Raw genomic sequence first — 228,564 nt, 5'->3', positions numbered from 1 at the left:
CGATATCGTCATCCGACAGCCCCGACACGTAGGCCTTCATCACCTCGGCCTGGCCGCCGTTGCGCTCCCCTTTCTTATACGCCTGCAACGCGTGCTGCAGGTACATGGCGTTCTGCCCGGCCAGATTCGGGTACATCGGCACCGTCACCTTGCCCTGCGCGCCGTGGCAGGCCGCACAGGCGGCGGCTTTCGCCTGACCGGCCGCCGCATCCCCCGCCGCCAACGCCGGCAGGCTGAACAGGCCGGCGGCCAACAGCGTGATCCCCATAAACTTCATCATTGCTCCTCGCGATTATGATTTTTTTTCCCAGCGCAATCGCCACGGGCGTTCGCCTTCCGGCACCTGCCCCGCCTCACAGACGAATACGCCCAGCGCGGCGATCAACTGCTCATCATAATAAATCAACGGGATGCGTTCACGCTGCCAGGGAGGAATACCCAGCTCCTGCCACAGTTTTTTTATCGGCCGCGAATGGACGCGCCCCACGATGCGCACCGCACCCTGCACGCCGCCGAACCGAACGCTGACCTGTTGCGATGGCTGCGGTGCGCGCAGCACCAGCTCGCCCTCACCGGCAATCAACTGCCCCAGCCCGTCCGGCAACGTCAGCGGCTGGTCGGGCTGCCAGGGCAGATGCACATCGCGCAGCGCCGCCAGCGGCGGCAACAGGTGCAATCGGCCGCGGAAACGGCGAATCTGATAGGCGCCGAGCTGCAGCTGCGGTTCGGCATCCTCCCGGCTGAGCGCCACCTCTTCCCACAGGCGCTGAAGCTGCTCACGCGCCGGCATGGTGACGTTAAACAATGCGATCCAGCGCCGCAGCAAAGCGAAGCGCCGCACCGGCGAACAGTCGGTCAGGCCGTCAATCGCCAATGAGCGATCTGCCGCCAACAGGCTTTGCAGCGGTTCCGCCAGCAGTTCGTCCAGCAGTTGCTCCTGCTCGGCGCACAGGCCGGCGCTGCGCGCTACCGCCGAGGCGAAGTGCGGCCAGCGCTGGTTGAGCTGCGGCAACACCTGCAACCGCAGGAAATTGCGATCGAAGCGCGTGTCCTGATTGCTGTCGTCGTCTATCCAGGCCAAGCCGTGGCGTTGCGCGTAATTTTCCAGCGTTTGACGCGAACAGCCCAGCAGCGGCCGCAACAGCAGGTGCTCGCCCAGCGTGGCGCGCGCCGCCATCGCCGACAACCCCGCCGGCCCGCTGCCGCGCTTGAGCGCCAACAGGAAGGTTTCGCTTTGATCGTCAAGGTGTTGGGCGGTGAGCAGCGCTTCGCCCTCCGCCAATGCTGCGCTGAAGGCGGCATAGCGCGCCACACGCGCCGCCGCTTCGATGCCGCCCTGGCGGGCATCTACCTGCACGTGCGTCACCGTCAGCGGGATCTGCCAGTCGGCACACCGGCTGCGGCAATGCTCAACCCAACGGTCGGCAAAGGCGCTCAGGCCATGATGCACGTGCAGCGCACGCAGCTGCAGCGCCGGACGTTGGCGGCGCAACGCCGCCAGCAGATGCAGCAGCACGCTGGAATCCAGGCCGCCGCTGAACGCCACCAGCAGCCGCTGCTGCGCGCCCAGCTGGTCCGCCACCTGCGTCGTTAATTGATCAGTATCCATCGGTAGGCTTTGTCACTTCTACATAGCTGCACGTTAACCCCGCCTACCGCCATCAATCAAGCATTAACCGTCCGGGCCTGGCGTCGCGTCAGCAGCCACCAGCCGCCCAGCACCGCGATCACCGCCAGCGCACATCCGGCCGCTCCCCAGCCGATCTGGGCGAAAATGCGGCCATACGCCTGCATCGCCGCCCCTTCGATGTGGTCCTCGGCGGTCTGATTGGCGATGATGCCCGCCAGGTAGTTGGCGATCGAACCGGTCGCCAGCATATAGATACCGGTCAACACGCCGGTGGCGCCGGGGATATTCAGCCGGGTGATCTGCGCCATCGCCACCGGATCGATAAACAGTTCGGCAAAGCCCATCACCGCCAAACCGGCGATCATCAGCCCCATCGAGCCCGGCCCGTGTAGCCGCGTATTGAGCGCCATCAGCGTAAAGCCGGCGCCGATCAACAGCAGACCGAAGGCGAACTTGCACCAGATGCGCAGCGTGCGATCGCCATCGCCACTCGCCAGCCAGGCCAGCGCCACGCCGCCCAGCATCACCGCACAGGCGTTAACCGACTGGAACAAAGCGGTCGGCACCGTCCAGCCGAACCAGCGCCGGTCAACGAAATGATCGATAAACAGGCTGATGGAGCTGCCGCCCTGCTGGGCAAAGGCCCAGAACAGCGTGCCTAGCAGCATCAGCACAACGATCTGCCACAGCCCCCTGCGCTGGCCGGCGTCCGCGCGCAGCATAATGCGCGCCACCAGCACCACCGCCGCCACGCACACCAACCCGAGCAAATAGCCGGCCCAGCCACGTTCAAACAGCAGCGTGAAGAACAGCGGCGACGCCAGCAGCGCCGCCAGCAGCCATCCCCAGTGCGGCAAGCCCAGACTCCTGGCGCGCATCAGCGGTGCATTCACGCCGCGCGTGTGGCGGAAATGGCGTCCGCCCAGCAGAAAAATCACCAGACCGGCGAACATGCCGATCCCGGCCAACGCAAAGCCGACGTGCCAACCATAGCGTTCGGCCGCCAACCCGCAGGCGATCGGCGCCAGAATAGATCCGACGTTGCCGGCGGCGTACAGCAGCGAGAAGCCCCCTTCGCGGCGCGAGTCCTGCGCCGGATACAGCTCGCCCAGCAGGCAGCTGATATTGGATTTGAACAGGCCGTAGCCGCAGATGATGATGGCCAGCGCCAGATAGAGCGACTGGGCGGAGACCGCGCTCAGGCCAAGCACGATATGCCCCAGGGTCATCAGGGCCGCGCCGGCGATCACCGCGACGCGGTTGCCCAGCAGGCGGTCGGCGAGCCAGCCGCCAAGAATAGGAGTGACGTAAACTAACGAAGCGTAAGCGCTGTAGAGATCGATGGCGTGGCTGTCGGTATAGCCGAGTTGGTGGGTCAGATAGAGGATCAATAACGCACGCATGCCGTAAAAGCTGAAATATTCCCAAATTTGTATCGCTACGACATAGTAGATTGCGCGCGGCTGTGAGGGTGTTTTCATGGAGGTCTCCCATCAGTCGGTGAACGGCAAAGGGGAAGCGCGAGCGCCTCCCCTCTTATTGGCTGCGGTTATTTCGCCTTCAGCACTTTCACCCGATAACGTCCGTCCGCCTGACGATAGGCGCCGTGAATGTCGGTTTCAAAACCCGGATAATGCGCGCCGATTTCGCACAGCATCTGCAGGAACTCCAGCACCGGCCGGCTCTCTTCGGTCAGCATTTCGCCCGGCATCACCAGCGGCACGCCCGGTGGGTATGGGAGGATCATATTGGCGTTGACCTTGCCGACCATCTCTTCCAGATAGACCTCTTCCACTTCGCCGTGCAGCTCTTTCTGGAACGCCTGGTACGGATTCATCACCATGGTTGGCAGCACTTCGAACGCGCGGTACATCAGGTCCGGCAGGTTGTGCTGCTCCACCAGGCGGTGAATGTTCTGCGCCAGATCCTGAATGCGCATGTTTTCATAGAAATCAGGCGCTTCGTGATACAGCGAAGGCAGCATGTTTTTCACCCGCAGGTTCAGATCGAACGAGCGTTTGAAGTCGGTCATCGCGCGCAGCAGGCTGAGCGCCTTGGTTTTGTCGATGCCAATGCTGAACAGGAACAGCAGGTTGTACGGCCCGGTTTTCTCGACGATGATGCCGCGTTCGTCGAGGTATTTCGCCACGATGCTGGCCGGGATACCGAACGGCTGCATCTCGCCTTCCTTGCTCATCCCCGGCGTCAGAATGGTGACCTTGATCGGGTCCAGATACATGTGTTCGTTGTCGATGTTCTTGAAACCGTGCCAGGCGCTGTCGGAGCGCAGCGGCCAGCATTCCGGCTCATCGATATGCTCCGGCTGCCAGACGTCGAAGAACCAGCCGTCGGACTCGACTTTCAGGCGTTTGATCTCTTTGCGGAACTTGATCGCGCGCTCGATAGAGCCGTTGATCAGGCGCTTGCCGGCGTTGCCTTTCATCATCGCCGCGGCGGTTTCGGTCGACGCCACGATGCCGTAGTGCGGCGAGGTGGTGGTGTGCATCATGTAGGCTTCGTTGAAGGTTTCTTCGTTGATGTCACCCTTCACATGAATCATCGAAGCCTGCGAGAAGGCCGCCAGCAGTTTGTGGGTGGACTGGGTTTCGTAGATCACCTTGCCCTCCACGCGGCCGCCGCTCATGCCGCACTTGCCTTTATAGATCGGGTGGAAGTTGGTGTAAGGCACCCAGGCGGAATCGAAGTGGATCGACTTCACGTCCAGGGTGTTCTTGATAAAGTCGGTGTTGTACAGCAGCCCGTCATAGGTGGAGTTGGTGATCACCGCGTGCACCGGCCAGGTGGCGTTCGGGGTCTCCTTCACGCGCTTGGCGATGGTGGCGCGCTGGAACTCGCTCTGCGGAATGCCGCCGAGGATGCCGTAGGCGTTGCGGGTCGGGCGGAAGTAGATCGGCGTGATGTCGCTCATCATCATCAGGTGAGTCAGCGACTTGTGGCAGTTACGGTCAATCAGCACCGTGCTGCCCGCCGGCGCCGAATACATGCCGACGATCTTGTTGGCGGTGGAGGTGCCGTTGGTGACCATGTAGCTGCGTTCGGCGTTGAACACGCGGGAAATGTACTCCTCCGCCTCTTTGTGCGGGCCGGAGTGATCCAGCAGCGACCCCAGTTCGGACACCGAAATCGAAATATCCGACTTCATGGTGTTCGGGCCGAAGAAATCGTAGAACAGGCTGCCCACCGGGCTCTTCTGGAACGCGGTGCCGCCCATGTGGCCCGGCGTACAGAAAGTGTATTTGCCTTCGCGCACGTATTTAAACAGCGCCTTGGTCAACGGCGGCAGGATGGTGTCGATATACTCGTCGGTGTTCTGTTTGATCTTGGCGGCGATGTCGGTTGCCGCGCCGAGCGCATATTCGAAGAAGCGCACCTGCATGCGCAGATCGTTCAGGCTGACGTCCAGCGTGGAATAGGTGTTGGCGAACGCGTACAGCGGCATGTACTCGTTCAGCTGACTGATCTCTTCGCACAGCTCCAGGTTGTATTTGTCCCAGTCGAAGATCACCCCGCACAGGCGGGCGTTGTTCTCGATCAGTTTCAGCAGGTCTTCGCGATCGTTAGGGTAAACGATGCGGAAATCCAGACTTTCCAGCGCCTGATGCAGTTCACGGATAGGCTCTTCTTTGAAGTAGACACCCATGTGATTCATGATGGCGATAACGTTCATATGCATTTCTCCTGGCAAAGCAAGCCCCTTCCCGTCGCGGCTGACAGGTCGGAAAGAAAGGGGCTGGGTAAATTCAGTCGGTCAGCGGACGCGAATCAGTGCGCTTTGGCCGTGGTGTTTTCATCGACCGCCGCTGCGTTGGCAGCCTGGCGGGTATTCATTTTCCGGGCGTAGAACATCAGGATAATCAGGCTGATGATAAAGGTGCCGGACAGTTCGAATGAGTTGGCGCCCATCAGCGCGATGAAGCAGAAGCCGCAGCCGCACACCGAAGCGATCAGGCTCAGCAGGTTGCGCACGTTGACCCCTTCGAAGCGGATCAGATCTACGCAGGAATAGAAGTAAGGCAGCATGGTCAGCAGCACCGCGATGCCGGTCAGCTCGCCGAACAGGTCGGAAGCCTTGCCGCCGGCGGAGCTCATCAGGGTGATCAGCACCATCAGCGCGGTCATTTTGCAGCCGGCCAGCAGCAGGCCTTTTTTCGGAATGCCGTTTTTATCCAGCTCGCCGTACACTTTCGGGAAGTTGCCGTCGTTGGCGGCGCGCACCCCGGCCTGGCCGACCAGCATCATCCATGACCCGAGCGAGGTCAGGCAGGCAAAGGCGGTGAACGCGGAAACCATCGGTGCGGCCCAGTTGCCCATAATCGCCGAGGCGCTGATGGCGAACGGCGCGCCGCTGGCGGCCATTTCAGACGCCGGGAACATGCCGCTGATCACCTGGGTGGCGGCGATGTAGATGATGCCCGCCAAACCGGTGCCGAGCATGGTCGCCAGCGGCACGGTGCGTTTCGGGTTTTTCACCATGCCTGTGCTGACCGCTGCGGACTCCACGCCGATGAACGCCCACAGGCACAGCAGAATACTTTTGATGACCGCATGGCTGTCGGTGGTGCCGGAGGTATTCCAGTTAGCCTGGTAGGTGGCGGCGTCAAACCAGTGCCAGCCGAGGGTGGCGGTCACGATCACCGGGATCAGCACCAATACCAGGCCCAGGGTAGTCAAACGGCTGACCCAGGTTCCGCCCAGCATGTTGACGAAGGTGAAGACCCACACGATGGCGATACAGGCGATACCGGCAGGTATCGGGTTGTTCAGCGCCGGGAAGAAGGTGGAGAGATAAGAAACGGCGGTAATGCCGATGGCCAGGTTACCGATCCAGTTGGCATGGTAATAAAGCACGCCGGTCTGGAAACCGAAGGCCGGGGAAATTTCACCGGCGTAGGCGATAGGGCCGCCCTGCTGCGGGTTTTTGGTGGCGAGACGGGCATACACATAGGCCAGCGACATCGCCCCGATAATCGAGATCACCCACCCCCAAATGGCGATGGATCCGAGACTCGCCAGGTTGGCGGGCAATAAGGCAATCCCGCTCCCCATCATATTGCCGGCGACGACGCCGGTGCAGGCAATAAGCCCTATTTTCTTGGGTGAAGCCATGGTCAGTTTCTCCTGATTTACGTTTCTTATAAGCCACACCCATAAATAAAAGATTTTAATGAGCCGGCTTGATAGTCAGGATGCTAACCATCGGGGGGAATAAAGTCCTAAAGATAAAGTGAGATTACGCTCATGATCATACAAATGATAACCTGAGGTTTTTGATTAACACATCAAGATAAAAAGGTTTGCTAAAGAAAAGATAAACATCGTTTAAAAACAGAATGATGCCCAGGTTAATAATGAATAACAAACGACAGAAAAGGAACAATATTACGCAGCAAAATAACACAATGGCGCAACATGTCTTCACCAATAAATAACGCCGACAGCATTCCCGGAGAATAATGGCGGCGTAGTATCGGTTAATTATTGGTGCTGGTAGTTATTTAAATAAGGCACCACGTTGGTCAATGACGTCTGGAATACGCCATTGGTGATCCAATGCAAGGTATCCTCACCGGGGCGCAAATTGAACGCGGTAATATAAGAATCCGCCGCCAAATGATTCTGCCCCTGCATTTCATACACTTTGCCCAGCAACACATAATTCAGCCACGACATTTGCAACTCAATCCCCAGATCGATCGCCCGGTGCGCCTCGTCAATGCGCCCCTGCGCCAACGCATCGACCGCCAGAACTTGCTGCATGATCGGCGTGTTTTTCAATTCGGGGATCGTCGTCAGATGGCTGATATCGGCGCGCAATTGTGCCAAGGCCTGGCTGTCGAACGGTTGGTAAGAATTGCGCAGCACATCCACCAGCGCCTTTTCCGCCAGCAGGTAGTGGAAATTCGGCGCGCTTTTAATCAGCTCGCTCAGCTGAGCGCTGGCGCGAGTCAACGAATCGGCATCACCGTGGATCAACAATTGATGTGCCTGGTAGAAGCGCTGCAGCAGCGGCCCGTTGTCGGGCAGCAGCTGCGCCAGACGCTGCTCCAACTGCGGCGGCCAGGGCTGCTTCAGCGCCGTGGACAGGCTGGCGAGGAAATCGCTTTGGATCTTCAGCTGGTTATCGGCGGTAATGAAGTAACGCTTGTCCAACATGATTGAGCTGTCGGCGTTATCCACCAGCCGCACGGACAGGAAACACTGCTGGGCGCGGTAGTGGCGCTGATTGACGAACTCGATATACAGCGACTTGCCCGAGTTGCTGGGGCCGGAATAGTTATAGTTGGTCTGGTCGTGCACCAGGAAGGTCGAGTAGGTGTTCAGCGAATCGGTGATCAGCTCGCTGACGCCCACCACATAAGAGAGCTGCGGCATCCAGTTGCTGCAGCTCTCGCCGCCCTGAATGCGAATATCGATATCGCGCGGGTTGAGCAGCACCGGCATGGTCGAAACCGGCACGCGCTGCGACAGCGTGGCGATGCCGACAAACGCCACGCAGACGCTGAGCGCCGCCAGAAACGCCAGCCACACCCAGAACGTCGAGCGGAGATAAAAGCGCGGCTTCTTTTCGCCAGGCGCGGCGACCGGCGTTCGGGGCCGGCTCGGCGGCACGTACGGCGTCTCGTCGTCGTCATCGCTGCCGTCTTCCGGCTCATGCATGATCACCGCGATCTGCGGCGCCTGTGCGGGAGCAGGTTGCGTCTCGCCCTCTTCACACCATATCACCGACGTCGCCAGCTTATACCCGCGCTTGGGCACGGTGATAATATATTCCGGGCTGTCGCTGTCGCCGTCTTTCAGGTATTTGCGCAGCTCTGAAATACATTGGGTCACCACGTGGTTGGTGACGATATTGCGCTTCCAGACGTTGTCGATCAGCTCGTCGCGGCTCAGCACCACATCGGGGTGCCGGGCGAAATAGCACAGCATGTCGATCAGGCGCGGTTCCAGCGTTTTCTGGCGGCCGTCTCGGCTGATGGTGTTGTCGGCAGGGGTAACCAGCCACTCCCCGACGCGAAAAGCAGGCTCTTGCATGGCGGAAATAACTCTGTAGGCATGTAGGGCAAGGGCGCGATCATAGCATAACCGCCCCCGGCTGTGGCCGCCGGGAGGCGATTAAGCCGTTAACTCTCGTATAATTCTAACGGTAAACCATCAGGATCGCTGAAAAAGGTAAAGCGGGATTGGGTGTAGGGATCGACGCGCACCGGTTCGCAGGCAACGCCGGCCGCCTGCAGATGGGCGATGGCCCGATCGATGTCGTCAACGCTGAACGCCAGATGGCGCAGGCCGCAGGCCTCCGGGCGGCTGACGCGGGCCGGCGGCGAAGGGAAAGAAAACAGTTCGATAGTGTATTGTCCGTTGAGCGCGAGATCCGCTTTCCAGGAGTCGCGCTCCTCGCGGTAAACTTCACTCAGCAGGGTAAAACCGAGAATATCGCAATAGAAATGCTTACTGGCAGCGTAGTTCGCGCCAATGATCGCAATGTGATGCACCTGACGTAATCCCAGCATAGAAACCCTCTCCTGTTCATTCTGATGGGGCACGGTATCCGGCGGCGGCGATGACGTCAACGGCAAAAACCCCGCGGATTGCCGCGGGGCATGATTCAGCACACGGCGTCTCAGGCCTTCAGATCCGCCAACGCCGCGCCGAAGTTGATGTGCAGCACCTGCCCATCGACCACCAGCGCCGGTACACTCTGCACGCCGAGGCGCTCAGCTTCCGCCACGCGCGTTGGGCGTTCCCCCAGGTGCACCACTTCCACCTGCACGTTATCGCTCAACAGTCCCAACAGCTGCTGTTCGGCACTCACGCATACCGGGCAGCCGGCATGATAAAACACGGCCTTAGTCATCCTCATTCTCCTTGGTATTGACGGTTTCGGGCACGTTTACTTACCCATATTGTTTCGAATCGAAACAATTTGAACAGTATGCCAGCATCAATGACTTGTCAATATAGTTTTTAATCGATACTATTTACGCAGCCTGATGAGGATACGATGCTAAAACTGTTTGATCTGCTTGAACGCCTGAATAGCCTGCAACGCAGCTGGCTGCGCAGCCACGAAGAATTGGAAAGCCTGCCGCCGGTGCAGCTGAGCGCGCTCTACTATCTGGCACGCTGTAATCATTACTCCAACACGCCGATGGCCGTGGCGGAATACCTTGGCCTGACCAAGGGAACGGTGTCCCAATCGCTGAAAAAGCTGGAGCTGAACGGCATGATCGCCCGCACGGCGGACGCAAAGGATCGCCGCAGCGTGCGGCTGCGGCTGACAGAAAAATCGCGAAGTTTAATGGAGACTCTGTTTCCTCCTGCCTATCTGCAGCAGGCGCAAGACGCCATGCAGCAGGACGGCGAACAGTTGCAGGCGCTGTTAACCCAGCTGCTGCGCCAACTGCAGCGGCAGGAAAATGCGGCGCTGTTCGGCGAATGCCACCGCTGCCGCTATCACCAGCAGCGCAATGGCCAACCGTTTTGCGGCCTGACACAGGAACCGCTGCCGCTCGACAGCGTGAACCTGATCTGCCGAGAATTCGCCTAAACGATTATGCTGGCGCTTTCAACACCTTCACCAGATAGCGCCCGTCCTCCGTCAGTTTGGCGCCGTGGATGTCGGTTTCAAAACCGGGATAGCGCTCACCGATAGAGCACAGCATCAGCAGGAAATCGAGCACCGCCCGGCTCTCTTCGGTGATCATTTCTCCCGGCATCACCAGCGGCACGCCCGGCGGATAAGGCAGGATCATATTGGCCGCCACCTTGCCCACCAACTGATCCAGCTCGCAGGTTTCCACATTGCCGCGCACCTGCTCCTGGAACATCTGGTGCGGCGTCAGCTTCATTTCAGGCAGCACGTCGAACGCCCGCTGCATCAGGCGCGGCAGATCGTGTTGGCGGATCAGCCGATGAATGCCGGCAGCCAGATCCTGGATACGCATATGGCGATAAAAATCCGGATCCTCGGCGTACAGATCCGGCAGCATATTCTTCACCCGCAGGTTGAGATCGTAGGCGCGCTTGAAATCAGTCAGGCCGCGCAACAGGCTCATCGCCTTGGTTTTGTCGATGCCGATGCTGAACAGGAACAGCAGGTTGTACGGCCCGGTCTTCTCCACCACGATGCCGCGCTCGTCGAGATACTTCGCCACCAGCGCCGCCGGGATCCCCTCTTCCTCCAGCGCACCCAGCTCGTTCATGCCCGGCGTCAGGATCGTCACCTTGATCGGATCGAGGTACATATGATCGCGATCGGTCTGGCCGAAGCCGTGCCAGTTATCGTCAGGATCCAATGGCCAACACTGCGCCTCATCGATCTCCTCCGGCTGCCAAATGTCAAAGAACCAACTGTCGCTCTCCTCGCGCAGCCGCTGCACTTCACGGCGAAAATGCAGCGCGCGCTCCACCGATCGATTGATCAAGCGGCGCCCCGGGTTGCCGCGCAGCATGGCGGCGGCGGTCTCCATCGATGCCACAATGCCATAGTGCGGCGAGGTGGTGGTGTGCATCATGTAGGCTTCGTTGAAGGTGCTCTCGTCGTAGTCGCCCTTGATATGAATCATCGAGGCCTGGGAGAAGGCCGCCAGCAGCTTGTGGGTGGATTGAGTTTCGTAGATGACCTTACCGGGCACCCGATCGCCGCTCATGCCGCTCTTGCCGTCGTAAATCGGATGGAAGTTGGTGTAAGGTACCCAGGCGGAGTCGAAGTGGATCGACGGCACTGCCAGCGTCTGCTTGATGTAGTCGGTGTTATACAGCAGGCCGTCATAGGTGGAATTGGTGATCACCGCATGCACCGGCCAGGTGGCGTTCGGGGTCTCCTGCACCCGAGCGGCGATGCTGGCGCGGGTGAACTCGCGCTGCGGAATGCCGCCAAGGATGCCGTAGGCGTTGCGCAGCGGGCGCAGATAGATCGGCACAATATCGCTCATCATCAGCAAGTGGCACAGCGATTTGTGGCAGTTGCGGTCGATCAGCACCGTGCTGCCCGCCGGCGCCGAATACATGCCGACGATCTTGTTGGCGGTGGAGGTGCCGTTGGTAACCAGATAGCTCTGCTCGGCGTTGAAAGTACGCGCAATATACTCTTCGGCCTCGAGGTGCGGCCCGGTGTGATCCAACAGCGAGCCGAGCTCGGTGACTGAAATCGAAATGTCGGCCTTCAGGGTATTGGCGCCGAAAAAGTCATAGAACAGGCAGCCCACCGGGCTTTTTTGGAACGCGGTGCCGGCCATGTGGCCCGGCGTGCAGAAGGTGTACTTCCCTTCGCGCACGTAGTTGAACAGCGCCTTGGTCAGCGGCGGCGTAATGGTATCAATATATTCTGCGGTGTACTGCTGGATGCGCTGCGCGATATCGTCCGCCGCATTCAGGCCATACTCGAAGAAATAGAGCACCATGCGCATTTCATGCAGGCTGACGTCGAAGGTGGAGTGGGTATTGATAAAGGCGTACAGCGGTAGGTATTCGTTCAGCTCGTTGATCTCGCTGCACAGCTCCAGGCTGTAGTCGTCCCAGTCGAAGATCACCCCACAGATGCGGGCATTGGCTTCGATCAGCTTCAGCAGGTCACCGCTGTTTTTGGGGTACACCAGTTGGAATCCCATGGTGGCCAGCGCAGCGTGGAGCTCGCGGATCGGCTCATCTTTGTAGTAGACGCCCGTCGGGCCCATGATGGCGATGATATTCATCGGCAGCTCCTGTCAGTTAACGGCCAAGTCTCTATAACACCACGAAAATCCGGCGGTGTGTAGCCAAAAAAAAACCGCCCGGAGGCGGTTTCTTGCAGCGAAGAACAGAACTCAGCAGTAGCCGTAGTTCATCAAACGCTGGTAGCGACGGTTGAGCAACTCTTCGTCGTTCAGACCATCCAGATCTTTCAGATCGGCCAGCAGCTGCGCTTTCAGCGCGGCAGCCATCGCCGGCACGTCGCGGTGCGCGGAACCCAGCGGCTCCGGGATTACCGAATCGATCAGCTTTAACTCTTTCAGACGCGGTGCGGTAATGCCCATCGCTTCTGCGGCCAGCGGTGCCTTGTCGGCACTCTTCCACAGGATGGAGGCACAGCCTTCCGGCGAAATCACCGAGTAGGTGCTGTACTGCAGCATGTTCACTTTATCGCCCACGCCGATCGCCAGCGCGCCGCCGGAGCCACCTTCGCCGATGACGGTGCAGATGACCGGGATGTTCAGACGCGACATCTCACGCAGGTTGCGCGCGATGGCTTCTGACTGGCCGCGTTCTTCCGCACCCACGCCCGGATAAGCGCCCGGAGTATCGATAAAGGTGATGAGCGGCATCTTGAAGCGGGCGGCCATTTCCATCAGGCGCAGCGCCTTACGGTAACCTTCCGGCGCCGGCATGCCGAAGTTGCGGCGGATCTTCTCTTTGGTTTCACGGCCTTTCTGGTGCCCGATGATCATCACCGGGCGGCCATCCAGGCGCGCAATGCCACCGACGATCGCTTTGTCGTCAGCGTAAGCGCGATCGCCCGCCAACTCTTCGAAGTCGGTAAAGATGTGTTTGATATAATCCAGGGTATAAGGACGGCGCGGGTGGCGTGCCAATTGGGCAATCTGCCAGGCCCCAAGATCGGCAAAAATCTTGCGCGTCAGCTCAACGCTCTTTTCACGCAGGCGCTGAACCTCTTCGTCCAGATTAATATCTAATTTTTCGTCTTGACGGCTGACTGCAGTCAGCGAGTCAATTTTCGCTTCCAGCTCTGCAATCGGCTGTTCAAAATCAAGAAAATTCAGACTCATAGCATTCCTATTTTAGTCAAATTCCAAGTCCACCTGCTCATTGCCTACCAACGTCCGCAAATCGATCAACAAGCGGTCGGTGGGCGTCACGCGCCAGGTTGCGCCAAAACGCAGCTTGGCTCGTGCATCTTCCCGTTGATAGTAGAGATGCACTGGAATCGTCCCCGAGCGATGGGGTTCCAACGACTGACGGAGACGGTTCAAAAGCTGGTCATCAATTTGCCTGTCAGTCAGCGAGATAGCAAGCCCGCGAGCGTATTTTTCCCGGGCTTCACTGATGTCCATTACCTCGCGGGCCATCATTTTAAGCCCGCCGCTAAAGTCATCAAAGCTGACCTGTCCACTGGCGATAAGGATACGGTCTTTTTCCAACAAATGCTGGTATTTTTCTAGCGCTTCGGTGAATAGCATCACTTCCAGACGGCCCGAACGGTCATCCAGCGTGCAAATGCCGATACGGTTGCCGCGCTTGGTCACCATGACCCGCGCGGCGACCACCAACCCGACGGCGGTAGTCATTTTGCCCCGATCCGTCGGGTGCATGTCTTTCAAACGCTGGCCACCGGCGTAACGTTCGATTTCCTTCAGGTACTGGGTGATCGGGTGGCCAGTCAGGTAGAGCCCCAGCGTCTCCCGCTCACCGTCCAGCACCACCTGCTCTGGCCAGGGCGCAATATTGGCGTAGGATTGCTCCACCTGCTCCGGCGCTTCCGCCAGTACGCCAAACATATCCACCTGGCCAATAGCTTCGGCTTTCGCATGCTGATCCGCCGCTTTCAACGCGTCGCCGAGCGAATTCATCAGCGCGGCGCGGTGCGGCCCAAGGCGATCGAACGCCCCGGACATGATCAGTTTTTCCAGAATGCGGCGGTTCAGTTTCTTGATGTCAGAGCGCGCGCACAGGTCGAACAGGTCTTTGAAGTAACCTTGTTCGCCGCTGTTGCGCGCCTCGATAATGGCCTCGATCGGCCCTTCCCCCACGCCCTTGATCGCGCCGATGCCATAAACGATCTCGCCATCGTCGTTGACGTGGAAGTGATACAGGCCACTGTTGATGTCCGGCGGCAGGATCTTCAGCCCCATGCGCCAACATTCGTCCACCAGCCCAACCACTTTGTCGGTGTTGTCCATATCGGCGGTCATGACCGCCGCCATAAACTCGGCCGGGTAGTGCGCCTTCAGCCACAGCGTCTGATACGACACCAACGCATAGGCGGCGGAGTGCGATTTGTTGAAGCCGTAACCGGCGAATTTCTCCACCAGGTCGAAGATTTTCACCGACAGTTCACCGTCGATGCCGCGCGATTTCGCGCCGTCTTCAAAGCCGCCGCGCTGCTTGGCCATTTCGACCGGGTTCTTTTTACCCATCGCACGACGCAGCATGTCCGCGCCACCCAAGGTGTAGCCGGCCAACACCTGGGCAATCTGCATCACCTGTTCCTGATACAGGATGATGCCGTAGGTCGGTTCCAGCACCGGCTTGAGCGACTCGTGCTGCCACTGAATGTCCGGGTAGGAGATCTCTTCGCGGCCGTGCTTGCGGTCGATGAAGTTATCCACCATCCCCGACTGCAGCGGCCCCGGACGGAACAGCGCCACCAGTGCGATCATGTCTTCGAAGCAGTCGGGCTTCAGGCGTTTGATCAAATCTTTCATGCCGCGCGATTCAAGCTGGAACACCGCCGTGGTTTCCGAGCGCTGCAGCATGTCGAAGCTTTTCTTGTCGTCGAGCGGAATGGCGGCGATGTCGATCGGTTCCAGCCCGGTCTTGGCGCGCCGGGCGTTGATCATTTCCAGCGCCCAGTCGATGATGGTCAGAGTACGCAGGCCGAGGAAGTCGAACTTCACCAGCCCGGCGTATTCCACGTCGTTCTTGTCGAACTGGGTCACCGGATGGTGCCCTTCGGCGTCGCAGTACAGCGGCGCGAAGTCGGTGATCTTGGTCGGCGCGATCACCACGCCACCGGCGTGTTTACCGGCGTTGCGCGTTACCCCTTCCAGCTTGCGCGCCATGTCGATCAGCGCCTTGACCTCTTCATCGGCCTCGTAAATCTCCGGCAGCTGCGGTTCGGCGGCAAAGGCTTTCTCCAGCGTCATGCCCGGATCCGGCGGCACCAGTTTGGAGATGCGATCGACGAAGCCGTACGGGTGCCCCAGCACCCGGCCTACGTCGCGGATAACCGCTTTCGCCGCCATGGTCCCGAAGGTGATGATCTGCGATACCGCTTCGCGGCCGTACATCTCCGCCACGTGCTCGATCACCTGGTCGCGCTTCTCCATGCAGAAGTCGACGTCGAAGTCGGGCATCGAAACACGTTCCGGGTTCAGGAAGCGTTCGAACAGCAGGTCGAATTCCAGCGGATCGAGGTCGGTGATTTTCAACGCATAGGCCACCAGAGAACCGGCGCCGGAGCCGCGCCCTGGGCCTACCGGCACGTTGTTGTCCTTTGACCACTGGATAAACTCCATCACGATCAGGAAGTAGCCGGGGAACCCCATCTGGTTGATCACCTTCAGCTCGACGTCCAGACGCTCGTCGTATTCCGGGCGGCGCTGCGCGCGCACTTCAGGATCGGGGAACAGGAACTCGAGACGCTCTTCCAGCCCTTCTTTAGATTTGAGCACCAGGAAGTCCTCGGTGCTCATATCGCCGGTTGGGAACTGCGGCAGGAAGTATTCGCCGAGGCGAATGGTGACGTTACAGCGCTTGGCGATCTCGACGCTGTTCAGCAGCGCTTCCGGGATGTCGGCGAACAGCTCGCACATCTCGTCTTCGCTGCGCATGTATTGCTGCGGGCTGTAGTTGCGTGGCCGCTTGGGATCGTCCAGCGTAAAACCGTCGTGAATGGCGACGCGAATTTCATGAGCGTCAAAATCGTCTTCCACCAGGAAGCGCACGTCGTTGGTGGCCACCACCGGCAAACCGCGCTCGGTGGCCAGCGCCACCGCCGCATGCAGATAGTTCTCTTCGTCCGGGCGGCCGGTGCGGATCAGTTCCAGGTAGTAACAGTCCGGGAAATACTGTTGGTAGAAGTCCAGGCATTGATCCACCTGCGCCTGGTTACCGCGCAGCAGGAACTTGCCGACGTCGCCCTGACGCGCGCCGGAAAGCAGGATCAGCCCTTCGCGATGTTCAATCAGCCAGTCGCGATCAATGGTCGGGCCGGCGGCGCCGTAGCCACGCTGATAGGCGCGGGAAATCAGCAGCGTCAGGTTCTGGTAGCCTTCGTTGTTGCTGGCCAGCACCGTCAGCTGAGCCAGTTCGTCGCCCAGCTCATCGCTTTGCACATGGAAATCCGCGCCGATGATCGGTTTGATCCCGGCGCCGTGCGCGCTGCCGTAGAACTTCACCAGCCCGCACAGGTTGGTGAAATCAGTGATTGCCAGAGCAGGCATGGCTAACGCGGCGGCTCTTTTCACCAGCGGCGCCGTCTTGGCCAATCCATCAATCATGGAGTAGTCACTGTGGACGCGCAGGTGAATAAAACGAGGTTCGGCCATCTCCAGATACCTGATTGAAGGGGCTCAGCAGGCTGAGCCCGGGTTAATGCTATCGTCGAGCCCGGTCAGGCCCGCAGACTACAGCGCCAGCGCTCTTTTCACCGGCGCGAAGCTGCGGCGGTGATGCTCGGTGGCGCCCAGCGCGGCCAGCCGCTCCAGGTGGAAGGCGGTCGGGTAGCCTTTATGCTGCGCGAAACCGTAGTCCGGGAACTCGCTGTCCAGCTCGGCCATTTCGCGATCGCGCGTGACCTTCGCCAGAATGGACGCCGCGCTGATCTCCGCCACACGGCTGTCGCCCTTCACCACCGCCTGCGAACGCATCGGCAGGTTCGGGCAACGGTTACCGTCGATTAAAACCATGTCCGGCGCGATATGCAACCCGGCCACCGCGCGCTGCATCGCCAACATGGTGGCGTGCAAAATATTCAGCTGGTCGATTTCCGCCGGTTCGGCGCGCCCCAGGCTCCAGGAGAGCGCCTTGGCGACGATTTCGTCATACAGCGCCAGGCGGCGTTTTTCACTGAGTTTCTTGGAGTCCGCCAGACCGACGATCGGCTGCGCCGGATCGAGGATCACGGCAGCGGTGACCACCGCGCCGACCAACGGGCCGCGGCCCACTTCGTCCACACCGGCAATCAGCGTGGCAGCGGGATAGATAAAGGGTTCAATCATGCTTTCGCCAGCTCCAACACAGCCTGAGCGGCCTGTTCGTCCGCACCGCAACGAATGCTTTGGTGCAAGGTAAGGAAAGTTTGTTTCAGCGCGTCGGTTTCCGGGCTCTCTTCCAACAGTGGCATCACGGCGGCGGCCAGTTTGTCCGGCACGCAGTCATGCTGCAGCAGCTCGGTGACAATTTCGCGCCCCGCCAACAGATTCGGCAGCGAAACGTAAGGCGTTTTCACCAGCTTCTGCGCCAGCCAGAAAGTGAACGGCTTCATGCGATAGCCCACCACCATCGGGCACTTGGCCAGCATGCACTCCAGCGCCGCCGTGCCGGACGCCAGCAGCGCCGCGTCGCTGGCGATCATCGCCTCGCGCCCCTGGCCGTTCAGCAGATGTACCGTCAGATCCGGCGCAACCTCGGCCTTGATGCGCTCAAACTGCTCGCGCCGTTTGGCGTTAACCAGCGGCACCACCACTTCCAGCTCGGGATAACGCGTGCGCAGCAGCTGCGCGGTTTTGAGGAAGTCGGCGCTCAGCATCTCGACTTCGGCGCCGCGGCTGCCCGGCAGCAAGGCCAAACAGCGCGCCTGCGGAGCGATGCCAAGCTGAGCACGCGCCGCCAACCGATCGGGCTGCAGCGGCATGGCGTCCGCCATGGTGTGGCCGATAAACCGGCAAGGGACGTTGAAACGATCGTAAAACGCTTTTTCGAAAGGGAGAAAGGCCAGCACCAAATCGGTGGCTTTGCCAATTTTGAAAACGCGCTTTTGCCGCCAGGCCCACACGGACGGGCTGACGTAGTGGATGGTGCGAATGCCGCGCTGCTTGAGGCGGCCTTCCAGCGTGATGTTGAAGTCCGGCGCGTCGATGCCGACAAACACGTCCGGCCGCAGCTCACCGAAGCGGCGAGTGAGATCCTTGCGGATCTTCAAGAGGCGTGGCAAGCGCTCGAGCACTTCCACCACGCCCATGACCGCCAGCTCTTCCATTTCGTACCAGGCTTCGCAGCCTTCGGCCTGCATTAGCGGACCGGCGACGCCAACGAAACGCGCGTCGGGGATCTGCGCCTTGAGCGCGCGGATCAAACCGGCGCCGAGAATGTCACCGGAGGTTTCTCCGGCGACCAGTCCGATAGTCAATGGACGATTCGACATAGCTCAGCGAATGATGCCGCGGGTGGAACGGGTGAAGAAATCGAGGTACTGCTGCACCACCGGCTGCTCTTTGGCCAGGGCTTCGATTTCCGCCTTCGCTTCATCCAGCGTTTTTTCACTGCGATACAGGATTTTGTAGGCGTTGCGGATCGCCTGCATTTCATCCTTATCAAAACCGCGGCGCTTCAGGCCGACCGCGTTGACGCCAAATGGCGTAGCGTGGTTGCCCTGAGCGATGACGAATGGAGGCACGTCCTGAGCGACACCGGAACAACCGCCTACCATCACATGCGCACCGATAATGCAGAACTGGTGGATCGCCGTCATGCCGCCGATAATGGCGTGATCGTCGATTTCCACATGCCCCGCCAGCGTGGCATTGTTGGCCAACACGCAAGAATTGCCGACCACACAGTCGTGGGCAACGTGCACATTGACCATCAGCAGGTTATCGTTGCCCACTTTGGTCAGGCCGGTGCCCTGCGCAGTGCCGCGGTGAATGGTGACGCTTTCGCGGATGCGGTTGCGATCGCCCACTTCAACGCGCGTCGGTTCGCCTGCGTATTTCAGATCCTGGTTCACTTCACCGATGGAAGCGAACTGATAAATCTGGTTATCGCAGCCAATCTTGGTAATACCGTTCACCACCACGTGGGATTTCAGCACCGTGCCGGCGCCGATTTCCACCTGGGAGCCGACGTAGCAGAAAGGGCCGATATGCACGTTGGCGCCGATCACGGCGCCCTCTTCGACTATCGCGCTAGGATGGATAAAGGCGGTTTGGTCAATCACGGATTAAGCCTCCCGGCTGCGGGCACACATCATGGTTGCTTCGCAGACAATTTTACCGTCAACGGTCGCCACGCCTTTGAAGCGAGTCAGACCGCGGCGAGTTTTCTCGAAGGTGACTTCCATGACCATCTGATCGCCTGGCACCACAGGGCGCTTGAAGCGTGCTTCGTCGATACCGGCGAAGTAATACAGCTCGCCCGGCTCCAGTTTGCCGACGCTTTTAAACGCCAGGATACCGGTGGCCTGCGCCATGGCTTCCAGGATCAATACGCCTGGGAAAATCGGTTTGCCAGGGAAGTGGCCCTGGAAAAACGGTTCGTTCACCGATACGTTCTTCACCGCACGCAGATATTTGTGCTCTTCAAACTCGAGGACGCGGTCGACCAGCAAGAACGGGTAACGGTGAGGAAGCAGATCCAAAATTTCTGCAATATCCAGAGTATGAGTGTCAGTAGTCAAAATACTCTTCCTGTCTCTAAAAACTGATGGCATCAACAACACGGCCTGCGCTGACCCCAAAAGGAGATCATCATGCAGGCCGCAAATTAACATCTCTTTGCGCTTTTGGTCTCACGACCAACGCGTTTCGTTTTGTACCCGCTAGGGCGGGCGGCAATGATTAGTCTTTTCCGACTTTACGTTCGACAGCTTTCAAGCGTTTGCTGATCTCATCGATATTCATCACCAACGCAGCGGTTTTACGCCAAACCTTGTTAGGCTGCAACGGAATGCCCGAAGAGTATACCCCAGGTTCGGTGATTGGTCGCATAACCATTCCCATTCCGGTGACAACCACCTTGTCGGCAATTTCCATGTGACCGTTGATCACGCTGGCACCGCCAATCTGGCAGTAGCGGCCGATTTTCAGGCTGCCGGCCATGATCACACCGCCGGCGACGGCGGTATTGTCGCCAATCACGACGTTATGTGCAATCTGGCATTGGTTGTCGATGATAACACCATTCCCGATTTGGGTGTTATCCAAAGCGCCGCGGTCAATGGTGGTGCAAGCGCCGATTTCGACGCGATCGCCGATAATCACCGTGCCCAACTGAGGGATTTTGATCCACTCGCCGCGCTCATTCGCATAGCCGAAACCGTCTGCGCCGATCACGGTGCCCGACTGGATCAGGCAACGCTGGCCGATTTCGACCGCATGATAAATCGTGACGTTCGCCCACAGACGCGTTCCCGCGCCGATGCGTGCGTGTTTGCCGATGAAGCAGCCCGGGCCGATAACCACGTTATCGCCAAGCACCGCACCCGACTCGATCACCGTGTTCGCCCCAATGGCGACGTTCTGCCCCAGCTGCGCTTCAGGTGAGATCACCGCGCTTGGCGCGATATCCTGGGCCGGCGACGGCGTGGTGTCCATCAGCTGCGCCATGCGCGCATAGGTCAGGTAAGGGTTCTTAACCACCAGCGCCGCAGCACGGCAGTGTGGTAAATCCGCTTCGGTAAGCACCACGGCGCTTGCCTGGCAGGAAGACAGCTGCTCTTGATAGCGGCTGTTTGACAAAAACGTGATTTGGCCAGGCTGTGCCGAATGCATAGAAGCAATGCCGGTGATGACGAGATCGCCATCACCGTGCAATTGTGCATCCAACTGCTGCGCTAAATCAGCCAGTCGAATTGAAAGCATGTGTTATTTAACCTGTTTCAGCACGTCAGCAGTGATATCTTTGGAAGAGTCTGCATAGGCAACGGCGTTGGCGTCGATCACCACGTCATAACCGCCTTTGCTGGCGACAGATTTCACCGCGTCCTGAATGCGGCTCAGGATCTTGTTACGCTCTTCCATCTGGCGACGACGGTTGTCCTGCTCGAAAGCCTGCGCTTTCTGAGAGAACTGCTCGCGCTGCGCCATCACGTCTTTTTCCAACTTGCTGCGATCGCTGGCTTTCATGGTAGCGCCGTCACGCTGCAGACGCTGCATTTTGGTCTGCAGGCTACGTTCCATGTTCTGGAGTTCGCTTGCACGGCCTTTAAACTCGTTTTCCAGCTGTTTAGCGACCGTTTCGCGGGCCGGCAGCTGTTGGAAAATGCTGGAGACGTTAACGACAGCGATCTTATCTGCTGCCTGAACGCCAGCTGAAGCAGCCATTGCTAAACCGAGGCCTGCGGCACACAACCACTTTTTCACTATAAACTCCTTACCATCACCCATTTGTGTCATATGACACTGAAGTACACAATTTGCCAGACTTGTCCCACCAAACAATGAGAATCATCTCCCTCTGCCGGCGGGCGCCTGGCCATTGCGATTCTTAATAACTGTTATGCCCAGAGGCGAGACCCGTTACCAGGTCTTACCGATGTTAAACTGGAACTGTTCGGACTTGTCGCCTTCGTATTTCTTGATCGGGTTGGCGTAAGAGAACACCAACGGCCCCAGTGGCGACATCCACTGCAGCGCGATACCGGCGGAAGAACGAATATTACTGGCTTTGCTGTAGTCCGGCACGCCGTACATCAGCGTTTCGTTGGTATTCTTCCACTTGGTGTCCCACACGGTACCGGCATCGATGAACAGCGACGTCCGCACCGAGTTGGCGTATTTCTCGCTGATGAACGGCGTCGGGGTGATCAGCTCCAGGCTGGCGACCGCCATGGCGTTACCGCCTACCGCGTCATCCGAGCTACAGATGCTCTGACGATCGGTCGTGCTGCCGGCGTTGAACTGACACTGGTACGAGTTGGAGTTGTAGTACACCGCCTTCGGACCAATGGTGTTGGACTGGAAGCCGCGCACGGTGCTCGAACCACCGGCATAGAAGTTCTCATAGAACGGCATTTCCTTGCCGCCCAGCCCATCCGCGTAACCCAGACGGCCGCGACCCAACAGCACCCAGGTGCGGTCGTCGTTGATCGGCACGTACTGTACGCTGTCCAGCGTCACCTTGTAGTATTCGTTGTCCGAGCCCGGAATGGTGACCTTGCCGTTCAACGTGGTGCGGTTACCCGAGGTCGGGAAGTAGCCGCGGTCCAGGTTGTTATAGGTCCAGCCCAGGTTCAGCGTAAAGTCGTCCGTCGAGTAGCTGGCGCGGTCGGTCTTGTTCGCATCCACGCCCATCGAGTCGAGGTAACGCCACATGGCGATCTGCGGCTGCATGTTCGACAGACCGTTGTGGACGTAGCCCAGGCCGGTGCGCAACGAGTTGTTTTCGTTGATCGGGAAGCCCAGCGTACCGTCGATACCGTAACTCTTGTTGGTATAGTCCGACAGATCCGCGTCATCCGCCTTAAAGTCGTTGTAGAAGATGCGGCCGCCCAGGCTCACACCGTCAACGGTGAAGTACGGGTTGGTGACCGACAGTTCGGTATAGGTCTGGTAGTCGTTCTTGGTGCCGCTGATGCCGACCGAGTAGCCGGTACCCAACCAGTTATCCTGCTGCACGCCGGCCTGGAAGCTGACGCCGCTCTCGGTGCCGTAACCGACGCCGAAGTTAAAGGTACCGGTGTTGCGTTCTTTCACCTTATAGGTCACGTCGACCTGATCGGCGGTGCCCGGCACGCGCTGGGTTTCCACGTCAACCGTTTCGAAATAGCCCAGACGGTTCAGACGCTCTTTACCCTGCTCGACCTGCTCGTTGCCGAGCCAGGCGCCTTCCATCTGGCGCATTTCGCGACGCAGTACGGAATCCTTGCTGGTGTCGTTACCTTCGAACTTGATGCGACGCACGTAGAAGCGGTTGCCCGCGTCAACGTTGACGTGCAGCTTGACGGTTTTATCCGCGTCGTTGATCTCAGGCTGAGTGCCGACGCGCGGGTAGGCGTAACCATAACGGCCCAACATCGTTTTGATGTTGTCTTCCATTTTGGTCACCTTGCTGCCGTTGTACAGCTCGCCTGGCTCAATTTTGGTGATCTGAGCGACTTCCGCCGAGTGGCCGGCCAGGTTGCCGTTCACGACAACATCGGAAAGCTTGTACTGCTCGCCTTCGGTGATGTTGATGGTGATGTAGATGCCTTTTTTATCCGGCGTCAGGCTCACCTGGGTAGAATCGATGTTGAAGCGGGCATAGCCGCGATCCAGATAGAAGCTGCGCAGGGTTTCGAGATCGCCCGCCAGTTTCTGCTTCTGGTATTTGCGGTCGCCGACCAGGTTCCACCACGGCACTTCGTCACGCAGTTGGAAGCGTGAGATCAGTTCGTCGTTGGTGAAAGCATGGTTGCCGACGATGTTGATTTGTTGAATCTTGGCGGAGACCCCTTCCGTGAACACCAGTTTCAGGTCGACACGGTTGCGCGGCAACGGCGTGACTACGGCTTTCACCGAGGCGCTGTATTTACCGACGCTGTAGTAGAAGTCTTCCAGCCCTTTTTCAATGCTGGAGATCGTGGTGCGGTCGAGCGCCTCGCCCACCCGGACGCCGGAGGCTTCCAGGTTCTGCTTGAGCATGTCATCTTTCACCGACTTGTTGCCGGAGAAAGTGATGCTGGCGATGGTAGGACGTTCCTTCACCTGCACGATCAAGGTATTACCATCGCGCAGTACGCGCACGTCCTCGAAGTTGCCGGTGGCAAACAAGGCACGAATGGTATTACTGATGTCATCGTCAGTGACAGTATCGCCGACGCGAACCGGCATGTTGAGTAACGCCGCACCGACGGCAACTCGCTGCAGGCCTTCGAAATGAATGTCTTTCACTACGAACCCGTCTGCACCGTATACGGTGGCGCTGCCAAACAGCAGCGACGCTATGAGCAACTTTTTCATCGCCATCGTTGTTATGCGTTCTTCCTAACCTATCCCCGCCCCTAGAGGCGGGAAAAATCATTGAAAAGTGCAAGACCCATCAACAACACCAGCACGATCGAACCTATGCGGTAGCTGTAGTCCTGTACTCGCTCGGAAACCGGCCCACCCTTCAGCTTTTCTATCGCCAGGAAGAGGAGATGCCCACCATCTAACACCGGTAATGGGAACAGGTTGATGATCCCCAGGTTGACGCTAATCAACGCCAGGAACATCAGATAATACACGAATCCGACTCCGGCTGACGCCCCAGCTCCCTGTGCAATCGAGATCGGGCCACTCAGGTTGTTCAGCTTTACATCACCGGTTATTAATTTGCCCAGCATGTTGACCGTCAGCCGCATCAGCTGCCAGGTCTTGTCGCCGGCCTGATACAGCGCCGGGAACGGTCCATACTGGCGAATCGTCTTATACTCTTCCGGCAGCGGCAGCACCTTTGGAATGATGCCTGCAAACCCCACCGATTTGTCTTTTCCCACCGGCTTTGTATCCGGTATCAGCGTCAAAGACAAGGGGGCGCCGTTTCTTTCAATCTCCAAAGCCAGCGGCTGCCCCGGGCCATCGTGGATACGCTTCACCAGCGTCTGCCAACGACCCAACGGCTGACCATCGACTTTAACGATCCTGTCCCCCGCTTGTAAACCCGCCTTTTGCGCCGCCGAGTTAGGCTGCACTTCCGCCAACACGGATTCGATCTGCGGGCCGCGCGGCATAATGCCCAGCGCGACAACGGGATCCTGCTTGTCCGGTTCAAAGTTCCACTGGCGCAAATCCAGGGTTTTGGTCACCACCTGCGAAGAGCCGAACGGCGCGACGCCGACTTCGGTTTGCGCATCGCCAATCTTCGCCACCAGCGCCAGACGAACTGATTCCCAATCAGGCGTTTCGATGCCGTCAACCGACTTTAGTTCCATGCCAGACGAAATTTCGGCCTTGGCGGCGATGGATTGCGGCGCGATTTCGCCGATCACCGGGCGGAAACTCGGCACGCCGATGATGAACACCAGCCAATAGGCAAGGATAGCAAACAGGAAGTTGGCGATGGGGCCGGCGCTGATGATGGCCGCGCGCTGCCAGACGGTTTTGTTGTTAAAGGCCTGATGGCGCATTTCCGGCGCCACCGACTCCACGCGCTCGTCCAGCATCTTCACGTAACCGCCAAGCGGGATCAGAGCGATGACGTACTCGGTGCCCTGGCGATCGGTACGGCGCCACAGCGCCCGGCCGAAGCCGATGGAAAAGCGTTCAACGCGCACGCCGCAACGACGGGCAACCCAAAAGTGTCCGAACTCATGCACGGTAATCAAGATACCGAGCGCAATCAGAAACGCCACCAGGTTCCAAAGCACGCTGACCATCATCCCTCACTTTCCGTCATCGACGGATTAAAACACCAACAGCATCATGCAGGCAAACACCGGCACCGCCGCGGTCAGGCTGTCGATACGATCCAGTATGCCGCCATGACCGGGAATCAAATGCCCGCTGTCCTTGATGCCCGCTTCGCGTTTGAACATGCTTTCGGTCAAATCGCCCAGCACCGAAGCCAGCGCGGCGATCACCGAACAGGCCAGCAGCGTGGTCGGCACCACGTTCAGCGGCGCATAGCGGCCGAACAGCCACGAGATCACCGCCGACGTCAGCAGCCCGCCGATCAACCCTTCCCAGGTTTTACCCGGCGAGACCTTCGGTGCCAGTTTATGCTTGCCGAACAGCTTGCCGAACATGTAGGCGCCGGAATCCGCGCCCCACACCAGCAGCATCACGTACAGCAGCCACCAGGCGCCGGTAAACGGATTTTGCTCGTAGCCGAACTGGCGCAGCGCCAGCATGCCCCAGAAGAACGGCACGATGGTCAGCAAACCGAACAGCAGGCGCAGCGGGCGCGAATTGCGCCAGATAGAGGCCGAGCCGGGATAGAACAACACCAGCAGCAACGCCGCCAGCCACCAAGCCAGCGACAGCCACAGCGAGCCGCTTATCTGCGGCACGGATTGATGGTAAGCGGGGACGCTGAGCATCATCAACGCCAGCAGAAAACCGCACAGTATCGCCAACCAGATGCGCTGCGAACGGGAGGTAAAACCGGCCAATTGGCCCCACTCCCAGGCTGCTAACATGCACACGACGAGCGTTACCAGAGCAAAGGCCAGCGGCGGCAACAGGAACAGCGCCGCGATAACGATCGGGATTAAAATCAGAGCAGTTATGAGGCGATACTTCAGCAAAAGTTCTCCCTAGGACGCATCGGCGCCGATAGGTGTTGTTCCCCCGAAGCGGCGCTCACGTTGTGCAAATGCATTCAGCGCACCTTCAAAGACAAGTTCATCGAAATCAGGCCAGAGCACATCAGTAAAGTAAAGTTCAGCATAGGCGATTTGCCACAGCAGGAAATTACTGATGCGATGCTCGCCACCGGTGCGGATAACCAGATCCACCGGCGCCAGGTCGCTCATGCAAACCCGCTCGCTCAATAATTCCTCGCTGATCTGATCCGGGTGCAACTCCCCTACCCGTACCTGTTCGGCCAGTTCCCTTACTCCCTGAATGATATCCCAACGGCCACCGTAGTTGGCAGCGATATTGAGCGTCAGGCCATCGTTATTTTCCGTCAGTGCCTCAGAGCGGCGGATCCGCTCCTGCAAACGCGCGCTGAATCGGCTGATATCGCCGATCACCCGCAGCCTGACGTTATGTTTATGCAGGCTTTTTACTTCACTATCCAGAGCGCGGACAAAAAGCTCCATCAGGGCGGAGACTTCCTGCACCGGACGGTTCCAGTTTTCGCTGCTGAAGGCATAAAGCGTGAGTGCATCTAAATGGTGGCTGGCGGCAAAACTGACCGCGCGGCGAACCGATTTCACCCCTGCTTTATGACCGAAGACACGTAACTTGCCCTGACGTTTGGCCCAGCGTCCGTTACCGTCCATGATAATGGCGACATGGCGCGGCCCCTGGGAAGATGGATTAGCCTCTTGTTGGTTTGCGGACGACATAACTCGTACTTATTTCCTCAGTAGAAATATAACTGCCTTTCCGGAACATCAGGCCCTTACGCGCAAAAAAAGCCGTGTGCCCGACACGGCTTTCAGCCTGCCCTCGCGATACCCGGCACAGCCGGGCCGCCATTGGCGCACAGAGCGCCAATCGGGCCATAATTCAACGGTATAACCGCTGACAGGTGGCGCAGACTATACCACCTCAGCGGGGCATGAACAAACGGCCCCGCTGCGGCACGCGCGAATTACGAGCAAAATCGGATAATCGCCGTGATCAGCCGCACAACGCGCGAACGCGCTCCTCGGCAGCGGCGCGCGCCTGACGGTCAATGTCTAAGACCGCGTCGATGCAGGTCGGTTCCTGCAGCGCGAGACGTTCCACCACCTGGCGGTTGACCGCGGCAATGTCGGTAAAGCGGATCTGCTGCTGCAAAAATGCCGCCACGGCGATTTCGTTGGCCGCGTTCAGCGCGGTGGTCGCCGCCTGACCGGCCTCGAACGCCTCGATCGCCAAGTACAGGCAAGGATAACGTTCGCGTTCCGGTTCGGCGAAGGTCAGCGAACCGATGCGGCAGAAGTCCAGCGCTTCCACGCCGGAGTTCACGCGCTGCGGATACGCCATCGCGTGGGCGATCGGCGTGCGCATATCCGGCGTCCCCAACTGCGCCAGCACGCTGCCGTCGGCATAGCGCACCATCGAGTGAATCACCGACTGCGGGTGCAGGATCACTTCCATTTGCTCGGCCGAGGCGTTAAACAGCCAGCGGGCCTCAATGTATTCCAGACCTTTGTTCATCATGGTGGCGGAATCCACCGAGATCTTGCGGCCCATCGACCAGTTCGGGTGGGCGCAGGCTTGATCCGGCGTCATCGCGGCGAACTGTTCCAACGGCGTGGTGCGGAACGGGCCGCCGGAACCGGTAAGCACGATGCGCGAAACACCATGACTGTCCAATGAAGAGTATCCCAACTGACGCTGAATGTTCTCAGGCAAACTCTGAAAAATTGCGTTGTGCTCGCTGTCGAGCGGCAGCAGTTGCGCCTGGCTTTGCCGCACCGCGTCCATAAACAGACGGCCGCAGGTGACCAGCGATTCTTTGTTGGCCAGCAGTACCTGTTTGCCGGCGCGGATCGCCGCCAGCGTCGGCAACAGCCCCGCAGCGCCGACGATGGCCGCCGTCACTTGATCGACGTCATCCAACGCTGCCAGCTCGCAGGCCGCTTGTTCTCCGGCCAAGACTTCGGTAGCGACACCGTTTTCCGCCAGGACAGCGCGCAGCTCGCGCGCGGCGTTTTCATCCGCCATCGCGGCGAAGGCGGGCCGGAATTCCATGCATTGCTGCGCCATGACCGCGACGTTACGGCCGGCCACCAGCGCTTTGATCGCAAAACGGTCGGGATTCGCCCTGACCACGGCCAGGGTACTGGTCCCTACCGAGCCGGTCGAGCCAAGAATGGTCAGTTGCTTCATGAGTTCACTCTGAATAACTGTCTGATGAGATCGGAGGTGTTCCAGTGTGGAACCTTGGACACCGCTTGTCCATGATCTTTCAGTACGATGAAACGGGATCTGCGCCACAAAAAACAAAGCGCCGCCCAGGCGACGCTTTCTTTCTGCGCGATGCTGATTAGAAATCCATCAGCTCTTTTTCTTTCTCCGCCAGCGCGGCGTCGACCAGCTTGATGTAAGCGTCGGTCATTTTCTGAATCTCGTCTTGTGAGCGACGTTCTTCGTCTTCGCTGATCTCTTTGTCTTTCAGCAGCGCCTTGACCTTGTCGTTGGCGTCACGACGCACGTTACGCACCGCTACGCGACCCTGCTCGGCTTCGCCGCGCACGATCTTGATCAGATCCTTACGACGCTCTTCGGTCAGCGGAGGCAGCGGAACACGAATGTCAGAACCGGCGGAAGACGGGTTGAGGCCCAGATCGGAGCTCATGATCGCTTTCTCAACGGCCTGGCTCAGGCTGCGGTCGAACACGTTGATTTTCAGCGTGCGGGAGTCTTCTACGGTTACGTTGGCCAGCTGACGCAGCGGCGTAGCGGCGCCGTAGTATTCCACCATGATGCCGTCCAGAATGCTTGGAGAAGCGCGGCCGGTGCGGATCTTGCTGATTTGGTTTTTGAATGCTTCTACGCTTTTTTCCATGCGTGAATCAGCATCTTTTCTGATTTCATTAGTCACGTTGCAAACCCTTGGAAGCTGGTTACTTGGCAGGCGATACTCAAGTATAGCCCGTAATCGTACTCGAAGAGCGCGCGGCGCCTGGCGTCACGCGCTCCGAAAAAGGGGGGCGAACAGCCTTATTTGCTGATCAGCGTACCTTCGTTCTCACCCATCACCACGCGGCGCAGTGCGCCAGGCTTGTTCATGTTGAACACGCGGATCGGCAGACCGTGATCGCGGGCCAGCGTAAACGCCGCCAGATCCATCACTTTCAGCTCGCGCTCCAGCACGTCCTGATAGGTTAATTGTTCATACAGCGTCGCATCCGGGTTTTTCACCGGATCGGCGGAGTATACGCCATCCACTTTGGTGGCTTTCAGCACCACGTCGGCTTCGATCTCGATACCGCGCAGGCAAGCGGCGGAATCGGTGGTGAAGAACGGGTTGCCGGTACCGGCGGAGAAGATCACCACGCGGTTGTTGCGCAGCAGGCTGATCGCCTCTGCCCAGCTGTAATTATCACACACGCCGTTCAGCGGGATCGCCGACATCAGGCGGGCGTTCACATAGGCACGGTGCAGTGCATCACGCATAGCCAGGCCGTTCATCACGGTAGCCAGCATTCCCATGTGGTCGCCCACTACGCGGTTCATGCCGGCTTGCGCCAGGCCCGCGCCGCGGAACAAGTTCCCGCCGCCAATAACTACACCGACCTGAATTCCCAGTTCGACCAGCTCTTTCACTTCCTGAGCCATGCGATCCAAAACGCTGGCGTCGATACCAAAACCTTCTGCACCTTGCAGGGCTTCGCCACTCAGTTTAAGCAGAATACGCTGATATACGGGTTTTGCATTGGTTGCCATGGTGTTCTGTCCTAAGAAGCAGTATTAGTATTGGGGATTTCAGCCGATGAAACGCGCCTGAGGTGAGTATCACGCTGCAGGGCCTGCCACCGGTGTAATTCTGGCTGGATAGTATGGAACCGCCAGACGGCGGTTCCATCGACAGTCATTAAGACTGTTTGCTCATCGCGGCAACTTCAGCAGCGAAGTCGGTTTCGACTTTCTCGATGCCTTCGCCCACTTCGAAGCGAATGAAGTTGGTCACGTCAGCGTTGTGCTCTTTCAGCACCTGAGCAACAGATTTGCTCGGATCCATAACGAAAGGCTGACCGGTCAGAGAAACTTCGCCGGTGAATTTCTTCATGCGGCCTTCAACCATTTTCTCTGCGATTTCTTTCGGCTTGCCTGACTGCATGGCGATGTCCAGCTGAACCTGGTACTCTTTTTCTACCACTTCAGCAGACACGTCTTCTGGCTTCACGAACTCTGGCTTGCTCGCCGCAATGTGCATTGCGATTTGCTTGACCAGCTCGTCGTCAGCGCCTTTAGCCGCAACCAGAACGCCGATACGCGCGCCGTGCAGGTAGCTGCCCAGCACGTCGCCTTCCAGGGAAGCAACGCGGCGAATGTTGATGTTTTCACCGATTTTTGCCACCAGCGCTACGCGCTCTTCTTCGAACTGTGCTTTCAGCACGTCAACGTCAGTGATTTTGCCGGCCATAGCGGCATCCAGCACTTTGTCGGCGAACGCCTGGAAACCGGCGTCTTTCGCGACGAAGTCAGTCTGGCAGTTAACTTCCAGAATGATGCCGTAGTTGCCTTCGATCTTGGTTTTGATCACGCCGTCAGCAGCTACGTTGCCTGCTTTTTTAGCGGCTTTGATCGCACCGGACTTACGCATGTTTTCGATTGCCAGTTCGATGTCGCCGTTGGATTCAACCAGCGCCTTCTTGCAATCCATCATGCCAGCGCCGGTACGCTCGCGCAGTTCTTTTACCAGGGCAGCGGTAATATCAGCCATTTATTTTTCCTCGGTTATCTCGCGTGGAGACAGTTCTCATTCAGATAAGCAAAGGGGGCCTTTACAGGCCCCCCTAACCAACATATGTCAATACCTGGTTAATAAGGGCTCAGTGACGAGCTTGCCTTATTATTCAGCTTCTACGAAGCCTTCTTCCGCCTGAACGGCCAGATCTTGAGAACGACCTTCACGCACAGCGGCAGCAACAGCAGTCAGGTACAGGTTTACTGCACGGATTGCGTCGTCGTTACCAGGGATGATGAAGTCAACGCCGTCTGGGTTGGAGTTGGTATCAACGATAGAGAATACCGGGATACCCAGGTTGTTGGCTTCTTTGATCGCGATGTGCTCGTGATCGGCATCGATAACGAACAGTGCGTCTGGCAGACCGCCCATATCCTTGATACCGCCCAGGGAGTTTTCCAGCTTGGCCAGTTCACGAGTGCGCATCAGCGCTTCTTTCTTGGTCAGCTTGTCCAGGGTGCCGTCTTGAGACTGGATTTCCAGATCTTTCAAACGCTTGATGGACTGACGAACGGTTTTCCAGTTAGTCAGCATGCCACCCAACCAGCGGTGGTTCACGAAGAACTGATCACAGCTGTTCGCAGCGTCTTTTACCGCTTCGCTTGCTGCGCGTTTGGTACCAACGAACAGGATCTTGCCTTTACGGGAAGAGATCTTGCTCAGTTCAGCCAGAGCGGCGTTGAACATTGGTACGGTCTGCTCCAGGTTGATGATGTGAACCTTGTTACGAGCGCCGAAGATGAAAGGCTTCATTTTCGGGTTCCAGTAACGGGTCTGGTGACCAAAGTGAACACCAGCCTTGAGCATGTCGCGCATGGAAACAGTTGCCATGATTAAACCTCTATAGATTAATTGGGGTTATGCCTCCACGTATCCCATAACGCCGACCCTGGCGGCGACAAGTCACCTCAGGGCACCCCGGCGGATGTGCCGATACGTGTGTGTTATTTACACAAAATGAGTGCAGTTAAAGTATTTTCGGCCAATTCCTGCCAGGTCACAAGAACCAAGTCGCGGATCGCCGGCGCGCTTTATACCATAAACCCGCTGCCGACACCAACTTTTGTTGCTTTTCGCCGGGCGTCGGGAAATGAAATTTGGCAGCCTCCGGCCGGGCTGATACCATAAGTCACTGCTTCTTATTGTCGACGATAACGACACCTGCGGACAAATTTCATGGCAATCTCAATTAAAACACCTGATGACATCCAAAAAATGCGCGTGGCCGGCCGCCTGGCCGCCGAAGTGCTGGAGATCATCGAGCCGCACGTCAAACCTGGCGTGACCACCGGCGAGCTGGACCGTATCTGTCACGAGTACATCACCAACGAGCAGCAGGCCATTTCCGCCTGCCTCGGCTATCACGGCTTCCCGAAATCCGTGTGTATATCGGTGAACGAAGTGGTGTGCCACGGCATCCCGAGCGACGACAAAACGCTGAAAGACGGCGACATCGTCAATATCGACGTGACCGTGATTAAAGACGGTTTCCATGGCGACACCTCTAAGATGTTCATCGTCGGCAAACCGACCATTCTGGGCGAGCGCCTGTGCCGCGTCACTCAGGAAAGCCTGTATCTGGCGCTGAAGATGGTCAAACCGGGCATCCGTCTGCGCACCCTGGGCAAGGCTATTCAGCAATTCGTCGAAGCCGAGAAGTTCTCCGTGGTGCGCGAGTACTGCGGCCACGGCATCGGCGAAGTGTTCCACGAAGAGCCGCAGGTGCTGCACTATGACGCGGACGACGGTGGTGTAGTGCTGCAGGCAGGCATGGCTTTCACCATCGAACCGATGGTCAACGCCGGCGACTACCGCATCCGCACCATGAAAGACGGCTGGACGGTAAAAACCAAAGATCGCAGCTTGTCGGCGCAGTATGAGCATACTATTGTGGTCACTGATAACGGCTGCGAAATAATGACGTTGCGCAAGGATGACACCATCCCCAACATCATTACGCACGAGATGTAAGCACCGCGACGAACGCCGCGTGCAGAATATCACCAGGCCGGCTTATGCCGGCCTTTTTTATGGGCTGCGCACTATGTCTGACAATCTTCTTCAACAGGCGGCCCCGGCCGTGCCGATGCCACCCGTCTCTCCCAGCGCCTACGGCGACGACGACCTCACCTGCCTGGTGCTGAAACAGCGGCTGGAGCAGTTTCAGCTGTGGCTGGCGGCGGCGTTCGACGCCGGCTCCAGCGCCGAAAGCCTAGTGGCGGCGCGCAGCGACTTCATCGATCGCCTGCTGCGCCGGCTGTGGACCTTCTACGGCTTCGAAGATATCCCGGAAACCGCACTGGTGGCGGTCGGCGGCTACGGCCGCGGCGAGCTGCATCCGCTGTCGGACATCGACGTATTAGTGCTCAGCCAGCGCCGGCTGACGGAACAGCAGTCGCAGCGGGTCGGCGAATTCATCACCCTGCTGTGGGATCTCAAGCTGGAGGTGGGCCACAGCGTGCGCACCCTGGAAGAGTGTCTGCTGGAAGGGCTGGCGGATCTGACCGTGGCCACCAACCTGATCGAATCGCGCATGATCTGCGGCGACGTCGCGCTGTTCCTGCAGATGCAAAAACACATCTTCAGCGACGGCTTTTGGCCTTCGCCGCAGTTTTTCCACGCCAAGATCAACGAGCAGCAGGAACGCCACCAGCGCTACCATGGCACCAGCTATAACCTGGAACCGGATATCAAAAGCAGCCCCGGCGGCCTGCGCGATATCCACACGCTGCTGTGGGTGGCGCGCCGCCACTTCGGTGCCACCTCGCTGGACGAAATGGTCGGTTTCGGTTTCCTCACCCAGGCCGAGCGCAACGAACTGAACGAATGTCAGAGCTTCCTGTGGCGCATCCGCTTTGCGCTGCATCTGGTGCTGCCGCGTTACGACAACCGTCTGCTGTTCGATCGTCAGCTCAACGTGGCGCAGCTGCTGCGCTATGAAGGTGAAGGCAACGAGCCGGTCGAACGCATGATGAAAGACTTCTACCGCATGACGCGGCGCGTCAGCGAGCTGAACCACATGCTGCTGCAGCTGTTCGACGAGGCCATCCTGGCGCTGGACGCCACCGAGAAACCGCGTCCGCTGAACGACGATTTCCAGCTGCGCGGCGATCTGATCGATCTGCGTGACGAAACGCTGTTCATCCGCGAGCCGCAAGCCATCATGCGCATGTTCTACCTGATGGTGCGCAACCGCGAGATCAAAGGCATTTACTCCACCACCGTGCGCCAGCTGCGCCACGCGCGCCGTCACCTGAAACAGCCGCTGTGCACCATCCCGGAAGCGCGCGATCTGTTTATGGCCATCCTGCGCCACCCCGGCGCGGTGTCGCGCGCGCTGGTGCCGATGCACCGTCACAGTGTGCTATGGGCTTATATGCCGCAGTGGGGCAAGATCGTCGGGCAGATGCAGTTCGATCTGTTCCACGCCTATACCGTCGACGAGCACACTATCCGGGTGCTGCAGAAGCTGGAGAGCTTCGCCGATGCGCAAACCCGGCCGCGCCATCCGCTGTGCGTGGAGCTGTATCCGCGCCTGCCGCACCCGGAACTGCTGCTGCTGGCGGCCTTGTTCCACGATATCGCCAAAGGGCGCGGCGGCGATCACTCGATCCTCGGCGCGGAGGACGTGGTCGAGTTCGCCGAGCTGCACGGTCTCAACTCGCGAGAAACCCAACTGGTGGCCTGGCTGGTGCGCTGCCACCTGCTGATGTCGGTCACCGCGCAGCGCCGCGATATCCAGGATCCGACGGTGATCCAGCAGTTCAGCAGCGAAGTGCAGAGCGAAACTCGCCTGCGCTACCTGGTATGCCTGACGGTGGCGGATATCTGCGCCACCAACGAAACCCTGTGGAACAGCTGGAAGCAGAGCCTGTTGCGCGAGCTGTATTTCGCCACCGAGAAACAGCTGCGCCGCGGCATGCAAAACAGCCCGGATCTGCGCGAACGCGTGCGCCACCATCGGCTGCAGGCGCTGGCGCTGCTGCGCATGGACAACATCGACGAAGAGGCGCTGCACCGCATCTGGAGCCGCTGCCGCGCCGACTATTTCCTGCGCCACTCGCCGAATCAGCTGGCCTGGCACGCCCGCCATCTGCTTGCCCACGACTCCACCCAGCCGCTGGTGCTGGTCAGCCGCCAGGCGACGCGCGGCGGCACCGAGATCTTCATCTGGAGCCCGGATCGTCCTTATCTGTTCGCCGCCGTCGCCGGGGAGATGGATCGCCGCAACCTGAGCGTGCACGACGCACAGATCTTCACTAACCGCGACGGTATGGCGATGGACACCTTTATCGTGCTGGAACCGGACGGCAGCCCGCTGGCGCAGGATCGCCACGCGGCGATCCGTCAGGCGCTGCTACAGGCCATCACCCAACGAGAGTATCAGCCGCCGCGTGTGCGCCGCCCCTCTTCCAAGCTGCGCCACTTCAGCGTGCCGACCGAGGTCACCTTCCTGCCGACCCACACCGATCGCCGCAGCTACCTGGAGCTGACGGCGCTCGACCAACCCGGCCTGCTGGCGCGGGTGGGCGAAGTGTTCGCCGATCTGGGGCTGTCGCTGCACGGCGCGCGCATTTCCACCATCGGCGAGCGGGTCGAGGATTTGTTTATTCTGGCCGACGGCGAGCGGCGCGCGCTCGACCAAGAAACGCGCAGAAAGTTGGAGCAACGGTTGACAGAGGCCCTCACCCCGAACGATAAAATGTGATACAAGTAACTTTTTACCGACAACATCAGGAAAGAGAACAGCATGCAGCAATTACAGAACGTTATTGAAAGCGCCTTCGAACGCCGTGCGGACATTACCCCGGCGAACGTAGACACCGTAACGCGCGAAGCGGTAAACCAGGTGATCGGCCTGTTGGACAGCGGCGCCCTGCGCGTTGCCGAGAAGATCGACGGTCAATGGGTCACCCATCAGTGGCTGAAGAAAGCCGTGCTGCTCTCTTTCCGCATCAACGACAACAAGGTAATGGACGGCGCGGAAACCCGCTACTACGACAAGGTGCCGATGAAATTCGCCGACTACGACGAAGCGCGCTTCCAGAAGGAAGGTTTCCGCGTCGTGCCGCCGGCCACCGTGCGCCAGGGCGCGTTCATCGCTCGCAACACCGTGCTGATGCCGTCTTACGTTAACATCGGCGCCTACGTCGACGAAGGCACCATGGTCGACACCTGGGCCACCGTCGGTTCTTGCGCGCAGATAGGCAAGAACGTTCACCTGTCCGGCGGCGTCGGCATCGGCGGCGTGCTGGAGCCGCTGCAGGCCAACCCGACCATCATCGAAGACAACTGCTTCATCGGCGCACGCTCCGAAGTGGTGGAAGGCGTGATCGTGGAAGAAGGCTCGGTGATTTCGATGGGCGTCTACCTCGGCCAGAGCACCCGCATCTATGACCGCGAGACCGGCGAAATCCATTACGGCCGCGTGCCGGCGGGTTCGGTGGTGGTTTCCGGTAACCTGCCGTCGAAAGACGGTTCTTACAGCCTGTACTGCGCGGTGATCGTCAAGAAAGTCGACGCCAAAACGCGCGGTAAAGTCGGCATTAATGAGTTATTGCGTACTATCGACTAAATTGAAATAGCGGGTGATTCACCCGCTATTTTTTTGTCTGCGTTTCGCTGGCAGTCACAGTCGCAGATCTCGCTTTCCGCCATAATCGCAGTCGTGGAATATAACGATCACATCTAAAGAGGGCGCAGTATGTACGATAACTTGAAGAGTTTGGGCATCAATCAACCGGAAGACGTCGATCGCTATAGCCTGCGTCAAGAGGCCAACAACGACATCCTCAAGATCTATTTCCGCAAGGACAAGGGCGAGTTCTTCGCCAAGAGCGTGAAGTTCAAGTATCCGCGCCAGCGTAAAACCGTGGTGGCGGACAACGCCGGCCAGGGCTACAAGGAAATTCACGAGATCAACCCGAACCTGCGTTACGTGATCGACGAACTGGATCAGCTGTGCCAGCGCGATCAGGTGGAAGTGGATCTGAAGCGTAAAATCCTCGACGACCTGCGCCATCTCGAGGGCGTGGTGTCGCACAAGATTGCCGAGATCGAAGCCGATCTGGAAAAACTCACCCGCGGCAAGTAATGCGGATCGGTTGACCCGCATCATCGTTAAGGCGCCCTTTTACGGCGCCTTTTTACGTTATGACTGCAGCAGCGTGCCCCACTGCTCGACCCACGGGCAGGCGGCCACTTCCGGCTCCGGCTGTTCCATCGCATCAATCTCCAGCACTTCGCCAACGCGGGTGGCGCCCTGCTCTTGCAGCAACGCATCAAACGTGCGCCCGGCGCCGCAGAAGTTGTCATAGCTGCTGTCGCCGAGGGCAATCAGCCCGTAGCGCAGTTCCGGCTGATAGCCAACCTGATCGCGAATGGCGTGGAACAATGGCGCGATGCTGTCCGGCAAATCGCCCTGCCCGGTAGTGGAGGTGATCACCAGCGCGTAGTGCTGACGATAAAACTGCCAGGCCTCCAGCGTGCCCTCTTCGAACAGTTTGACCTCATGGCCCTGCTCGCTGAGGATGTTTTGCGCCTCTTCCGCCACCAGCAGCGAATTGCCGTAGACCGTTCCCACGAAGATACCAACCTGAGCCATGGCTCCAACTCCCTTCATTACCTTTAAAAATTGTCAGCTATCCTGACCGTTAGCCGCGCTAAACTCAACCCCGGCAAGTTCAGGGAATACCCCCGCCCAGCCGAACTGCGCCATCACCCCTTGCCAGTCTTCGTCCCAGCGCGCCGTCACCTGCAGCGGCTCGCCGCTCACCGGGTGCGTCAGCTGCAGATGGCTGGCGTGCAGCATCAGGCGCGGGCAGCCGAAATGCTGCGCCATCCCACGGTTCTGCCGCAGATCGCCGTGCTTGCTGTCACCGATGATCGGATGGCGAAGATGCGCCATGTGGCGCCGCAATTGGTGCTTGCGGCCGGTTTCCGGCTGCAGTTCCACCAGACTGTAACGTGCGCTGTCGTAGCGGCCGACGGCCACCGGCATCTCTACCTGCGCCAACGGCCGGTAGTGCGTGACGGCCGGCTGCGGCCCCTTGTCGGCATCGGCATGTTTATCGGCGATTTTGTCCAGCTCCGCCGTCAGCGGGTAGTCGAGGGTCGCCCCCTCCTGCACGTAACCGCGCACCACCGCATGGTAGGTTTTCTGCACCTGATGCTGCTCGAACTGCTGCGACAGCAGGCGCGCCACCTCGCTGGAAAGCGCCATCAGCAGCACGCCGGAGGTCGGGCGATCGAGACGGTGCACGGTAAAGACGTGCTGCCCGAGCTGATCGCGCACCGTTTGCATCATAAAACGTGTTTCATGACGATCCAGCCAACTGCGGTGTACCAACCAGCCCGACGGTTTGTTCACCGCCACCAGGTGTTCATCCTGATACAAAATCTCAATCACATCGCTTTCCCAGGTCAATAGCCGTTTCGGGCGCGAGTATAACAGGCGTGCGGCTCAGCGCTAGTTTACCCATTCGATGGTCACCAGGCGCGTATCGGCGCGGCCGCGATCGTCCACCGCCCGAATGCGATAACGCCCGTTGTTGATCGGCCGCCAGTCGATCGGCTTTTTGCTGGCGCTGCTACCGAGATAGATATCGTCGACAAACCAGTACACCGTCTTGCTGTCGGCATCCGTCACCGCATTGAAGGCGATTTTGTCCCGCCCCTGCTGCGACTGGCGCAGGGTATAGGTGGTATTTTTCAGCGGCGAAGTGATGCGCGGTGCGTTGCCGCCGACGGCGATGCCGTTATCCTTGCAGCGGTTAACCGGCGGCGTCCGTTTCGGCAGCCCGGCCTGGGCGAACACGTTGGCCAAATCGGAAGGCCAGAATTCAAAGATTTCGGTACGAGTCTGCGCCGCGTCATACGGCGGGCAAACGACCTCGCCGCTGTGAATATCCAGCACCACAGGCCGATAGACGCTGTCCACCTTGATCGGCGACTTGCCGGGAATGAACCAGGTCTTGCCCTTTTGCTGGCACCACGGCGTCGGCAGATCGCCGCTGGCGAGACAAATCTCCACCCGCCGCAGCCGTTGGGGGAACGGATGTTTCGGTTCCCGCAGGCCAGGGTAGCTGGCGTTGACGCTGTCGATGATATTGAAAAACAGCGGCGCGGCCGCCTCGGCGCCGACCAACGCATTGTTGCCGCGCCCGTCGAAGTTGCCTTCCCACACCACCAGCACGTAAGGGCCGAAGATTCCGACGCTCCAGGCGTCGCGAAAGCCCCATGAAGTCCCGGTCTTCCAATACACCGGCAGCGAAGAAGAACGCTGTGCCAGCGTATCGCCCGGCCGCCGGTGCTGGCGCAGCATATCCAGCGTGATGAAACTGGCCTCCTCACTCAGCAGCCGCACCGGCGTCGATTCGGCCTCGTTCAATCGCATGCGAAGCGGCCGCAGCTCGCCGTGGTTCGCCAGCAGCGCATACAGCTTCGCCAATTCCTGCGCCGTCACCTCACCGCCGCCCAATACCAGCGACAGCCCGTAGTGGCTCTCATTGGCCATATTGGCGACGCCGGTCAGGCGTAAGAACTGATAAAAAGTCGGCTGGCGCAGCTGCGAGGCGACATATACCGCCGGGATGTTACGGCTGAAGTTCAGCGCGTCGGTGGCGGTCACCGGGCCGAGAAAGCGCCGGTCGAAATTTTCCGGTGCATAGGCGCCGAACGACGAAGGCACGTCTTTGAGGATAGTCATCGGATGCAGCACGCCCTGCTCCATGCCCAGCGCGTAGATGAACGGCTTCAGCGTCGATCCCGGCGAACGCTTGGCGTTGGTGCCGTTCACCTGCCCCTGGATCGGCCGATTGTAATAGTCCGCCGATCCTACCAGCGCGCGCACCCCCATATCGCGGCTGTCCACCAGCAGCACCGCGGCGTTTTGAATGCCGCGGCTGCGGTTGCGGGCGATAAAGGCGTTAACCTGCCGCTCGACCAGCCGCTGCAACCCGGCGTCCAGCGTAGTGTCGACGCGAGTGTCGCGCTGCACCAGTTGCTGCGTCTGCAGGCGTAGCTGTTCGATAAAGTGCGGCGCAATATAAGGCACTTGTTCAGGCTGCCGCAGCGCCAGCGGCAGGCGGAACAGCGTTTGCTGGCTGGCGTCGGTCGGGTAAACCTGCTGCCAGCGCTGGAACAGACGGTTGCGCGCCTGCGTCAATGCGGCACCGAGCACGCCGGTTTTTGGCTCCAGACGGTAGCTGGGCGACTGCGGCAGCACCGCCAGCGTCAGCGCCTCCGGCAGGGTCAACGCCTTCGGCGACTTGGCGAAGTAGATCAGGCTGGCGGCGCCGATGCTTTCAATGTTGCGACCGTAGGGCGCGTAATTCAAATAGGCTTCCAGGATATCGCGCTTGGAATAGCTGAGCTCCAGCTGCACCGCGCGCAGCACCTGCAGCAGCTTGCCGCCCGGCGTGCGGGTATTGAGATGCCAGCGCATCCGCGCCAGCTGCATGCTGATGGTCGATCCGCCCTGCATTTTGCCGCCGGCGACATAGCTGCGCCAGAAGCCGCGCATCAGGCTGACGGGGTTAAAGCCGGGGTTGTAGTAGAACCAGCGATCTTCGTGCAGCAGCAGCCCACGCACCGCCAACGGCGACACCTGCTCCAGCGGGGTCCACAGCCGGTAGCGATCGTCGTTGGCCAGCGTGATGCGCAGCAACGCGCCGTGCCTGTCGTAATAAACGGAAGACTGCGGCAGCCCCTGCCACAGGGGCGGATGCGGCCACAGCCGAATCGCGGCCAACAGCAGCGCCAGTAAAAACACCGCCATCAAGCCGTTTTGCAGCACGCGCCCGGTCAGGATCTTCATACGTTCTCAGCATTCCGGCGCCAGACGCTGGCCTGGCGCCGGATATGGCCTAGTCGTTGCCCGCCGGCACCACCACCAGCTTGCCGCCGCCGGCCGACATGGCCTGCACTTCACGGTCGTACATGGCTTCGCCGTAGGCCGGTGGAACAATAAAGCTGCCGGTATTGGTGGCCTTGATCTGATAGACGAACTCCTGCACCTCGGTGCCAGCGCTGCCGTAGATAATCACCCGATCTTCGCGGATATCGCTGTAATCCGGCGCCCAGGTGGAGCCGGTGGCGGCCAGCGGCGACTGCCAGCCGCCGCGATCGTCGCTCTCCTCGCCGGTATCGGCCGGTTCCGGCGGCGTCTGCTGCACCACTTCGAACCCGCCCGGCAGCAGATCGACGATCGCCAGGTTGCTCTGCCCCTCTTTCGAGTTGGCGCGCACCTTCAGATGGACATTGATCTTCTGCCCCAGCGTCACCTGCGTCACCGCTTTGCCTTGCTCGTCGGTGTAATCGCGGACAATCTCAATGCCGCGCGACAGCGCTTTTTGCGGCGCATTCAGATCGTAACCGGCCTGCGTCACCACATACCAGGCCGGCGCATTGCCGCCGTTGGTGAAGCGCACGGCGGTGGCATCGGCGTTGAACTGCCCCTGAACGAACAGCCCCTGCAGCTCACTGATGCGCTGCGGCTCGCCGCCGCTTTTGCCCACCTGCACGATGCCTAACGCGTCCGCATTGGCGGATTGCGCCGCCACCTCAGTCGAATAGCTTTCCAGCGCCAGGATGCTCATTGCAGAGGAGTACGTGGTGTAACGCTCTTCTTTCAGTGCCTTGACCATATTCTCCAGCACCTGCGGCGGAATCGACGCCACCTTCTCAGGGAAGTGACGGGTAATCAAATACAGCCGCGTCGCATCCAGCACCAGCGGATCGAAATAGTTCTGCGTCCACCAGGCGCTGTCATAGGCTTTGCTCAGTTGCTGCCAGCTCGGTTGCAACAGCGCGGCGGCTTCGTCGTCCATCTTCAACAGGCGATAGGAAGAGGCCAGATACAGCGCGCTCAGGTCGGTTTTCCAGCCCTCGCCATAGCGTTTTTGCAGCGTATCCTGCACCGCCGCCAGCGAGTTGGTGGTCACTTCGCCCTGCAGCGTCAGCAGGTAAACCGCCCAGCTGCGCAGGCGCAGCAGATACAGATCGTCGAAACCGCTGGCCGCCAGCTCGCGCAACGCGACGTTGGCTTCATCCAGCATGCCTTCCGGCAGGGCGTAGCCCGCCGCTTTGGCTTCGAGCAGATACTGCACCACATAAGGCGTGACGAAAGGATCGGCATCCGGCGATGAACGCCAGGCGCCGATCGCCCCGCTGTCGTTCTGGCGGGCGCGCAGCACGCCAAGCAGATTGCGCAGCTGCTTGCTGACTTCCGCCTGGCTCAGGCTGCTTTTCATCTCTGGGTGGCGGCTCTGCAGCATCAGCGGAATGGAACGGCTGACGATCTGCTCGGAACAGTAATATGGGTAATCCGCCAGGTATTGCGCCAGCCCATTGGTCAGCACCAGCGGTGAATTCGACACCGCAGCCCGGCGCTGCGCGAAAGCATCGAACATCTGGCGCAGGCCATCGACGTTCTGGCTGCTGCCACTCATGCGCCCCATCACCGACTGGGTGCGGTACGGCGCCGCCGGCCGCACCGAGGTGCTGACGGTGCGGCGGCTGGCCTGGTCGCCGTAACGGGCGTCGAACACCAGCGGCGCATCGCCCAAAACGGCTTTGGCGCGCAGGCGGAAAGCGATCACGCCCTCGCGTTTTTCCGCCAGCGTCAGGCTTTGCGTCGCGTTGCCCACCACCTCCAATTGCGGCGGCGGCGTCAGCAGGACGTTGATGGCTGCCGACTGGCCGTTCAGCCCTTCGAGGTTGTTGCTGATGCCCACGCTGACGTCGAACTCATCGCCCGGCGCCACCATCGCCGGCACGTTCGGCGTCATGATGAAGCTGTCACGCACCGTGGCGGCGGTTTGCGCCTTGCCGATTTTCTCCGGCGTCACCGAAATCGCCATGACGCGGATCTTGCCGTTGAAGTAGTCCGGCACCGGGTAGACGAACTGCTTCTCGCCGCTGACTTCGGTAATGCCGGACCAGTAGGCCACCGGCTTGTCACGCTTGCGTTTGAACGGGTTGAGGTTGAGATCCAACCCTTCGCCCGCATCGCCGCCCGGCGCCGCGGTCAGCGCCATCAGCTTGCTGAACTCCGGCAGGATCAGATCCAGGATCTGCGAGCTGCTCACGTTCAGTTCGCGCTTGCTGAAGAAGAACTCCAGCGGATCCTTCAGGCGGTAACGCGCCACCTGCAGAATGCCCTCATCGACGGCGAACAGCGCCACCTGCTGCGGCGCATCGGTCTTGACCGTCATCGTCAGGTTTTCACCCGGCTTGATGACCGCCGGCGCCGTCACCTCGAGGCTGTTTTGGCGCGCCTTGGTGCTGATCTTGAACGGCATCACGCCGTAGCTCAGCGGGCTCATGAAGATCTCGCTGGAGTTGATGTCGCGCACGAACTGCACGTTGATGTAGCCGTTGCCCTCCATGCCGGCCGGCACGCGGATCGTCTGCACCGAGCTGGTGGTATCGCTGTGGAACCACTGCCAGGCGTAAACCTTGTCCTTCTCGATGGTGATCAAACCGCTGCCGGTATAGGGCGCGTTAATCGCCACCTCGATCTCCTCGCCCGGCTGGTATTCCGCCTGGTTCAGTTTCAGCTTCAGTTCAGCGTTGCGATCCAGCGAACGGCTCAGGTTGGCGTTGCCGGCCACGCTGTAGGCGACGCGGTTGAGCGTCTTGCCCTGCGCATCTTCAATCACCAGCACGAAGTCGCCCGGCTTATCAGTCGTCAGCCGCAGATCCGCGCCCTGCTCGCTCAGCGCCAGCGGCTGTTCCGACAGCTGCACTTCCTTCATCTTCGACTGGTATTTGTAAACGCCCGAATCCTGTTTGGTCAGCACCGAAATGTATTTCTGTTCGATCAGCACCTGCTTCAGATTCGGCATGGCGATCTGTTTCAGGGCCGGATCGATAGCGATCACATTCAGATGCCGCTCCGCGTCGCGATTGATGTAGCCCAGATCGCCGTCGGCCTTCACCCCAATCAGATAATCGTAAGGCGAAACCAGCGTACGGGCGGTAGCCGCCACCGAACGCCCGCCGCCGGCGACGAACGCCTCCGACAACAGCTGCAGCTGATAGGTCGCGTCGGCGTAGGATTTCAGATCGAGCGGAATATCGGCCGCGCCATGCTCATCGGTGGTGCGATCTTCCAGCTCGGTTTCGAACCCGTCGCTGTTTTGCCGGTTTTCGTAGAACGCATAATCCGGGAAGCGATCGAAGCTCGGATACATCGGCCGCAGCGTCAACCTGGTGGTCACGCGGCGATCTTGCGCCGGGGTGCCGAACAGGTTCTGCACGTCGATGCTGGCCTTCAGCTCAGACGGTTTTACCCAGCCTTGCTGGCTGTCCGGCGTCAACGCCAGCTTCACTTTCAGCTGATCCGGTTCGAACTCCTTCACATTGACCGCGGTATGGCCGAGCAGCGTGGAGGTATCGTTGTTTTTGCCGATCAGATACAGATAGACGTTCCACTCGCCGGTCGGTGAGTTTTCATCGGTGGTATAGCTCAGCTCGTTGAAACCGCTGGCGCCCAGCGTCAGCGGTACGGTGGACATCAGCTTGTCGCGCGGATCGCGAATTTCGGCACGCACCGGCACGCCGGCCAGGCCAACGCCCCAGTCGGCGGCGCGGGTGATCAGGCCAATATTGAAAGTATCCCCCGGCCGATAAACGCCGCGATCGGAGAATAGATAACTGCTGAGGGTGCGCGGATCGGTCGGCGTTTGTTCACCGGCGACGTCGAAGCGCGAGAAGTCCAGCCCGCGATCGTTATAGCTACCGGTCGGCAGGAAGGAGACATCCCCTTCCTTTTCCACCAGGAACATCACCGGCTGGCGCTCGTTGGTGTATACATCGAGCGCCGGGAAACGCACGTGGCCGTCGGCACCGGTGGTTTGGCTGAGCAGCGTCACGCCGTTTTTGGCCACTACCGACACGGTGGCGCCGCTGACCGGTGCGCCGCTTTGGATCGACTGCACAAAGACATCGCGCGTCTTATCCTGCGAGCTCTTGGCGACGATGCCCAGATCGGTCACCACCACAAAGCGCGAATCGCCGACGTCGGGCTGCTCTTCCCCTTCGCTTTCATCTTGTTCCTGATCCTGCTCGGTGCCCGCCTCTTCCGCCGCCGGTTTTCGGTTCGGCTGCCATTCGGACAGCGTCAGCAAGAATACCCCGCGATGGGAGCTGGCGTTGGTGGAGAGATAACGGGAGAGATCGATGCCCTGATAGTTCACTTCCCCCGGCCGCTCGTTGTTGAGCGCCGTTTGGTATTTGAAATGCTCGGTGAAATATTCGTCGTTGAGACGGTTGAATTCCGTGGACGAGTAGTCCCGACTTTTGAAGGAGACAATGTGCTGCAGCTGGCTCGGGATCACCCGTTTGATGTCCAGCCGCAGGCCCGCCACGTTACGCGCCGCCACGCTGATCTGCTTGTCGCCGTTAACCGACAGCAGCGAGCCCTGCGACATGAACTGCAGCGATTTCGGGAACTCCGGCACTTCGACCACCCGATAAACCTTCTTCGGCATCTTGTAACCGCCGACAGAGACCAGCTGGTTGTCTATCTCGAGCAACACAAAGCGGTGCGCCGGAGCGTCGAAACGGAAGCTGAACTGCGGTTGATAGGCCTCTTCCGCCTCGTTAAGCGTCAACGGCAGTGGCGTCGCCTGCGCCAGCACGTTTTTGCCGACGCTGTCGACCGTCCATTGATAGAAGTCTTCGGCATCGTTGGCGGCCTCGGCATCGCTCGGATCGTGCTGCGGCAGCAGCCAGGCTTTGGTGGCCCGCACCAACTCTTTATCCTTCACCGCATCGCTGAAACCGACCACCAGCGCACGCTGCCCTTGGCCGCCGTCGGTGTCCACGACCTGAGCGCTGGCGTCACTCAGCGCCAGGCTGTAGAGGGTGGGTACCTTGACCCAGTTGCTTTTCGCCTCTTCGACAGCGTTGCCGGCCGCCGTCGATTTAACGCCCTTACCGACGGTCAGATGCACCGCGCCGCCCTGATCCAGCGCCTGAAGAGGCTCGGAATGCACCCAGGCGTTCAGTTTTTTCTCGTCATAGACCAGAGAGAAGTTCAGCTTTTTCTCGGAGGACGTGCTGCCTTCCTTCAATCCCAGCGAAATCTGTTTTTCAAAGCTGGCGACGTCGACCGGCGCGTTGAACTGCAGATTGAAAATCGCGCTGCGTTTCTGCGCATTCTGTGGATCGCGGTAATACTCGGCCTGCCCCAGACGGTAATCGAACGCGGGCACGGTGAAGGCATAGCGGGTTTTGGCGAGCTTGACCTGCGGCGCCAGCAAGGTGGCGGGCTCCAGGGCCACCTCATATTTCGCTCCCATCGGCAGCGGTTTTTTCGGCGAGAACACCAGCGTTGATTCATTGCTCCACGCCCACTGCCCTTCCGCCGTCGGTTTGAGGGTGATACCGGCGCTCACGGTTTTACCCACCACGGCGATCGGCGCGACCGAGCCGCTGAAGGTCAGGCTCACCGTTTGCGGCGCCTGCCGGGCGGCGGCGTAATCTATCGGCTCGGGGTTGGCCACCTCGGCGCTGATCTCCTGAACCACCAACGGCGCCGGCTCGATGGGCTGGGGCCGATTTTGCCACCAGTGCCAACCGTAAAACGCGCCGCCCGCGGCCCCCGCCAGCAGCAGCAGGCCCAGACCGATCGCTTTCGGGTGTTTATCCACGCCGCTTTCGAGCCGCAAAAAACCGCGCGGCAGCGCAGCCCACCAGGCCGGCGCGCGCCAGCTGAGGTTGCCGACCAGCGGTCTCAGCAACCGTCCCAACAGCGACAACGCCCCACCCAGCAGGCGACAAACGCCCTTAACCAGGGTAAAAGGCAAACGCAGGATAAACCTTAATAAATCCATTATTGCAGCACCTCATCATCCTAATGCAGCCCCCGGTCAACCGTCGCGGTTCAACCGAGCCGAAAGACACCGTCGGCTCTCCTGCCCGGCATCCGCGCGAGTACTCTACACTGCCGGACGGCAAAAATCTGCGCGCCGCCGGCAGATTACGGCTCTTTATTCAACATCAAATCCAGCTGTTGCAGCAGCACCAGCAGCGGCAGGCTGCTCGGCTCACGATCTTTCAGCGCCTCTTCGAAATAAGGCGTGATGGCGAAGCGCGTCGGCAGCGGCGCTTGGGCATCCAGCAGCGCATACATGCGCGGCAGAAACACCCACTGCAGCCAGGCTTCGGCCGACATGCTGTCGATACAGAACGGCTCGGTGCTGGAAAAAGCCTCATGCTCAGGCGGCGCGGCCTGCCACAGCGCCAGATCGCGCATGGATTGTTCAATCGCCTGCAAACTGCGGCGCACCTGGTTATGTATACTCATCTGCATTCCCGATCTCTTTTCATTATGGTATTCAGCTCGCTGGCTGAAAGGCGGCAAAGCATAGCATTTTTATAGCCCAAATTTGGCGCGCCCGAGACCGGCTGCCGTTTTTATCTGGTGGCGATCGCCGCCACGCGGCACAATAGGCCCACCGAATACACCACACAGATAAAGATTCATGTCCGTAATAACAGAGAAAAAAAACCACGCGACGCCCGGTAAAGCCATGCTGGCCTCGGTCACCGGTTATGCCATGGACGGGTTTGACCTGCTGATCCTCGGCTTTATGCTGCCGGCCATCAGCATCGAATTAGGATTAACCTCATCGGCCGCCGGTTCGCTGGTCACCTGGACGCTGATCGGCGCGGTGCTGGGCGGCGTGATCTTCGGCCACCTCAGCGATCGTTTCGGCCGAATCCGGGTGCTGACCATCACCATTCTGATGTTTTCTCTGTTCACCGGCCTGTGCGCCGTGGCGCAAGGGTATTGGGATCTGCTGGCCTATCGCACCCTGGCGGGCATCGGGCTGGGCGGCGAATTTGGCATCGGCATGGCGCTGATCGCCGAAGCCTGGCCGGCGGAGAAGCGCAACCGCGCTTCGGCTTACGTCGGCATGGGCTGGCAATTGGGCGTGCTGGCAGCCGCCTTCCTGACGCCGCTGCTGCTGGAACACATCGGCTGGCGCGGTATGTTCCTGGTCGGTCTGCTGCCGGCGCTGGCGTCATTCCTGATCCGCCGCACGCTGGGCGAGCCGGAGGCGTTCGTGCGGCAGAAAGACGCCGGGCAGCCGCTCTCCTTCCTGCAGCGTTTGCGCCTGCTGTTTAAGGATCGCGCTACCAGCAAGGCCAGCATCGGCATCTTCATTCTCTGTTCGGTGCAAAACTTCGGTTACTACGGGCTGATGATCTGGATGCCGACTTACCTGGCGAAAAACTTCGGCTTCTCACTCACCAAGTCCGGCCTGTGGACGGCGGTAACGGTGGTCGGCATGACGTTCGGTATCTGGCTGTTTGGCGTGCTGGCCGATCGCTTCGCCCGCTGGAAGATTTTCGTGTTGTATCAGGTAGGCGCGGTAGTGATGGTGATCGGCTACGCCCAGTTGAGCGATCCGATGCTGATGCTGTTCGCCGGCGCCGTGATGGGCATGTTCGTCAACGGCATGATCGGCGGCTATGGCGCATTGATTTCCGATACTTACCCGGTTCAGGCGCGCGCCACCGCGCAAAACATCCTGTTCAATCTGGGGCGCGGCGTCGGCGGCCTGGGGCCATTGGTGATCGGTGCGCTGGTGACGCAGGTGTCATTTACCGCCGCCATCAGCCTGCTGGCGGCGATCTACCTGCTGGATATCTACGCCACGCTATTCCTGTTGCCGAAAAAACAGGGCGCAGGCGATACGCTGGGCGCGATTGGTTAACGCGGAAGAGGGATTAACGCGGGGCGCACACGCGGCGGGAGATAACAAAAAGTTGGGGGCACTGCGTTAACAGTGCCCCCGGTTCGTTTTATAGCCATCCCGCTACACAGTGTGCTCCCTGCTCAATCCTTGAAAACTTTTCCTACGGCCATCCTGACCAAGTGATCCTTGCATCATCCTGTAGCATCGTCCTGACGCGGTTCCTCAGCCTTCCTGACCCGCCGACAGTCCTGTGCCGGCTCTCAATCTCCGTCCTGGAGGTGTCCCTGGTTTCTATCCTGAAACATCCTGGGCATCTCCTGACGCCATCCTTCGCTCTTGCCTGAGCGCATCCCTTTCTTCTTCCTGAAGCTGCATCATCCTGATGCTTTCCTGCTCCGCCGGTTCCGTTCCGGTAAAGATAAGATCGCTTAAATTCCCCGGAATCACAAGGGTTTGGGAGGTGTCTCACACTAAATTAAGACTAAGAGTTATCCTAAAGAAATTCTAACCAATTGATCTGGATAACAATAATCTCATAGGCTAGATAAAGGTGGGAAAAATTAAGAGCGATATCTCACAGCCCGTGTGAGAGATCTCTCACACGGGCGACGGCGAATCCGCCGCGCTTCAGTCCAGCATAGGGCGCAGCGCATCGAGGAAATTCCCGAGCGTCGCCGCCAACAAGGTGCGCTTATCGCTGCCGAACTGCTCCAGTACCACGTTGCCGCTGACGTTGCACAGCGACACCATCGTCATCTCGGATTCGGTGGTCGCCAGGAAGAGGGTCGGCGACAATTTGAGGCGCTTTTGCGTCACTAAATGGCCGATGAGGTTTTCCTGCAGGCGGATAAAATCCTCTTCGCTCCAGACCTGCAGCAGGCTCAGGCGATGCTCGCCGAACTGCGCGCTCATGTCGCCGGCGTATTGCTGCGTGTAGAAGCGATGCGCATCCGGCTGCAAACGCAGCTCCAGCGCGGCCTCTACCTTCTCCAGCGTCGCCGCCGGTTCGAAAGGCTGCGGCAACCACAGCACGTCGTCCTCGCGATTCTCCACGATGCAGGGCGACGGCACGCCGTACAGCGCCTCGCTGGCCGGCGCGTGGCCGCGCTCTTGCTGCCACAACTCGACATAGCGTTGAGTGAATTCACGCAGGGCGTGCGATACATCATGGTCCATATTCTTTCTCGCATACGTTAAACTGACGGCCATTGTACCTATCTCTGACCGAGGTGACAGCAGATGTCCTCATATCAAGACCACCAGGCCCTGTCGGGGCTGACGCTGGGCAAACCCACCGCCTACCGCGATCGCTACGACGCCACGCTGCTGCAGGCGGTGCCGCGCAGCATGAACCGCGAGCCGCTGGGGCTGTATCCCGACAACCTGCCCTTCCACGGCGCGGACATCTGGACGCTGTACGAACTCTCCTGGCTGAACGCCAACGGGCTGCCGCAGGTGGCGGTCGGCGAGATCAGCCTCAATGCCGACAGCCTGAACCTGATCGAATCGAAAAGCTTCAAGCTGTATCTCAACAGCTTCAACCAAACGCCGTTCGCCGATGGGGAAACGGTGCGCAGCACCCTGCAACGCGATCTGTCCGCCTGCGCCCAGGGCGAAGTCAGCGTCACCCTGTTCAGCGTCGAGCAGTTGGAAGGCACGCCGATCGCCCGTCTGGCCGGCAACTGCATCGACCAGCAGGATATCCGCATCGACAATTATGAGTTCAACGCCGACTACCTGTTAAACGCCGCCGGTGAAGAGGTAGTGGAAGAGCAATTGGTCAGCCACCTGCTGAAGTCCAACTGCCTGATCACCCATCAACCGGACTGGGGCTCGGTGCAGATAAGCTATCGCGGCGCCAAGATCGATCGCGAAGCGCTCCTGCGCTACCTGGTCTCCTTCCGCCACCACAACGAATTCCACGAACAGTGCGTCGAGCGCATCTTCAATGATTTGATGCGCTACTGCCGGCCGCAGAGCCTGACGGTTTACGCTCGCTACACCCGTCGCGGCGGGCTGGACATCAACCCGTGGCGCAGCAACGTCGCGTTCACTCCCGAGCACGGCCGCCTGGCGCGCCAATAAGTGCGAAACATTGCTCAACAACTGAGCTAACGAGCGGTTTGTGTTGGTAAAAGCGCAGGGACGGCGGTAAGGTTAAAACGAGGCTGCAGCCGGGCAGAACGCCCGTTGCACCGCAGCACGCCAACCATAACGAGATGCTGTTTTGCTGCGTATGGATTACTACCGCCCCGCACCGGGTGCAAAGGAGTTACCTTGATTACACACATCAGCCCGCTTGGCTCTATGGATTTATTGTCGCAGCTGGAAGTAGACATGCTGAAACGCACTGCCAGCAGCGACCTGTACCGCCTGTTCCGCAACTGTTCGCTGGCCGTGTTGAACTCCGGCAGCCAAACCGACAACAGCAAACAGCTGCTGTCGCGCTATGAAACCTTCGATATCAACGTGCTGCGCCGCGAGCGTGGCGTGAAACTGGAGCTGGTCAACCCGCCGGAAGAAGCGTTCGTCGACGGCCGCATCATCCGTTCATTGCAGGCCAACCTGTTCGCCGTGTTGCGCGACATCCTGTTCGTGCACGGCCAAATCGCCAGCGCCGGCCGTTTCCAGCATCTGAACCTGGAAAACTCGGCCCACATCACCAACCTGGTGTTCTCGATCCTGCGCAATGCACGCACGCTGCATCTGGATGAAGATCCCAACATGGTGGTGTGCTGGGGCGGCCACTCGATCAACGAGAACGAATACCTGTACGCGCGCAAGGTCGGCAGCCAGCTGGGCCTGCGCGAGTTGAACATCTGCACCGGCTGCGGGCCGGGCGCCATGGAAGCGCCGATGAAAGGCGCGGCGGTCGGTCACGCGCAGCAGCGTTACCGCAACAGCCGCTTCATCGGCATGACCGAACCGTCGATCATCGCCGCCGAGCCGCCTAACCCGCTGGTGAACGAGCTGGTGATCATGCCGGACATCGAAAAACGCCTGGAAGCCTTCGTGCGCATCGCGCACGGCATCATCATCTTCCCAGGCGGCGTCGGCACCGCCGAAGAGCTGCTGTACCTGCTGGGTATCCTGATGAACCCGGAGAACAGCGAGCAGGTGCTGCCGCTGATCCTGACCGGGCCAAAAGAGAGCGCCGATTACTTCCGCGTGCTGGACGAGTTCATCATGAACACGCTGGGCGACGCCGCGCGCCGTCACTACACCATCATCATCGACGATCCGGCGGAAGTGGCACGGCAGATGAAAAAAGCCATGCCGCTGGTGAAGGAAAACCGCCGCAACACCGGCGACGCCTACAGCTTCAACTGGTCGATCCGCATCGCGCCGGATCTGCAGCTGCCGTTCGAGCCGACCCACGAGAACATGGCGAACCTCAATCTGTATCCGAACCAGCCGCCGGAGCAATTGGCCGCCGCGCTGCGCCGCGCCTTCTCCGGCATCGTGGCCGGCAACGTGAAGGAAAACGGCATCCACGCCATTGAGCAGTTCGGCCCGTACAAGCTGCACGGCGAACCGCAGATGATGAAGCAGATGGACAGCCTGCTGCAGGGCTTTGTCGCCCAGCACCGCATGAAGCTGCCGGGCAGCGCCTATGTGCCCTGCTACGAAATCGTCGCCTGATCCTCAATCCCGGGCGGCGTAACGGCCGCCCTGTTTTTTCTGACCTTGCCGCCCATGATGATACACCTACTGATTGTCGACGCCCTGAACCTCATCCGCCGCATTCACGCCGTACAGGGCTCTCCTTGCGTCAACGCCTGCCGCCACGCGCTGCAGCAGCTTCTCCAGCACAGCCGCCCGACCCACGCGGTAGCGGTATTCGACGAGGACGATCGCAGCGATAGCTGGCGTCACCAAATTCTGCCGGACTACAAGGCCGGGCGTTCGCCGATGCCGGAAAACCTGCAGCAGGAGATGCCGCAGTTGCGTGAGGCCTTCGCCGAACTGGGCGTCGCCAGCTGGCATTCACCCGGCAACGAGGCAGACGATCTGGCGGCCACGCTGGCGGCGAAGGTCGCCGGCGGCGGCCACCAGGTGACCATCGTCTCCACCGACAAAGGCTATTGCCAGCTGCTGGCGCCGAACGTACAGATCCGCGATTACTTCCAGAAACGCTGGTTGGATATGCCTTTCGTGCAGCAGGAATTCGGCGTGCAGCCGCAGCAACTGCCGGACTACTGGGGGTTAGCGGGGATCGGCAGCAGCAAGATCCCCGGCGTGGCCGGCATCGGGCCGAAAACCGCCGTGCTGCTGTTGCAGCAGTCGGGCAGTCTGGACGGGATCTATCAGCACCTGGAGCAGGTGCCGGAGAAATGGCGCGGCAAGCTGGAGCAGCACCGCGAGCTGGCCTACGTCAGCAAACAAGTCGCCACGCTGCGCACCGATCTGTCGCTGGACGGCAACCTGCAGCAGCTGCGACTGCCGATACAATAAGGGCGCTGCAAGCAGCGCCCTTCATCAGGTTTAACGCGATTAATCGCGCTCGTCGCGGCGACCCGGCACCGCCGACCACATGCGGCGCACGTGTACGGTGATCTCTTCGCGGTCGTGATACAGCTGTTTGGCGTGCACTTCGACGCTGATGCCGGCAGCGCCCAGCGCTTCGCGGATGCTCATCAGGTTTTGCGACACTTCCTCATAGCGCTTTTTCATCGGCAGCTTGAGGTTAAAGATCGCTTCGCGGCACCAACCTTTCACCAGCCACTGAATCATCAGGCTGGTCACTTTCGCCGGTTTCTCCACCATGTCGCACACCAGCCAGTAGATTTTGCTGCTGTTCGGCTCGAACTTGAAGCCGTCGGCGCGGTGGTGCGTCACCTGGCCGGTTTCCATCAGGCTCGGCGCCATCGGGCCGTTATCCACCGAATGCACCATCATGCTGCGTTTCACCAGCTGATAGGTCCAGCCGCCCGGGCAGGCGCCCAGATCGACCGCGTGCATGCCGCTGGCCAGGCGTTCGTCCCACTCGTCGGCGGGGATGAACACGTGGAACGCTTCTTCCAGCTTCAGCGTCGAACGGCTCGGCGCATCGGCTGGGAAGCGCAGACGCGGAATGCCCATGTAGAACGGCGAGTTGTTGTTGCTGTAGGAGTAACCGACGTAGCAGCAGCCCGGCGCGATAAAGAACACGTGCACCACCGGGCGAGTCGGGTTCTCGCGCGCCATCAGCACCTTCTGCTCGCGCATCGCGGCGCGCAGCGGCACCGTCAATTTGCGGCAGAATTTCATCAGCTCTTTGCTTTCGTTGGTGTCCGGCACTTCCACCCGCAGCTCGCCGCCGCGGTCAACCACGCCGATCAGCATGCCAACGATCGGCGATACCCGATCTTCCGGTGGCAGATCGCGCAGCAGCTCACCCACCACGATCATCTGGCGGGCGAAAATCAGTTCGCGGAACGGAATCTCCCGCGCCAGGCGATCGGCATCGTCCGGCTGATAGCATTCGAACAGCACGTAACCGCTGTGCTCTTTTACTCGTGCAAAGCCGTAAATCTCCAGCTGGGCGGCTTTGTCGGTGATCTCTGCCGCACACTCTTTTTCAAAGCCTGGGCGGCAGTACAACGCAATCTTATTCATGGCGCTCGGCCTTTTTCCTCAGACGCAAAGCGCCAATCAACATCAATATCCAGCCGATCAGGAAGCACACGCCGCCAACCGGCGTGATATATACCCAGACCTTCAGGTGCGACAGCGCCAGGCAATAGAGGCTGCCGCTGAACAACACGGTGCCGAACGCCAACAGCGCTCCGCTCCAGTAAAACCACAGGCTCACGCGGCGCTGCATCGCGACCGCCAGCGCCAGGATGGCCAGGGTGTGGAACCCCTGATACTCCAGCCCGGTACGGATCCAGGCCATTTCATTGGCGCCGAGCGTACCGCTTAACACATGCGCGCCGAATGCGCCCAACGCGACAAACACAAAGCCGCTGATAGCGGCGAAAACCAGCATGGAACGGCTGCTCATCGTGATCTATCCCATTAAAAATCACCGGCCGCGGCAAGGCGGCGGCCGGCCTTATTGTTCGTAGCGGAAGCGGAACTTCTCTTGTTCGCTGGCGGCACGCGCCAGGATCCACTGCCGGAAGGCGGCTATTTTACCCAGTTCTGCCTGGCTGTCATGACATACCAGATAAAAAGCGTTTTTACTGACCAGCACATCGTTGAACGGGCACACCAGGCGACCGGCTTCAATCTCGGTTTGCGCCATCACGTTGTTCACCAGCGCCACGCCCTGACCGTGCACCGCCGCCTGCACCACCATGGCGCTGTGGCTGAAGATCGGCCCCTGCTGCACGTTGATGTGCTGCAACCCCAGTTGGCGCGTATAAGCCAGCCAGTCGCGGCGTGAAACGTCATGCAGCAACGTATGATAAGCCAGATCCTCTGCGGTTTTCAGCGGATGATCGCCGGTCAGCAGGCTCGGCGAACACACCGGCAGCAAATATTCCGCATACAGGCGCTCGGCGCGCAGCCCCGGCCAGTTGCCGCGGCCGTAGAAAATCGCCACGTCGACGTCGTCCGCCAGCTTGTCCTCTTCGCGGTCCACCGCCTGGATGCGCACGTCGATGCCCGGATAAGCTGAGTTAAAGCCGGACAGCCGTGGCACCAGCCACTGAATGGCGAAGCTCGGCGGCAGACTGACGGTCAATGCCCCCTTGGCGCTACGCGCCTGCAGCTTGCGCGTCGCCTCGTTGATCGAAGAGAAAATCTCCTTGATATCGAGGTAGTAACTTTGGCCCTCTTCGGTCAGCAGCAGCGAGCGATTGCGCCGGCGAAACAGCTTCAGTCCGAGGAAGTCCTCCAGCGACTTGATCTGGTGGCTCACCGCGGCCTGGGTCACGAACAACTCTTCCGCCGCCTTGGTGAAACTCAGGTGGCGAGCGGCCGCATCGAACACGCGCAGCGCATTGAGGGGAGGTAAGCGTTTAGACATTAAATTAGCTACTTTTGTGTAACATTAATCCGAATGATTCGGCGCCGAAAATCGGGCGGCTTTGTGTGGCAAGCCATCGGTAAACGCTAACGGCGTATTGCCATTAGTTTTTTTAATCCGAGCCATTATAATTTGTCCGTTGAGGATGCGCCAGCAAATACCTATAGTGGCGGCACTTCCCGGGCCGGAACGAAAAGGGAGTGGGTGTCGAGGACGCCGATGAACTTTTGGCTTGTGGTTGTGATGTTGTGTTTGCAAATTGTCCGGCGATTCCGGACATGGTAGCTAGGCTACTGTTTTTTCACTTCCTGTACATTTACCCTGTCTGTCCATAGTGATTTTATGCAGCACCGCAAAACTTGCGGTGCTTTTTTTTGCCTGACGGTTACTGGTTGCTTTCAACCATCTCTTTCACATCGGCGCGGTTGATCTGCTGCTCGACGCCGTTAGCGTCTTTATAGCTGATCATGCCGGTATCGTTGTCCACTTTTGGCTTGCCGTCAGCGACAATGGTGCGTCCGTCATTGGTATGCATCACGTAGTTGCTGGAACAGGCGGCCAGGGTGAACGTCAGCATCAGGGCAGAGAGAACTGCGGCTGTTTTCTTCATTGAGGACTCCTTTTTAGTTTTAAATGCTGATAAATACCTTTTATGTGTATAGATGCGATTAATAAGCGCACATTTAATAGCATAACAAACTTTCCCAATTTTGCCAGGCGATAAGTCCTAATAGGCAGGATCGCTTGTCTCCGGCGGCAAAATAGGACAGGATCACCCATCGACTCAAGCCAGTGACAATCAGGGTATGACGCCTTTTAACCCCAGCCTTTTTCGCCAACAGTTTCCCGCGCTCGCGCAGGATGGTATCTATCTGGACAGCGCCGCCACCGCGTTGAAACCGCAGGCGGTCATCGACGCCACGCAGCAATTTTATCGCGATGACGCCGCCACCGTGCACCGCAGCCAGCATCGGGCGGCGCAGGATCTGACTGCCCGCTTCGAGCAGGCACGCGGCCAGGTGGCGAAATTGATCAATGCGCCGTCGGCCGACGACATCGTCTGGACGCGCGGCACCACCGAGGCGATCAACCTGGTGGCGCAGAGCTACCTGCGCCCGCGTCTGCTGCCGGGCGATGAAATCCTGGTGAGCGAAGCGGAACACCACGCTAACCTGATCCCCTGGCTGATGGTGGCGGAACAAACCGGCGCGCGGGTGGTGAAACTGCCCATCGGCGCCGATCGGTTGCCGGATTTGACGCAGCTGCCCGCCCTGCTCAACGACAAAACCCGCCTTTTGGCGCTGGGGCAAATGTCCAACGTCACCGGCGGCTGCCCGGATCTGGCACCGGCAATCGCCATGGCGCATGCCGCCGGCGCGCACGTGATGATTGACGGCGCTCAGGGCGTGGTTCACGGCCCGGCCGACGTACAGCGGCTCGATATCGATTTCTACGCCTTCTCCGGCCACAAGCTGTATGGCCCGACCGGCATCGGCGCGCTGTACGGCAAAGCCGAGCTGCTGGCGCAGATGGCCCCCTGGCAAGGCGGCGGCAAGATGCTGACCCAGGCGTCGTTCGACGGTTTTACCCCACAAAAGCCACCGCACTGTTTCGAAGCCGGCACGCCAAACATCGCCGGCGTGCTGGGGTTGGCCGCCGCGCTCACCTGGCTGAGTGAACAGGACATGGCGGCGGCGGAACATTACAGCCGCGAGCTGGCTGACCGGGCGGAACAGCAGTTGGCGCAGCTGCCGGGCTTTCGCAGCTTCCGCAGTTCCGGTTCCAGTCTGCTGGCGTTCGATATCGCCGGCGTACACCACAGCGACATCGTCACGCTGCTGGCGGAGCAAGGCATTGCGCTGCGCGCCGGCCAGCACTGCGCGCAGCCGCTGATGGCGGCATTAGGCGTCAGCGGCACGCTGCGCGCGTCGTTCGCCCCCTACAATACACAACAGGATGTCGATACGCTGGTCAGCGCGTTGACTCACGCCCTCGATCTGCTGGCCGACTGACGTGATTTCCGGAGACACTATGCTCGCCCCCCATCCTTTTGGCCGAGAGATCACCGCCGAAGCCTTGATCGCTACCTTCAGCGCGCTGAAACAGTGGGAAGACCGCTACCGCCAGCTGATCATGCTCGCAAAACGGCTACCGCCGCTGCCGGAGGCCTTGCGCAGTGAAGAAATGGCGTTGAGCGGGTGTGAAAACCGTGTCTGGTTAGGGCACCAATTGCTGGAAGACGGCACGCTACACTTCTATGGCGACAGCGAGGGCCGCATCGTGCGCGGCCTGCTGGCGGTGCTGCTGACCGAAGTGGAAGGAAAAACGCCGCAGCAGATCGCCGCATTGGATCCGCTGGCGCTGTTCGACCGTCTGGCATTGCGCGCGCAGCTGAGCGCCACCCGCGCCAGCGGCCTGGCGGCCTTGGGCTCCGCCGTCAAGGCGATCGCCGCCCGTTACGCCTGACGCGCCGCCTTCGCCACCATCTTTTTCAGCGCGTGCGATACGGCGACGAAACCGAAGGTGGCGGTAACCATGGTCGCCGCACCGAACCCCGCGCTGCAATCCATTCTTTTTGGCCCTTCCGCCGTGCTGCGCGAAGCGCACACCGAACCGTCCGGCTGCGGGTAAACCAGCGGTTCGCTGGAGAAGACGCAGTCGATGCCCAGCTTACCCTTACCGTTTTTCACCACGTTGAAATCGTGCTTCAACCGCTCGCGCAGCTTGGCGGCCAGCGGATCCTGGATGGTTTTGGCCAGATCGGCCACTTCGATTTTGGTCGGATCGACCTGACCGCCGGCGCCGCCGGTGGTCACCACCGGGATCTTGAAGCGGCGGCAGTATGACAGCAACGCCGCCTTCGGCCGCACGCTGTCGATCGCGTCGATGACGTAGCTGAAGTTATGGTCCAGCAGCTCGGCGACGTTGTCCGGGGTGATGAAATCGTCGATGCAGGTCACCCGGCATTCCGGGTTGATCGCCAGGATACGCTCCGCCATCACCTCGGTTTTCGATTGCCCGACATGCTGGCGCAACGCGTGGATCTGGCGGTTGGTATTGGTAACGCAGACATCATCCATGTCGATCAGAGTGATGGCGCCGATGCCGGTGCGCGCCAGCGCCTCAGCCGCCCAGGAACCCACGCCGCCGATGCCGATCACGCAGACGTGCGCCTGCGCGAACACCGCCAGCGCCTGCTGGCCGTACAATCGCGCCGTGCCGCCGAAACGCTGCAGATAGGCTTCCGAATAAGCTGTGCTCATAACGCTTTAATTACCTTCGTAATGCAAATGATAAGGGCCGGAAAATCCGGCCCTTGCGGGTCAATCTTTTCACGTCGTATGCGTTTACCGAGTGGCCAGCAACGAACCGCCGCCGTTTGACTGATTGGCGCTGAACAACTGACCGCCACCGTTGTTCTTCAGCACCCAGACGCGACCATAGTGGTTGTAGTATCCCGCCGAGTGGCCGGCATCCGGCCCGATGCCCTGATACATGTCAAAATGCTGGCCCTTGATGGCCCCGCCCACGTCGAGTGCGACCATCAGACGCATCTCGTATTTTCCCGTGAATTTACCCTTGTTGTCCAGCAGCGGCACTTCGGCCAGCAGCGTAGTGCCCGCCGGGATCAGCGAACGGTCGGAGGCCACCGAGGCTTTGGCGATCAGCGGCACCGCACTGGCGCCCTTCACCGGCGCAAAAGCTTCCGGACGGAAAAACACGAACGACGGGTTCTGCTCCAGCAGCTCACGCACCTCTGCGGCGCTGTGGGTATCCGCCCACTGACGGATCGCCTGCATCGACATGTCCGCCTTGGCCACTTCACCGCGATCGATCAGCACCTTGCCGATGCTGCGATAGGCGTGGCCGTTCTTGCCGCCGTAGCCGAAGAACACCAGCGGCTGGCCGTTGCCGTAGTCGACATAGCCACTGCCCTGGACTTCCATCATGAAGTTGTCCATCAGCGAGTTGGTGTAAGCGATGATATAGCGATCGTCAAGCGCGCCGGAATAGATGCCCGCGCGATCCGGCAAGCGGCCTCTGCCCTTCGGCGGCATGCGGTACAGCGGATAGCGGAACTCGCCCTGTTGGGTATAGCGCGCCTGCACCACCGGCGTATAGTAGCCGGTAAACTGCACGTTGCCGTAATTGTCGACACCTTCCATCTGGTAAGCGCTGAGGCCGTACTGGCTCAGCATGCGCGTGTCGGCGCCGGACGCCATCCAGCTTTGCACCGCCTGATAGGTGCTATTGTTGCGGTTAAACAGCGAAGGCGACGCGTACTTGATCTCCATCAGCTGATCCGAATAATCCTTGGCGTTGACCGGCGAACCTTTGGCGTTGGGCTGATTGACCAGCTCCAGCGATTGATCCAGACGGCCGTCTTTATATTGCTGACCCCGATCGGTCGGCTTGGACGAACAGCCCGCCAACACCGCCACCAACAACCCGCCCAGCAGGTATTTGCCCCAACGTCCTTTCATCGCGCACACTCTCAAACTGATATGATCTACCGGCTGAACGATAACAAACGCTCATTGATAAAGGAATCGCTGCAAATAAAAAAAGCCGCACGGAGGATGGTGATGAAAAAGAAGGCAAATTGCGGGCAAATCCAGCAGAAAAACGGGTTTAGGCCAATAAAATGCAAAAAGGGTTTGCAACAAAACGCACGGAGAGTATAGTGCGCATCCATCGGACGCGGGGTGGAGCAGCCTGGTAGCTCGTCGGGCTCATAACCCGAAGGTCGTCGGTTCAAATCCGGCCCCCGCAACCAACCGATGCCGCATTGGCGGTATTTGCGTTTGGCTTCGATAACAAAGTATTATACGGACGCGGGGTGGAGCAGCCTGGTAGCTCGTCGGGCTCATAACCCGAAGGTCGTCGGTTCAAATCCGGCCCCCGCAACCAACCGAATGTCGTACCAGCGGCATAACATGAACGGTGGTTTCGTAGTAATACAGCATCAAGACGGACGCGGGGTGGAGCAGCCTGGTAGCTCGTCGGGCTCATAACCCGAAGGTCGTCGGTTCAAATCCGGCCTCCGCAACCAACTCTTGATGACAACAGATAAGCACCCTTCCGGGTGTTTTTTTGTATCTGCAATCCGCAAAAATAGCCGGACTCGCGCCCGGCCCTACTTTTATCGGCTCGCCAGCGCGCCGCCGTTGGCGAAATAAGCCTTGATCCCCGCCAGAATCGACTCCGCCACCTGCTGCTGGAAATGGCTGGTGCGCAGCTTGCGCTCCTCTTCGATGTTGCTGATAAATGCCGTCTCTACCAGGATCGACGGGATATCCGGCGCCTTCAACACCGCAAAACCGGCCTGATCGACGCGATTCTTGTGCAACCGGTTGATTTTCCCCATCCGATTCAACACTTCCTTGCCGAACTTCAGGCTGTCGTTGATGGTCGCGGTCTGGATCAGATCGAACATGGTATGGTCGAGATAGCGGTCGCCGCTCTTGCTGACGCCGCCGATTTGGTCCGACGCGTTCTGCGTCTGCGCCAGGAACTTGGCCGCCGAGCTGGTGGCGCCCTTGGTGGACAACGCGAACACCGATGAACCGCGCGCGGCGCGGCTGGTAAAGGCGTCAGCGTGAATCGAAACGAACAGATCGGCGCGCTGCTTGCGCGCCTTGGCGACACGCACCTTGAGCGGGATAAACACATCTTCGTTGCGCGTCATGAACACTTTCATGTTCGGCTCGCGCTTGATCATGGCGCTCAGCTTGCGGGCAATCTGCAGCACGATATCTTTCTCGCGCGTCTTGTACTTGCCGATAGCGCCGGGATCTTCGCCGCCGTGGCCAGGATCCAGCATGATGACGATCGGCCGATCGCGCCCCGCCTTGCCGGCCTGCGGCGCTTCCGGCGGCAGCGTGCGCTCCAGATCGCCCTTGTTGTAATCTTCCAGTAACGCCAGTAGCGGATCATACTCCTCACCGCCGCTGCCGCCCTTGGTCGGGTAGAGATCCATCACCAGACGGTTGCGATACTCCGGTACCGGCGCCAGCGTGAAAATATGCGGGCTGACGCTCTGCTTGAGCTCAAGCACCAGCCGCACGGTATTCTGATCAAACTGGCCGACGCGCGCCTGCTTGAGATACGGATCGTCGGCGCGCACCTGCCCGGCAATACCTTTCAGCACGCTGTTGAGGTGGACGCCTTCGATATCCACCACCACGCGATCGGGATTGGTCAGGGCAAACTGCTTGTATTTCAGCTCGACGTTGGATTCCAGCGTGACGCGGGTATAAGTGGAGGATGGCCAGACGCGCACGGCAATCACGTGCGACGACGCGGCGAAGCCCGTGCGACTCACACTCAGCAACCAGCTGGCGGCAACGCCCTGTAATAAACGACGGCGGCCCAGATTGTGATTAGCGTTTGGCATGCGGCTCCGGCAGTAATAACTGTTTACAACAGATGAAAAAAACACCAATGACTTGGGAATGCCGAAAACTTTAACCAATCATTCCTGCCCTGTCATCAGAAAATCTTTTTATGGTTTTTCAATTTATTAACGATTTAGCGCCCTTAGCTCGCTCTTCATGGCGATTTCCCACTTGCCATTAGCGCCATAAAAGAATAAAAATACAAAAATATCGTATAAATATTCACAAGAGGTTGCCCGTGAAGGAACGTAGTACAGAGCTGGTGCAAGGATTCCGTCACTCAGTCCCTTATATCAATGCCCACCGTGGCAAGACGTTTGTCATCATGCTCGGCGGGGAAGCCATCGAACACGAGAATTTCTCCAACATCGTCAACGATATCGGGCTGTTGCATAGTCTGGGCATCCGCCTGGTAGTGGTTTACGGCGCACGGCCGCAGATCGACGCCAACCTGGCGCAGCATAACTCTGAGCCGCTCTACCACAAGCACACGCGCGTAACCGACGCCCATACGCTCGAACTGGTCAAGCAGGCTGCCGGTTTGTTGCAGTTGGACATCACCGCCCGCCTGTCGATGAGCCTCAACAACACGCCGCTGCAGGGCGCGCACATTAACGTGGTCAGCGGCAATTTCATCATCGCTCAGCCGCTGGGTATCGATGACGGCATCGACTATTGCCACAGCGGCCGCATTCGCCGCATCGATGAAGAAGCGATCCATCGCCAACTCGACAGCAACGCCATCGTGCTGATCGGTCCGGTCGCGGTCTCAGTCACCGGCGAGAGTTTCAACCTGACTTCGGAAGAAGTGGCCACCCAGTTGGCGATCAAACTGAAAGCGGAAAAAATGATCGGTTTCTGCTCCTCACAGGGCGTGACCGATGCAGAAGGCAATATCCTTTCCGAACTGTTCCCCAACGACGCGCAAAAGCGCCTTGAAGAACTGGAGGAAGGCGGCGATTACCATTCCGGCACCGTGCGCTTCCTGCGCGGCGCGGTGAAAGGCTGCCGCAGCGGCGTGCGCCGCAGCCACTTGATCAGCTATCAGGAGGATGGCGCGCTGGTGCAAGAGCTGTTCTCGCGCGACGGCATCGGCACCCAAATCGTGATGGAAAGCGCCGAGCAGGTGCGCCGGGCGACGATCAACGACATCGGCGGCATCCTGGAACTGATCCGACCGCTCGAACAACAGGGTATTCTGGTGCGCCGTTCGCGTGAACAGCTGGAGATGGAGATCGACAAGTTCACCATTATCGAACGCGACAACCTGACCATCGCCTGTGCGGCGCTGTACCCGTTCCTGGAGGAAAAAATCGGTGAGATGGCCTGTGTCGCGGTACATCCCGATTACCGCAGCTCTTCGCGCGGCGAGATGCTGCTGCAGCGGGTGGAAAATCAGGCGCGGCAGATGGGGCTGAAGAAGCTGTTCGTGCTGACCACCCGTAGCATTCACTGGTTCCAGGAACGTGGCTTTACCCCGGCGGAGGTCGACGTGCTGCCGATGCAGAAACAGGCGTTGTACAACTACCAGCGCCGCTCCAAAATTCTGCTGGCGGATCTGTAATCACAGTGGGCGCGGCCGTTGCCGCGCCCGTTCATCGCTTATTCCGTTGCCTGCAACCGTTCAGCCAATCCGCTGCGGCGCTGGGTCGGCGTGCGAATAGCCCGCAGCAGTACCGTCTCCGTAGCGTACAGTGAGAGCTGCTTACGCGCACGAGTGATCGCGGTATAGACCAGCTCACGCGTCAGCACCGGCAGGAAATGGTTCGGCAACACTAGAACCGTATGGTCAAACTCCGATCCCTGTGATTTGTGCACCGTCATGGCATAAGCGGTTTCATGCGCCGGCAAACGGCTTGGCTGTACCGACTTGATGCTGCCGTCGGGCAGTTGGAAATGCACGCGCAGATCGCCGTGCTCATCCGGCAATGTAATGCCGATATCCCCATTGAACAGCCCCAGTGCGCTGTCGTTGCGGCCGATCATCACCGGCCGCCCCCGGTACCAGCGGCCGAGCACGCCCGGTTTGCGGTCGATCAGGCCCGCACGCTGCAGCCCGAGCTCAATGCGCTCGTTCAGGCCGGCGACGCCGAACGGCCCTTCACGCAGCGCACACAGCACCTGGAAACGGCCAAAAGCCGCCAGCACCGTCGCCGCGTCCGCCCCTTCGGCCGTCAGCCGCAGATAGTCGCGGTAGCCCGCCACGCAGGCATCCAACAGCGCCTGATACTCTTCGCTCGTCGCCAGCGCATAGCCCGCGACATCGCCGAAACTGCCGTTTAGTGCCGCCAGTGCGCGATCCCCCGCGCCGGCGTTGACCGCCAACGCCAGCTGGCCGATGCCGGAACGGGCATCGAAACGGTAGCTCTTGCGCAGCAGACACAGGCTATCGCGCACCGCCGCTTCCGCGTCGGCCTGCCGCCCTTCGATCGAACAGCCGGTCAGGCGGCTCAGCTCTGCGGCACGCGCATCGCTGTATCCCTGCTCGGCAAAACGGCAAATATCCCCCAGCACCGCGCCGGCCTCTACCGAAGCCAGCTGATCGCGGTCGCCAAGGAAAATAACCCGAGCCCGATCGGGCAACGCGGCAATCAGGCGCGCCATCATCGGCAGATCGACCATCGAGGCCTCATCCACCACCAGCACATCCAAATGCAGCCGGTTGCCGCGGTGATAGCGCATGCGCTGACTGTTCGGTTGCGCCCCCAACAGACGGTGCAACGTCGCCGCCTCCGTCGGGAACAACGCCTGCTGCGCCGGGGTCAACGCCAACTGACGGCTGGCGCTGCCAAGCGACTCCGTCAGGCGCGCCGCCGCCTTGCCGGTCGGCGCCGCCAGCTGAATTCGCAAGCGCGCGCTTTCATCCAGTTGCACCAGCGCCGCCAGCAGCTTGGCGACGGTGGTGGTTTTACCGGTGCCCGGCCCGCCGGAAATCACCGCGATACGCCGCGTAGCCGCCACCGCGGCGGCGATCTTCTGCCAGTCGGGTTCGTCACTCGCCGTGCCGAACAAGCGGTCGAGAATGGCGCGCAACGCCTCCTCCGGCACCGCCAGCGATTCACCTTCGCCGCCGATAAACGCCGCCACTTCACCTTCGTTTTGCCACATGCGCTGCAGGTATAAACGCGGCCCGCGCAGTACCAGCGGCGTTGCGCCGCTGCCATCCCCGACCGCCGCACTGGCCGCCAAACGCTGCTGCCAACGCGCGCTATCCGGTCGCCCGACCGCCTCCCACACCGCCAACGCCAGCGCCGGTTGGCGCCCTTCAAACAGCGTGTCCGCCTGCAGTTGCTCCAGCATCAGGCAGACATGACCGGCCCCCGCCTCTGCGCTCAGGCAGGCGGCGGCCAGCAAAATATCAGGCTCGTCTTCGTTCGCCACCACGCGGGCGAACTGCACGTCCAGCGGGCGCAGCGCGCCAAGCGCCACCGCCTGCTCCAGCAGTGCGATCATGATCCTTCCTCCGCCGCCGCAGCCTCGCCGCTGAACAAGCGATCCATCCCCTCCACCAACTCAAACTCGGGGAGACAGGTGAAAATGCCATTGCCCGGGTGCGCCGCATCCACGCCGCGCAGGAACAGATAAATCACCCCGCCAAAATGGCGTCGGTAATCATAATCCGGCAACCGATGGCGCAGATAACGATGCAACGCCAGCGTGTACAGCTGGTATTGCAGATCGTAACGATGCTCCGCCATCGCCTGCTCCATCGCCGGCCGGGTATAGGCGCTGCTGTCCTCTCCTAGCCAGTTGGACTTGTAGTCCAGCAGGTAGTATTTGCCCTGCCAGCAGAACACCAGGTCGATAAAACCTTTCAGCATGCCCTGCACCTGGTGAAAATCCAGCGCCGGACAGCGGGCGGAAAGCGGATCGTAACGCTTCACCAGGGAATCGAGCTCCTTCGCCTGCAACAGCCGATTAATCGGTAAATAGAACTGCAGCTCTGCCTGCTTATGCTGCGGCGTCAGCGCCGCCAGCGTCACGCCGCTGTCATCGAGCGGCGTATTGAGCAGCACCTGCATCCACGCCAGCAGAATCGGTTGCCAGTGTTCGGCGAACCCTTGCTGCTGTAGCTGTTCCAGCAGCCACTGTTCGTCGAGCGGCTGGGTGAAGTCCAGCGTTTCAAACAGGCTGTGCAGGAAGGTGCCGGGCGTTGCGCCGCGCGGGAAGGTATGCGGTGTAAGCGCTGGCTCACTTTCTTCCCCGCGCTCACCGGCCGCGTCGACATCCAGACGCGGCAGCAGATCCTGCATCAGGCTCGCGCCGTGCTGTTGCAAACCGGTATAGCTGGTCACCCGCCAAAAATCCTGGATCCGCCGGGTAAAGCTTTTCGCCTCCAACGCCTCGGTTAGCGAAGCCTGGGGGTGCCAGGGTTCTTCATCCGGCGGTTCAACCAGCGACAGCGCGATACCGCCGCCCGCTAATTGCTGCAGCCGCTCCTGCAGATACACGGCGTCACCGGCTTGCCCGCCCTGCACCAGATAACCCAATGCGCTGCGGTGCAGATCGGTATCGCCCTGTTTCTTGCGCGTGCCCTGGAACAACGGTGCGATGCCGATGCTGCAGTGGTACACCGAGCGGGTCAGCGCCACATACAGCAGACGCAGGTCTTCCGCTAATCGCTCCTCCTCCGCCCAGGCCTGGCTCTCTTCATTGGCGTCGAGATCCAGCAACGCCTGGAAACTGTGGCGATCGTGATACAGCGCCTGTTGCTGCTGGCGGAAGTTGCCGACGAACGGCAGCCACACCAGATCGAACTCCAACCCCTTAGACTTGTGAATCGTGATCACCTGCACCAGATGCCGGTCGCTCTCCAGCCGCAACTGCTGATTATCGGACTGACGATTAGGCTGGGCGATCTGTTGCGCCAGCCAGCGCACCAGCGCATGCTCGCTGTCGAGCTGCGCCGCCGCCTCTTGCAACAGCTCCCCCAGATGCAGCACGTCGGTCAAGCGACGCTCGCCGCCGGCGCTGGCCAGCAGGTTCTCCGCCAGCTGGCGCGCTTTCATCACCTCGCTCAGCATCGGCAACACGCCGCGGCGCAGCCAGAGCGTACGGTAACTGTCGAATTCATTAACCAGCGAGTCCCAGGCGCGCTCATCGCGGCTCAGGCCGTCCAACGTCGGCGCGTCCAGCCCCATCAGCCCGGTGGCCATGGCGCTGCGCAGCGTGCGCTCTTGTTCCGGCGCCAACACCGCCTGCAACAACCACAGCAGGTCTTTGGCCTCCGGGGTGTCGAACACGCTATCGCGGTTGGACAGATACACCGAAGGAATAGAAAGCGCACTCAGCGCATCGCGCACCAACGCCGCCTCATTGCGGCTGCGCACCAGCACCGTGATATCGGAGGCTTGTACCGGCCTTGGCATCTTGCCACCCTGCAGCCACGCCTGGCCCTGCTGCCCGGCGCTGAGCCAGTCGCGAATTTGCGTGGCGCACAGGCGCGCCATCAGCTGTTGGTAATCACTTACACCGGCGCCTTCCCCCTGCTGCAGCCAGAACTGCATCGCCGGTTGCGGCTTGCCGTGCAATTCAAACGCCAGCCCTTGGTTCTTTTCCGCCGCGCTGACCTCGATAAAGGGGATTTGGCCGAACAGGAAAGGCTTTTCTACCTGAGAAAACAGGTGATTAACGCTGGCGACCATCGACGGCGACGAGCGCCAGTTGGTCTCCAGCGTATAGTGGGCGCTCACCTCTGAGCGCGCCCGCATGTAGGTAAAGATGTCGGCACCGCGAAAGGCGTAAATCGCCTGCTTGGGATCGCCGATCAGCAGCAGGCCGCAATCGGGCCGGCCGACGTAAAGTTTTTGGAAAATGCGGTATTGCTGCGGATCGGTATCCTGGAATTCATCGATCATCGCCACCGGGTAACGCTGGCGGATCGCCTGTGCCAGCTGTTCGCCGCCACCGCTTTGCAAGGCGCCGTCCAGCCGGCTGAGCAGGTCGTCAAACCCCAGCTCGGCGCGCTGGCGCTTTTCTTGCTGAATGGAAGTGCGGATCTCGCTGAGCGCGCGCGCCATGATCAGGTCGCGCAGCGTCAAGGGTTCATCAAACAGCTCGTCGATCGCCGTGAACAGCGCATGCCGCGGCGGCTCGCCTTTCTTGGCCTTCTCCAGCAGCACCGACTGGCGAAATTTATCCAGTTCCTTCGGCAGCTGGTAGTCCTGAGTCTCCTGCCCGCTCCATTCGCCGACCTTGTTCAGCCAGTTCGGCAGGTGTTTACTGCTGTAACTGCGCTTATCGACACCGGACTGGGCGATTAACGCCTCCAGATCGCCCGCCGCCGCCCGCCATTGCGCCTTGATGGCGTCGATGCGCGCGACGATCTGCTCGTGGCGCATCAGGACGGTTTCTTCGTCCTTCGGCGGCCGACGCAGCGCCGGCGCTTCACCGTGCAGATAACCGGAAAGATCGGCCAGCAACGCTTCCGGGCCGCTCCACTCCTGGCTGACCGCACGCGCCACGCCCAGTGGCAACGGATAGCAGTGGCGACGCCAGAAATCGGCGCAGGCCTGCCGCCGCAGCGGCAGTTCATCCTGCACCAGCGTTTGTTCAAACAGCATGCCGGACTCAAAGGCGTTGTGCGTCAACATTCGTTGGCAAAAGCCGTGGATGGTGTAAATCGCCGCTTCGTCCATCTGCCGCTCCGCCGCCAGCAACTGCGAGGCGGCGTCGGTCAAATCGTCAATTTCTTCCATCAGCGCCGAAAACAGCGGGTTGGCGCTGATACCGCGCACGCAGGCGATGCGCAGCCCGTGGATATTGTCGCGGATGCGCCCGCGCAGCTCCTCGGTGGCGGCCTCGGTAAAGGTCACCACCAGGATTTCTTCGACCGTCAGCGGCCGGGGAAACGCTGCTTCACCGCCCAACCCCAGCAGCAAACGCAGGTACAGCGCGCCGATGGTAAAGGTTTTGCCGGTGCCCGCCGACGCCTCGATCAGGCGTTCGCCGAACAACGGTAACGTCAGCGGCTCCAGCCTTTGCGGGGCAACTTCCGTCATGGCGTCGCCACTTTGCGCGGCAGGATCTGCTGCAATGCAGACGCGTTCGGATAGGTAACCCAATCCTTAGGCGCCGCGTAATCCGCCTTGTCTTGCCCGCTGCCGCTCACCTGCGACAGCACCGCCAGCCCCTGCGGTTGGATCACCGCCTGGTGGAAATAATCCGCCAGCTTGGCCGGCGTCAGCTGTTGCACCTGCGCAATCAGCTTCTGACGGGTATCGAAGGCGAAATTGCCGCGATCGAAATCGTTGGCGAACCGGCTGGCTTCTTCGCTGAGGGTTTGCGGCCGCTGCTTCAGCTCATTAATGAGCGCCTGTTTGTACTGCTCAAAATCGGCCTCGCTCATGTCGCGCAAGCGCTTCTCGGTTTTCGGGTAGAAATCCTGATAGCGCTGGTACAGGTAGGCCGGCTGTTTGCTGTTGCTCTGCAGCAGGAAGCCCACGCCCCACTGGCGGCCCACCGACATCGGGAAGGCGAAGACCGCATACCCCAATTGCTCCTGAGTGCGCAGCTGGCTGTAGAACCACGGCTGAATGATCTGCCCCAGCAGCGAGCTGTAGGCCATGCCGGTCACTTCGTCGTAGCCGGTCGGCACATAGACCGCCGCCAGCGCCGAGTCGGTGCTGCTGCCCACCTGTTGCAGGTTGGCTAGCTGATTCTTGTCCACCACCACGTCTTCGCCGTGCCACCATTCGATGCCGGTACAGCCCAGACGATGTTTCAACGTCGACGCCAACGTGTCGACCTGCTGCTTGCTCATGTTGCCCACCACCAACAGCTCCGGCGTGGCCTCGGCCAGCAGGCTGTCGCGATAGGCCAGCACGTCTTTCAGCGTCAGCGTCTTCAGCACTTCGCGGCGCTCGCTGCGTTCGGAATACGGCACGCGGGAAACCATCTGCACCGGCTGAATGGCCAGCTCAAACGCTTTGCCCTTCTCGGCGGCGTCCAACTGCTCCAGGTACCAGGATTTGGCCTGCGCCAGCTGATCTTCCGTCGGCGTGAAGCTGGAATAGCCCTCGATCAGCGCCGTCAACAACTGCGGCAAACGCTGGGTAAAGCCGTTGGCGTTAAACATCAGGCCGTTGTTCGGCGACGTCGAGAAACTCAACCCGCCGACCGACGCCTGATAGCTCAGTTGATCCAGCGCGAGGCCGGCCAGATAATCCGTCAGCGAGAACAGCACCTGGTTGCGCGCGGAATCCATGGTCTTGGCGTTGCGGAAAGCGACGGTGACGTCGGCCTTCGGCTCGTCGGCGAAATAACGGCTCGGCATATACAGCACGCGCAGGCCGGGTTTATCCACCACCATTTCCGGCTTTTTGAACTCGTGCGACGGTTTGGTCAGGGTGAAAGCATCCGGAATGTACGGGTTGAGCGCCGGCAACGACAGAGAAATGCCGCTGCCCAGCTGCTGCCACTGCGTAAAGCGCTGTGGCGTGATTTTGTCGACCTGGTAAGGCGCGTTGACGAAATAGGCCGTCTTGTTGTGCGGCTCATCGGGGCTGACGAACCAGATGCGCGCATTTTGCGGCGTCATGGCATCCAGACGTTCAGCGATCGCCTTGGGATCATAACGATCGGCCAGGTAGGGTGCGTCCAGCGCATGCTCAACCGGCACATGCAGCATCGTGTCCACCAGCCATTCGATGTAGTCCATGTCGCGCGTGATCGACGGATAACGGAAGTCCAGATTCAGAACGTGCGAGATTTCGTCGAAATAACTCTGCTTGATGCCTTCGCTGCGCAGCATTTTCAGGTAGTTGAAAATGGCGGCGACGACCTCGTCGCGTTTGGCCAGACCTTTGTCGGTCAGTGAAACGCTGATGGCGAAGACGCCGCCGTTGCGATCGACCATCGGATCCGCGCCGGCATTGATGGCATCCGCCAGCCCCTGCTTCTGCAACCAGTCAGACAGGGTGTTTTTGCTGCGGTTGCCGATCAGGTAGCTGATGTAGGTATCGGTTTTGCTGCGAAACGCGGCGCTGTTGTTATCGATGCGGAACTCGACCTTCAGCTGCTTGCGCGGCTGCGCCGGCACATAGTGAATGATGATTCCCTGCTGTTCCGGCGTCACGGCCGGCACGGTGATCGGCGGCACGCTGGCGTCGTGATTCGGCACGCGGCCAAAGGTTTTCGCCGCAATATCCGCCAACTGCGGCAGCGGCTGATTACCGTACAAAACGCCCATCATCAGGTTGGCGGAGTAGTAGCGTTTATAGAAGCCGGTCAGTTCATCATGCAACTTGCTGTCCGGCTTGTCTTTCAGCGTATCGAGATTGCCGCCGGAGAAGCGCGCGCTCGGGTGCGCCGGGTTAAGGGTTTCCGCGCCGACCTGCGCCATGCGCATGCCGTCGCGCGAACGCGCCATCGTCAATTCGGCGTTCACCGCGTTGCGCTCACGATCGGCATTGCCCGGATCCAGCAGCGGCTCGGCAATGGCGTCGGCCATGCGATCGACCGCCGGCTCCAGCGCGTCATTCTCCACTTCCAGATAGAAGGCGGTGCGATAAGAGGCCGTGCTGGCGTTATGGCTGCCGCCGTGCTTTTTCAGGAATTCGGACAGGTTTTCCGGCTCTGGATAGCGTTTGGAGCCCATCAGCACCATATGTTCCAGATAGTGCGCCAAGCCCAGTTGGCTGTTCGGATCTTCGAGCGACCCGACCGGCAATGCCAGCGCCGCCAGCGATTTCGGCGCCTGGGCATCGGACACCAGCAACACCGTCATGCCGTTAGCCAACTTGATCGCCTCGTACTGACGCGGATCGTGTTCGCTCTTGTTGATCTTCTCCGCCAGCGGTTGCCATCCTTGCGCGGCCCAACTCAACGGTGCCCAACACATAGCCAATAATACCAGCCCGGCGATACGGGCCAACTGTCTGCGCATATCCAAAATAAACCCCTATTCTGACGTCGCTACGCCCACTCCCTGACGTTGGCGACGTGCATCAAAACCACATAACCAAATCGGTACTCGCCGGGTTCTTCGCCAATGTGGCGGTCCGAACACGGCGGGTATATGCCTGTACGTTATGTCAGACCGGGAATTACCCCAATGGTTGAATATAACCTTCGTTATTTTTACCACCTCCCGCTGCACAGCACCACCGGGGGATTGTTACCCCAGGTTATGCCGCGCCACCGGCAGCAGATAACGCTCTGTTTCGGCCAGAATTTGCGCCAAGTATTCATTATCCAATTGGCGGAATACTCGCTGCACGTAGGGATCTTCCCCTTCTCCGGGAATGCGCTGATCGCCCTGCCAGGCCTGCAGCAATTTGGCGCGGGCCTTAATTTGCGCGTCTTCCTCCCAGTCGATTTGCTGCGTTTCCGGCAGATAGCACTGGCTCAGCCACGCCCAGCCGCTCTTGTTCAGCAACAGCAGCGGCTCACACAGACCGCGTTGATAGCCCGCCAGCAGCTCCGCCAACTGTGCCTGCGCCTCTTCTGGCGCCAGCGCGGCAAAGCGCCAGGCGGAGTTCTTGCGGCCATACATGCGGCTCTCGCCGGTGCCGCCGGCACAGCAATACACCAGGTGCTCCAGCCACAACAATATGCCGTCCACCGCCGACAGCGTAGCGGGCCGCCAGCGCAACAGGCCGTCATCCTGCACCTGGTGCAGCCAGCCACTGAGGCGCACGCCGGCGATATCGATATCCAGCTCCAGGCTATGGCTCTGCGCCCGTTCCGCACGCACCTGCTCGGCCAGTTCGCTCATTTCTTCCTGCTGCTTTTGCCAATAAATTTCGCCGAAGGCGCCATAGGGCAACCCACCGGCGGCGCGCACCCGCTGGAATAGCCGCTCGGGATCGTCGCCGTCGATAAGCGTATTCAGCAGTTGACTGTTGAACTGGTAACGGCTGAGGTTATCCAGCGTGAAGGGTTCTTCGTCCGGCAACTCGGTCTCTTCCAGGATAAAACTGACGCCCAAGCGCAGCTGGAAGAAGGCACGAATCGGATGGCGATAAAACCGCAGCAGCTCATCCAACGCTATTTGCTGCAGCGCTTCGGCGGGCAGCGGCTGGTTGAACGCCGGATGCGCCGCACCGCGACCATCGGCGGCGGGCAGCCACTCGGCGGCATAGCTTTGCGCCTCCGAGCCCGGCAAGAAATTCTCGGCGGCGAACGGCATGCGCGCATGCCACTTCAGCAAGTGCTCGCCCACTCGGCGGGCGCTGTCGTCTGCACTAAGTTCCTCGTCTCCCGGCAGACAATAGCTTTGCTCCAGGTACTCCAGCAGCTCGGTGACCAGCACCGAAGGATAGCGCGGGCTGTTGTCCTGAATGGAACGGCCGATGAAGCTGATATACAGCCGCTGCTGAGCGGACAAAATCGCTTCCAGGAACAGATAGCGGTCGTCATCGCGACGGCTACGGTCGCCACGTTTGACCTGCTGCGCCATCAGATCGAACCCCAGCGGCGGCAGCGTGCGCGGATACACGCCGTCGTTCATGCCCAGCAGGCACACCACCTTGAACGGAATGGAACGCATCGGCATCAGCGTACAGAAGTTGATTTGCCCGGCGAGGAAGCGCTGACTGATGCGTTCCTGATCGAGGCGCGCCGCCAGATCGTCACGCAGAATGGTCAACGGCACCTCGTCGGGATAGCGCGCCGCCAGGCCAAAATTGATGGCCTGCTGCCACTGCTGTTCGATCAGCGCCAGCACGACTTCAGTGTCACTATCCGCGGCGAAGAAGGCATCCAGCAGTTGCCGGCACAACGGCAGCCACGCCTCGAGCGGGCGCGCTTCGCTCAAGACTTGCCGCCAGTGGCTGAGCTGCGCCAGCAGGTCTGCCAACTGCCCCGCCAACTCGGCGGCCAACCCGCTCGATTCGTCGTAAGGTAAAATGCCCTGCCAATCGCCGGCATTGCTGTCCATCGCGTAGCCAAGCAGCATGCGCGTAATGCCGAAGCGCCAGGTATGCTGGCCAGTGGCGGGCAGATCCAGTTCGCGCACGTTATCGTCGTCCAGGCCCCAGCGAACGCCGGATTCACCAACCCAGTGACGCAGCAGGCGCAGCCCCTCTTCGCCGATGGCGAAACGGGTAGCCAGGGCAGGCACCTCCAGCAGCGCCAGCACCTGTTCCGAGGTAAAGCGGCTTTGCGGCAAATCGAGCAGTGAAATGAACGCCTGCAGCGCCGGATGCGCCTGCCGCGCTTTACGGTCAGAAATGGCGAACGGCAGGTAGCGCTCGGCGGGGGCGTTGCCGAACACAGCCTGAATATAAGGCGTGTAGCTGTCGATATCCGCTACCATCACGATGATGTCGCGCGGTGTCAACGACGGATCCTGCGCCAGCATGGTCAGCAGTTGATCGTGCAGCACCTCCACTTCCCGCTGTGGGCTGTGGCAGGCGTGCAGGTTGAGGGAGCGGTCATTCTCATCAAGCGGGCGTTTGCTGACGCTGCTTTCCAGCGTTTCCGCGGTAATACCGATCACCGCATGATCTTCCAACTCCAGCATGTCGCGCTGAACGGCGTGCAGCATGGTATCCGCCGGGATATCGACAAAGGCGTCTACCTCTTGCGCCCCTTCCATCTGCGACAGCAGATAGAGGTGATCGCGCCCCAGCTTGCCCCAGGAGGCCAGCAGCGGGTTGCTGAGCTGCTGCTGACCTTCGGCGTCAAACAGGCGCGCCGCGTCGGCCGGCTCGCGAAACAGCCCTTGCTCACGCGCCTGATGGTAATGACGACGCTTGCGGCTCTGCAAGCGGGCCAGGAAAGCGTAATCCTGAATGTCGCCCCAGTAATAACGACAGGGGTTGGTGAACATCAGGTGGATATCGATATGCCGCCCCAGCGCCTGCAGCGCCTCCAAATAGATCGGCGGCAACGCCGAGATGCCGCAGATAAACACCCGCGGCGGCAAACCGGGCGGGCACGTTTTTGCCTGCTCCAGCGCGTGGATAAAGCGGCTGTACAGATTAGCGCGGTGCCATTCCGGCTGCCCCAGTTCGCGCGTGTACTCTACCAACCGCGCCCAGAGCGGCGCCTGCCATTGCTGAGCCTCCGCCAGACCGTCGATGCGCTCACCGCGCTGCCAACTCTCCAGCCACTGCGGGCGATAAACCAAATATTGGTCGAACAGGTCGGCGACCCGGCCGGCCAGCTGATGAATTTTGCGCTTGTCGCCGTCATCGGTCAGATAGTGCTGCAGCGGCGCAAACGCCGGTTGGGTCAGCATCTCTGGCAGCAACCACATCAGCTTCCAGGTCATGGCGTCCTTGCTGAAGGCGCTCTCTTTCGGGATATCCGGCAGCACCCGGGTGAACATGTCCCAAATAAAGGTCGCTGGCAGCGGAAACGCGACATTGGCGGCGATGCCGAATTGTTCCGCCAGCTGCATCTGCAGCCATTGCGCCATCCCGGGGCTCTGCACCAGTACCACTTCCTGTTGAAAAGGATCGGCCAACGGATCTCTGGCTATCAGTGCGCTGGTCAGCGTCTTCAATAAATCCAGCTGATTGGAATGATAAACCGTGAACATGAACGCTCCTTTAAAACAAAAAACATACCGGCTCAAAAACGGGTGCAATACCAACGGCTCAGCGTTGCCCACTGCCGCTGCGGCGTTTGAACCCTGACCGTCAATCGACGGCAATCACTCTCCGCATCGTCAAGCGCCGCCTCACGTCGCCAGCCATCCAGCGGTGGTTCGGCATCGAGCCGCCCGGTGACGGCGAACGTTTCCAACTGCTGGTGCGCCAGCGCCCAGGCTTGCCGGTAGTGCCACTGGCGCTGAAACGACTGCAACAGCACCTGATGATACTGTAACAAGCCAAGCAGCGACACCGAGAACAGCAAGGCTGCCACCAATACCTCCGGTAGGCTGAAGCCGTTGCGGGATAGCCGCCCTGCGCGAGCGTTAGCCATCGCAGTCAGCCAGCCTTTTCTCGGGGCAAAAATCCAGCCGCCCCCCTGGCTGCGCTTGCACCTTGCCAGCAGCCTCTGCATCGTCAAACACGCCCCATTGATACAGCCAAAGCGGCTCCCCCCCGTGCATCTCACCAAGGCCGCGTACCGTCACCCCCCCCGCTCTGGTAGACAGCCGGGCGCAGGCCGTCAATTCCACGCGCTGCCTGCATAGCCAGGCCGCTGCACTCAGCTCGGCGCGCGGCCAGCGCTGGCTCATCCCCCAACTCAGCGCCGAAGCGGCCTGATTGTAAGCCTGAAGGTAACGCTGCTGATCGGCGGCCAGTAACAGCGCGTTATCCAATTGCCGATGCTGAGCATTGAGCAACATCAGCCCCAGCGCCAGCAGCAACATCACCGCCGCCAGGGTGCTACCGCCTCGCTGGGTGCGCCGCTTCATGGCAGCGCCGCCATTTCGACGCTCCCGCTCAGACTGCGCCTGATACGCGTATCGCTGGTGGAGCGCCCCGTCAGCGTCAGACGAGCCAACGCTGCGCCGTGATCGCCCCGCTCTATCGCCACATGAAACCGCTCAATGCGCACTTCGTCATGATCGAGCAGCCGCTCCCAGCCGCCGCCATCGCATTGGCTTACGCCGCGCTGCCCTTCCAAGCCGCCATTGCGCAGCCGATAACCGAAATAGCCTGCATCCTCGCCCGAGGTGGGCCATTGCCCGCTGCGGGTGATGTCGTAAGCGACGATAACGCAGCTGCCCGCCGCTTCTCCCGATGCCTGGCCGATCAGCAACGGACGGCCTGCGCACTGCCCGGCGCAAAAACCGGCGCGGCGCAGATCTTTCTCAATGCCGAACGCCAGCTGTCGCAGCGTTGACTCCAGCCGAAAGTGCTGACCAACGGCCACGTTCTGCTGGCGTAACAGCGGGTAAGTTTTTGCCGCGCCAAGCGCGATCACGCTGCCGAACACCAGCGCCAACATGACCTCCGGCAGAGTAAAACCGCGTTCGACAGTCAGCATGGCGCGATCCCCCTTATCCGGAGCCCTTCGCTGCATAAACGCAGCCGCCCTCGGGCAGACAGCACTAGCCGCAGGCCGCCTGCCTCATTGCTGAGCTGGATATGCCCCGCCTGCGCAGTATTGCGCAAACCGTAAAACCCGATTTCTTTGTCGGTATAACCGCTCAGCGCAACGTCGCGATAAAACGGTGAAAAAACGGGGCCTTCGGCTGAACCACAATCCGGCGGCGGCACGCCACCGCCCAGACACCAAGGCGTGCCGCTCTTGAACCACAGCAGCGTCGTGCGGTTACGCCAGTTGGCGTCCGCCTGCAATCGCAGCAAAAACGCCAGCAGCTGTTGGGCCGTGTGTTCCAGCCGCAGCGCTTGCTGATGATAGCGCCATTGCCCGACGCCCCAGCCGGTAAGCATGCCGGCGATCAATATCGCCGCTAACAGTTCAATCAGCGTCATGCCACGCTGGCGGTCATCAATGTTCGAGAGAGTCTTGTCTTTCATGCGGCCAGTGTAAGGGCCGTAACAAAGCGGTAAAGCCGTATGCGCAAGCCTTGCGGCAAGCTGCGCAATGTTTTCTCAGTAGTGACAAGTGGCGACAATAAAATGCGGCGCAGTGCGCAATGCGGATAAAAAAAGGGGCGCAATCGCTGCGCCCCTGGTGTGATGCGGTTAAGGTCAGATCGCGACCGGCGCCTTGATGGCCGGATGCGGATCGTAACCTTCGATCTCGAAGTCTTCGAAACGGTAATCGAACAGCGAAGCCGGCTTGCGTTTGATCACCAGTTTCGGCAACGGACGCGGTTCACGCGTCAGCTGCAGCCGCGTCTGTTCCATGTGGTTGCTGTACAGGTGGGTATCGCCGCCAGTCCAGACGAAATCACCCACTTCCAGATCGCACTGCTGCGCCATCATGTGCACCAACAGCGCATAGCTGGCGATGTTGAACGGCAGGCCCAGGAACACGTCGCAGGAACGCTGGTACAGCTGGCAAGAGAGCTTGCCGTCCGCCACGTAGAACTGGAAGAACGCGTGGCACGGCGCCAGCGCCATCTGGTCCAGCTCACCGACGTTCCAGGCGGAAACGATGATGCGGCGCGAATCCGGATCCTGCTTCAGCTGTTGGAGCACGTTGCTCAGCTGATCGATCTGACGACCATCCGCCGCCCCCCAGGCGCGCCACTGCTTGCCGTACACCGGGCCGAGATCGCCGTTTTCATCGGCCCACTCGTCCCAAATGGTGACCTTGTTGTCACGCAGGTAGGCGGTGTTGGTATCGCCGTTCAGGAACCACAACAGCTCATGAATGATCGAACGCAGGTGACATTTTTTCGTGGTCACCAACGGAAAGCCATCCTGCAAATTGAAACGCATCTGGTGGCCGAAAATCGACAACGTGCCAGTGCCGGTACGGTCGGCTTTAGGAGTGCCCTCGGCGAGCACCTTGTTCATCAAATCCAGATACTGTTTCATTTGTCCCTCACGACAGTTGTTGCTGCGGGCGACGACGGTACGCCCAAATCATCATAATAATACCGGCCACCACCATCGGGATGGACAGGATCTGCCCCATGCTGATCACGCCGTCGAACAGGCCAAGCTGGGCATCCGGCTGGCGGAACGCTTCGACGATGATGCGGAATGCGCCATAACCGATCAGGAACAGGCCCGATACGGCACCCATCGGCCGCGGCTTGCGGATGAACAGGTTCAGAATGATAAACAGCACCACGCCTTCCAGCAGCAGTTCATACAGCTGGGACGGGTGACGCGGCAGCACGCCGTACTGGTTCAGCAGCGGCAGCAGAGAAGGATCGGCGGCGGCGAGGGCCACGTCTTCGCTGCGCGAGCTTGGGAAAAGCATCGCCCAAGGGGTGTCGGTAGTCACGCGGCCCCACAGTTCACCGTTGATGAAGTTGCCGAGGCGGCCGGCGCCCAAACCGAACGGGATCAATGGCGCGATAAAATCGGAAACCTGGAAGAAGGTGCGTTTGGTACGACGAGCGAACCAGAACATCACCAGGATCACCCCCATCAAACCGCCGTGGAACGACATGCCGCCATCCCAGACCTTGAACAGATAGAGCGGGTTATCCAGGAACAACGGCAGGTTGTAGAACAGCACATAGCCCACGCGGCCGCCGACGAATACGCCCAGGAAACCGGCGTAGAGCAGGTTTTCCACTTCGTCTTTGGTCCAGCCGCTGCCCGGCTTGTTGGCGCGGCGCACCGCCAGCCACATGGCAAAAACGAAGCCGACCAGATACATCAGGCCGTACCAATGCAAAGAAACCGGGCCAATGGAGAAAATGACCGGATCAAATTTAGGAAACGCCAGATAGCTATTGCTCATCTATCACCACAACATGTCTGTTATTTTTCCCCATGCGGGGGCGGCAGGTGCCAAACGGCGACGGACATTACCTCGCGCCTTGCAAACGGCAGCATTGGCCGCTGCGGTTTGCAAGACGACGAACATGCGTCGCGCTGAGGTTGCGCATCATAACATAGGCTTAGCGTGGTCCGGGCCGGCAGCGCGGGAAAAGTTCTGTAAAAAAATCACATCGCGCGGCGATTATCTGCCGCCGCGAATCAACCCGCCCATGCCGCGTCGCTCCATAAACGCCGCCACCAAATGGCGCACTTCCGTGGTCATTTGGGTGTTCAACACCCGGAGCGCCAACACTTCCGCGTCGGCAAGGTCGATATGTCGCAGCAGGTATTTGATGCGCGCCACGCTGCGGCCGTTCATGCTCAGATTGCGATAGCCCATGCCCACCAGCAACAGCGCGCCCATCGGATCGCCGGCCAGTTCACCGCACAGGCTAAGCTGCAGCCCGGCCGCTTTCCCCTGTTCGGCGATCAGCTTCAGCACCTGCAGCATCGCGGGATGCAGACTGTCGTACAGCGAGGCTACCCGCGTGTTGTTGCGATCCACCGCCAGCAGGTACTGGGTCAAATCGTTGGTGCCTACCGAGATGAAGTCGACGCGCCCGGCCAAATGCGGGATCAGGAAAATCATCGACGGCACTTCCAGCATCACGCCGATTTTCGGTTTCGGGATCGCGTAGCCAAGCACCTCTTCCACCTCGCGCCCGGCGCGGTCAATCAGGCGCTTGGCCTCATCGACCTCTTCCAGGCTGGTGACCATCGGCAGCAAAATGCCCAGGTTGCCGGTGCCGGCATTGGCGCGCAGCATGGCGCGCACCTGTATCAAAAAGATCTCCGGCTGGTCCAGAGTGATGCGAATGCCGCGCCAGCCCAGGCAGGGATTTTCTTCGCTGATCGGCATGTAGGGCAGTTGCTTGTCGGCGCCGATGTCTAGCGTGCGCAACGTGACCGGTTTGTTGGGGTAAAGCTGCAACATACCTTGATACTGCGCGACCTGTTCTTCTTCGGAAGGGAAACCGCTTTGCAACATGAACGGAATTTCAGTGCGGTACAATCCTACGCCGTCCACCCGGCCGCCCAACAGCTGTTCATGTTCCGGGCTGAGGCCGGCGTTCAACATCACCTGAACGCGTTCGCCGCTTTTCAACTGCGCCGGCTGTTCGACGTCGTCTTCCGCCAGCTTGCTCAGTTCCTGTTCTTCGCTGATCAGCCGTTGGTATTCCTGCACCAGCACCGGCTCAGGATCGACCAGCAGTTCGCCGCGATACCCATCAACGATCAGCAGCCGCTGGCTGAGCAGAGAAGGCTGGATGTCGGCGCCCATCACCGTCGGCACGCCCATCGCCCGCACCAAAATCGCCGCATGCGAGTTGGCGGCGCCGTCGCGCACCACCACGCCGACCAGGCGATCCTGCGGCACTTCGGCCAGCAATGTCGCGGTCAGTTCATCCGCCACCAGCACAAAACGCGCCGGCCACTGGGTGGCGCCCTGAGTGGTGTCGTCGAGGTGGAACAGCAGGCGCTGGCCCAGCGCGCGCAGGTCGCTGCCGCGCTCGCGCATATAGGTGTCCTGCAGTTTGGCGAACTGTTCGGCAAAGGCTTCTATCACCTGCTTCACCGCCCATTCCGCCACCGAGCCGTTGTCAATTTCGGCGAACAATTCGCGCTTGAGGCGGGCATCGTTTAGCAGGTGAGAATAAAGATCGAAGATCGCCGCGCTCTCTTTTTGCGAGCTGGCGGCAAAACGCTTGCTGAAGCGACGAAATTCCGCGCCGGCCTCTTCCAGCGCCAACGTCAGGCGCTCGCGCTCGCTGGCGGTGTCCAGCGTCGACGCGCGGTAAACCTGATCGAGCGAAGGCTGGCTGCTGTCCTGCCACCCTTCCGCCACCGCCACGCCGGGCGAGGCCGCCAGCGCGCGCACGCGCGTTTGGCGATACTGGCCGAAAATGGCGTTAAGCTGCGACTGTGAAAGGATCCCGGCCATCTGCGTGGCCAGGGTGACCATGAAAGACTCTTCGCTTTCGTCGAACTGGCGCAGCTCACGCTGCTGCACCACCAGCACGCCCAACAGCTGGCGCCGGTGAATGATTGGCACCCCGAGGAAGGATCGGAAACGATCCTCTTTCACCTGAGGGACATATTTGAAACTGGGATGGCTTTGAGCATCGGCCAGGTTGATAGGCTCGGCCCGGCGGCCGACCAACCCGACGACGCCCTCGTCAAACGCCAATGCGATAGTGCGCCCGCGCGGCTTTTTCAGACCGCGCGTGGCCATCAGGTAGTAGCAGCGGCGATCGTTGTCCGCCAGGTAGATGGAACACACTTCGGTGTCCATCGCCAGACAGGTTTCATTGACCAGCAGATCCAGCGCATCCGTCAGACTGGCCGCCGCGGCCACCTTCTCTACAATTTCTCGCAAGCGCGTGAGCATAGTCGGCTTAACTTAACCTCTCTTTCGGCGATAAGCGGGGGCCTGCCGCGGCGCCGCCTGCTCTTGCATCGGCATCACGGTCACGGCGAATTCTTTCATCACCCGGCGGTAAACGTCGCGTTTGAACGACACCACCTGGCGCACCGGATACCAGAAGCTCACCCAGCGCCAACCGTCGAACTCCGGCGTGCTGCTGCGCTGCATATTGATATCAGCGTCATTGCACAGTAGCTGCAACAAAAACCATTTTTGCTTTTGGCCGATACAAACCGGCTTTGTGTCCCAACGCACCAAACGTTTCGGCAATTTATAGCGCAACCAGTTGCGGGTCGAAGCCAGGATGCGCACATCCTTTTTACTCAGCCCCACTTCTTCGAACAGCTCACGGTACATCGCCTGCTCCGCAGTTTCGCCAGGGTTAATCCCACCTTGGGGAAACTGCCAGGAGTGCTGACCGTAACGGCGGGCCCATAAGACCTGCCCCTGACGATTACAGATTACGATACCAACATTCGGGCGGTAGCCATCATCATCGATCACCGGACTACCTCGATAAGCTTAAATTCGCATAGATGTCCTGATTGTTTCACACAAGCTACAGGCGGTAAACCACTGCTTTACGGTGCTGCGGGCCGGATAACATTGGGATAACTCACAGATATAGGCAAAGTTATAAACATACCCCAGCCTTTTAAGCCGGTTTTATTCACTTTTTCTGTGGATAGGTGTGTGCAGAACTCGAGGGATAAGCCGGTAAAACTCTCACACCCTCAAATATCCCCTCATACCGAAAAACACACATTTACTTTAAAAACATATAATTAACCAACAACACGCAATGATGAACAGGTCAAAAATGTGATCTATGCACGGTAAGGATCTTACCCTGGCGAAAGATCCACCAACGCCGTTTTTATCCACAGATTATGCGGGCAAGTTACGCACAAAACGGACAAATTCGTAAAAAACCGCCTGAGTCAAGGCTGTAAATTGAACCAGTGATCGGCAAAAATTTGGGTTATCCCATAAATCTGTGGATAAATAGGTGTAAGATCCTGTTTATTGTCGGTGGCTTCAGGTGAACAAGCCCCGTGAGTGTATTGTCGACCACGTAAGGAAAGAAAAAAAGTCATGTAAAATCATGCTACTATTATTCTTTTCCCCAGGCGACAGCGGTTATCGCTCGCCGCGTATAATTGCAGTACATTTTTCAACCAAATTCGACAGGCTTGATTTATGGCATTTTTATCCCCTTTGCCGCCCCCGCCGGAAAATGAACGGCAGCTGTTCGAGCGCGCTCAGGCGCTGGCCGGCTTCAGCTTTGGTGAACTGGCCGCCCGTGCGCAATTGCCGATCCCCAAGGATCTGAAACGCGATAAGGGTTGGGTGGGCATGCTGCTGGAGCTGTATCTCGGCGCCATGGCCGGCAGCAAACCGGAACAGGATTTTCCCGAGCTGGGCATTGAGCTGAAAACCATTCCTGTCGACGCCGCCGGCAAACCGCTGGAAACCACGTTTGTCTGCGTCGCCCCGCTCACCGGCAACAGCGGCGTCACCTGGGCCAGCAGCCACGTTCGCCACAAGCTGGCGCGCGTGTTATGGATACCGGTAGAAGGCGAACGGCAGATCCCGCTAGCCCAGCGCCGCGTCGGTTCGCCGCTGCTGTGGAGCCCGAGCGCGGCAGAAGAAGAGAGGTTGCGCCGCGATTGGGAAGAACTGATGGATCTGATCGTGCTCGGTCACGTAGAACGCATCACCGCGCGCCACGGCGAAGTGCTGCAACTGCGCCCCAAAGCGGCCAACAACAAGGCGCTCACCGAAGCCATCGGCGAACAGGGGCAACCTATCATGACGCTGCCGCGCGGTTTCTATCTGAAAAAGGGTTTTACCGGCGCGCTGCTGGCAAGACATTTCTCAATCTAGGCGATTTCGTTTAACTCTGGTTTAGCTAACCCTGTCAGCGCCGCGATAAACGCGTATAATTCACACTTTGCATTTATTTAGTATTAAGGTGTGTCGGGCAATGTTCGAATGGATTATGGATCCCAATGCCTGGTTAGCGTTAGGTACGCTAACCATTCTTGAGATCGTACTGGGTATTGATAACATCATTTTTCTGTCGCTGGTGGTGGCCAAGCTGCCCAAAGCGCAACAGAACAAAGCTCGCCGGCTCGGGCTGGCCGCCGCCATGATTATGCGTCTGGCGCTGTTGGCCTCCATAGCCTGGGTGATCCGCTTGACGCACCCGCTGTTCACCGTGCTGGATCACTCTATTTCCGCCCGCGATTTGATCCTGCTGCTGGGGGGATTGTTCCTGATCTGGAAAGCCAGCAAAGAGATCCACGAAACCATCGAGGGGTCGGAAGAAGAGCACCACACCAAGGTGCACAGCTTCTTCGGCGCGATCGTGCAAATCATGCTGTTGGATATCATCTTCAGTCTGGACTCGGTGATTACCGCCGTGGGCCTCTCCGACCATCTGTTCATCATGATGGCGGCGGTGGTGATCGCCGTCGGCGTGATGATGTTCGCCGCCCGGCCGATCGGCGAATTCGTCAATCGCCATCCGTCGGTAAAAATGCTGGCGCTGGCGTTCCTGATCCTGGTGGGCTTCACGCTGATGCTGGAAAGCTTCCAGGTGCACGTGCCGAAAGGCTACATCTACTTCGCCATGTTCTTCTCCATGTCGGTAGAGGCGCTCAATCTGATGCGCAGCAAGAAAAACCGTTCGCCGGAATAACCCTACGCGGAGGCCGCCATCGGCGGCTTCCGCCGTTTCGTTGCCCCCTCATTTCACTTTTTCTTATCAGATAAAGACTTATCTGAGACGCCCCCGGCCAAGAGTTTGCTAATCTTGAAAGAACATTGTTTTCTGCATAATCGAGGATCCGCAGGATGAAAAAGTGGGTAATGGCAGTGTCTGCGCTGGTGATGGCCGCCGGTTTGGCGGGATGTTCCAGCGACTACGTCATGGCGACCAAAGACGGCAACATGATCCTGACGCAAGGCAAACCAGAGATCGACACAGACACCGGACTCATCAGTTATAAAGATGAGAAAGGCAACCACCGCCAGATCAACGGCGATCAGGTTTCCCAGGTTATCGAACGCTAATCACCGCCCGCCGGCTATCGCCCGCTCGAGCGCGGTAGCCCTCATTCGTGTCCGCACGGAATCCGCTTCCCCCATCTTCACCGCTTGGTTATAGTCAGGAAAGGCGACATCGCCGCCCGACGGACTTTGCGCCGTCTTCTGAATTGGGCTCCTGTTTCACCGGGCCGCACGGCCCGTCAGCGCTAACAAGAAAGGAAGGCCGTTAATGCAATACCACCGTATTCCCCACAGTTCTTTAGAAGTGAGCGTGCTGGGACTGGGCACCATGACCTTTGGCGAACAGAACAGCGAAGCCGACGCCCATGCGCAACTGGACTATGCATTGGCCGCAGGCGTGAACCTGATAGACACCGCCGAACTGTATCCGGTGCCGCCCCGCCCGGAAACCCAGGGCCTGACCGAGAGCTATATCGGCAGTTGGATCAAAGCGCGCGGCAATCGCGAAAAAATCGTCCTGGCCAGCAAAGTCTCGGGCCCGGTGCGCGGCACTGACAGCAGCATCCGCCCGCAGCAGGCGCTCGATCGCAAAAACATCCGCGCCGCGCTGGACGCCAGCCTCAAGCGGCTGAACACCGATTATCTCGATCTTTACCAATTGCACTGGCCGCAGCGCGCCACCAACTGCTTTGGCAAACTCAACTATCAATATACCGATGACAAAGCCACGGTCACGCTGCTGGAAACCCTGGAGGCGCTGACCGAGCAGGTGCGCGCCGGTAAAATTCGCTATATCGGGGTCTCCAACGAAACGCCCTGGGGCGTGATGCGCTATCTGCAGCTGGCGGAGAAACACGAGCTGCCGCGCATCGTGTCGATCCAAAACCCGTACAGCCTGCTGAACCGCAGCTTTGAGATTGGCCTGGCCGAAATCAGCCAGCACGAAGGGGTAGAACTGCTGGCCTATTCCAGCCTGGCGTTCGGTACGCTGAGCGGTAAATACCTCAACGGCGCTAAACCGGCCGGTGCGCGCAATACGCTGTTCACCCGCTTCAATCGTTATTCAGGGCAGCAAACCCAGCTGGCGATCGCCGAATACGTGGCGCTGGCCAAAAAACACGGGCTGGACCCTTCGCAGATGGCGCTGGCCTTCGTGCGTCAACAGCCGTTCGTCGCCAGCACCCTGTTGGGCGCCACCTCGGTGGAGCAGTTGAAAATCAACCTCGACAGCCTCGACGTGATTCTGGATGAGGAAGTGCTGCAGGCGCTCGAAGAAATCCACACCCGTTTTACCATTCCGGCACCTTAATACCCTGAGGGCGCAGCCAGGCTGCGCCCCGTTTCACCGCCGCTGCGACCACCACAACGCGCAAATCGCCAGCGCAAACACCACGCCAAACCCTACGCCGACGCCCACTACTGGCACGCCCAGCTTCACGACCAAAGAATACAGGCCCAGCATCAGCAACATGGCGGCGTTTTCACCCAGGTTTTGCACCGCGATCGCATTGCCGGCGCCGACCGAATGTTTGCCCCGCTCCTGCAGCAACGCATTGAGCGGTACGACGAAGAAGCCTCCCAGCATGCCGATGATCGCCAGCAAGACGTAGGCATTGAGCATGGTCGTTTGCAGCGCAAATACCGCGACCGCGACGCCGATCAGGATCCCGGCCGGCATACAGCGTTTCACCGTCTCCAGCGTGACGAAGCGCGCGGCGGTGCCGGCGCCCACCACGATGCCGACGGCCACCATGGCGTTCAGCAGCGTCGGCGTGGCATTATCGGCAATACCCAGCGCCACCGGCACCCACAGCACCAACAGAAAACGCAGCGTCACGCCGGCCCCCCAAAACAGGCTGGTGCCAATCAAGGAGAAACGCGTCTGCCCATCGCGCCACAGCGTAACGCAGGCGGTAAAGAAACTGTTCGTCATGGCCCGCGGCCGCCATGAAGCCCCCGGGCGCGCTGCCGCCAGACGCGGAATATACAGGTTGGCGACCACGGCCCCCGCATAAACCAAGGCGCAGGCCGCCAGCGCCGCGACCACATGCCAGTCCGCCAGAATACCGCCGGCCACCGAACCGGTCAGAATGGCCGCGATGGTCGAGGCTTCGATCAGGCCGTTAGCCTTGACCAGTTTCTCGCCGCTGGTGATCTCGCCCAGAATGCCGTATTTGGCCGGTGAATATGCGGCGGCCCCCACGCCGACCAGGCTGTAACCCAGGAACGGGTTCCCCCCAAAACAGATCGCCAACGCCCCCGCCAATTTCAGGGCGTTGGCGAACATCATCACCCGCCCTTTGGCAAAGCTGTCGGCGACCTGGCCGACAAACGGAGCCAGAATGATATAGGTGGCGACAAAGGCCATCTGCAGGATCGGCTGGCTCCAGTCCGGATACAGCTGCTGCTTGATCAACGCCAGCGTGGCGAACAGCAATGCATTGTCGCCGAACGCCGAGAGGAACTGCGCGCTGATCACCGCGATCATGCCGCGTGACAACAAAGGGGATTCGGTCGAAGGATTCATCAGGCACTCTCCGGCTGTTCGGCCATATGACGCAGGGTGACGAAATCGGGTTTGCCGCTGCCGAGCACCGGCAGCGTTTTCAACAGGCGAATATCGCGCGGCACCGCCAGCTCCGGGCTGCCCAGCTCGCGCGCCACCCGCAGCAATGCCTCGCGGGTAATGGCGGGATCGGTGGTGAACAGCACCAACGCCTCCCCCTTGCTGCTGTCGCTTTTGACCGTGGCGGCATGCAGCTTTTCCGGCGACAGCCGTTGCGCCAGCAGTTCGACGCTCTCGAGCGACACCATCTCCCCCGCCAGCTTGGCGAAGCGTTTCACGCGGCCGCGAATGGTGCAGTAACCCTGCTCATCCAGGCTGACGATATCACCGGTGTCATACCAGCCCGGCTGCAACACGCCGTTCGCATCTTCCGCCGCCGGCGGTTCCAGCTCACCGGGGCGTTCAACCCGCAGATAACCTTTCATGATATTCGGCCCCTTCAGCTGCAGACGGCCGCCGTTATCGATGCCCGGCACCGCGATCAGACGCGCCTCCATCTGCGGCATGATGCGGCCGACGGTGCCCACCTTGGTCGCCAGCGGCACGTTGATCGAGACCACCGGCGCGCACTCGGTCACGCCATAGCCTTCCAGAATGCGGATGCCGTATTTGTCCTGATAGATCTGTTTGGTGCTGTCCGCCAGTTTCTCCGCGCCGGCCACGACATAGCGCAGGCGGGCAAAATCATACGGATGCGCGAAGCGCGCATAGTTGTTAAGGAAGGTCGCCGTGCCGAACAGCACCGTGCAGTTACGGTCATACACCAGCTCCGGCACCACGCGATAGTGCAGCGGGCTGGGGTAGAGGAAAATGCGGCTGCCGGTGAGCAGCGGCGTAAGCAGCCCCACCGTCAGGCCGAACGAGTGGAACAGCGGCAGCGACGACATGAAGCGGTCGCGCGGCGTGAAATCGGCGATGGTGCGAATTTGTTCTACGTTGGCCAGCAAGCTGGCGTGCGAATGCACCACGCCCTTGGGGTGGCCTTCAGATCCAGACGTGAACAGGATCAGCGCCGCGTCCTCCGGACGTTGCGGCAACGCCGCGCGCTGCGGCTGCAGCAAGTGACGCAGGATCCACAGCTTATCCGCCAGCGTGACAGTGTCTTTCAGATCTTCCAGATACACCCAGTTAGCCTGCGGCACCTGTTCCGGCAGGTGGGTCAGCTTGCCCTTCTCCAGAAACTGGCGCGAGGTGACGATGGTCTTGATACCGGCGGCCGTCATCGCGCTGTTCAGGCCCTTGGCGCCGGCGGTGTAGTTGAGCATCGCCGGAATGCGATTGCGCAGCGAAGCGCCGAAGATCGCCGCCGCGGTGATAGTGGCGTTCGGCAACAGCAGCCCGACGTGTTCCCCTTCGGCGGTAAAGCGTTGCAGAATGCGGCTGACACCCAGCGATTTTTTGATCAGCGTCTGGTAGCTGTCTTCTTTGAAAGCGATGTCTTCGATACATGGTTTTCGGCGCCCATAGCGGTGCTGCGCCGCCAGCAAGGCATGGAACAGCGTCTGCGGTTCGCGCGTGTCCATCCGCGCCCGCATCATAATCTGCATCAGCCGATCGCCCGCCAACGCCCGGCGATCGCGCGCACGCGGCGCCTCCGGCATCGGCAGCGTGGTCGGCGGCAAGATGCGAATGTTGATTTGCGGGAACCAGCGGATCTTGAACACCCCAGCCATACGGCCGAACGGGCTGAATTCGGGGCCGTCGATCCGCACCGGCACCACGATGGCGCCCGATTTGGCGGCGATAAACGCCGCGCCGTCGTAGATTTTCATCAGCGCGCCGGTCACGGTGATGCGCCCTTCAGGGAACACCACGATCGGCCGTCCCTGTTCGACCATCCGCACCAGCTGCTTGATGGCCATCGGCTTGGTAGGATCGAGCGAGACAAAATCGATGTAAGGCCGCAGCCAGCGCATAAACCAGCTCTCGCCGATGCTGGCGTAAACCGCAAACACCGGTTTTATCGGCAGGAATAGCGCCAACAGCACGCCGTCGAGGAAAGAGACGTGGTTCGGCGTAATCAGTAATTTTTGCCGTTCGAAGTGCTGGACGTCCCCTTCGACCCGAACCCGAAACAACAGGCGAAACAGCGCGCGCAGCAGTGAAAAGATCATGCCCTTCTCCCTTGGCCATGGAGGCGTAAATCGTTGTAGGGAAAAGAATACTATATGGCAGGCAAAAAAAAACCTACGCATCCGCGTAGGTTGGTGCAATTGAAAATGGCTTCAACATACAGAGTATGCTGATTTCTCACCAATCAATACCTCTGGGATCACCTACTCTAGAGAGATGTCGTGCAGGAAACTACCGCCGAATCGCAAGAGTTCTGCTCCAAATGCAACCAGCTGTAAATTTCCCGCGTTCTGTTGTAATAACTCAATGAAACTTAAATAATCCTCACGACGGAAAGATCAATAATGATGCGTCATCCGCAGGAAGCGAGTGAGGGGAGCAAAAAGACCATGCGCATATGCAGGTAAGTGCAGCACATGAGGGTTCGGCCTAATCGAGACTGAAGCAGATCCTTTAATCCCTCTTGTATCATCCACGCTAAAGAAATCAATTACGAAAACTATTTTCAAACGCAAGAGCCAAGTTAGACGTGATATCCAACGTGTCATTTTGATCAACGTATGCAATGCGTTTTCTTGCTTTTCAAGCACGGTAACAATAAAAAGACAAAGTCAAAAAGCGCTAGCTAACAACAGAGCCACCTCCAGACCTTGCTGTTATCGTGATCTCACGGCAAAAGTGCGCGCCGAGGATAATTAATTATTAATAATTAAAAAAACCGCAAGCAATAAAACCTATGCACTAACAACCAAACAGAATTAATAATTAAAATTGAATAATAAAAACCAATAAATCAGAATATAAATCTATTTTGATGTAAATTTTTAGCAGAATATTGCAAGAATTGAGATTGAAAAATAAAATAACCCTGCATTGAATCGCTAGTAAAAAATTGCGACATCCTTGCTTTATATTTTCAAGCAATACGACTTGTATTTATTTAGTGGCATATTCTCAGAAGGAAACCTGAATGAAGAAATATTTATTTTTAGCCCTGCTACCTCTGTCGTGCACGAGCGTACTGGCCGCAAAAACAGCCAGTACGTCTGTAGATTTCTCCGGAGAAATTTACAATAACACCAGCTGCAGTATTGCTGCCAACACCAATAGCATTGATCTTGGCCGCCATTCCAGCGAAGCTTTTGATAAAGTAAATCCTGTCCAGTTGGAAGGCAACGGCATGGGCAGCATCCCGTTCACCGTAAACTGCACGGCACCGACCAGCATGGGCATTGAAGTTACCAGCGCCAGCGGCGATGCCGATTATCAATATATGGACAGAAGCTTCACCGCATCGCTGGCAAAAGACGCCAGCAATAAAGATATCGCCGTGCTGGGCCTTGCACTGTCAGATATCGCTATGGATGGTGAAACCGTGCGTGCGGCGCTGATTCCTGAAGGCGATGATATTTTTGATTTGACCAATGTAACTGACGGTGCAGATCACGAAAAGGCTATTTTCTCTGTTGCCTCAGGTAATCGCTTTGCGGTCACATCAGATGCTAATTACGACAACATGGCGATCGGTCAGAACCTGAGCGGCACATTCAACTACCGTTCATTCCTTACCCCGCTTAGCTACATTGATGATAAAAGCATCCAAATGCAAGACAGCATTGCATTGCAAGCTTCTGTGAATCTTTCGGTTCACTACCTGTAATCACCAGGTGGGGACACTTCGCTGCCCCCACTTATTTCAGCCTCTTTGTTTGGCAAAATACCTTAACGTCCTTTGACTAGAGTTCGTTATTCTCCGCTATTCAGGAAATAAAATGAAAGGTCTCATCCATTATCTCACCGCAATATTTATATTGCTTACTCCATTTTATGGCCAAGCAACCATTAAACTGGAAAAAATAAGCCTCTTGGTCAATCAAGAGAAAGGAGAGACAACGGTAAGAGTCGATAATATCGGTAATTATCCTGTATTGCTATTCTCATCCGTTGTTAAAAATGCATTAAGCAAGCAAGGAGAAGATCCCTTATTCATTCTTTCTCCGCCAGCCGCGCGTATTGATCCGGGTAAATCTCAGCTGGTACGCGTCATGCTTGCCGATCCCTCGGGACTTGATAAAACCCGTCAGCAAATGCGCCATATCTATTTCCAGGAAATTCCCGATATGGGAGAAAAAAGCAACCAGCTTAAGGTGAATACTCGGCATCGGGTCGTCGCTATCGCCACACCCTCCGCGCTGGTGGAAAACAAATCTCCCTGGCAAACCTTGCATTGGCAACAAAATGGGCATTCTATACAAGTCAAAAATCTCAGCCCTTACGTTATCAGGTTAGCCCCTTCCATCACCGTACAACCCAGTAACCAGCAGTTTGTTTTAGAACAACCTTATTTGCTGCCTGGGCAAACGATCGGTACACGTAAGAGCGATAGGCTTACCAGCCCCCCCTCCCGTTTGCACTTCACGCCAATCAGTAACACGGGGCGCGCCATACCCGATATCACGGTCAACCTTGCCCCAATCCAGTGAGGCAGCCTTTGAAATTGCATATACCGCTACGTCTGCTGGCGTTTTGTCTGCCTATAGGCTATGCCTCGACCAGCCTGGCTGACTACGATATTGAAATGATGCGCGCACTTGGATTACCCAGTGAGATTGCTGATTACTTTTCCTCTGGAGCGAAATTCCCCGCAGGAAAACAAGCGCTATTCATCAACGTCAACGGACAAAATCATGGACGACATGAAGTCAACATAGACAAACAAGGCGAATGGCAATACGACGCTGAACTCGTAGAAAGCCTAGGGTTATACCCCTGCAAGCTCAACACTCAGGCAGATATGCTGATGAGCCAATGTTATCAAGGCAGCCGCATCGACAATGAAACCGGTAATAATCAATTGATTTTGCTGTTGCCCGAGCGCTATATCCGTCGACAACCGGCGGACTATGAATTTGGCGGCCATGCCCTGATGCTGAATTATACCGCGAGCCGATTCGACAGCCAAAATCACAGCAGTGATTACGCGGCGTTGGAAACCGGCTTTAACAGCAATAATTGGCTGTTTCGCCATAATGGCACCTATAACAAGTCAGAACGACATCAGGGGTACACGCCTTATAATAGTTATCTGCAGCGGACATTGACGGATCACGACGCCATGATGCGTTTGGGACGAGCGACGTTATCAGATTCGCTTTACAGCGGCATTACCTTAGATGGCCTGCAATGGCTGCCTGACTCGTCGTTGTCATTGAGTCAACGCAGTGATGTGCCGGTAGTCGAAGGTATCGCCGAGAGCCAAGCCAAGGTTGAGATTTTTCAGAATGGCAGATTAGTTTACGCTACGCAGGTGCAGCCGGGCACTTTCCGCCTGACCGATATCCCTGCGCAGTTCGACGCAGTCGATTTGTCCGTCACCGTCACGGAAAGTAACGGTAGCCGCAAACAATTCATCGTCCCTTATCTGACGACCTCAGGACGCTCTACTCCCCGCCAGGGCAGTTACTCCCTTGCTCTCGGGCGCACTCACAGCCTGGAAAAAAGTACAGAAATGCCTTTCATCACTGGCTCATTCTCTTTGCCATGGCTCAACCACCACCAGGTGAGAGGGGGAAGTTTCCTCAGCCGCGATTATCGCGGCATCGCCGCCGGTTATAGCGTTGCCAATAGCGATTATCGTTTTACAGCCTTGAGCCACGTGGCGCAGTCGCCAAGTGGAAAGGGCACCAAGCTGCAGCTGAATAGTGCATTGCCCCTGATAAAAAACCTTAAGCTGAACGCCGGTTACAGCATCCAGTCAGAGCGATACCGTTCGCCCACACAGCTTCGTTCTCCACGTAAAGATGACGGCGAAGGAACTTATTGGCCTGTATCGCACGGCGCATCATCTTCACACCAACGTCAAAGCTACAGCCTGGGCCTAGGCTGGCACCATAAATACATTGGAAATCTATCTTTAGGCGTTACACGCGCTGAAGGGGGAGATAAGCAACAAAATCAACGAGTCTACGCCTTCTGGAACCGTCAATTTGGCGCAGCCACCGTTGGCGTTAGCCTGGAAAAAGAGCGCAGCCGCGAGGTTCGCGATAACGATACCAGGGTGTTCGCCACCCTTTCATTGCCTCTGGGAAAAAACCGACGTTATAGCGCCAATATGATAAGCAACGGAAGACATCGTAGCATCAGCAACTCGCTTTCCGGCCAAGCGTTGAATGGCGATCTGGCTTATGGACTCAATGCAACACAGGGCACCCAATCCAACAACGGCACCTACTCAGGCAATGTGAACTATTTGAGTCCGTTCACAACGCTTTCCGGCAGCTATAGCCATCTGTCAGAAAATCAGCAGGCATTTTACTACAGTGCCTCTGGCTCCCTGGTGGCAGACAGCAGCGGGCTAACGCTCTCACCACAGAAAATCGGCGATACCTTCGGCGTCTTGACGATACCGGGCCTCGCCGGAATCAGCGTGTCTACGCCAGGCGGCAAGGTGAAAACCTATGGCAAGCAAGGTAAGGCGGTCATCCCAAGGCTGCGTGAGTATCAACCAAGTCTGATTAACGTAGACACCAGCACCTTACCCCCCGGCGCCGATATCGATAACGGCGTGCGCAAGATCAATCTGGCACGTGGCAGCGTTAAACGTATCAATATCGGTGCCATTAATACATTGCGGGCCATTGTCCAGATTAGCTATGCAGACGGCACAAAACCCGCTATCGGCAGCATGATTTTGGATGAACAACAACGAGTGGTCGCTTTTACCAATGATCAGGGCGCAGCCTTCATTGAACATCAGAAAGCGCACCACGCGAAGAACGAGGCGTCTTCACAACGTTTCAGCATGAAAAACTCGTCGGGACAGGCATGTTATTTCGCAATTGCTGCAGACACCTCTTCCCGCAATCGTGCCGGCATCAGCCACTCCGAAGCCGTGTGTCGCTAAACGTTCATCGATATCAGGAGAACACATGAAAGTGATTTATTATGGGTTGGCAGCCATAGCCATCAGTTTTGGGGCTAACGCTAACTGCACGCTAACGACCACACATAACAGCATTTATCTGGGGGAGCACAATATTGGGACACTGTCTCAGCAATCCACTCTGCTGCACAGCGCCCCATTGCAGTATCGGTTGACTTGCGATGAGCCCGTGCAGTTGCAGGGGTTCACTCTGCGGGAGAATAGAAACCTGGCAGAAGGAGGCGGCGCAACCGATGCTTCTAGCTATCTCAGCCTCACGGTTGATGAATTACGCAACGATGATGGTGAGCCCCTTTCCTTTTCACTCGCCCCCGGGCAACCACGCCAAAGACATCTACCCAACTATCGTTTATCCGTCGATCGGGAAGCATTACACATCCTTGTACCGGATAACGAGGTTGGGCAACACTTCACACTGTCATTAACAGTCTCCAGTTTCGCCGCGGCCGCGACACAACTGCGTCAGCAGCAACGCGATAACATCCCGCTGTCGACCCAATTGCTGGTCAGCGCTAACTATCTTGATCCCGACGTTCGGTGAATGCGCTGACCTCCACCAGACAGCTCATGGCGTTCGGCCCCTGCGTCAGCGGCGAGGTGCCGATATCGAGCGTCAGCACGTTCGGGTTGCCCGCCTGCTCGACCGGCCGGCGCTGCGCGTCGTAACCCGGCTCGAACCAGGCGCCGGTCGCCATCAGCACCACGCCGCGCGTCACGCCATCGGTGAGCGATACCCCCGCCAGACAGCTGCCGCGTGCGTTGCTAACCAGCACTTCGGCGCCGTCCGCCACGCCGCGCGGCGCCGCATCGTCCGGATGCATGTACAAGGTTTCGCGCCCGGCAGTCTTGTTGCCCTGCGCCAGCGGCGCCGGATCCATCTGGCTATGCAGGCGATCGCTCGGTTGAATGGAGATCAGGTGCAGCGGCCAGTTTTTGGCCTGCGGCGCGCCCAGCCACTCCACCGGCGGCCGCCACTGCGGATGCGGCGCGAAATCTTCGTAGCGATAGCCGGCGATCCGCTCGCTGAACAGCTCTATCTTGCCGCTGGACGTTTGCAGCGGGTTAGCCTGCGGATCGGCGCGGAACGCCTCAAAAAAGACGAACTCTTTGGCCGGCGCGGGCAGTTCGACATAGCCCCGGCGCCAGAAATCCTCAAACTCGGGCCAGGCGACGCCGGCGCGCTGCTGCGCTGCGCCGCATTGCCGGTAGATAGCTTCGATCCAAGCCCGCTCGTCGCGATTCTCGGTAAAGCGCTCACGATAGCCGAGGCGCTCCGCCAGATCGGCGAAAATATCGAAATCATTGCGCGCCTGATGCTGCGGCGCAATGGCCTGATGCATCGCCAACACGTAGCGATCGCGCGACGAGCCGCCGATGTCGTTACGTTCCAGCGAACTGGTGACCGGCAGCACGATGTCCGCCATTTTGGCCGCCGCCGTCCACCAGATATCTTGAACGATCACCGTGTCCGGCTTCTGCCACCCCTCCACCAGCCGATTCAACTGCTGATGATGATGGAACGGGTTGCCGCCGGCCCAGTGCACCAAATGGATATCCGGATAATGCCGCGTCTCGCCGCAAAATTGATAGGCTTCGCCGGGGTGCAACAGCATGTCGCAGATGCGCGCCACCGGGATCGCCAGCCCGGCCGGGTTTTCGCCTACCGGCATGGTCGGCGCGGGGGTATCCACGCGCGGGTTGCCGACGCCGTTCATCGAGCCGTGGCCGAACGAGAAGCCGCCGCCCGGCAGCCCCACCTGGCCCAGCATCGCCGACAGCGCGATCATCATCCAGTACGGTTGTTCCCCCCGATGTGCGCGTTGCACGGAGTAGGAGCAGGTGATGAAACTGCGCACGCCGATCAGTTGCCGCGCCAGCAGCGCAATACGCGCCGCCGGAATGCCGGTAATAGCGCTGGCCCAGTCGGGGGTTTTCGCCACGCCGTCACCGGCGCCGTTCAGGTAATCCGCCAGCTGTTGATAGCCCACGCAGTGGCTGTGCAGGAAGGCTTCATCCTGCGCGCCCAGCCGCTGGATTTCATAAGCCAGCGCCAGCATCAGCGCCACGTCGGTATTCGGCCGGATCGGGATCCATTCCGCGTTGACGAACGCGGGGCAGTCGTCGCGCATCGGGCTAATGTTGATCACCGGCGTGCCCTTATGCGCCAGCTTTTGCAGCCAGGGTTTGAGCGCATGTTCCGCCGCGCCGCCGGAAGAAACCTGAGCGTTTTTCAGCGCCAGCCCGCCAAACGCCACAAACAACTCGCAATGCTCCACCACGCTCGGCCAACTGGTGACGCGCCCGGTCAAGGGTGAGAAAGTGCCGATCACATACGGCAGAAAGAACTGCGCCGCGCCCCAGCTGTAGTTGCCCTGCTGATCGACCCCGCCGCCGCCGCCGAAGTAGAACCGCCGCACCAGCGAGCGTGCATGGTGCAGCCGCCCGGCCGACGACCAGCCATAAGAACCGGTGAACAGCCCGGAGGCGCCGTAGCGATCGCGCACCCGGCGATTCTCTTCCGCCACCAAATCGAGCGCTAACTCCCAGCCCACCTCGACGAAATCTTCCCTGCCGCGCAGCGTACGGTCGCTGCCCTCGCGCTTTTGCAGCCACGAGCGGCGCACCGCCGGTTTGCGAATGCGTTTGTCGGAGTAGACCATCGGGACGATGGAATCGAGCAGCGGCGAAGGGTCGGGATCGTCGACGAAGGGTTCACAACGGATAAGCCGACCGTCTTCAACCACGGCGGTATAAGCGCCCCAATGGGCGAGCTGCGGATAGCGTTTAATGGACATGGCATTCTCGGCGCAAATCGGAATGCACAGACGTTACCTCAGCCCGGCGCCAGTGCCAACGTACAAATTGCGCTATCGTTCGGTCGTCGATGGTTATGCGTACAGACTCGAAGAGATTCTGCAACGGCCGCCACAAGTTGCGCACGAGACCGCTTGCAGCCCCGGTTTTTTTCCGCAAAACTGGGGGATGTAAGCGATTACCCAGGATGTGTTGACTGATATGGCTACGATAAAGGATGTTGCCAGGCTGGCGGGTGTTTCCGTGGCCACGGTATCCCGCGTGATAAACAATTCCCCCAAGGCCAGCGAAGGGTCGCGCACCGCGGTGCTGGCCGCCATGGAACAACTGCAGTATCACCCTAACGCCAACGCACGAGCGCTGGCGCAGCAATCCACCGAGACGCTGGGCCTGATCGTCTCCGACGTTTCCGATCCCTTCTTCGGCGCAATGGTCAAAGCGGTCGAGCAGGTGGCCTACGCCACCCATAATTTTCTGCTGATTGGCAACGGTTACCACGACGCCGAAAAAGAGCGCCAGGCGATTGAACAGCTGGTGCGGCACCGCTGCGAAGCGCTGGTGGTGCACGCCAAAAGGCTGAGCGATCAGGAACTTTGCGGCTGGATGCAACAGATCCCGGGCATGGTGCTGATCAACCGCACGCTGCCGGGCTTCGAAACACGCTGCGTGGCGCTCGACGATCGCTACGGCGCCTGGCTGGCGACCCGTCATCTGATCCAGCAAGGGCATCAGCGCATTGCCATCATCTGCTCCACTCACCAGATTTCCGACGCTACCGACCGGCTGCAGGGCTATCTCGACGCGCTGCGGGAACACGGTATCGCGGTGGATGAAAAGCTGATCGCCTATGGCGAACCGGACGAGATCGGCGGCGAACAGGCGATGACCGAGTTGCTCGGCCGCGGCCGTTCGTTCTCCGCCATTACCTGCTATAACGATCCGATGGCCGCCGGCGCGCTGTCGGTGCTGAGCGATAACAGCGTCGACGTACCGGGGGAAATTTCGCTGATCGGTTTCGACGACGTGTTGATTTCGCGCTACCTGCGCCCACGCCTGACCACCATTCGTTACCCTATCGTCGCGATGGCCACCCAGGCGGCAGAGCTGGCCCTGGCGCTGGCCAACCGGCAACCGCTGCCGGAAATCACCAACATGTTCAGCCCGACGCTGGTGCGCCGCCACTCGGTCGCCACCCTCAACAACGCGCACGAACAGCCGTAATGACATCGCTGCATGGGTGAGCAGTCACCCATGCGTTCATATTGCGTAGCCCGCCGCATTTCCCGCTTTTGGATTTTTTCCGCTCCCTGCGTTCGTGCATATTGATCGAACAATAACCTTTACGCTATATAGCATAAACGCTATATTCTGAGCACATCATGTGGCAAGTGGTGACCGTCGAACGGTTCGACGACTGTTTTTTAGCGCTGAACAACGCCCAGCAAACCAGCATCCTGGCGGCGATCTTCAAATTACAGACGTTCGGCCCGCAGTTGGCGCGGCCGCACGCCGATACGCTGCATTTTTCCGACGCGGCCCGGCAGTTGAAGGAGCTGCGCGTTCAACATCGCGGGCGCCCTTTCAGAGTGTTTTTCGCTTTTGACCCACAGCGGCAAGCGGTATTGCTGTGCGGCGGCGATAAAACTGGCGACAAACGCTTTTACCAGCGCATGTTGCCCATCGCCGCCATGGAGTTTTCACATTATCTGGCAACCCGGAGGTAGTGCAGATGGCCAAGCCTTTATCCCAACTGATCGATAAACTCGATCCCGCCGTCGTTGCCGCAGCCAGGCAAAAAGCGGACAAGGAAATTTTCGAGCTGCGGCTGGCAATGCTGAGGGAAGAGCTGGCGGTCTCTCAGGTTGAATTGGCGAAGCGGCTCGGCATCAGCCAACCCTCCGTCGCCAATTTGGAAAAGCGCGGCAGCGAAATAAAGCTGTCGTCGCTCAAACGCTATATCGAGGCGATGGGCGGCACGCTGTCGCTGGATGTGCAATTGCCCAATGGCCAGCACCGCCGCATGACGCTGTAAAGCGGGCGCCAGGCGCCCGCCCGCTGATCAGATAAGCTCCAGCGCGATCAGTTCTTCGATGGTTTGGCGGCGGCGGATCAAACGCGGCTCGCCATTTTCGAACAGCACTTCAGGCAACAGCGGGCGGCTGTTGTAGTTGGAGGACATCGACGCGCCGTAGGCGCCGGTATCGTGGAACACCAGATAATCACCGATCTGAACCGGCGGCAGCTCGCGAGTTTCCACGCCGCCGCCCGCCTGCTGGGTGAAGACGTCGCCGGATTCGCACAGCGGCCCGGCGATCACCGTTTCGCGCATCGGTTGCCCCGAGGTAGCGCGCCCATCGGCCGGCAACAGTGAAATATGGTGATAGCTGCCGTACATTGCCGGGCGCATCAGATCGTTAAAACCGGCGTCCACTAGCACGAAGTGGCGGCTGCCCATGTCTTTCACCGCCCGCACCTCGGCCACCAAGACGCCCGCTTCCGCCATCAGGAAACGCCCGGGTTCAATCTCCAGCTGCACCGGATGCCCCAGATGCGCGGCGATGCGTTCACGCGCCCGGTTCCACAAACCGAAATAGTGTTCGGTATCGATCGCCTCTTCGCCGTACTGATACGGGATAGACAGGCCGCCGCCGGCGGAAATGGCGCTGATGTCATGACCGAGATCGATCACCTGCTGCACCATCGCATCGCAGACGCGCTCCAGATGCTGGTAATCGACGCCGGAACCGATGTGCATATGCACGCCGATCAGTTTCAGGCCGTAGCGGCGGATTTTCTCCACCGCCTGCGGCAGATCGGCATACCAGATGCCGTGCTTGCTGTTCTCGCCGCCGGTGTTGGTTTTCTGGCTGTGGCCGTGGCCAAACCCCGGGTTAATGCGCAGCCACACCGGATGCCCTGCGGAAACCTGGCCGAGCTGATCCAGCATGTCGATGGAACCGGCGTTAACCGGGATCTTCAATTCGCTGACGCGCGCCAGCGTGGCATGATCCAACACGTCCGCGGTAAACACGATCTCACTCGGTTCGCCGCCCGGCTGAAAACCGGCCTGCAGCGCCCGTTCGATCTCACCCAGCGACACCGAATCCACCTTCACGCCCTGCTCGCGCATCAAACGCAAAATATGAATATTCGAACAGGCCTTCTGTGCGAAACGAATGGTGTCGAAGTGGCGCAGCTGAGCGATGCGCTGGCTGATGATGTCCGCATCATAGGCCCAGACCGGGCAACCGAAACGCGGCGGCAAGGCCAGCAGGTTAGCGGCATTCAACGCGGTGGAGGTGTCGTGCAACGGGCGAGGCATGGCGATATTCCCAATTCGAAAATGACGGCAGATAGAGCCATAGTGCCGCACGCTGAATCGGGTGGAAAATATCTATTTAGCCATAGTCTATTCATTTATGATATGGCTTTCCCCTTAATCGAGCGGCCTCACCATGCACAGCATCTCTTTGCGGCAGATCGAAATTTTTCGGGCTGTGATGACCACCGGCAACCTGACCGAGGCGGCGGCCCTGCTGCAGACCTCGCAACCGACCGTCAGCCGCGAGCTGGCGCGCTTTGAGAAGCTGATCCGGCTGCAGCTGTTCGACCGGGTGCGCGGGCGCTTGTCCCCCACGGTGCAGGGCCTACGGCTGTTCGAAGAGGTGCAACGCTCCTATTACGGCCTCGATCGCATCGTCAACGCCGCCGCCGGCATCCGCCAGTTTCAGCAGGCGCAGCTGTCGATCGTGTGCCTGCCGGTATTTTCCCAATCGCTGCTGCCGGCGGTGTGCCGGCCCTTTATCGAACGTTACCCGGAAGTCAGCTTCAGCGTGATCCCGCAAGAGTCGCCGCTGCTGGAAGAGTGGTTGTCGGCCCAGCGCCACGATCTCGGGCTGACGGAAACCACCCTGACGCCGGCGGGCACCGAGCGGGTAACGCTGATGACGTTGAATGAAGTCTGCGTGCTGCCGGCGGGCCATCCTTTGCTGGCGAAAGACCCACTGACGCCGCAGGATTTCGCCGGGCAGAACTTTATCAGCCTGTCGAGCACCGACAGCTATCGCCACTTGCTCGATGCGCTGTTCGCCGAGCAGGGCGTCGAGCGCCGCATGGTGATGGAAACGCACAGCGCGGCGTCGGTGTGCGCCATGGTGAGGGCCGGCGTGGGGGTGTCAATCGTTAACCCGCTGACGGCGCTCGACTATGCCGGCAACGGCGTGCACGTGCGATCCTTCAGCATCGACGTACCGTTCACCGTCAGCCTGATACGGCCGCTACACCGCCCTTCGTCGGCGCTGGTGACGGCCTTTATCGACCATTTGCATCAACAGGCCGCACTGTTCTCCGCTCGCCTGGCCGCTGCCGTCAAGCGGTGAAAACGGCGTGGGAATGTTGCCGAAGCCTCAGCGCAGCGTCGCCTGCCACTGCGGATCGCTGGCGAACCACTCCACCAGAAAGTCCAGCATGGTACGCAAGGTGGCAGGCATCTGGCGGCGCGAGGTGTAGATGCCGTAGATGCCCATCGACTGCGGCCGGTAACCCGGCAGCAGCTCCACCAATTCGCCGCTGGCCAGCAGCGGCGCCGCCGAATAGTAGGGCTGCATGGAAATGCCCGCGCCCTGCACCGTGCCGGCCATCAGCACCACCGACTCGTTGGCGCTCAGGTTGCCGCTGACCGCCACCGCCGATTTCACCCCCTGAGCGTCAAAGTGCCACAGGCTTTTGCCGAAATAGGAATAAGTCAGGCAGTTGTGCAACGCCAGATCCTGCGGCTGGCGCGGCGTGCCGTGCGCCGCCAGATACGCCGGCGCGGCACACACCACCGATGCGCAGGTGGACAGCGGCCGGGCGATCAGGTTGGGATCCAGCTCGTTGGTGATGCGCAGCGCCAGATCGATGCGCTCTTCCACCAGGTTCACCGCCCGGTTGTTCATCTGCAGATCGACCGCCACCTGCGGGTGGCGCTTCAGATACTGAGCGACGGCCCCCACCAGCGCCGTTTGTCCGAGCGATTGCGAACAGGTGATGCGCAGCAGGCCGCGCAGTTCGTCGCTCTGCCCTTCCTCCACCAGATCGATTTCCCCCGCCAGCGCCAACATTTGTCGGCAGCGCTCCAAAGTACGCTCCCCGGCGTCGGTCAGACTAAGCTTACGGGTAGTGCGATGCAGTAAACGCGCCCCGGCCCATTGCTCCATCTGCGCCAGATAGCGCGTGACCATCGCGCGCGACATCTCCAGCGTTTCTGCGGCGGCGATCATGCTGCCGCGATCGACGATGGTGACAAAAACCTCAGCGGCGGTAATGCGATCCATGATTAGTCCGATTTATGCAACGAATAATTGCTTATTATCCGGTTTTTCTATCGCTTTATGCAACCTAACATCATTACAACATTAACCGATACCTAAGGACCTCTGCCCATGTTTAAGAAATCACTGTTAACTCTGGCCTTCACCGGCGTCGCCACCCTGAGCACTTACGCCACCGCTGCCGATACCCTGACCATGGAAGTGTATAACCCGGGCGAAAAAAGCGTGTTCCCGGTGTCTTCCGAAATCGTCAGCGGCAAACACGAAGTGGCGCTGATCGACGCTCAGTTCCAGCGTAATGATGCTGAAGAGCTGGTGAAAAAGATCAAGGCGACCGGCAAGAAGCTGACCACCGTTTATATCAGCCACTCAGACCCGGATTTCTATTTCGGTCTGGACGTGATCAAGGCGGCCTTCCCGGAGGCGAAAATCATCGCTTCGCCTGGCACCATCAAAGACATCAATGCGACCAAAGACGGTAAAGTTGCCTACTGGGGCCCGATTCTGAAAGACAACGCGCCAAAAACCGTGATCGTGCCGCAGCCGCTGCAAGGCGATAGCTTCACCATCGACGGCCAGAAAGTGGAAGTGAAAGGCTTGAACGGCCCGACCCCCGATCGCACCTTCGTGTGGATCCCGGCGCTGAAAGCGGTCGTGGGCGGCGTCGCGGTCGCCGGTGACAATATCCATCCGTGGATCGCCGACAACCAGAGCGTGGAATCGCGCCAGCACTGGCAGCAGACGCTGAAAAATATCGAAGCGCTGAAGCCGCAGGTCGTCGTACCGGGTCACTTCCTGCCGGGCGCCGCGCAAACGCTGGCATCGGTGCACTTTACCCAAAAATACCTGACCACGCTGGAAGCCGAACTGCCGAAGGCCAAAGATTCCGCCGCGCTGATTGAAGCGATGAAAAAGCATTACCCGACGCTGAAAGACGAATCGAGCCTGGAACTGAGCGCAAAAGTGCTGAAAGGCGAGATGAAGTGGCCGCAATAAGCGCCCCTGCGTGATTGAACCAGCCCTGGCGCCGCGGTGAACTGCCGCGCGCCAAGCGAGGAGTAAAAATGACCGAAACCACTCTGCATTATATTTTCGATCCGCTGTGCGGCTGGTGCTACGGCGCCACGCCGCTGGTGAAAGCGGCTCAGAGCCTCCCCGGGCTGAAGGTCGTGCCGCACGCCGGCGGCATGATGACCGGCAACAACCGCCGCCAAATCACCGACGAATGGCGCAACTACGTCATTCCGCACGACAAACGCATCGCCGAGATGACGGGCCAGCCTTTTGGCGAAGCCTATTTCAACGGCCTGCTGCGCGACACCACGGCAGTGATGGATTCCGAGCCGCCGATCACCGCAATCCTGGCGGCGGAGAAACTGGCGGGACGCGGGCTGGATATGCTGCACCGCATTCAGCGGGCGCACTACCAGGAAGGCCGGCGCATCGCCGACACGCCGGTGCTGGAAGCGTTGGCGAAAGAGCTGGGGTTGCCTTCGGCGGCGTTTATCGCCGAAATGCGCTTTAGCAGCGGCGCGCCGACCGCGCAACACATCGCGGAAAGCCGGGCGCTGCTCGCCAAAGTGCAAGGCCAGGGCTTCCCGACCTTTGCGCTGCAGGATAGCGAAGGCCGCCTGCATCTGCTGCCGGCCGGCAACTATCTGGGCAATGTGGAAGCCTGGAAAAACCTGCTGGGCGCCGCCGCGCTGGCGTAACCCTTCTCGCCCCGATCGCCGGGGCGGGTCATTCGACCCGCACGAACCGCCCTTCCGCCCGCACGTTGTGACCGAACCCGCAATCCCCCCGCGTGTGCATCTCCAGCGCTTGTTTGCCAAACGCCATTGTCACGTCGCAGACCTGCGCGCTTTCCGCTTCATGCTGGTGGTAGACAGCCTTGCCGTGTTCGATCGGCAGCTCGGCGGTGAAGTCGCCCATGTTCGGCCCGTAATACAGCCCCATCTGCGGCATGGCGTAGCCGGAAAACGCGATCAACCAGCGCTCGCCCTGCGGCTTCACTGTCACTTCGCTCCACACGCCGCGCCCGGCGTATTGCCAATACACGCCGGCCGGCCCCTGCGGCTGTGGCCACTGCGCCAGGCGTTGGCGCAACAGGCTCATGTTGTGCTGCGATTTGTCATCGTGCGGCGCCAGCGCCAGATAGGCCTGCGCCTTGAGCAATTCGCCGGCGTGCATCAGCGACAACGCCACGTTGTTGTAAGCCGTGGCGACAGCCTGCTCGCTCAGGCCGCAAAACTCGCTCCAGGCCGCCTGATCGCGAAAGATGTCGGCGGCTTTAGCGTAATCCTGCCGCTGATAGGCCTTTTTTCCCAGTTCGGCGTAGCTCGCCACCTTTTGGCAGTCGGCGGCGATGTCCGGCTCGTCAATGTGCGCCCAGGCCCGGGCGCTGGCGAAGACGCCGCAGGTCAGCAACAGAGGAAACCAAGCCTTCATCGTTTATCCTTTCTGCAAAAATTCGGCGCCAGTATAACCGCCCGGCGCCGGAGTGTATGCCGCAATTGCGCCCAGCTGCACGCTGCCGGCGATTCAGCCGCTTTATTTCAAACGGTTAGCGGAGTTAAAACTGCTTACAGTCACGGTTTGTTTGTTACCGGCCCGCAGCCCATGCTGAACGAAATACCGCAATTATCGAGCCGTTATGAACGCAACCCCCTTGCAGAAACACGCCGTGTGGCAGCTGATCAAACCCTTTTGGGTGTCGGAGGAACGATGGCGCGCCTGGATGATGCTGATCGCCATCGTCATCCTGTCACTCGGCCTGGTCTATATCAGCGTGCTGATCAACCAGTGGAACCAGGTGTTCTACGATGCGTTGCAGAACAAAAACTACCCGGTGTTCAAGGCGCAGCTGTGGCGCTTTACCTATCTGGCGCTGATTTTTATCGTGTTGGCGGTCTACAAGATCTACCTCACCCAGGGGCTCCAGATGCGCTGGCGGCGCTGGATGACGGAAAAGTTCATGGGGAAGTGGTTGGCGCACCAGGCGTATTATCACACCGAGCAGCAACAGATCGTCGATAACCCCGATCAGCGTATCACGGAAGATCTCAACGTATTGACCCAATATACCCTGTCGCTGTCACTCGGGCTGCTCTCCAGCCTGGTGACGCTGTTTTCCTTTATCGACATTTTATGGCACGTCAGCGGGCCGATGACCTTCGCGCTCGGTCAGCACGCCATCACGCTGTCCGGCTATATGGTGTGGTTCGCGCTGCTGTATGCGGTGCTGGGATCGCTGCTGATCTGGTGGGTCGGCAAACCGCTGGTCATGCTGGGCTTCAACCAGGAACGGTACGAGGCGAACTTCCGTTTCGGCCTGATCCGCATCCGCGAAAACAACGACGCCATCGCGCTGTACCACGGCGAACCGCGCGAGGCACAGCAGCTAGGCGATCGTTTTGACACCATTCGCAGCAACTGGTGGGCAATTATGCGCATCACCCGGCGGCTGAACATTGCCACCAACTTCTACAGCCAGTTCGCCATCGTGTTTCCCCTGCTGGTGGCCGCGCCGCGCTACTTCTCCGGCGCCATTCAGATGGGCGGCCTGATGCAGATCGCCTCGGCCTTCGGCCAGGTACAGGGGGCGCTGTCGTGGTTTATCGACGCGTTTAACGACTTGGCGACTTGGAAAGCCTGCGTTAACCGTTTGGCCGGCTTCAACGCCGCCGTCGATCAGGTTCACCATCAGCCGCGCGGCATTCAGCTGCGGAAAGATACCGCCCACCCGTTAACACTGGATAACCTCAGCCTGAACTTGCCCGATGGTCAGCCGCTGCTGACCGGTGCCGAGATGACGCTGCAACGCGGCGATCGCCTGCTGATCGTCGGCCCTTCCGGCTGCGGCAAGTCGACGCTGCTGCGGGCCATCGCCGGTATCTGGCCTTACGGCGCGGGCGCCATCGGGGTGGCGGCCAACGCCAACACGCTGTTCCTGCCCCAGCGCAGCTACATTCCGATCGGCACGCTGCGCGAGGCGCTGAGCTACCCGAGCCTGGCGTCAGAATACAGCGACGAACAGCTGATGCGGGTGCTGGAAAACTGCCGCCTGAAGCACCTGCAGCGCTGGCTGGATACCGCCGCCAACTGGAGCCATCGCCTGTCGCCGGGTGAGCAACAGCGGCTGGCGTTCGCCCGCGCCCTGTTGATCCGCCCGAACATCCTGTTCCTCGACGAAGCCACCAGCGCGCTGGACGACGAAACCGAGCAACTGATGTACTGCCTGCTGGTGGATGAACTGCCGGACGTGACGCTGATCAGCGTGGCGCACCGCAACAGCGTGGCGAAGTACCACCAGACCTGCTGGCGCTTCAGCCGCAGCGAAGATCAACCGGCGCGCCTGGCGCTGAGCCCGCTGCCGGTATAACCCGCAGAGCCGGGCGCTACCGCGCCCGGCGTTTGTTCAGATGCCGTCGGTCTGCACGTCTTCGCACTTCACTCGGCGGCGCTCATGCCACAGGCTGGTCAGGCCCCGTTTGCCGCACGCCAGCGCCACCTCGCGAAACTCATCCAGGCTCAACCCGTCGCGCTCCAGCATCATTTCCGCCGCCAGCTGCATATTGACGCCGGTGAGCACTTCGCAATCGCCCTGCTCATCCGCCAGTTCGCAGGCACTGCGAAACGGCGAACCGCCGAGCATATCGGTCAGGAACACCACGCCGTCCGGCTGCATCACCGCAGCCAGCGCCGAGCGTAGGGCGTCCCTGAGCTGCGCGGTACTCATCTGTTCGGGGAAATCAACCGCCGCGCAGTGCCGCTGCGGCCCCACCACCTGTTCCACCGCCTGCAACAGCCCGGTGGCAAAACCGCCGTGGCCGGTAATCACAATGCCTGGCATCGCTCGCTCCTCACAAAATGCCGATAAATTTGCCCACTACGCCAATCGCTACGGTGACGCCTATCAGCTTCACCGGTGAGAATCCGCGCTTCATCAGGAAGAAAATAAGCAGCGTGAAACACAGCGGCAATAAATTGGGCATCAACTTGTCCAGCACGTCGGTCTGCAAGGCCACGCTGGCCTTGCCGGCATGCATTACCAGCGGCGTGGACAGGTGCACATACGACGCCACCAGCGCGCCGATCACCGTCATGCCAACGATCGACGCGGCGTGAGAAATGCGCCGGGTGTGGGTCTTCAGCAGCGCCAGCGCGCTGGTGCCGGCCTGATAGCCGTAGTGCGCCAGCCCAAAACGCAGGCCGAAATGAAACAGGTTGAACAGCAGCAGGAAGACGATAGGCCCGAACAAGCTCCCTTCCAACGCCAGCGAAGCGCCTATCCCGGCACAGATCGGCAGCAGCGTCAGCCAAAATAGCGCGTCGCCGATACCGCCGAGCGGCCCCATCAGCGCCACTTTCACCGCGCGAATGGTGGAGATTTTCTCCTTGTTCTGCTCCATCGCCAGCACCAGGCCGGACAGGAAGGTGACGTCGAACGGGTGCACGTTGATAAATTCCATGTGCATCTTCATCGAGTTGGCCAGATCCTGCGGGTTGCGGTGGATCTTGCGCAGCCCAGGGATCAGCTGATACAGCCAGCCGCCCGCCTGCATGCGTTCATAGTTGAACGACGCCTGCAGCAGCAGCGAACGCCAGGCCATGCGGTTGATGTCGCCGCGCGTCAGCGCCTCGGCGGGCTGGCTGTCCAGATAGTCGTCCTGCTCCACCTGGCTGGTGGCCAGCGCCTGCGCCATGCGCTGCTCGGCCTTTTGCGCCAGCAGATCGTCGGAATCGTTAAATGCCATCTTCGGCGTCCTCCTGCGGAGCGGGCCGGGCGGTCGCCTCTGCCGCGCCGCGTTGCGTGTTGAAGAAATCAATCAAAGCGATCGCCAGGGCGCCCAGCGCCACTGCCAGGATCGGCAGCTTGAGGAACGTGACCGAGATGAAACCGAGGATAAAATAGGCCACGTAGGTTTTTTTCATCATCACCTTCATCAGCAGCGAGAAACCGATCGCCGGCATCATGCCGCCCGCCACCGCCAGCCCGTCCAGCAGCCAGCCCGGCGCTTTCTGCACCATGGCGCTGGCCGCGTCGGCGCCGAAGTAAATCGGTAGGAACGCCACCACGAAATAGAAGATGAACAGGATGCTGATGCCGAGATAGTTCACCCGTTCGATGCCGCGCCAGTTCAGCTCTTTCACCATGCGATCGCAGCGGTGCATCATCGGTGAGAACAGCGTAAACAGCAGCGTGATGCAGCCCTGCACCGCAATCGAGAACGGCACTGCCACGCCGATCGCCACTTTAGGATCGGCCTTGGTCAGAATGGCGAACGCGGTGCCGATCACCCCGCCGATCACCACGTTCGGCGGTTGGGCGCCCGCCAGCGGCACCATCCCCATCCACACCAGCTCCAGCGTCCCGCCCACCAGCAAGCCGGTGTAGACGTCACCCAAAATCAGCCCCACCAGCGGCCCCATCACCACCGGCCGGTGGAAGTGGGTTAGACCGTCGAACAGGTCAACCCCCGCCAATCCGGCCAACAGCGCAATCAATAACGCATCCGTCAACATGCTTCCCCCCAGGCTCAAAAGAGCAATTTGCCGATCGCCTCACCCGCCTCATCCGGCACCCGGCGCACTTCGCACTCCACGCCCAGCGCCGCCAGCGCGCGGAACGCGGCCACGTCGCCGTCGTCCAGCGACACCGTTTTGTGCACCTGCCGCTTCCCCTCGGCGAAGTGCATATTGCCGACGTTGACGAAACGGATCGGCACCCCGCCGCGCACCAGCGTCAACACGTCCTGCGGTGTTTTGCACACCAGAAAAATCTTCTGCCTGTCCGCCGCCTTGTGGATCACGTCGATGGTTTTCTGCAGCGTGAAGTAGCGGGTCTGCACCCCTTCCGCCACCACCATGTCCATCAGGTTCTGCTGCACCGGATCGGCGGCGGCCTCGTCGTTGGCCACCACCACCAGGTTGGCGCCGAGGGTATTGGTCCAGGTCACACCCACCTGGCCGTGCACCAGGCGATTGTCGATGCGGGTCATTAAAATGTTCGGCATGTCAGCGGCCCTCCGGGTAACAGGCGGCATGGTAATCGTCGAGCACCTGCGTCACTTTATGCAGCACCCACTCCTGCGGATCGGCGCTTAATTCGCCGGCGTTCAGCGCCCGCGCCTGATCCGGCAGGTACTGGCTGAGCAGCGCCAGCGGTGCCGGGCTGCGGCGCAGGTTGTCCAGCAACCCGTCGACGGCCTGCTGCACCTGCGGCTGCGGCCAGTAGTAACGCACCCGATCGCTCAGGCTGTAGTGGCGATCGAGATACTGCTGGTGCGGCGTGCCGTGGTAATAGCGGCTCCACTGCTGCGGCTGCTCGCGCATCACCTGCTCCAGCGTGGCGCACAGCTGCGCCGACTGGCGTTCCCCCAGCCATTCACGCTCGATGCGATCGAGGGCGAACAGCGCTTCGCGCAGCGCGAAGGTCAGCGCCGGCCCCACCTTCAGGATGGCGAAGTGATCGCGCACCAGTTGGCGGTAGGCCTGCGGTGGTTGGTAGTCCGTAGAGTGCGCTTCATAGATCATGCCCGGCTGCCTTTCGATGAAGTGGCTCAATGCGTCGGCGCGCTGCGGTTGGTAATGCTCAACGCTGTGGTGATCGAACTCGACGCCCGGCTGTACCACCAGCGCGATAGTTCGCTGCCAGGCATCGTTCAGCTCGGCTTTTTGCCAGGCGATGCGGTGCGTTTCCAGCGTTTGCGCCACCGCCTGCGGCGTGGTGACCTGCAGACCCGCCAGCGCCTCCTGCGCGCCGCCCGGGACCGGCACTTCGGTGCCGATTACATAGACCGGCGCTTCGCCGCCGCTCTGCGCCCAGGCCCGCTCCGCCACCGCGCACAGGCGCGCCGCACGCTCGGCGACCGTGGCATCCCCCAGGGGCGAGGGATCGCCGGCGCACGACATGGAACAATCGAGGTGAATTTTGCGAAATCCGGCGCGAACGTAATCGTCGATCAAGGTTTCCGCCAGCGCCATCGCCTCCTGAGCCGGGCGATCTTGCCAAGCGTTGGGCCCCAGGTGATCGCCACCCAGCCACACGCGCTCGCGCGCCAGGCCCACTTCATCCGCCAGGCGCCACAGCGCATCGCGGAACTGGGCCGCCGTTTGGCCGGTATAGCCGCCGAATTGATTAACCTGGTTGGACGTCGCCTCCACCAATACCGGCGTGCCGCGCGCTTTGGCCTGCCGCAGCGCGGCCTTCAGAACCCAGGGATGGGCGGAACAGACGGAAAAGATCCCGACCGGCATACCGGCCTTGTGCTGCTCGACAAGCTGTAACAACTGCTGCATGAAGCCCCCATGCAGGCGCCCTGCTACCGATCGGCGATGATGACCTCCACGCCCAGTTCGGTTAACGCCCGCTCGTAATCGTCCGGAAGACGGCTGTCGGTGATCAGCCGATGGATTTGTCCGGCTTCGCGAATCATGCAAAAGCTCTTGCGACCGAATTTGCTGGCATCCGCCACCGCGATAATCTCGCGTGCCACCTCGCACATCACGCGATTGAGATGCGCCTCACCGGGGTGAGGCGTGGTGATGCCGGCGCTCAGATCGAACCCGTCGACGCCCAAAAACAGTTTGTCGAAGCGGTACTGACGCAATTGCTGCTCGGCAGCCGGACCGTAGAGCGAGTAAGAGTTGCGGCGCACGCTGCCCCCCAGCACCATGACTTCCACCCCGTCGTTTCCCGAAAGCTCGTAGGCAATGTTCAGCGCATTGGTCATCACCACCAGATCGCGCCGCCCCTTCAGGAACGGCACGATCTGCGCGGTGGTGGAACCGGAATCGAGGATCAACGCATCGCCATCGCGCACATAGCCGGCCGCCGCGTTGGCGATCAGCGTTTTGACGTCGCGATTCAACCGCCCTTTGTCCCGCAACGGCCGATCGAAAGCGAATTGCTGATTGAGCATTGCGCCGCCGTAAGCGCGCAGCGCACACCCTTTTCGTTCCAGAAAGCGCAGATCGTTGCGGATCGTCACCGTGGATACCGCAAACTGCTTACTGAGCTGCTCCACGCGCACGCTGCCGTGCTCGCATAACAGATCGATGATGTGTTCACGTCGCTTTGCGGTATTCACTGGCATGAGCTGCGGTCCTCAGGTTTCCGGCAACGCCGGGGAGAAGATGGCTTTCGCTCTACTGCGCTGGCATTACAGCAAAGCGAAAGCAATGAAATTGTGATCGGGCTTACAGCCCCGTTTTAGCAAAAAAACCGCCAAAAAACCTTTCGAATCGAAACGAATCGAAAAGCAAAAAGTGGAATGGGAGAAAAATGAAATGCCATGACGAGCGCTAACCCCCGGAGCGCTGAGACGTGGGCTGCACGGAAAGCGAAAGCGACGCATGGTGCGCCCCACGCCATGACTTTTAGTTCACTCAGTGACCAGGATCACATAATGATAATTATCCTGCGGCCGGCGGGGATTAACCGCCACCATCCCGCTGGGCCATCCCCTTGTCAGTACGAGCCATCTTCCCTACACTGGCGATCAGATATCGGCCCCTTGTCGGTACGTAAGCGTTAACGTCAATCAACGCATCACGCCATGCAGCGCTGATTGACTGCATGCCCTGGTGCGAGGAACCCATGCCGCAACCCGCTTCATCCACCGCGACCCCGCGTCGCCGGTTACACCGCCCTATTTTGCTGATCGTCGGCATTATGCTGATCGCGGCCAACCTGCGCGCCGCCCTGACCAGCGTCGGCCCGCTGCTGGAGCAGATCCAGCAACAGCTGGCGTTGTCCGCCACCGCCGCCGGTCTGATCAACTCACTGCCGCTGATCCTGTTCGCCGTTCTCTCGCCGCTGACCCCAGCGCTGGCGAAACGCATCGGCATCGAGCGCACCCTGGGCCTGGCCCTCGCGCTGCTGGTCTGCGGTATCGTGCTACGTTCCCTGCCGCAAGACGCCATGCTCTGGCCGGGCAGCGTCCTGATCGGCGCCGCCATCGCCTTCGCCAACGTGGTGCTGCCAACGCTGGTGAAAAGAGATTTCCCACATCGCGCCGCCGCGATGATCGCTGCCTATGCGGCGGTGATGTCACTGGTTGCCGCCATCGCTTCCGGCCTGGCCGTGCCACTGGCCTCCCTGGCCAACCTCGGCTGGCGGTTCTCTTTGCTGTGTTGGGGTTTGCCCGCGCTGCTGGCGCTGTTGGTGTGGCTGCCGCAGCTGCGGCGCTCCGCCACCCCCGTCCCCAAAGAGCCGCAGCCAACAGAGCTGCAACGCTATCGCTCTCCCTGGGGCAGCGCACTGGGTTGGCAAGTAGCGATGTTCATGGGGCTGCAATCGATCGCCTTCTACACCATCATCGGCTGGTTCAGCGCCTTTGCCGCCAGCCACGGCACCTCCGCTCAGCAGGCGGGTTTCGAACTGTTCGTTTACCAGGTGGTGGCAATCGTCGCCAACTTTGTCATGGTGGTGATTTTGCCGCGTGCGCGCGATCAGCGGGCAATAGCGTTGGGCAGCTCGCTGCTGATCTTCATCGGCGTCGGGGGATTATTGGTGCAACCCGCCAGTTCACTGGTGTGGCTGACGTTTGCCGGGTTGGGGGCGGGGAGTTCGCTGGTGCTGGCGCTGTCGTTCTTTGGATTGCGCAGTCAGCATCATCATCAGGCGACGCTGCTGTCGGGTATGGCGCAATCCGTCGGTTATCTGTTAGCGGCGCTGGGGCCCACCCTATTTGGCTTACTGCACGATCTGACGGAAGGCTGGCGCTGGCCGTTGATCGCCCTGCTGTGCCTGACCGTCTTGCAAATGCTGTTCGGCGCGTTGGCCGGCCGCAGCCGCGTGATCAGCTAACGCTGCGGCGCGATGGGGGCCGCGCCGCCTCAGAGTCGGTGTCCTGCCATAAATCTTCAATAAAGGCGCGCTGCTCATCGCTCAGCACCCATGACGGCGGAATTTTGGACGGTGCGCGACGCTCAGCGCCCTCACGGTTTTTAGCCTGCTTTTTGTTCACGAATCGCCTTCCTGCTTAACCTGCTAACTCAGTAACCAGTAAATCACGGCGGCGGTTAACAGCCAGAATAGCCCGCTACCGATAAACACACACAGCCATGCTCTACGTTTGATATCAGATCCATCCTTGCTCACCACAGCGCCCTCAACCAATAGATTAAACCATTCAAACATTAATTATCGATCTGTTTTAACGATCAATAAAGTCGTTTTTTCCTATGGAAATTTAAAAAACAGCTGCTAGCCATAGATCTGCATTACCGCCCTGGTAAGAACGGCACCGTGGATATCACTGTTATCGGCAGGCGATAACTTGAATTGATAGGCGAACGAACGTGCAGTGTGTCATACCTTGAAAGGTCAAAATTAAACCACTGGTAAATAATTCAACTATCAATTATTTGACTGGCCGTAAGCCAAATCGACAACAGACAGCGCTAAAGGCGGGGGATAAAATGAAACGACATACTGGGATCATACGAAGAGAAGCACCGGCCCGCTTTGGTCTCGCCCGGGCCGGCGTGAGTTAACCGATTCTGCTGACGGAATCCCGGCTGGCATGTTCACGCTCGCTGCCGGTCAGCTCACGTAAATGACCCGAGCGCATCTCAAGCAACCGATCGGCGTATTCGAAATAGTGATCGTCATGGCTGATGGCAAACACCGTTTTGCCCAGCGCACGCAGTTCTGGCAATAGTTCACGATAGAAAATGCGCCGGAATTGCGGATCCTGATCCGCGGCCCATTCATCCAACAGCAAGATATCGCGCTGTTCCGCCACCGCCAGCAGCAAAGCCAGACGCTTGCGCTGCCCCTGCGACAGTTGCGGGTTGGTCACCCTGGTGCCGTCGAACTGCAGTTTGCTTTTCATATTCAACCGCTCGAGCCAGGCGGCGACCAGCTTCGCATCGGGTTCACCGCCTTCCGGCCCTTGTAAACGATCGAACTGATGAAAATCGGTGAAAATCGCCGAAAATAGCCGGCGGTAGTCCGGCATATCCGCCGCGGTCTGGGCGACGCCATCCAGCACGATGTGGCCGCTCACCGGTCGGTACAATCCGGTCAACAGCATCGCCAGCGTTGACTTGCCGCTGCCGTTGCCGCCGATCAAAAAGACCAGCTCGCCACGCCGCAGCGTCAGATTAAGCGGCCCGACGGCAAAACCGGGCTGCTGTTCCTTATCTGCATAGTGAAAAACCACGTCACGCAGCTCCAGCGTCTGCCAGGAACGGCAGGCGGCGACAGGAAACGCCGGTTGGTACTCGGCCAAGTGCAGCGTCTTCAGCTTGTTGAAGGCGACTTCGGCGCTGACCAGCGTCGGAAACGCCCCCACCGCCTGCAGTAATGGCGTGCGCAAGAACAGCAGCGTCAGGGAATAGGTGGCAGCCACCGCCGAGTCCGCCCATCCCAGGCTGTTAGCCATAAAGAACACCAGCCCAATCGCGCCTAACATCATGATATTTGACCAGTTGAGCGCACTCAAATGGAAGGTATCGGCGCGAATGATATGGTGGCGGTAAGCTTGCGCATCGGGTTGATAGGTCTGTTCGTACAGCGCCTGCGCTCGCTTGCGGTTTAACGTCAGTTCCTTGCGACCGTCAATCACCGATTCGTAATGATGATAGAGACGCTCTTCCGACTCGCGCAAACTGGCCATATGGCGATAAACCCGCGAGACCAGGCAGCCGCTGCCCACCACGGTGACGGCGACCCACACCGCCGTCACCGCCAACATTTTCGGCGATAACCACCCCAGATAGGCCGCCGACCCCAAGGTTAAAATCACCCCTTGCACCAGTTCGGGCAAGCGCACGAAGGCGACGGTGATATTGCGGACATCGCTGGACAGGCTCGCCAACAATGAGGCGCTGCCTAACTGTTCAAGGCGTTCAATATCGGTATCCAGGATGCGCTTCACTAACTGCCCGCGCAGGCGGTAGACGAAGTAATGGCCCAATGTCGTCAGCGCCAATTGCGATCCCAGCGTGACCGCCATCAGCAATGCCAGCAGGGCGAGAAACATTGGCAGTACGGCCAACGCATCGCCGCCGGCGTCCATCAGGTATTGATTGATAAACGCAATAATACCGATGCCTAAGCCGGCGCTGGTCATGGTCAATGCCATAACCGCCAGAAATGGCCAACGATACTGGTGATAAACCACCCGTAGCAGTTCCATGAAAAAACCTCTGAAGTCGCGATCTGGCAGGCATTGTAAGCGGCACGAGAATGAGATCAAGACGAATTCTCATTGCTCGCGCAGCCTCTGATTTCGACGCCAAGGGCATTTTGATGATTGCTTATTGAAACGAGAGACTTACACTGACGCCTCTATCCGCTGAAGGGAACAGCCGATTATGCTCGCCACTCACGAATACGCCAACGACCTGATTCTGTTCGCCCTGATTGTCGACTACGGCTCGTTCAGCAAGGCCGCGGAGAGCGCCGGCATCACCAGTTCGGTGGTCAGTAAACGCATCGGGCGGCTGGAGAAATCCCTGGGCGCCCGGCTGCTGTACCGCACCACGCGCAGCCTGACGCTGACCGAAAGCGGCCAGGCGCTCTACCAACAGGCCAAAGAGATCGGCGCCAAAGTGCAGGAGGCACTGTACGCCGTCAGCGAAAAAAGCGAAGAATTAACCGGTACCATCCGCATGTCGGTGCCGACCATTTCGGGCGAGCTGCTGCTGAGCGAGAGCGTGGCGGAGTTTTGCGCACTGCATCCCAGTCTAAAGGTCGAAATGCGGCTGGAAAACCGCTTCGTCGATCTGGTGGAAGAAGGCATCGATCTGGCGATCCGTACCGGCACTATGCCAGATTCGAGCCTGATTGCCCGGCCGATCTTCGATTCCCGCTGGGTGATCGTCTGCTCGCCGGGCTATTTGAAAAGCCACCCGGAACCGCGCAGCGCCGAAGACCTGCTCGGCCACAATTGCCTGACCTACACCTACCAGGAGAGCGGCACCGCCAACTGGCTGATGAAACGGCCGGGGCGCAACGAAATCTACGAGCTGCAGGTTAACGGCAACCTGTCGGCCAACAATGCGCGGGCGATCCGCAAAGCGGTGATCGGCGGCCACGGCATCGCCATGGTGCCGCGCTGCATGGTGTATGAGGATTTGCAGGACGGCAAACTGACGGAGATCCTGGCCGGCCACTGCGGCAAGGTATTGGGCATTTACGCCGTCTATCCTTACACCCGCAATCTGCCGTTAAAAACTCGCCTGCTGATCGAACATATCATCGGTTCCTACCAAAATATCAGCCACTACTTCTGAATGGTCCTCTCTGATTATTTCCCCGCTGCCGCAAAAGACCGCGGGGATTACGGCATTTTTGGACATAATCTATTGAACATTAGCGCCTAATTAATGTGAGCTCGCGCACTCATCACACAGCAAAGATCCCTATCACACTGATTTTAAATCAATTAATTTAACCCCTTCTACCGGCGATTTTCTCACCGCCGACGCCGTTCGCCGATGTTAAAAAATTACCGCATGACATCGTCACCAACGTTGTGATTAGAATGAAAATGTTGCGGTAATTAACCTTTCAGCTACATATCTCTGCCCATAAAAATAATAACCCTGAGGATCTTATGCCCCTGCTTTTTAGTATTGCGCCCATCGTCCTACTGATTTGGATGATGACCAAAAGGAATGGCGTGCCCTCTTATCTCGCCCTGCCGCTGACGGCCGCCGCGGTGTATGCCGTACAGCTCCTGTGGTTCGATGCCTCGCTGCGGCTGCTGCATGCGAATATCATCACCGCGCTGGTGTCGACGCTGACGCCGATCACCATCATCGCCGGCGCCATCCTGCTCAACAAACTGATGCAGGTAAGCGGCGCGGAAAACGTGGTGCGGCGCTGGCTGGAAACCATCAGCCCCAATCCCGTGGCTCAGCTGATGATTATCGGCTGGGCATTCGCCTTTATGATCGAGGGTGCCAGCGGCTTCGGCACCCCGGCCGCCATCGCCGCGCCGATTCTGGTCGGGCTGGGCTTCAACCCGCTGCGCGTCGCCCTGCTGACGCTGGTAATGAACTCGGTACCGGTCTCCTTCGGCGCCGTGGGCACCCCCACCTGGTTCGGCTTTGCCAATCTCGGCCTGTCGGACGCCAGCCTGCTGGAGATCGGCCGGCAAACCGCGCTGATCCACTTCATCGCCGGCTTCGTTATTCCTCTGCTGGCGCTGCGCTTTATCGTTTCCTGGCAGGATATCCGCCGTAACCTGCCGTTTATCCTGCTCAGCGTGCTGAGCTGCACCCTGCCCTATCTGCTGCTGGCCCAGGTGAACTATGAGTTCCCGGCGCTGGTCGGCGGCGCCATCGGCCTGGTGCTCTCGGTGCTGCTGGCACGCGGCGGCATCGGTCTCGCCCGCAGCGACAAACTGCAGAACGCCGGGCAGGCAGTGCCGTTCTTGCAGGTGGTCAAGGCCATGACCCCGACCCTGCTACTGATTGCTATTCTGATAGTGACGCGCGTGCATCAGCTGGGCCTGAAGGCGCTGCTCAACAACACCACGCTGCTGTGGCAGGAAAACCTCGGCTGGCTCGGGGAGCTGCGCATTAGCCAGGCGCTGATCGTCGAACTGCAGCAGGTACTGGGCACCTCCGCCGCCGCCGGCTACAAAACGCTGTATGTCCCGGCGCTGATCCCGTTCCTGTTGGTGGTGGTGCTGTGTATTCCGCTGTTCCGTCTGAATGGCGGCCAGGTGCGGCAAATGTTCAGCGAAACCGGCGGGCGCATCGCGCGGCCCTTTATCGCGCTTTTCGGCGCGCTGGTGATGGTCAACCTGATGATGCAGGGCGGCGACAACGCGCCGGTGATCCTGATCGGGAAAGCGTTGGCGGCGCTGACCGGCGAGAGCTGGCTGCTGTTCTCTTCGTTCCTCGGTGCGCTGGGCTCGTTCTTCTCCGGTTCCAATACCGTTTCGAACCTGACGTTCGGCGGTATTCAGCAATCGATCGCCCAGAGCAGCGGCCTTGACGTCAATCTGACGCTGGCCCTGCAGTCCGTCGGCGGCGCCATGGGCAACATGGTGTGCCTGAACAACATTATCGCGGTCTGTTCGATCCTCGGGATCGGTAACGCCGAAGGCAAAATCATCAGAAAGACCGTGCTGCCGATGCTGGCGTACGGCGGGATTGCGGCCGGTATGGCAGCGATCCTCACGCTCTGACTGAACACTCGTTATCGCAAGCAAGACAAGAAGGTAAACACTATGATCATCTCCGCGTCAACCGACTACCGGGCCGCCGCCCAGGCCAAACTGCCGCCGTTTCTGTTTCACTACATCGACGGCGGGGCCTACGCGGAGCATACGCTGAAGCGCAATACCGCAGATCTGGCCGATATTGCCCTGCGCCAGCGCGTGCTGCGCAATATGTCCGAACTCAGCCTGGAGACCACGCTGTTCGGCGAGCAGCTGGCGATGCCGGTAGCGCTGGGGCCGGTGGGGCTGACCGGCATGTACGCCCGCCGCGGCGAAGTGCAGGCCGCGCGTGCCGCGGCCAAAAAAGGCATTCCGTTCACGCTGTCCACCGTGTCGGTCTGCCCGATCGAAGAGGTAGCGCCGGCGATCGAGCGGCCGATGTGGTTCCAGCTCTACGTGCTGAAAGATCGCGGCTTTATGCGCAACGCACTGGAGCGCGCCAAGGCCGCCGGCGTGAAAACGCTGGTGTTTACCGTCGACATGCCGGTGCCCGGCGCCCGTTACCGCGACGCCCACTCGGGAATGAGCGGCCCTAACGCCGCCCTGCGCCGCGTGCTGCAGGCGTTTACCCATCCGCAGTGGGCCTGGGATGTCGGCCTGTTCGGCAAGCCGCACGATCTGGGCAACGTCTCGGCCTACCGCGGCAAACCGACCAGCCTGGAAGACTACATCGGCTGGCTGGGCGCCAACTTCGATCCGTCGATTTCCTGGAAAGATCTGGAGTGGATCCGCGAATTCTGGGACGGCCCGATGATCATCAAAGGCATTCTGGATCCGGAAGACGCCAAAGACGCGGTGCGCTTCGGCGCCGACGGCATCATCGTCTCCAACCACGGCGGCCGCCAGCTGGACGGCGTGCTGTCGACCGCGCGCGCCATGCCGGCGATCGCCGACGCAGTGAAAGGCGACATTACCCTGTTGGCCGACTCCGGCATCCGCAGCGGCCTGGACGTGGTGCGCATGATCGCGCTGGGCGCCGACAGCGTGCTGCTGGGGCGCGCCTTCGTCTATGCGCTGGCGGCGGCGGGCGAAGCCGGGGTGGCCAACTTGCTGGATCTGATCGACAAGGAAATGCGCGTCGCTATGACGCTCACCGGCGCGAAATCCATCACGGAGATCAACGCCGGATCGCTGGTCAGAAACGCCTGATTCACAGCGGCTGCACGCCCTCCGGGTACGCGTTGTAGCTCATCTTGCTGATGAATGCCCCGGCCGGTGACACCAGCACCCGGCCGGCGGCGTCCAGCCCGAGGAAGGTGCCGGTGCAGCGTCCGGAGATAAAGTCGAAGAAGAACACCGAGCACACCGGGATAATCTTTTCCCGGAAGGTGAACAGGAACATCTCATCCTCAAACTTGTAGTAAGTGGCGTAGTCCATGTCGCCGTGGCCGAACTGTTCGCCGCGCAGGTTTTGCCAGGCGTAGCGCTCGGTGTTGACGTAGAAGTGCTCGTAGTAATGGTTGGGGCTGTAGACGTTCAGCGTGCGATAGCCGATCAGCTCGCGGGTCAAATGCGGTGCGATGCCGCCCGGCGTGACGCCTGCAATCAGCCCAACGTGGAAGCTTTGCTTGAGGCGAGACCCCTTTTCTACCGCATGTTCAGGCAGTAGCGTGCTGCGCACCAGCAGCGCCCGGCCGCTGTCGCGGTTGAGCACCAGCGTCAGGCATTCGTTGCCCGGCGACTGCAGCGGAATATTGAAGAAATAGCGTGCGGCGGAGGTTTGCACCTCTTCGTAAGCGTCCTCGCCGCTCTCCCCGCCCCAGGCCCAGAGCACCCGTTGCCGATCGGCGCTGAAACGCAGCGTGAAGTCCCCGCCGTCTTCAAAGGCGATCTGCAACGTTTTGCCGCGCCAGTCCTGGGTGCCCAGCAGCCGGTTGGTGTCGATGCCGCGTGCGAAATCGTCGTAATTCTTCCAGTCCGGTTCGGCATTTTGATTCAGTACGGATTGTTCTGCTGACATCTTCGCTCTCCTTGATTGAATGGGATAAAACCGTCTTACACGTCGGCGACGCTCGCCGGTTTCACCGTTCTGCGGCTCACCACCGCGGGTGCAGTTTCATCGAGAAAACAGCTCAGTACGCCGGCGCAGACCGCGCCGGCAGCCGCCAGCCACATCACGCTGACCAGGCCATAGCGATCGGCGATCAGCCCGGCGATAAACGGCGCCAGGCAGCCGCCAATCACCTCGCCGATCCCCATCACCAGCCCTAATGCGGTGGCAATACGGGCTGGCGATACCGTTTCAGACGGGATGGTGGCCATAAACAGCGTGAAGCAGCCGAGGCCGGTATAAGACAGGAACACCAGCACGCCCAGCAGCCACGGGTTGTCGACGTAGCTCAGGAACAGCGGGCAGCACACCGCCAGCAGCGAAAAGAAAATCAGCGTCGGTTTGCGCCCAAGGCGATCGGAGATCGCCGGTACCGCCACGCCCCAGAAGACCCAGGCGGCGCCGATGGCGCTCATGATGCCGCCCATCGTGCCTTCACCGAAGCCACGGTCGGTCACCAAAAAGTTAGGGGTGAAGGTAATGATGATCATGAACCAGGTGACGAACACGCAGGAAATCAGAATGCACAGCGCCACGTTCTTGATTTTGAACAGCTCGCCGTAAGCGGCTTTGCCCGCCGCCTTACCGGTCGCCGGCGCGGCGATAAAGGCGGGATCTTTTTTGCCGTTCACATGGCGATAGATCAACCACGCCAGAATGATGCCCGGCACGGCGGTCAGGTGAAACGCCATGCTCCAGCCCCACTTCTGCGCCAGATAGATGATCAGCGGCGGCGCGATAATGCCGCCCAGCAGCCCCGGCGCCGCGCCCTGGATCAATCCCATGTTGAAACCGCGGCGCTGCGGCTGCGATTTTTCCACCATCAACGATTGCGCGATCGGCAAAACCGGCCCTTCGGCGATCCCCATCAGCGCCCGGAAGATCAATAGCATGGCAAACCCGCTGACCAATCCCGACAACGCGGAGAACAGCGAAAACACCAGGATCGACAGGATCAGCATCGGTTTGCGGATATTAAAGCGATCGGCTATCGCCCCCAGCCCCGCGCCAGACAGCGCCCAAGTCAATGCCAGCACCGCCGACAGCGTGCCGAGATGCACGTTGCTGAGCTTGAGGTCGGCGGCAATCATCGGAAACAGAAACGAGATGGTCAGACGATCGACGAACACGCAGCCGAAGACGAAAAACAAAATAATCAGCAACCGGTTCTCTTCACTTAATGCGCGGCGAGGCCCTGGCGATGTATTCATAGCGTCATTTGTCCATAAGTTAACTTATGAATGGCGACCCGCCATGGCATAAGTGTATTAAGCGCTCGGCCAAGAGAAACATTGGCCCTCCGTCACGACAACAACTCATTAACATATTAATGACATAAAATTATCGCAAGCCGGCGGTCTGTCAACCGGCGCTTTCTTAGAGACGAATGAAGTTTTTATCCGGTACTATTTTAAAATAGAATTATCACAATCAGATATTTTATCACTTTGTTTTTACAGACAATAAAATAATAACGGGTATTTTCCCGCGGTTAAAAACGCCTATTTTCACGCCATCTGTGAATAATCTCACCATTAACTCTTCAGGTTTATTAATTTGTCATCCCCTTTCAGTTAACGATAGGCAGCATTCGGATTCGTTTTTATCTATTGAATCATTTCGTTTTATTTTATTACCGCACAACAAAATAACTCTTACGAGGGAAAGGCTATTGGCAGGGTTACATCATTTAATCTGGACAATAACAAAAGCGCAGAGCGTGACGTAAATCACGGCAATCATGCCGTATCCTGCAAAGTAATTATGCTCGCAACAGCAATTATCTATTGCGATTAGGGCTGTTTATCTCAATTAAGCGCCATGCAACACTTCGTGCCATCGTTCGACACCGCGCCGCAAGGCCAGAGACGGAGTGACACATGAGCATCGAAAAACTAACCCGGGAGCCGCTTTCCATCGGCATCGAGTTGCCGCTGGACAACGATTGGTCCACCAGCGGGCAGCTGAAACGCCAGCAGGATGGGCGACCGTTCGGCGTGCCGGACATGAGCGAACACGCTGCGCGCATCAAGCTGGCCGATGAGCTCGGCTTTCGCGCCGCCTGGGTTCGCGACGTGCCGCTGTACGATCCGGACTTCGGCGACGCCGCGCAGGTGTTTGAGACCTTTACCTACCTCGGCTACCTGTCCAGCCTGACGCGCAATATTCTGCTGGGCACCGCGGCCGTGGTGCTGCCGCTGCGCCAGCCGTGGCTGGTACGCAAAGCGGCTTCCACGCTGCAAACGCTGAGCGGCGATCGTCTGCTGCTCGGCGTCGCCAGCGGCGATCGCCCTGTGGAATACCCGCTGTTCGGCGCCGATTACGCCGCGCGCGGTGAACGCTTTCGCACCAGCGTCGGCATTCTCAAAGGGGAAGCCGACAGCGCGCTCCAGCCTGGATTGCGCCTGCTGCCGGCCACGCCGCCGCCGCCGCTGCTGGTCGCCGGGCTGGCGCAACAAACGCCTGAGTGGGTGGGAAAAAATATGGATGGCTGGCTGTCGTATCCCGGCACGCCTGCGGACCACGTTTCGCGGGTCAAACTCTGGCGTAACGTGGCCGGTGACAAACCCTACGTCAGCTTTATTCATCTCGACCTCACAGATAACGCCGACGCGCCGATTCAGCGCCATCGCTTCGGCATCAAGAGCGGCCGCAATGGGTTGATTCAGGAACTGAGCGCCATGCGTGACGCCGGGGTCAACCACATCGGCCTGCATTTCCGCCGCAACCAGCGGCCGCTGGAAGAGACGATGCAGGAGATCGGCCAACTGGTGTTACCGGAATTCCATCGCGCCTGACGCCCGCTTTAGCCCGCTATTCCGACCTGAGCTGGTCTTTGCCCCGTTACCGGGGCTTTTTTATTTCCGCCGCTGCTAGTTCATAACAACTCAGTCTAATCCCTGCGGCCAAACGGCGGCATGATGACGGGGAAACGAGCCACCATGAGGAATGAGCAATGACGGCAAAACTGACAGAAGCGGGCTTTTGGCGCAAAACCGCCGACTCTTCATCGCTGCGCGAGCCGCGCGTGCTGATCCGGGTCTACGTCGACGAAGGCGAGATTGACCGCGCCATCGCGTTTTACGAGCAGCTGCACGGCGTGGAAGCGGATATGCGTTTCGACTTTCCCGAGCATCGGTTGGTGCTGGCAGCGGTAGGACCGTTTCTGATCCTGGAAGGCGCGGAAGAAAACCTGCGCCCTTTTCGCAGCACCGTCGGCACGCTGCTGGTCGATGACATTTACCCTTACCACCAGCGGCTGCTGGCGTCCGGAGCCGAGATCTTCTTCGGCCCGGTGGAAGTGCCCACCGGCGCCTGTTTCAATGCGCGCCTGCCGGACGGCACGATTGTCGAGTACGTGCATCATCGGCCGCGCGCGGACGAATAAACCGCCTCAGGGGATCGCCGGCGTCATGGCGTAACCGCGCAGATCCTTGCGCAGGCTGACCATGTACAGCACGATCACCGCCGAGAACGGCAGGCCGCACAGCACCACCGCGGTTTGCATCGCGCTGAAACTGCCGGCGTACAGCAACCCGGCGCACACCAGCGTGGTGACCGCCGCCCAGAACACTCGCAGCCAGGCCGGCGCGTCATCGTGCGCGGAACCGCCCTGGCAGGAGAGGTTAGCTATCATCAGCGTGCCGGAGTCGACCGGCGTCAGGAACAGCACAAAGCTTATCACCACCACGAAACCGGCGGTCAGCTGGGTATAGGGCAGGTATTCGAACAGCTTGAACACCGCCATCGGCGGATCGCTTTGCGCTACCTGCCCCAGGATCGCCTGCCCGCCTTCCAGCACCAGGCTGATGGCAGTATTGCCGAAGATCGACAGCCACGCCAGCGTGAACCCGAGCGGGATCAGCAACACGCCGAAGATCAGTTCACGGATGGTGCGGCCTTTGGAAATGCGTGCGATAAACAGCCCGACGAACGGCGCCCACGCCACCCACCAGGCCCAATAAAACAGCGTCCAGGCACCCTGCCATTGGCGCGCCTTGCCGTACAGATACATATCAAAGCTGCGGCTGACGAGCGAGGTCAGATAATCCCCGAGGTTCTGCAACATGCCGTTGAGCAGGTTCAGCGTCGGGCCAGCCAGAAACACGAACAGCAGCAGCAGGCACAAGAAGCCGACGTTGATGTTCGACAGCATGGCAATGCCCTTCTCGACGCCGGTGACCGCCGCCAGCGTGGCCACCACCATCATCACCACGATCAGCGCCAGCAGTACGCCGGTGCTTTGCGGGATGTCGAACAGGTAAAACAGCCCCGAGTTCACCAGCAGCGCGCCGATCCCCAGGTTGGTCACCATCGAGATAACCGTCACCAGAATGCCGAAGCTGTCCACCAGATGGCCGACGCCACCGTGGATACGCTCGCCGAAGATCGGGTACAGCGCCGAACGCAGCGCCAGCGGCAAACCGCGACAATAGGCGAAATAGGCGAGCGCGGTGGCGATCAACGCATACAGCGCCCAACCGTGCAGCCCCCAGTGTAAAAAGGTCAGCGCCATCGCCTGCCGCGCCGCCTGTACGCTGCCGCCGCTGCCTTCCGGTGGCGACAGGAAGTGATCCAGCGGCTCATAGGCGCCGTAATACACCAGCGCAATACCGATGCCCGACGAGAACAGCATCGCCACCCAGGAGGGGTAGCTGAACTGCGGCGGCTCGTCATCCTGGCTCAGGCGAATATGGCCAAAGCGCGACAGCGCCAGCCAGAACACGAACGCCATGCAGGCGACCATCAGCAGCATGTAATACCAGCCGAACACATCGGCCACCCAGCTTTGCGCGACATTCAACCACTGTTTGCTGTCGGCGGGAAACAGCACAATCAGCGATCCCAGCAGCAGGATCACTGCCGCTGAACCGAAAAATACCGGGACATTTAATCTGACAGGTTCTTCGTCAAGCGATGGGGGAGTTTTCATTGTCATTGGCAGGCTTCCATGATGCGAAAGACAGACGATTTAAATGCAACCTTCAGTTAACATCTTATCGTCATTTATTTGACATTTTCGCAGCATATAGAGTATTGATTGACCGTTCAATCAATCAAATTCAAAGTGTGATTTGCCTATCAGTTGGGGAAAATATGTACCGCAGAGACATTCCTGAGCAGCGCAAGGAGCAGCTGATTAATGCCGCCTTCGAAACCATCAGCGTGGTGGGGCTGGCCGGCGTCACCCTCTCTCAGGTGGCGAAAGAGGCCGGGCTGTCGACCGGCATCGTCAGCCACTATTTTGGCGATAAAGAAGGATTGTTGAGCGCGACCATGCGCAAGATCCTGCGCGATCTGCGCGACGCGGTGGCCGAGTGCCGCGCTCAGGCGGCAAGCGACAGCCAGTCGCAGCTGTGCGCCATCATTCAGGGCAACTTCCACCCCAGCCAAACCAACGCTATTTCCATGCGCGCCTGGCTCGACTTCTGGGCCGCCAGCATGCACCAGCCGGTGCTGCGCCGCCTACAGCGCGCCAACGATCGGCGGCTCTATTCCAATATTTGCAGCCAGTTCCGCCGCGAGCTGCCGCTGCAGCAGGCGCGCGACGCGGCGCGCGGGCTGGCGGCGATGATCGATGGGCTTTGGCTGCGCGGTAGCCTGGCCGGGGATGACACCGATCTGCAGCAGGATTACCGCATCGCCTGCGACTACGTGATACAACGGCTCAGGGCCGCGCCATCGGCGGAGTGAACGGCAGCGTCAGCGCGGTTCCTGCTCTTCGCTGTACTGGGTTTGCCACATGGCAGCGTAGCGGCCGTTCGCCGCCAACAGCGCCTCATGCCCCCCGCGCTCGACGATCTCCCCCGCCTCCAGCACGATGATCTCATCGGCATCCACCACGGTGGAGAGCCGGTGGGCGATCACCAGCGTGGTGTGGTTGCGGCTCACCTCGCGCAGATGCCCCTGGATTTCGCGCTCGGTCTGGGTATCCAGCGCGCTGGTCGCCTCGTCGAACACCAGGATGGCCGGATTTTTCAGGATGGTGCGCGCGATCGCCACCCGCTGCTTTTCACCGCCCGACAGCTTCAGCCCGCGCTCGCCCACCCGGGTGTCGTAACCGTCTGGCAGACCGACGATAAAATCATGGATATGCGCCAGCCGCGCCGCCCGCTCGATTTCTTCATCGCTGGAGCCGGTTTTGCCGTAACCGATGTTATAGCGCAGCGTATCGTTGAACAACACCGTATCCTGCGGCACGATGCCGATCGCCTGACGCAGGCTGGCCTGCGTCAGCTGGCGAATGTCCTGGCCGTCGAGGGTAATGATGCCGCCCTGCACGTCGTAGAAGCGGAACAACAGACGCGACAGCGTGGACTTGCCCGCGCCGGAGGCGCCGACCACCGCCACCGTGTGGCCTGCCGGAATGGTAAAACTCACCTGCTTGAGGATTGGTCGGCGCGTGTCGTAACCGAAGCTGACCGCGTCGAACCGCACTTCGCCGCGATCGAGGCGCAGCGGCTGCGCATCCGGGCTATCGACGATCTCACGCTTCTCCTGCAGCAGATCGAACATATTCTCCATGTCGATCAGCGCCTGGCGCACCTCGGAATAAATAAAGCCGAAGAAGTTCAGCGGCTGATACAGCTGCAGCAGGTAGGCGTTGACCAGCACGAAGTCGCCGACCGTCATCGTCCCCTGGGTAATGCCCTGCGCCGCCATGGCCATCATCACGATCAGCCCGATCGAGATAATGGCGGTTTGCCCCAGGTTGATCGCGGTAAAACTGAATTGGTTCTTGATGGCGGCGTATTCGTACAGCCGCCGCGACAGATCGAAACGCTCGGCCTCGAACTCTTCATTGCCGAAGTACTTCACGGTCTCATAGTTCAGCAGGCTGTCGATGGATTTGCTGTTGGCGTCGGCGTTGGCCTTGTTGAGCTCGCGGCGAAAACGGGTGCGCCAGCTCACCGCCAGCACGGTGAACAGAATGTAGCAGCCGACCGTCGTCAGGATCGCCAGCGCAAACCAGCCGTTCAGCATATGCCACATGATTGCCGTGACCAGCGTCAGTTCGAACAGGATCGGCACGATGGAGAACAGCAGCCGCGACAGCACCGTGGACACCGCCTGGGTGCCGCGCTCGATGGATAGCGACAGCCCGCCGGTCTGACGCTCCAGATGGAAGCGCAGGCTCAGCGCATGCAGCTGGCGAAATACCCGCACGCCCAGCAGGCGCGTGGCGTTCTGGCTGACGTGGATAAACATCACGTTGCGCAGCTCCTCAAACAGCGCACCGCCCACCCGCGCCACGCCGTAGGCGATAATCAGCCCCAGCGGCACCGCCAGCATTTTCGCCGTCTCGCCGCTCAGCGCATCGACCATTGCTTTGTAGGCCAGCGGCACCAGCGTGGTGCTGACCTTAGCCGCCACCATAAACACGAAGGCCACCACCAGATACCCCCGCAGGCGCGGGTTGTCTTTCGGCCACAGGTAGGGCAGCAGGAATTTCAGCAAACGGGAACGATCCATCATGTAATATTCATCTTCTCGGTCGTGCTCGCGGCGCACGGCCGCGTGGGGGGTTATGAGTTTGGCCTGGCCGACGGCGAATGCCGCAGCCATTCCGTTTTCCTGCGGTGGCAACTCAGCATCATCCGTCAGGAGAAGCAGCAGCGACTCGGGCAAAGTTCAGGCATGGAGGAGACAATCACATGACCCAGACGTATGCAAAGCGCTTTGCGCAGGTCTTTGACTATATCGACCGCCACCTGGACGAGGCGCTTACCGTCGACACGCTGAGCGAAGTGGCCCATTTTTCGCGCTTTCACTTTCAACGCCAGTTTAGCGCGTATTGCGGCATCTCGGTGTGGCGTTATATCCAGTGGATGAGGCTTAAACGCGCCTCTTACCGCCTGGCGTATAACCCGCTGGAGCCGGTGATTGACATCGCGCTGGACGCCGGTTTTCAAAACCCGGAGTCCTTCAGCCGCGCCTTCAAACAGGCGTTCAGCCAAACGCCGAGCCAGTTTCGCAAACAGCCGGCCTGGATCGATTGGCAGCAGCGCTTTCCCGAGCCGAAACACAAAAGGAAACAACCCATGAAGGTAGACATTGTCGATTTCCCTGCCACCCCGGTGGCGATGATCGAACATAGCGGCCCGCCCGCGCTGGTCAACGAAACCGCCGCACGCTTTATCGAGTGGCGCAAAACCAGCGGCCTGTCGCCGGTCAGAAGCAGCCGCACTTACGGCATCGCCCCGCACGATCCGGCCATCACCGAAGCGCAGGACTTCCACTTCTTCATTTGCGGCGAGATCACGGCGCCGATCCCGGAGGAAAACGCCTTTGGCGTGGTGAACGGCACGCTGCCGGCCGGGCGCTGCGCGGTGCTGCGCCATCACGGCTCGCTGGATGGGCTCTCGGAAAGTGCCCACTATCTGTACCGCGAGTGGTTGCCGGCCAGCGGCGAGGAGCTGCGTGACTTTCCGCTCTATTTCCACTACCACAACTTCGTGCACGAGGTGGCGGAATATGAACTGGTGACCGATCTTTATCTGCCACTGAAATAGCTGACATCCGGCCCCGTAAGGGGCCGGATTAATGTTAACAGGACGGCGACGATCCCTGCGGCGGCAGATAGCGCTGTGGATCGAGCGCGGTGGCGCGGTAGCGGATCTGGAAATGCAGGAACACCGAATCGGTGCCGGTGCTGCCCATGGTGCCAATCTTCTGCCCCGCTTTCACATCCTGGCCGTTGCGCACCAGCGTGGTGTCGTTGTGCGCGTAGGCGGTAATAAAGTCTTCGCCGTGCTTAATCATGATCAGGTTGCCGTAGCCGCGCAGTTGGTTGCCGACGTACACCACTTTGCCCTTGGCGGAAGCATAGATCGGCTGGCCGCGTTTACCGGCGATGTCGATGCCCTTGTTGCCGCCATCGGCATTGGAGTACGCCTGCACGATCCGACCGCTGGTTGGCCAGCGCCAGCAACGTGCGGCGCCCGGCGGTGGCGTTTGCTTGGCGATAGCGGAGGAAGACGTTTTACGGCGCGTGGCGGCGGTTTTGGTCGGTGCGCCGCCGCTCAGCCGCAGCTTTTGCCCCACTTCCAGGCTATAAGGCGGGCGTATCTTGTTGATTCTGGCCAGATCGCTGACTTCGCTGTCGGTGATCCAGGCGATGTAGTACAGCGTATCGCCCCGTTTGACGGTGTAAGACTTGCCGGTGTAGCTGCCCTTCGGCAGTTTGTCGTAGTCACGGTTGTAGGTATTTTTACCCGAACACCCGGCCAACAATAGCCCCAATGTCAGACACACCGCGATGCGGCGCCACCTCGCCAGCTTGCTTCCTGTGCTCAAATCCTGTCCCCAATCGTCTTTTCGGTTCTGATACGCGTCAGCCGCACAGTGTAACATTTGCGCCGGGTCAGTCAAAAAGCGGGAAAGAGGCAACTATCGGAAAACAACTGGCACGGAGGCCGCTGCGGCACGATCGGCGGGAGGAAAAATGGCGCCATAAGGCGCCAAATCATGCAGCGATGCCGGGGTTACTGTTTACCTGAGGTCAGCAAACTGAAGCTGGTCATCAGATTGCGATAGTCAGGGATATGTTGAGAGAACAGGTTCCCCAACCCTTCGATATCATTTCGCCAATCGCGGTGCAATTCGCACGCCGCGCCAAACCAACTCATCAGCTGCGCGCCGGCCTGGGACATGCGATCCCAAGCCGCATCGCGCGTAATCGCATTGAACGTGCCGGATGCGTCGGTGATGACGAAAACCTCATACCCCTCTTCCAACGCAGAGAGCGCAGGAAACGCCACGCAAACCTCGGTCACCACGCCGGCGATGATCAGTTGTTTCTTGCCCGTGGCCTTTACCGCCTTGACGAAATCTTCATTATCCCAGGCATTGATATTGCCGGGACGAGCAATATAGGGGGCGTCAGGGAACGTTTGCTTTAGCTCTGGCACCAAAGGGCCGTTCGGTCCGTTTTCAAAACTCGTGGTCAGTATCGTCGGTAAATTGAAGTATTTAGCCAGATCGGCCAGCGCCAAAACATTATTTTTGAATTTATCCGGATCCTGATCTCTAACCAGGGACAGTAGCCCCGTCTGATGATCGACTAATAACACGGCGGCCTGTGCCTTATCTAATCGGTTATATTTAAAAGTCATTCCCTTCTCCTTTATCATCAAAATCATCAAATTCCGATCGCCCCATGCATTCCAAGCATGTAGCATGCTTTCAAACGCTCCGACATCAGGCTAGCAATGAACCAGCCGGGTAAATAGAACGATTATTGGGAATGAGTATCTCACCACTGGGAAGGTCAACTTTATATGATAGATTTCAATGAGATGGTTATGTTTGCCAGAGTAGTTGAATGCGGTGGATTTCTTTCCGCCAGTAAGAAGTTTGGTATACCCAAATCGACGCTATCAAGACGAATATCCAATTTGGAAAAAAGGCTCAATGTCAGACTTATTCAGCGTTCAACGCGAAACCTCATGGTCACCGATATAGGAAAAGAATATTATCAGTACTGCCTGCAGATGATTAGCACCGCAGAGAAAGCGGAATGCCTCATTATTAACAAAAGCGAAAAACCCACTGGAAAAATAAAACTAACCTGCTCAAACATTCTCCTGGATCTTGGCCTAACGGAAGTCCTGGCGAAATTCATGCTGCAATACCCCAAGGTCAATTTGCATGTAAAAATATTTAATCGCAACGTGGATATTATTTCTGAAGGGTATGACCTCTCATTAAAACTCATCGCCGATGAGCCCAAAAACAGCAACTTGGTGATGCGTCGAATTTGCGCTGTGCCCACCGCATTTATGGTCGCCCCCTCTGCAACTATTCAGTACCAAAGTATCAATACGCCCGAAGATCTCTCCAGTTTGCCAACGGTCGGGTGGTTATCGACCCATCTTCAGGCCGCCTGGACGTTTCAACAAGCCGATCGCGAAGTCAAAATAAACAACGAGTCGCGCATGGTGTGCGATGACATTCGCCTGATCAAGGAATCGATCGTAAAAGGCGTCGGTGTGGGCTGCCTGCCGCTGAAATTAGCCCGCCAGGAACTGCTCGACGGCAGCCTGAAAACGCTGCTCGACGACTGGACATTGGAACAACACAAGATTGTCGCGTTTTACCCTTCCAGACAAGGACTCCCCCCTTCGGTAAGGGCGCTGATTGATTTCATCGTTGATGAACTGGCCGAATAACACGCCGCTACCAAGCATAAACGCCACGCCGGATTTACCGCAGTGATTAAAAAGTGACTACTATAATAGAGCGCTCGGAAAAATAGAGTGCCCCCGAGGATCGCAACAAAGAGAATGGAGCTGTAACATGCTAAACCTTGATCGCAATAATCTGCCCCTCCTGAGCGAAGAACTGCTCAAAAAGCAACGCACCACCCTGCTGATCATCGCCTTCCTGCTGCTGGCGGGCGGTATAGTGTGCCTGGTTAATCCTTTCGCCTCCGGCGCGGCGCTGAGCATCGTGGTCGGCGTCCTGCTGCTGTTGAGCGGCGCCGGGCTGATTATCGCCATGATCGCCAACCGAGCGCAGAATACTTGGCCGATGATCGGCGGCATTCTGCTGGGTGTGGCCTACCTGATTATCGGCTATGTGTTCATCACCAGCCCGCTGGCGGGCATTCTGGCGCTGGCAGTGTACCTCGCCGTGCTGTTCGCGCTCGGCGGCATCGCCCGCCTGGCGGCTGGCTATATGCGCCGCGGATTGCCGGGCAACTGGCTGCAGTTCGTTATCGGCGTGCTCGATTTGATCATCGCCTGGATGCTGATCGGTTCAGGCCCGGCGGCGTCGGTCACGCTGGTGACGGCGATCGTCGGCATCGAGATGCTGGTCAGTTCCTTTGCGCTGTTCCAGGCGGCGAATCTGTTTAAACGCGCCTGACTCTACCGGCCCGCCATCGCGGGCCTCATCGCTTTCGTTGCTTCCAGACAAAACAAGGCGATACCCCCTCGGCTTGTCCGTGGTTATCTTCATCGGTAAGTGCCAATATAGGCGCAGACAAGGGAGCTGAAACCGATGACAACCCATTCCAACCCGTTGAACTCGCGGGAAGTCTGCCTGCAATTACGCCATTTTAATCAGGTAATCGGGCAACAATGCCGCAATATGGCGCGCCAAAAAACCACCTGCCCGTGCTGCCTGACGGACATCGCCACCGGCTGCGACGCCGGTATCAAACTGTGTGGACAGCAGTTGGCCAAACCCAACCCGCAAACCCCGTTATTCCGGCAGATTCGCAACTTGCTGCTCGATCTGCGCGCAGAAGCGATAGGAGTTCACAGAATAGACGTCCTGAACCGCACCAATAACGAAATATCCTGGCTGTTGCGCGAGCTGTATTTCGAGACGTTCTGACCCCGCATTTTGTCGGGGTCGCTAAAGCGAAAGCCGAAAGTGGGATACAGGCTTTTGGCGACGCGATTATGTTCATCAATCATTAACGTCACCGGCTCCACGCCCTACAAGCAGTCAGCAGGAGAGCCCGTTTAAAAGCGGCTCTGGCAAAAGAAACGTCCACCGACGCGGGGTTAACCGGCGGCAGCGGTTTTCGGCAACACGAAGTCAACCCGCCGATTCTTGGCCCGGCCCGTCGGCGTGTCGTTGGAAGCCACCGGTTCAGCCTCCCCTTTTCCCCGTTCACTCAGACGAGATTTTTCTACCCCATGTGCGATCAGCCAAACAGCCACCGCACGTGCGCGTCGCAGCGACAGATCCTGATTATATTTATCGCTGCCCACCGCATCGGTGTGCCCCTCGATCACCACGTTCCCTACCGGTTCGGCCGCGATAAATTGCGCCACCTGTTGCAGCGCAGGCTCCGCTTTAGCAGCAATCGCATCGCTGTCGAAAGCGAACAGCACATCGCTGCGCATCGATAACGTTACGGCATTTTTGCTGTCTCTGACGGAAATGTCGGCGGATTGTTTAGCCAAATCCGCTGCCTTACTCTGCAGATCAAGGACGCCGGCATTCAGCCCCGAAGGCAAACCAACCAAATCCAGCCGGGTGGCCTTAAGATCGAGTATCACCGGTTTCCCCACGGATGCCGGCTCTCCGCTGTCAGCCCATGAACCCAATGACACCAACCCAAAGGCTAACATCCCACCCACACAGGCGGCTTTCCTGAGGCCGTTCATCGCTCAACGATCCGTAATGGCTATCGGCCCGAGCGGCTCGACGTTGGCGATCGTCAGGTACACCTCTTTCACATCAGGTGGAGGCGCAGGGAAGCTGCCAAACCAGGTGGCGACATAGGGAATGCCTGAACTTGAGCTGAATGACACGCTGGGAGAGGCCAGTGGGACATTATTGCTATCGGTAAGCAGCAGGTATTTTTTATTACCCACCAGAATATAGAAGGATTTCTCAAGGCTGCTTTTATCCAGACTGCTATACAAGCCTTGCCCATTAAGGTTGTCTTTCAACCCTTTGAAACGCACTTTGATGGTCAGGATTTCACCGTGGCGCACGGCCTCGGTCACTTGCGCTTCGGCTACGCCGCTGCTGACGATCCCGGTAGCCAACGGTGTCACGGGGGGATCTTCCGCGAAGGCCATGCCGGGGAACATTATCGACGCAAACAGGCAGGAAATGACGAATTTTCTGACATGCTGCATGATCGGAGTCCTTATTCAGGGGGAATTGAAGATTCTTCTTTCAACAACCAGGCAATGCCACTGCGGTCACTCTGTCCCGGAATTATAGTAAAGCACCTCATATTCATGAGAGTTATCCCTGAAAGCGTAACCTTGGTCACGTTATGCTTGCGCATGAATTCTCCCCCCGTTAGCGCTTATTTTGCTGAATGACCCGCTTCATACCGGCATTCCCTTTCGCTCATCCTCTCTACCGTTCACCCCACTTTACGACCGCCGTCACACCTCGCCACCGCCAAATTGCGTTGGTTATAGGGTCGTCTACAATTCAATCGAATTACCCCCTACAACATCAGAAATTATTATTATTAGAGGTGATTATGTTACAGAAACACGAAAACGTAATAAGTATGACTGTACTAAGCCCGCAAGCCACCCAACAGCTGATGCCATCGTTCTCCTCCTTGCCCCACACGCAACACGCCGACGGAAAATATCGCCTGCGCCGTTACTCGGTCGTCAAATACCTCAACCCCAACGTCGCCGAAGTGGGGCCGCGCACTTTCATGCAGTCGGATCAGATCAACCACTTTCAGGGCAACGTGGTGCGCCGCTTCGAACCTATCGACAGCGCCGTGTTGCAGAGCGCCGGCATGGCAGAGATGTGCAACCTGTTTGCAGAAAGCAACGAACTGCCGGAAGGCGCCGAGATAGAGATCCACCAGATGCGCGTGGTCGCCATCGAGAAAGACACCCAGGTGGCGCCGGAAGGCATTCACCAGGACGGTTTCGACCACATCGCGATGATCGCCATTCACCGGCACAACATCGTCGGCGGTGAAATCATGCTGTATGACGATAGTCACCACGATCCCTTCTTTAAAAAAGCGCTGGCGGACGGCGAAGCCGTGCTGCTGGCGGACAGCAAACTGTGGCACAACGCCACGCCGATCAACGCCGTGAGCCCAACAGAAGAAGGCCATTTGGACCTCTTCGTCCTCACCGCGCGGGGAGAGAAAGCATGACCTTTACTCCCGAGCTCGCCCGCCGCCAGTTCAGCGCCCTGTCCCAGCTAATCGACGGCAAACCGGCGATCTTTTTCGACGGCCCCGGCGGTGCGCAGGTTTCACGGAGCGTGCTGGAAAAAATGACGGATTACCTGGGGGCATACAACGCCAACCTGGGCGGCCACTACTTCTCCAGCCGAGTCACCGGCGAGGTGATGGGCCAGGCGCGGGAATCGGTGCGCGCCTTGTTAAATGCCCCGTCGGCCGACACCATCGTCTTCGGCATGAACATGACCACGCTGACTTTTCATCTCAGCCGCATCATCAGCCGCGACTGGCAGGCCGGCGATGAGGTCATCGTCACCGCGCTGGATCACTACGCCAACGTCTCCAGCTGGCAGCAGGCCGCTGCCGACAGAGGGGCCGTGGTGCATCAGATACCGCTCGAAAGCGCCGACTGCGCATTGGATGCCGCGAAAGTGTGTGAGCGCATCAATGCCAACACCCGCCTGGTGGCGGTCAGCTACGCCTCCAACGTCACCGGCAGCATTGTCGATATCAAAACCATCGTCGAAGCCGCGCATCGGGTCGGTGCGCAGGTGTATGTCGACGCCGTTCATTACGCCCCGCATAACCTGATCGACGTACAGGCGCTGGGCTGTGATTTCCTGGTGTGCTCCGCCTACAAGTTCTTTGGCCCGCACATCGGCATGGCCTACATCGCGCCGCAGTGGCTGCAGCGCCTGCGTCCGTACAAAGTCGAGCCGGCCACCGACGTCGGCCCCGGCCGTTTCGAGACCGGTACTCAGAGCTTCGAAGCGCTGGCCGGCGTCGCGGCCGCTATCGAGTATCTGGCGCAGTGGGGCTCGCCCGGCGCGCCGTTAAGGCAGCGTTTGCAGGAGAGCTTCGCCGCCTACCACCAGCATGAAGAGGCGCTGTGCCGCCACTTCCTGCAACGGCTGCAGCAGCTCGACGGGGTGCGGCTTTATGGCAATCCCCAGGCGGACAGCGCGCGCCGCACACCGACCTTCGCCCTGACCTTCAGCGGCCATACGCCTGACGCAATCGCCCGCCGCCTCGGGCAGCACAACATCTGCGCCGGCAGCGGGCATTTCTATGCGTTGGGCTTGGTGCAACAGCTGGGGTTGCAGGACGGCGGCGTGCTGCGCATCGGCATGATGCACTACAACACTCAAGGCGAGATCGATACGCTGTTCAACGTGATCGCCGAAGATATTCTCAGTTAACCCGGCCACATCGCCCGCTCACCTTATTGAGCGGGTTGAGCGGACGAAAAGGAATCAAACTGCCCGCCTTTTCTTCCATGAGAGTCCACGGCACGCTGATGCGTGCCTTTCTTTCACTCCGTTACGAAATGTGGGGATAATGAACATACTCATGCTGGAACGGCAAAAGAAGCCGGGATCGGCGCATCGTGCGGTTGTCACCGGATACGCCGGAGGTAGCGCATTGCACGCATTCTCTTTTGACTCAGCAGTGGGCATAATGACAAACACGGTCTGGGTCAGATGAGTATGAATGGTGAAGTCGCAGCGAATTACGTTAAATGACATTGCTGTACTGGCGGGTGTAACCAAAATGACGGTCAGTCGCTACCTGCGCACGCCGGACAGGGTTAAACCGGAAACAGCTGCGCGCATTGCCGCCGTTATCGAGGAAGTCGGCTATCAGGCCGATCCCGACAATCCCGCCCTCTATTCCAATAGCCCTCCCCTCATCGGCGTTCTGGTTCCTTCTTTTAACAATCTGATATTTGCTGATGTCCTCGCCGGCATTGAATCCGTGACGTCTATACAGGGTTATCAGACGCTGGTCGTCAATTATGACTACAACAGCAAACGCGAAGAGGAGCAAATTGCCGCGATCCTGGCTTTTAAGATAAAAGGGCTGCTGCTGACCGAGTCGGTCCATAGTCTGCGGGCGGAAAAATTCCTGAAGACGGCAAAAATACCCGTTGCTGAAATCATGGGGCTGTCAGGCAATACAGATCGAATTAACGTGGGTTTTGATAATGTGAAAGCCGGCTACGATATGACCACCATGCTGCTGGCCAGCGGTAAAAAACGCATTATCTATTTTGGTTCAATGTCTGATATCCGCGATGAACAGCGTTATACGGGATACTGTCAGGCAATGGCTAACCATGATTTACCTACCGGTCGTATCTCCCCCAATAAGATCTCTTCCATTTCGATTGGAACAGGGATGATGACGCTTGCGAGCCAGATGTATCCGGATATGGACGGTATTCTCTGTACCAACGACGATCTGGCCGTGGGCGTGTTACAGGAATGTCTGGCAAACGGTATCAGCGTGCCAGCGCAAATGGCCATTGCCGGATTTCACGGTCTTGAGATCGGGCAGATCATTACTCCTCGGTTAGCCAGCGTACTGACGCCACGGTATGAGATGGGGAAAGTGGCGACAGAAATCATAATAAAAAAAATTAAAGGGCTGCCGACCATTGAACGTGTCGATCTCCACTTCCGCCTGTCGATGGGGGAGACAATATAGCTTGCCCCTGCCAGTGACTTTATCATTGGCCATCACTGCCCGCTTCGCCAGAAGACCATCTCTCGTTATCCCGGCCAGAGATTCGGCCAGATGGCGCCACCCACCTGACCGAACGCCCCCTTAACGTGCCTTGCGGCGGCGGAGCCAGAATAGGACCAGCAGAATAATGACGACCGCCGCGACGGCCATGCCAGGCAGAATCATCGGCTGTGCGCGCGCCAACAGCGGTTTCGGGCCCCCGGCGCGCACCTCACTCACGTCGGCCTCAGTCACGCTCAGCGTGCTGTTGCCGTATTTCTGCAGCACGAAGTTAGCGATATCGGCAACCTGCTTATCCGTCAGCTCTCCGACATAGGAACCGGCGCCAAAGCTCGGCATCAGGACATGCTTACCGTCAACCCGGCGATCAACCCCCTGCAAAATGACGGCAATCAGGTTTGACGGATTGCTCGCGGCCGTGGTGGAGTTGTTGAATAGCGAAGGGTAGGCCTGGTTCAAACTGCCGCTGCCATCCGGCTGATGGCAACTGGCGCAGTAGCCGCTGTAGAGCGCCTCGCCGCTATTGAGCGTGTGGTTGGCGTTGGGCGAATTGATGCCGCGGAGATGGTGCTCAACGTTGTAATGCGCTTGACTAAAGCTATTGCCCTGGCGCTCATCGCCCTGTGACGGCACGGTCTTCAGGTAAGTCGCTATCGCCTGCAGCTGCCGGTCGGTCAGGTATTGGAAGCTGTGCTCAACGGCTTCAGCCATTGGCCCCGCCGCTTGCGCGCGCCCTTCCGCCCGACCGGTTTTCAGGTAGGCCACTAACTCCTGCTCGCTCCAGCCACCGATCCCTTCTTGGCGATCTGCGGTGATATTCGGCGCGTACCAAGAGCCCAACGATGCCCCCATCAGGAAGCGCGAATTGTCTTCCGCCATCAGCACATTACGCGGCGTATGACAGGTTCCACAGTGAGCCGGGCCCTGCACCAGCGCGGCCCCTTCGTTCCACGCCTCACCTTTCGTCAGATCCGGGGTGAAGCGCCGATTGTCCAAATAAAGCCTGTTCCACACCGCCATGGAGAGGCGGATGTTGAACGGAAACGGCAGATCGGTTTGGTGCTTGGCCGGCTCATCGACCGGGGCAACGCCATGCATGAAATAGGTATACAGAGCGTGGATCTCGTCATCACTCAGACGGGTGTAGGCGGTGTAGGGCATGGCCGGATAGAGATACGCCCCATCTTTCCGGATCCCGGCGCGCAGCACGTCGGCAAACGCCGCTTCGGAATAGCCGCCGATACCGTATTTTACCGATGGAGTAATATTGGTGGCGTAGATAGTGCCCATGGGGGAAGCGATGCCGTACCCCCCGGCAAAAGGTTTACCCTGCTGCTGCGTATTCGTATGGCAGGCCATGCAGTCCGAGGCGATAGCCAGCGCTTGCCCTTTAGCGATCAGATCGCCGTCCTGGGCATGCGCCGCAAAACCGCTTCCCAGCAGCAGCGTCGCTGCCAGCGCGTGGGTGATTTTATTCATTTGCTCTCCAGGGCTCGAAGTACGTCATTGGCCGCCTTGAGTCCAAGCGCCGCCATCGTCAACGTGGTGTTGACAACGCTGGCTGAAACCATGGCGCCTCCACCCGGGATCCAAAGGTTGTCGTGATCGTGAGCGCGGCAATTACCGTTCACCACCGAGTTCGTGGGGTCGCTGCCCATGATCGTGCCGCCCATAATGTGGTTGTTGGCATTCAGCTTGTCGTTAATCACAAACTCTTGCGCATCGAACAAGTCGCCAATCTGCCGTAGCTGGGTTTTGACCACTTCCAGCCCTTTGCGCACGTAATCGCCGACGTCGTAGTGGATGTCCGGGCAGGCCAGGCCATGCTTGTCTTTGCGAGTGGGGCTCAGGGTCAGACGGTTGTTCGGGTCCGGCAGCGGTTCCAGGCTGATGGAGAGATCCACCGAGCGGCTGGCGCGATCGCGCACTTCATCCTGCAGCGCCTTGCCGACCTTGCCCGTTTTCAGGACTTCAAGGGCGGAGGGGATCACCCGGTTGATGTTGTTGATGATGATCTTGTTGGCGGAGTGGTCGCTGCGGAACGCGCCGTCACGATACCCCACCATGCAGCTGCTCTGCGCCGGGCCGCGGCCAACCCACAGGGCCTCTCGCGCCAGGAAGGAGCAGTGCAGGCCCGAGTGATCCATCATGTTGCGTCCCACCTGATCCGAGCTGTTCGCGATGCCGTTCGGGTTCTTTTCGTTGGCCGCCAGCAGCAGCAAGCGCGGGTTCTCAATCCCATTGCAGGCCAGAACGAACGTTTTACCGATCGCCCGATGGGAGTTGTGCGCCGTGTCATACCAGTGAACGGCGGTGACGCGGTTATTGTCGTCGGTGTCAATTTTGTACACCACCGCTTCAGGGATCACCTTCGCCCCCTTGTGTTCGGCCCGTTCAACGTGGTGAATACCGTTGTACATCGCCCCGATCGGGCAAATCGGCTGGCAATTGTTATTGCCGCAGCAGGTGGGCCGTCCATTCCAGGGCCGGGTGCTGCGGCCTTGCGGAATGGGCACCGATTTAAAACCGTGAGGATTAACAATCTCAGCAATGCGTCTGTCGCCGTAGGCCCAGGGCACCATGTCCATCGGGTAAGGCCCGCTGCGTTCCGCAGGGGACTGCCACTCCGGATTATTCGGGCCGGCAACGCCTATTTCCTCTTCGGCTTTCGCGTACCACGGTTCGATATCTTCGTAAGAAATAGGCCAGTCTCTCCCCACGCCATAGAGAGATTTCATGCGAAAATCATTGGGATGGTTGCGCCAGCAAGAAGCGGCCCAGTGCCAGGTGGTTCCCCCCACCACACGCAAATAGCCCTGTTTAAAGCCAGAGCCATTGGGGCCGGTCAGTTTGATATAGTCGTTCTCCGGGAAATAGAGCGGCGCGGTGGCGTACTCCGATTGCGGGTAAAGCCCCTGAAAATCCGACCCCGCACGATTGTGCAGTGGCATATTGCGCCAGTTTTCCACAGCCTGTGCGCGCTCAATCCGCGGGCCTGCCTCAAGTACCAGCACCGAGTAGCCCTGGCTCACCAAAGCATCCGCCATCAGACCACCCACAATACCGGAACCGACAATGACGACATCGGCCTCTGCATCGCCGGAAGCATTAATTATTGGGCTTTTCACACGCGGTCCTCATATTTTTTATCGGCTACGGCAGGCAAATCTGTTGCGGGAATGGAAGGTTGGCGGGTAACGCCCGGCGGCAGGCCGGTCCACCACAGCGGGCCAAAATTGCACCAGGTCGGCACGATCAGGGCATCCTGAACCGTGCGATACATCAGTGCCTCTTTATAGGTAATCAACTGACCCTGCTCGGCGCTTGAAGGATCTACGGTTCCGGTATACCACGCGGTCACGATGGCCTGAATAAGCTCCCTCTGCCCCTGTTCAATCGCATGTCGGTTCAAGGTTTCCGCATCGGTAGCTTGCTGGCTCAGGGTGAACAGGGCGTTGAGTTGCGAGTTCAACTGCGGAAAATGTTCGCGCAGTGCGGAAAAAAAGCGGGCGGAGAGGGTGACGTCCAAATCGTCAAACTCGGTAATTTTTCTCGAAATTTGCAAAAATTGCGCGTATTCAACGGGCGAGGCGGCAATTTGTGCCCGTTCGGCATAGGTTATATTTGAATAAGGCAACAGGCTGGCGGCGACGATGACGCCCACCATTTTTCCCAGCGCCTCCCTGCGGGTAAGCACGATTTGCAACGACATTGTTAGCTCCGAAATAATTTATTTTTATATAGTTTTTTTAATATCTATCAGAACGCAGGCAAACCAAAATAAAAAATTGTGCCAATGGGGAGGAACCGCATTAAAAGATCAAGGCGTTATGAGATTGGCTACATCGACTACAGAGGTAAACTCACGGCCTTTAAGGATGTAATGTGAACCTGAAGAAAATATCCCTGTAAATAATACGGCGTAATCTCTGCCGTAAATTTATTCAACCCAACTCAATCTTTAAAAATTAGGGGCTATGGCTTTGACGGGAAAGACGTATTCTTCGGAATCGCTGCAGACAGCGGATGAGCGAGGCTTTCCGCCGGGCAGCCTGAAGTCGCGATACCAGCCGCCGCTGAACGTCTTGCTACGTCAGCAGGGCGCAGTCGATTTTCGCCACAATTTTACGCAGAGCTGCCGGTGCCGTGCAGGTACTCATCGGGCGGTGCAACTCACCCGGGAAGATAACAGCCAGTTCACCGGGTTGCAGGTGGATGAGAGTCTCACCGGGGATCGCCGGGCTAAACCCAAGATCGTGCACCTCGTTAAACGGCTCACTCAGGGGCAGAGGTAGCCCCAGAACCCCGGCGCCAATCACTTCTTTCCCTTCCAGGACAAGATGGATATCCAGATACTGGCGATGAAACTCTGGCTTCTGGTCGGCCAATAGTTTGGTTTCCCCTTCAACGACGTTAAAGAACATCTGTTTACCCTGCACCTGATAGTGCCCGACAGGTAAATTGTACGGCTCATTTTCAATAATACTGGCCAGCATTTTACGGATGGCCGCCGGATAGAACCTATTATTTACGGCAGTGGTTAAAGCATCAATAATCATAATATTTTCTCTGGTCAATATCGGCTCGGTATTTCACCGACAAAAACAATGGTTGGATAGTGTTATGGCAACACGCAATCTCGGCGTAATTACGGCAGAATCACTATTAGATCGTTCTACGGGCGCCACTATGAATAAACAACAAAGCAAACCGCTTTGTTTCTAATATTTACAACCTATCACCACTGTGAGTAAACTCCACCTGAAAGGCCATTCGGCATGGTGAAATAAGTCATGGCCTATCTCACGGTTTTTAGCCGTTTAAAACTGTGACAAAAGTCACTTAATTAAGTGTTACGAAACAGCGTTACTTATCCTGTGATCCACGGCAGAAAATCACTGGCTATTCACCCTTTTCACCAGAATCGACCGATTTCACACTCTCCGCCTACGGGCATAACGGGCTATCGCCCCCGATAATAATCGACAGAAGCCACGAAATTGCACACGAGATCACGCCAGCAGTAACATGCTTTTTTAACACTCTTTGGCGTGATGTAGATCGCAATAATAAGCGGTAAAAAAACGTCTGATACAGGATATCCCCTATTGTTTTCAGACAGGATCGCAACGATGCACACTGACACTCAACCTACCATTTTACTTATCGCGCCGGTGATGGATGCTTTACAGGCCGCGTTGGACGCCAGTTACCGGGTATTCCGTCTCTATGAACAATCAGATATTCCAGCCTTCCTGGCTCGCCATGGCGCAGACGTTCAGGCGGTGGTCACCCGTGGCGACGTGGGGGTAACCCGGGAGACGCTGGAGCAGCTGCCGCAGGCGGGCATGATTACTGTTTTTGGCGTGGGAACCGACGCTATCGACCTCAACTACACCCGGGAACGCCATATCAGCGTCGGGATCACCGCCGGCGTGCTGACCGATGATGTGGCCGATCTGGCGATGGGGCTCTTGCTGTCCGCCAGCCGCCGCCTCTGCCAAGGAGACCGTTTTGTACGCGAAGGCCGCTGGGAAACGACGCCGCCACCGCTGGCGACCAAAGTGAGCGGTAAGCGCATCGGTATTTTTGGCATGGGGAATATTGGCCAAGCCATCGCCCGCCGGGCGAAAGGCTTCGATATGACCATCCTGTATACTGACCGCCGGCGCAAAGACGACCTGGATTACCCGTGGTGCGCCGATCTGCACACGCTCGCAGCGCAGAGTGATTTCCTGGTGATCGCGGCATCTGGCAGTGCGGAAAACCGCGGGATTATTGATGCCAGCGTATTTAACGCCATGCCCGATCGTGCCTGGCTTATCAATATCGCCCGCGGCAGCCTGGTCGATGAGGCGGCGCTGATAAAGGCGTTACAAAATCATGTTATCGCCGGGGCCGCTCTGGATGTGTTTGAAAACGAGCCCCATGTCCCGACAGCGTTTTTTGCGCTCGAGAATGTTTTGCTTCAGCCCCACGTGGCCAGCGCTACCGTAGAAACCCGCCAGGGAATGAGCCAATCCGTTTTGGATAATCTCGCAGGTTATTTTTCCCATCAGGATATTCCTGGCTTAATTCAATAAAAATGATCGCCTGAATGGCGCACCATCATTTTTATTCAGCCTAACAAAATATCCGCTTATCGTGGCGGATATCATCGAGGCATTACTATGACCGATAAAATACCAGGAACTCGCTGGCTGCGGGTTATCGCGCCGATCCTTGTCACCTGCATTATTTCATTTATGGATCGCGTAAATATCAGCTTTGCTCTGCCGGGCGGCATGGAACAGGATTTAGGTATTACCAGCCAAATGGCTGGCGTGGCCAGTGGGATATTTTTTATTGGTTATTTATTTCTGCAAATCCCTGGCGGACGACTTGCGGTTTACGGTAGCGGGAAACGTTTTATCGCCTGGTCGCTCGTGGCCTGGGCGATTGTCTCTATCGCCACCGGCTTTGTCACCCATCAGTATCAGCTGCTCGTGCTGCGTTTTATTCTCGGGATCTCCGAAGGAGGAATGTTGCCCGTCGTGCTGACCATGGTCAGCAATTGGTTCCCGGAAAAAGAACTGGGCCGGGCCAATGCCTTTGTCATGATGTTTGCCCCACTAGGGGGGATGCTGACCGCCCCAGTTTCCGGCGCGATTATTGCCACTCTCGACTGGCGCTGGCTGTTCATTATCGAAGGCTTGTTGTCGGTCGTGGTGCTGGCCATTTGGTGGCTGGTGATCAGTGACCGCCCGGAAGAGGCGCGTTGGCTGCCGGCGAAGGAGCGCGACTATTTATTAACCGAGCTGGCCCGGGAGCGCAAAGCGCGAGAAGGGATGGTGCCGGCGGCAAAAGCACCGTTAAAAGCGGTGTTTCGCAACAAGGGATTAATGCGCCTGGTCGTGCTGAATTTCTTTTACCAGACCGGAGACTATGGATATACGTTGTGGCTGCCCACCATCTTGAAAAACCTGACCGGTGGCAGCATGGCCAATGTTGGTGTATTGGCGATCCTGCCGTTTGTTGCCACTCTGGCGGGGATTTATGTGATTTCGATGTTCAGCGATCGCAGCGGTAAACGCCGTTTGTGGGTCAGGATCTCCCTGTACTGTTTTGCGGCGGCGCTGATAGCCTCGGTGATCCTGCATGAGCACGTGGTGGCCGCCTATATCGCGTTGGTGGTGTGCGGCTTCTTCCTTAAAGCGGCGACCAGCCCCTTCTGGTCAATTCCCGGACGCATTGCGACGGCAGAAGTGGCGGGCAGCGCACGCGGGGTGATCAACGGGCTGGGCAACCTCGGTGGGTTCTGCGGCCCCTATCTGGTAGGCGTCATGATTTATGTGTACGGACAGAACGTCGCGGTTTGCGCGCTGGCGGCATCGCTGCTGCTGGCGGGAAGTATCACCTTCCTGCTGCCGAAAGAATGCGATCGCTCCTGCGAAGAAACGGATAACCGCCTGCCCTCCGGGGCTAAACAGAAATGGAGCTAAGCGGCAATGGCGCGGTGTGGGCAGCAACGGTGGCTCACACCCGCATCAGGACTGGATGGCGCGTTGTGTTATCGCGGTAAGATGCCAGGCCAGCGGCTTGCTCGTCTCACACGTCAACCCACACCAAACGGTGATGCAATCGTTGAGAATCAGCTTTTCTGAAAACGGTTATAGCTCAATGGGGTGATGTTTACGGAGGTTTTGGAGCGGGTGAAGGGAATCGAACCCTCGTATGCAGCTTGGGAAGCTGCCGTTCTACCATTGAACTACACCCGCATCGGTGTGCGACAGGCATTATAACCGGTTATCGGCGGCGGGCAAGCGGAGATGGCGCGTAACTGTCGATGTTTTAAGCGGTTAAGTCCCGTAGACGAAAAAAAACCGGCGCAGTTGCCCGCACCGGTTGTTTCACGCTAAACGCGATTATTTCTGCGGGCGCATCGCCGGGAACAGAATCACGTCGCGGATGGTGTGGCTGTTGGTGAACAGCATCACCATACGGTCGATACCGATGCCCAGACCGGCGGTCGGCGGCAGGCCGTGCTCCAGCGCGGTGACGTAGTCTTCGTCGTAGAACATCGCTTCGTCGTCGCCGGCGTCTTTGGCGTTCACCTGATCGGCGAAACGCTGTGCCTGGTCTTCGGCGTCGTTCAGCTCGGAGAAACCGTTGCCGATTTCACGGCCGCCGATGAAGAACTCGAAGCGGTCGGTGATTTCCGGGTTCACGTCGTTACGGCGCGCCAACGGCGACACTTCAGCCGGGTACTCGGTGATGAAGGTTGGCTGAATCAGATGGCTTTCCGCCACTTCTTCGAAGATCTCGGTCACGACGCGGCCCAGGCCCCAGCTCTTCTCAACCTTGATGCCGATGGATTCGGCGATGGCCACCGCTTTACCCATGTCGGCCAGGTCAGCCAGATCGGTTTCCGGACGGTATTTCTTGATCGCCTCGGTCATGGTCAGCTTCTCGAACGGCTTGCCGAAGTCGAACACTTCGTCGCCGTACTGCACCTGAGAGGTGCCCAGCACTTTCTCGGTCAGGGTGCGGAACAGGGTCTCGGTCAGCTCGATCAGGTCTTTGTAATCTGCGTAAGCCATGTAGAGTTCCATCATGGTGAACTCTGGGTTGTGACGCGGAGAAACGCCTTCGTTACGGAAGTTGCGGTTGATTTCGAACACGCGTTCGAAGCCACCGACCACCAGGCGCTTCAGATACAATTCCGGCGCGATGCGCAGGTACATGTCGATATCCAGCGCATTGTGGTGCGTGATGAACGGACGCGCGGACGCGCCGCCCGGGATCACCTGCATCATCGGGGTTTCGACTTCCATGAAGCCGCGTTCCACCATGAAGTTACGGATAGCCGACATCACCTGCGAACGCACTTTGAAGGTGTTGCGCGATTCTTCGTTGGCGATCAGATCCAGGTAACGCTGGCGGTAACGGGTTTCCTGATCTGCCAGGCCATGGAATTTGTCCGGCAGCGGGCGCAGCGCTTTGGTCAGCAGACGCAGCTCGGTGCAGTGGATCGACAGTTCGCCGGTCTTGGTTTTGAACAGCTTGCCGCGCGCGCCGAGGATATCGCCCAGGTCCCACTTCTTGAACTGCTCGTTGTACACGCCTTCAGCCAGATCGTCGCGCGCGACGTACAGCTGAATGCGGCCGCCCACGTCCTGCAGCGTAACGAAGGATGCCTTACCCATAATGCGGCGGGTCATCATACGGCCGGCGACGGTCACTTCTACGCCCAGCGCTTCCAGCTCTTCGTTGTCTTTATCGCCGTACGCAGCGTGCAGTTTGTCGGAGGTGGAATCGCGACGGAAGTCGTTCGGGAACGCAATGCCGTTCTCACGCAGGCCGGCCAGTTTCTCGCGGCGGGACTGCAGTTCGTTATTGAGATCCAGCGCCTGATCGGCGCCCTGTGCTTGTTGTTCAGACATTTCTATTCCTCATAACCCGGCTTTCAAACTTGCCTCAATGAATTTATCCAGGTCGCCATCCAGTACGGCCTGCGTGTTACGCGTTTCGACGTTGGTGCGCAAATCCTTGATGCGGGAGTCATCCAGCACGTAAGAACGGATTTGGCTGCCCCAGCCGATGTCGGACTTGTTGTCTTCCATCGTCTGCTTATCAGCATTTTTCTTTTGCATCTCAAACTCGTACAGCTTGGCTCGCAGCTGTTTAAACGCTTGATCCTTGTTCTTATGCTGAGAACGATCGTTCTGGCACTGCACCACGATGTTGGTTGGCAGGTGAGTAATACGTACGGCGGATTCGGTTTTGTTGACGTGCTGACCGCCCGCACCGGAGGCGCGGTACACGTCGATACGCAGATCCGCCGGGTTGATTTCGATATCGATATCGTCGTCCACTTCCGGGTAGATGAACACCGAGCTGAACGAGGTGTGGCGACGGCCGCCGGAATCGAACGGGCTCTTGCGCACCAGGCGATGCACGCCGGTTTCAGTGCGCAACCAGCCGAACGCGTAGTCGCCGATGATCTTGATGGTGGCCGATTTCAGGCCCGCGACGTCGCCGTCGGATTCTTCGATCACTTCGGTCTTGAAGCCCTTGGCTTCGGCCCAGCGCAGGTACATGCGCAGCAGCATGCTGGCCCAGTCTTGCGCTTCGGTGCCGCCGGAGCCGGCCTGGATATCCAGGTAGCAGTCGGCGCTGTCGTATTCGCCGGAGAACATGCGGCGGAATTCCAACTGATCCAGCTTGCTCATCAGTTGATCCAGCTCGGCGACCGCTTCGTTGAAGGTTTCTTCGTCGTCGGCTTCCACCGCCAGTTCCAGCAGCCCGCCGACGTCTTCGCCGCCCTGCTCCAGCTGATCGATGGTTTCAACGATGGCTTCCAGCGCGGCGCGCTCTTTGCCGAGCGCCTGTGCGCGCTCCGGCTCGTTCCAAACGTCCGGCTGCTCCAGCTCGGCGTTGACTTCTTCTAGGCGTTCCTTCTTGGCATCATAGTCAAAGATACCCCCTAAGAACCGCAGTCCGCTCGGACAGGTCCTGAATTCGGTTTTTTACCGGATTAATTTCAAACATGGTTTCGTTCTTTTACGTTGATGTCGTCGATGGCGGAATGCCATTGGAACCGCTAATTCTAACGGATCCGGGCGGCAGTTTATAGCGAGTTGGTCAGTTTTTGTGGCGATCGGGCGACAAAGCGGGTGGCAGGAAGAGCAGGAATTTCACCAGCGTTTTATTACCGGTGCCCCTCACGCCGCTAAGCTGTTCAAGTATTGAGCAATGTGGTCATTGAGACTATAGTCGCTATGATGACTCACAGGGACAGGCGGTGCCAAAATGGACATTTTCGTCACGGATGATTTCGACAAATTTATGAAGAAAAATCGCATCGTCGATCAAAAGATTTGCACCGCGGCTCACGAACTCGCACACGGTAACCATGACGGCGATCTGGGCGGCGGCGTCTAGAAGAAACGTATTTCGCTCAATCGGGGTAAACGGGGTGGTGCTCGATCCATCGTGGCGTTTAAACGCGGTCGTCATCAGTATTTTATTGATGGATGGCTGAAAAACACCGTAAAACAGAACGGTGCAAAAGAAATCAACGATGATGAATTGGCAACCTATCGCGAGCTCGCCAGAGATTTTCTTGCCATGCCGCCGGAAATTATCAAACGAGCCATCGATAGCGGCTACTTGCGAGAGGTGAAATGCGATGACTGATAATCGCCTGCTCAGACTGCAAAAAATGGCACAGCGTTTTAATGAGATCGGTGCGGTGTCAGACGATACCGTACGCAACATCGCCACACGAGTACAGGCGCAGGAACAACATGCCCAGCGTGAGCAGCATGATCAAATGGACGGCGCACGCATCAAAATGCTGCGCAGACGGCTCGGCCTGAGCCAGGCCGATTTAGCGGCCGTGGTCAACATGTCGACCACCAGCGTACAAAAATGGGAACGTAACGCGGTAAAACCCCAGGGAGCCGCGCTCAGAATGCTGGAAATTATCGAACAGAAAGGGGTCGCTAGCCTGATCATCTCACCACGAAACTGATGAGCGTTCGTGCACCAGTCACTTACCGATGCACGAACGTCAATTTCGCCTCAGCGCGGCCAAAGATGCTGGATCAGCAGCTGCACGTTGCGGTTGCCGCGAAACTCGTTGACGTCGAGCTTGTAGGCCAGTTCCACCTCGCGCACGCTGCTGTCAGGCCACAGCGTGGTGTCCACGTTGAACGCGATGCCGTCGAGCAACGGGCCGCCGCCGAGCGGCTCCACCATCAGCTTCAGGTGTTTCTCGCCCACCAGCCGCTGCTGCAGGATGCGGAACTTGCCGTCGAAGGTCGGTTCCGGGAACGCCTGGCCCCACGGGCCGCCCTCGCGCAGCAGCTCCGCCGTTGTCAGCGACAGCTCCTGCATCGCCAGTTCGCCGTCGGACCAGATCACCCCTTCCAACATCGCCGGATCGAGCCATTCACCCACCAACTCGCCGAAACGCTGGCGGAACTCGTCGAATTTGGCCTCTTCCAGCGACAATCCGGCCGCCATCGCGTGGCCGCCGAACTTCATCATCAGCCCGGGGTTCAGCATATCCAGCCGCTCCAGCGCATCGCGCATGTGCAGGCCGGGCACCGAACGGCCGGAGCCTTTCAGTATGCCGTCGCCCGCCGGTGCGAACGCGATCACCGGGCGGTGGAAACGCTCTTTGATGCGCGAAGCGAGGATGCCCACCACGCCCTGGTGCCATTCCGGGTGATACATCGCCAGCCCGTAAGGCAGCTCGGTGCTGGTGCGCTCCAGCTGATCGCACAGCTGCAGGGCTTCCACCTGCATGCCTTGCTCTATCTCGCGTCGCGTCTGGTTCAGCGCATCGAGATCGTTGGCCAGCATACGCGCCTGCGCAATGTCGTCGCTCAGCAGCAGCGCCACGCCGATAGACATGTCGTCCAGCCGGCCGGCGGCATTGAGGCGCGGACCGAGAGCGAAACCGAGATCGTTGGCCGCCAGTTGGCGGGCATCGCGATTAGCCACTTCAAGCAGCGCGCGGATGCCCGGTCGGCATTTGCCGGCGCGGATGCGGTTTAACCCCTGATACACCAGAATACGGTTGTTGGCATCCAGCGGCACCACGTCGGCCACGGTGCCGAGCGCCACCAGGTCCAGCAGCTCCGCCAGATTGGGCATCGCCAGCGCGCGCTGCTCGAACCAGCCGCTGTCCCGCAGGCGGGCGCGCAGCGCCAGCATCAGGTAGAACGCGACACCAACCCCCGCCAGCGATTTGGACGGGAAGGCGCAGCCGCGCAGGTTGGGGTTAACGATCGCTTCGGCCGCCGGCAGGGTCTCGCCCGGCAGGTGATGATCGGTCACTAGCACCTGCATACCCTTGGCGTGCGCCACGTCGACGCCGGCGTGGGAGGAGATGCCGTTATCGACGGTGACAATGAGTTCTGCGCCGCGCGCCGCCGCCTGCTCCACCACTTCGGGGCTCAGGCCATAACCGTCTTCGAAACGGTTAGGCACCAGATAATCGACGGCTGCGCCGCCCATGCTGCGCAGCGCCAGCACCGTCAGCGCGGTGCTGGTGGCGCCGTCGGCGTCGAAATCGCCCACCACCATGATGCGGCGGCCGTCGGCCAGCGCCTGTTGCAGCAGGCCGACGGCGTCGTCGATGCCGTCCAGCTGTTGCCAGGGCAGCATGCCCTTGACGCCGCGTTCCAGCTCTTGCTCAGCCTGCACGCCGCGCAGGGCGTAAAGCCGACGCAGCAGCGGCGGCAAACTGGCGGGCAGATGCGTGTCGTCCGCCGCCGGGCGGCGGCGTAGTTGCGTTTTGATACTCACCGGCGATTAACCACCGGCTTTGGTGGCGGCCTGGTGCGCATCCAGCATGGCGGCCATCTCTTTCGGCCCCTGATAGCCCGGGATCATCATGCCGTTTTCCAGGATGATGGCCGGCGTGCCCTGAATGCCGAACTGCACGCCCAGCTCGTAATGCTTGCTGATGTCGGTTTTGCAGGTCGCCGGAGAAACGGCATCGCCCTTCATGGCGGCGTCGAACGCCTTGGCCTTGTCGGCGGTGCACCAGATCGACTGCATGTCTTTTTCAGCCTGGGAAGCCAACCCCTGGCGCGGGAATGCCAGGTAACGCACGGTAATGCCCAGATCGTTGTACTCTTTCATCTGCTGATGCAGTTTGTGGCAGTAACCGCAGGTGATATCGGTGAACACGGTGATCACGTGTTTCTCTTTCGGCGCTTTGTAAACGATCATCTGATCTTTCAGCGCGTCCATCTTGGTGCCCAGCAGTTGGTTGGTCACGTTGACCGGCTCTTTGCCGCTGACGTCAAACAGCGGGCCCTGCAGGATGTGCTTGCCGTCTTCGGAGGCGTATAGCACGCCGCTGTCGGTCAGCACGGTTTTCAGGCCGTTGACCGGTGAAGGCTGCACGTCCGCCTGCTGGATACCCAGGCTGGCGAGCGCTTTTTTGATCGCCGCGTCATCGGCATGGGCGGCGCCGGCCACCGAAGCCACCAGCAGAGAGAGCAGCATTAAACCTTTTTTCATTGTTCCAATCCTTTCGAACCCGCCGCTCAGGCGCGCGGGTGATGCTGTTGATGTAGCTGTTTCAGTCGTTCGGTCGCTACATGTGTATAAATTTGCGTGGTCGAGAGATCGCTGTGCCCTAACAACATCTGTACGACACGGAGATCGGCCCCATGGTTCAGCAAATGGGTGGCGAACGCGTGCCGCAACACGTGCGGCGACAGACGCTCGCTGTCGATGCCCGCAAGGATGGCATAGTGTTTGATGCGATGCCAGAACGTCTGTCGGGTCATTTGCTGGCAGCGGGTGCTGGGGAACAGCACATCCAGCGTCTGGCCATTGACCAGCCATGGGCGGCCGTGCTCCAGGTAATTTTCGATCCAGTAGACCGCCTCTTCGCCCAGCGGCACCAGCCGCTCCTTGTTGCCCTTGCCGATCACCCGCACCACGCCCTGGCGCAGGCTGACGTCGCTGATGCTCAACCCCACCAGCTCGGAAACCCGCAGCCCGGTGGCGTACAACACTTCGAGCATCGCCTTGTCGCGCAGCTCCAGCGGTTGATCGACGCAGGGCGCCTGCAACAGCGCATCGACCTGCGCCTCGCTCAGATCCTTCGGCAAACGCTGCGGCAACTTGGGAGACGCCAGTTGCGCGGTGGGATCGTCGGCGCGCAGCTTCTCGCGGTACAGATATTGAAACAGGCGCCTCATGGCGCTCAACAAACGCGCGGAGCTGGTGGCCTTGTAGCCGCCGTCCACCCGCTCGGCGAGAAACGCCTGCAAATCCAACGCCTGCGCCTGCAGCAAGGTGGTATTTTGCTGGCCAAGCCAGGCGCCCAGGGCCTGCAAATCCAGCCGGTAGGAGGCCAGCGTATTTTCCGCCAGATTGCGCTCAAGCCACAGCGCATCCAGGAATTGTTCAATCAGCGCATTGTCTTGCTGTTGCACGCGGTCCTCTCTTTGTTGCATTTCCACCCGCGCCATTATGCCTTAAGCCGACGCAAATCAGGTATACTCGCTGCAATTCTCTAAACAGCAACGTAACGGTTTACACATGAAGATTGGTCTGTTTTACGGCTCCAGCACCTGCTACACCGAGATGGCGGCAGAAAAAATCCGTGAGATTCTGGGTGAAGACCTGGTCGACCTGCACAACCTGAAAGACGTCTCGCCCAAGCTGATGGAGGACTATTCCATTCTGATCCTCGGCATCCCGACCTGGGATTTCGGCGAACTGCAGGAAGACTGGGAAGCGATCTGGCCGCAGTTGCCAGAGCTGGATCTGAAAGGCAAGATCGTCGCCATGTACGGCATGGGCGATCAGCTCGGTTACGGTGAGTGGTTCCTTGACGCGCTGGGCATGTTGCACGATCACATCGCGCCGCTGGGCGTGCAGTTCATCGGCTTCTGGCCAACTGAGGGCTTCGAGTTCACCAGCCCCAAACCGCTGAGCGCCGACGGCAAACACTTCGTCGGCCTGGCGCTCGATGAGGTCAACCAATACGATCTGAGCGAAGAGCGCCTGCAGCAATGGTGCGAACAGATCCTGCTGGAGATGGAGCCGCTGCTGTAGCCGCTATCGGGCGCTGAGCGCGCCCGATTCCCCTCGCTTATTTCCACAGCCGGAAGCGTGGCTCGTCTTCCCCGGCCGGCGTTTCCTTGGTCAAACGCGCCGGATCGGCCACCTGATACCAGTCCAGTTTGCGCGTCAACAGCATAATGCCCGCCAGAATGGCGAACAGCAGCCCGGCCCCCAGCACCAACGCATTGTCCTCCGACTGCAACAGCAAATAGAGCACGCCGTACAACAACAATAGGCTCGCGGCGAACAGCGCACCGCGCAGCTTGCCGCGCAGTACGGCGCTCAGATAGAAGCCTATCAGTCCGCTGCAGGCGATGCTGGCCGCCAGGTAAGCGGGAGCGAATCCCAGGTGTTCGGAGAAGGCCAGCAGAATCAGGTAGAACAACACCAGCGCCGCACCGACCAGCAGGTACTGAATCGGGTGCACCCGCAGCCCGGTCAGGGTTTCGAACAGGAAAAACGCCATAAACGTCAGCCCGATAAACAGCAGCGCGTATTTGACCGCGCGCTCGGTCAGCTGGTAGTGATCGACCGGTTCGACCAAGCTGGCGCTGAAGGCCGGCAGCTTGTCCTCGTCGATAATGCCATCGTCGTAATGGAACGCACTGTTGATGTTGTTGGCGAACCAGGTGCTGCGCCAGCGAGCGCTAAACCCTTGCTCCGTCACCTTGCGTTCGTCCGGCAGGAAGTTGCCGAGGAAATTCGGGTGCGGCCAGTTGCTTTGCAGCTGCAGCTCGCTGCTGCGCCCCAGCGGCACCAGCGACAGGCTACTGGTGCCCGCCAACGTCAGGGTAAAGTCAGCGTTCAGCCCCTCTTTTTGTTGCAGCGCCGTCAACGTCAGCGGTGCGTGGATCCCCTGGCGCAACGAGCCCACGCCGGTGCCCGGTTCAAACGCCACCGGCTGCGGCATTGCCAGCGGGGAAATGCGCTTGATGCCGCGAGAGTCGCTCAGCGCCACCAGCAGGAACGGCTGGCCGACGGTCACGTTGGCGCGTTGCAAATCCGTCAGCTCCGGCTGGCCGAAACGCACCTTGAAGTTCAGCGGCCCCTGGTAAACCTGCGTCTGATAAATGCCCAACTTGCGCACCTCCACATTCGGCGCGCCCTGTACCTGAAGCGACTCCGGCAGCAAATAGCGGTAATGCTGCACCCGCTGCACTACCGTTTGTCCTTTCTCGTCTTTCTTCTCTTCGCGTTCGACATAGGGAATGACAATCAACGGACCGAGCACGCGCTGCGCCCCGCTGGTGCTTTCGCTCACCTGCCCGACCACGCTTTGCCGATAGCCGCTGCGTTCGTCGATCACGCTCATCAGCTGGGCGATGGGGATCAACATCACCACCATCAATCCCAGCAGCGTGGTTATTCTCCAGAAAAGTACCGATTTCATCATGCTCGCTCCTCGTAGGTAATAAGGCCACGATAAAACCCGCAGGTGAAATCAGAATGTGGTTATGTGAAGGGAAGGTGAAGTCACAGCGATAACATGAAAGTCGCTTCCACCCCGTGCGGCCGGCGGTTGCGCAGGTGAATGCCGCCATGATGCAGACGGGCGACTTCCTGCACGAAGTTCAGGCCCAGCCCGCTGCTTTTCGGCCGTTCGGCGCGCGGCAGCGAATAAAAACGTTCGAACACTTTATCGAGGGCGTAGTCAGGAATGCCGCTGCCGTCGTCACAGACGCTGATGCAGTAATGCTGTTCCCGCCGTTCGCCTCGCACGCTGACGCACCCGCCCGACGGGGTAAAGTCGATCGCGTTGTCCAGCAGGTTGGTCAACGCCTGGCTGATCAGCAACGCATCGCCGTTCAGCGTCACCTCCGCCAACGCCTCCAGTTGCAATCTGACGCCGCGCTGCATCGCCTGCGCCTCTTTGCCCGCCATCGTCTGGCTGACCAGCGCCGCGATCGCGATGGGCGCGGTCTCCATGTCTGGCCGGCTCTCCAGCCGCGCCTGCACCAGCAGTTTGTCCACCAGCTGCTGGATGCGTGCGCTTTGCTGCTCGATGTTGGTGAGAAAACGCCGGGCGGTATCCGGCGGTGGCAGCTCCTGCAACAGCTCCGCCGCGCCCCTGATCGCCGCCAGTGGGCTTTTCAGCTCATGCGTCAGGGTATGTGCATACTGTTCGATATAAGCTTTACCTTCCAGCTTCAGTCGCATGCTCTCCAACGCCTGCGCCAGCTGCGTCAATTCCCGCCCGCCCACTTTGGGCAGCGGCGCGCTTTCCCCTTGCGCCACCCCGTCGGCATAACGCACCAGCCGGCCTATCGAACGGTTGATCCACCAGACGAATACCGCGCCGATCAGCAACGCAATCCCCAGCAGCAACGCGCCGGCCCATAGAATGCGCCGTTCGCTGCGTTTGATCACCGGCGCCATGGTGCTGTTGGGTTTGCCCACGGTGAGCACGCCGATAATACGCCCTTGTTCTATCACCGGCGCGGCCACATACATCACCGAACTGTTTTCATCTTCTGGATCGCTACGGGTGCTGCGGGCGCCGTACTGGCCGCGCAGCGTCCGATAAACGTCATTCCAGCGCGAGTAGTCTTGCCCCTGCGCGCGGCCGGCAGAATCGAAAATGACCCGGCCCTGGGCATCGGTAAGATAGACGTGGTATTCACTGCGATCCTTGCGGATGCCGGAGATATTGGCGCCGATCGGCCGCTGGTTCAGCTGCGTGAACGCCTGCGCCAGTTGGCCATGCGCCGCATCGCCGCGCTGCATGTCCTGACGGGCGATTTGCGCCAACAGGTTGGCGGTGTCCACCAGCGTGCCTTCGGTAGCGCGCCGCACGCCGGGCTTCACTTCCTGGACGAAAATGCTCAGCACGAAGTACCCGGCCACCGCCACGATCAGAAAATATCCCAGCAGCAGGCGCAGGCCAATTTTCATGGCTGGCGGCTCACGCTGTAGCCCAATCCGCGGTGGGTGTGGATGGGCGGCTCACCGGGCTCAACCGCACGCAGCTTGGCGCGCAGCGTCTTGATGTGGGTATCGACGGTGCGATCCAGGCTTTCTTCCGCTTGCGCCCAAACGCTTTCCATCAGTTGCTGCCGCGAGAACACCCGTCCAGGCGCCAACAACAGCGTCTTCAGCAGCAGGTATTCGTAACGGGTCAGCGGCAGCGGCCGCTGATGGTAGGAGATGGTGGCCGCGTCTTCGTCGAGCGTGAAAGCGCCGAAATGGTAGCGCGCGCTCTGTTGCAGGCGCTGCTGCTTATGCAGGCGGCGCAAAATGGTGCGCACCCGGGCGCTGACCTCGCGAGGGGAGAACGGCTTGGCGACATAGTCGTCGGCGCCGATCTCCAGCCCGATCAGGCGATCCACTTCATCACTGCGGGCGGTAAGAAACAGAATCGGCAGGTCAGCCGCCTGAGCCAGCAGGCGGCGACACAATTCAAAACCGTTGATATCCGGCAAACCGACATCGAGGATAGCAAGCGCGGGCGCGCCTTGCGCCAACGCCTGCAACGCCGGTTCCGCACGTTCGAACCAGCGTACTTCGAAGCCTTCGCTCTCCAGCGTGTAAACCAGCGTATCGGCAATGCTGGGTTCATCCTCCACCAACCAGAGCACGGGTTTCATCAGGGTTCCTCGCCGTTACCCGCCGGCGGATACAGCAACAGCTGCCGCAGGTGGCGCCACTCCTCTTTGCTCATGCAGTCGGAAGCCAGCCACAGCCGGCGGCGCTTTTTGCCTTCCATCGGCTGCAGCGTCAGCAGCAGGCCGTAGCCCGGCATCCAGGGCTTTTTCGCCAGCCGCCATTCTCGGCCGTGCCAGCTGAAACGCCGGTCCGCCAGCAGCCGCAGCTCGCCCTGCACTGCGGCGATGCGCTTCTGGCTACGAATGCACTGAAACACCACCAGCGTCAGCAGCACCAGCCAAAGCGGGCCATAACCTTCCGGCCAGGGCGAAATCAGGATCAGCAAGATCAGAACGCCATGAGTCAACAGGGAAAAAAGCTGGGTGCGCCAGGAAATGCGGATATCACATCGCCACTGGGCCACGGTCTTTATTTCGCGTTTGGATCAGGGTCACCATTCTCTGCAGCTCGCCGTCCTGCGGCGCGCCATGATTCATCAGCCAGTTGAACAGATCGGGATCGTCACACTCCAGCAGGCGGATAAACAGCGCCTTGTCCGCGTCATTCAGGCTGTCGTATTCGTATTCGAAGAACGGCATGATGGAGATGTCCAGCTCGCGCATGCCACGACGGCAAGCCCAGTGAATACGTGCTTTGTTGTTAATATCCATGTTGTTATGACTCACCTCTTTTCAGCGCGGCAGCGCCAGCGCAGGGTTCAAATGACACACTGTATGGCAACGCCGTCGCAATATAATTCCATCAGCCGGGGATCTGTCTGCAAGGGTGCCCTGGCCGCAAGCCTATAGAGTAACAATTTGACATACACGCCGGGAAGGCGCTTTGCTGCGGAAAACGTAATAAAGCGCAAAATGCCAAAAAAAGCGCCCCCCGGTCCCACGGCGCGAATAACAGTTTGCAAAGCCCGCCGCCTCTTTTACCATGGGTTCAATACCCTTCAGGTAAGCTAAACGTTGAGCAGGAACTTACTATGGCGCATAACATTCCATTCCCACCCCGTCAGCCCTCCGCTTCCACCCATCTCCCCCTGACGCTGATCTCGCTGGAAGATTGGGCGCTGGTGACGTTGAACGGGCCGGACACAGTGAAATATCTTCAGGGCCAGGTGACGGCGGACATCGACGCGCTGGCGGCCGATCAGCACGTGCTGTGCGCCCACTGTGACGCCAAGGGCAAAATGTGGAGCAACCTGCGTCTGTTCCACCGTGGCGAAGGCTTCGCCTATCTGGAACGCCGCAGCGTGCTGGACAGCCAGCTGGCTGAAATCAAAAAATACGCGGTGTTCTCCAAAGTCACTATCGCCGCCGATAATGACGCGGTGTTGCTGGGCGTCGCCGGTTTCCAGGCGCGCGCCGCGCTGACGGGCCTGTTCGCCACGTTGCCGGACGCCGAGCACCCGGTGGTGCAGGACGGCGAGACCACGATTCTGCACTTCGCTACGCCGGCGGAACGTTTTCTGCTGGTGACCCGCCCCGCCGTGGCCGAACAGCTGATCGGCAAGCTGCATGACCAGGCAGAGCTGAATGACAGCAGCCAATGGCTGGCGCTGGAGATCGAAGCCGGTTATCCGGTTATCGACGCTGCCAACAGCGCACAGCTGATCCCGCAGGCTACCAACCTGCAGGCGCTGGAAGGCATCAGCTTCAGCAAGGGCTGCTATACCGGTCAGGAGATGGTGGCGCGCGCCAAATTCCGCGGTGCCAACAAGCGGGCGCTCTACTGGCTGGAAGGTAAAGCGGCCCGCGCCCCGCAGGCGGCGGAAGATCTGGAGCTCCAACTGGGTGAAAACTGGCGCCGCACCGGCACCGTATTGGCGTCGAGCCAACTGGCCGACGGCACGCTGTGGGTACAGGTGGTGATGAACAACGATTTGGATGCCGACAGCCAGCTGCGGGTGCGCGACGATGCCGCCAGCCAACTGGCGATCAAACCGTTGCCCTACTCGCTGGCCGAAGAGAAATAATCCGTCGGCCGCAGGCGCCCTGCCTGCGGCCATCTTCATTACTCGTCCAATTCCCCGTCGCGCTGCACCAGATAAATCAGCACCAGAATGATGGTGACGAAGAAGCGAAACGCATCCGGCACGCCGTTCCATTGCTGCGACATCCACATGCCGAACCACTCGCCCCCAATCGACATAAAGCCGACCTGCCAGGTGAGGAAGCCCAGCGTCAGCCCCACTACCGCCAGCTTTTTTCGGCCGTTGAAAGCGTTAGCGGGCAGTTTCAGGCCGCCCAACAGACGCAGGCCGCCGATCCAGCACAGCAGCGCGGTCAGGCTCTCCAGTGCAATGATGAAAATATAGCCGGCGTGATGCAGCCACGGTGTCTGTATCGAGCGGTAGCCGATGGTGGCGTCGGGGAAAAGGGTGTCCATCATAAAGACGTGGCGCACGAAGGCGAAGTTGGAGCCGTAATCGGTGATATTGCCGAAGGCCACCAGCGAAGCGAACAAAGCGATAGCGCAGACCAGCAGCGCTTTGGATAAGCGAACGATCATCGTGATGAGTCCTGAACAGAGGTTAGAGAAACAGTATGCGGGCTCAGAAATGAAGGAACGGGCTTGCTGGATACCCGAAAGAAGCAAGCGCCTCTTTTTTAAAACAAAAGAGGCGCCAGTGCAATACGCATTCAGACGTAGCGGCAACGCTTAGACGTACAGGTAGATCGCCATGAAATGGCAGGCGCTGCCGCCGAGCACGAAGGCGTGCCAGATGGCGTGGCCAAAGCGAATGCGCTTGGAAGCGTAGAAAATCACGCCCAGGGTATAGACCACCCCGCCTATCGCCAGCAGCGTGACGCCGCCGGCCTCCAGCCGCGTAACCAGCTGATAAATCACAATCAGCGACAGCCAGCCCATCGTCAGGTAGGTCACCAGCGACAGGGCTTCAAAACGGTGGGCGAAGGCCAGTTTGAACAGCACGCCGAGCAGCGCCAACCCCCAGATTACCGCCATCAGGCCCTTCGCCAACGGCGAATCCAGCCCCACGAGTAAAAACGGGGTGTAAGTCCCGGCAATCAGGAGATAAATGGCGCAGTGGTCAAATTTTTTCAGCCAATGCTTGGCCTTCTGATGCGGGATCGCATGGTACAGCGTGGAAGCGAGAAACAGCAGGATCATGCTGCCGCCGTACAGGCTGTAACTGGTGATGGCCGTCGCATCGGCACCGGTATTCACCGCCTGCACCAACAGCAACACCAGGCCGACGATGCCGAACACCAGCCCGATGCCATGGCTGATGCTGTTGGCGATCTCTTCCGCCCACGGATAAGCCGCGGCGACAATCTTATTGCTCCCGGCTTTCACTACGTCCGTTTTCCCCATAACGCGCAACCCCTCAAAATGCCCTGCTTTGTTCGAAATTAACGCAAAGCAGCTTAACTGAGAATAATTCCAGTGTACACGTGTACGCTAAAATAAAAATGTGAACGCGTGTAACCATCGAAATCCCCCGCCCGGTGGTCTACAATCGTCAGGCTTCAACCCACCCACCTTGAGGTTTACACCATGTCATCCGCTGTACCCGCGTTAGATTTCGGCTCAATGACCCAAGTCATCCAATTCCTGATGGAAATCGATAAGTTGAAAGGTGTTCAACGCCGCACCAAAGTGCTGGGCACCCAGCGCCAGGAAAACTCCGCCGAACACAGTTGGCACTTCGCCATCGCCGCCATGAGCCTGGCGCCCTACGCCGGTGATGACGTAGACATTCAGCGCGTGATCCAGATGGCGCTGCTGCATGACATCGTAGAAATCGACGCCGGCGACGTGCTGGTCTACGATCTGGCGGCCCGCGCAGCGATCCACGATCAGGAAGTGGCGGCGGCACGTCGTCTGTTCGGCATGTTGCCGGAGGCTCAGCGCGAGTATTTCACCGCTTTATGGCAGGAGTATGAAGATGGCGAAAGCGCCGATGCACGCTTCGCTCTGCTGCTGGATCGCACCATGCCGATGCTGATGAACCTGCACAATGAAGGCCAGAGCTGGGTGGAAAACGGCATCAGCCTGGAGCAGGTGCTGGCGCGCAATGCATCGATCGCCGACGTACACCCCGAGCTGTGGCACCATATGGAGCAACACCTGCGGGATGCGCAGCGCAAAGGCTGGTTGAAGTAAGGGACCGGGCTGCCGCTTCTTGGCCGCAGCCCGTCTTCGTCAAGCGAACGCCTGCTGGCGTTCCAACGCCTCCTCATAGCTCGGCATCGATCCCGCCGCCCCGGCCCGTTCCACGCAGACCGATGCGTAGGCGGCGGCAAAGCGCACCGCATCGGCTAACGGCACCTGATTTGCCAGCTGCGCCGCCAGGGCGCCGTTAAACGCATCGCCCGCGCCGGTGGTGTCTTTCGGCTGCGCCGGAAACGCCGGGATCAGCTCGCTGTTTTCCCCGTCCGAGAACAACGCCCCCTGCGTGCCCAACGTCACGATCAGCAAACGAATGCCCTTAGCGTGCAACACCTGCGCCGCCTGGCGCGCCGAAGCCACATCGCGCACCGGCACGCCGGTCAGCAACGTGCACTCGGTGGCGTTGGGCGTCAGCAGATCGACCTGCGCCAACAGGCTGTCCGGCACCGGCTGAAACGGCGCCGGGTTGAGTATGATGAACGTTTGCGCTTCGCGGGCGATGGCGATCACCTGCTCAATCGCCGGCAGGTTGTTCTCCAACTGGGTCAACAGAATATCCGCCGCGGCGATCGCCGGGCGGCACTGGCGCACCTCGTCTTCGCTGACCGTCAGGTTGGCGCCGGGATCGACGGCGATCATATTCTCCGCCTCCTCGCCGGCAACATAGATAAGCGCATTGCCGGTCGGGCAATCGCCGGTCGAAAACAGCGTCACCGCATCGAAACCGGCGGCGGCGAGGTGGCGCCGGGCGAAGGTGCCGAAGTCGTCGCGCCCCACCTTGCCGATATAATGCACCCGCGCCCCGGCGCGCAGCGCGGCGGTGGCCTGGTTGGCGCCCTTACCGCCCGCGCCCATCATGCTGTTGCGGGCGATCAGCGATTCACCGGGCTGCGGAAAGCGCGCCATGCCGGCGACGATATCTAGGTTGAACGAACCGAACACGCAGACTTTGCCTTTCATTGCGGGTACTCCCTGCTCAATTGGAGGTGGCGCCGGGCGGCCAGGCAGGCGCCTTTGCTGCCGGTTTCATCGGTCAGGCGGCTGACGGAGATCGCCAGCCCCTGCGCCGGCTGCGGCCCGCGTAAATGGCGGCGGATCTCTTGCTCAAGGTGCGCCAACGGGAAACCGCTCATGGCGATCACGCCGCCGCCCAGGATCAGCCGCTGGGGATCGAGCACGTTCATTTCGATGGCGATGGTCTGCGCCAATCGTTCGACGAAGCGCCGCAGATCCGGATGATCGCCGTGGCGCTCAAACAGCCGGTCGAACGGCGTTTGTGCCGCGTTGGCGCGCGCCCAGCCGGTCAGCCAATGGCCGGAAGTCAGGCTCTCGACGCAGCCCCGTTTACCGCACGGGCACTCGCCCTGATGGCCGGGCCAGGGAATGTGACCCAGCTCGCCGGCAGCGCCGTGCGCCCCGTGATAAAAGTCGCCGTTCAGCCACAGGCTGTTGCCCATGCCGGTGCCCAGATACAGCCCCACCGCCACCTGCGGCAGCGCCGGCAGCTGCTGCAAATCCCACCACAGCAGATGGTTGACGTCCTTGTCCATTCGCACCGGCAACGCCAACAAATCGGCCAACAGCGCCGCCACCGGCTGGGCGTCCAGCGCCGGGATAAACGGCAGCGACAGCACCCGCGAGCGATCGCGACTGAGGATCCCCGGCAGCCCCAGCATCACCTGCGCCACCTGACGATCCTCGCAATGCCCGGCGATCAGGCGGCCCAACGCCGCCAGCGGATCGGCCTGCTGCGCCCAGTCGGCGGTCGCTATCTTGCGGTACCCGCTGAACTCGCCGTCATCATTCATCAACAACAGGCGGGTATTGGTGCCGCCGACGTCAACGCCAAGAAAATGCCGCATCATGTCCCCCGCCTCAGGCCGCCTGCCGCATTTGATCCAGCATTTTTTCCCATGCCGTCTCCAGATCCGGATCGAGGTTGAACAACCCGGAGCTGCCGACGATCAACACCTCCGCGCCGGCGCCCATCAGATCGCGGTAGGTCCGCTGATTGCAGGATCCGTCGATCTCGATCAGATAGCGCAGATTTTGCTGGCGTTTCAGATCGCGCAACTGGCGGATCTTTTCCAGCATTTCGGGAATGAACGGCTGCCCGGCATAGCCCGGATCGACGGTCATCACGGTGACCTTGTCCAGCAGGTGAAGGTAGTGGCGGATAAACTCCACCGGCGTGGCCGGGTTCAGCACCACCCCCACTTTTTTGCCCAGCGCGCGGATTTGATTGATCACCCGAAACGCGTCGCGGTTGATGGTTTCGGCGTGCGGGCAGATAAAGTCCGCGCCGGCGCGGGCGATCGGGTCGATGAAATCGGTCGGGTTCTCCACCATCAGATGCACATCCAGCAACAACGAGGTGTGCGGGCGGATCTGTTCGATAAAGAACGGCGACAGCGTGATGTTTTTAACGTAGTGCCCGTCCATGATGTCGATATGCAGCATATCGGCGCGGCGATTCAGCACCGCCAATTGCTGGCGGATATCCATCAGGTTCATGCACATCAGTGAAGGTGAAATCTGGTATTTCATTAGCGTTATCCTGCGCAAAAGGGAAAAGGGATCAGTGGCCCGCCGCGGTTCTGGCCTGGGCCGCGCTGCGGCGCATCGCCCGCCGCTGCCGATAGCGATGCCGGAAAAACTTCATCGCCAGCACCGCGATCAGCACCGCGCCCCACATCGCCAGACTGAAATGCGGGCTGACGTTCATCAGGTTCAAACCGGTCGCGATCACCTGCAGCACGATCAGCGCCAATACCACGCCGCTGACCCGACCAAAACCGCCGAATGGATCGGTGCCACCCAGAATGATCGCCAGCACCGTCAGCAGCAGGTAAGAGTCGCCGTAGCCCATGCGCGCCGAGTTGAAGCGCGCCATCATCACCAGCCCGGCAATGACGCACAGCAGGCTGGAGAGGGTGTAAATGGCGATCAGCACCCGATGGGTATTCACGCCGCTGAAGTGGGTAGCGTTGATGTTGCTGCCGCTCATGTAGATGCATTTGCCGAGCCGGTTTTTTTGCAAGAACAGCGCCAGCAACGCGGCGACCACCAGGAAGATCCACAGCGGTACCGGCACGCCCAGCACGCTCTCAGCGCCGATAAACCGCACGATCTCCGGCATGCCGCTTAGGGCCGCGCCGCGCGTCAGGTAGATGCCGATACCGTTGACCGTGGTCATGGTGGCCAGCGTCACCAGAATCGGATGTGCACCGACGTACGCCACCAGTGCGCCGGTCGCCGCGCCGATAAGCCCGGCCAGCAGCATCGCCGCCGCCAGTGCCAACACCAGCCACAGCGCCTGCAAGCCCAGCCCGGCGTCCGCCGGCAGATAGCTGATGAACAGCCAGGCCATCAGCAGGCTGGTCAGGTTGGCGCTGGCGATAATGCACAGGTTCAGGCCGCCGCTGAGGATCGGGATGAACATCGCCAGCGTCAGCAGGCCCAGCTCCGGCAACTGGAAGGCCACGCTGGTGAAGGTGGCGCCGCTGAAGAAGCGCCCCGGCATCAGCAGGCTGAAGGCCAGCACCACCGCCAACAGCAAGGCCAGCAAACCGACGGCGGCCCCGTCTGGACGAAATTTCAGGTTGTTGCCCATCAGGTGCTCCTCAGGCGAAACCGACGTCGGTTTCTTTGCGTTTCTTGTAGTGAGTGACGGTGATCGCCGCGACGATCACCAGACCGATCACCACGTTCATGAAGTAGCTGGACACGCCGATCAGGTTGAGGCCGTTTTTCAGCACGCCGATCAGGAACACGCCCATCAGCGTGCCGACCACGCTGCCCTTGCCGCCGTTCAGGCTGGCGCCGCCCAGCACCGCCGCCGCCAGCACGTCAAGCTCGCCGCCCACCAGCGCGTTGGGCACCACCTCCCCCATGCGGTACACCTGCACCAGGCCGCCGATCGCCGCCATCGCGCCCAGATAGCCATAGGCGAACAGATGCAGCAGGCCGACGCGGATGCCGATGCGCCGCGCCGATTCCGCATCACCGCCCACGGCAAACAGCTGGCGCCCGAGGTGCGTTTTGTTCAGCAGCAGCCAGGTCAGCAGTGCCACCGCCAGCATCACCAGCGTCGGCAAACCGAGCTGATAGCTCTGCTCACCCAGTTGGAACGGCAGCACGCTGCGCGGCAGCGTCCACCAGTCCGGCAAGGCGTACAGGCTGCGGCCGTTGGTCAGCCACATCAGCATGCCGAACAAGAACGCCTGCATGCTGATGGTGACAATGATCGAGACGATGCGCAGGCAGTAGATCAGCAGCGCGTTGACCATGCCCAGCGCGGCGCCGATCGCCAACGCCAGCAAAATGCTGCCCGCCGGGCTGGCCAGGCCGTAATGCGTCGCCAGCGTGGCGATCAGGTACTGCACCACCGAGGCGACTGCGGCGAAGGAGATATCGATGCCGCCGGTCACCAGCACCACGAACAGGCCGAGGGCGAAAATGCCGCTCACCGCGTAGCTTTCACTAAGATCGAGCAGGTTCTGCACCGTCAAAAACCGATCGCTGAGCAGCGAAAAGACGATGACCGTCAGCAGCAGTACCCAGGCCAGATAGCCTTCGTTGCCGCGCGGTTTCAGACTGAATCTACGCATTGACCGCCTCCGCCAGCTGCTGCTGGCTCACCTGCCCCGGCAGGTATTCGCCGATCACGCTGCCGCCGCTGAAGTGCAGCACCCGATCGCAGTTGTAATACACCTCGGGCACCTCGTCGGAGATCAGCAGAATGGCGATCCCTTCCTGCGCCAGCAGATGGATCAGTTGGTAGATGCTGGCCTTGGCACCGACGTCGACGCCGACGGTCGGCGAGTCGAGGATCAGGATCCGCGGCTGGGTCAGCACCCACTTGGCCAGCACGATCTTTTGCTGATTGCCGCCGGACAGCGTCGAAACCGCCTGATCCGGATCCGCCACCCGCACGCCGAGTTTGGCAATCCACTCCGCGACGATGCGATTCTTGCGGTAATCGTCGATCAGGCGAAAACGCCCGCGCAGCTTATCGAGAATGGTCAGCACCGCGTTGTCCGCCACCGACTGTTGCTGCACCAGCCCCAGCGTCAGGCGATCCTCCGAGACGTAACCGATGCCGGCCTTGATCGCGTCCTCATGGCCGCGAAAGCGTACCGGTTTGCTGTCGAGATAAAGCTTGCCGCTGTCGGGGCGGGTCATGCCGAACAGGCTCAGCGCCAGCTCGGTACGCCCGGAGCCGAGCAGTCCGCACAGCCCGAGCACCTCGCCCTGATGCAGGCGGAAGCTCACGTCCTGATACTGCCCGGCGCGGCTGAGACGATCCGCCTCCAGCATCACCCGATCCTTATTCATGCTCGGTGACTTCAGGCGATAATCCAGCTTCAAGCCGGTCATCAACTCGGTCAGGCGATCGCCGGTGATCTCCGCCGCCGGCCAAGTGCCGATCTTGTTGCCATCGCGGATCACCGTGACGCGATCCGAGATCTCCAGCACCTCGTCCAGCCGGTGGCTGACGAACACCACGCAGATGCCTTTCGCTTTCAGGTAATCCACCGTTCGCAGCAGCTGATTGACCTCGGTGCGGGTCAGTGAGGCGGTCGGTTCATCCATGATCACCAGCCGCGCTTCCGCCACCAGCGCGCGGCAGATTGCCACCTGCTGGCGCTGGGCAATCGGCAGCTCCGCCACCCGTTTGTCGAGATCGAGATTAAAACTCAGCTCCTGCAGCAGGCGCTCGGCGGTGCGCCGCAGCCGCGCCGGCCGGTGCCACCCCAACAGCCCGCGCAGGTTGTGCTCGAAGGCGATGTTTTCCGCCACCGTCAGGTTGGGAAACAGCGACAGATCCTGATAGATCACCTGAATGCCGAAGGCGCGCGCCTGATCCGGCGACAGCCGGCCGAAGGTTTGCCCATCGAGGGTAATGCGGCTGCCGTCATCCGGTTGATACACGCCGGCGATCGCCTTGATCAGCGTGCTCTTGCCGCAGCCGTTGGTACCGGCCAGGCAGTGCACCTCCCCCGGCATCAGCGCCAGTGAGATATCGTTCAGCGCTCGCTGCCCGCCGAAGGTCATCGACAGCTGTTGCAACGCGATCAGCGGTGCACCCTGCGTTGCCGTATTGCCGGAAATCGCCATGATTACAGCCCCATTTTCACCAGCTTCGGCAGGTTTTGCTTATCCAGGCTTTCGGTGGCGTTGCCGAGAATAGTGTGCTGCTGCGCATCCACCTGCACCTTGCCCATGCCCCCGATGGTCATGCCATCGGTGATTTTTTCTCCTTTGTGCATCATGTCGGCGATGCGCACGAACACTTCGCCGGCCACCATCGGATTCCAGATATAACCGCCCTTGATGGCGCCGCGATTGACCAGCGAAGCGCCCTGGCCTGGGCTGAACGGCCCAATGACGCAGATATCGTTGCTTTTGCCGCGGTTGAGCACCGCGCGCCCGGCGCCGATCGGCCCCTGCGAACCGAACGCCAGCACGCCTTTCAGATCGGGATATTTGGCCATCAGATCGTTGGTGGTGCGCACACTGTCATCCAGCGATTCCCCCACGCCGAACTTGTCGCCCACCAGCTGCATGTTCGGGTAGTGCTGCTTCTGGTAGTTGATGGCCGAGTCCGACCAGGTGATGTGCAGCGGCACCGTCAGGCTGCCGACATACACCGCATACTTGCCCTGCTCTTTCATGCAGGCGGCCAGCGCTTTCATGTGGTTGACCCCGTGCTGCGAGGCATCCACCAGCTCAAAATCCCAGTCGGCGTACTTCTGGCCGGGGGATTCGTGCACGATCACCTTGATGCCCGCTTCCTGCGCGCGCTTGAGCACCGGCTCCAGCACCCGGGCGTCGTTCGGCACCACGCCGATAATGTCCACCTTCTGCGCGATCAGATCCTCGATGGCGCGCACCTGCAGCGCCGGATCCGCCGCCGTCGGCCCGACCATCCAGGCGTCGATGCCGCGTTTGGCGCTCTCGCTTTTGATGCCGGCCTCCATGGCGTTGAACCAGGGAATGCCGCCGATCTTCACCACCACGCCCATTTTCAGCTTGTCCGCCGCCTGCGCGGAGACCGACAGCAACAGCGAGGCAAACAGACCGACCAGTACGGATTTTTTCATTGTTCTCTCTCCACAAGTGTTGGCTGTAATAAAAGGTTTTCGTTGTTGTTATCGCGCCGCCCTTTTCGCGGCGGGTGAAACTTCAATCACATCGACGTTGTTCCAGGCCAATTCCTGACGAAACTCGTCGTCGCCAAGCCTGTCGGTGATCAGCGTATCTATTTCCCGGTAATGGCAAATGCGAGCGAACGAGCGGCGGCCGAACTTGTTGCTGTCCACCAGCAGGAACTTGCGCTCCGAGGCCAGCAGCATCTGTTGCTTCAGCCGCGCATGGTGCTCATTGCTCTCGCGGATGCCGCCGTCCTGGCAAATGCCGTGACAGGAGAAAAACAGCTTGTTGATCACGAACTCTTTCAGCATCTGCTCCGCCAGCACGCCGATAAAATCCTCGTACTTGGCGGAATACTCGCCCCCCAGCCCGATGGTGCGCACGTTGGCCTTGCAGGCCAGCGTCTGGATGATGTGCAGCGAGTTGGTCAGCACCACCAGCGAAATATCCGGCAGCTGGCGCGCCAAAAACCAACTGGTGGAGCTGCTGTCCAGCAACAGGCAATCCCCCGGCGCGATAAACCCCAGCGCGCGTTTGGCGATACGCGTCTTCTGCTCCGGCGACTCATTGCTGCGCTGGCGGAAGGACTCTCCCTGGTCTATCTCGGCGGGCACATAGGTTTTTTCCACCGCCGGCGGCTCGACGAACACCGCGCCGCCGTGGCTGCGCAGCAGCAGGCCGCGCCGTTCAAGCAGGGCCAGATCACGCCGCGCCGTCTCGATAGAGATCTGGCACAGCTGCGCCACCTCCTGCACCATCACGCGGCCGCGCTGGCTCAAGACTTCGGTAATAAAGCGATGACGTTCTACAGGCAGCATGTTTCTTTTCTCCTCCACGACGATGATTACGATATCGATTTGCCGCGCCGCGTTTTGCGCGCAGACGCAAAGCGCATCGCCCCGCGGTCGGTCAACGATCACGCTGTGATAGTTGTCAAAAAAATCGGGAAGGAAATGAAATGAATAATTACGAAAGTGTGGAGTAACAGACAGTTATGATGCGCGAGCGCCTGAGGCAGACAGGAGAGAAACGGTAAACGGTCACAATTCCACGTTCCGCAGCATGACCGTTAATGACCGTTTGTGTGGTTTTGACCGAGCGCCGGCCCCAAAGTAGCCCGGCGTTCTATTTACAGCGGCTTATGCGCCGTTTCCCGCGCCGCCCATACCGCCCAAAGTGTGATAAGCAGAGCCAACGCAACATAGGCGGAAATCGCCAGCGTGCTGTCGTAAGATTTAAACAGAGAAGTGATGATCAGCGGGGCAAAGCCGCCACCGATAATCCCCGCCAAGGTATAGGCTAACGAAGAGCCGGCATAACGCACCCGTGTCGGGAACTGTTCCGTGATGAATGCCGCCTGTGGCCCATACATCGCCGCATGGATCAACAGCCCAATCACCACAGCCATGCAGATCAACACCGGTTGACTGCTGTCGAGCAGGACGAAGAACGCAAACGCCCACACTATCGCCGCCAATGCACCGCCGATATACACCGGACGACGGCCGAAGCGATCCGACAATGCGCCAAACAGCGGTACTGCGACGGCGTTGCCTATCGCCCCCAGCATGGTGGCACCCAGCGCCAGCGGGCGCGGCAGATTCAGCACGGTGGTGACGTAGGTCAACGTGAACACGACCACCAACGCATAGAGCACGTCAGAGCCGATACGCGATCCGCCGGCGATCAGCAGCGGACGCATGTGCTGCGTGAAGACTTCGCGCACCGGCGACTGCGTAACATCTTTCGACGCCTCCAGTTGCAAAAATGCCGGCGTCTCACCCACACCCCGACGCAGCCACAAACCGAAGATGACCAGCACCAGACTCAGCAGGAACGGAATCCGCCAGCCCCATTGCTGAAAATCGTCCGCCGACATCGCCAACGTCACCAGCGTAATGAGGCCTGTGCCGATCAACGAACCGCAGGACGGCCCTACCTGAGCAAAGGACGCGTTGCGCCCGCGCTGATGCGGCTTACCGTGTTCCATCGACAACAGTACCGCACCCGCCCATTCTCCGCCCAGCGCAATGCCCTGAATAAAGCGCAGCGTCACCAGCAGCAGTGGGCTCCAAATCCCCCAGCTGGCGTAGCCGGGCAGCAACCCCATCAACGCCGTGGTCACGCCCATGATCACCAGCGTGGTGACCAGTACAAAGCGCCGCCCCAACACATCGCCAAGGTGGCCGAATACGATGCCACCGATCGGCCGGGAAACATAGCCCACCGCGTAAGTGGAGAAAGCCAGAATCGTGCCCACCAGTGGATCGAACGATGGGAAGAATACATGGTTGAAAATCAACGCGGCCATGATGTTGTAGACGGTGAAATCGTACCATTCCAGCGCCGTACCGATCGAGCTGGCCGCCGCAAGTTTGCCGGTATTGGGCGTTGCGGCGGCACTTTCTGCGGCCGGTGCGGCAACCTGTGCCGTTTCAGTGGTGTATGCATTCATGATGTCAGCTCCTGTGCAGTCAGTTGCCAGCCAAGGGCATAATGCCAGGCATCGGCGGCGGGCATGTTCAGCGCTTCAGCGGCCTGCTCGCTTAAACGCAGGCCGGCTTCGGCGTCGCTGCTTTCGATCAATAGCATCGGCAACATTCGGCGGTTTTCTCGCGATTCTTTCGGCAGCGGGGAACTGAGTTCGGCATCCGGCGTCAACAGGCTGCTGCGCACGAATCCAGGCTGTTCAGCCAGCTGCGCGCCCAGTTGCAAGATGCGGGCATGCAGCACTTCCGATGCCGCCGAAGGCAGCACGAAGATACAGAGATGACTGCCGCACCCTTGGCCAGTGACCGCCTCCACCGCACACACTCTGCGCATTGGATCTCGCATTTTCTCCAGGCTCGCCACCGACCATGGCGTTTGGTGTTGAAACGCGGCGCGATAGGCTTCGGAGGTAAAACTGGCCAACGATTCGGTTTTATACAACCCCAAATATTGACGCCCCCCCTGCAATGCCCGATAGCGTGTGCCGGATAAAAAGCCGGGCACCCGCACTCGCTCCTCCACATGTTCGCGGTCATACCAGCGATTGAAATCCGCATCATCCTGCGTGGCGACATCCGTCGCGACAAACAGCATTCCGTTCTGGGAATCGTTCATGAATATTCTCCTGGTTATCTCAAAAGGCAGGCCTGCGCCCACCGGAAAATCACGCGTCGGCGAGGCAACGCTCGATCGCCAGCGCCCACCCCAACAACGCCTCATCACGCATCGGCAACCCAGCCAGCATCAGTCCGACCGGCGCCTCTCCTGGCTGTTGGCAAGGCAAGGACAACGCGCAACCGTCGAGGAAATTGATGATCGCGGGATTGCGCAGCATCAGTCCGTTGCAACGGAAGTAGGCATCATCCGCCGCCAGCTCGCCGATAGTTGGCGCAATCAGCGGCACGGTCGGCATCAGCAAAGCGTCAAAACTCTGCAGCGCCGCCGTAACTCGCCGCTGCCAGTCGGCACGTTGTCGCTGCAACAGCTGCAGCTCAGCATCGCCCAAGGATGCACCGCGGCGAATGCGCGACAGCACCCTTGGGTCATAGCCATCGGCCCGTTCAGCGATCAACGCTTGATGCCAGCGCCAGGACTCCAGCGCGGTGAAACCGCCATCGGCATTGATCGCCGCCAGCTCGGCGAACGCCGTGGCGGGGATCAATTCAATACGTGCGCCTGCCTGACTCAGGCATTGCAGGCTGCGCTGGAACGCCCCGGCAACTTCCGGCTGCAGTTCATCCAGCACCACCGCTTGCGGCACGGCAAAATGCGCCTGCGCCAACGTTTTTTGCGGCACCCGCAGCGGACAGTCGGCAATCAGTGCATCCAGCGCAATACAGCTGGCGACGTCATGAGCGATCACGCCGATCGAATCCAGCGAAGGCGACAGCGGCAGTAAGCCAGCGTCATTGATGCGCCGTGCAGTGGGTTTATAACCGGTCAACCCGCACAGCGCGGCGGGAATGCGTACCGACCCGCCGGTATCGCTGCCAATCGCGCCCAGGCACATGCCGTCGGCCACCGCCACCGCCGCACCGGAAGAGGAGCCGCCGGGAATGCGTGCCGCCTGGCGCTCCCAAGGATTGGCCGGCGTCCCGTAATGCGGATTGATGCCCAAACCGGAATAGGCGAACTCCGTCATCGTCGTTTTGCCAACCACCACCGCGCCGGCTTGCAACAGCCGTTCCACTACCGCAGCGTGTTTTTCAGCGGCTGGCGCGTCCGCTAATACGCGCGAACCGGCCGTGGTCACCTCACCGGCCACGTCAAACAGATCCTTGACCGAGATCGGCACGCCATCCAGCGCCGACAGAGGCGAGCCGGCGGCGCGTCGCCGATCGGAGGCCTGCGCTTGCCGTTGCGCCCACTCGGTGTATGTTCGCGTAAACGCGCGCCCCCCCTCTCCCCGCTCATCGACGATCTGCGCCAAAGCGGCGGTGGTGAGTTGCACTGCGGTGAACTCACCGCTAGCCAGCCCGGCGGTGGCCTGCATCAAAGTCAGCTTTTTCATTACGCCACCACCGGCAGTTCGATGCTGCGGTAGCGATGACTGATGGTTCGCCCGAGCACGTCGTCCACCAGTTCCATGCGAAACTCGCCAGCCGGTCGAATGCCGCCGATCGCCGCCACCGTGCCGCAAGTCATCGCCAACCCGTCGGGCGTTTGCGGCTGCGCCAGCCCGCACTCCGGCGGCTGCATACCGGTGAAGTAACGTTCCAGCAAATCACCGGGCGTACGCAACGCGGCAAGGCAGCCCTGTTGATACAATCGCCATTCGCCCTCTTCCCTGATCCACGAACGCAAGATCAAACTGTCCCAATGTTCCAACACCTCCTGGAGCGGCCAGGCGGCTCGCGCCACCGGTTTAACGCAAATCTGTTTCGACAGCGCCACGCTGTGCGCTTCGAGTTGACGATCGGTGTGATCGGACGCCAATGACACGAACAGTTCGCCGCTGTGGGCAAAAATCAGCGGTTCCACTTCGCCGGACGTCGCGTTGCCAATGACTTCAATGGTCTCTTGCTGGCTCAACTGATTGGCGGCAACGCGGTAAAACAGGGGGATTGCACTGGGCTGGGGCACGCCCAGCTCGGCCAATTCACGAATATGGTGCAAGATCGCCTCGCGATCGCGTCCGGTCCAACCGGCGATCACCAGATGATCAATCTCAACATTCAACGTCGCCGCGCCGCAGGATTCAGGTAAAGTGAAGGTCAGTCTCATGGCAGTTTCGCCCCTTTTGTTAAAACACTGTGAAATTTCACTATATCTTTAGTTACCAAATAAGCGATTTCCATGCCATGTTTTTGTGTACTATGTCTAAAAACTTTCTTCTTGCAGGAGCAAAACGTGAAGACTGTTGACGCAGAAAGCCCGCAGCGCCCGATGACGGAAGAAGCCGGCGTGTCACTGAACGAGCTGGCCTACCGGCGTTTCAAACAGGCGCTGGTCACACTCAGCTACAAGCCGGGCGAATATCTCAATACCGCGCAGGTGATGAACGACCTGGATATGGGGAGAACGCCGATCAATCAGGCAATCCACCGCTTGGCCAACGAGGGGTTATTGCAGGTCATCCCGCGCAAGGGCGTGATGGTTTCACCGTTGTCGATGGACGATGCGTTGGAATTGATCGAAGTAAGGCTGGCTAACGAGATGCTGTGTATGCGGCTGGCAAGCCAGAAGATTACCGAGAGGCAGATAGCAACGCTGACCGAACTCAATCGGCAAATCGAAGCCGCGAGCCAGGAGCGAGATAGGGTGCGCATGATGACACTCGATCATGAATTTCACCAGGAACTGGCGCAGATCGCCGGCAATAACATGCTGGCGGATATCCTGAGTGTACTGCACGCCAGGGCGCAGCGTTTTTGGGCCAGCACCCTGTCGCGGGAAGGGCATATGCGCGAAGTGATCGACGAACACCGGGCAATTATCGCCGCGCTGGCCGCACAAGACAGCGCCGCCGCCGCCGAGGCCGCGCAGGCGCATATCCTGTCATTCCGCACTGCGCTGCTGCACGACGGGTAACCCCGCGGCGCAGGATATTACCGGGAATAGTTATGATGACCCTGTTCTGCCAATGAGCAGGAGATAAACGGTAAACGGTCACATTTCACGCTCCGCGGAATGACCGTTTTTATAGTTTTGATCGAGCTCCATCGAGAGGTGGCCGACGTTGGTAGGCGTTGCCTTAAAAAACAGCAAAAAAAATCCGGTGAGAATCTCACCGGATCGTTAGCCGCCTGACACACATTATTCTTCGTGCTCATGCTCTTTCAACATCGCCTCACGCAACACGGCGTTCAGGCGTTTCTGATAGCCTTTGCCTGGCCGCTGAAGCCAGGCCAACACATCCGCATCGATTCGGATGGTCTTCGATACTTTCATCGGCTTATAAAAACGCCCCTGCACCGCAGTCTGCCACGTTTCTTCCCCCAGCGCCGGCGCATCGGCATAATCGATGTCCTCGTCCGGCAACGCATTCAGTGAAGCAATTTGCGCTTTCTGCTCCTCCGTCAACGGCGGGAGTACGCTATGGGCCAGATTTTTGGCGGAATTTTTGCGCTTCATATCTTCCCCTCTCTTTGGCATCGGCCTTGCGTGCTGAAATGATACGCACGATCTCTACTGTATCGCCTTCGACATCCGTTTCGATCGTCGTATGTGCCACCAGCAACAGCAAACAGGATCCGATCATACCGATCGTTTGCCAACGTTCTTCTCCATCCTCGATCCTTTCCAGCACAGCCAAATGGTTGGGATCCAGAAAAACCCGTTGCGCTATCTCAAAACTGACACGGTGTTTACGCTGGTTGCTGTGATTTTTATCCTGATTCCATTCAAAATAAACATACATTTTTGTAACTACATTTTGATTGTTATTTAATCAAAATACACTCCACACGACGGGATGTCAAAAACCCCTCATGCATTCAACGCCCGCCTGCTGCCTCGATAAAAGTACCGGTCACGTAAGACGCAGCGTCAGACAGCAGCCAAGCGATCGCCTCCGCCACTTCCTGCGGCTGCCCGCCGCGCTGCATCGGTAAACTGTCCTTCACGCGATCCACCCGGCCGGGCTCGCCGCCGCTGGCGTGCATCTCGGTATAGATGAATCCGGGCCGTACGCCGTTGACGCGGATGCCCTGCGCCGCCACCTCGCGCGATAACCCGATGGTCAGGGTATCGACGGCGCCTTTCGAGGCAGCGTAATCGACGTATTCCCCCGCGGCCCCCAACCGGGACGCCGCGGAGGAAACGTTGACGATAGCGCCGCCCTGCCCGCCATGGCGCTGCGCCATGCGTTTCACCGCCTCGCGGCAACACAGGAAGTAACCGGTGACGTTGGTGCCGAGCACCTGATTGATGCGCTCGGCGGTCAACTGTTCAATGTTCGCCTGCTGGAACAGAATGCCGGCGTTGTTGACCAGCGCGCTGAGCGTGCCCAGCCCGGCATCCAGCGCCCTGAACATCGCCATCACCTGCGCTTCATCGGCCACATCGGCCTGCAGCGCCAGCGCCTTACCGCCCTGCGCCTCGATCTCCGCCACCACCTGGCGCGCCGCATTTTCGTCACGCAGGTAATTCACACCCACCGCATAGCCCTGCCGGGCCAGCAGCAAGGCGGTCGCGCGGCCAATCCCCCGGCTTGCGCCGGTCACCAATGCCACTTTCGTCATACTGTTTTTTCTCTGGTTAGCGATATCAACACAGCGGCCTGCGCGCAGGCGCCCCGTATGCCCGTCAGAGTATAGAGCGGCTCCCTAAAAACCGCTTCAAAGCTGAGCCAGGCGGCGCAGCTGCTTTTTAATGCGCGACTTGGCGCAGCCGTAAGCATCCGTCGCCGCCGCCTGATGCACCCGCTGCAAAGCGGAAGCATGATGGCCGCCGTGGCTATGGCTCTGCGCATCGCCGCGAAAAGACAACAGCAACAAAACGAGCAACGTCGCCACGCCTACATACATCAGCCGCCGCGAGGCGCCCGCGTTCGGGAAACCTTCAGTCTGCATGTTTCGCTCCCCCAGCCATAATTTCGAATGGCAGCAAAATAACTGAAATTCCCCCCCGCTCCCTTAACGCGACATTAAAGCCAGATTAAGGTTTGCTTAAGAACGCGCAGGCAGAGCGGTTTTCCCCGTTGTCTTCCCGTCAGCGTTATAGTTAGATAAGCGCGACTCAAGGCTCTCAGCGGAAATAACGTGAACATACTGTTGGTGGAAGACGACCTGCAATTAGGCAAGGCGCTGTGCCGCGCATTGGAGCTGGCCGGCTTTAATTTGTGCTGGGTGCGCCTGCTCACCGACGCGGAAAATAAACTTTCACCCGGCGGGTTCGATTTGATGCTGTTGGATCTCACGCTGCCGGACGGCGACGGTTTGCAGAAGCTGATCGCCTGGCGCGCCGCCGGGCAAAATATTCCGATCATCATCCTGACCGCTCGCGACCGCATTGAAAGCTTGGTGAACAGCCTCGACTCCGGCGCGGACGACTTTCTGGCCAAACCCTTTGCGCTGCCCGAACTCATCTCGCGCGTCAAAGCGGTTAACCGGCGCATGGCGGGCTTCGCTTCTCAAACCTGGAGCCTCGGCGCGCTGTATCTCGATCCGGTCAACCATCAGGTCATGCTGGATAACGAACTGCTGATGCTGTCGAAAAAAGAGTATCACCTGCTGCACGAACTGATGCGCTGCGCCGGCACCGTGGTGCGCAAAGCGGTGTTGGAACAGCGGCTGTTCGGCCACGGCGACAGCGTGGAAAGTAACTCGCTGGAAGTGCACATGCATAATTTACGGCGCAAAATCGGTAAAGAAAGAGTGATTACCGTACGCGGCATTGGCTATTTGCTGAAGAAAGAGTAGCGGAATGATCGGTTTCAAATCCTTCTTTATGCGTACCATTATTTTTCAGGTGCTGGCCATTTTATTATTGTGGGGGATCCTCGTCGCCTGGGTGAAATATTGGTATTACCCCGACATGGAGAAATATTTCGATAACCAGCAACGCATCGTCGCTGCAGGCATCGCCAATATTCTCGACGAAACCGGCACTGACAATATCGATTACCGCGGCATCATCAAGACCATTGAAGGCATGTACATTGATTCCATCAATAACGGCATGCAGGATGAAATCGACTATCACCCGCTGTTTGTGGTTTACGATCGGGACAGCCGGGTGCTTTACAGTTCGCAAACGCAGGGAGAACCGCTGCGCCTGCCGCCTTCGGTGCTGTCCGGCTCCGTCAATTACGCCGGTGCCAACTGGCATCTCGCCGGCAGCTGGAGCGAAAAGCACCAGTACCGGGTGATCGTCGGCGAATCGTTCAACGATCGCACCACGCTGTTCGGCAACCCGGCGGAGAGCACCGCCGTACCGCTGCTGGGCATTCTGGCAGCCATCATCGTTACCTTGCTGTTTACCGCCTATTTCAGCCTGCGGCCGCTGCGCCAGATCGCCCGCACCATCTCCGATCGCCAGCCTGGCAACCTGTCGCCGATCAACGTCAGCGAGCAGTATCAGGAAATCCGGCCGGTGGTGGTGGAGGTCAACAAGCTGATGGCGCGCATCGACGCCGCCAATCAGCGCGAGAAGCGCTTTATGGCCGATGCGGCGCACGAGCTGCGCACGCCGATCGCCGCCGTGCTGGCACAGCTGCACCTGCTGACCCAGGTCGGCGAGCAGCAGGAGCGCCGGGAGATCATCGGCGACATGCAGCAAGGGCTAGATCGCGCGGCATCGCTGTCGCGCCAGCTGATCAACCTGGCCAAGCTGGAGGCGGAAGATTTTCCACTGAAAATTGAGGCGGTGGACATCTACGCAGAGATCGGCAAATGCATCGCGCAGCACGTCCCCTATGCGCTGGAAAAGGATGTGGAACTCTCGCTCGACGGCAGCGAGGACGTGGTGGTGAGTACCGATCGCCATGCGCTGATCGCCATCTTCACCAACCTGCTGGACAATGCGCTCAAGTATGCGCCCCCCGGCAGCCGTATCGAAGCCAATATCCGCTCGCTGGCGCCGCTCGGCTGCTATATTACGTTGCGCGACAACGGCCCGGGGGTGAGCGAAGAACACCGTTCCCGCCTGTTTGAGCGCTTTTACCGCGTGCCCGGCACGCAGCAAACCGGCAGCGGGCTCGGCTTGGCCATCGCCCGAAACCTGGCCGACAAAATCGGCGCGCAGCTGCGCGTCACCGAAGGCCTTGACGATCGCGGCATCGGCTTCATCATCGATTTGCCGGAAAGTTACCGGCCACAGACTGAGAGTTAACAACGACCATGATCGCCCCTGTTCTGCTGCAACGGCAGCAACTCGACCGGCTATGGGATATCGACCGCAGCGAAATTATCGACACTCTGTATCGCCTGCAGGACGGCAAGCTGCAAGCCTACCCGGACTACTACGACGTGCGCGGCTGGGATCCGCACGATCGGGAAACCTATACGCCGATCCACGAAGCCTGCTTCGATCGCGGCGGCGCGTTCTTCGCGCTGTTCGAAGGCGAGGAGATCGTGGCAGCGGCGGCGCTGGACACCGAACCGCGCGGCCCACAGCGGGATCTGCGCCAGCTGCTGTTCTTTTACGTCAGCGCGCACAAACGCGGCCAGGGGTTAGGCAAGCAGCTGTTCCAGCTCTGCCTGCGTCAGGCGGCGCAAGACGGCGCCGCCGGGCTGTATGTCTCCTCCATTCCCAACAAAAGCACCGTAGACTTCTATCTGGCGCAGGGTTGCCGGCTCATCGAACAACCGGATACCGAATTGTTCGCCCGTGAGCCGGAAGACATTCATCTGGTCTGCCCTTGCCGCTAGCGGCCGGGGTTAACGGGCGATGCGCATCACCGAACGCACGTCGCTTTTCTTGTTCAGATCCCACACCTCGGCGATCTCCGCCAACGCGTGCTCCTGCGTCTCGATAGTGAGCGCTCCGGTCGCCGTCAGCGCCAAAATCTCGGTCGCGTAGCGCTGCATCTCCGGGATCGGCGGGAAGTTGCCGGTGCCGCTGCCGAGGATCTGCAGCTGGTTGCTGCGCAGCACCGCCGCCGGCAGCCGGATGTCCGGCGCGGCCATCGAACCGACGTTGACCAGGCGAATGCCGCGTCCGCCGGCGTAAGACGAGAGATCGTGATTATTGAGCGTCGCGAGCAGCGCTTCGGTCGCCGGCCCCCAGATGTAATCGACGATCACCTGATAACCGCCAGGCCCCGCCGCTGCCGCGAAGGCCTGCGTCAGCGCCTCGCCGTGCAGGCTCAGATCCACCGTGGCATCCACGCCCAATGCCTCCAGCACGCTCAGCCGACGGCCGGCGGCAACGATACGCCCAGCCCCTGCCTGACGCGCCGCGGCAACCGCCAGTTTGCCTGAGGTGCCGGTGGCGCCGATGATCAGCACCGTTTCACCGGGCTGCAGATCCGCTCGCCAGCGCAACGGCAGCCAGGCGGCGAAGGCCGGATTGATCAGCGCTGCCGCCGTGGCGTCATCCACCGCCTCCGGTACCGGCACCGTCCATGACGCGACGCTGCGCTCAGCCATCGCACCGTAAGGACGGCGGAAGGAGGCAAAGTACACCCGTTTTCCGTCCGCCGTACGGCCCACGCCGTCGGTACCGGGCACAATTGGCAATTGCTTCGGGCTGGAATAGTGGGTGCCGGCGACGGTGGCGCGATCCAGCTGTTTGATGCCGGCCGCCAGAACGTCGATCGGCACTTCATTCGCCTGCGCCTGGGGCTCCTCAAAAGTGCCGAAAACCGGGGCTTGCCCCAGCGCTGTTACGATTGCCGCTTGCATGGTGACTCCTTAAATCGTGGGAACGTACAGGAAAGAATAGGCCGCTATAAAATAAAAAGGGACACCGCATGATGCGGTGTCCCCCAAACACAAACTTTGCCGAACGTGTTATTCGTAATCGCTCATCGGCACGCAAGAGCAGAACAGGTTACGGTCGCCGTACACGTCGTCCAGACGCTTAACGCTCGGCCAGTACTTGTTCTCGCGCACGCCGGCCACCGGGAACACCGCCAGCTCGCGGCTGTACGGGTGCTGCCAGTCGTTGACCAGCTCCGCCTGCACGTGCGGCGCATTCACCAGCGGGTTGTCTTCCAGCGGCCATTCGCCTTTGGCGACGCGGTCGATCTCGCTGCGGATTGCCAGCATCGCATCGATAAAGCGATCCAGCTCCACTTTGCTTTCCGACTCGGTCGGCTCGACCATCAGCGTGCCCGCTACCGGGAACGACATGGTCGGCGCGTGGAAGCCGAAGTCGATCAGGCGCTTGGCGATGTCCATTTCGCTGATGCCGGTCTCTTCCTTCAGCGGACGAATATCGAGGATACATTCGTGCGCCACGCGGTGATCGCGGCCGGTATACAGGATCGGATACGCGTCTTTCAGACGAGTTGCGATGTAGTTGGCATTCAGGATCGCCATCTGGCTGGCCTGCTTCAGGCCTTCCGCGCCCATCATGCGGATGTACATCCAGCTGATCGGCAGGATGGAGGCGCTGCCGAACGGCGCCGCGGAGACCGCGCCCTGCTGGGTGGTTACGCCGTCGATCTGCACGACACTGTGGCCCGGTACGAACGGCGCCAGGTGCGCTTTCACGCCGATAGGGCCCATGCCCGGGCCGCCGCCGCCGTGCGGGATGCAGAAGGTTTTATGCAGGTTGAGGTGCGAAACGTCCGCACCGATGTAGCCCGGCGTGGTGATGCCCACCTGGGCGTTCATGTTGGCGCCGTCCAGATATACCTGACCGCCGAACTGATGCACGATCTGGCACACTTCACGGATGGTTTCTTCATACACGCCGTGGGTCGACGGGTAGGTCACCATGATGCAAGAGAGTTCTTCACCTGCCTGCTCCGCCTTGACGCGCAGATCGTGCAGATCGATGTTGCCGTTCTTGTCGCAGGCGACCACGACCACGCTCATGCCCGCCATTTGGGCGGAGGCCGGGTTGGTGCCGTGCGCCGAGCTCGGGATCAGGCAGACGTGGCGGCCCGCTTCGTTGCGGCTTTCGTGGTAGCGACGGATCGCCAGCAGGCCGGCGTATTCGCCCTGCGCGCCGGAGTTCGGCTGCATGCACACCGCGTCATAGCCGGTCAGCTGCACCAGCCACTGAGACAGTTGGCCGATCATCTGTTGGTAACCGGCAGCCTGCTCCGGCGGGCAGAACGGGTGCAGTTCGGAGAATTCAGGCCAGGTGATCGGGATCATTTCCGCCGCAGCGTTCAATTTCATGGTGCAAGAGCCCAGCGGGATCATTGCCTGGTTCAGCGCCAGATCCTTACGCTCCAGACGATGCATGTAACGCATCATCTCGGTTTCGCTGTGATAGCGGTTGAATACCGGGTGGGTCAGGATCGGGTCCTGGCGCAACATGGCGGCCGGGATCGATGCGCTGTTCTTGCTCACCGCCGCGTCCAGCGCGTCGATGTCCTGGCCGTGGTTGTCGCCGGCCAACAGTGCAAACAGCGTTTGCACGTCTTCACGCGAGGTGGCTTCATCCAGCGTGATGCCCACGGCGCCGTGAATGTCGGTACGCAGGTTGATGCCGAAGCTCAGCGCACGTTCCAGCACGGCAGCCTTGTCTTTCACTTCAACGGTCAGGGTGTCGAACCAGGTGTTGTGACGCAGCGTCAGGCCGGCCTTCTGCAGCCCGGCGGCCAGAATGTCGGTCAGGCGGTGGATACGCCCGGCGATGCGCTGCAGCCCTTGCGGGCCATGGTACACCGCGTACAGGCTGGCGATGTTGGCCAACAGCACCTGCGAGGTACAGATATTCGAGTTGGCCTTCTCGCGGCGGATATGCTGCTCGCGGGTCTGCATCGCCATGCGCAGCGCGGTGTTGCCGGCGGCATCGCGGGAAACGCCGATGATGCGGCCCGGCATCGAACGCTTGAACTCGTCGCGGCAGGCGAAGAAGGCGGCGTGCGGGCCGCCGTAGCCCATCGGCACGCCGAAGCGCTGCGCGGAGCCGAACACCACGTCGGCGCCCTGCTTGCCCGGCGCGGTCAGCAGCACCAGGGCCATGATGTCGGCGGCCACGCTGGTGATGATTTTGCGCGATTTCAGTTCGGCCAGCAGCGCGCTGTAGTCGTGCAGCTCGCCGGTGGTGCCCACCTGCTGCAGCAACACGCCGAACACGCCGTCCAGCTCCAGCACTTTTTCCGCTTTATCGACGATGACATCGAAGCCGAAGGTTTCGGCGCGGGTGCGCACTACGTCCAGCGTCTGCGGATGCACGTCGTCAGCCACGAAGAAGCGGTTGGCGTCTTTCAGTTTGCTGGCGCGTTTGGCCAACGCCATCGCTTCGGCGGCGGCGGTCGCTTCATCCAACAGCGACGCGGAGGCCAGATCCAGGCCGGTCAGATCGAGGGTCACGGTCTGGAAGTTCAGCAGCGCTTCCAGGCGGCCCTGCGACACTTCCGGCTGATAAGGGGTATAAGCGGTGTACCAGCCCGGGTTTTCCAGCATGTTGCGCAGGATCACCGGCGGCGTCAGCACGGCGCTGTAGCCCATGCCGATATAGGATTTGTAGCGCTGATTTTGCGAGGCGATCGCCTTCAGCTCAGCCAGCGCCTGGTGTTCGGTCGCCGCGTCGCCGACCGGCGGCGGCCCCGGCAGCTGAATGTCCGCCGGCACGATCTGTTGGATCAGCGCGCTGAGCGAGCGAGCGCCCACCGCTGCCAGCAACTCCTGGCGTTGTTCCGCAGAAGAGCCGATGTGGCGTTCAATGAACGCTTCGCTGTGTTCGAGTTGGCTGAGTGTCTGAGTCATTGCTACAAATTCCTGAATGCTTGCGTGATACGGGATATAGCTTGAACGGTAACTAAAACGCCCCGGCCGAGAGGCCTGGGGCGTGGTCACGATTACTCGTCGATCGAGGCCTGATAAGCCGCGGCGTCCAGCAGGTTCGCCAGCTCGCCTTCGTCGGAGGCTTTAATCTGGAACAGGAAGCCGTCACCGTAAGGTTCGCTGTTGACCAGCTCCGGGGAACTTTCCAGCTCGCCGTTCACCGCCACGATTTCGCCGCTGATTGGCGCGTAAATGTCCGACGCCGCCTTGACGGATTCCGCCACGGCGCAATCTTCACCGGCGGCGACGCTGCGGCCCACTTCCGGCAGATCGACAAACACCATATCGCCCAGCAGTTCCTGCGCGTGTTCGGTGATGCCTACGGTGTAAACGCCGTTACCTTCTGCACGAACCCACTCGTGGGAGGATGCGTATTTCAATTCTGTTGGCACATTGCTCATCGCCGGTTACTCCTTCGAAGAATTAAAAGAATCAATCAATAAAAAATCAATTTGTCAGCGGCTTGCCGGCGCGAACGAAACCGGGCTTGGTCACTTTGACCGGCATTTCACGGTTGCGGATCTGCACGATAGCCTGCTCGCCGATGCCTGCCGGCACGCGCGCCAGCGCGATGCTGAAGCCCAGCGTCGGAGAGAACGAGCCGCTGGTGATCACGCCTTCGTGGGTTTGCCCCGCCGCGTCGGTGAAACGCACCGGCAGCTCATTACGTAATACGCCTTTTTCCGTCATGATCAAGCCGACCAGTTGCTCGGTGCCCTGCTCGCGCTGTTGCTCCAGCGCTTCGCGGCCGATGAAACGGCGATCTTCCGGCTGCCAGGCGATGGTCCAGCCCATGTTGGCGGCCAGCGGCGAAACGCCTTCATCCATCTCTTGCCCGTAGAGGTTCATGCCCGCTTCCAGACGCAGCGTGTCGCGCGCGCCCAGACCGGCCGGCTTGACGCCCGCGGCCAGCAATTTTTGCCAGAAATCCGCCGCCTGCTCTTTCGGCAGCGCGATCTCATAGCCGGCCTCGCCGGTGTAACCGGTGGTGGCGATGAACAGCTCGCCGGCCTGCACGCCGAAGAATGGCTTCATGCCTTCGACCGCGCTTTTTTGTTCCGGGGTGAACAGGGTGCCGGCACGCTCTTTGGCCTGCGGGCCCTGCACTGCGATCAGCGCCAGATCGTCGCGCACCGTCAGCGCGACGCCATACGGCGCGGCGTGCTCTTCGATCCAGGCCAGGTCTTTGTCGCGGGTGGCGGAGTTCACCACCAGGCGGAAATAGTCTTCAGTGAGGAAATAAACGATCAGGTCGTCGATCACGCCGCCGGAGGCATTCAGCATGCCGGTGTACAGCGCTTTGCCGGGTTGGGTCAGTTTGGCGACGTCGTTCGCCAGCAGGTAGCGCAGGAACTCGCGGGTGCGGGCGCCGTGCAGATCTACAATGGTCATGTGAGACACGTCGAACATGCCGGCATCCTGACGCACCGCGTGGTGCTCATCGAGCTGCGAGCCGTAGTGCAGCGGCATCATCCAGCCGTGAAAGTCTACCATGCGCGCACCGCACGCCACGTGCTGGTCGTACAGTGGGGTTTGCTTTGCCATCTTTTCCCTCTTTCCACTCGTCGCTAGAAGTTAGGGTGCTGCCACGCAATGCGGCGGAGCCTGGCTCGCGGCCCGATCGCCATGGCGCACTGACTGCTCAACACAAATGCTGCGCCGGGACGGGCGGAAACTGCGTGTAACCGCCGTGACGCAAACGATACCTTTCCCTCGAACTTATCACCGAACGACCACATTAACCATAAGTTAAAATAGGCTCATCGCCGTTCCCGTGCGGTAAAATGCCGGGGTAGTGTGCAGAGTTTTTCACTGGAAAAATGCGCCTTAAGGCACAAAATTAACAATTAAAGCGGTAAAACGCCGAAGTTATATAACAAACAGATGGCCGCGCATGGGATCCCGACTTTTGATAACCGAACATGGAATTAGAAAAAGTAATGATAAAAAGCGGCTGAAATTAGATTATTTCAAATGAAGGGTTATATAAGGAAAAGCGATGGAATAAGGCGAGAAGCGCGAGCCCGGTGCGGGCCCGCAGAAGGAAGGGATCAGGCAAGCCACTCGGGCAGATCGTTCAGGCCCATCGCCTGACGCACCAGCTTAGGCTTGACGCCCGGCAGGCTGTCCGCCAGCCGCAGGCCCACGTCGCGCAGCAGCTTTTTGGCCGGGTGGTTGCCGTCAAACAGTTCGCGGAAACCCTGCATGCTGGCCAGCATCACCGCCGCGCCATGTTTGCGGCGGCGCTCATAGCGGCGCAGATAGAGGTGCTGGCCGATATCCTTGCCCTGCCGCTGCAGGCGGCGCAGTTCGGAAATCAGCTCGGCGGCATCCATAAAGCCCAGGTTCACGCCCTGCCCGGCAAGCGGGTGCACGGTATGCGCCGCATCGCCCACCAGCGCCAGGCGGTGCGCGGCGAAGCTGCGCGCATAGCGGCCGGTCAACGGGAACGCCAGCCGTTCGCTTTCCAGGCTGCAAGCCCCCAGGCGCATGTCGAAGGTCATCGCCAGTTCGCGGTTGAATTGCTCCGGTTCCAGCCGTTTGAGCCGTTCGGCTTCTTCCGGCGTCACCGACCAGACGATAGAGCTCAAATGCGGATCGCTGAACGGCAGGAACGCCAGAATGCCGTCGCCGTGGAAAATTTGCCGCGCCGTCGCCTGATGCGGTTCTTCGGTGCGAACGGTGGCCACCAGCGCGTGGTGACGGTAATCCCAGAAGGTGAGCGGGATATCGGCATGCTGGCGCAGCCACGACTGGGCGCCGTCGGCGCCGATCACCAACCGGGCGGTCAGCATGCGCCCGTCCTCCAGCGTGACGAAGGCGTCATTTTCGCCCCATGCTACCTGCTTGAGCGCGGCCGGGGTAATCAGCGTGATGTCCGACAGGCTTTCGGCGCGTTTCCACAGCGCCTGCTGGATCACCGAATTTTCGATGATGTGGCCGAGGTGGCTGAAGCCGCACTCGTCGCCGCGGAAAGCAATCTTGCCGAAGCTGTCGCGATCCCACACTTCCATCGCATTGTAGGCGCTGGCGCGCAGCTGGAGAATGTCGTCCCACACGCCGATGTGCTGCAGCAAACGCTCGCTGGCGGCATTGATGGCGGAGACGCGCAGGGCCGGCTGTTCCGACGGCGGCGCCATCTCCGGCTGGCGCTGCTCCAGCACCGCCACGCGCAGCCCGCTGCCCTGCAGGCCGCAGGCCAACGCCAGCCCCACCATACCGCCACCGGCGATAATCACGTCAAATGATTGCATGCTGCTCGATTTCCTTAAATAACGCGCGACGCCTTGCCGCGCCGCGCTTTGGGCGCGTTAAAGCGCCCGACCATGTCTCTAACGTTCCACCCAGCCCAGCGTACGCTTGGCGAAGGCATCGCGTATCGCCGGCAAACGTTCCATCGCCATCAGCCCCAGATTGCGCCCAATCACCAGCGGGCCATAACGGTTGGCGAACAGATGAATCAACCCGTCGGTCACGCCGATCGTCGCCTGTTGATCGTTTTGCCGCCGCTGCTGATAACGGCTCAGCAGTGCGTAACCGCCGGCGTCTTCGCCGCTGTCTGCCGCTTCCGCCAGCGTTTCCGCCAGCGACATCACGTCGCGCAGGCCAAGGTTGAACCCCTGCCCGGCGATAGGATGCAGCGTTTGCGCCGCGTTGCCCACCAGCGCCAGCCGGTGGCTGACATGGCGATCGGCGGTCAGCAGCCCGAGTGGATAACTGTGCCGTTTACCGGCCTTGAGGATACGCCCCAGCCGCCAGCCGAAAGCTTGTTGCAGCTCGGCGATAAAGCGCTCGTCGTCCCAGGCATCCACCTGGACGCGATCTTCACGCGCATGGCACCACACCAGTGAACTGCGCCCTTGCGACATCGGCAACAGCGCCAGCGGCCCATAGCGGGTAAAGCGCTCAAAGGCGCGCCCCTGCGGATCTTCCGCCGTGGTGACGTTGGCGATGGTGGCGAACTGCGGATAGTCCTCCTGCCGCCACTGCACGTTGCAGGCCTGCGCCAGCGCAGAGCGCGAACCGTCGGCCGCCACCAGCAGCTGCCCGCGCAGACGCTGGCCGTTGTCCAGCAGCACTTCCGCCCGCTCTGCGGTGCGGATCACGTCCACCACCCGCGCCGGGCAGTGCAGCGTGACACCCGGCGCCTTGGCCAGCAGCGCGAACAGCCGCTGCCCGGCGTCGTGCAGTTCGATCACCTGGCCGAGCGCATCGACCTGATAATCTTGCGCCTGCAGATTCACGAAGCCGGCGTGCCCGCGATCGCTGACGTGCACCTGAGTGATCGGCGTAGCGCAATCGCGCAGCGCCGGCCAAACGCCGATGCGCGCCAGCTGTTGGCAGGTACCCTGCGCCAATGCGATGGCGCGGGCGTCAAAACCTGGGTGGCTGCGGTCATCCGGCCGGGTCGCCTCGACCAGATCCACCGCCATTCTTCCCTGAGTGAGCGACGAAATGGCCAGCGCCAACGTCGCGCCCGCCATACCGCCGCCAACGATAATAACGCTCATGCTACGACCTTGCCGCCGCCATCAAGGCCTCGATGGCATCGGCGTCTTTCACCACGGTGGCGGTCAGGTTTTCATTGCCGTCGGCGGTGATCACGATATCATCCTCGATGCGGATGCCGATGCCGCGGTACTCCGCCGGCACGTCCGCATCCGGCGCGATGTACAGCCCCGGCTCCACGGTCAGCACCATGCCCGGCTCCAGCAGCCGATCGCGGCTCGGCGTGCCGTAGTGGCCAACGTCGTGCACATCGAGACCCAGCCAGTGGCTCAGCCCGTGCATGAAGAACTGACGGTGCGCCTGCTCGGCGATCAGCGAGTCGACTTCACCTTTCAATACGCCCAGCTCCACCAGCCCGACCACCATGATGCGCACCACTTCGTCATTGACTTCGCGAATGCTGGTGCCGGGTTTGAACAGTTCCAAAGCGCGCTGCAGCGACGCCAGCACAATGTCGTACACCGCGCGCTGCGGCCGGCTGAACTTGCCGTTGACCGGGAAGGTGCGGGTGATGTCGCCGGCGTACCCCTGGTACTCGCAGCCGGCGTCGATCAGCACCAGATCGCCGTCGCGCATCTGGCTCTCGTTCTCGGTGTAGTGCAGGATACAGCCGTTTTCGCCGCTGCCGACGATGGTGTTGTAAGACGGGTAACGGGCGCCGAGGCGGGTGAATTCATGATGAATTTCCGCTTCCAGCTGGTATTCGAACATGCCTGGGCGGCATTTTTCCATCGCGCGGGTATGCGCCAACGCGCTGATCTCACCGGCGCGGCGCATCACCGCCAGCTCTTCCGGCGACTTGAACAGCCGCATGTCGTGCAGCCACGGCCGCCAGTCGGTAACGGTGGCCGGCGCCTGCAGGCTCTGGCGGAACCCCTTGCGCAGCTTGTCCAGCGCGCCGAACAGGATCTGATCGGCATAGGCGTATTCGCCCTGCGCGTGGTAGACCACGTCCAGGCCGTTGAGCAGCAGGTGCAGCTGGTCATTGATTTCATCGAACGGCAGCGCGCGATCCACGCCCAGCTTCGCCGGCGCGGCGTCTTGCCCCAGGCGGCGGCCAAACCAGATTTCCGCCGTCAGATCGCGCACCCGGTTGAACAACACGCTGTGGTTGTGCGTTTCGTCGCTTTTAATCAGCACCAGCACCGCTTCCGGCTCATTGAAGCCGGTCAGGTACCAAAAGTCGCTGTTCTGCCGATAGGGATAGTCTGAATCTGCACTGCGCGTCGTTTCCGGCGCAGAGAAAATAACCGCCGCGCTGGCCGGCGCCATTTTCGCCAACAGCGCCTGGCGGCGGTTGTTGAATTCCTGCTGAGTCATTACCTTCTCCTGAAATCATGCCATCCGCACCGCCGGCGGAGGGGCGATAGAACGTTTAGTGCAACGTCGGTTTGATGTTTTCCGGCGCCGTGGGCTTGTGACGGGTGAATTCGCCGTGGCACATGATGGCGGCAACCCGCACATACTCCGCCACTTCTTCCAACGACTGTTCCAATTCTTCCTGATCTTCGTCTTCGTCGTAGCCCAGCTGCGCGATGTTGCGCAGATCGTCGATCGCTTCACCGACCTCGTCTTTCACCTGAGCCAGCTTCGGCTGCATCATGCCCAGCCCGAGCAGGAAGTGGTTGACCCAACCGCCCAGCGCGTCGGCGCGATCGAACACGCTAACGATCTCCCCTTCAGGCAGCATCAGTTGGAACAGGAATTCGTCATCTTCCAGCGTGTCACGCGTCACTTCATACAGCTGCTGCAGCGGTTGGCTAAGCGCCTGCGGGAAGGCGACGCCTTCGTTGGTCAGATCGTGCACCAGCGCCTGCCAGCCGGCGTCACGGCTGCCGCCGCACAGCAGGCCGCTGATCAGGCCGTGCATTTCTGCCGCGGTCAGCGCCACCGACTGCTGGTTGAGGGCCACGGTCAAAGATTGGTAACTTGGAAATGTATTCTGTATAGACATGCGCATTCGTCATCGTTGGCAGGATAAGTTCGTGTTATGCTACCACCAAGGTCCGTCGCTATACCAGATAAGCGCGACACCTCAGTGGCTAGTTATAATCGCGATGTGGCAGGTTTCACACTGCGCCGGCGGGTGACGAAAGTGCGGTAAATACGCATTTTGAAACCCTTTTTTGACTGGCAATGTGCGCCACAGTAGATTACAACCAGGTACTGAAAAAGGGGTTGTATCTTGGTACCGAGGTATATATAGTGGCGCCCGCTTTGACGGCCCGGCCAGGGCGGACAAGGCTGGCGCGAAATTTAGGCAGGAAGGTGGCATGTCTGCACAACCGGTAGATATTCAAATTTTTGGCCGCTCGTTAAGAGTCAATTGCCCGCCAGAACAACAAGATGCGTTGAATATGGCGGCGGACGATCTTAACCAACGGTTGCAAGATCTTAAAGTTCGCACTAGAGTCTCCAATACTGAGCAACTGGTTTTCATCGCGGCATTGAACGTCTGTCACGAACTTGCTCAAGAACGGTTGAAAACCCGTGACTATGCGTCCAATATGGAACAACGCATACGGATGCTGCAGCAGACCATTGAACAAGCGCTGCTTGAACAAGGTCGCATCTCTGAACGTCAGGATGCACAATTCGAATAACTTAAGTTGTTGAAATCAAAGTTTCAGCAACGAGTACAAAATTTCTCTGAGATGTTCGCCAGCGGGCCAGTCCCCTGAGCCGATATTTAGTACAAACAGAATGTGTTGCTCCGCGATCGGTGAGCACGCTCGGTGCGCCGAGAAGCCTTAAGATTGCGACGGCACGTTCACCTTGAACCATGGGTTCAAGGGTTACAGCCTGCGACGGCATCTCGGAGATTCCCCTTCTCAGCGGTTTATGTGTGCTGAACGCCACACTGAGCAAGCCTGATACGATGTCTTTTCAACCCCAATTCGCGCAGCAGCGCCAAGCCATTCGTCAACTCATTCGCCAACGTCGGCGCGAGCTTACGCCGGGCCAGCAACGCTTTGCCGCAGACAAGATAACCGAACGCCTCGCCGCGCACACACGTATTCAGGCCGCGCACAACATCGCGGTATTTTTGTCGTTTGACGGCGAACTCGACACCGGGCCGCTGATCGAGCGTCTGTGGACGCTCGGCAAACAGGTTTACCTGCCGGTACTGCATCCGTTCAGTTCAGGACACCTGCTGTTTCTGCGCTATGCGCCGGAAACACCGCTGGTGCGCAACCGCTTCAATATTCTCGAGCCGCGGCTCGATGTGCGCCAGGTGTTACCGCTGGGCGAACTGGAGGTGGTGCTGACACCGCTGGTGGCATTCGATCATACCGGACAGCGTCTGGGCATGGGCGGCGGTTTTTACGATCGCACCCTGCAAAACTGGCGCAGCGGCGGCCCCTATCCCATCGGCCTGGCCCATGATTGCCAGCAGGTGGAGCACCTGCCGACCGAGCACTGGGATATCCCGCTGCCGGAAATCCTCACCCCGCTCTGCAGCTGGGCGTGGCACGAGCCCAAATAGAAAAGGCCGGATCGCTCCGGCCTTTTTCGTTGCGGCGAGCCGCCGAATCAGAACAGCAGACGGGCGCGAATGGTGCCGTCGATGGCCTTCATACGCTGCAGCGCGGCGTCGGCGCGCGCGGTTTCCGCTTCGATGTCGATCACCACGTAGCCGATTTCCGGCCCGGTTTGCAGATACTGCGCGGCGATGTTAACCCCCTCTTCGGCGAAGATCTGGTTAATCTGCGTCAGCACGCCCGGACGGTTTTCGTGGATGTGCAGCAGGCGGCTGGCGTTCGGACCATGCGCCGGCAGCGACACTTCCGGGAAGTTGACGGCGGACAGAGTCGAACCGTTGTCGGAGTATTTCGCCAGCTTGCCGGCCACTTCGTCGCCGATGTTCTCCTGCGCTTCCTGCGTGGAACCGCCGATGTGCGGCGTCAGCAGCACGTTATCGAACTCGCACAGCGGCGAGTTGAACGGATCGCTGTTGGTCGCCGGCTCTTCCGGGAAGACGTCGATCGCCGCGCCCGCCAGGTGATTGCTGGCCAGCGCGTCGCACAGCGCGGGAATATCCACCACGGTGCCGCGCGAGGCGTTGATCAGAATCGCGCCCGGCTTCATCAGCGCCAGCTCTTCCGCCCCCATCATGTTCTTGGTGGCCAGCGTTTCCGGCACGTGCAGCGTCACCACGTCGCTCATATTGAGCAGATCGGACAGATGACGCACCTGCTGCGCGTTGCCTAACGGCAGTTTGTTCTCGATATCGTAGAAGAACACTTTCATGCCCAGCCCTTCGGCCAGAATGCCCAGCTGGGTGCCGATGTGGCCGTAGCCGATGATGCCCAGCTTTTTGCCGCGCGCCTCATAAGAGCCCACGGCCAATTTGTGCCACACGCCGCGGTGCGCCTTGGCGTTGGCGGCCGGAATGCCGCGCAGCATCAACAGCAGCTCGCCCAGCACCATTTCGGCCACGGATCGGGTATTGGAGAAGGGGGCGTTGAAGACCGGAATACCGCGTTTGGTCGCCGCTTTCAGATCAACCTGGTTGGTGCCGATGCAGAAGCAGCCCACCGCCACCAGTTTTTCTGCGGCGGCGAACACCTCTTCGGTCAGATGCGTACGCGATCGGATGCCGACGAAGTGTGCATCGCGGATGGATGCCTTCAGCGATTCGGTGTCTAACGCACCTTTGTGGTATTCGATGTTGGTATAACCGGCGGCACGTAAATTATCGACCGTGCTCTGATGAACCCCTTCCACCAACAGGAATTTAATCCTGTCTTTCTCCAATGATACTTTTGCCATTTACCCGACCCTATGTTCAGACTTCAGAAGCGGCTGTGACGACACAGCTCCCATCCAACATAACAAAAATAACGCGGGCGGCAATACAAACGATTGCCTGCCCGGCAGGACAAGGCGCAGCGTTGATGGCGGTTTACGGCAGAAAATGCCATAGGGAAAGTTTTCAGCAGAAGCTTTGGGGAGTCAGCTTTCACAATGTGACATAAGTCACCAAATTTGCCGTTTTTCAGAAAAGATATTTTAACCGAAGAATTATGCGGCCCGGCGCTACCGGGCCACAGACGGCAGAGGCTTATTTGACTACTTTCACGCCTTCCGGGGTGCCGACCAGCGCCACGTCCGCGCCGCGGTTGGCGAACAGCCCCACGGTCACCACGCCGGCGATGCCGTTGATCTTGTTCTCCAGCGCGATGGCGTCGGTGATGCTCAGGTTATGCACATCGAGGATCACGTTGCCGTTGTCGGTCACCACGTTCTGGCGATACTCCGGCAGGCCGCCGAGTTTCACCAGCTCGCGCGCCACGTAAGAGCGAGCCATCGGGATCACTTCCACCGGCAGCGGGAACTTGCCCAGCACGTCCACCTGCTTGCTGGCGTCGACAATGCAGATAAATTTCTTGGCGATGGCGGCGATGATCTTCTCGCGCGTCAGCGCAGCGCCGCCGCCCTTGATCATCTGCATATGGCCGTTGATTTCGTCCGCGCCGTCCACGTAGATATCGAGCGAGTCCACTTCGTTGCTGTCGAACACGTGGATGCCGAGGCTTTTCAACTTGGCGGTGGAGGCGTCTGAGCTGGACACCGCGCCTTCGATCTGGTGCTTGATGGAGCCCAGCGCGTCAATAAAGTGGGCGGCGGTAGAACCGGTGCCGACCCCGACGATGGTGCCCGGCGTCACGTATTCCAGCGCCGCCCAGCCCACCGCTTTTTTCAGTTCATCCTGCGTCATAATATGTCCCTTGCCTCTGTACGAAAACGTGTGCGTATTATAGGGTAAAACGCTATTTTTCACGCCGGCAGGATCACACTTATTTACCGCAGCCCGCATTTTTACCCGCTTGGCGGCGAGCTGGGGGCGTGATTTTTCCACCTGCGCCGTGCGCAAAATGTGGCATAGTGCCGGTATCATTCTAATTTAAGGGATATCTTTCCGATGAAACGCCCAGACTATCGTACGCTGCAAGCGCTGGACGCGGTGATCCGTGAGCGCGGCTTCGAGCGCGCCGCGCAAAAACTCTGTATCACGCAATCGGCGGTATCCCAACGCATCAAACAGCTGGAAAACCTGTTCGGCCAACCGCTGCTGGTTCGTACCGTGCCGCCGCGCCCGACCGAACAAGGGCAAAAGCTGCTGGCGCTGCTGCATCAGGTGGAGCTGCTGGAGGAAGAGTGGCTCGGCAATGACACCGGCGTCGATACGCCGCTGCTGCTGTCGCTGGCGGTCAACGCCGACAGTCTGGCAACCTGGCTGCTGCCGGCGCTGAAGCCAGTGCTGGCGGACTCCCCCATTCGCCTGAATCTGCAGGTGGAAGATGAAACCCGCACCCAGGAGCGGCTGCGCCGCGGTGAGGTGGTGGGCGCGGTGAGTATTCAGCCGCAGCCGCTGCCGAGCTGCCTGGTGGATCGGCTGGGGGCGCTGGACTACCTGTTCGTGGCCTCCAGCGGCTTCGCCGAGCGCTATTTCCCGAACGGCGTCACCCGCTCCGCGCTGCTGAAAGCGCCGGCGGTGGCCTTCGATCATCTCGACGACATGCATCAGGCATTCCTGCAGCAGAACTTCGATCTGTCGCCGGGCAGCGTGCCCTGCCACATCGTGAACTCATCGGAAGCCTTCGTGCAGCTGGCGCGTCAGGGCACCACCTGCTGTATGATCCCGCATCTGCAGATCGAAAAGGAGCTGGCATCCGGTGAACTGATCGATCTGACGCCCGGGCTATACCAGCGCCGCATGCTGTACTGGCACCGTTTCGCGCCGGAAAGCCGCATGATGCGCAAAGTGACCGACGCGCTGCTGGAACACGGTCACCAGGTGCTCCGCCAGGATTAAAACGAAAAAAGGTTCGCCGCAGCGAACCTTTTCTTCAATACGATAACCTTACTGCGCGGCGTTACGCTGCAGCTCGAACACCACGTCCACCTGATCGTCGAAGTGAATGCTTTGCTGTTCATAGGTTTGCGCCGCGTCGCTTTCCGCCGCCGCACCGGCCGCCTTATACATCCGCGCCACCGGCATCGGCTGGTAGTTGGCGACCCGGTAGCGAATGCTGTACACCGGTCCCAGCTTGGCGTGGAAGCCTTTGGCCAGGGATTCGGCCTGTTGAGTCGCGTTCTCGATCGCTTTTTGCCGCGCCTGCTCGCGATACACGTCCGGCTTGGCGACGCCCAGCTCCACCGCGCGGATCTCGTTCAGGCCGGATTTCAGCGCGCCGTCCAGCAGCTCGTTCAGCTTGTCCAGCTGACGCAGAGTCACCTGCACCTGGCGCACCGCCCGGTAGCCCTTCAACACCGACTCGCCGGTTTTCAGGTAATCGTATTCCGGCTGGGTGCGCAGGTTGGCGGCGCTGATGTCTTTCTTCTCGATGTTGTTTTTCTGCAGGAAATCAAAGTACTGCGCCACGCGCTCGTCTACCTGCTTCTTCGCCTGGGCGGCGTCTTTGGAGGAGACGCTCACTTCGATCGCCAGGGTGGCGATATCCGGCGTGGCGTCCACGCTGGCGGTGCCGGAGGTGACGACGTGCGGCCCTTCAGGCACTTCAGCCGCCTGCAGCGCCATCGGTAACGTCCCTAATCCGACCATTGCGGCCATAGCCAATGCTTTTAGCTTCACAGTGTCTCCTTAATGACAGGCTGTCTCTGATCGCCGGCTTTTCCCTGTGAGAACCGCCGGTTTCCTGGCATCAAACGTAGCATATCGCGCGGCGTTTTGAATTCGGATTAGTGACAAATTCTTATAAATTTGCCCCCTGCCAGGCCAGCTGCAGCGCGATGCCCCACATCACCAGCCCGACCAGCGCGTTGATGATGCGCTGCGCCCGCTGCGTGTTCAGCCACGGCGCCAGCCAGGAGGCCAGCAGCGCCAACCCGAAGAACCACACCGCCGACGCGCTGACCGCGCCAAGCGCGAACCAGGAACGCACGTCCGCCGTCAGCTGCCCGCCCAGGCTGCCGAGCACCACAAAGGTATCCAGATAGACGTGCGGGTTCAGCCAGGTGACCGCCAGCATGGTGACCACGAGGCGCCAGCGGCTCTGCGCCAGCTCCTGCGCCGCGGCCTGCGCAGGTTGCGGGCTGAAGGCGGAACGGAACGCGCCCCAGCCGTACCACAGCAGAAACGCCACCCCGCCCCAGGTGACCAGCGCCAGCAGCAACGGCGAGCGGGTCAGCAATGCGCTGCCGCCGAAAATACCGGCGCAGATCAGCACGATATCGCTCAACGCGCACAACGAGGCAATCATCAAATGATACTGGCGGCGAATGCCCTGGTTCATCACGAATACGTTCTGCGGGCCCAGCGGCAGGATCATGGCGGCGCTCAGGGCAAAGCCCTGCAGGAAGACGGCTAACATGGGGATTCCTCGAATGATAAAAGGCGCCGGACGAGGGCGCGTGTCGGTCAACACGCGCATCATACGAGGAAGCGATCATTAGGTGAAATTGATGTTTCTAATCCAGTATCAGAGATGCTAATACTTAAATCGGCGTGACGAACCCCAGCTCCTGAGAGATGCGTTGCGCGGTGGCCAGCACCGGTTTAATCAAGCTTTTGACGCCGATCTGCTGCAGCTTGGCGGTCGGCAGAGAAACCGACACCGCATAAGGCACGCGCTGTTGAATATCGAACACCGGTGCTGCCACGCAGGAGACCCCCAGCTCGTTTTCCTCGCGATCCATCGCCATGCCGCGCTGGCGAATATCGGCCAGTTCCTCATACATCTTCGGCAGCTCGGTAATGGTATTGCGCGTCAGCGTCTGAATCTCTTGCTGGTGAGTCTGCCAGTAGTGAGCCGGGTAATCATCGTTGCCGTAAGCCATGAAGATTTTACCCATCGCCGAACAGTACAGCGGCATATGCTGGCCGATATAGGCGCGGGTGCGCATCATGCCGGTGGTCGGCTCCAGCTTGTAGATCAGGATGACGTGGTCGTCTTCGCGGCTGGAGAAGTTGACCGTCTCGCCCACTTCCAGATTCAGCTGTTCCAAATGCGGCGCGGCCACGTGAATGATGTTGAGTGACGACAGCGCCTTCTGGCCGATGGAAATGAACTTGGTGGTCAGGCGGTAGCTGCCCGGCGACGGCGCCTGGGTCACATAGCCGCTGGTGTGCAACCCCTGCAGCAGGCGGTGCACCGTGCTCTTGTTCATGCCGGCCAGCTCGGACAAATGCGCCAGCGGACATCCGTTGGGGAAATTACTCAGGATCTCAATCAACTGCAAACCGCGGAACAGGCTTTGGCTGCCCAGCGGTTTGTCTTTCTTGTCATCTTTCTCGTCGACGGCTTTCAGGCTCATAGCGAAAATCTCTCCAGTGTCGAACCGCCAACCGGCGCTGCGGCAAAGTCAGCAGGCTCTTTGCCGGGCATGTTACCCCAAGGCCCGCATCAGGTGAAGACGGAACGCCGTTTCATTGTCCGCAGCGGGATAAAAATCCGCAATATTTCCCCCGTGTTGAAGTGAGCCATCGGTCACACTTCCGCAAAGTAAAAAATAACTCATTGTTTAATAACAATAATTAAAACCTCACCGCCTTTGATTTAGCGCAACGAACGTCATATTATTTTTGAAATTGAATTTCGCATATTGAAATTTAAAGACCAGATACTCACCAGCAGTTTGGCTAATTTGCCCGACATCTTCGCACGGGCACGACACCAGGGGCGCATCACATGACTATGGATAATGCGGCACAACCCATCCTTACCCTCAGCCACATCGTCAAACGATTTGGCGGCAACGTGGCGGTCAACGACGTCAGCCTGCAGGTGATGCCGGGCGAAGTTCTGGCGTTGCTGGGCGAAAATGGCGCCGGCAAATCGACGCTGATCAAAGTGCTGGCGGGCGTCTACCCGCGCGACGGCGGCGATATTCGCTTTCAGGGCGCAAGCATCGCCTCCGCCGCCGCGATAAAAAGCACCAGCCGCCAGCCGATCGCCTTTATTCATCAGGATCTCGGCCTGATCGAATGGATGACGGTGGCGGAGAACATGGCGCTGGTGATGGGGTTTCCCCGCCGCTTTGGGCTGATCGACTGGCGCGCCATTCGCCGCCGGGCGGCGCAGGCGCTGCAAGACGTCGGCATCGCGCTCGATCCCGATGCGCGCGTCTTCGAACTGTCGCGCACCGAAAAATCGCTGCTGGCGATCGCTCGCGCGGTGGCGGTCAACGCCGAGCTGCTGGTGCTGGATGAACCGACCGCCTCCCTGCCCGCCAACGACGTGCGTCATCTGTTCGCCGTGATCAACCGGCTGCGCGCCAAAAAGGTCGGCATGATTTATGTCACCCACCGTCTGGACGAAGTGATCGAAATCGCCGATCGGATCTGCGTGATGCGCGACGGGCGCTATGTCGCCGGCGGTCGCACCGCCGACTACTCGCTGCGCGATCTGGTGCAAACCATCGTCGGCGAAGCGATGGCGGACGATCAGCGCGAACCGCTGCCGGAACATCGTCCGCCGGTGCTGCAGCTCGATAGCGTCACGGTGGGCGACATCGGCCCGGTGAGCTTCGATTTGCAGCCGGGCGAGATGCTGGCGCTGGCCGGCCTGCGCGGGGCCGGGCAAGAAGAGATTGGCCGGCTGCTGTTCGGGTTGCGCCAGGCCGACGGCGGCGCGATTCGATTTCGCGATCGGCCCTATCAGGCGAGCACCCCGCAGCAGGCGATGGCCTGCGGCGTTTCGCTGGTGGCGGGCGATCGCACCGGCGAAAGCCTGGTGATGTCGATGAGCGTGCGTGAAAACCTGTTTATCAACCCCTGCGCCAGCGGCCACCGGCTGCTCTCCCGCTACGGGCGACGAGCGGAGATCGGCGCCAGTTGGTGGAAGGTGCAGCTGTTCGACGTACGCCCCAAGGACGTCAATATCGATATCAGCGCGCTATCCGGCGGCAACCAGCAAAAGGTGGTGATGGCGCGCTGGATGCATCTGGGGGCGCCGCTGCTGATCCTGGAAGATCCCACCGCCGGCGTGGACGTCGGCGCGCGCGCGGAAATCTACCATCTGCTGAATAAATCCCTGGCGGAAGGCGTGGCAGTGCTGGTTATCTCCAACGATTTCGAGGAGATCGCCCATATTTGCAACCGCGCACTGGTATTCAACCGCGGGAAAGTGGTCGGCGAGCTGAAAAATCAGCAGGTGTCATTCGCCAATTTATTGGAGCTGGCCTCTGCCAGCACCGGGGAAAACGTCGCAATCACGTCAGAATCCGAGGTAGGCCATGTCTAAAACATCCGTTAAATCAACCGCACTGGAGCAGCGCGTCAGCCTGGCGCAGGACGGCGCCGGCCCGTGGCTGATGCAGGTTCTCACCCGCTATGGCCTGCTGCTGCTGTGCATCGCGCTGGTCGTGCTGTTCTCACTGCTCACCCCCTCCTTCGCATCAATGCTGACGCTTCAGGCTATCTTGTCGAGCAAGGCCAAAATCGCCCTGTTGGCGCTGGCGGCGACCATCCCGATGATCGTGGGCAAGATCGATCTTAACGTCGGTTTCGGCATTGTGCTGTGGCACATTCTGGCGATCACGCTGCAGGTGGAATACGGCTTCTCCTGGCAGATGGCGGTGCTGACGGTGCTGGCGATCTCGGCGCTGTACGGGTTGCTGAACGGCATTCTGGTGGCGCTGGCCGATATCGACAGCTTCGTCGCCACCCTCGGCTCCGGCACCGTACTGTACGCCATTGCCCTGTGGCACTCCGGCGGGCGGCAGATCGTCGGCGACTTGCCGGATGCCTTCATCGCGCTGCACCACACCGAGATCGCCGGCATTCCGATCGTGGCATTTTACGTGCTGATCGTCGCGGTGGTGCTGTGGCTCATCACCGAACACACCCCGCTCGGCCGCTGCATGTATGCGGTGGGCGGCAACCCGGCGGCGGCGCGCCTGAACGGCATTTCGGTCAACCGCTTTACCATCGGCGCCTTCATCGCCTCCAGCGTGCTCACCGGTTTCAGCGGTGTGTTGATCGCCGCCGAACAGGGCGTCGGCCAGGCCAGCGTCGGCATGGACTATCTGCTGCCAGCGCTGGTCGGCGCCTTCCTCGGCAGCACCACTATTCGCCCAGGGCGCGTCAACGTCTGGGGCACCGTGGTCGGCATCGCCATTCTGGCTATCGGCATCGCCGGCATCCAGCAGTTCGGTGGCGAATTCTGGGTCGAGCCGCTGTTCAACGGCGCGACGCTGTTGCTGTCGATCACTCTGGCCGGCTATGCCCAACGCCGTCGGCTGCTCAATCAGAAAGCGGTACAACGCAGCCAGGCGACGCCGCCTGACAACAACAATCAGACAGCGACACACCCTTAAACCAGGAGCACACCATGAAACGCATTTGGCTGTTACCGGGGTTCACCACATTCTTGCTCGCCGCATCGCCGGTCTGGGCCGACGCCTATCTCGATCAGGCCACCGCCGCCGTGGCGAAGGCTACCGCCAGCGCCACCCAGTGGGACGGCCCCACCAGCGGCCCGCAGCTGCAGGCCAACAAGAAGATCATTTTTATCGCCTCCGACATGAAGAACGGCGGCGTGCAAGGGGTACAACAGGGGTTGAGCGAAGCGGCGAAAGCCGCCGGCTGGAAGCTGGAAACGCTCGACGGCGGCGGCTCGGTGAAAGATCAACTGGCATCGCTCAATCAGGCCATCGCCCAGAAACCAGACGGCATCGTGATCGGCGGCTGGAACCCTAACGTCGCCAAGATCCCGCTGAAAAAGGCCGTACAGCAGGGCATCGTGCTGACCGCCTGGCATGCGGTGCCGGAACCGGGCCCCATCGCCAAATACAACGTGTTCTATAACGTCACGTCGGATTCCAACGAAGTGGCGCGCATCGCCGCGCAATACGCGGTGGTGCAGTCCGGCGGCAAGGCGAGCGTGTTGATCTTCACCGACTCGCTGTACCAAATCGCCTTGGACAAGGCCAACGTCATGAAAGAAGAGATCGCCAAATGCAGCGGCTGTACGCTGCTGGAATTCATCGACACGCCGCTGGCAGATACCGCCAACCGCATGCCGGCGATGACCTTCAGCCTGCTGCAGAAGTACGGCGACAAATTCCAATATGCGCTGGCAATCAACGATCTGTATTTCGACTTTATGGCGCCGGCGCTGAAAACCGCCGGCAAAGGCGGCAAGAACGCGCCTTACAACGTGTCGGCCGGCGACGGTTCAATCTCCGCTTACCAGCGTATCCGGTCGGGCGACAGCCAGTCGGCGACGGTGCCGGAGCCCTTGAAACTGCACGGTTGGCAGCTGCTGGACGAATTCAACCGCGCCTTCGCCAAGCAGCCGCCTTCCGGCTACGTCACCCCGGCGCATCTGGTCACCCGCGACAATATCGCCGCCGACGGCGGCGCCAATAACCTGTATGACCCGCAAAACGATTACCAGGGCCATTACAAAGCGATCTGGGGCGTGAAGTGAACGGCGGCATTCGGCATTCATTGCGCACGCACGCTCAGCTCGAGCGCTTGTGCTCACCGGCGATTTGGGCCGAAGGGCCGGTCTGGCTGCCGCAAGAGGATGCGGTGGTGTTCAGCGACGTGAAAGGCAATCGCATGTTCCGCTGGTCGCGCCGGGGTGAGCTAAGCCTATACCGCTCGCCGTCGCACTACGCCAACGGCAATGCGCGCGACGGCGAGGGGCGTGTGGTCAGCTGTGAACACGGGCGGCGCGGCATCAGCCGCACCGAAAGCGATGGCGAGGTGCGCCTGTTGATCGACCGCGTCGACGGCAAGCGCTTTAACTCGCCGAACGACGTGGCGGTGCGTTCCGACGGCACCCTGTGGTTCACCGATCCGCCCTACGGCATCATCGGCGACGAAGAGGGTTACAAATCAGAAAGCCAGGTGATCGGCTGCTATCTCTACAGCTTCGATCCACGCGACGGTTCGCTGACCATCGCCGCCTGCGACCTGCAGCGCCCGAACGGCCTGGCGTTTTCACCGGATGAAAAATGGCTGTACGTGGCGGACATGTCGATCGTGGATTTTCCGACGCTGGGCCGCCGCGAGCTGCGCGTCTATGCGGTCAACGGTCGCGAGCTGGAAGCCGGCCGCCGTTTTGCAACCGTGGAACCCGGGTTCCCGGACGGCTTCTGCGTCGATCGGGCCGGCAATCTGTTTTGCAGCTGCGCCGACGGCGTGCTGGTCTTTGATCCACAGGGGCGACAGATCGACAAAATCAGCGTGCCGGAACGCGTCTCCAATTGTACCTTCGGCGGCCCGAACGGCGATGAGCTCTATATCACCGCCACCACCTCGCTCTACCGCATGGTGCTGAACACCCGCGGTTAGCCGGGGTCTCGCAAGACGCAGGGTGGGTTTTGATCCGCCCTGCTTTGTCACGTCTGAAGCACGCCATCTCCACCAAAACGTGGCGGCGATCACAAAATCGCCACTCAATTTTAACGTCATGTTTTTCATGAATAATTTTACTCCCCCTTGCTTTGACTTCCCTGAAGCGCCGGGATAGCATTTATTTGAAATGCAATTTCGTATATTGAAATTTAGCGAACCAAAAACAGACGATTCGCACAGGCGGAGAACCGGCATGAGAGTGAGTTACAGCGAGTTAAAACAGCAATTCAAACGCGTGCTGCTGGCGCGCGGCGTGGCGGAACATCTCGCCGACGACTGCGCCGGCATGTTCGCCGACACCACCGCCAGCGGCGTTTACTCCCACGGCGTTAACCGCTTTCCGCGCTTTATTCAGCAGCTGGACGCCGGCGATATCGTGCCGGACGCCGAACCCAGCAAACTGTTGTCGCTGGGGGCGATCGAGCAATGGGATGCGCACCAGGGAATCGGCAACCTTACCGCCCGCCGCATGATGGATCGCGCCATGCAGCTAGCCGACGATCATGGCATCGGCCTGGTGGCGCTGCGCAACGCCAACCACTGGATGCGCGGCGGCGGCTACGGCTGGCAGGCGGCGGAGAAAGGCTATATCGGCATTTGCTGGACCAACTCGATCGCCGTGATGCCGCCGTGGGGCGCCAAAACGTGCCGTATCGGCACCAACCCGCTGATCGTCGCCGTGCCCGGCAACCCGATCACCATGGTGGACATGTCGATGTCGATGTTTTCCTACGGCGCGCTGGAGCTGAACCGGCTGGCGGGCAAAACCCTGCCGGTGGACGGCGGCTTCGACAACGACGGCCGCCTGACCCGCGATCCGGCCACCATCGAAGAGAATCGGCGCATTTTGCCAATGGGGTACTGGAAAGGATCGGCGTTGTCGATCGTACTGGACATGATCGCCACCCTGCTGTCCGGCGGCGCCTCGGTGGCGGAAGTGACGGAAGATCACCGCGACGAATACGGCGTCTCGCAGGTGTTCATCGCGATTGAGATAGACCGGTTGATCGACGGCGACAGCCGCGATCAAAAACTGCAGCGCATCATGGATTACGTCACCAGCGCCGAACGGGACAACCCCGACGTCGCCATTCGCCTGCCGGGCCACAAGTTCCCGCGCATTCTGGAAGAAAACCTGCGCGACGGCATTCCGGTTGACGAACGAGTCTGGGCGCGCATTCAGGCGCTGTAACGGGAGGATCATCATGATATTCGGCCACATCGCCAACACCGCGCCCGAGCAGTACCCGACGCCGGTCGCCAACGCCGTCGCCTATTTGCAGCGCACCGATTTCAGCGTCTTGCCCGCAGGGCGCTATGAAGATCCCGCCACCGGCTACGTGGTGCAAGTGCTGGATCTGCATACCCAACCACCGGATGCGCTACGCCCGGAAGTCCACCGGCAAAACGTCGACGTGCAGTATCTGGTCAGCGGTACCGAGCTTATCGGCGTAGCGGCGGACAACGGCGACAACGTCATTCATCAGGAGCTGCTGGCGCAGCGCGACATCCTGTTTTATCAGGACGTGGCCGACGAATCCTGGCTCACGATGCGGCCCGGCAACTTCGCGGTATTTTTTCCGCAGGACGTGCATCGCCCGGCCTGCATTAACCAACGCCCCTGCGCGATACGCAAGGTGGTGGTGAAGATACCGCTGGCGTCGTTTAGCGCCCGATAGACGCAGCACCCGTAACGATAACAACACCGGTCCATGAGGCCTGTGCGGGCGCCCTTGCGCCCAAATTAAGCAAAACAATAACGCCCGACCCTACAAAAAAGTGAACATCGAAAGAGGTCCTTATGAATACAGCCTCCGTTTCCGTCAGCCAAAGCCAGGCTATTCCCAAGCTCCGCTGGCTGAGGATCGTGCCGCCGATCCTCATCACCTGCATCATTTCTTACATGGATCGGGTCAACATCGCCTTCGCCATGCCCGGCGGCATGGATGACGAACTCGGCATCACCGCCTCGATGGCCGGGCTGGCCGGCGGCATCTTCTTTATCGGTTACCTGTTTCTGCAGGTGCCCGGCGGCAAGCTGGCGGTATACGGCAACGGCAAGAAATTCATCGGCTGGTCACTGTTGGCCTGGGCGGTGATCTCGGTGCTGACCGGGCTGGTCACCAACCAGTACCAGCTGCTGTTCCTGCGCTTCGCCCTCGGCGTTTCCGAAGGCGGCATGCTGCCGGTGGTGCTGACCATGATCAGCAACTGGTTCCCGGATAAGGAGCGCGGCCGCGCCAACGCCATCGTCATCATGTTCGTGCCGATCGCCGGCATTCTCACCGCCCCGCTGTCGGGTTGGATCATCACCGCCTGGGACTGGCGCATGCTGTTTCTGGTGGAGGGCGCTCTGTCGCTGGTAGTCATGGCGCTGTGGTACTTCACCATCAGCAACCGGCCGCAGGAAGCCAAATGGATCTCGCAGGCGGAGAAAGAGTATCTGGTGAAGACCCTGCACGACGAACAGCTGCTGATCAAAGGAAAAACGGTGCGCAACGCCTCGCTGCGCCGAGTGCTGGGCGACCGGATCATGTGGCAGCTGATCCTGGTGAATTTCTTCTACCAGACCGGTATCTACGGTTACACCCTGTGGCTGCCGACCATTTTGAAAGGGCTGACCCACGGCGATATGGAGCAAGTGGGCCTGCTGGCTATCTTGCCCTATATCGGCGCCATCTTCGGCATGCTGATCATCTCCACCCTCTCCGATCGCACCGGTAAGCGCAAAGTCTTCGTCGCCCTGCCGCTGGCCTGCTTTGCCGCCTGCATGGCGCTGTCGGTGCTGCTGAAGGATCACATCTGGTGGTCTTACGCTGCGCTGGTCGGCTGCGGCGTATTTATTCAGGCGGCGGCCGGGGTGTTCTGGACCATCCCGCCCAAATTGTTCAACGCCGAAGTGGCCGGTGGCGCACGTGGCGTGATCAATGCGCTGGGCAACCTCGGCGGTTTTTGCGGCCCGTATATGGTCGGCGTCCTGATCAGCCTGTTCAACAAGGATGTCGGTGTCTACAGCCTGGCAGCCTCGCTGGCGATCGCCTCCGTGCTGGCGTTGATGCTGCCCAATAAATGCGACCACAGCGCGAGGAGCGAATGATGGAATATTGGCTGGGGCTCGACTGCGGCGGTACCTTCATCAAGGCGGGATTATACGACCGCAGCGGCCATGAACACGGCGTTGCGCGGCGCAATCTGGCGATCGTCGCGCCGCAGCCCGGCTGGGCCGAGCGCGATATGGCATCGCTGTGGCGCACCGCCGCCGACGTGATCCGTGAAGTGCTATCCGCCAGTGGCGTCGCCGCCGGCGCCATCCAGGCCATCGGCATCTCGGCGCAGGGTAAGGGGGCGTTTCTGCTGGATAAGCAGGGGCAGCCGCTGGGCAACGCCATGCTCTCTTCCGATCAGCGCGCGCTGGCGCTGGTGCAGGAATGGCAGCGACAGGGCGTGCCGCAGGCGCTGTATCCGCAAACGCGCCAAACGCTGTGGACCGGGCACCCGGTCTCGCTGCTGCGCTGGCTGAAGCGGCATCAGCCGGAACGTTACGCCCGCATCGGGAGCGTGCTGATGGCGCACGACTACCTGCGCTATTGCCTGACCGGCGAGCTGGCCTGCGAAGAAACCAATATCTCCGAATCCAACCTGTATCAGATGCGCAGCGGACGCTATGACCCGGCGCTGGCGCAGCTGCTGGGTATCGGCGACATCATGCCCGCCCTGCCGACGATCGTCGGTTCGGCCGAGATCGCCGGGCGCGTCGAGGCAAACGCCGCGGCCATCACCGGCCTGCAAACCGGCACTCCGGTGGTCGGCGGGTTGTTCGACGTGGTGTCCACCGCGTTGTGCGCCGGCCTGCAGGACGAAACCCGGCTCAACGCGGTGATGGGGACCTGGTCGGTCACCAGCGGCATCACCGACGCCATCATCGAGGGTTTCGATCATCCCTTTGTCTATGGCCGCCACGCCGAAAACGGCCAATACATCGTGCACGAAGCCAGCCCCACTTCCGCCGCCAACCTGGAATGGTTCTGTCACCAATGGGGGCTGCAGGACTACGACCAGCTTAACCGCTGGGTCGCCGCCCTGCCGAAAGCCGCCGGCGATCTGCTGTTCGCCCCTTTCCTGTATGGCTCCAACGCCGGCCTGGGGCTGAGCGCCAGCTTCTACGGCCTGCAGGCCTTCCACCAGCGCGAGCACCTGGTGCAGGCGATCTACGAAGGCGTGGTGTTCTGCCACATGACGCACCTTAACCGCATGCGCCGGCGTTTCCCTGAGGCGCAGGCGCTGCGCGTGACCGGCGGCCCCGCCAAATCCCGCCCCTGGATGCAAATGTTCGCCGACGTCAGCGGCCTGCCGGTTGAGCTGCCGCAGGTGGAAGAAACCGGCTGTCTGGGCGCGGCGATGGCGGCCATGGTCGGCAGCGGCGTCTTCAACGATTTCACCGCCGCCCAGCACCGGCTGGCGCCGCGTATCGAGCGGCTGCTGCCTGATGCGGCCGCCGCCGAAGCTTACGACCACAAACACCAACGTTATCAGGCGCTGATTGCTGCATTGCAAAATCTGCAGCCCGCCAACAAGGAGGCCCCATGAGCACGAAACCGCGCCTGCAGCTGGCGCTCGATCAAACCCGTTTGGATATGGCGCTGCGCACCGCCGAGACCCTCAGCCCCCATGTGGACATCATCGAGGCCGGTACCATTTTGTGCATCAGCGCCGGTATTCAGGCGGTTAGCGCGCTGCGTGAGCGCTGTCCGCAGCACACGCTGGTGGCCGATCTCAAGGTGGCCGACGCCGGTGCGACGCTGGCCGATCAGGCCTTCGGCCAGGGCGCGGACTGGATGACGGTGATCTGCGCCGCGCCGTTGGCCACCATGGCCAGCGCGCGGGAGGTCGCCGAGCGTCACGGCGGTGAAATCCAGATCGAACTGTTCGGCCGCTGGACATTGGAGGATGCGCGGCAATGGCGCGGCCTCGGCATTCGTCAGGCGATCTATCACCGCGGCCGCGACGCGCAGGCCAGCGGGCAAACCTGGGGCCGGCAGGATCTGGATCGGATGAAGGCGCTGTCCGATCTGGGCATCGAGCTGTCGGTGACCGGCGGCATCACGCCCGCCGACCTGCCGCTGTTTAAAGAAATCGCCGTCACCGCCTTTATCGCCGGCCGCGCGCTGGCCGAGGCCGGCGATCCGCCGGCCGCCGCCAGGCAGTTCCGTACCGCCATCGATGACATCTGGAGATCATGATATGCGTCAGCACCCGTTGGGAATTTACGAGAAAGCGCTGCCGAAACACCTGAGCTGGCCCGAACGCCTGGCGCTGGCCAAGGCCTGCGGCTTCGACTTCGTCGAAATGTCGGTGGACGAAAGCGATGAACGTCTGGCGCGCCTGAGCTGGAGCAAGGCGCAGCGCCTGGCGCTGGTGGACGCCATGCTGGAAACCGGCATCCGCATTCCGTCGATGTGCCTCTCCGGCCACCGGCGCTTTCCGTTTGGCAGCCACGATCCGGCGCTGCGACAGCGCGCCTTCGACGTGATGGAACAGGCCATTCAGCTGGCCAAAGATGTCGGTATCCGGACGATCCAGCTAGCCGGCTACGACGTGTATTACGAAGAGCAGGACGAGGGGACGCTGGCGCGCTTTAGCGAAGGCATGCAGTGGGCGGTAGACCGTGCCGCCGCCGCCCAGGTGATGCTGGCGGTGGAAATTATGGACACCGCCTTTATGAACTCGATCGCTAAATGGAAAGCCTGGGACGCCCTGCTGGCCTCGCCGTGGTTCTCGGTGTATCCAGACGTCGGCAACCTCAGCGCCTGGGGCAATGACGTGCCGCGCGAGCTGGAGCTGGGCATCGATCGCATCGCCGCCATTCACCTGAAAGACACCTACCCGGTCACCGCCACTTCGCCGGGGCAATTCCGCGACGTGCCGTTTGGCGAAGGCTGCGTCGACTTCGTCGAGGTGTTTCGCACGCTGCAGCGCCTCAATTACCGCGGCGCATTCCTGATTGAGATGTGGACCGAAAAAGCCGAGGAGCCGGTGGCCGAGATCGTTCAGGCCCGCCGCTGGATCGAACAGAAAATGCAACAAGGGGGCATGACATGCTGACTCAGTTAAAACAACAGGTGCTGGAGGCCAATCTCGATCTGCCGCGCCATAAGCTGGTGACCTTTACCTGGGGCAACGTCAGCGCGGTGGATCGCGAACGCGGTCTGGTGGTGATCAAGCCGTCCGGCGTTGAATACGAGCATATGACGGCGGAGGATATGGTGGTGGTCGATCTGGCCAGCGGCCGCACCGTCGAGGGGGCAAAAAAACCGTCGTCGGACACCGCCACCCATCTGGCGCTGTACCGCGAATTTGCCGATATCGGCGGCATCGTCCACACCCATTCGCGCCACGCCACCATCTGGGCGCAGGCCGGGCTGGACATCCCCGCCTGGGGAACCACCCACGCCGACTATTTTTATGGCGCTATCCCCTGCACTCGCCTGATGACCCAGGATGAAATTGAGCACGATTACGAACTGGAAACCGGCAACGTGATTATCGAAACCTTCCGCCGGCGCGATATCAATCCCAACGCGATCCCGGCGGTACTGGTCAATGCCCACGGCCCCTTCGCCTGGGGCAAAGACGCCCACAACGCGGTGCATAATGCGGTGGTGCTAGAAGAGATCGCCTACATGGGCATTTTCTCGCGCCAGCTGACGCCGGGCATTCACAGCATGCAACGCGAGCTGTTGGACAAACACTACCTGCGCAAACACGGCCAAAACGCCTACTACGGGCAGTAGAGCGCCGGGGACTTAACCGTGGCACCCGATGCTTTGCCGCATCGGGTGCCAACGGGCATGAGCCGCAGTGTAACGAAAACCGCATTCGCTCATCGACGCGAAATTCGCTATCATCCGCCCCCACCCACCAGCCGGCCGCCCGATGTCTACGATCACCGATACCTTTATTGCCCCGCCATGCCATGACCCAATAGAGATCCTCTATCAGGACGATCATCTGGCGCTGATCAATAAACCGGCCGGGCTGCTCAGCCTCTCGGGCAAGAATCCGCAGAATCTCGATTCGGTACACCACCGGCTGGTACAGATCTTCCCCGGCTGCGCCCTGGTGCACCGCCTGGATTTCGGCACGTCCGGGTTGATGGTGGTGGCCCGCAACAAGGCCGCCAACGCCGCGCTCTGCCGGCAGTTCAGCGAGCGCACCGTCAGCAAAGTGTACAGCGCGCTGCTGTGCGGCCATCTGGCGAATAACGAAGGGGTCATAGACGCGGCGATCGCCAAAGATCCGGCGCTGTTCCCGCTGATGTCGATTTGCGCCCTCCACGGCAAGCCCGCCCGCTCCCGCTATCGGGTCGTCGAGCGTTTTTATCGTGAAACGGAAGGCGGGATCCCGCTGCCGCTGACGCGGGTGCAGCTCACCCCGGAGACCGGGCGCACCCACCAGCTGCGTATTCACAGCCGGCAGTTGGGCCACCCTATTTTAGGCTGCGATCTGTACGGCGGGCGCCTGCTGCCGGGTACCGAACAGACGCCGCGGCTGATGCTGCACGCCAGCGAGCTGGACTTTGTGCACCCCATCAGCGGAGAGCGGATCGCCGCTCGTCACGCCGCGCCGTTCTGAACGCGGCTTACCACATCAAATCGTCGGGCACTTTAAAGTCGGCGTACGGATCGTCTTCATCCTGCTCTTCCTGACTCAGCGCACTGTGCAGCACAATGCTGGCCGCATCGCGCTGCGCGATTTTATCGGCGACGCTCGCGGGGATAATCGCGTATTCACACTCTTCCCGGTTCTCGACCACCAAGCGGGCAATGGCGAGGCGGCCATTGATCAGCTGAGTCTGCGTCGCCTTATCCACCAGGATTTTCTTGATCAGGTTGCCGTCGGTGAAGTTGAAACCGATATCACCTTTCGCCAGAACGATGCGGTTCATCTCGATCAGTTGCTTCACCTGCGCCTTGTATTCTTTGGACAGCGCGGCTTGCTTTTGCTGCTCGTTCAGCGCTTTATCGCGCTCAAGCTGCGCCTTTTTATTCTCTTCCACCGCCTCTCTGGCCTCACGGGCCTGAACGCGTGATTTTTTAGCCGTTCTTTGGACTTTGGCCATTTTCTTGCTGGTTACCAAGCCCGCTTTGAGCATCTGCTCTTGTAAGGTGAGTTTTGTCATGTTCGTGTCTGAAGCCGTGGGATCATGGGGGGATTATACCCGTAATTTTTCAGGCTGCACCAGGTTGCCGGCCCGGTACGTTGGCGGTTTGCGCTGCAGAGCAACGGCGATAAACCGCCCCGAACGCCAGATCATGAATAGCGCTCATGTGGTAATGAAATTAAGTCTCTTTCACTCCCTGCGGGACTCTGGCAAAAATAGACCTCATTAAAGACAGACAATATGAAATCGGCTGAATGAAAAAAAGAGAAAAACAACCCATTGAAAGAAATGGATAAATCCAGCCTTCATATCATATAACAGGATGCTATAAGACGATGAATAGAGACTTTACCTTTACGATTAAGAGCAGTTCTTTCAATGAAGATTATAACCCTTCTGAAAGTACGCGTATCACCACCAACTTCGCCAATTTGGCCAGAGGGGAAAACCGCCGGGAGAACCTGCGCAATACGCTGGTGATGATTAACAACCGCTTCAATACGTTGGCGCATTGGGATAACCCCAAGGCCGATCGCTATTCGGTCGAGCTTGAAATCATCTCGGTTGAGATGCGCGTTGAAGATCAGGGTGCCAGCTTCCCGGTGATCGAAATCCTGAAAACCAACATCATTGATAAAAAAACGCAAAAGCGTATCGAGGGCATCGTTGGGAACAATTTCTCCTCTTACGTGCGCGACTACGACTTTAGCGTCTTGCTGCCGGCGCACAATAAAAACACGGCGGAATTTACCATTCCGGATGATTTCGGCGATTTGCACGGCAATATCTTTAAGCACTTCGTCAATTCAAACGAATACCATGAAAATTTCAGCAAACCGCCGGTGATCTGCCTCAGCGTGTCCAGCAAAGACACCTACCATCGGACGGGCAATCAACACCCGGTGTTGGGCGACGAGTATCGGCAAGACGGCGCTTCGCTGACCGACCGGTATTTTAAAAAAATGGGCCTGCAGGTGCGCTACTTCATGCCGAAAAATAGCGTCGCGCCCCTGGCGTTTTATTTCCCCGGGGATTTGCTGAGCGATTACACCGATCTGGAACTGATCGGCACCATCAGCACGATGGAGACCTTCCAGAAAATTTATCGGCCTGAAATTTACAATGCCAACTCGGCGGCGGGGCAATGCTATCAGCCAAGCCTGAATAACCAGGATCATTCATTAACCAAGATTGTTTACGATCGCGAAGAGCGTAGCCAGTTAGCGATTGAGCAGGGGAAATTTACGGAAGAGCAATTTATCAAACCCTACAAACCTCTTCTTGAGCAATGGTCTGCTCACTACGCGCTTTGATTCACTCAAATACAGGTCATCTATTATGAAAATATTGCTCCCTACGTCGACCGCCGGCAGCTTGCCCAAACCTGTCTGGCTGGCCCAACCGGAAACCCTGTGGTCGCCTTGGAAATTGCAGAATGAAGAATTAATCGAAGGGAAACAGGACGCCTTGCGTTTGTCGCTGGCAGAGCAACAACAGGCCGGCATCGATATCGTCAGCGATGGCGAGCAAACGCGCCAGCACTTCGTCACGACGTTTATCGAACACCTCAGCGGCGTCGATTTCGAGAAACGCGAAGTGGTTAAAATCCGCAATCGCTACGAGGCGAGCGTACCAACCGTTGTGGGGGCGGTCTCGCGCCAAAAACCCGTTTTCGTTGAAGACGCCAAATTTTTACGCCAGCTGACCAAGCAGCCGATTAAATGGGCCCTGCCGGGGCCGATGACCATGATCGACACGCTTTATGACAACCACTATAAAAGCCGCGAGAAATTGGCCTGGGAGTTCGCCAAGATCCTCAATCAGGAAGCTAAAGAGCTCGAGGCCGCCGGCGTCGACATTATTCAGTTTGATGAGCCCGCATTTAACGTGTTCTTTGACGAGGTGAATGACTGGGGCATTGCCGCCCTGGAAAGAGCCATTGAAGGGCTTAAGTGTGAAACCGCCGTACATATCTGCTATGGATATGGGATTAAAGCCAATACCGACTGGAAAAAGACGCTGGGCTCGGAATGGCGGCAATATGAAGAGGCGTTTCCGAAACTGCAAACGTCCAACATCGATATCATCTCCCTGGAGTGCCATAACTCGCACGTGCCGATGGACCTGCTTGAACTGATCCGCGGCAAAAAGGTGATGGTCGGCGCCATCGACGTAGCGAATCATGCCGTTGAGACGCCAGAGGAAGTGGCCGCTACGCTGCACAAAGCGCTGCAGTTTGTCGATGCCGACAAGCTCTATCCGTCGACCAACTGCGGCATGGCCCCCCTGCCCCGTCAGGTCGCCCGCGGCAAGCTGAATGCGTTAAGCGCAGGTGCCGAGATCGTGCGCCGAGAGCTGTTAGCCAAATAACCTTGCCAGCGCCCGCCACAGGCACCTCCTGTGGCGGGCGATTATCATCAATTCCCCCTCCCCGCAACGTCCCCGCTCTGGTGTATACTCGGATTTCTACGCGATGCCAGCCACAGCGGTTTTGGTTCAGGCCTGGCCTGAACAGCCCTCAGCCAGCCCACACCAGCCGAATAACAGTGGAATAACCATGAGCCCAAATACCGCTCGCATCAGCGAAATCATCGATCGCGCCAGGATCTCCCCCTACCAAATCCTGATCCTCACCCTGTGTTTCCTCATTGCCCTGCTGGACGGTTTCGATACCGCCATCATCGGCTATATCGCCCCGGCGCTGCGCGAAGAGTGGGATCTGCTGCCCGCTCAGCTCTCTCCCGCCTTCGGTGCGGGGCTGTTCGGCCTGCTGATCGGCAGCCTGCTGTTCGGGCCGATCGCCGACGCCTTCGGCCGCAAACGCGTGCTGCTCGTCGCGGTGCTGGTGTTTGGCGGCTGCACCCTGGCTTCGGCCTATACGCATTCGATCGAATCCCTGACCCTGCTGCGCTTCATCACCGGCATTGGCCTCGGGGGCGCAATACCAACTTGCATCACCCTCAGCTCGGAGTACTCACCGGCGCGCCGCCGCATGCTGATGGTCACCTTGAGTTGGAGCGGCTTTACCGCTGGGTTAGCCCTGGGCGGCCTGCTGGCCGGGCAGATTATCCCGGCGTTCGGCTGGCGCGGCCTGCTGCTGGTCGGTGGCATCGCGCCGTTGGCGCTGCTGCCGCTGTTGGCCTGGCAGATGCCCGAATCAGTACGCTTTATGGCCGCCAGCGCCAAACATGCCGATCGGCTGCGCCGGGTGGTCGAGCGTATCACCGGCCAGCGTTGGGCCGGTGTGACGATTGTCGATGACGAGCGTCCGGCGCAGATCAAATCACCGATCTCGCACCTGTTTATCGAAGGGCGCGCCGTGCGCACCCTGCTGCTGTGGGCGGCGTTCTTCTGTTCGCTGTTCGTGTTCTACCTGCTCACCAGCTGGTTGCCGACGATACTCAAAGACGCCGGTTTCGATATCGCCCACGCCTCGCGCATCGGCGCGATGGTGCCGCTCGGCGGCACCCTGGGCGCCATTCTGATGGCGCTGCTGATGGATCGGGTCGGGCCCTACCGCGTGCTGGCCGTCTCCTACCTGGGTGCCGCGCTGGTGATTGGCGCCACCGGGTATCTGATGGGCGACGTCTACACGCTGGCCGCCGTCGTGTTCCTTATCGGCTTCGGCGTGGCCGGCGCGCAGAACGGCCTGAACCTGGTTTCCGCCACCCTTTACCCGACCGCAGCCCGCGTGACCGGCGTCAGTTGGGCCATGGCCAATGGCCGCTTTGGCTCGATCGTCGGCTCAATGCTCGGCGCCTGGATGATGACCGCCGCCGGCTCGACGGAGGTGTTCTTCCTCTGGTTGGCGCTGCCGGCGCTGTTGGGCGCCGCCGCCATCTTCCTGCTTTATCACCTCAGCCTGCGCCGCCGCGTGCCGCTCACGGAGCCGGCAGCGGACATCTGATCGCCCTAAAAGAAAAGGCCGAGACGCCATCGGTAGCGTCTCGGCCTGCAGTACAAAAAGGGGGCCAAGGCCCCCTTCTGTGTTATTCCGCCTTGGCGGAAGCGTCTTCAGTGCGATACAGGTGCACGTCCATTTGCGGGAACGGAATGCCGATGTTGTGGGCATCCAGCGCGCGCTTGAAGTTTTCCATCAGATCGAAGTACACGTTCCAGTATTCCGCATTGGTGGTCCAGGAACGGGTCACAAAGTTCAGGGAAGATGGCGCCATCTCGTTCAGTCGCACGGTCACGCCTTTAGCGTGCATGATGCGCTTGTCGGCGGCGATCACATCGCCCAGCACCTTCTTCACCACGTCGATATCGGCGTTGTAGGCCACGCCTACCACGATATCCACACGGCGGTTCGGCTCGCGGGAGTAGTTGATGATGTTGCCGGCGATGATTTTACCGTTCGGCACCACGATGGTTTTGTTGTCTGCGGTGCGCAGGGTGGTGGAGAAAATCTGCACCTGATCGACGGTACCGGCCACGCCGCCCAGATCGACATATTCACCCACGCGCAGCGGGCGGAAGATCACCAGCAGCACGCCGGCGGCGAAGTTAGACAGCGAGCCTTGCAGCGCCAGACCGACGGCCAAACCAGCGGCACCCAGCACGGCGATCACCGAGGTGGTCTGCACGCCGACGCGCCCCAGCACGGCGATGAAGGTGAACGCCAGCACGCCGTAGCGCACGATCGCCGACAGGAAGTCTGCCACCGTGGCGTCGATGCCGCGCAGCTTCATCACGCGGTTCAGCGCATTGCCGACCACGCGGGCCACGATCGAACCGATGATCAGGATAACGATGGCGGCGACGATATTCACCGCGTACTGGATCAACAGATCCTGGTTCTTCACCAACCAGTTGCCGGCACCGTTGATGCCGTCTACTACATTCAAATCTTTCATTCGTGTCGTCCTAACTCAGTCCCTAACGGGAGAAACTCGCAAAAATACACTGGCCTCGGCAGCCAGTAGGAAACCACCGCCTAAGGGTAACCAACATTAAAGGCTCATGCCAACCGTCAGCGTTAAAAATAGCCGAAACCGCCCGCCGCGTCTTCTATGCTGAAAACAGCGCGTTGGCTATTTCACGACAAGGGATCCGTTCTTCATGCACATTCGCTCTTCGCTCAAACACTATTGGCAAGTGCGGCCCAGGCTGCTGTTTTCCGTCGGCGCCGGGCTGCTGTGCTTTCTGCTGCTGCCCGCCCAGCTCTCGTTGCTGCAGCGCCTGATGATCGGCTGGAATACGCTGGCCTGGCTCTATCTGCTGTTTCTCTGGCGGCTGATGCTGGTCAGCACACCGCAGCACATTCGCCAGATCGCTCGGCGACAGGATGAAAGCGCCAGCACGGTGTTGGCGCTGGTCAGTTTCGGTTGTCTGGTGAGCATTCTGGCGATCCTGTTCGAATTGAGCAGCGCCAAACAGGCCAGCGACTCGCTGAAAACGCTACATCTGGCGTTAACCGGCGCAACGCTGGCAGTCTCCTGGCTGCTGCTGCCGACCGCCTTCACCATGCACTATGCCCATCAGTTTTACCGTCAGGGCGCACAGCAGGATCCTTTGCCGCTGCTGTTTCCCGGCAATCTCACCGAGCCGACCTATCTGGACTTCGCCTACTTCTCCTTCACCATCGCGGTCGCGTCGCAAACGGCCGACGTGGCGGTCGGCGCCGCGGAGGTGCGTAAAATCGCGCTCGTGCAGTCGGTTATTTCGTTCGTGTTCAACATGCTGATCCTGGGCCTGTCGATCAACGTCGGTGCCGGCCTGCTGGGCTGAAAACGAAAAAGGCTCCCCGCAGGGAGCCTTATGCACGTGCAACAGGTGCCGAAGATTACAGAACGTCTACCGCGTTCAGATCTTTGAAGGCCTGCTCCAGACGCGTCACCATGCTGGTCTGCGCTGCGCGCAGCCATACGCGTGGATCGTAGTATTTCTTGTTCGGCTGATCGGCGCCTTTCGGGTTGCCCAGCTGGCCCTGCAGGTAAGCTTCGTTCGCTTTGTAGTACTGCAGGATGCCATCCCAGGTCGCCCATTGGGTGTCGGTGTCGATGTTCATTTTGATCACGCCGTAACCCACAGACTCTTTGATCTCTGCGTCGGTAGAACCGGAACCGCCGTGGAACACGAAGTTCAGGCTGTTGTGCGGCAGGTTGAATTTCTTGGACACGTAGTCCTGAGAATCACGCAGGATGGTCGGAGTCAGCTTAACGTTGCCTGGCTTGTACACGCCGTGCACGTTACCGAAGGAGGCTGCGATGGTGAAGCGCGGGCTGATGGCGTTCAGTTTTTCGTACGCGTAAGCCACGTCTTCCGGCTGGGTGTACAGTGCGGAAGCGTCCATATGGCTGTTGTCCACGCCATCTTCTTCACCGCCGGTGCAGCCCAGTTCGATTTCCAACGTCATGCCGATTTTGGCCATGCGCTTCAGGTAGGCGCTGCAGATCTCGATGTTTTCTTCCAGAGATTCTTCAGACAGATCGATCATGTGGGAAGAGAACAGCGGTTTGCCGGTAGCAGCGAAGTGCTTCTCGCCGGCGTCCAGCAGGCCGTCCAGCCATGGCAGCAGTTTCTTCGCGCAGTGGTCGGTGTGCAGGATCACCGGCACGCCGTAGTGTTCAGCCATCTGGTGAACGTGGTGTGCGCCAGAGATAGCGCCCAGAATCGCTGCACCCTGAGGCACATCGGTCTTCACGCCTTTGCCGGCGATGAACGCGGCGCCGCCGTTGGAGAACTGAACGATAACCGGCGCGCGCACTTTAGCCGCGGCTTCCAGCACTGCGTTGATGGAGTCGGTACCCACGCAGTTTACCGCTGGCAGCGCAAAGTTGTTCTCTTTAGCAACTGCGAAGACTTTCTGAACGTCATCACCCGTGATGACACCCGGTTTTACGAAATCAAAAATTTTAGACATGTTACTTTGTCCTGTTTCGTCGGCCGTAGATGGATGTAAATCGATGTTTTCACGCCGCGCAGCGTGAGCCGCGCGGTATAAAACAAACGGGCGGCTTTCGCCTCCCGTTGTCTGAATTACTGCTTAGCGCGCTCTTCCAGCATCACGACTGCAGGCAGCGGTTTCCCTTCAACGAATTCCAGGAATGCGCCACCGCCGGTGGAGATGTAGGAAATTTTGTCAGCGATACCGAACAGATCGATGGCTGCCAGAGTGTCGCCGCCGCCAGCGATAGAGAAAGCGTCGCTATCGGCGATCGCGCGGGCGACAATTTCGGTGCCCTTACGGAAGTTAGGGAACTCGAATACGCCAACCGGGCCATTCCACAGAATGGTCTTGGCGTTCTTCAGGATAACGGCCAGACGCTCGGCAGAGACGTCGCCCATATCCAGAATTTGCTCGTTGTCCTGGATCTCGTTGGCCTGCTTCACGGTCGCGGTCGCGGTTTCAGAGAACTCGGTCGCCACGCGCACGTCGGTCGGAACCGGGATGTCGCAGGTTTCCAGCAGTTTCTGCGCGTTCGGGATCAGATCCGGTTCGTACAGGGACTGGCCCACGTTGTTGCCCTGCGCCGCCACGAAGGTGTTGGCGATGCCGCCGCCGACGATCAGCTGATCGGCGATTTTGGACAGGGAATCCAGCACGGTCAGTTTGGTGGAGACTTTAGAGCCGCCCACGATGGCGACCATCGGACGGGCCGGGTTGCCCAGGGCCTTGCCCAGCGCTTCCAGCTCGGCGGACAGCAGCGGGCCGGCACAGGCGACAGGCGCGAACTTGCCCACGCCGTGGGTGGAAGCCTGCGCGCGGTGCGCGGTGCCGAACGCGTCCATCACGTACACGTCGCACAGCGCCGCGTATTTCTTGGACAGGGTTTCGTCGTCTTTCTTCTCGCCCTTGTTGAAGCGAACGTTTTCCAGCACCACCAGTTCGCCTTCGGCGACGTCGACGCCATCCAGATAATCCTTCGCCAGACGCACTGGGGATTTCAGATGATCTTTCAGGTAGTTGACCACAGGCAGCAGGGAGAATTCTTCGTTGTACTCGCCTTCGGTAGGACGACCCAGGTGGGAGGTTACCATCACGCGGGCGCCTTGCTTCAGCGCAGCTTCGATAGTCGGCAGGGAAGCGCGGATACGCGCGTCGGAAGTCACTTTACCGTCTTTTACCGGCACGTTCAGATCGGAGCGGATCAGTACGCGTTTACCCGCCAGATCCAGATCGGTCATCTTAATTACAGACATGGTGAACCCTCTTTATTGAATCTCTATAAAATTGCCTGAGCAGCGCGCCCATCACGCCGGCGCCGCCGTACTAGAAACCGCTGGCGGCCATTGCCCGTGTTGTATCCAACATCCGATTGGCAAAGCCCCATTCATTGTCGCACCAGACCAAGGTCTTTATCAGGTGCTGCCCGCTGACCCGGGTCTGCGTACCGTCGACGATAGCGCTGTGCGGGTCATGGTTAAAATCGATCGAGACCAATGGTAATTCCGTGTAGTCAACTATACCACGAAATGATTCCCGTGCGGCCTTTTGCAACAGCTGGTTGACCTCCGCCACCTTCACCGCGGCGCTCACGCTGACGCTAAGATCGATAGCCGTCACGTTGATGGTCGGCACGCGCACCGAGATAGCCTCGAAGCGATCGCAAAACTGCGGGAAGATGCGGGTGATGCCCGCGGCCAGCTTGGTATCGACCGGAATGATCGACTGGCTCGCCGCGCGGGTGCGCCGCAAATCCGCGTGATACGCGTCGATCACCGGCTGATCGTTCATCGCCGAGTGAATGGTGGTCACGGTGCCGGACTCGATGCTGTAGGCGTCGTCCAGCAGCTTGATCACCGGAATAATGCAGTTGGTGGTGCACGAGGCGTTGGACACGATGCGGTGTTCCGCCAGCAGCGTCTGATGGTTGACGCCAAACACGATGGTGGCGTCCAGATCGTTGCCGCCCGGATGGGCGAACAGCACTTTCTTCGCCCCTGCCGCCAGATGGGCTTCGCCATCCGCCCGGCTGCCGTACACGCCGCTGCAGTCCAGCACCACGTCGACGCCCAGATCGCCCCAGGGCAACTGCTCCACCGCCGGCTGATGCAACAGGCGAATCGCGTCGTCTCCGACGCTCAGCGTGTCGCACTCTTGCCGCACATCCCACGCAAAGCGGCCGTGGCTGGAATCGTACTTCAGCAGATGGGCCATGCCTTCGGCGTTCGCCAGCTCGTTGATCGCCACCACGGAGATTTCCGCCCGTCGTCCCGATTCGTACAGTGCGCGCAATACGCTGCGGCCGATGCGGCCAAAGCCGTTTATCGCTATGCGGATGGTCATGCTGCTCCTGAAAAAGGGCCGTCCACGCCGGGTGACTCACCGGCGCCGCCCGGCGCTGACTGGTTGTCTCACTAACCCGCATAGAGTAGTGGATCGTACCGCCCGCTGTGAATCGCCGAGTTTGCATTATTCCCGCGCTTCAGCGGTTTTTCACCGCCGTCACATCGGCATTTCTGTTGAAGAGTGCTTCAACTGAAACGCTTCAGCTGAGCATAAACCAAAGTTTTGGCAAAAGGAACAGGTGCGACAGTTCCTCAGGTAACGGAGGGGAGTTTTACGAGCATAAGATGATCTGGCGCACATTTTTGGCCTCAAGACCGCGACGAATTTTCGCTCGCCGGCCCCGTTTCGCCGTAGTGCTCACGAAAATAGTCGCGCAAAAATTCGACCGTCACCCGCACTTTCGCCGACGTTGCCAGCCGGGAAACGTACACCGCCCAGTAAAGATCGCTGCTAGCGGTTTAACTCTGTAAACGGAACGCCCGCATCGGCGGGCGTCCTGGTTAAGCTTTCGGGAATATCCACAAATGCTCGGCCGGCAGGGAGAGCCGGCACAGCGTTTGATCGCGCGCCTCGTGGCCATAGGCACGCACCACGAAATCTTCGGCCACGGTGCGGAACAGGTATTCCCAGCGATCGCCGAGATACATGCTGGTCAGCAACGGCAGCTCAAGCTGGTTGCCCTGCGGATCTTCGCCCAACCGCACGCGCTCGACGCGGATCACCGCCGTGCCCTCCTGCCCGACCTGCACGCCTTCGCCCGCTTTGCCCCACAGCGCCCAATCCTTACCTTCGATGCGCGCCCGATCGCCTTCCAGCGCGACGACCTTGCCCGGCAACCGGTTGTTGCTGCCCATGAACTCGGCGGTGAACAGCGTGGTGGGCGAACCGTACATCTCCTGCGGCGTGCCCTGCTGTTCGATTTTGCCGTTATTGAGCAGCAGGATGCGATCGGAAATGGCCATCGCCTCGTTCTGATCGTGGGTCACCATCAGCGCCGACAGACCCAGCTTGATGATCAACTCGCGCAGGAATACTCGCGCCTCTTCGCGCAGCTTGGCGTCAAGGTTGGACAGCGGCTCATCCAGCAGGATCACCGGCGGGTTGTAGACCAGCGCGCGCCCGATCGCCACGCGCTGCTGTTGGCCGCCGGAGAGTTGGTGCGGATGGCGTTTGGCCAAATGCCCCAGCCCGAGCTGATCCAGCACCGCCTGCACCCGCTGGGCGATTTCCGCCGAGGCAGTCTTACGCAGTTTCAGCGGGTAAGCGACGTTCTCAAACACCGTTTTATGCGGCCACAGGGCGTAGGACTGAAACACCAGCCCCAGATTGCGCTCTTCGGCGGGAATTTCACTGCGTGCGCTGCCGTTGTACACCGCGCTGTTGCCGATGACGATCCGCCCCTGGCTCGGTTTCTCCAGCCCGGCTACCGCCCGCAGCAGCGTGGTTTTGCCGCTGCCCGACGGGCCCAGCAGCGAGACCACTTCGCCCCGTTTCAGATCCATCGACACCCCTTTCAACACCGGGTTGTCGCCATAGGTCAAATGCAGATTCTCTACCGAAAGTTCAATCATGTAATTTCACTCCAAAGCGCAAGGCGATCCCCAGCCCCAGCACCACCAGCAGGATATTGATGAACGACAGCGCGGCGACGATATCGATAGCGCCCGCGGCCCACAGGGAAACCAGCATCGAGCCGATGGTTTCCGTGCCCGGAGACAGCAGATACACCCCGGTGGAATATTCGCGTTCAAAGATCAGGAACATCAGCAACCAGGAGCCGATCAGGCCGTAGCGCGACAGCGGAATGGTGACGTGGCGGGTGATCTGACCGCGGCTGGCGCCGGCGCTGCGCGCCGCCTCCTCCAGCTCCGGTCCCACCTGCAGCAGCGTAGAAGAGATCAGCCGCAGGCCGTAAGCCATCCACACCACGGTGTACGCCAGCCAGACGCTGAAGATGGTGCTGCGCAGCGAACGCAGCCAGACGATCACGTTCTCGCGCAGCCACTCGGCCATCGGCAGCACTGACAGCCAGCCTTCCTTAAGCGATTTGTCCAGCCACATCGGCAGGAACAGAAACACCCACAGGAACGCCAGGCCGGCCAACAGCCCCGGCACCGCGCGCGGCACCAGCACGCTGTAGTCGAGGAAGCGCGTGGCGCCATCCGGCTTGCGGTGCATGGCGATGCCGATAAACAGATAGCACGCCACCGCCAGCGCCCCGCCGATCACCCCGATCGCCATCGAGTTGACGATGGCGCGCAGCAGGTTGGGTTGCGCCCAGATGGTGCGGAAGGTGTTGATCGACAGTTCGTCCCAGACAGACACGCCCACGCCCCAGTTGGAGATAAAGGCGCGCAGCACTACGCCGATCAGCGGCACGCCGATGGTCACGGTCAGCCAGAACATCACCACCGCGCCGGCCACCCAGCGCCATTTGCCCAGCGGCAGCGCGCGCGCCTGCGAGGCTTTGCCCTTGACGGTGACGAAACGGTTGGCGGTACGCATCAGCCTGCGCTGCAGCATCACCAATGGAATGGTGATGCAGATCAGCACCACCGCTACCGCCGCCATCAGGTGGTAAGACGGCGTGCCCAGCTTGTTGGTCAACTGATACAGGTAGGTCGCCAGCACCAGGTTGCCTTCCGGATCGCCCAGCACCAGCATCAGGCCGAACACCTCCAGCCCGAGGAAGAACAGCAGCACCCCGGCGTACAAGATAGACGGCCGCACCATCGGCAGGCTGACGGCGGTCATCACCTGCAGCGGCGTAGCGCCGGCGGTGCGCGCCGCTTCTTCAACGTCGGAGCCCACGCTGCGCAGCGCCGAGGAGATGTACAGATACGCGTGGGGCACGTGCGTCAATCCGGCTATCACCACGATGCTGGCCATCGAATAGATGTTCCACGGCACGAAACCCAGCAACGCTTCCGCCCACAGCGAGAAGAAGCCGACCGGCCCCGCCGCCACCACGTAACCGAAACCCAGCACCATCGGCGACACGAAAATCGGTACCAGAATCAGCGGTTCGATGATCCGCCGCCCCGGCAGATCGGTGCGCACCATCAGAAAGGCCAAAATGCCGCCGAGCGGGATGGCGATAATTACCAGGCCGAATGCCAGAATAAAGCCGCTTTTCAGCGCCTTGTAGAAATCCGGATCGGTAAAGATGAACTCGAAGGCCTCCAGGCTGAAGACCTTGGAGGGAGAGAAAAACGGTGCCGAGAGGAAGCTTTGAATGATGATAAACGACAGGGGGACATAGATAACCAGCGCGGTTATCAACACCACCAGGCCGCGTGGCAGGCTCTGCCACTTTCTGCGCCATGCTTGCATAAATGCTCCCTATGGTTGTAAACGACGACCAAAGGGCGCGCGCCCGTGCGGCAGGCGCGCGTCCGAATGCAGTCCCTGTTATTTCGCCGCGGCGGCGCGCCATTGTTTGATGTAGTCGAGACGTTTGGCCGGCTGCAGATATTCCAGCAGGCTGTCATCGACCGGGATCGGCTTGAGCGCGTTACCCAACAGCTTGGTCATGCCATCGATGTCGTTCTTGCCTTCGATGTCGTTGCGGATCGAGGGGATATCCGCCTGATTGGCGAGAATATTTTGCCCTTTCTCCGACAGCACGTAGTCGAACCACAGCTTGGCGGCATTAGGGTTGCCGGCCTCTTTGCTGATGAAGCTCACGCGCGACAGCACCAGGGTATAGTCTTTCGGATAGACGATGCCGAGCGACGGATCGCTCTTGGCGCGGGCCTCGGCGTATGAACCGAGGATATTGAAGCCGATCAGGTTTTCACCGGAGGAGACGCGCTCCATCATGGTGCCGGTGGAAGATTGCACCGCCAGCCCGCCCTTGGCCACGTCGGCCAGCGTTTTGAAGTAGTTAGGATCGGCCTTGAAGTCCTGCACCGACAGCATGAAGCCGACGCCGGATTTTTCGATGTCGTAGGTGGTGACTTTCTTCTTGAATTTGTCCGTCTGGCCGGCGATCAGTTTAGCCAGCGCCGCGTGTGAATCCGGCACATCGCCCTGCGGGATCAGCCGTTTGTTATAGATAAACACCACCGGCTCATAGGTGGTGCCATACACTTTATCTTGCCATACCGCCCATTTTGGCAGCTGAGCCCGCTCCGGAGAGGCATACTCCTGCGCGTAATCGCCCGCCAGTTTCAAAATGGTGTCCATCGACGAACTCCACACCAGGTCGCCGCTGGTGCCGCCGGCCGCCTGCTCGCTGATAAAGCGGTTATACAGTTCGGTGCTGTTCATGTCGTTGTATTCGACCTTGATGCCCGGATACAACGCCTCGAACCCCTGGATCAGCGGCGCCGCCGCCTTGGTGTCGGTGGTTGAATAAATCACCACCTTGCCTTCTTTCTTCGCGCCGTCGACCAGTTTCTGATAGTCGGCGGGGTAGCCCGCCGGGAAGGCCGCATAGGCGGAAACGGAGCCCAGTAAGGTGATAGCAGCTACGGTCGCGCTGATTTTTTTCATCATCATCCATCCCCTGATCACATTTAATAAACCAAAAATTAACATACAGTTAATATTTATGACGAGGCAACGGCGTTGCTTGTTATCTTTCGGTTTTGTGAGGTTGGACGTTTTTCAGCCAATAAAAAGCCCGGCAGCGCGGGCTTTACAGCACTTCCTATCGCAGACTATTCGGCCAGGTGAGAGCGCCGCAGCAGGCGAATTCGCTGTACGATGGCAACCCCCAGCAGCGTCAGAACAAATCCCGCCAGCTGCACCAGCGACAACGCCTCACCAAACAGCGCGTAAGCCTGCAGCGCCGCCGCCGGCGGCACCAGCAGCATCAGCGCGGTAATGCGAGTCAAATCGCCGTGGCGCACCATCCAAATGAACAGCGCGGTGCCGCCCAGCGACAACACGCCGGCCGACCACAGCAGCGAGAACCACAGCGTTGGCGAATTGTCCCAGGCGCCTGAGCCCATTACGGCCACCAGTACGCCGGTCACGATCGCCGCGCCGAGGTGCTGAATGGCGCCTGCCGCCCGCAGATCGGCCGCTGCCAGCGAAGACTTCTGCACCATGATGCCTATCGTCAGCGCAACGATGCTGCCAAACCCCATCAGGATCGGCAGCAGCGCCATATTGCCGACGTCGATGCCGGTCAGCCGCGGGGAGAGCACCAGCGCAACGCCGATAAAACCGACCGCCAGCCCGGCCCAGGAACGTAACCCGATCGGCTTACGCAGCACCAGCGCGAAAATCAGCGCGGTAAACAGCGGCTGCAATCCGCCGATCAGCGACATCACTCCGGCTGCCAGGCCGTTCGCCACCGCCCACCAGCTTGCGGCAAGGTAAACACCGTTCATCAACATGCCGGTCAGCAGGTGCATTACGAACTGTCGCCCCTTGGGCCAGGCGCAATGCAGCGCCAGCAGAGCGAATACTGCCGCGGCGATCAAAAAGCGAAAGGTCAGGAAAAGGTTGGGATCGGCATGATCCGCCACCGCCCGCGCGGCAATAAAACCGGTCGCCCAAATTAATATCAGGAAAAACGGCGCAATAAATGCCTTTCGCCGATCGCGTTTTTCGCGCTGGGTTATTTCCATATCACTACCTAAAAAATGCCGTTGATGAATTAATGCAGAGCATACTAACCAATTTAACACGGGCTTAACAGTATCGACGCTGGCACCAAGCAGGCGTGGTGAACATAATTGCGGGAAATAATGAAGTTTCAATCTTATATAATTCACCAAGCTTATAATTAATCCCACCACGTTACGATAATGTAAATTAATTGCTACATCCGGTATAACTATTCCCCTCCTGGCGGCATTGTCGGAATAATTCCCCTTTGCTAGCCTTCCTGAAGCCACTTAATTAACTGGACTGACTCATGGCCGAAATCACTGATTTTATGAAACTGGATATGCGTATTGGCGAAATTATTTCCGTGGAATATAACGACAAGGCATTAAAACCCGCCTATAAGCTGCGCATTGATTTCGGCGAAGAAATTGGCATTAAAAACAGCTCGGCGCAATTATGCGAAAACTATCAGGAAGATGATCTGCTTGGAAAAAAAGTCATCTCCGTCGTTAATTTCCCCGCCAGGCGGGTTGCCGGATTTAAATCTGAAGTGCTGGTACTTGCCGCGGTCACCCGGGATCAAGGCACTGTCTTGCTGAAACCCGATGTCGACGTGGAGATCGGCAGCAAGATTTTATAATCGCCACATCATTCGTGAGGCCACCGAGAAATGCGACAGTTATCCCTGCTTGATGAAGTTAAGAAGGCGTACCAGGAACACCGTTCAGCCTTTATCCCCGGCGCCACCATGCAAGCGATCCTGCTGGCGCTGGGCGCGCGGCCGGAAGATTTCGCCAGGCTGCAGCAGGTCAGCGCCAATCTGGCGGACGATCCCACACTGCCTTTCCGCAAGTCCAGAAACGGCCGCTTCTGCTTCGACTTCGATCGCGCCCAGATTGAGCGGCTGGAGTTCCAGCCTTTCGTGCTCTCGGTCGAGGAAGACTTCATCCGCTACGATTCGGGAAAGGTGCGCCATTTCCGCGGCATCAACGACGATCTGCAGTTGAATACGGCATTTCAGGCACTGATGAAATTCAAAGCCTACGTGATCGATGGCGTGAGCGTGACGCCGCGCCCCCGGCTTAATCAGGAGATCAACAAATTCGTCTGCACGGTGTTCAACCTGCGCACCGTCACCACGCCGCAGATGTTGGGCGAACCGGCGCTGGAAGGCGTACACAGCGACGGCGTCGACCACACCATGACGACCTTCCTCGGCTGCGACAACATGACCGACGACAGCGCCAAGACCTTTATTCACGATATGCGCGAAACCAGCGGGATCAAATTCGATCGCGCCCGGCCGGAATGGATTTTGGGCGAAATACAGCATCGGCATTTCCTCGATACCCTGCTGATTGTCGACCATGAGCGCAAACACAGCCTCTCACCGGTGGAAGCGCAGGACAAACGCCGGCATTCGACCCGTGATATGCTGATCTTTTTCACCCGTAAACCGGTCGAAGACGGCCACGTCTCCTTCGCGTATGACTCTTTTAAACCGCATATCGAAATCCCGCTGTCGATAGACATGGTGGCGCGCGCGAGCTAACGCGCTGCCGGGCCGGCCGCCAGGATCCCTCTGTGCGGCCGGTTCACGCCGGGGTAAACAGCGCGGGATTAATCAGGTTTTTGTCGCCGAATTATTATATCCTGCCGGACGAAAATTTTTGCGGGCTTACGCTGCCCCACGCGCCTCCTCCTGCAGTGCTTCATTCCGCAGCCAGGCCGTTTATTTCATGAATACAGGCAGTGCCATACCGTTATGACCAAGAGTTTATCCCCGAAAGACATTATCGCCCTGGGCTTTATGACCTTCGCCCTGTTTGTCGGCGCCGGCAACATCATTTTCCCCCCGCTAGTGGGGCTGCAGTCCGGTGAGCATCTGTGGCCGGCCGCCCTCGGTTTTATGGTGACCGCCGTCGCCCTGCCGGTGATTGCCGTGATCGCGCTGGCGCGCGTCGGCGGCAGCATCAGCCTGCTGACTGGCCCCATCGGCCGCACAGCCGGCCTGCTGTTGGCGACCGTCTGCTATCTGGCGCTGGGCCCGCTGTTCGCCACCCCGCGAACCGCCAATGTTTCTTTCGCCCTCGGCATCGCGCCCTTCACCGGCGACGGCGCCCTGCCGCAGTTCATCTACAGCCTGCTGTTCTTTACCCTGGCGATGGTCGTGTCGCTGTATCCCGGCCGCTTGCTCGACAACGTCGGCCATATTCTGGCGCCGCTGAAAATTCTGGCGCTGGCCGCGCTCGGCATCGCCGCCCTGGTCTGGCCCGCCGGTGCGCCGGTCTCCGCCGTCGGCAGCTATCAGGCCGCGGCGTTTTCCACCGGCTTCGTTCAGGGTTATCAAACCATGGACACGCTGTCGGCGTTGATGTTCGGCTCGATTATCGTCACCGCCGCCCGCTCGCGCGGCGTCAGCGACAGCGGCCTGCTGCTGCGCTACACCCTGTGGGCCAGCCTGATCGCCGGCGTCGGCCTGACGCTGGTCTATATCTGCATGTTCAAGCTCGGCGCCGGCAGCGGCAGCCTGGTCGGGAACGATGCTCAGGATGGCGCGGCAATCCTGCACGCCTATGTGCAGCACACCTTCGGCGATCTGGGCAGCGTCTTTATGGCGGTGCTGATGTTCATCGCTTGCCTGGTGACGGCGGTCGGCATGACCTGTGCCTGCGCGGACTTCTTCTCCCGCTACCTGCCGCTCTCTTACCGCACGCTGGTGGTTATCCTCGCCCTCTTCGCCATGCTGGTTTCCAACATGGGGCTGGCCAATCTGATCCGCGTCTCGCTGCCGGTGCTGACGGCGATCTACCCGCCCTGCATCGCGCTGGTATTGCTCAGCTTCAGCCAGAACCGCTGGCGCAGCGCCAAGCGCGTCTTCGCGCCGGTGATCGCTACCAGCCTGGTGTTTGGCCTCGCCGACGGCCTGAAAGCCTCCAGCTTCAGCAGCCTGCTGCCCGTCTGGTTCGATAAGCTGCCGCTGGCCGAACAGGGTCTGGTCTGGCTGCAGCCTACGCTGCTGGTGCTGTTGCTGGCGGCGGCTTACGACCGGTTGCGCAGCGCCGAAAGCATCAAGACCGCGTCGTAATCGCGGTTTCCGCCCATAAAAAAAGCCGGTCATAATGACCGGCTTTTTTATCGGCTTGCGCCCGGCCGCTTACTTCAGCAGCGCCTGCGCCTTG

201 protein-coding genes, 4 tRNA genes, 1 other RNA gene and 2 pseudogenes (1 of these 208 only partly in view) are annotated in these 228,564 nt (G+C 59.7%); 78 read left to right on the top strand and 130 right to left on the bottom strand.

From position 1 onward, the window contains the following. The 8 genes from N6G83_RS34335 to N6G83_RS34300 all read right to left on the bottom strand — a co-directional run. Positions 1–280, bottom strand: partial view of a c-type cytochrome gene (locus N6G83_RS34335; RefSeq protein WP_373275578.1) — the 5' portion only. 38 nt of this gene lie to the left of the window's left edge; the window shows 280 of its 318 coding nt (coding positions 1–280); it begins with the start codon at positions 278–280; its stop codon lies beyond the left edge, outside the window. Between the two features lie 12 nt (positions 281–292). After that, positions 293–1,609, bottom strand: coding sequence for a tRNA lysidine(34) synthetase TilS (gene tilS, locus N6G83_RS34330; protein WP_260516160.1), 1,317 nt, complete (start codon positions 1,607–1,609; stop codon positions 293–295). 56 nt (positions 1,610–1,665) lie between these two features. Further along, on the bottom strand, positions 1,666–3,111 hold the full coding sequence (dtpD, locus tag N6G83_RS34325) for a dipeptide permease DtpD (RefSeq protein WP_049296148.1): 1,446 nt from the start codon (positions 3,109–3,111) through the stop codon (positions 1,666–1,668). Positions 3,112–3,179: 68 nt separating this feature from the next. After that, complete coding sequence (cadA, locus tag N6G83_RS34320; RefSeq protein WP_043139919.1) at positions 3,180–5,318, bottom strand: lysine decarboxylase CadA; 2,139 nt, start codon at positions 5,316–5,318, stop codon at positions 3,180–3,182. A 95-nt stretch (positions 5,319–5,413) separates the two neighbouring features. After that, positions 5,414–6,757, bottom strand: a complete 1,344-nt coding sequence (gene cadB, locus N6G83_RS34315) for a cadaverine/lysine antiporter (RefSeq protein WP_025304021.1) — start codon at positions 6,755–6,757, stop codon at positions 5,414–5,416. A gap of 369 nt (positions 6,758–7,126) precedes the next feature. Further along, positions 7,127–8,683: a lysine decarboxylation/transport transcriptional activator CadC gene (gene cadC, locus N6G83_RS34310; protein ID WP_089181232.1), complete on the bottom strand. Its 1,557-nt coding sequence runs from the start codon at positions 8,681–8,683 to the stop codon at positions 7,127–7,129. Positions 8,684–8,772: 89 nt separating this feature from the next. Further along, entirely contained in the window at positions 8,773–9,162 is a 390-nt protein-coding gene (locus N6G83_RS34305) for a VOC family protein (protein WP_025304023.1), read from the bottom strand. Between the two features lie 110 nt (positions 9,163–9,272). Beyond that, positions 9,273–9,506: a glutaredoxin domain-containing protein gene (locus N6G83_RS34300; protein WP_025304024.1), complete on the bottom strand. Its 234-nt coding sequence runs from the start codon at positions 9,504–9,506 to the stop codon at positions 9,273–9,275. Between the two features lie 147 nt (positions 9,507–9,653). Here N6G83_RS34300 and N6G83_RS34295 point away from each other — a divergent pair, with 147 nt between their 5' ends. After that, on the top strand, positions 9,654–10,199 hold the full coding sequence (locus tag N6G83_RS34295) for a MarR family winged helix-turn-helix transcriptional regulator (RefSeq protein ID WP_025304025.1): 546 nt from the start codon (positions 9,654–9,656) through the stop codon (positions 10,197–10,199). A gap of 4 nt (positions 10,200–10,203) precedes the next feature. Here the strand turns inward: N6G83_RS34295 and N6G83_RS34290 are convergent, their stop codons facing one another. The 18 genes from N6G83_RS34290 to rpsB form a co-directional block, all read right to left on the bottom strand. Beyond that, a complete protein-coding gene (locus N6G83_RS34290) occupies positions 10,204–12,345 on the bottom strand; it encodes a lysine decarboxylase LdcC (protein WP_025304026.1) in 2,142 nt (713 codons plus the stop codon). A 111-nt stretch (positions 12,346–12,456) separates the two neighbouring features. Continuing rightward, positions 12,457–13,416, bottom strand: coding sequence for an acetyl-CoA carboxylase carboxyl transferase subunit alpha (accA, locus tag N6G83_RS34285; RefSeq protein WP_019455765.1), 960 nt, complete (start codon positions 13,414–13,416; stop codon positions 12,457–12,459). 12 nt (positions 13,417–13,428) lie between these two features. After that, on the bottom strand, positions 13,429–16,917 hold the full coding sequence (gene dnaE, locus N6G83_RS34280) for a DNA polymerase III subunit alpha (RefSeq protein ID WP_025304027.1): 3,489 nt from the start codon (positions 16,915–16,917) through the stop codon (positions 13,429–13,431). A gap of 78 nt (positions 16,918–16,995) precedes the next feature. Next, positions 16,996–17,589: a ribonuclease HII gene (gene rnhB, locus N6G83_RS34275; protein WP_049195379.1), complete on the bottom strand. Its 594-nt coding sequence runs from the start codon at positions 17,587–17,589 to the stop codon at positions 16,996–16,998. Then, positions 17,586–18,734, bottom strand: a complete 1,149-nt coding sequence (gene lpxB, locus N6G83_RS34270) for a lipid-A-disaccharide synthase (RefSeq protein ID WP_004931967.1) — start codon at positions 18,732–18,734, stop codon at positions 17,586–17,588. Before lpxB ends, rnhB begins: the two co-directional genes overlap by 4 nt. Positions 18,735–18,737: 3 nt before the next feature. Continuing rightward, on the bottom strand, positions 18,738–19,526 hold the full coding sequence (lpxA, locus tag N6G83_RS34265) for an acyl-ACP--UDP-N-acetylglucosamine O-acyltransferase (protein WP_025304029.1): 789 nt from the start codon (positions 19,524–19,526) through the stop codon (positions 18,738–18,740). A gap of 3 nt (positions 19,527–19,529) precedes the next feature. Next, on the bottom strand, positions 19,530–19,985 hold the full coding sequence (gene fabZ, locus N6G83_RS34260) for a 3-hydroxyacyl-ACP dehydratase FabZ (RefSeq protein ID WP_004931962.1): 456 nt from the start codon (positions 19,983–19,985) through the stop codon (positions 19,530–19,532). Positions 19,986–20,145: 160 nt separating this feature from the next. After that, entirely contained in the window at positions 20,146–21,168 is a 1,023-nt protein-coding gene (gene lpxD, locus N6G83_RS34255; RefSeq protein ID WP_197781365.1) for a UDP-3-O-(3-hydroxymyristoyl)glucosamine N-acyltransferase, read from the bottom strand. Between the two features lie 3 nt (positions 21,169–21,171). Next, entirely contained in the window at positions 21,172–21,669 is a 498-nt protein-coding gene (gene skp, locus N6G83_RS34250; protein ID WP_025304031.1) for a molecular chaperone Skp, read from the bottom strand. A 156-nt stretch (positions 21,670–21,825) separates the two neighbouring features. Continuing rightward, entirely contained in the window at positions 21,826–24,252 is a 2,427-nt protein-coding gene (gene bamA / locus N6G83_RS34245) for an outer membrane protein assembly factor BamA (protein ID WP_033639522.1), read from the bottom strand. A gap of 35 nt (positions 24,253–24,287) precedes the next feature. Then, positions 24,288–25,643, bottom strand: a complete 1,356-nt coding sequence (gene rseP / locus N6G83_RS34240; protein ID WP_025304033.1) for a sigma E protease regulator RseP — start codon at positions 25,641–25,643, stop codon at positions 24,288–24,290. A 27-nt stretch (positions 25,644–25,670) separates the two neighbouring features. After that, entirely contained in the window at positions 25,671–26,513 is an 843-nt protein-coding gene (cdsA, locus tag N6G83_RS34235; protein WP_025304034.1) for a phosphatidate cytidylyltransferase, read from the bottom strand. A 9-nt stretch (positions 26,514–26,522) separates the two neighbouring features. Beyond that, complete coding sequence (gene ispU / locus N6G83_RS34230; RefSeq protein WP_025304035.1) at positions 26,523–27,281, bottom strand: (2E,6E)-farnesyl-diphosphate-specific ditrans,polycis-undecaprenyl-diphosphate synthase; 759 nt, start codon at positions 27,279–27,281, stop codon at positions 26,523–26,525. Positions 27,282–27,558: 277 nt separating this feature from the next. Continuing rightward, positions 27,559–28,755, bottom strand: a complete 1,197-nt coding sequence (gene ispC, locus N6G83_RS34225; protein WP_049296151.1) for a 1-deoxy-D-xylulose-5-phosphate reductoisomerase — start codon at positions 28,753–28,755, stop codon at positions 27,559–27,561. Between the two features lie 157 nt (positions 28,756–28,912). Further along, positions 28,913–29,470, bottom strand: a complete 558-nt coding sequence (gene frr, locus N6G83_RS34220; protein ID WP_004931943.1) for a ribosome recycling factor — start codon at positions 29,468–29,470, stop codon at positions 28,913–28,915. A gap of 119 nt (positions 29,471–29,589) precedes the next feature. After that, positions 29,590–30,315 carry a UMP kinase gene (gene pyrH, locus N6G83_RS34215; RefSeq protein WP_004931940.1) on the bottom strand — a complete coding sequence of 242 codons (726 nt, stop codon included), beginning with the start codon at positions 30,313–30,315 and terminating at the stop codon, positions 29,590–29,592. A 148-nt stretch (positions 30,316–30,463) separates the two neighbouring features. Then, the gene (tsf, locus tag N6G83_RS34210) at positions 30,464–31,315 is read right to left on the bottom strand and encodes a translation elongation factor Ts (protein ID WP_025304037.1); all 852 of its coding nucleotides are present in this window, start codon (positions 31,313–31,315) and stop codon (positions 30,464–30,466) included. Between the two features lie 129 nt (positions 31,316–31,444). Then, entirely contained in the window at positions 31,445–32,170 is a 726-nt protein-coding gene (gene rpsB, locus N6G83_RS34205; RefSeq protein WP_016929891.1) for a 30S ribosomal protein S2, read from the bottom strand. 345 nt (positions 32,171–32,515) lie between these two features. Here rpsB and map point away from each other — a divergent pair, with 345 nt between their 5' ends. From map to N6G83_RS34185, 4 genes are all read left to right on the top strand, one after another. Further along, positions 32,516–33,310: a type I methionyl aminopeptidase gene (map, locus tag N6G83_RS34200; RefSeq protein WP_004931936.1), complete on the top strand. Its 795-nt coding sequence runs from the start codon at positions 32,516–32,518 to the stop codon at positions 33,308–33,310. 73 nt (positions 33,311–33,383) lie between these two features. Further along, positions 33,384–36,047 (top strand): bifunctional uridylyltransferase/uridylyl-removing protein GlnD, encoded by a 2,664-nt coding sequence (gene glnD / locus N6G83_RS34195; protein WP_043139899.1) that lies wholly within the window; start codon positions 33,384–33,386, stop codon positions 36,045–36,047. A 42-nt stretch (positions 36,048–36,089) separates the two neighbouring features. Then, a complete protein-coding gene (dapD, locus tag N6G83_RS34190) occupies positions 36,090–36,914 on the top strand; it encodes a 2,3,4,5-tetrahydropyridine-2,6-dicarboxylate N-succinyltransferase (RefSeq protein WP_004931932.1) in 825 nt (274 codons plus the stop codon). A 129-nt stretch (positions 36,915–37,043) separates the two neighbouring features. After that, a complete protein-coding gene (locus N6G83_RS34185) occupies positions 37,044–37,433 on the top strand; it encodes a DUF3461 family protein (protein WP_004931929.1) in 390 nt (129 codons plus the stop codon). 57 nt (positions 37,434–37,490) lie between these two features. On the opposite strand, the gene N6G83_RS34180 is transcribed toward N6G83_RS34185, so the two are convergent. From N6G83_RS34180 to N6G83_RS34160, 5 genes are all read right to left on the bottom strand, one after another. Further along, a complete protein-coding gene (locus tag N6G83_RS34180) occupies positions 37,491–37,943 on the bottom strand; it encodes a flavodoxin (RefSeq protein WP_103830293.1) in 453 nt (150 codons plus the stop codon). 33 nt (positions 37,944–37,976) lie between these two features. Beyond that, positions 37,977–38,747, bottom strand: coding sequence for a tRNA pseudouridine(65) synthase TruC (gene truC / locus N6G83_RS34175; RefSeq protein WP_025304040.1), 771 nt, complete (start codon positions 38,745–38,747; stop codon positions 37,977–37,979). Positions 38,748–38,807: 60 nt separating this feature from the next. Then, a complete protein-coding gene (gene pbpC, locus N6G83_RS34170) occupies positions 38,808–41,156 on the bottom strand; it encodes a penicillin-binding protein 1C (RefSeq protein WP_260516159.1) in 2,349 nt (782 codons plus the stop codon). A gap of 49 nt (positions 41,157–41,205) precedes the next feature. Then, a complete protein-coding gene (locus N6G83_RS34165; protein WP_260516158.1) occupies positions 41,206–47,181 on the bottom strand; it encodes an alpha-2-macroglobulin in 5,976 nt (1,991 codons plus the stop codon). Between the two features lie 146 nt (positions 47,182–47,327). Next, positions 47,328–47,654, bottom strand: coding sequence for a YqcC family protein (locus N6G83_RS34160; protein ID WP_025304043.1), 327 nt, complete (start codon positions 47,652–47,654; stop codon positions 47,328–47,330). 178 nt (positions 47,655–47,832) lie between these two features. On the opposite strand from N6G83_RS34160, the gene N6G83_RS34155 reads away from it, so the two are divergent. After that, on the top strand, positions 47,833–49,071 hold the full coding sequence (locus N6G83_RS34155; RefSeq protein WP_127146780.1) for an MFS transporter: 1,239 nt from the start codon (positions 47,833–47,835) through the stop codon (positions 49,069–49,071). 609 nt (positions 49,072–49,680) lie between these two features. Here the strand turns inward: N6G83_RS34155 and syd are convergent. Next, positions 49,681–50,229 carry a SecY-interacting protein gene (gene syd / locus N6G83_RS34150; RefSeq protein WP_089196212.1) on the bottom strand — a complete coding sequence of 183 codons (549 nt, stop codon included), beginning with the start codon at positions 50,227–50,229 and terminating at the stop codon, positions 49,681–49,683. 63 nt (positions 50,230–50,292) lie between these two features. Between syd and queF the strand changes: the two genes are divergently transcribed. The 3 genes from queF to xni all read left to right on the top strand — a co-directional run bounded on the left by queF (position 50,293) and on the right by xni (position 53,508). Beyond that, positions 50,293–51,138 (top strand): NADPH-dependent 7-cyano-7-deazaguanine reductase QueF, encoded by an 846-nt coding sequence (gene queF, locus N6G83_RS34145; RefSeq protein WP_142591632.1) that lies wholly within the window; start codon positions 50,293–50,295, stop codon positions 51,136–51,138. A gap of 192 nt (positions 51,139–51,330) precedes the next feature. Next, positions 51,331–52,695 (top strand): nucleotide 5'-monophosphate nucleosidase PpnN, encoded by a 1,365-nt coding sequence (ppnN, locus tag N6G83_RS34140; protein WP_019455737.1) that lies wholly within the window; start codon positions 51,331–51,333, stop codon positions 52,693–52,695. 54 nt (positions 52,696–52,749) lie between these two features. After that, positions 52,750–53,508, top strand: coding sequence for a flap endonuclease Xni (gene xni / locus N6G83_RS34135; RefSeq protein WP_015378904.1), 759 nt, complete (start codon positions 52,750–52,752; stop codon positions 53,506–53,508). Positions 53,509–53,547: 39 nt separating this feature from the next. On the opposite strand, the gene rlmM is transcribed toward xni, so the two are convergent. The 4 genes from rlmM to N6G83_RS34115 form a co-directional block, all read right to left on the bottom strand. Continuing rightward, positions 53,548–54,651, bottom strand: a complete 1,104-nt coding sequence (rlmM, locus tag N6G83_RS34130; RefSeq protein ID WP_019455735.1) for a 23S rRNA (cytidine(2498)-2'-O)-methyltransferase RlmM — start codon at positions 54,649–54,651, stop codon at positions 53,548–53,550. Next, positions 54,644–55,039: a DUF423 domain-containing protein gene (locus N6G83_RS34125; protein ID WP_004931896.1), complete on the bottom strand. Its 396-nt coding sequence runs from the start codon at positions 55,037–55,039 to the stop codon at positions 54,644–54,646. Before N6G83_RS34125 ends, rlmM begins: the two co-directional genes overlap by 8 nt. Before the next feature lie 51 nt (positions 55,040–55,090). After that, positions 55,091–56,008, bottom strand: coding sequence for a transcriptional regulator GcvA (locus tag N6G83_RS34120; protein WP_025304049.1), 918 nt, complete (start codon positions 56,006–56,008; stop codon positions 55,091–55,093). A gap of 385 nt (positions 56,009–56,393) precedes the next feature. Then, entirely contained in the window at positions 56,394–56,618 is a 225-nt protein-coding gene (locus tag N6G83_RS34115; protein WP_025304050.1) for a YgdI/YgdR family lipoprotein, read from the bottom strand. 196 nt (positions 56,619–56,814) lie between these two features. Between N6G83_RS34115 and csdA the strand changes: the two genes are divergently transcribed. After that, entirely contained in the window at positions 56,815–58,020 is a 1,206-nt protein-coding gene (csdA, locus tag N6G83_RS34110) for a cysteine desulfurase CsdA (RefSeq protein ID WP_197826877.1), read from the top strand. 19 nt (positions 58,021–58,039) lie between these two features. Beyond that, on the top strand, positions 58,040–58,474 hold the full coding sequence (csdE, locus tag N6G83_RS34105; protein ID WP_049206161.1) for a cysteine desulfurase sulfur acceptor subunit CsdE: 435 nt from the start codon (positions 58,040–58,042) through the stop codon (positions 58,472–58,474). Here the strand turns inward: csdE and tcdA are convergent. Both tcdA and mltA read right to left on the bottom strand, forming a co-directional pair. Further along, positions 58,465–59,271 (bottom strand): tRNA cyclic N6-threonylcarbamoyladenosine(37) synthase TcdA, encoded by an 807-nt coding sequence (gene tcdA, locus N6G83_RS34100; protein WP_025304053.1) that lies wholly within the window; start codon positions 59,269–59,271, stop codon positions 58,465–58,467. The two genes, csdE and tcdA, sit on opposite strands and share 10 nt — an antisense overlap. 84 nt (positions 59,272–59,355) lie before the next feature. Further along, entirely contained in the window at positions 59,356–60,492 is a 1,137-nt protein-coding gene (gene mltA, locus N6G83_RS34095; protein ID WP_025304054.1) for a murein transglycosylase A, read from the bottom strand. 216 nt (positions 60,493–60,708) lie between these two features. Here mltA and N6G83_RS34090 point away from each other — a divergent pair. The 3 genes from N6G83_RS34090 to N6G83_RS34080 all read left to right on the top strand — a co-directional run bounded on the left by N6G83_RS34090 (position 60,709) and on the right by N6G83_RS34080 (position 61,061). Next, positions 60,709–60,785: transfer RNA gene (locus N6G83_RS34090), tRNA-Met, on the top strand. A gap of 57 nt (positions 60,786–60,842) precedes the next feature. Further along, positions 60,843–60,919 (top strand) — tRNA-Met (locus tag N6G83_RS34085). 65 nt (positions 60,920–60,984) lie between these two features. Then, a tRNA-Met gene (locus N6G83_RS34080) sits at positions 60,985–61,061 on the top strand. A 90-nt stretch (positions 61,062–61,151) separates the two neighbouring features. Here the strand turns inward: N6G83_RS34080 and amiC are convergent. Then, positions 61,152–62,405 (bottom strand): N-acetylmuramoyl-L-alanine amidase AmiC, encoded by a 1,254-nt coding sequence (gene amiC / locus N6G83_RS34075; RefSeq protein WP_004931882.1) that lies wholly within the window; start codon positions 62,403–62,405, stop codon positions 61,152–61,154. Between the two features lie 239 nt (positions 62,406–62,644). On the opposite strand from amiC, the gene argA reads away from it, so the two are divergent. Next, positions 62,645–63,970 (top strand): amino-acid N-acetyltransferase, encoded by a 1,326-nt coding sequence (gene argA, locus N6G83_RS34070; RefSeq protein WP_049206113.1) that lies wholly within the window; start codon positions 62,645–62,647, stop codon positions 63,968–63,970. 38 nt (positions 63,971–64,008) lie between these two features. On the opposite strand, the gene recD is transcribed toward argA, so the two are convergent. The 12 genes from recD to rppH form a co-directional block, all read right to left on the bottom strand. Continuing rightward, entirely contained in the window at positions 64,009–65,859 is a 1,851-nt protein-coding gene (gene recD, locus N6G83_RS34065; protein WP_043139870.1) for an exodeoxyribonuclease V subunit alpha, read from the bottom strand. Next, positions 65,856–69,407: an exodeoxyribonuclease V subunit beta gene (gene recB, locus N6G83_RS34060; RefSeq protein WP_260516157.1), complete on the bottom strand. Its 3,552-nt coding sequence runs from the start codon at positions 69,405–69,407 to the stop codon at positions 65,856–65,858. The genes recD and recB overlap by 4 nt, the downstream gene beginning before the upstream one ends. Next, entirely contained in the window at positions 69,404–72,292 is a 2,889-nt protein-coding gene (ptrA, locus tag N6G83_RS34055) for a pitrilysin (protein ID WP_260516156.1), read from the bottom strand. Before ptrA ends, recB begins: the two co-directional genes overlap by 4 nt. A gap of 231 nt (positions 72,293–72,523) precedes the next feature. Then, entirely contained in the window at positions 72,524–75,895 is a 3,372-nt protein-coding gene (gene recC, locus N6G83_RS34050; protein WP_043139861.1) for an exodeoxyribonuclease V subunit gamma, read from the bottom strand. A 32-nt stretch (positions 75,896–75,927) separates the two neighbouring features. Beyond that, positions 75,928–76,281, bottom strand: a complete 354-nt coding sequence (locus N6G83_RS34045) for a prepilin-type N-terminal cleavage/methylation domain-containing protein (protein WP_043139856.1) — start codon at positions 76,279–76,281, stop codon at positions 75,928–75,930. Then, positions 76,274–76,720 (bottom strand): YgdB family protein, encoded by a 447-nt coding sequence (locus N6G83_RS34040; protein ID WP_049296162.1) that lies wholly within the window; start codon positions 76,718–76,720, stop codon positions 76,274–76,276. The genes N6G83_RS34045 and N6G83_RS34040 overlap by 8 nt, the downstream gene beginning before the upstream one ends. Continuing rightward, entirely contained in the window at positions 76,717–77,295 is a 579-nt protein-coding gene (locus tag N6G83_RS34035) for a prepilin peptidase-dependent protein (protein WP_043139850.1), read from the bottom strand. Before N6G83_RS34035 ends, N6G83_RS34040 begins: the two co-directional genes overlap by 4 nt. After that, on the bottom strand, positions 77,289–77,792 hold the full coding sequence (locus tag N6G83_RS34030) for a prepilin peptidase-dependent protein (protein WP_025304064.1): 504 nt from the start codon (positions 77,790–77,792) through the stop codon (positions 77,289–77,291). Before N6G83_RS34030 ends, N6G83_RS34035 begins: the two co-directional genes overlap by 7 nt. A gap of 174 nt (positions 77,793–77,966) precedes the next feature. Then, a complete protein-coding gene (gene thyA / locus N6G83_RS34025; protein WP_025304065.1) occupies positions 77,967–78,761 on the bottom strand; it encodes a thymidylate synthase in 795 nt (264 codons plus the stop codon). Positions 78,762–78,768: 7 nt separating this feature from the next. Continuing rightward, positions 78,769–79,641, bottom strand: a complete 873-nt coding sequence (gene lgt / locus N6G83_RS34020; RefSeq protein ID WP_016929919.1) for a prolipoprotein diacylglyceryl transferase — start codon at positions 79,639–79,641, stop codon at positions 78,769–78,771. 222 nt (positions 79,642–79,863) lie between these two features. After that, positions 79,864–82,110 carry a phosphoenolpyruvate--protein phosphotransferase gene (gene ptsP, locus N6G83_RS34015; protein WP_043139841.1) on the bottom strand — a complete coding sequence of 749 codons (2,247 nt, stop codon included), beginning with the start codon at positions 82,108–82,110 and terminating at the stop codon, positions 79,864–79,866. Between the two features lie 12 nt (positions 82,111–82,122). Next, positions 82,123–82,650, bottom strand: coding sequence for an RNA pyrophosphohydrolase (rppH, locus tag N6G83_RS34010; protein WP_004931849.1), 528 nt, complete (start codon positions 82,648–82,650; stop codon positions 82,123–82,125). 696 nt (positions 82,651–83,346) lie between these two features. Here rppH and mutH point away from each other — a divergent pair. The 4 genes from mutH (at position 83,347) to N6G83_RS33990 (ending at position 86,470) form a co-directional block, all read left to right on the top strand. Then, entirely contained in the window at positions 83,347–84,033 is a 687-nt protein-coding gene (mutH, locus tag N6G83_RS34005; protein WP_025304067.1) for a DNA mismatch repair endonuclease MutH, read from the top strand. 100 nt (positions 84,034–84,133) lie between these two features. Further along, entirely contained in the window at positions 84,134–84,850 is a 717-nt protein-coding gene (locus tag N6G83_RS34000) for a TerC family protein (RefSeq protein WP_025304068.1), read from the top strand. Positions 84,851–85,005: 155 nt separating this feature from the next. After that, positions 85,006–85,224, top strand: coding sequence for a YgdI/YgdR family lipoprotein (locus tag N6G83_RS33995; protein WP_016929923.1), 219 nt, complete (start codon positions 85,006–85,008; stop codon positions 85,222–85,224). A 205-nt stretch (positions 85,225–85,429) separates the two neighbouring features. Then, the gene (locus N6G83_RS33990; RefSeq protein ID WP_025304069.1) at positions 85,430–86,470 is read left to right on the top strand and encodes an NADP(H)-dependent aldo-keto reductase; all 1,041 of its coding nucleotides are present in this window, start codon (positions 85,430–85,432) and stop codon (positions 86,468–86,470) included. A gap of 33 nt (positions 86,471–86,503) precedes the next feature. Here N6G83_RS33990 and lplT read toward each other — a convergent pair whose 3' ends face one another. Continuing rightward, positions 86,504–87,688 (bottom strand): lysophospholipid transporter LplT, encoded by a 1,185-nt coding sequence (lplT, locus tag N6G83_RS33985; protein WP_025304070.1) that lies wholly within the window; start codon positions 87,686–87,688, stop codon positions 86,504–86,506. Continuing rightward, positions 87,688–89,841 carry a bifunctional acyl-ACP--phospholipid O-acyltransferase/long-chain-fatty-acid--ACP ligase gene (aas, locus tag N6G83_RS33980; RefSeq protein WP_025304071.1) on the bottom strand — a complete coding sequence of 718 codons (2,154 nt, stop codon included), beginning with the start codon at positions 89,839–89,841 and terminating at the stop codon, positions 87,688–87,690. The genes lplT and aas overlap by 1 nt, the downstream gene beginning before the upstream one ends. 929 nt (positions 89,842–90,770) lie before the next feature. Between aas and N6G83_RS33975 the strand changes: the two genes are divergently transcribed. From N6G83_RS33975 to N6G83_RS33960, 4 genes are all read left to right on the top strand, one after another. Beyond that, positions 90,771–91,460, top strand: coding sequence for a hypothetical protein (locus tag N6G83_RS33975; RefSeq protein WP_154219762.1), 690 nt, complete (start codon positions 90,771–90,773; stop codon positions 91,458–91,460). 112 nt (positions 91,461–91,572) lie between these two features. After that, positions 91,573–92,283 carry a fimbria/pilus periplasmic chaperone gene (locus tag N6G83_RS33970; protein WP_025304073.1) on the top strand — a complete coding sequence of 237 codons (711 nt, stop codon included), beginning with the start codon at positions 91,573–91,575 and terminating at the stop codon, positions 92,281–92,283. 8 nt (positions 92,284–92,291) lie between these two features. Further along, positions 92,292–94,703 carry a fimbria/pilus outer membrane usher protein gene (locus N6G83_RS33965; protein WP_197825305.1) on the top strand — a complete coding sequence of 804 codons (2,412 nt, stop codon included), beginning with the start codon at positions 92,292–92,294 and terminating at the stop codon, positions 94,701–94,703. A gap of 25 nt (positions 94,704–94,728) precedes the next feature. After that, a complete protein-coding gene (locus N6G83_RS33960; RefSeq protein ID WP_197825306.1) occupies positions 94,729–95,283 on the top strand; it encodes a hypothetical protein in 555 nt (184 codons plus the stop codon). On the opposite strand, the gene N6G83_RS33955 is transcribed toward N6G83_RS33960, so the two are convergent. Further along, a complete protein-coding gene (locus tag N6G83_RS33955; protein WP_043139815.1) occupies positions 95,255–97,537 on the bottom strand; it encodes a molybdopterin guanine dinucleotide-containing S/N-oxide reductase in 2,283 nt (760 codons plus the stop codon). The genes N6G83_RS33960 and N6G83_RS33955 overlap by 29 nt on opposite strands. 220 nt (positions 97,538–97,757) lie before the next feature. Here N6G83_RS33955 and galR point away from each other — a divergent pair, with 220 nt between their 5' ends. The 3 genes from galR to N6G83_RS33940 all read left to right on the top strand — a co-directional run bounded on the left by galR (position 97,758) and on the right by N6G83_RS33940 (position 99,588). Then, positions 97,758–98,777: an HTH-type transcriptional regulator GalR gene (gene galR, locus N6G83_RS33950; RefSeq protein WP_028127674.1), complete on the top strand. Its 1,020-nt coding sequence runs from the start codon at positions 97,758–97,760 to the stop codon at positions 98,775–98,777. A 158-nt stretch (positions 98,778–98,935) separates the two neighbouring features. Then, a complete protein-coding gene (locus N6G83_RS33945) occupies positions 98,936–99,280 on the top strand; it encodes a type II toxin-antitoxin system RelE/ParE family toxin (protein ID WP_197825307.1) in 345 nt (114 codons plus the stop codon). 5 nt (positions 99,281–99,285) lie between these two features. Next, positions 99,286–99,588 (top strand): helix-turn-helix domain-containing protein, encoded by a 303-nt coding sequence (locus N6G83_RS33940; protein WP_025304078.1) that lies wholly within the window; start codon positions 99,286–99,288, stop codon positions 99,586–99,588. Between the two features lie 27 nt (positions 99,589–99,615). Here N6G83_RS33940 and lysA read toward each other — a convergent pair whose 3' ends face one another. Further along, the gene (gene lysA / locus N6G83_RS33935) at positions 99,616–100,878 is read right to left on the bottom strand and encodes a diaminopimelate decarboxylase (RefSeq protein ID WP_260516155.1); all 1,263 of its coding nucleotides are present in this window, start codon (positions 100,876–100,878) and stop codon (positions 99,616–99,618) included. Positions 100,879–101,011: 133 nt separating this feature from the next. Between lysA and N6G83_RS33930 the strand changes: the two genes are divergently transcribed. Next, positions 101,012–101,935, top strand: coding sequence for a LysR family transcriptional regulator (locus N6G83_RS33930; protein WP_049208169.1), 924 nt, complete (start codon positions 101,012–101,014; stop codon positions 101,933–101,935). A 27-nt stretch (positions 101,936–101,962) separates the two neighbouring features. Here the strand turns inward: N6G83_RS33930 and N6G83_RS33925 are convergent, their stop codons facing one another. After that, positions 101,963–102,871 (bottom strand): LysR family transcriptional regulator, encoded by a 909-nt coding sequence (locus N6G83_RS33925; protein WP_025304081.1) that lies wholly within the window; start codon positions 102,869–102,871, stop codon positions 101,963–101,965. Positions 102,872–102,979: 108 nt separating this feature from the next. Between N6G83_RS33925 and N6G83_RS33920 the strand changes: the two genes are divergently transcribed. Both N6G83_RS33920 and N6G83_RS33915 read left to right on the top strand, forming a co-directional pair. Then, positions 102,980–103,864, top strand: a complete 885-nt coding sequence (locus N6G83_RS33920) for an MBL fold metallo-hydrolase (RefSeq protein ID WP_025304082.1) — start codon at positions 102,980–102,982, stop codon at positions 103,862–103,864. Between the two features lie 68 nt (positions 103,865–103,932). Continuing rightward, positions 103,933–104,580, top strand: coding sequence for a DsbA family protein (locus tag N6G83_RS33915; RefSeq protein WP_043139796.1), 648 nt, complete (start codon positions 103,933–103,935; stop codon positions 104,578–104,580). A 28-nt stretch (positions 104,581–104,608) separates the two neighbouring features. Here N6G83_RS33915 and N6G83_RS33910 read toward each other — a convergent pair whose 3' ends face one another. Beyond that, the gene (locus tag N6G83_RS33910) at positions 104,609–105,316 is read right to left on the bottom strand and encodes a hypothetical protein (RefSeq protein WP_025304084.1); all 708 of its coding nucleotides are present in this window, start codon (positions 105,314–105,316) and stop codon (positions 104,609–104,611) included. Between the two features lie 205 nt (positions 105,317–105,521). Here N6G83_RS33910 and N6G83_RS33905 point away from each other — a divergent pair, with 205 nt between their 5' ends. Further along, positions 105,522–107,249, top strand: a complete 1,728-nt coding sequence (locus N6G83_RS33905; RefSeq protein WP_260516154.1) for an ABC transporter ATP-binding protein/permease — start codon at positions 105,522–105,524, stop codon at positions 107,247–107,249. 36 nt (positions 107,250–107,285) lie between these two features. Here the strand turns inward: N6G83_RS33905 and agaF are convergent, their stop codons facing one another. Genes agaF through agaR form a run of 6 tightly spaced genes read right to left on the bottom strand, consistent with a single transcriptional unit; the run spans position 107,286 to position 111,966 of the window. After that, positions 107,286–107,720: a PTS galactosamine/N-acetylgalactosamine transporter subunit IIA gene (gene agaF / locus N6G83_RS33900; RefSeq protein WP_025304086.1), complete on the bottom strand. Its 435-nt coding sequence runs from the start codon at positions 107,718–107,720 to the stop codon at positions 107,286–107,288. A gap of 10 nt (positions 107,721–107,730) precedes the next feature. Then, on the bottom strand, positions 107,731–108,624 hold the full coding sequence (locus tag N6G83_RS33895) for a PTS system mannose/fructose/sorbose family transporter subunit IID (RefSeq protein ID WP_025304087.1): 894 nt from the start codon (positions 108,622–108,624) through the stop codon (positions 107,731–107,733). Further along, positions 108,614–109,393, bottom strand: coding sequence for a PTS N-acetylgalactosamine transporter subunit IIC (gene agaW, locus N6G83_RS33890; protein WP_019455697.1), 780 nt, complete (start codon positions 109,391–109,393; stop codon positions 108,614–108,616). Before agaW ends, N6G83_RS33895 begins: the two co-directional genes overlap by 11 nt. A 14-nt stretch (positions 109,394–109,407) precedes the next feature. Beyond that, positions 109,408–109,884, bottom strand: a complete 477-nt coding sequence (gene agaV / locus N6G83_RS33885; RefSeq protein ID WP_019455696.1) for a PTS N-acetylgalactosamine transporter subunit IIB — start codon at positions 109,882–109,884, stop codon at positions 109,408–109,410. 1 nt (position 109,885) lies between these two features. Continuing rightward, a complete protein-coding gene (locus tag N6G83_RS33880; protein WP_043139785.1) occupies positions 109,886–111,169 on the bottom strand; it encodes a D-tagatose-bisphosphate aldolase, class II, non-catalytic subunit in 1,284 nt (427 codons plus the stop codon). Positions 111,170–111,192: 23 nt separating this feature from the next. After that, positions 111,193–111,966: a transcriptional repressor AgaR gene (gene agaR / locus N6G83_RS33875; RefSeq protein WP_004931804.1), complete on the bottom strand. Its 774-nt coding sequence runs from the start codon at positions 111,964–111,966 to the stop codon at positions 111,193–111,195. Positions 111,967–112,469: 503 nt separating this feature from the next. On the opposite strand from agaR, the gene N6G83_RS33870 reads away from it, so the two are divergent. Further along, positions 112,470–113,681 (top strand): CynX/NimT family MFS transporter, encoded by a 1,212-nt coding sequence (locus N6G83_RS33870; protein WP_043139780.1) that lies wholly within the window; start codon positions 112,470–112,472, stop codon positions 113,679–113,681. Here N6G83_RS33870 and N6G83_RS33865 read toward each other — a convergent pair. The 3 genes from N6G83_RS33865 to N6G83_RS33855 all read right to left on the bottom strand — a co-directional run bounded on the left by N6G83_RS33865 (position 113,674) and on the right by N6G83_RS33855 (position 116,019). Further along, positions 113,674–113,841, bottom strand: coding sequence for a hypothetical protein (locus tag N6G83_RS33865; RefSeq protein ID WP_167324577.1), 168 nt, complete (start codon positions 113,839–113,841; stop codon positions 113,674–113,676). The genes N6G83_RS33870 and N6G83_RS33865 overlap by 8 nt on opposite strands. Positions 113,842–113,864: 23 nt before the next feature. Next, entirely contained in the window at positions 113,865–113,978 is a 114-nt protein-coding gene (locus tag N6G83_RS33860) for a YmiA family putative membrane protein (RefSeq protein ID WP_049232362.1), read from the bottom strand. Between the two features lie 388 nt (positions 113,979–114,366). Continuing rightward, positions 114,367–116,019 (bottom strand): multidrug ABC transporter permease/ATP-binding protein, encoded by a 1,653-nt coding sequence (locus tag N6G83_RS33855; protein WP_025304090.1) that lies wholly within the window; start codon positions 116,017–116,019, stop codon positions 114,367–114,369. Positions 116,020–116,197: 178 nt separating this feature from the next. Between N6G83_RS33855 and N6G83_RS33850 the strand changes: the two genes are divergently transcribed. The 3 genes from N6G83_RS33850 (at position 116,198) to lldD (ending at position 120,207) form a co-directional block, all read left to right on the top strand. Further along, positions 116,198–117,118, top strand: coding sequence for a LysR family transcriptional regulator (locus N6G83_RS33850; protein ID WP_025304091.1), 921 nt, complete (start codon positions 116,198–116,200; stop codon positions 117,116–117,118). 323 nt (positions 117,119–117,441) lie between these two features. Then, on the top strand, positions 117,442–119,025 hold the full coding sequence (locus N6G83_RS33845) for an L-lactate permease (RefSeq protein WP_260516153.1): 1,584 nt from the start codon (positions 117,442–117,444) through the stop codon (positions 119,023–119,025). Between the two features lie 42 nt (positions 119,026–119,067). Then, a complete protein-coding gene (gene lldD / locus N6G83_RS33840; RefSeq protein WP_043139771.1) occupies positions 119,068–120,207 on the top strand; it encodes an FMN-dependent L-lactate dehydrogenase LldD in 1,140 nt (379 codons plus the stop codon). A gap of 1 nt (position 120,208) precedes the next feature. Here the strand turns inward: lldD and N6G83_RS33835 are convergent, their stop codons facing one another. Then, positions 120,209–121,018, bottom strand: a complete 810-nt coding sequence (locus N6G83_RS33835; RefSeq protein ID WP_260516152.1) for a molybdenum cofactor biosynthesis F family protein — start codon at positions 121,016–121,018, stop codon at positions 120,209–120,211. Positions 121,019–121,053: 35 nt separating this feature from the next. Further along, positions 121,054–122,319, bottom strand: coding sequence for an MFS transporter (locus N6G83_RS33830; protein ID WP_049206126.1), 1,266 nt, complete (start codon positions 122,317–122,319; stop codon positions 121,054–121,056). A gap of 669 nt (positions 122,320–122,988) precedes the next feature. Here N6G83_RS33830 and N6G83_RS33825 point away from each other — a divergent pair. Together N6G83_RS33825 and N6G83_RS33820 are read left to right on the top strand one after the other, a co-directional pair. Continuing rightward, a complete protein-coding gene (locus N6G83_RS33825) occupies positions 122,989–123,906 on the top strand; it encodes a TIGR03571 family LLM class oxidoreductase (RefSeq protein WP_025304096.1) in 918 nt (305 codons plus the stop codon). Between the two features lie 158 nt (positions 123,907–124,064). Beyond that, positions 124,065–124,496, top strand: a complete 432-nt coding sequence (locus tag N6G83_RS33820) for a VOC family protein (protein ID WP_049296182.1) — start codon at positions 124,065–124,067, stop codon at positions 124,494–124,496. A gap of 6 nt (positions 124,497–124,502) precedes the next feature. On the opposite strand, the gene N6G83_RS33815 is transcribed toward N6G83_RS33820, so the two are convergent. Continuing rightward, positions 124,503–126,047, bottom strand: a complete 1,545-nt coding sequence (locus N6G83_RS33815; RefSeq protein ID WP_197825313.1) for a BCCT family transporter — start codon at positions 126,045–126,047, stop codon at positions 124,503–124,505. Between the two features lie 158 nt (positions 126,048–126,205). On the opposite strand from N6G83_RS33815, the gene betI reads away from it, so the two are divergent. Then, positions 126,206–126,802 (top strand): transcriptional regulator BetI, encoded by a 597-nt coding sequence (betI, locus tag N6G83_RS33810; protein WP_025304099.1) that lies wholly within the window; start codon positions 126,206–126,208, stop codon positions 126,800–126,802. Between the two features lie 9 nt (positions 126,803–126,811). Here betI and N6G83_RS33805 read toward each other — a convergent pair whose 3' ends face one another. Beyond that, a complete protein-coding gene (locus N6G83_RS33805; RefSeq protein ID WP_260516162.1) occupies positions 126,812–128,581 on the bottom strand; it encodes an ABCB family ABC transporter ATP-binding protein/permease in 1,770 nt (589 codons plus the stop codon). Between the two features lie 182 nt (positions 128,582–128,763). Here N6G83_RS33805 and N6G83_RS33800 point away from each other — a divergent pair, with 182 nt between their 5' ends. Further along, the gene (locus tag N6G83_RS33800; RefSeq protein WP_197825314.1) at positions 128,764–129,621 is read left to right on the top strand and encodes a GyrI-like domain-containing protein; all 858 of its coding nucleotides are present in this window, start codon (positions 128,764–128,766) and stop codon (positions 129,619–129,621) included. 34 nt (positions 129,622–129,655) lie between these two features. Here N6G83_RS33800 and actS read toward each other — a convergent pair whose 3' ends face one another. Next, the gene (gene actS / locus N6G83_RS33795; protein ID WP_049206129.1) at positions 129,656–130,405 is read right to left on the bottom strand and encodes an amidase activator ActS; all 750 of its coding nucleotides are present in this window, start codon (positions 130,403–130,405) and stop codon (positions 129,656–129,658) included. Positions 130,406–130,593: 188 nt separating this feature from the next. Further along, the gene (gene ycaC / locus N6G83_RS33790; protein ID WP_025304103.1) at positions 130,594–131,223 is read right to left on the bottom strand and encodes an isochorismate family cysteine hydrolase YcaC; all 630 of its coding nucleotides are present in this window, start codon (positions 131,221–131,223) and stop codon (positions 130,594–130,596) included. 189 nt (positions 131,224–131,412) lie between these two features. Here ycaC and N6G83_RS33785 point away from each other — a divergent pair, with 189 nt between their 5' ends. From N6G83_RS33785 to N6G83_RS33775, 3 genes are all read left to right on the top strand, one after another. Then, positions 131,413–132,279 (top strand): LysR substrate-binding domain-containing protein, encoded by an 867-nt coding sequence (locus tag N6G83_RS33785; protein WP_158523427.1) that lies wholly within the window; start codon positions 131,413–131,415, stop codon positions 132,277–132,279. A 127-nt stretch (positions 132,280–132,406) separates the two neighbouring features. Next, positions 132,407–132,976, top strand: coding sequence for an HdeD family acid-resistance protein (locus tag N6G83_RS33780; RefSeq protein ID WP_043142563.1), 570 nt, complete (start codon positions 132,407–132,409; stop codon positions 132,974–132,976). Between the two features lie 135 nt (positions 132,977–133,111). After that, a complete protein-coding gene (locus tag N6G83_RS33775) occupies positions 133,112–133,450 on the top strand; it encodes a hypothetical protein (RefSeq protein WP_025304105.1) in 339 nt (112 codons plus the stop codon). A 173-nt stretch (positions 133,451–133,623) separates the two neighbouring features. Here N6G83_RS33775 and N6G83_RS33770 read toward each other — a convergent pair whose 3' ends face one another. Further along, complete coding sequence (locus N6G83_RS33770) at positions 133,624–134,232, bottom strand: OmpA family protein (protein WP_043142565.1); 609 nt, start codon at positions 134,230–134,232, stop codon at positions 133,624–133,626. A gap of 3 nt (positions 134,233–134,235) precedes the next feature. Beyond that, on the bottom strand, positions 134,236–134,712 hold the full coding sequence (locus tag N6G83_RS33765; RefSeq protein WP_004931717.1) for a hypothetical protein: 477 nt from the start codon (positions 134,710–134,712) through the stop codon (positions 134,236–134,238). A gap of 389 nt (positions 134,713–135,101) precedes the next feature. On the opposite strand from N6G83_RS33765, the gene N6G83_RS33760 reads away from it, so the two are divergent. The 3 genes from N6G83_RS33760 (at position 135,102) to N6G83_RS33750 (ending at position 138,233) form a co-directional block, all read left to right on the top strand. Continuing rightward, positions 135,102–135,716, top strand: coding sequence for a 2OG-Fe dioxygenase family protein (locus N6G83_RS33760; protein WP_225735536.1), 615 nt, complete (start codon positions 135,102–135,104; stop codon positions 135,714–135,716). Continuing rightward, positions 135,713–136,945 carry a cysteine desulfurase-like protein gene (locus N6G83_RS33755; protein WP_260516151.1) on the top strand — a complete coding sequence of 411 codons (1,233 nt, stop codon included), beginning with the start codon at positions 135,713–135,715 and terminating at the stop codon, positions 136,943–136,945. The genes N6G83_RS33760 and N6G83_RS33755 overlap by 4 nt, the downstream gene beginning before the upstream one ends. 295 nt (positions 136,946–137,240) lie before the next feature. Next, the gene (locus tag N6G83_RS33750) at positions 137,241–138,233 is read left to right on the top strand and encodes a LacI family DNA-binding transcriptional regulator (RefSeq protein WP_025304110.1); all 993 of its coding nucleotides are present in this window, start codon (positions 137,241–137,243) and stop codon (positions 138,231–138,233) included. 120 nt (positions 138,234–138,353) lie between these two features. On the opposite strand, the gene N6G83_RS33745 is transcribed toward N6G83_RS33750, so the two are convergent. The 4 genes from N6G83_RS33745 to N6G83_RS33730 form a co-directional block, all read right to left on the bottom strand. Further along, on the bottom strand, positions 138,354–139,751 hold the full coding sequence (locus N6G83_RS33745) for a c-type cytochrome (RefSeq protein WP_060435014.1): 1,398 nt from the start codon (positions 139,749–139,751) through the stop codon (positions 138,354–138,356). Continuing rightward, positions 139,748–141,400 (bottom strand): GMC family oxidoreductase, encoded by a 1,653-nt coding sequence (locus N6G83_RS33740; protein WP_025304112.1) that lies wholly within the window; start codon positions 141,398–141,400, stop codon positions 139,748–139,750. The genes N6G83_RS33745 and N6G83_RS33740 overlap by 4 nt, the downstream gene beginning before the upstream one ends. Beyond that, positions 141,397–141,984: a sugar dehydrogenase complex small subunit gene (locus N6G83_RS33735; RefSeq protein ID WP_043142578.1), complete on the bottom strand. Its 588-nt coding sequence runs from the start codon at positions 141,982–141,984 to the stop codon at positions 141,397–141,399. Before N6G83_RS33735 ends, N6G83_RS33740 begins: the two co-directional genes overlap by 4 nt. A gap of 376 nt (positions 141,985–142,360) precedes the next feature. Further along, positions 142,361–142,831 (bottom strand): YhcH/YjgK/YiaL family protein, encoded by a 471-nt coding sequence (locus N6G83_RS33730; RefSeq protein ID WP_197770956.1) that lies wholly within the window; start codon positions 142,829–142,831, stop codon positions 142,361–142,363. A 573-nt stretch (positions 142,832–143,404) separates the two neighbouring features. On the opposite strand from N6G83_RS33730, the gene N6G83_RS33725 reads away from it, so the two are divergent. Together N6G83_RS33725 and N6G83_RS33720 are read left to right on the top strand one after the other, a co-directional pair. Beyond that, positions 143,405–144,355, top strand: coding sequence for a 2-hydroxyacid dehydrogenase (locus N6G83_RS33725; RefSeq protein ID WP_142591591.1), 951 nt, complete (start codon positions 143,405–143,407; stop codon positions 144,353–144,355). 87 nt (positions 144,356–144,442) lie between these two features. Further along, on the top strand, positions 144,443–145,753 hold the full coding sequence (locus tag N6G83_RS33720; RefSeq protein WP_060448423.1) for an MFS transporter: 1,311 nt from the start codon (positions 144,443–144,445) through the stop codon (positions 145,751–145,753). Positions 145,754–145,955: 202 nt separating this feature from the next. On the opposite strand, the gene N6G83_RS33715 is transcribed toward N6G83_RS33720, so the two are convergent. The 3 genes from N6G83_RS33715 to prfB form a co-directional block, all read right to left on the bottom strand. Further along, positions 145,956–146,029, bottom strand: a tRNA-Gly gene (locus N6G83_RS33715). Between the two features lie 147 nt (positions 146,030–146,176). After that, positions 146,177–147,694: a lysine--tRNA ligase gene (lysS, locus tag N6G83_RS33710; protein ID WP_043142592.1), complete on the bottom strand. Its 1,518-nt coding sequence runs from the start codon at positions 147,692–147,694 to the stop codon at positions 146,177–146,179. 9 nt (positions 147,695–147,703) lie between these two features. Continuing rightward, a protein-coding gene (gene prfB / locus N6G83_RS33705) for a peptide chain release factor 2 (RefSeq protein ID WP_096242572.1) occupies positions 147,704–148,802 on the bottom strand; the annotation gives its coding sequence in 2 pieces (ribosomal slippage) (positions 147,704–148,726 and positions 148,728–148,802; 1,098 coding nt in all). Positions 148,803–149,063: 261 nt separating this feature from the next. Here prfB and N6G83_RS33700 point away from each other — a divergent pair. Together N6G83_RS33700 and N6G83_RS33695 are read left to right on the top strand one after the other, a co-directional pair. Further along, a pseudogene (locus N6G83_RS33700) lies at positions 149,064–149,450 on the top strand (type II toxin-antitoxin system RelE/ParE family toxin). Then, positions 149,443–149,787 carry a helix-turn-helix domain-containing protein gene (locus N6G83_RS33695; protein WP_025304117.1) on the top strand — a complete coding sequence of 115 codons (345 nt, stop codon included), beginning with the start codon at positions 149,443–149,445 and terminating at the stop codon, positions 149,785–149,787. The pseudogene N6G83_RS33700 and the gene N6G83_RS33695 overlap by 8 nt, the downstream one beginning before the upstream one ends. 50 nt (positions 149,788–149,837) lie before the next feature. On the opposite strand, the gene recJ is transcribed toward N6G83_RS33695, so the two are convergent. From recJ to xerD, 3 genes are read right to left on the bottom strand one after another with little or no spacing between them, the layout of a single operon-like run. Further along, on the bottom strand, positions 149,838–151,571 hold the full coding sequence (gene recJ / locus N6G83_RS33690; protein WP_016929971.1) for a single-stranded-DNA-specific exonuclease RecJ: 1,734 nt from the start codon (positions 151,569–151,571) through the stop codon (positions 149,838–149,840). Between the two features lie 6 nt (positions 151,572–151,577). Continuing rightward, on the bottom strand, positions 151,578–152,294 hold the full coding sequence (dsbC, locus tag N6G83_RS33685) for a bifunctional protein-disulfide isomerase/oxidoreductase DsbC (protein ID WP_025304118.1): 717 nt from the start codon (positions 152,292–152,294) through the stop codon (positions 151,578–151,580). Positions 152,295–152,320: 26 nt separating this feature from the next. Further along, a complete protein-coding gene (gene xerD, locus N6G83_RS33680) occupies positions 152,321–153,241 on the bottom strand; it encodes a site-specific tyrosine recombinase XerD (RefSeq protein ID WP_154747450.1) in 921 nt (306 codons plus the stop codon). Positions 153,242–153,326: 85 nt separating this feature from the next. Between xerD and fldB the strand changes: the two genes are divergently transcribed. Beyond that, entirely contained in the window at positions 153,327–153,845 is a 519-nt protein-coding gene (gene fldB / locus N6G83_RS33675) for a flavodoxin FldB (protein WP_025304119.1), read from the top strand. A gap of 37 nt (positions 153,846–153,882) precedes the next feature. Here fldB and creD read toward each other — a convergent pair whose 3' ends face one another. The 5 genes from creD to sdhE all read right to left on the bottom strand — a co-directional run bounded on the left by creD (position 153,883) and on the right by sdhE (position 158,107). Beyond that, complete coding sequence (gene creD / locus N6G83_RS33670) at positions 153,883–155,247, bottom strand: cell envelope integrity protein CreD (protein WP_260516150.1); 1,365 nt, start codon at positions 155,245–155,247, stop codon at positions 153,883–153,885. A gap of 80 nt (positions 155,248–155,327) precedes the next feature. After that, positions 155,328–156,746, bottom strand: coding sequence for a two-component system sensor histidine kinase CreC (creC, locus tag N6G83_RS33665; RefSeq protein ID WP_043142606.1), 1,419 nt, complete (start codon positions 156,744–156,746; stop codon positions 155,328–155,330). After that, on the bottom strand, positions 156,743–157,438 hold the full coding sequence (gene creB / locus N6G83_RS33660; protein ID WP_025304122.1) for a two-component system response regulator CreB: 696 nt from the start codon (positions 157,436–157,438) through the stop codon (positions 156,743–156,745). The genes creC and creB overlap by 4 nt, the downstream gene beginning before the upstream one ends. Further along, the gene (locus N6G83_RS33655) at positions 157,438–157,860 is read right to left on the bottom strand and encodes a protein YgfX (protein ID WP_025304123.1); all 423 of its coding nucleotides are present in this window, start codon (positions 157,858–157,860) and stop codon (positions 157,438–157,440) included. Before N6G83_RS33655 ends, creB begins: the two co-directional genes overlap by 1 nt. Continuing rightward, the gene (gene sdhE, locus N6G83_RS33650) at positions 157,841–158,107 is read right to left on the bottom strand and encodes an FAD assembly factor SdhE (protein ID WP_004931679.1); all 267 of its coding nucleotides are present in this window, start codon (positions 158,105–158,107) and stop codon (positions 157,841–157,843) included. Before sdhE ends, N6G83_RS33655 begins: the two co-directional genes overlap by 20 nt. 320 nt (positions 158,108–158,427) lie before the next feature. On the opposite strand from sdhE, the gene ygfZ reads away from it, so the two are divergent. Next, positions 158,428–159,420 carry a tRNA-modifying protein YgfZ gene (gene ygfZ, locus N6G83_RS33645; protein WP_049208207.1) on the top strand — a complete coding sequence of 331 codons (993 nt, stop codon included), beginning with the start codon at positions 158,428–158,430 and terminating at the stop codon, positions 159,418–159,420. Positions 159,421–159,458: 38 nt separating this feature from the next. Here the strand turns inward: ygfZ and N6G83_RS33640 are convergent, their stop codons facing one another. Both N6G83_RS33640 and trhA read right to left on the bottom strand, forming a co-directional pair. Further along, the gene (locus N6G83_RS33640) at positions 159,459–159,956 is read right to left on the bottom strand and encodes a DUF2165 family protein (protein WP_197825318.1); all 498 of its coding nucleotides are present in this window, start codon (positions 159,954–159,956) and stop codon (positions 159,459–159,461) included. A gap of 150 nt (positions 159,957–160,106) precedes the next feature. Continuing rightward, positions 160,107–160,781, bottom strand: a complete 675-nt coding sequence (gene trhA, locus N6G83_RS33635) for a PAQR family membrane homeostasis protein TrhA (protein ID WP_033639467.1) — start codon at positions 160,779–160,781, stop codon at positions 160,107–160,109. A gap of 183 nt (positions 160,782–160,964) precedes the next feature. Here trhA and N6G83_RS33630 point away from each other — a divergent pair, with 183 nt between their 5' ends. Beyond that, positions 160,965–161,573, top strand: coding sequence for an HD domain-containing protein (locus tag N6G83_RS33630; protein ID WP_025304127.1), 609 nt, complete (start codon positions 160,965–160,967; stop codon positions 161,571–161,573). 39 nt (positions 161,574–161,612) lie between these two features. On the opposite strand, the gene rbsK is transcribed toward N6G83_RS33630, so the two are convergent. The 12 genes from rbsK to N6G83_RS33570 form a co-directional block, all read right to left on the bottom strand. Next, complete coding sequence (rbsK, locus tag N6G83_RS33625) at positions 161,613–162,539, bottom strand: ribokinase (protein WP_025304128.1); 927 nt, start codon at positions 162,537–162,539, stop codon at positions 161,613–161,615. Next, positions 162,536–163,444 carry an allose kinase gene (alsK, locus tag N6G83_RS33620; RefSeq protein ID WP_025304129.1) on the bottom strand — a complete coding sequence of 303 codons (909 nt, stop codon included), beginning with the start codon at positions 163,442–163,444 and terminating at the stop codon, positions 162,536–162,538. Before alsK ends, rbsK begins: the two co-directional genes overlap by 4 nt. Before the next feature lie 10 nt (positions 163,445–163,454). Next, on the bottom strand, positions 163,455–164,126 hold the full coding sequence (gene alsE, locus N6G83_RS33615; RefSeq protein ID WP_033639463.1) for a D-allulose 6-phosphate 3-epimerase: 672 nt from the start codon (positions 164,124–164,126) through the stop codon (positions 163,455–163,457). 31 nt (positions 164,127–164,157) lie between these two features. Further along, positions 164,158–165,192: an ABC transporter permease gene (locus N6G83_RS33610; protein WP_260516149.1), complete on the bottom strand. Its 1,035-nt coding sequence runs from the start codon at positions 165,190–165,192 to the stop codon at positions 164,158–164,160. A 10-nt stretch (positions 165,193–165,202) separates the two neighbouring features. After that, positions 165,203–166,189 (bottom strand): ABC transporter permease, encoded by a 987-nt coding sequence (locus N6G83_RS33605; protein ID WP_049208215.1) that lies wholly within the window; start codon positions 166,187–166,189, stop codon positions 165,203–165,205. Continuing rightward, positions 166,182–167,699 carry a sugar ABC transporter ATP-binding protein gene (locus tag N6G83_RS33600; RefSeq protein ID WP_043142616.1) on the bottom strand — a complete coding sequence of 506 codons (1,518 nt, stop codon included), beginning with the start codon at positions 167,697–167,699 and terminating at the stop codon, positions 166,182–166,184. Before N6G83_RS33600 ends, N6G83_RS33605 begins: the two co-directional genes overlap by 8 nt. Before the next feature lie 2 nt (positions 167,700–167,701). Then, positions 167,702–168,685 (bottom strand): substrate-binding domain-containing protein, encoded by a 984-nt coding sequence (locus N6G83_RS33595; protein ID WP_260516148.1) that lies wholly within the window; start codon positions 168,683–168,685, stop codon positions 167,702–167,704. A gap of 48 nt (positions 168,686–168,733) precedes the next feature. Next, positions 168,734–169,552 (bottom strand): DeoR/GlpR family DNA-binding transcription regulator, encoded by an 819-nt coding sequence (locus tag N6G83_RS33590; protein WP_025304135.1) that lies wholly within the window; start codon positions 169,550–169,552, stop codon positions 168,734–168,736. A gap of 311 nt (positions 169,553–169,863) precedes the next feature. Beyond that, entirely contained in the window at positions 169,864–171,189 is a 1,326-nt protein-coding gene (locus N6G83_RS33585) for an MFS transporter (RefSeq protein ID WP_025304136.1), read from the bottom strand. After that, positions 171,186–171,839: a DUF4286 family protein gene (locus N6G83_RS33580; RefSeq protein ID WP_025304137.1), complete on the bottom strand. Its 654-nt coding sequence runs from the start codon at positions 171,837–171,839 to the stop codon at positions 171,186–171,188. Before N6G83_RS33580 ends, N6G83_RS33585 begins: the two co-directional genes overlap by 4 nt. A 49-nt stretch (positions 171,840–171,888) precedes the next feature. Continuing rightward, the gene (locus tag N6G83_RS33575; protein WP_025304138.1) at positions 171,889–173,235 is read right to left on the bottom strand and encodes an amidase; all 1,347 of its coding nucleotides are present in this window, start codon (positions 173,233–173,235) and stop codon (positions 171,889–171,891) included. Further along, the gene (locus N6G83_RS33570; RefSeq protein ID WP_043142631.1) at positions 173,235–173,948 is read right to left on the bottom strand and encodes a DUF2848 domain-containing protein; all 714 of its coding nucleotides are present in this window, start codon (positions 173,946–173,948) and stop codon (positions 173,235–173,237) included. Before N6G83_RS33570 ends, N6G83_RS33575 begins: the two co-directional genes overlap by 1 nt. 162 nt (positions 173,949–174,110) lie before the next feature. Here N6G83_RS33570 and N6G83_RS33565 point away from each other — a divergent pair, with 162 nt between their 5' ends. Next, positions 174,111–174,755 carry a GntR family transcriptional regulator gene (locus N6G83_RS33565; protein WP_169540627.1) on the top strand — a complete coding sequence of 215 codons (645 nt, stop codon included), beginning with the start codon at positions 174,111–174,113 and terminating at the stop codon, positions 174,753–174,755. A 225-nt stretch (positions 174,756–174,980) separates the two neighbouring features. On the opposite strand, the gene N6G83_RS33560 is transcribed toward N6G83_RS33565, so the two are convergent. The 4 genes from N6G83_RS33560 to N6G83_RS33545 form a co-directional block, all read right to left on the bottom strand. Then, on the bottom strand, positions 174,981–175,298 hold the full coding sequence (locus N6G83_RS33560) for a BrnA antitoxin family protein (RefSeq protein WP_033639455.1): 318 nt from the start codon (positions 175,296–175,298) through the stop codon (positions 174,981–174,983). Continuing rightward, a complete protein-coding gene (locus tag N6G83_RS33555) occupies positions 175,261–175,584 on the bottom strand; it encodes a BrnT family toxin (protein ID WP_089196236.1) in 324 nt (107 codons plus the stop codon). The genes N6G83_RS33560 and N6G83_RS33555 overlap by 38 nt, the downstream gene beginning before the upstream one ends. 76 nt (positions 175,585–175,660) lie before the next feature. Next, the gene (locus N6G83_RS33550) at positions 175,661–176,407 is read right to left on the bottom strand and encodes an SDR family oxidoreductase (protein ID WP_025304143.1); all 747 of its coding nucleotides are present in this window, start codon (positions 176,405–176,407) and stop codon (positions 175,661–175,663) included. A 96-nt stretch (positions 176,408–176,503) separates the two neighbouring features. Further along, positions 176,504–176,737, bottom strand: a complete 234-nt coding sequence (locus N6G83_RS33545) for a hypothetical protein (RefSeq protein WP_025304144.1) — start codon at positions 176,735–176,737, stop codon at positions 176,504–176,506. Between the two features lie 189 nt (positions 176,738–176,926). Here N6G83_RS33545 and N6G83_RS33540 point away from each other — a divergent pair, with 189 nt between their 5' ends. Genes N6G83_RS33540 through N6G83_RS33530 form a run of 3 tightly spaced genes read left to right on the top strand, consistent with a single transcriptional unit; the run spans position 176,927 to position 179,536 of the window. Continuing rightward, positions 176,927–177,586 carry a response regulator gene (locus N6G83_RS33540; protein WP_025304145.1) on the top strand — a complete coding sequence of 220 codons (660 nt, stop codon included), beginning with the start codon at positions 176,927–176,929 and terminating at the stop codon, positions 177,584–177,586. 4 nt (positions 177,587–177,590) lie between these two features. Beyond that, positions 177,591–178,997 (top strand): ATP-binding protein, encoded by a 1,407-nt coding sequence (locus N6G83_RS33535; RefSeq protein WP_043142639.1) that lies wholly within the window; start codon positions 177,591–177,593, stop codon positions 178,995–178,997. A gap of 11 nt (positions 178,998–179,008) precedes the next feature. Further along, the gene (locus tag N6G83_RS33530) at positions 179,009–179,536 is read left to right on the top strand and encodes a GNAT family N-acetyltransferase (RefSeq protein ID WP_227257845.1); all 528 of its coding nucleotides are present in this window, start codon (positions 179,009–179,011) and stop codon (positions 179,534–179,536) included. A 9-nt stretch (positions 179,537–179,545) separates the two neighbouring features. On the opposite strand, the gene N6G83_RS33525 is transcribed toward N6G83_RS33530, so the two are convergent. The 8 genes from N6G83_RS33525 to N6G83_RS33490 all read right to left on the bottom strand — a co-directional run bounded on the left by N6G83_RS33525 (position 179,546) and on the right by N6G83_RS33490 (position 190,040). After that, entirely contained in the window at positions 179,546–180,511 is a 966-nt protein-coding gene (locus N6G83_RS33525; protein WP_142591746.1) for a zinc-binding alcohol dehydrogenase family protein, read from the bottom strand. Between the two features lie 108 nt (positions 180,512–180,619). Further along, the gene (gcvP, locus tag N6G83_RS33520) at positions 180,620–183,499 is read right to left on the bottom strand and encodes an aminomethyl-transferring glycine dehydrogenase (protein WP_043142647.1); all 2,880 of its coding nucleotides are present in this window, start codon (positions 183,497–183,499) and stop codon (positions 180,620–180,622) included. Positions 183,500–183,591: 92 nt separating this feature from the next. Continuing rightward, complete coding sequence (gene gcvH, locus N6G83_RS33515; protein WP_025304150.1) at positions 183,592–183,978, bottom strand: glycine cleavage system protein GcvH; 387 nt, start codon at positions 183,976–183,978, stop codon at positions 183,592–183,594. 46 nt (positions 183,979–184,024) lie between these two features. Continuing rightward, positions 184,025–185,122 (bottom strand): glycine cleavage system aminomethyltransferase GcvT, encoded by a 1,098-nt coding sequence (gene gcvT / locus N6G83_RS33510; protein WP_004931631.1) that lies wholly within the window; start codon positions 185,120–185,122, stop codon positions 184,025–184,027. Positions 185,123–185,628: 506 nt separating this feature from the next. Continuing rightward, entirely contained in the window at positions 185,629–186,831 is a 1,203-nt protein-coding gene (gene ubiI / locus N6G83_RS33505; protein WP_025304151.1) for an FAD-dependent 2-octaprenylphenol hydroxylase, read from the bottom strand. A gap of 78 nt (positions 186,832–186,909) precedes the next feature. Next, a complete protein-coding gene (gene ubiH, locus N6G83_RS33500) occupies positions 186,910–188,088 on the bottom strand; it encodes a 2-octaprenyl-6-methoxyphenyl hydroxylase (RefSeq protein ID WP_025304152.1) in 1,179 nt (392 codons plus the stop codon). A gap of 1 nt (position 188,089) precedes the next feature. Next, the gene (gene pepP, locus N6G83_RS33495) at positions 188,090–189,406 is read right to left on the bottom strand and encodes a Xaa-Pro aminopeptidase (protein WP_025304153.1); all 1,317 of its coding nucleotides are present in this window, start codon (positions 189,404–189,406) and stop codon (positions 188,090–188,092) included. Between the two features lie 55 nt (positions 189,407–189,461). Beyond that, positions 189,462–190,040 carry a YecA family protein gene (locus N6G83_RS33490; protein ID WP_049296197.1) on the bottom strand — a complete coding sequence of 193 codons (579 nt, stop codon included), beginning with the start codon at positions 190,038–190,040 and terminating at the stop codon, positions 189,462–189,464. Between the two features lie 319 nt (positions 190,041–190,359). Here N6G83_RS33490 and zapA point away from each other — a divergent pair, with 319 nt between their 5' ends. The 3 genes from zapA (at position 190,360) to N6G83_RS33475 (ending at position 191,573) form a co-directional block, all read left to right on the top strand. Next, positions 190,360–190,689 carry a cell division protein ZapA gene (zapA, locus tag N6G83_RS33485; protein ID WP_004931621.1) on the top strand — a complete coding sequence of 110 codons (330 nt, stop codon included), beginning with the start codon at positions 190,360–190,362 and terminating at the stop codon, positions 190,687–190,689. A 40-nt stretch (positions 190,690–190,729) separates the two neighbouring features. Continuing rightward, positions 190,730–190,912, top strand: a non-coding RNA gene (gene ssrS, locus N6G83_RS33480) — 6S RNA. A gap of 52 nt (positions 190,913–190,964) precedes the next feature. After that, positions 190,965–191,573: a 5-formyltetrahydrofolate cyclo-ligase gene (locus N6G83_RS33475; RefSeq protein WP_089196241.1), complete on the top strand. Its 609-nt coding sequence runs from the start codon at positions 190,965–190,967 to the stop codon at positions 191,571–191,573. 47 nt (positions 191,574–191,620) lie between these two features. Here N6G83_RS33475 and serA read toward each other — a convergent pair whose 3' ends face one another. Both serA and rpiA read right to left on the bottom strand, forming a co-directional pair. Then, positions 191,621–192,859 carry a phosphoglycerate dehydrogenase gene (gene serA / locus N6G83_RS33470; protein ID WP_025304156.1) on the bottom strand — a complete coding sequence of 413 codons (1,239 nt, stop codon included), beginning with the start codon at positions 192,857–192,859 and terminating at the stop codon, positions 191,621–191,623. A 292-nt stretch (positions 192,860–193,151) separates the two neighbouring features. After that, on the bottom strand, positions 193,152–193,808 hold the full coding sequence (gene rpiA / locus N6G83_RS33465) for a ribose-5-phosphate isomerase RpiA (protein ID WP_025304157.1): 657 nt from the start codon (positions 193,806–193,808) through the stop codon (positions 193,152–193,154). Between the two features lie 204 nt (positions 193,809–194,012). On the opposite strand from rpiA, the gene N6G83_RS33460 reads away from it, so the two are divergent. Beyond that, positions 194,013–194,906, top strand: coding sequence for a LysR family transcriptional regulator ArgP (locus tag N6G83_RS33460; RefSeq protein ID WP_004931613.1), 894 nt, complete (start codon positions 194,013–194,015; stop codon positions 194,904–194,906). Positions 194,907–194,954: 48 nt separating this feature from the next. Here the strand turns inward: N6G83_RS33460 and N6G83_RS33455 are convergent, their stop codons facing one another. The 3 genes from N6G83_RS33455 to N6G83_RS33445 form a co-directional block, all read right to left on the bottom strand. Then, the gene (locus tag N6G83_RS33455; protein ID WP_025160209.1) at positions 194,955–195,686 is read right to left on the bottom strand and encodes an oxidative stress defense protein; all 732 of its coding nucleotides are present in this window, start codon (positions 195,684–195,686) and stop codon (positions 194,955–194,957) included. Between the two features lie 121 nt (positions 195,687–195,807). Next, complete coding sequence (gene argO, locus N6G83_RS33450; protein WP_025304159.1) at positions 195,808–196,425, bottom strand: arginine exporter ArgO; 618 nt, start codon at positions 196,423–196,425, stop codon at positions 195,808–195,810. A 124-nt stretch (positions 196,426–196,549) separates the two neighbouring features. Further along, the gene (locus N6G83_RS33445; protein WP_025304160.1) at positions 196,550–197,368 is read right to left on the bottom strand and encodes an IclR family transcriptional regulator; all 819 of its coding nucleotides are present in this window, start codon (positions 197,366–197,368) and stop codon (positions 196,550–196,552) included. Positions 197,369–197,742: 374 nt separating this feature from the next. On the opposite strand from N6G83_RS33445, the gene N6G83_RS33440 reads away from it, so the two are divergent. From N6G83_RS33440 to N6G83_RS33385, 12 genes are all read left to right on the top strand, one after another. Beyond that, on the top strand, positions 197,743–199,296 hold the full coding sequence (locus N6G83_RS33440) for a sugar ABC transporter ATP-binding protein (protein ID WP_025304161.1): 1,554 nt from the start codon (positions 197,743–197,745) through the stop codon (positions 199,294–199,296). Then, positions 199,289–200,371, top strand: coding sequence for an ABC transporter permease (locus N6G83_RS33435; RefSeq protein ID WP_197759528.1), 1,083 nt, complete (start codon positions 199,289–199,291; stop codon positions 200,369–200,371). The genes N6G83_RS33440 and N6G83_RS33435 overlap by 8 nt, the downstream gene beginning before the upstream one ends. A gap of 14 nt (positions 200,372–200,385) precedes the next feature. Beyond that, positions 200,386–201,486 (top strand): substrate-binding domain-containing protein, encoded by a 1,101-nt coding sequence (locus tag N6G83_RS33430; protein ID WP_043142668.1) that lies wholly within the window; start codon positions 200,386–200,388, stop codon positions 201,484–201,486. After that, entirely contained in the window at positions 201,483–202,358 is an 876-nt protein-coding gene (locus N6G83_RS33425) for an SMP-30/gluconolactonase/LRE family protein (RefSeq protein ID WP_173888423.1), read from the top strand. Before N6G83_RS33430 ends, N6G83_RS33425 begins: the two co-directional genes overlap by 4 nt. Before the next feature lie 256 nt (positions 202,359–202,614). After that, a complete protein-coding gene (yiaK, locus tag N6G83_RS33420) occupies positions 202,615–203,613 on the top strand; it encodes a 3-dehydro-L-gulonate 2-dehydrogenase (RefSeq protein ID WP_141966754.1) in 999 nt (332 codons plus the stop codon). Positions 203,614–203,626: 13 nt separating this feature from the next. Beyond that, the gene (locus N6G83_RS33415) at positions 203,627–204,100 is read left to right on the top strand and encodes a YhcH/YjgK/YiaL family protein (RefSeq protein ID WP_197811402.1); all 474 of its coding nucleotides are present in this window, start codon (positions 203,627–203,629) and stop codon (positions 204,098–204,100) included. A gap of 122 nt (positions 204,101–204,222) precedes the next feature. Beyond that, complete coding sequence (locus N6G83_RS33410; protein ID WP_025304167.1) at positions 204,223–205,518, top strand: MFS transporter; 1,296 nt, start codon at positions 204,223–204,225, stop codon at positions 205,516–205,518. After that, the gene (locus N6G83_RS33405) at positions 205,518–207,008 is read left to right on the top strand and encodes an FGGY-family carbohydrate kinase (protein ID WP_089181259.1); all 1,491 of its coding nucleotides are present in this window, start codon (positions 205,518–205,520) and stop codon (positions 207,006–207,008) included. The genes N6G83_RS33410 and N6G83_RS33405 overlap by 1 nt, the downstream gene beginning before the upstream one ends. Next, positions 207,005–207,661 carry a 3-keto-L-gulonate-6-phosphate decarboxylase UlaD gene (gene ulaD / locus N6G83_RS33400; RefSeq protein WP_049206149.1) on the top strand — a complete coding sequence of 219 codons (657 nt, stop codon included), beginning with the start codon at positions 207,005–207,007 and terminating at the stop codon, positions 207,659–207,661. Before N6G83_RS33405 ends, ulaD begins: the two co-directional genes overlap by 4 nt. Position 207,662: 1 nt before the next feature. Then, entirely contained in the window at positions 207,663–208,523 is an 861-nt protein-coding gene (locus tag N6G83_RS33395; protein ID WP_043142677.1) for an L-ribulose-5-phosphate 3-epimerase, read from the top strand. After that, entirely contained in the window at positions 208,517–209,212 is a 696-nt protein-coding gene (gene araD / locus N6G83_RS33390; protein ID WP_043142679.1) for an L-ribulose-5-phosphate 4-epimerase, read from the top strand. The genes N6G83_RS33395 and araD overlap by 7 nt, the downstream gene beginning before the upstream one ends. Positions 209,213–209,354: 142 nt before the next feature. Then, positions 209,355–210,053: an RluA family pseudouridine synthase gene (locus N6G83_RS33385; RefSeq protein ID WP_099817439.1), complete on the top strand. Its 699-nt coding sequence runs from the start codon at positions 209,355–209,357 to the stop codon at positions 210,051–210,053. Positions 210,054–210,060: 7 nt separating this feature from the next. Here the strand turns inward: N6G83_RS33385 and N6G83_RS33380 are convergent, their stop codons facing one another. Then, positions 210,061–210,600: a DUF2058 domain-containing protein gene (locus tag N6G83_RS33380; protein ID WP_025304173.1), complete on the bottom strand. Its 540-nt coding sequence runs from the start codon at positions 210,598–210,600 to the stop codon at positions 210,061–210,063. Positions 210,601–210,917: 317 nt separating this feature from the next. Here N6G83_RS33380 and N6G83_RS33375 point away from each other — a divergent pair, with 317 nt between their 5' ends. The 3 genes from N6G83_RS33375 (at position 210,918) to N6G83_RS33365 (ending at position 214,489) form a co-directional block, all read left to right on the top strand. After that, the gene (locus N6G83_RS33375; RefSeq protein ID WP_049296201.1) at positions 210,918–211,895 is read left to right on the top strand and encodes a DUF1852 domain-containing protein; all 978 of its coding nucleotides are present in this window, start codon (positions 210,918–210,920) and stop codon (positions 211,893–211,895) included. Positions 211,896–211,920: 25 nt separating this feature from the next. Beyond that, positions 211,921–212,952, top strand: a complete 1,032-nt coding sequence (locus N6G83_RS33370; protein WP_260516147.1) for a methionine synthase — start codon at positions 211,921–211,923, stop codon at positions 212,950–212,952. A gap of 187 nt (positions 212,953–213,139) precedes the next feature. After that, a complete protein-coding gene (locus tag N6G83_RS33365) occupies positions 213,140–214,489 on the top strand; it encodes an MFS transporter (RefSeq protein WP_197781447.1) in 1,350 nt (449 codons plus the stop codon). A gap of 82 nt (positions 214,490–214,571) precedes the next feature. On the opposite strand, the gene mscS is transcribed toward N6G83_RS33365, so the two are convergent. Then, positions 214,572–215,438 (bottom strand): small-conductance mechanosensitive channel MscS, encoded by an 867-nt coding sequence (gene mscS, locus N6G83_RS33360; protein WP_025304177.1) that lies wholly within the window; start codon positions 215,436–215,438, stop codon positions 214,572–214,574. Positions 215,439–215,643: 205 nt separating this feature from the next. Between mscS and N6G83_RS33355 the strand changes: the two genes are divergently transcribed. After that, the gene (locus N6G83_RS33355) at positions 215,644–216,312 is read left to right on the top strand and encodes a DUF1345 domain-containing protein (RefSeq protein ID WP_025304178.1); all 669 of its coding nucleotides are present in this window, start codon (positions 215,644–215,646) and stop codon (positions 216,310–216,312) included. Between the two features lie 55 nt (positions 216,313–216,367). On the opposite strand, the gene fbaA is transcribed toward N6G83_RS33355, so the two are convergent. From fbaA to N6G83_RS33315, 8 genes and pseudogenes are all read right to left on the bottom strand, one after another. Further along, positions 216,368–217,447: a class II fructose-bisphosphate aldolase gene (gene fbaA, locus N6G83_RS33350; RefSeq protein ID WP_025304179.1), complete on the bottom strand. Its 1,080-nt coding sequence runs from the start codon at positions 217,445–217,447 to the stop codon at positions 216,368–216,370. A 116-nt stretch (positions 217,448–217,563) separates the two neighbouring features. Beyond that, on the bottom strand, positions 217,564–218,727 hold the full coding sequence (pgk, locus tag N6G83_RS33345; protein ID WP_025160206.1) for a phosphoglycerate kinase: 1,164 nt from the start codon (positions 218,725–218,727) through the stop codon (positions 217,564–217,566). A 70-nt stretch (positions 218,728–218,797) separates the two neighbouring features. Next, positions 218,798–219,814 carry an erythrose-4-phosphate dehydrogenase gene (epd, locus tag N6G83_RS33340; protein WP_060448409.1) on the bottom strand — a complete coding sequence of 339 codons (1,017 nt, stop codon included), beginning with the start codon at positions 219,812–219,814 and terminating at the stop codon, positions 218,798–218,800. 311 nt (positions 219,815–220,125) lie between these two features. Further along, a pseudogene (locus N6G83_RS33335) lies at positions 220,126–220,254 on the bottom strand (LysR family transcriptional regulator); the annotation flags it as partial. 63 nt (positions 220,255–220,317) lie between these two features. Continuing rightward, a complete protein-coding gene (locus N6G83_RS33330) occupies positions 220,318–221,388 on the bottom strand; it encodes an ABC transporter ATP-binding protein (RefSeq protein WP_043142690.1) in 1,071 nt (356 codons plus the stop codon). Beyond that, positions 221,381–223,150: an ABC transporter permease gene (locus N6G83_RS33325; protein ID WP_025304187.1), complete on the bottom strand. Its 1,770-nt coding sequence runs from the start codon at positions 223,148–223,150 to the stop codon at positions 221,381–221,383. Before N6G83_RS33325 ends, N6G83_RS33330 begins: the two co-directional genes overlap by 8 nt. A 78-nt stretch (positions 223,151–223,228) precedes the next feature. After that, entirely contained in the window at positions 223,229–224,317 is a 1,089-nt protein-coding gene (locus N6G83_RS33320) for an ABC transporter substrate-binding protein (RefSeq protein WP_043142713.1), read from the bottom strand. 164 nt (positions 224,318–224,481) lie between these two features. Then, positions 224,482–225,399 carry a DMT family transporter gene (locus N6G83_RS33315; RefSeq protein WP_260516146.1) on the bottom strand — a complete coding sequence of 306 codons (918 nt, stop codon included), beginning with the start codon at positions 225,397–225,399 and terminating at the stop codon, positions 224,482–224,484. Positions 225,400–225,689: 290 nt separating this feature from the next. Between N6G83_RS33315 and N6G83_RS33310 the strand changes: the two genes are divergently transcribed. From N6G83_RS33310 to brnQ, 3 genes are all read left to right on the top strand, one after another. Then, complete coding sequence (locus N6G83_RS33310) at positions 225,690–226,022, top strand: tRNA-binding protein (RefSeq protein ID WP_025304190.1); 333 nt, start codon at positions 225,690–225,692, stop codon at positions 226,020–226,022. Between the two features lie 30 nt (positions 226,023–226,052). Next, complete coding sequence (locus N6G83_RS33305; protein ID WP_025304191.1) at positions 226,053–226,934, top strand: 2OG-Fe dioxygenase family protein; 882 nt, start codon at positions 226,053–226,055, stop codon at positions 226,932–226,934. Between the two features lie 213 nt (positions 226,935–227,147). Continuing rightward, positions 227,148–228,470, top strand: coding sequence for a branched-chain amino acid transport system II carrier protein (gene brnQ / locus N6G83_RS33300; protein WP_025304192.1), 1,323 nt, complete (start codon positions 227,148–227,150; stop codon positions 228,468–228,470). The last annotated feature ends 94 nt before the right edge of the window (positions 228,471–228,564 follow it).

The organism is Serratia sp. PL7 (assembly GCF_945957435.1).
Note: the sequence above shows the minus strand (reverse complement) of the source record. Positions and strands in the feature narration are given on the sequence as shown.

What these genes read in the sequence shown, in the direction of transcription:
- tilS (WP_260516160.1), bottom strand. Translation starts at nt 1,609, where the DNA reads ATGGATACTGATCAATTAACGACGCAGGTGGCGGACCAGCTGGGCGCG.
- dtpD (WP_049296148.1), bottom strand. Translation starts at nt 3,111, where the DNA reads ATGAAAACACCCTCACAGCCGCGCGCAATCTACTATGTCGTAGCGATA.
- cadA (WP_043139919.1), bottom strand. Translation starts at nt 5,318, where the DNA reads ATGAACGTTATCGCCATCATGAATCACATGGGTGTCTACTTCAAAGAA.
- cadB (WP_025304021.1), bottom strand. Translation starts at nt 6,757, where the DNA reads ATGGCTTCACCCAAGAAAATAGGGCTTATTGCCTGCACCGGCGTCGTC.
- cadC (WP_089181232.1), bottom strand. Translation starts at nt 8,683, where the DNA reads ATGCAAGAGCCTGCTTTTCGCGTCGGGGAGTGGCTGGTTACCCCTGCC.
- N6G83_RS34305 (WP_025304023.1), bottom strand. Translation starts at nt 9,162, where the DNA reads ATGCTGGGATTACGTCAGGTGCATCACATTGCGATCATTGGCGCGAAC.
- N6G83_RS34300 (WP_025304024.1), bottom strand. Translation starts at nt 9,506, where the DNA reads ATGACTAAGGCCGTGTTTTATCATGCCGGCTGCCCGGTATGCGTGAGT.
- N6G83_RS34295 (WP_025304025.1), top strand. Translation starts at nt 9,654, where the DNA reads ATGCTAAAACTGTTTGATCTGCTTGAACGCCTGAATAGCCTGCAACGC.
- N6G83_RS34290 (WP_025304026.1), bottom strand. Translation starts at nt 12,345, where the DNA reads ATGAATATCATCGCCATCATGGGCCCGACGGGCGTCTACTACAAAGAT.
- accA (WP_019455765.1), bottom strand. Translation starts at nt 13,416, where the DNA reads ATGAGTCTGAATTTTCTTGATTTTGAACAGCCGATTGCAGAGCTGGAA.
- dnaE (WP_025304027.1), bottom strand. Translation starts at nt 16,917, where the DNA reads ATGGCCGAACCTCGTTTTATTCACCTGCGCGTCCACAGTGACTACTCC.
- rnhB (WP_049195379.1), bottom strand. Translation starts at nt 17,589, where the DNA reads ATGATTGAACCCTTTATCTATCCCGCTGCCACGCTGATTGCCGGTGTG.
- lpxB (WP_004931967.1), bottom strand. Translation starts at nt 18,734, where the DNA reads ATGTCGAATCGTCCATTGACTATCGGACTGGTCGCCGGAGAAACCTCC.
- lpxD (WP_197781365.1), bottom strand. Translation starts at nt 21,168, where the DNA reads ATGCTTTCAATTCGACTGGCTGATTTAGCGCAGCAGTTGGATGCACAA.
- bamA (WP_033639522.1), bottom strand. Translation starts at nt 24,252, where the DNA reads ATGGCGATGAAAAAGTTGCTCATAGCGTCGCTGCTGTTTGGCAGCGCC.
- rseP (WP_025304033.1), bottom strand. Translation starts at nt 25,643, where the DNA reads ATGGTCAGCGTGCTTTGGAACCTGGTGGCGTTTCTGATTGCGCTCGGT.
- ispU (WP_025304035.1), bottom strand. Translation starts at nt 27,281, where the DNA reads ATGTCGTCCGCAAACCAACAAGAGGCTAATCCATCTTCCCAGGGGCCG.
- ispC (WP_049296151.1), bottom strand. Translation starts at nt 28,755, where the DNA reads ATGAAGCAACTGACCATTCTTGGCTCGACCGGCTCGGTAGGGACCAGT.
- pyrH (WP_004931940.1), bottom strand. Translation starts at nt 30,315, where the DNA reads ATGGCAACCAATGCAAAACCCGTATATCAGCGTATTCTGCTTAAACTG.
- tsf (WP_025304037.1), bottom strand. Translation starts at nt 31,315, where the DNA reads ATGGCTGATATTACCGCTGCCCTGGTAAAAGAACTGCGCGAGCGTACC.
- rpsB (WP_016929891.1), bottom strand. Translation starts at nt 32,170, where the DNA reads ATGGCAACTGTTTCCATGCGCGACATGCTCAAGGCTGGTGTTCACTTT.
- map (WP_004931936.1), top strand. Translation starts at nt 32,516, where the DNA reads ATGGCAATCTCAATTAAAACACCTGATGACATCCAAAAAATGCGCGTG.
- glnD (WP_043139899.1), top strand. Translation starts at nt 33,384, where the DNA reads ATGTCTGACAATCTTCTTCAACAGGCGGCCCCGGCCGTGCCGATGCCA.
- dapD (WP_004931932.1), top strand. Translation starts at nt 36,090, where the DNA reads ATGCAGCAATTACAGAACGTTATTGAAAGCGCCTTCGAACGCCGTGCG.
- N6G83_RS34185 (WP_004931929.1), top strand. Translation starts at nt 37,044, where the DNA reads ATGTACGATAACTTGAAGAGTTTGGGCATCAATCAACCGGAAGACGTC.
- N6G83_RS34180 (WP_103830293.1), bottom strand. Translation starts at nt 37,943, where the DNA reads ATGGCTCAGGTTGGTATCTTCGTGGGAACGGTCTACGGCAATTCGCTG.
- pbpC (WP_260516159.1), bottom strand. Translation starts at nt 41,156, where the DNA reads ATGAAGATCCTGACCGGGCGCGTGCTGCAAAACGGCTTGATGGCGGTG.
- N6G83_RS34165 (WP_260516158.1), bottom strand. Translation starts at nt 47,181, where the DNA reads ATGGATTTATTAAGGTTTATCCTGCGTTTGCCTTTTACCCTGGTTAAG.
- N6G83_RS34160 (WP_025304043.1), bottom strand. Translation starts at nt 47,654, where the DNA reads ATGAGTATACATAACCAGGTGCGCCGCAGTTTGCAGGCGATTGAACAA.
- N6G83_RS34155 (WP_127146780.1), top strand. Translation starts at nt 47,833, where the DNA reads ATGTCCGTAATAACAGAGAAAAAAAACCACGCGACGCCCGGTAAAGCC.
- syd (WP_089196212.1), bottom strand. Translation starts at nt 50,229, where the DNA reads ATGGACCATGATGTATCGCACGCCCTGCGTGAATTCACTCAACGCTAT.
- queF (WP_142591632.1), top strand. Translation starts at nt 50,293, where the DNA reads ATGTCCTCATATCAAGACCACCAGGCCCTGTCGGGGCTGACGCTGGGC.
- xni (WP_015378904.1), top strand. Translation starts at nt 52,750, where the DNA reads ATGATGATACACCTACTGATTGTCGACGCCCTGAACCTCATCCGCCGC.
- rlmM (WP_019455735.1), bottom strand. Translation starts at nt 54,651, where the DNA reads ATGAATAAGATTGCGTTGTACTGCCGCCCAGGCTTTGAAAAAGAGTGT.
- N6G83_RS34125 (WP_004931896.1), bottom strand. Translation starts at nt 55,039, where the DNA reads ATGAGCAGCCGTTCCATGCTGGTTTTCGCCGCTATCAGCGGCTTTGTG.
- N6G83_RS34120 (WP_025304049.1), bottom strand. Translation starts at nt 56,008, where the DNA reads ATGTCTAAACGCTTACCTCCCCTCAATGCGCTGCGCGTGTTCGATGCG.
- N6G83_RS34115 (WP_025304050.1), bottom strand. Translation starts at nt 56,618, where the DNA reads ATGAAGAAAACAGCCGCAGTTCTCTCTGCCCTGATGCTGACGTTCACC.
- csdA (WP_197826877.1), top strand. Translation starts at nt 56,815, where the DNA reads ATGACGCCTTTTAACCCCAGCCTTTTTCGCCAACAGTTTCCCGCGCTC.
- csdE (WP_049206161.1), top strand. Translation starts at nt 58,040, where the DNA reads ATGCTCGCCCCCCATCCTTTTGGCCGAGAGATCACCGCCGAAGCCTTG.
- tcdA (WP_025304053.1), bottom strand. Translation starts at nt 59,271, where the DNA reads ATGAGCACAGCTTATTCGGAAGCCTATCTGCAGCGTTTCGGCGGCACG.
- mltA (WP_025304054.1), bottom strand. Translation starts at nt 60,492, where the DNA reads ATGAAAGGACGTTGGGGCAAATACCTGCTGGGCGGGTTGTTGGTGGCG.
- amiC (WP_004931882.1), bottom strand. Translation starts at nt 62,405, where the DNA reads ATGCCAAACGCTAATCACAATCTGGGCCGCCGTCGTTTATTACAGGGC.
- recD (WP_043139870.1), bottom strand. Translation starts at nt 65,859, where the DNA reads ATGATCGCACTGCTGGAGCAGGCGGTGGCGCTTGGCGCGCTGCGCCCG.
- recB (WP_260516157.1), bottom strand. Translation starts at nt 69,407, where the DNA reads ATGACGGAAGTTGCCCCGCAAAGGCTGGAGCCGCTGACGTTACCGTTG.
- ptrA (WP_260516156.1), bottom strand. Translation starts at nt 72,292, where the DNA reads ATGCGCAGACAGTTGGCCCGTATCGCCGGGCTGGTATTATTGGCTATG.
- recC (WP_043139861.1), bottom strand. Translation starts at nt 75,895, where the DNA reads ATGTTCACGGTTTATCATTCCAATCAGCTGGATTTATTGAAGACGCTG.
- N6G83_RS34045 (WP_043139856.1), bottom strand. Translation starts at nt 76,281, where the DNA reads ATGGCTAACGCTCGCGCAGGGCGGCTATCCCGCAACGGCTTCAGCCTA.
- N6G83_RS34040 (WP_049296162.1), bottom strand. Translation starts at nt 76,720, where the DNA reads ATGAAGCGGCGCACCCAGCGAGGCGGTAGCACCCTGGCGGCGGTGATG.
- N6G83_RS34035 (WP_043139850.1), bottom strand. Translation starts at nt 77,295, where the DNA reads ATGCTGACTGTCGAACGCGGTTTTACTCTGCCGGAGGTCATGTTGGCG.
- N6G83_RS34030 (WP_025304064.1), bottom strand. Translation starts at nt 77,792, where the DNA reads ATGAAAGACAAGACTCTCTCGAACATTGATGACCGCCAGCGTGGCATG.
- thyA (WP_025304065.1), bottom strand. Translation starts at nt 78,761, where the DNA reads ATGAAACAGTATCTGGATTTGATGAACAAGGTGCTCGCCGAGGGCACT.
- lgt (WP_016929919.1), bottom strand. Translation starts at nt 79,641, where the DNA reads ATGAGCAATAGCTATCTGGCGTTTCCTAAATTTGATCCGGTCATTTTC.
- ptsP (WP_043139841.1), bottom strand. Translation starts at nt 82,110, where the DNA reads ATGCTCACGCGCTTGCGAGAAATTGTAGAGAAGGTGGCCGCGGCGGCC.
- mutH (WP_025304067.1), top strand. Translation starts at nt 83,347, where the DNA reads ATGGCATTTTTATCCCCTTTGCCGCCCCCGCCGGAAAATGAACGGCAG.
- N6G83_RS34000 (WP_025304068.1), top strand. Translation starts at nt 84,134, where the DNA reads ATGTTCGAATGGATTATGGATCCCAATGCCTGGTTAGCGTTAGGTACG.
- N6G83_RS33995 (WP_016929923.1), top strand. Translation starts at nt 85,006, where the DNA reads ATGAAAAAGTGGGTAATGGCAGTGTCTGCGCTGGTGATGGCCGCCGGT.
- N6G83_RS33990 (WP_025304069.1), top strand. Translation starts at nt 85,430, where the DNA reads ATGCAATACCACCGTATTCCCCACAGTTCTTTAGAAGTGAGCGTGCTG.
- lplT (WP_025304070.1), bottom strand. Translation starts at nt 87,688, where the DNA reads ATGAATCCTTCGACCGAATCCCCTTTGTTGTCACGCGGCATGATCGCG.
- aas (WP_025304071.1), bottom strand. Translation starts at nt 89,841, where the DNA reads ATGATCTTTTCACTGCTGCGCGCGCTGTTTCGCCTGTTGTTTCGGGTT.
- N6G83_RS33975 (WP_154219762.1), top strand. Translation starts at nt 90,771, where the DNA reads ATGAAGAAATATTTATTTTTAGCCCTGCTACCTCTGTCGTGCACGAGC.
- N6G83_RS33970 (WP_025304073.1), top strand. Translation starts at nt 91,573, where the DNA reads ATGAAAGGTCTCATCCATTATCTCACCGCAATATTTATATTGCTTACT.
- N6G83_RS33960 (WP_197825306.1), top strand. Translation starts at nt 94,729, where the DNA reads ATGAAAGTGATTTATTATGGGTTGGCAGCCATAGCCATCAGTTTTGGG.
- N6G83_RS33955 (WP_043139815.1), bottom strand. Translation starts at nt 97,537, where the DNA reads ATGTCCATTAAACGCTATCCGCAGCTCGCCCATTGGGGCGCTTATACC.
- galR (WP_028127674.1), top strand. Translation starts at nt 97,758, where the DNA reads ATGGCTACGATAAAGGATGTTGCCAGGCTGGCGGGTGTTTCCGTGGCC.
- N6G83_RS33945 (WP_197825307.1), top strand. Translation starts at nt 98,936, where the DNA reads ATGTGGCAAGTGGTGACCGTCGAACGGTTCGACGACTGTTTTTTAGCG.
- N6G83_RS33940 (WP_025304078.1), top strand. Translation starts at nt 99,286, where the DNA reads ATGGCCAAGCCTTTATCCCAACTGATCGATAAACTCGATCCCGCCGTC.
- lysA (WP_260516155.1), bottom strand. Translation starts at nt 100,878, where the DNA reads ATGCCTCGCCCGTTGCACGACACCTCCACCGCGTTGAATGCCGCTAAC.
- N6G83_RS33930 (WP_049208169.1), top strand. Translation starts at nt 101,012, where the DNA reads ATGCACAGCATCTCTTTGCGGCAGATCGAAATTTTTCGGGCTGTGATG.
- N6G83_RS33925 (WP_025304081.1), bottom strand. Translation starts at nt 102,871, where the DNA reads ATGGATCGCATTACCGCCGCTGAGGTTTTTGTCACCATCGTCGATCGC.
- N6G83_RS33920 (WP_025304082.1), top strand. Translation starts at nt 102,980, where the DNA reads ATGTTTAAGAAATCACTGTTAACTCTGGCCTTCACCGGCGTCGCCACC.
- N6G83_RS33915 (WP_043139796.1), top strand. Translation starts at nt 103,933, where the DNA reads ATGACCGAAACCACTCTGCATTATATTTTCGATCCGCTGTGCGGCTGG.
- N6G83_RS33910 (WP_025304084.1), bottom strand. Translation starts at nt 105,316, where the DNA reads ATGAAGGCTTGGTTTCCTCTGTTGCTGACCTGCGGCGTCTTCGCCAGC.
- N6G83_RS33905 (WP_260516154.1), top strand. Translation starts at nt 105,522, where the DNA reads ATGAACGCAACCCCCTTGCAGAAACACGCCGTGTGGCAGCTGATCAAA.
- agaF (WP_025304086.1), bottom strand. Translation starts at nt 107,720, where the DNA reads ATGCCAGGCATTGTGATTACCGGCCACGGCGGTTTTGCCACCGGGCTG.
- N6G83_RS33895 (WP_025304087.1), bottom strand. Translation starts at nt 108,624, where the DNA reads ATGGCATTTAACGATTCCGACGATCTGCTGGCGCAAAAGGCCGAGCAG.
- agaW (WP_019455697.1), bottom strand. Translation starts at nt 109,393, where the DNA reads ATGTTGACGGATGCGTTATTGATTGCGCTGTTGGCCGGATTGGCGGGG.
- agaV (WP_019455696.1), bottom strand. Translation starts at nt 109,884, where the DNA reads ATGCCGAACATTTTAATGACCCGCATCGACAATCGCCTGGTGCACGGC.
- N6G83_RS33880 (WP_043139785.1), bottom strand. Translation starts at nt 111,169, where the DNA reads ATGCAGCAGTTGTTACAGCTTGTCGAGCAGCACAAGGCCGGTATGCCG.
- agaR (WP_004931804.1), bottom strand. Translation starts at nt 111,966, where the DNA reads ATGCCAGTGAATACCGCAAAGCGACGTGAACACATCATCGATCTGTTA.
- N6G83_RS33870 (WP_043139780.1), top strand. Translation starts at nt 112,470, where the DNA reads ATGCCGCAACCCGCTTCATCCACCGCGACCCCGCGTCGCCGGTTACAC.
- N6G83_RS33855 (WP_025304090.1), bottom strand. Translation starts at nt 116,019, where the DNA reads ATGGAACTGCTACGGGTGGTTTATCACCAGTATCGTTGGCCATTTCTG.
- N6G83_RS33850 (WP_025304091.1), top strand. Translation starts at nt 116,198, where the DNA reads ATGCTCGCCACTCACGAATACGCCAACGACCTGATTCTGTTCGCCCTG.
- N6G83_RS33845 (WP_260516153.1), top strand. Translation starts at nt 117,442, where the DNA reads ATGCCCCTGCTTTTTAGTATTGCGCCCATCGTCCTACTGATTTGGATG.
- lldD (WP_043139771.1), top strand. Translation starts at nt 119,068, where the DNA reads ATGATCATCTCCGCGTCAACCGACTACCGGGCCGCCGCCCAGGCCAAA.
- N6G83_RS33835 (WP_260516152.1), bottom strand. Translation starts at nt 121,018, where the DNA reads ATGTCAGCAGAACAATCCGTACTGAATCAAAATGCCGAACCGGACTGG.
- N6G83_RS33830 (WP_049206126.1), bottom strand. Translation starts at nt 122,319, where the DNA reads ATGAATACATCGCCAGGGCCTCGCCGCGCATTAAGTGAAGAGAACCGG.
- N6G83_RS33825 (WP_025304096.1), top strand. Translation starts at nt 122,989, where the DNA reads ATGAGCATCGAAAAACTAACCCGGGAGCCGCTTTCCATCGGCATCGAG.
- N6G83_RS33820 (WP_049296182.1), top strand. Translation starts at nt 124,065, where the DNA reads ATGACGGCAAAACTGACAGAAGCGGGCTTTTGGCGCAAAACCGCCGAC.
- N6G83_RS33815 (WP_197825313.1), bottom strand. Translation starts at nt 126,047, where the DNA reads ATGACAATGAAAACTCCCCCATCGCTTGACGAAGAACCTGTCAGATTA.
- betI (WP_025304099.1), top strand. Translation starts at nt 126,206, where the DNA reads ATGTACCGCAGAGACATTCCTGAGCAGCGCAAGGAGCAGCTGATTAAT.
- N6G83_RS33805 (WP_260516162.1), bottom strand. Translation starts at nt 128,581, where the DNA reads ATGGATCGTTCCCGTTTGCTGAAATTCCTGCTGCCCTACCTGTGGCCG.
- N6G83_RS33800 (WP_197825314.1), top strand. Translation starts at nt 128,764, where the DNA reads ATGACCCAGACGTATGCAAAGCGCTTTGCGCAGGTCTTTGACTATATC.
- ycaC (WP_025304103.1), bottom strand. Translation starts at nt 131,223, where the DNA reads ATGACTTTTAAATATAACCGATTAGATAAGGCACAGGCCGCCGTGTTA.
- N6G83_RS33785 (WP_158523427.1), top strand. Translation starts at nt 131,413, where the DNA reads ATGTTTGCCAGAGTAGTTGAATGCGGTGGATTTCTTTCCGCCAGTAAG.
- N6G83_RS33780 (WP_043142563.1), top strand. Translation starts at nt 132,407, where the DNA reads ATGCTAAACCTTGATCGCAATAATCTGCCCCTCCTGAGCGAAGAACTG.
- N6G83_RS33775 (WP_025304105.1), top strand. Translation starts at nt 133,112, where the DNA reads ATGACAACCCATTCCAACCCGTTGAACTCGCGGGAAGTCTGCCTGCAA.
- N6G83_RS33770 (WP_043142565.1), bottom strand. Translation starts at nt 134,232, where the DNA reads ATGAACGGCCTCAGGAAAGCCGCCTGTGTGGGTGGGATGTTAGCCTTT.
- N6G83_RS33765 (WP_004931717.1), bottom strand. Translation starts at nt 134,712, where the DNA reads ATGCAGCATGTCAGAAAATTCGTCATTTCCTGCCTGTTTGCGTCGATA.
- N6G83_RS33760 (WP_225735536.1), top strand. Translation starts at nt 135,102, where the DNA reads ATGACTGTACTAAGCCCGCAAGCCACCCAACAGCTGATGCCATCGTTC.
- N6G83_RS33755 (WP_260516151.1), top strand. Translation starts at nt 135,713, where the DNA reads ATGACCTTTACTCCCGAGCTCGCCCGCCGCCAGTTCAGCGCCCTGTCC.
- N6G83_RS33745 (WP_060435014.1), bottom strand. Translation starts at nt 139,751, where the DNA reads ATGAATAAAATCACCCACGCGCTGGCAGCGACGCTGCTGCTGGGAAGC.
- N6G83_RS33735 (WP_043142578.1), bottom strand. Translation starts at nt 141,984, where the DNA reads ATGTCGTTGCAAATCGTGCTTACCCGCAGGGAGGCGCTGGGAAAAATG.
- N6G83_RS33730 (WP_197770956.1), bottom strand. Translation starts at nt 142,831, where the DNA reads ATGATTATTGATGCTTTAACCACTGCCGTAAATAATAGGTTCTATCCG.
- N6G83_RS33725 (WP_142591591.1), top strand. Translation starts at nt 143,405, where the DNA reads ATGCACACTGACACTCAACCTACCATTTTACTTATCGCGCCGGTGATG.
- N6G83_RS33720 (WP_060448423.1), top strand. Translation starts at nt 144,443, where the DNA reads ATGACCGATAAAATACCAGGAACTCGCTGGCTGCGGGTTATCGCGCCG.
- lysS (WP_043142592.1), bottom strand. Translation starts at nt 147,694, where the DNA reads ATGTCTGAACAACAAGCACAGGGCGCCGATCAGGCGCTGGATCTCAAT.
- N6G83_RS33695 (WP_025304117.1), top strand. Translation starts at nt 149,443, where the DNA reads ATGACTGATAATCGCCTGCTCAGACTGCAAAAAATGGCACAGCGTTTT.
- dsbC (WP_025304118.1), bottom strand. Translation starts at nt 152,294, where the DNA reads ATGAAAAAAGGTTTAATGCTGCTCTCTCTGCTGGTGGCTTCGGTGGCC.
- xerD (WP_154747450.1), bottom strand. Translation starts at nt 153,241, where the DNA reads ATGCAACAAAGAGAGGACCGCGTGCAACAGCAAGACAATGCGCTGATT.
- fldB (WP_025304119.1), top strand. Translation starts at nt 153,327, where the DNA reads ATGAAGATTGGTCTGTTTTACGGCTCCAGCACCTGCTACACCGAGATG.
- creD (WP_260516150.1), bottom strand. Translation starts at nt 155,247, where the DNA reads ATGATGAAATCGGTACTTTTCTGGAGAATAACCACGCTGCTGGGATTG.
- creC (WP_043142606.1), bottom strand. Translation starts at nt 156,746, where the DNA reads ATGAAAATTGGCCTGCGCCTGCTGCTGGGATATTTTCTGATCGTGGCG.
- creB (WP_025304122.1), bottom strand. Translation starts at nt 157,438, where the DNA reads ATGAAACCCGTGCTCTGGTTGGTGGAGGATGAACCCAGCATTGCCGAT.
- sdhE (WP_004931679.1), bottom strand. Translation starts at nt 158,107, where the DNA reads ATGGATATTAACAACAAAGCACGTATTCACTGGGCTTGCCGTCGTGGC.
- ygfZ (WP_049208207.1), top strand. Translation starts at nt 158,428, where the DNA reads ATGGCGCATAACATTCCATTCCCACCCCGTCAGCCCTCCGCTTCCACC.
- N6G83_RS33640 (WP_197825318.1), bottom strand. Translation starts at nt 159,956, where the DNA reads ATGATCGTTCGCTTATCCAAAGCGCTGCTGGTCTGCGCTATCGCTTTG.
- trhA (WP_033639467.1), bottom strand. Translation starts at nt 160,781, where the DNA reads ATGGGGAAAACGGACGTAGTGAAAGCCGGGAGCAATAAGATTGTCGCC.
- N6G83_RS33630 (WP_025304127.1), top strand. Translation starts at nt 160,965, where the DNA reads ATGTCATCCGCTGTACCCGCGTTAGATTTCGGCTCAATGACCCAAGTC.
- rbsK (WP_025304128.1), bottom strand. Translation starts at nt 162,539, where the DNA reads ATGAAAGGCAAAGTCTGCGTGTTCGGTTCGTTCAACCTAGATATCGTC.
- alsK (WP_025304129.1), bottom strand. Translation starts at nt 163,444, where the DNA reads ATGATGCGGCATTTTCTTGGCGTTGACGTCGGCGGCACCAATACCCGC.
- alsE (WP_033639463.1), bottom strand. Translation starts at nt 164,126, where the DNA reads ATGAAATACCAGATTTCACCTTCACTGATGTGCATGAACCTGATGGAT.
- N6G83_RS33610 (WP_260516149.1), bottom strand. Translation starts at nt 165,192, where the DNA reads ATGGGCAACAACCTGAAATTTCGTCCAGACGGGGCCGCCGTCGGTTTG.
- N6G83_RS33605 (WP_049208215.1), bottom strand. Translation starts at nt 166,189, where the DNA reads ATGCGTAGATTCAGTCTGAAACCGCGCGGCAACGAAGGCTATCTGGCC.
- N6G83_RS33600 (WP_043142616.1), bottom strand. Translation starts at nt 167,699, where the DNA reads ATGGCGATTTCCGGCAATACGGCAACGCAGGGTGCACCGCTGATCGCG.
- N6G83_RS33595 (WP_260516148.1), bottom strand. Translation starts at nt 168,685, where the DNA reads ATGAAAAAATCCGTACTGGTCGGTCTGTTTGCCTCGCTGTTGCTGTCG.
- N6G83_RS33590 (WP_025304135.1), bottom strand. Translation starts at nt 169,552, where the DNA reads ATGCTGCCTGTAGAACGTCATCGCTTTATTACCGAAGTCTTGAGCCAG.
- N6G83_RS33585 (WP_025304136.1), bottom strand. Translation starts at nt 171,189, where the DNA reads ATGAATGCATACACCACTGAAACGGCACAGGTTGCCGCACCGGCCGCA.
- N6G83_RS33580 (WP_025304137.1), bottom strand. Translation starts at nt 171,839, where the DNA reads ATGAACGATTCCCAGAACGGAATGCTGTTTGTCGCGACGGATGTCGCC.
- N6G83_RS33575 (WP_025304138.1), bottom strand. Translation starts at nt 173,235, where the DNA reads ATGAAAAAGCTGACTTTGATGCAGGCCACCGCCGGGCTGGCTAGCGGT.
- N6G83_RS33570 (WP_043142631.1), bottom strand. Translation starts at nt 173,948, where the DNA reads ATGAGACTGACCTTCACTTTACCTGAATCCTGCGGCGCGGCGACGTTG.
- N6G83_RS33565 (WP_169540627.1), top strand. Translation starts at nt 174,111, where the DNA reads ATGACGGAAGAAGCCGGCGTGTCACTGAACGAGCTGGCCTACCGGCGT.
- N6G83_RS33560 (WP_033639455.1), bottom strand. Translation starts at nt 175,298, where the DNA reads ATGAAGCGCAAAAATTCCGCCAAAAATCTGGCCCATAGCGTACTCCCG.
- N6G83_RS33555 (WP_089196236.1), bottom strand. Translation starts at nt 175,584, where the DNA reads ATGTATGTTTATTTTGAATGGAATCAGGATAAAAATCACAGCAACCAG.
- N6G83_RS33550 (WP_025304143.1), bottom strand. Translation starts at nt 176,407, where the DNA reads ATGACGAAAGTGGCATTGGTGACCGGCGCAAGCCGGGGGATTGGCCGC.
- N6G83_RS33545 (WP_025304144.1), bottom strand. Translation starts at nt 176,737, where the DNA reads ATGCAGACTGAAGGTTTCCCGAACGCGGGCGCCTCGCGGCGGCTGATG.
- N6G83_RS33535 (WP_043142639.1), top strand. Translation starts at nt 177,591, where the DNA reads ATGATCGGTTTCAAATCCTTCTTTATGCGTACCATTATTTTTCAGGTG.
- N6G83_RS33525 (WP_142591746.1), bottom strand. Translation starts at nt 180,511, where the DNA reads ATGCAAGCGGCAATCGTAACAGCGCTGGGGCAAGCCCCGGTTTTCGGC.
- gcvP (WP_043142647.1), bottom strand. Translation starts at nt 183,499, where the DNA reads ATGACTCAGACACTCAGCCAACTCGAACACAGCGAAGCGTTCATTGAA.
- gcvH (WP_025304150.1), bottom strand. Translation starts at nt 183,978, where the DNA reads ATGAGCAATGTGCCAACAGAATTGAAATACGCATCCTCCCACGAGTGG.
- gcvT (WP_004931631.1), bottom strand. Translation starts at nt 185,122, where the DNA reads ATGGCAAAGCAAACCCCACTGTACGACCAGCACGTGGCGTGCGGTGCG.
- ubiI (WP_025304151.1), bottom strand. Translation starts at nt 186,831, where the DNA reads ATGCAATCATTTGACGTGATTATCGCCGGTGGCGGTATGGTGGGGCTG.
- ubiH (WP_025304152.1), bottom strand. Translation starts at nt 188,088, where the DNA reads ATGAGCGTTATTATCGTTGGCGGCGGTATGGCGGGCGCGACGTTGGCG.
- pepP (WP_025304153.1), bottom strand. Translation starts at nt 189,406, where the DNA reads ATGACTCAGCAGGAATTCAACAACCGCCGCCAGGCGCTGTTGGCGAAA.
- N6G83_RS33490 (WP_049296197.1), bottom strand. Translation starts at nt 190,040, where the DNA reads ATGTCTATACAGAATACATTTCCAAGTTACCAATCTTTGACCGTGGCC.
- zapA (WP_004931621.1), top strand. Translation starts at nt 190,360, where the DNA reads ATGTCTGCACAACCGGTAGATATTCAAATTTTTGGCCGCTCGTTAAGA.
- N6G83_RS33475 (WP_089196241.1), top strand. Translation starts at nt 190,965, where the DNA reads ATGTCTTTTCAACCCCAATTCGCGCAGCAGCGCCAAGCCATTCGTCAA.
- serA (WP_025304156.1), bottom strand. Translation starts at nt 192,859, where the DNA reads ATGGCAAAAGTATCATTGGAGAAAGACAGGATTAAATTCCTGTTGGTG.
- rpiA (WP_025304157.1), bottom strand. Translation starts at nt 193,808, where the DNA reads ATGACGCAGGATGAACTGAAAAAAGCGGTGGGCTGGGCGGCGCTGGAA.
- N6G83_RS33460 (WP_004931613.1), top strand. Translation starts at nt 194,013, where the DNA reads ATGAAACGCCCAGACTATCGTACGCTGCAAGCGCTGGACGCGGTGATC.
- argO (WP_025304159.1), bottom strand. Translation starts at nt 196,425, where the DNA reads ATGTTAGCCGTCTTCCTGCAGGGCTTTGCCCTGAGCGCCGCCATGATC.
- N6G83_RS33445 (WP_025304160.1), bottom strand. Translation starts at nt 197,368, where the DNA reads ATGAGCCTGAAAGCCGTCGACGAGAAAGATGACAAGAAAGACAAACCG.
- N6G83_RS33440 (WP_025304161.1), top strand. Translation starts at nt 197,743, where the DNA reads ATGACTATGGATAATGCGGCACAACCCATCCTTACCCTCAGCCACATC.
- N6G83_RS33435 (WP_197759528.1), top strand. Translation starts at nt 199,289, where the DNA reads ATGTCTAAAACATCCGTTAAATCAACCGCACTGGAGCAGCGCGTCAGC.
- N6G83_RS33430 (WP_043142668.1), top strand. Translation starts at nt 200,386, where the DNA reads ATGAAACGCATTTGGCTGTTACCGGGGTTCACCACATTCTTGCTCGCC.
- yiaK (WP_141966754.1), top strand. Translation starts at nt 202,615, where the DNA reads ATGAGAGTGAGTTACAGCGAGTTAAAACAGCAATTCAAACGCGTGCTG.
- N6G83_RS33415 (WP_197811402.1), top strand. Translation starts at nt 203,627, where the DNA reads ATGATATTCGGCCACATCGCCAACACCGCGCCCGAGCAGTACCCGACG.
- N6G83_RS33410 (WP_025304167.1), top strand. Translation starts at nt 204,223, where the DNA reads ATGAATACAGCCTCCGTTTCCGTCAGCCAAAGCCAGGCTATTCCCAAG.
- N6G83_RS33405 (WP_089181259.1), top strand. Translation starts at nt 205,518, where the DNA reads ATGGAATATTGGCTGGGGCTCGACTGCGGCGGTACCTTCATCAAGGCG.
- ulaD (WP_049206149.1), top strand. Translation starts at nt 207,005, where the DNA reads ATGAGCACGAAACCGCGCCTGCAGCTGGCGCTCGATCAAACCCGTTTG.
- N6G83_RS33395 (WP_043142677.1), top strand. Translation starts at nt 207,663, where the DNA reads ATGCGTCAGCACCCGTTGGGAATTTACGAGAAAGCGCTGCCGAAACAC.
- araD (WP_043142679.1), top strand. Translation starts at nt 208,517, where the DNA reads ATGCTGACTCAGTTAAAACAACAGGTGCTGGAGGCCAATCTCGATCTG.
- N6G83_RS33385 (WP_099817439.1), top strand. Translation starts at nt 209,355, where the DNA reads ATGTCTACGATCACCGATACCTTTATTGCCCCGCCATGCCATGACCCA.
- N6G83_RS33380 (WP_025304173.1), bottom strand. Translation starts at nt 210,600, where the DNA reads ATGACAAAACTCACCTTACAAGAGCAGATGCTCAAAGCGGGCTTGGTA.
- N6G83_RS33375 (WP_049296201.1), top strand. Translation starts at nt 210,918, where the DNA reads ATGAATAGAGACTTTACCTTTACGATTAAGAGCAGTTCTTTCAATGAA.
- N6G83_RS33370 (WP_260516147.1), top strand. Translation starts at nt 211,921, where the DNA reads ATGAAAATATTGCTCCCTACGTCGACCGCCGGCAGCTTGCCCAAACCT.
- N6G83_RS33365 (WP_197781447.1), top strand. Translation starts at nt 213,140, where the DNA reads ATGAGCCCAAATACCGCTCGCATCAGCGAAATCATCGATCGCGCCAGG.
- mscS (WP_025304177.1), bottom strand. Translation starts at nt 215,438, where the DNA reads ATGAAAGATTTGAATGTAGTAGACGGCATCAACGGTGCCGGCAACTGG.
- N6G83_RS33355 (WP_025304178.1), top strand. Translation starts at nt 215,644, where the DNA reads ATGCACATTCGCTCTTCGCTCAAACACTATTGGCAAGTGCGGCCCAGG.
- fbaA (WP_025304179.1), bottom strand. Translation starts at nt 217,447, where the DNA reads ATGTCTAAAATTTTTGATTTCGTAAAACCGGGTGTCATCACGGGTGAT.
- pgk (WP_025160206.1), bottom strand. Translation starts at nt 218,727, where the DNA reads ATGTCTGTAATTAAGATGACCGATCTGGATCTGGCGGGTAAACGCGTA.
- epd (WP_060448409.1), bottom strand. Translation starts at nt 219,814, where the DNA reads ATGACCATCCGCATAGCGATAAACGGCTTTGGCCGCATCGGCCGCAGC.
- N6G83_RS33330 (WP_043142690.1), bottom strand. Translation starts at nt 221,388, where the DNA reads ATGATTGAACTTTCGGTAGAGAATCTGCATTTGACCTATGGCGACAAC.
- N6G83_RS33325 (WP_025304187.1), bottom strand. Translation starts at nt 223,150, where the DNA reads ATGCAAGCATGGCGCAGAAAGTGGCAGAGCCTGCCACGCGGCCTGGTG.
- N6G83_RS33320 (WP_043142713.1), bottom strand. Translation starts at nt 224,317, where the DNA reads ATGATGAAAAAAATCAGCGCGACCGTAGCTGCTATCACCTTACTGGGC.
- N6G83_RS33315 (WP_260516146.1), bottom strand. Translation starts at nt 225,399, where the DNA reads ATGGAAATAACCCAGCGCGAAAAACGCGATCGGCGAAAGGCATTTATT.
- N6G83_RS33310 (WP_025304190.1), top strand. Translation starts at nt 225,690, where the DNA reads ATGGCCGAAATCACTGATTTTATGAAACTGGATATGCGTATTGGCGAA.
- N6G83_RS33305 (WP_025304191.1), top strand. Translation starts at nt 226,053, where the DNA reads ATGCGACAGTTATCCCTGCTTGATGAAGTTAAGAAGGCGTACCAGGAA.
- brnQ (WP_025304192.1), top strand. Translation starts at nt 227,148, where the DNA reads ATGACCAAGAGTTTATCCCCGAAAGACATTATCGCCCTGGGCTTTATG.